General features: G+C 69.8%; 202 protein-coding genes, 2 tRNA genes, 2 pseudogenes and 1 CRISPR repeat array (2 of these 207 running past the window's edge). Of the genes and pseudogenes, 115 read left to right on the top strand and 91 right to left on the bottom strand.

All coding sequences use genetic code 11. The features are described 5' to 3' along the window. The 17 genes from flgJ to HRU81_02065 form a co-directional block, all read left to right on the top strand. On the top strand, window positions 1-177 hold the 3' portion of the coding sequence (flgJ, locus tag HRU81_02145; protein QOJ31006.1) for a flagellar assembly peptidoglycan hydrolase FlgJ. Its footprint begins 858 nt before the window's first position; the window shows 177 of its 1,035 coding nt (coding positions 859-1,035); the start codon falls outside the window, past its left edge; it ends in the stop codon at window positions 175-177. Window positions 178-228: 51 nt separating this feature from the next. Continuing rightward, window positions 229-2,121, top strand: a complete 1,893-nt coding sequence (gene flgK / locus HRU81_02140; protein ID QOJ31005.1) for a flagellar hook-associated protein FlgK — start codon at window positions 229-231, stop codon at window positions 2,119-2,121. Window positions 2,122-2,123: 2 nt separating this feature from the next. After that, on the top strand, window positions 2,124-3,317 hold the full coding sequence (gene flgL / locus HRU81_02135; protein QOJ31004.1) for a flagellar hook-associated protein FlgL: 1,194 nt from the start codon (window positions 2,124-2,126) through the stop codon (window positions 3,315-3,317). A 228-nt stretch (window positions 3,318-3,545) separates the two neighbouring features. Beyond that, the gene (locus tag HRU81_02130) at window positions 3,546-4,988 is read left to right on the top strand and encodes a flagellin (GenBank protein QOJ31003.1); all 1,443 of its coding nucleotides are present in this window, start codon (window positions 3,546-3,548) and stop codon (window positions 4,986-4,988) included. 101 nt (window positions 4,989-5,089) lie between these two features. Continuing rightward, on the top strand, window positions 5,090-5,437 hold the full coding sequence (locus HRU81_02125; GenBank protein QOJ31002.1) for a flagellar protein FlaG: 348 nt from the start codon (window positions 5,090-5,092) through the stop codon (window positions 5,435-5,437). An 83-nt stretch (window positions 5,438-5,520) separates the two neighbouring features. Continuing rightward, window positions 5,521-6,882, top strand: coding sequence for a flagellar filament capping protein FliD (gene fliD / locus HRU81_02120; GenBank protein QOJ31001.1), 1,362 nt, complete (start codon window positions 5,521-5,523; stop codon window positions 6,880-6,882). Window positions 6,883-6,908: 26 nt separating this feature from the next. Then, complete coding sequence (gene fliS / locus HRU81_02115; GenBank protein QOJ31000.1) at window positions 6,909-7,334, top strand: flagellar export chaperone FliS; 426 nt, start codon at window positions 6,909-6,911, stop codon at window positions 7,332-7,334. Window positions 7,335-7,350: 16 nt separating this feature from the next. Next, complete coding sequence (gene fliT / locus HRU81_02110) at window positions 7,351-7,689, top strand: flagellar protein FliT (GenBank protein QOJ30999.1); 339 nt, start codon at window positions 7,351-7,353, stop codon at window positions 7,687-7,689. After that, entirely contained in the window at window positions 7,686-8,291 is a 606-nt protein-coding gene (locus HRU81_02105) for a PilZ domain-containing protein (protein QOJ30998.1), read from the top strand. Before fliT ends, HRU81_02105 begins: the two co-directional genes overlap by 4 nt. A gap of 122 nt (window positions 8,292-8,413) precedes the next feature. Further along, window positions 8,414-9,481 (top strand): PAS domain-containing protein, encoded by a 1,068-nt coding sequence (locus tag HRU81_02100; GenBank protein ID QOJ30997.1) that lies wholly within the window; start codon window positions 8,414-8,416, stop codon window positions 9,479-9,481. Beyond that, entirely contained in the window at window positions 9,478-10,860 is a 1,383-nt protein-coding gene (locus tag HRU81_02095; GenBank protein ID QOJ30996.1) for a sigma-54-dependent Fis family transcriptional regulator, read from the top strand. The genes HRU81_02100 and HRU81_02095 overlap by 4 nt, the downstream gene beginning before the upstream one ends. A gap of 32 nt (window positions 10,861-10,892) precedes the next feature. After that, window positions 10,893-11,216, top strand: coding sequence for a flagellar hook-basal body complex protein FliE (fliE, locus tag HRU81_02090; GenBank protein ID QOJ30995.1), 324 nt, complete (start codon window positions 10,893-10,895; stop codon window positions 11,214-11,216). A 39-nt stretch (window positions 11,217-11,255) separates the two neighbouring features. After that, on the top strand, window positions 11,256-12,923 hold the full coding sequence (fliF, locus tag HRU81_02085; GenBank protein QOJ30994.1) for a flagellar M-ring protein FliF: 1,668 nt from the start codon (window positions 11,256-11,258) through the stop codon (window positions 12,921-12,923). Continuing rightward, window positions 12,916-13,920, top strand: coding sequence for a flagellar motor switch protein FliG (gene fliG / locus HRU81_02080; GenBank protein QOJ30993.1), 1,005 nt, complete (start codon window positions 12,916-12,918; stop codon window positions 13,918-13,920). Before fliF ends, fliG begins: the two co-directional genes overlap by 8 nt. Window positions 13,921-13,935: 15 nt before the next feature. Further along, window positions 13,936-14,598 carry a hypothetical protein gene (locus HRU81_02075; protein ID QOJ30992.1) on the top strand — a complete coding sequence of 221 codons (663 nt, stop codon included), beginning with the start codon at window positions 13,936-13,938 and terminating at the stop codon, window positions 14,596-14,598. After that, complete coding sequence (fliI, locus tag HRU81_02070) at window positions 14,582-15,937, top strand: flagellar protein export ATPase FliI (protein QOJ33242.1); 1,356 nt, start codon at window positions 14,582-14,584, stop codon at window positions 15,935-15,937. Before HRU81_02075 ends, fliI begins: the two co-directional genes overlap by 17 nt. A gap of 18 nt (window positions 15,938-15,955) precedes the next feature. Continuing rightward, entirely contained in the window at window positions 15,956-16,384 is a 429-nt protein-coding gene (locus tag HRU81_02065; GenBank protein ID QOJ30991.1) for a flagellar FliJ family protein, read from the top strand. Window positions 16,385-16,401: 17 nt separating this feature from the next. Here HRU81_02065 and HRU81_02060 read toward each other — a convergent pair whose 3' ends face one another. Both HRU81_02060 and HRU81_02055 read right to left on the bottom strand, forming a co-directional pair. Beyond that, entirely contained in the window at window positions 16,402-18,561 is a 2,160-nt protein-coding gene (locus tag HRU81_02060; protein QOJ30990.1) for a S9 family peptidase, read from the bottom strand. Further along, window positions 18,494-20,437 (bottom strand): S9 family peptidase, encoded by a 1,944-nt coding sequence (locus HRU81_02055; GenBank protein ID QOJ30989.1) that lies wholly within the window; start codon window positions 20,435-20,437, stop codon window positions 18,494-18,496. The genes HRU81_02060 and HRU81_02055 overlap by 68 nt, the downstream gene beginning before the upstream one ends. 140 nt (window positions 20,438-20,577) lie before the next feature. Here HRU81_02055 and HRU81_02050 point away from each other — a divergent pair, with 140 nt between their 5' ends. The 18 genes from HRU81_02050 (at window position 20,578) to HRU81_01965 (ending at window position 36,329) form a co-directional block, all read left to right on the top strand. Further along, window positions 20,578-21,930 (top strand): flagellar hook-length control protein FliK, encoded by a 1,353-nt coding sequence (locus HRU81_02050; protein QOJ30988.1) that lies wholly within the window; start codon window positions 20,578-20,580, stop codon window positions 21,928-21,930. Between the two features lie 175 nt (window positions 21,931-22,105). Continuing rightward, a complete protein-coding gene (locus HRU81_02045) occupies window positions 22,106-22,672 on the top strand; it encodes a flagellar basal body-associated FliL family protein (GenBank protein QOJ30987.1) in 567 nt (188 codons plus the stop codon). Between the two features lie 12 nt (window positions 22,673-22,684). Then, window positions 22,685-23,695: a FliM/FliN family flagellar motor switch protein gene (locus tag HRU81_02040; GenBank protein ID QOJ30986.1), complete on the top strand. Its 1,011-nt coding sequence runs from the start codon at window positions 22,685-22,687 to the stop codon at window positions 23,693-23,695. Beyond that, window positions 23,673-24,047 carry a flagellar motor switch protein FliN gene (gene fliN / locus HRU81_02035; protein ID QOJ30985.1) on the top strand — a complete coding sequence of 125 codons (375 nt, stop codon included), beginning with the start codon at window positions 23,673-23,675 and terminating at the stop codon, window positions 24,045-24,047. Before HRU81_02040 ends, fliN begins: the two co-directional genes overlap by 23 nt. An 11-nt stretch (window positions 24,048-24,058) precedes the next feature. Beyond that, window positions 24,059-24,481, top strand: coding sequence for a flagellar biosynthetic protein FliO (gene fliO / locus HRU81_02030; protein ID QOJ30984.1), 423 nt, complete (start codon window positions 24,059-24,061; stop codon window positions 24,479-24,481). Next, complete coding sequence (fliP, locus tag HRU81_02025; protein ID QOJ30983.1) at window positions 24,478-25,218, top strand: flagellar type III secretion system pore protein FliP; 741 nt, start codon at window positions 24,478-24,480, stop codon at window positions 25,216-25,218. The genes fliO and fliP overlap by 4 nt, the downstream gene beginning before the upstream one ends. Window positions 25,219-25,228: 10 nt before the next feature. After that, window positions 25,229-25,498, top strand: a complete 270-nt coding sequence (gene fliQ, locus HRU81_02020; GenBank protein QOJ30982.1) for a flagellar biosynthesis protein FliQ — start codon at window positions 25,229-25,231, stop codon at window positions 25,496-25,498. Window positions 25,499-25,517: 19 nt separating this feature from the next. Further along, window positions 25,518-26,288 (top strand): flagellar biosynthetic protein FliR, encoded by a 771-nt coding sequence (gene fliR / locus HRU81_02015; GenBank protein ID QOJ30981.1) that lies wholly within the window; start codon window positions 25,518-25,520, stop codon window positions 26,286-26,288. 2 nt (window positions 26,289-26,290) lie between these two features. Beyond that, a complete protein-coding gene (flhB, locus tag HRU81_02010; GenBank protein ID QOJ30980.1) occupies window positions 26,291-27,445 on the top strand; it encodes a flagellar biosynthesis protein FlhB in 1,155 nt (384 codons plus the stop codon). 30 nt (window positions 27,446-27,475) lie between these two features. Then, complete coding sequence (flhA, locus tag HRU81_02005; GenBank protein QOJ30979.1) at window positions 27,476-29,557, top strand: flagellar biosynthesis protein FlhA; 2,082 nt, start codon at window positions 27,476-27,478, stop codon at window positions 29,555-29,557. Between the two features lie 61 nt (window positions 29,558-29,618). After that, on the top strand, window positions 29,619-30,827 hold the full coding sequence (gene flhF, locus HRU81_02000; GenBank protein QOJ30978.1) for a flagellar biosynthesis protein FlhF: 1,209 nt from the start codon (window positions 29,619-29,621) through the stop codon (window positions 30,825-30,827). Further along, window positions 30,814-31,707, top strand: a complete 894-nt coding sequence (locus tag HRU81_01995; protein ID QOJ30977.1) for a MinD/ParA family protein — start codon at window positions 30,814-30,816, stop codon at window positions 31,705-31,707. The genes flhF and HRU81_01995 overlap by 14 nt, the downstream gene beginning before the upstream one ends. Beyond that, window positions 31,704-32,447 (top strand): RNA polymerase sigma factor FliA, encoded by a 744-nt coding sequence (locus HRU81_01990; protein ID QOJ30976.1) that lies wholly within the window; start codon window positions 31,704-31,706, stop codon window positions 32,445-32,447. The genes HRU81_01995 and HRU81_01990 overlap by 4 nt, the downstream gene beginning before the upstream one ends. 1 nt (window position 32,448) lies before the next feature. Next, window positions 32,449-33,189: a flagellar motor protein gene (locus HRU81_01985; GenBank protein QOJ30975.1), complete on the top strand. Its 741-nt coding sequence runs from the start codon at window positions 32,449-32,451 to the stop codon at window positions 33,187-33,189. Between the two features lie 21 nt (window positions 33,190-33,210). After that, a complete protein-coding gene (motD, locus tag HRU81_01980; protein QOJ30974.1) occupies window positions 33,211-34,098 on the top strand; it encodes a flagellar motor protein MotD in 888 nt (295 codons plus the stop codon). Next, entirely contained in the window at window positions 34,095-34,328 is a 234-nt protein-coding gene (locus tag HRU81_01975) for a hypothetical protein (protein ID QOJ30973.1), read from the top strand. The genes motD and HRU81_01975 overlap by 4 nt, the downstream gene beginning before the upstream one ends. Before the next feature lie 11 nt (window positions 34,329-34,339). After that, a complete protein-coding gene (locus HRU81_01970) occupies window positions 34,340-34,741 on the top strand; it encodes a hypothetical protein (protein QOJ30972.1) in 402 nt (133 codons plus the stop codon). A gap of 61 nt (window positions 34,742-34,802) precedes the next feature. After that, entirely contained in the window at window positions 34,803-36,329 is a 1,527-nt protein-coding gene (locus tag HRU81_01965) for a GGDEF domain-containing protein (GenBank protein ID QOJ30971.1), read from the top strand. Window positions 36,330-36,344: 15 nt separating this feature from the next. Here HRU81_01965 and HRU81_01960 read toward each other — a convergent pair whose 3' ends face one another. Next, on the bottom strand, window positions 36,345-37,682 hold the full coding sequence (locus tag HRU81_01960) for a sigma-54-dependent Fis family transcriptional regulator (GenBank protein QOJ30970.1): 1,338 nt from the start codon (window positions 37,680-37,682) through the stop codon (window positions 36,345-36,347). Here HRU81_01960 and HRU81_01955 point away from each other — a divergent pair. The 3 genes from HRU81_01955 to HRU81_01945 all read left to right on the top strand — a co-directional run bounded on the left by HRU81_01955 (window position 37,656) and on the right by HRU81_01945 (window position 41,218). Next, window positions 37,656-38,435: a gamma-glutamyl-gamma-aminobutyrate hydrolase family protein gene (locus HRU81_01955; GenBank protein ID QOJ30969.1), complete on the top strand. Its 780-nt coding sequence runs from the start codon at window positions 37,656-37,658 to the stop codon at window positions 38,433-38,435. The two genes, HRU81_01960 and HRU81_01955, sit on opposite strands and share 27 nt — an antisense overlap. Before the next feature lie 100 nt (window positions 38,436-38,535). Then, window positions 38,536-40,980: a copper-translocating P-type ATPase gene (locus HRU81_01950; GenBank protein ID QOJ33241.1), complete on the top strand. Its 2,445-nt coding sequence runs from the start codon at window positions 38,536-38,538 to the stop codon at window positions 40,978-40,980. Window positions 40,981-41,008: 28 nt separating this feature from the next. Beyond that, window positions 41,009-41,218 carry a heavy-metal-associated domain-containing protein gene (locus HRU81_01945; protein QOJ30968.1) on the top strand — a complete coding sequence of 70 codons (210 nt, stop codon included), beginning with the start codon at window positions 41,009-41,011 and terminating at the stop codon, window positions 41,216-41,218. 49 nt (window positions 41,219-41,267) lie between these two features. Here HRU81_01945 and HRU81_01940 read toward each other — a convergent pair whose 3' ends face one another. The 3 genes from HRU81_01940 to HRU81_01930 form a co-directional block, all read right to left on the bottom strand. Further along, the gene (locus HRU81_01940) at window positions 41,268-42,593 is read right to left on the bottom strand and encodes an MFS transporter (GenBank protein QOJ30967.1); all 1,326 of its coding nucleotides are present in this window, start codon (window positions 42,591-42,593) and stop codon (window positions 41,268-41,270) included. A 73-nt stretch (window positions 42,594-42,666) separates the two neighbouring features. Beyond that, window positions 42,667-43,656, bottom strand: a complete 990-nt coding sequence (locus HRU81_01935; GenBank protein ID QOJ30966.1) for a DUF1838 family protein — start codon at window positions 43,654-43,656, stop codon at window positions 42,667-42,669. Window positions 43,657-43,673: 17 nt separating this feature from the next. Beyond that, window positions 43,674-44,687, bottom strand: coding sequence for a DUF1838 family protein (locus HRU81_01930; GenBank protein ID QOJ30965.1), 1,014 nt, complete (start codon window positions 44,685-44,687; stop codon window positions 43,674-43,676). 137 nt (window positions 44,688-44,824) lie between these two features. Between HRU81_01930 and HRU81_01925 the strand changes: the two genes are divergently transcribed. Both HRU81_01925 and HRU81_01920 read left to right on the top strand, forming a co-directional pair. Then, window positions 44,825-46,303, top strand: a complete 1,479-nt coding sequence (locus HRU81_01925) for an FAD-dependent oxidoreductase (GenBank protein QOJ30964.1) — start codon at window positions 44,825-44,827, stop codon at window positions 46,301-46,303. After that, entirely contained in the window at window positions 46,300-47,253 is a 954-nt protein-coding gene (locus HRU81_01920; protein ID QOJ30963.1) for an alpha/beta hydrolase, read from the top strand. The genes HRU81_01925 and HRU81_01920 overlap by 4 nt, the downstream gene beginning before the upstream one ends. Before the next feature lie 71 nt (window positions 47,254-47,324). Here HRU81_01920 and HRU81_01915 read toward each other — a convergent pair whose 3' ends face one another. The 3 genes from HRU81_01915 to HRU81_01905 all read right to left on the bottom strand — a co-directional run bounded on the left by HRU81_01915 (window position 47,325) and on the right by HRU81_01905 (window position 52,334). Further along, window positions 47,325-50,069 (bottom strand): TonB-dependent receptor, encoded by a 2,745-nt coding sequence (locus HRU81_01915; protein ID QOJ30962.1) that lies wholly within the window; start codon window positions 50,067-50,069, stop codon window positions 47,325-47,327. A gap of 126 nt (window positions 50,070-50,195) precedes the next feature. Then, the gene (cyoE, locus tag HRU81_01910; protein QOJ30961.1) at window positions 50,196-51,062 is read right to left on the bottom strand and encodes a protoheme IX farnesyltransferase; all 867 of its coding nucleotides are present in this window, start codon (window positions 51,060-51,062) and stop codon (window positions 50,196-50,198) included. Window positions 51,063-51,215: 153 nt separating this feature from the next. After that, window positions 51,216-52,334 carry an aminotransferase class I/II-fold pyridoxal phosphate-dependent enzyme gene (locus tag HRU81_01905; protein QOJ30960.1) on the bottom strand — a complete coding sequence of 373 codons (1,119 nt, stop codon included), beginning with the start codon at window positions 52,332-52,334 and terminating at the stop codon, window positions 51,216-51,218. Between the two features lie 167 nt (window positions 52,335-52,501). Between HRU81_01905 and HRU81_01900 the strand changes: the two genes are divergently transcribed. After that, a complete protein-coding gene (locus HRU81_01900; protein ID QOJ30959.1) occupies window positions 52,502-53,305 on the top strand; it encodes a phosphoadenylyl-sulfate reductase in 804 nt (267 codons plus the stop codon). A 21-nt stretch (window positions 53,306-53,326) separates the two neighbouring features. Here the strand turns inward: HRU81_01900 and cysB are convergent, their stop codons facing one another. Further along, entirely contained in the window at window positions 53,327-54,334 is a 1,008-nt protein-coding gene (gene cysB / locus HRU81_01895; GenBank protein ID QOJ30958.1) for an HTH-type transcriptional regulator CysB, read from the bottom strand. A gap of 209 nt (window positions 54,335-54,543) precedes the next feature. Between cysB and cobA the strand changes: the two genes are divergently transcribed. The 7 genes from cobA (at window position 54,544) to HRU81_01860 (ending at window position 62,439) form a co-directional block, all read left to right on the top strand. Continuing rightward, entirely contained in the window at window positions 54,544-55,962 is a 1,419-nt protein-coding gene (gene cobA, locus HRU81_01890) for a uroporphyrinogen-III C-methyltransferase (protein QOJ30957.1), read from the top strand. Continuing rightward, window positions 55,959-56,936 carry a cysteine synthase A gene (gene cysK / locus HRU81_01885; GenBank protein QOJ30956.1) on the top strand — a complete coding sequence of 326 codons (978 nt, stop codon included), beginning with the start codon at window positions 55,959-55,961 and terminating at the stop codon, window positions 56,934-56,936. The genes cobA and cysK overlap by 4 nt, the downstream gene beginning before the upstream one ends. Continuing rightward, window positions 56,933-57,868, top strand: coding sequence for a hypothetical protein (locus HRU81_01880; protein ID QOJ30955.1), 936 nt, complete (start codon window positions 56,933-56,935; stop codon window positions 57,866-57,868). The genes cysK and HRU81_01880 overlap by 4 nt, the downstream gene beginning before the upstream one ends. Window positions 57,869-57,873: 5 nt before the next feature. Then, a complete protein-coding gene (locus HRU81_01875) occupies window positions 57,874-59,412 on the top strand; it encodes a hypothetical protein (GenBank protein ID QOJ30954.1) in 1,539 nt (512 codons plus the stop codon). Beyond that, window positions 59,400-60,374 (top strand): porphobilinogen synthase, encoded by a 975-nt coding sequence (gene hemB, locus HRU81_01870; GenBank protein QOJ30953.1) that lies wholly within the window; start codon window positions 59,400-59,402, stop codon window positions 60,372-60,374. The genes HRU81_01875 and hemB overlap by 13 nt, the downstream gene beginning before the upstream one ends. A gap of 6 nt (window positions 60,375-60,380) precedes the next feature. Then, on the top strand, window positions 60,381-61,652 hold the full coding sequence (locus HRU81_01865) for a glutamate-1-semialdehyde 2,1-aminomutase (protein QOJ30952.1): 1,272 nt from the start codon (window positions 60,381-60,383) through the stop codon (window positions 61,650-61,652). A 106-nt stretch (window positions 61,653-61,758) separates the two neighbouring features. Further along, window positions 61,759-62,439, top strand: a complete 681-nt coding sequence (locus tag HRU81_01860; protein QOJ30951.1) for an outer membrane beta-barrel protein — start codon at window positions 61,759-61,761, stop codon at window positions 62,437-62,439. 127 nt (window positions 62,440-62,566) lie between these two features. Here the strand turns inward: HRU81_01860 and HRU81_01855 are convergent, their stop codons facing one another. Further along, on the bottom strand, window positions 62,567-63,427 hold the full coding sequence (locus tag HRU81_01855) for an HDOD domain-containing protein (protein ID QOJ30950.1): 861 nt from the start codon (window positions 63,425-63,427) through the stop codon (window positions 62,567-62,569). Window positions 63,428-63,676: 249 nt separating this feature from the next. Between HRU81_01855 and sthA the strand changes: the two genes are divergently transcribed. Together sthA and HRU81_01845 are read left to right on the top strand one after the other, a co-directional pair. Then, a complete protein-coding gene (gene sthA, locus HRU81_01850) occupies window positions 63,677-65,062 on the top strand; it encodes a Si-specific NAD(P)(+) transhydrogenase (protein QOJ30949.1) in 1,386 nt (461 codons plus the stop codon). Between the two features lie 285 nt (window positions 65,063-65,347). Then, entirely contained in the window at window positions 65,348-66,520 is a 1,173-nt protein-coding gene (locus HRU81_01845) for a serine hydrolase (GenBank protein ID QOJ30948.1), read from the top strand. Window positions 66,521-66,537: 17 nt separating this feature from the next. On the opposite strand, the gene folE is transcribed toward HRU81_01845, so the two are convergent. From folE to HRU81_01805, 8 genes are all read right to left on the bottom strand, one after another. After that, a complete protein-coding gene (gene folE, locus HRU81_01840; protein QOJ30947.1) occupies window positions 66,538-67,110 on the bottom strand; it encodes a GTP cyclohydrolase I FolE in 573 nt (190 codons plus the stop codon). A 79-nt stretch (window positions 67,111-67,189) separates the two neighbouring features. Continuing rightward, window positions 67,190-73,543, bottom strand: a complete 6,354-nt coding sequence (locus tag HRU81_01835) for an amino acid adenylation domain-containing protein (GenBank protein ID QOJ30946.1) — start codon at window positions 73,541-73,543, stop codon at window positions 67,190-67,192. After that, window positions 73,540-83,082, bottom strand: coding sequence for an amino acid adenylation domain-containing protein (locus HRU81_01830; GenBank protein QOJ30945.1), 9,543 nt, complete (start codon window positions 83,080-83,082; stop codon window positions 73,540-73,542). Before HRU81_01830 ends, HRU81_01835 begins: the two co-directional genes overlap by 4 nt. After that, window positions 83,079-86,009: an amino acid adenylation domain-containing protein gene (locus HRU81_01825; GenBank protein ID QOJ30944.1), complete on the bottom strand. Its 2,931-nt coding sequence runs from the start codon at window positions 86,007-86,009 to the stop codon at window positions 83,079-83,081. The genes HRU81_01830 and HRU81_01825 overlap by 4 nt, the downstream gene beginning before the upstream one ends. Window positions 86,010-86,025: 16 nt before the next feature. Then, the gene (locus HRU81_01820; GenBank protein QOJ30943.1) at window positions 86,026-86,805 is read right to left on the bottom strand and encodes a class I SAM-dependent methyltransferase; all 780 of its coding nucleotides are present in this window, start codon (window positions 86,803-86,805) and stop codon (window positions 86,026-86,028) included. Further along, the gene (locus HRU81_01815) at window positions 86,802-87,236 is read right to left on the bottom strand and encodes a nucleoside deaminase (protein ID QOJ33240.1); all 435 of its coding nucleotides are present in this window, start codon (window positions 87,234-87,236) and stop codon (window positions 86,802-86,804) included. The genes HRU81_01820 and HRU81_01815 overlap by 4 nt, the downstream gene beginning before the upstream one ends. Window positions 87,237-87,301: 65 nt before the next feature. Beyond that, window positions 87,302-87,664 carry a 6-carboxytetrahydropterin synthase QueD gene (gene queD, locus HRU81_01810; protein QOJ30942.1) on the bottom strand — a complete coding sequence of 121 codons (363 nt, stop codon included), beginning with the start codon at window positions 87,662-87,664 and terminating at the stop codon, window positions 87,302-87,304. A 214-nt stretch (window positions 87,665-87,878) separates the two neighbouring features. Beyond that, complete coding sequence (locus HRU81_01805) at window positions 87,879-88,685, bottom strand: SDR family NAD(P)-dependent oxidoreductase (GenBank protein ID QOJ30941.1); 807 nt, start codon at window positions 88,683-88,685, stop codon at window positions 87,879-87,881. A gap of 117 nt (window positions 88,686-88,802) precedes the next feature. Here HRU81_01805 and HRU81_01800 point away from each other — a divergent pair, with 117 nt between their 5' ends. Next, the gene (locus HRU81_01800) at window positions 88,803-89,516 is read left to right on the top strand and encodes a Bax inhibitor-1/YccA family protein (GenBank protein QOJ30940.1); all 714 of its coding nucleotides are present in this window, start codon (window positions 88,803-88,805) and stop codon (window positions 89,514-89,516) included. A gap of 169 nt (window positions 89,517-89,685) precedes the next feature. On the opposite strand, the gene HRU81_01795 is transcribed toward HRU81_01800, so the two are convergent. Then, window positions 89,686-90,180, bottom strand: a complete 495-nt coding sequence (locus HRU81_01795; GenBank protein ID QOJ33239.1) for a DUF456 domain-containing protein — start codon at window positions 90,178-90,180, stop codon at window positions 89,686-89,688. 104 nt (window positions 90,181-90,284) lie between these two features. Here HRU81_01795 and HRU81_01790 point away from each other — a divergent pair, with 104 nt between their 5' ends. From HRU81_01790 to arfB, 9 genes are all read left to right on the top strand, one after another. After that, window positions 90,285-90,653 (top strand): hypothetical protein, encoded by a 369-nt coding sequence (locus HRU81_01790; GenBank protein ID QOJ33238.1) that lies wholly within the window; start codon window positions 90,285-90,287, stop codon window positions 90,651-90,653. A gap of 79 nt (window positions 90,654-90,732) precedes the next feature. Then, window positions 90,733-91,791, top strand: a complete 1,059-nt coding sequence (locus HRU81_01785) for an LLM class flavin-dependent oxidoreductase (GenBank protein QOJ30939.1) — start codon at window positions 90,733-90,735, stop codon at window positions 91,789-91,791. Window positions 91,792-91,825: 34 nt separating this feature from the next. Beyond that, the gene (gene npdG, locus HRU81_01780; GenBank protein ID QOJ30938.1) at window positions 91,826-92,503 is read left to right on the top strand and encodes an NADPH-dependent F420 reductase; all 678 of its coding nucleotides are present in this window, start codon (window positions 91,826-91,828) and stop codon (window positions 92,501-92,503) included. A 38-nt stretch (window positions 92,504-92,541) separates the two neighbouring features. Beyond that, window positions 92,542-93,306, top strand: coding sequence for a coenzyme F420-0:L-glutamate ligase (gene cofE / locus HRU81_01775; protein ID QOJ30937.1), 765 nt, complete (start codon window positions 92,542-92,544; stop codon window positions 93,304-93,306). Between the two features lie 3 nt (window positions 93,307-93,309). After that, entirely contained in the window at window positions 93,310-94,284 is a 975-nt protein-coding gene (locus HRU81_01770; protein ID QOJ30936.1) for a 2-phospho-L-lactate transferase, read from the top strand. A gap of 7 nt (window positions 94,285-94,291) precedes the next feature. Further along, window positions 94,292-94,963, top strand: a complete 672-nt coding sequence (gene cofC, locus HRU81_01765; protein ID QOJ30935.1) for a 2-phospho-L-lactate guanylyltransferase — start codon at window positions 94,292-94,294, stop codon at window positions 94,961-94,963. Then, complete coding sequence (gene cofH / locus HRU81_01760; protein ID QOJ30934.1) at window positions 94,960-97,350, top strand: 5-amino-6-(D-ribitylamino)uracil--L-tyrosine 4-hydroxyphenyl transferase CofH; 2,391 nt, start codon at window positions 94,960-94,962, stop codon at window positions 97,348-97,350. The genes cofC and cofH overlap by 4 nt, the downstream gene beginning before the upstream one ends. Window positions 97,351-97,369: 19 nt before the next feature. After that, window positions 97,370-97,567, top strand: coding sequence for an SEC-C domain-containing protein (locus HRU81_01755; GenBank protein ID QOJ30933.1), 198 nt, complete (start codon window positions 97,370-97,372; stop codon window positions 97,565-97,567). Then, the gene (arfB, locus tag HRU81_01750; protein QOJ30932.1) at window positions 97,564-97,968 is read left to right on the top strand and encodes an aminoacyl-tRNA hydrolase; all 405 of its coding nucleotides are present in this window, start codon (window positions 97,564-97,566) and stop codon (window positions 97,966-97,968) included. The genes HRU81_01755 and arfB overlap by 4 nt, the downstream gene beginning before the upstream one ends. Before the next feature lie 9 nt (window positions 97,969-97,977). Here arfB and HRU81_01745 read toward each other — a convergent pair whose 3' ends face one another. The 4 genes from HRU81_01745 to HRU81_01730 form a co-directional block, all read right to left on the bottom strand. Further along, window positions 97,978-98,991, bottom strand: coding sequence for an LLM class flavin-dependent oxidoreductase (locus HRU81_01745; GenBank protein ID QOJ30931.1), 1,014 nt, complete (start codon window positions 98,989-98,991; stop codon window positions 97,978-97,980). 5 nt (window positions 98,992-98,996) lie between these two features. Then, window positions 98,997-100,031 carry an LLM class F420-dependent oxidoreductase gene (locus tag HRU81_01740; GenBank protein QOJ30930.1) on the bottom strand — a complete coding sequence of 345 codons (1,035 nt, stop codon included), beginning with the start codon at window positions 100,029-100,031 and terminating at the stop codon, window positions 98,997-98,999. A gap of 66 nt (window positions 100,032-100,097) precedes the next feature. Beyond that, window positions 100,098-100,670: a hypothetical protein gene (locus HRU81_01735; GenBank protein ID QOJ30929.1), complete on the bottom strand. Its 573-nt coding sequence runs from the start codon at window positions 100,668-100,670 to the stop codon at window positions 100,098-100,100. A 107-nt stretch (window positions 100,671-100,777) separates the two neighbouring features. Beyond that, on the bottom strand, window positions 100,778-101,365 hold the full coding sequence (locus HRU81_01730) for a DUF98 domain-containing protein (protein QOJ30928.1): 588 nt from the start codon (window positions 101,363-101,365) through the stop codon (window positions 100,778-100,780). Between the two features lie 68 nt (window positions 101,366-101,433). Between HRU81_01730 and HRU81_01725 the strand changes: the two genes are divergently transcribed. Further along, complete coding sequence (locus HRU81_01725) at window positions 101,434-103,116, top strand: alpha/beta fold hydrolase (GenBank protein QOJ30927.1); 1,683 nt, start codon at window positions 101,434-101,436, stop codon at window positions 103,114-103,116. Window positions 103,117-103,300: 184 nt separating this feature from the next. After that, entirely contained in the window at window positions 103,301-104,410 is a 1,110-nt protein-coding gene (locus HRU81_01720) for an OmpA family protein (GenBank protein ID QOJ30926.1), read from the top strand. A gap of 22 nt (window positions 104,411-104,432) precedes the next feature. On the opposite strand, the gene HRU81_01715 is transcribed toward HRU81_01720, so the two are convergent. Both HRU81_01715 and HRU81_01710 read right to left on the bottom strand, forming a co-directional pair. Next, window positions 104,433-105,083, bottom strand: a complete 651-nt coding sequence (locus HRU81_01715; protein QOJ30925.1) for a glutathione S-transferase family protein — start codon at window positions 105,081-105,083, stop codon at window positions 104,433-104,435. Next, complete coding sequence (locus HRU81_01710) at window positions 105,083-105,886, bottom strand: glutamate racemase (protein QOJ30924.1); 804 nt, start codon at window positions 105,884-105,886, stop codon at window positions 105,083-105,085. The genes HRU81_01715 and HRU81_01710 overlap by 1 nt, the downstream gene beginning before the upstream one ends. A gap of 150 nt (window positions 105,887-106,036) precedes the next feature. On the opposite strand from HRU81_01710, the gene HRU81_01705 reads away from it, so the two are divergent. The 4 genes from HRU81_01705 to HRU81_01690 all read left to right on the top strand — a co-directional run bounded on the left by HRU81_01705 (window position 106,037) and on the right by HRU81_01690 (window position 109,282). Next, window positions 106,037-106,915, top strand: a complete 879-nt coding sequence (locus HRU81_01705; protein QOJ30923.1) for a DUF1838 family protein — start codon at window positions 106,037-106,039, stop codon at window positions 106,913-106,915. A gap of 49 nt (window positions 106,916-106,964) precedes the next feature. Further along, the gene (locus tag HRU81_01700; protein QOJ30922.1) at window positions 106,965-107,231 is read left to right on the top strand and encodes a DUF1244 domain-containing protein; all 267 of its coding nucleotides are present in this window, start codon (window positions 106,965-106,967) and stop codon (window positions 107,229-107,231) included. A gap of 34 nt (window positions 107,232-107,265) precedes the next feature. Continuing rightward, window positions 107,266-108,036, top strand: coding sequence for a helix-turn-helix domain-containing protein (locus HRU81_01695; GenBank protein QOJ30921.1), 771 nt, complete (start codon window positions 107,266-107,268; stop codon window positions 108,034-108,036). A 70-nt stretch (window positions 108,037-108,106) separates the two neighbouring features. Next, on the top strand, window positions 108,107-109,282 hold the full coding sequence (locus HRU81_01690) for a hypothetical protein (protein ID QOJ30920.1): 1,176 nt from the start codon (window positions 108,107-108,109) through the stop codon (window positions 109,280-109,282). A 30-nt stretch (window positions 109,283-109,312) separates the two neighbouring features. Here HRU81_01690 and HRU81_01685 read toward each other — a convergent pair whose 3' ends face one another. Then, complete coding sequence (locus HRU81_01685) at window positions 109,313-109,831, bottom strand: pyridoxamine 5'-phosphate oxidase family protein (GenBank protein ID QOJ30919.1); 519 nt, start codon at window positions 109,829-109,831, stop codon at window positions 109,313-109,315. A 202-nt stretch (window positions 109,832-110,033) separates the two neighbouring features. On the opposite strand from HRU81_01685, the gene HRU81_01680 reads away from it, so the two are divergent. Then, window positions 110,034-110,840 (top strand): SDR family oxidoreductase, encoded by an 807-nt coding sequence (locus HRU81_01680; GenBank protein ID QOJ30918.1) that lies wholly within the window; start codon window positions 110,034-110,036, stop codon window positions 110,838-110,840. A 7-nt stretch (window positions 110,841-110,847) separates the two neighbouring features. On the opposite strand, the gene HRU81_01675 is transcribed toward HRU81_01680, so the two are convergent. From HRU81_01675 to HRU81_01660, 4 genes are read right to left on the bottom strand one after another with little or no spacing between them, the layout of a single operon-like run. Then, a complete protein-coding gene (locus HRU81_01675; GenBank protein ID QOJ30917.1) occupies window positions 110,848-111,141 on the bottom strand; it encodes a cytochrome c in 294 nt (97 codons plus the stop codon). Between the two features lie 11 nt (window positions 111,142-111,152). Beyond that, window positions 111,153-112,373, bottom strand: coding sequence for a molybdopterin-dependent oxidoreductase (locus HRU81_01670; protein ID QOJ30916.1), 1,221 nt, complete (start codon window positions 112,371-112,373; stop codon window positions 111,153-111,155). A 28-nt stretch (window positions 112,374-112,401) separates the two neighbouring features. Continuing rightward, the gene (locus HRU81_01665; GenBank protein QOJ30915.1) at window positions 112,402-113,394 is read right to left on the bottom strand and encodes a zinc transporter ZntB; all 993 of its coding nucleotides are present in this window, start codon (window positions 113,392-113,394) and stop codon (window positions 112,402-112,404) included. Continuing rightward, on the bottom strand, window positions 113,391-114,029 hold the full coding sequence (locus tag HRU81_01660; GenBank protein ID QOJ30914.1) for a peroxidase-related enzyme: 639 nt from the start codon (window positions 114,027-114,029) through the stop codon (window positions 113,391-113,393). The genes HRU81_01665 and HRU81_01660 overlap by 4 nt, the downstream gene beginning before the upstream one ends. 254 nt (window positions 114,030-114,283) lie before the next feature. Here HRU81_01660 and HRU81_01655 point away from each other — a divergent pair, with 254 nt between their 5' ends. The 4 genes from HRU81_01655 to HRU81_01640 are packed head-to-tail and all read left to right on the top strand — an operon-like array spanning window position 114,284 to window position 117,318. After that, window positions 114,284-115,345 (top strand): OmpA family protein, encoded by a 1,062-nt coding sequence (locus tag HRU81_01655; GenBank protein QOJ30913.1) that lies wholly within the window; start codon window positions 114,284-114,286, stop codon window positions 115,343-115,345. A 44-nt stretch (window positions 115,346-115,389) separates the two neighbouring features. Next, window positions 115,390-115,665, top strand: coding sequence for a DUF2282 domain-containing protein (locus HRU81_01650; protein QOJ30912.1), 276 nt, complete (start codon window positions 115,390-115,392; stop codon window positions 115,663-115,665). Beyond that, window positions 115,617-116,540 carry a DUF692 domain-containing protein gene (locus HRU81_01645; protein QOJ30911.1) on the top strand — a complete coding sequence of 308 codons (924 nt, stop codon included), beginning with the start codon at window positions 115,617-115,619 and terminating at the stop codon, window positions 116,538-116,540. Before HRU81_01650 ends, HRU81_01645 begins: the two co-directional genes overlap by 49 nt. Beyond that, window positions 116,524-117,318, top strand: coding sequence for a putative DNA-binding domain-containing protein (locus HRU81_01640; protein ID QOJ30910.1), 795 nt, complete (start codon window positions 116,524-116,526; stop codon window positions 117,316-117,318). The genes HRU81_01645 and HRU81_01640 overlap by 17 nt, the downstream gene beginning before the upstream one ends. Here the strand turns inward: HRU81_01640 and HRU81_01635 are convergent. From HRU81_01635 to HRU81_01615, 5 genes are all read right to left on the bottom strand, one after another. Beyond that, window positions 117,315-117,596, bottom strand: coding sequence for a hypothetical protein (locus HRU81_01635; GenBank protein QOJ30909.1), 282 nt, complete (start codon window positions 117,594-117,596; stop codon window positions 117,315-117,317). The genes HRU81_01640 and HRU81_01635 overlap by 4 nt on opposite strands. A 153-nt stretch (window positions 117,597-117,749) precedes the next feature. Next, window positions 117,750-118,244 (bottom strand): TPM domain-containing protein, encoded by a 495-nt coding sequence (locus tag HRU81_01630; GenBank protein ID QOJ30908.1) that lies wholly within the window; start codon window positions 118,242-118,244, stop codon window positions 117,750-117,752. Window positions 118,245-118,251: 7 nt separating this feature from the next. After that, window positions 118,252-119,049: a YgcG family protein gene (locus HRU81_01625; protein ID QOJ33237.1), complete on the bottom strand. Its 798-nt coding sequence runs from the start codon at window positions 119,047-119,049 to the stop codon at window positions 118,252-118,254. A gap of 50 nt (window positions 119,050-119,099) precedes the next feature. After that, the gene (locus tag HRU81_01620; GenBank protein QOJ33236.1) at window positions 119,100-119,678 is read right to left on the bottom strand and encodes a LemA family protein; all 579 of its coding nucleotides are present in this window, start codon (window positions 119,676-119,678) and stop codon (window positions 119,100-119,102) included. Window positions 119,679-119,758: 80 nt separating this feature from the next. Beyond that, window positions 119,759-120,166, bottom strand: coding sequence for a hypothetical protein (locus tag HRU81_01615; protein QOJ30907.1), 408 nt, complete (start codon window positions 120,164-120,166; stop codon window positions 119,759-119,761). Window positions 120,167-120,544: 378 nt separating this feature from the next. On the opposite strand from HRU81_01615, the gene HRU81_01610 reads away from it, so the two are divergent. Then, window positions 120,545-123,190, top strand: coding sequence for a glycosyltransferase (locus HRU81_01610; protein QOJ30906.1), 2,646 nt, complete (start codon window positions 120,545-120,547; stop codon window positions 123,188-123,190). Window positions 123,191-123,217: 27 nt separating this feature from the next. Here the strand turns inward: HRU81_01610 and HRU81_01605 are convergent, their stop codons facing one another. Further along, window positions 123,218-123,772 carry a hemerythrin domain-containing protein gene (locus HRU81_01605; GenBank protein ID QOJ30905.1) on the bottom strand — a complete coding sequence of 185 codons (555 nt, stop codon included), beginning with the start codon at window positions 123,770-123,772 and terminating at the stop codon, window positions 123,218-123,220. Window positions 123,773-123,993: 221 nt separating this feature from the next. On the opposite strand from HRU81_01605, the gene HRU81_01600 reads away from it, so the two are divergent. From HRU81_01600 to HRU81_01580, 5 genes are all read left to right on the top strand, one after another. Next, the gene (locus HRU81_01600; GenBank protein QOJ30904.1) at window positions 123,994-125,037 is read left to right on the top strand and encodes a sensor domain-containing diguanylate cyclase; all 1,044 of its coding nucleotides are present in this window, start codon (window positions 123,994-123,996) and stop codon (window positions 125,035-125,037) included. Between the two features lie 83 nt (window positions 125,038-125,120). Further along, window positions 125,121-125,840 (top strand): monofunctional biosynthetic peptidoglycan transglycosylase, encoded by a 720-nt coding sequence (mtgA, locus tag HRU81_01595; protein QOJ30903.1) that lies wholly within the window; start codon window positions 125,121-125,123, stop codon window positions 125,838-125,840. Between the two features lie 16 nt (window positions 125,841-125,856). Continuing rightward, complete coding sequence (locus tag HRU81_01590; GenBank protein ID QOJ30902.1) at window positions 125,857-126,870, top strand: serine/threonine protein kinase; 1,014 nt, start codon at window positions 125,857-125,859, stop codon at window positions 126,868-126,870. Continuing rightward, a complete protein-coding gene (locus HRU81_01585; GenBank protein QOJ30901.1) occupies window positions 126,855-127,844 on the top strand; it encodes a hypothetical protein in 990 nt (329 codons plus the stop codon). Before HRU81_01590 ends, HRU81_01585 begins: the two co-directional genes overlap by 16 nt. A 73-nt stretch (window positions 127,845-127,917) precedes the next feature. Then, on the top strand, window positions 127,918-129,030 hold the full coding sequence (locus HRU81_01580; GenBank protein ID QOJ30900.1) for a D-2-hydroxyacid dehydrogenase: 1,113 nt from the start codon (window positions 127,918-127,920) through the stop codon (window positions 129,028-129,030). A gap of 28 nt (window positions 129,031-129,058) precedes the next feature. Here the strand turns inward: HRU81_01580 and HRU81_01575 are convergent, their stop codons facing one another. Further along, entirely contained in the window at window positions 129,059-129,616 is a 558-nt protein-coding gene (locus tag HRU81_01575; GenBank protein QOJ30899.1) for an NAD(P)H-dependent oxidoreductase, read from the bottom strand. A 186-nt stretch (window positions 129,617-129,802) separates the two neighbouring features. On the opposite strand from HRU81_01575, the gene ccoN reads away from it, so the two are divergent. From ccoN to HRU81_01510, 13 genes are all read left to right on the top strand, one after another. Next, window positions 129,803-131,269, top strand: a complete 1,467-nt coding sequence (gene ccoN / locus HRU81_01570; protein QOJ30898.1) for a cytochrome-c oxidase, cbb3-type subunit I — start codon at window positions 129,803-129,805, stop codon at window positions 131,267-131,269. A gap of 10 nt (window positions 131,270-131,279) precedes the next feature. Then, window positions 131,280-131,915 (top strand): cytochrome-c oxidase, cbb3-type subunit II, encoded by a 636-nt coding sequence (gene ccoO / locus HRU81_01565; GenBank protein QOJ30897.1) that lies wholly within the window; start codon window positions 131,280-131,282, stop codon window positions 131,913-131,915. Then, complete coding sequence (locus tag HRU81_01560; GenBank protein QOJ30896.1) at window positions 131,912-132,106, top strand: CcoQ/FixQ family Cbb3-type cytochrome c oxidase assembly chaperone; 195 nt, start codon at window positions 131,912-131,914, stop codon at window positions 132,104-132,106. The genes ccoO and HRU81_01560 overlap by 4 nt, the downstream gene beginning before the upstream one ends. Then, entirely contained in the window at window positions 132,103-133,014 is a 912-nt protein-coding gene (gene ccoP, locus HRU81_01555) for a cytochrome-c oxidase, cbb3-type subunit III (GenBank protein QOJ30895.1), read from the top strand. The genes HRU81_01560 and ccoP overlap by 4 nt, the downstream gene beginning before the upstream one ends. Then, complete coding sequence (locus HRU81_01550; protein QOJ30894.1) at window positions 132,971-133,192, top strand: hypothetical protein; 222 nt, start codon at window positions 132,971-132,973, stop codon at window positions 133,190-133,192. The genes ccoP and HRU81_01550 overlap by 44 nt, the downstream gene beginning before the upstream one ends. Window positions 133,193-133,272: 80 nt before the next feature. After that, window positions 133,273-134,460: an FAD-dependent oxidoreductase gene (locus HRU81_01545; protein ID QOJ30893.1), complete on the top strand. Its 1,188-nt coding sequence runs from the start codon at window positions 133,273-133,275 to the stop codon at window positions 134,458-134,460. A gap of 33 nt (window positions 134,461-134,493) precedes the next feature. After that, window positions 134,494-134,841: a carboxymuconolactone decarboxylase family protein gene (locus HRU81_01540; protein ID QOJ30892.1), complete on the top strand. Its 348-nt coding sequence runs from the start codon at window positions 134,494-134,496 to the stop codon at window positions 134,839-134,841. Window positions 134,842-134,946: 105 nt separating this feature from the next. Beyond that, a complete protein-coding gene (locus HRU81_01535) occupies window positions 134,947-135,198 on the top strand; it encodes a DUF2249 domain-containing protein (GenBank protein QOJ30891.1) in 252 nt (83 codons plus the stop codon). A gap of 72 nt (window positions 135,199-135,270) precedes the next feature. Continuing rightward, entirely contained in the window at window positions 135,271-136,623 is a 1,353-nt protein-coding gene (locus HRU81_01530) for a hypothetical protein (GenBank protein QOJ33235.1), read from the top strand. A gap of 18 nt (window positions 136,624-136,641) precedes the next feature. Next, a complete protein-coding gene (locus HRU81_01525) occupies window positions 136,642-137,175 on the top strand; it encodes a DUF2249 domain-containing protein (GenBank protein ID QOJ30890.1) in 534 nt (177 codons plus the stop codon). After that, window positions 137,172-137,498, top strand: coding sequence for a metal-sulfur cluster assembly factor (locus HRU81_01520; protein ID QOJ30889.1), 327 nt, complete (start codon window positions 137,172-137,174; stop codon window positions 137,496-137,498). The genes HRU81_01525 and HRU81_01520 overlap by 4 nt, the downstream gene beginning before the upstream one ends. Then, window positions 137,491-137,727: a hypothetical protein gene (locus HRU81_01515; GenBank protein QOJ30888.1), complete on the top strand. Its 237-nt coding sequence runs from the start codon at window positions 137,491-137,493 to the stop codon at window positions 137,725-137,727. The genes HRU81_01520 and HRU81_01515 overlap by 8 nt, the downstream gene beginning before the upstream one ends. Window positions 137,728-137,754: 27 nt before the next feature. Further along, complete coding sequence (locus HRU81_01510; GenBank protein ID QOJ30887.1) at window positions 137,755-138,222, top strand: carboxymuconolactone decarboxylase family protein; 468 nt, start codon at window positions 137,755-137,757, stop codon at window positions 138,220-138,222. A gap of 46 nt (window positions 138,223-138,268) precedes the next feature. Here the strand turns inward: HRU81_01510 and HRU81_01505 are convergent, their stop codons facing one another. From HRU81_01505 to HRU81_01480, 6 genes are read right to left on the bottom strand one after another with little or no spacing between them, the layout of a single operon-like run. Then, window positions 138,269-139,486 (bottom strand): MFS transporter, encoded by a 1,218-nt coding sequence (locus tag HRU81_01505; protein QOJ30886.1) that lies wholly within the window; start codon window positions 139,484-139,486, stop codon window positions 138,269-138,271. A 54-nt stretch (window positions 139,487-139,540) separates the two neighbouring features. Next, on the bottom strand, window positions 139,541-140,230 hold the full coding sequence (locus HRU81_01500; protein QOJ30885.1) for a response regulator transcription factor: 690 nt from the start codon (window positions 140,228-140,230) through the stop codon (window positions 139,541-139,543). Beyond that, complete coding sequence (locus tag HRU81_01495) at window positions 140,227-142,296, bottom strand: HAMP domain-containing protein (GenBank protein QOJ30884.1); 2,070 nt, start codon at window positions 142,294-142,296, stop codon at window positions 140,227-140,229. Before HRU81_01495 ends, HRU81_01500 begins: the two co-directional genes overlap by 4 nt. A 24-nt stretch (window positions 142,297-142,320) precedes the next feature. Beyond that, a complete protein-coding gene (gene cysW, locus HRU81_01490) occupies window positions 142,321-143,190 on the bottom strand; it encodes a sulfate ABC transporter permease subunit CysW (protein ID QOJ30883.1) in 870 nt (289 codons plus the stop codon). Continuing rightward, on the bottom strand, window positions 143,183-144,043 hold the full coding sequence (gene cysT, locus HRU81_01485; GenBank protein QOJ30882.1) for a sulfate ABC transporter permease subunit CysT: 861 nt from the start codon (window positions 144,041-144,043) through the stop codon (window positions 143,183-143,185). Before cysT ends, cysW begins: the two co-directional genes overlap by 8 nt. A 2-nt stretch (window positions 144,044-144,045) precedes the next feature. Beyond that, complete coding sequence (locus HRU81_01480) at window positions 144,046-145,899, bottom strand: ABC transporter ATP-binding protein (GenBank protein ID QOJ30881.1); 1,854 nt, start codon at window positions 145,897-145,899, stop codon at window positions 144,046-144,048. 213 nt (window positions 145,900-146,112) lie between these two features. Between HRU81_01480 and HRU81_01475 the strand changes: the two genes are divergently transcribed. Further along, window positions 146,113-147,084, top strand: coding sequence for a sulfate ABC transporter substrate-binding protein (locus HRU81_01475; protein QOJ33234.1), 972 nt, complete (start codon window positions 146,113-146,115; stop codon window positions 147,082-147,084). Window positions 147,085-147,095: 11 nt separating this feature from the next. On the opposite strand, the gene mdtD is transcribed toward HRU81_01475, so the two are convergent. After that, complete coding sequence (gene mdtD, locus HRU81_01470; protein QOJ33233.1) at window positions 147,096-148,535, bottom strand: multidrug transporter subunit MdtD; 1,440 nt, start codon at window positions 148,533-148,535, stop codon at window positions 147,096-147,098. A gap of 134 nt (window positions 148,536-148,669) precedes the next feature. Then, complete coding sequence (locus tag HRU81_01465; GenBank protein QOJ30880.1) at window positions 148,670-148,873, bottom strand: cold-shock protein; 204 nt, start codon at window positions 148,871-148,873, stop codon at window positions 148,670-148,672. 204 nt (window positions 148,874-149,077) lie between these two features. Here HRU81_01465 and HRU81_01460 point away from each other — a divergent pair, with 204 nt between their 5' ends. From HRU81_01460 to HRU81_01450, 3 genes are all read left to right on the top strand, one after another. After that, complete coding sequence (locus HRU81_01460) at window positions 149,078-150,013, top strand: alpha/beta hydrolase (protein QOJ30879.1); 936 nt, start codon at window positions 149,078-149,080, stop codon at window positions 150,011-150,013. 109 nt (window positions 150,014-150,122) lie between these two features. Next, window positions 150,123-150,527, top strand: a complete 405-nt coding sequence (locus HRU81_01455; protein QOJ30878.1) for a ribosome-associated translation inhibitor RaiA — start codon at window positions 150,123-150,125, stop codon at window positions 150,525-150,527. 16 nt (window positions 150,528-150,543) lie between these two features. Further along, on the top strand, window positions 150,544-151,584 hold the full coding sequence (locus tag HRU81_01450; protein ID QOJ30877.1) for a S9 family peptidase: 1,041 nt from the start codon (window positions 150,544-150,546) through the stop codon (window positions 151,582-151,584). Between the two features lie 7 nt (window positions 151,585-151,591). Here the strand turns inward: HRU81_01450 and HRU81_01445 are convergent, their stop codons facing one another. Next, window positions 151,592-152,542, bottom strand: a complete 951-nt coding sequence (locus HRU81_01445; protein QOJ30876.1) for a cysteine synthase family protein — start codon at window positions 152,540-152,542, stop codon at window positions 151,592-151,594. Window positions 152,543-152,601: 59 nt separating this feature from the next. After that, window positions 152,602-153,243: a glutathione S-transferase family protein gene (locus HRU81_01440; GenBank protein QOJ30875.1), complete on the bottom strand. Its 642-nt coding sequence runs from the start codon at window positions 153,241-153,243 to the stop codon at window positions 152,602-152,604. 109 nt (window positions 153,244-153,352) lie between these two features. Here HRU81_01440 and HRU81_01435 point away from each other — a divergent pair, with 109 nt between their 5' ends. Next, window positions 153,353-154,567, top strand: coding sequence for a DUF917 domain-containing protein (locus tag HRU81_01435; GenBank protein ID QOJ30874.1), 1,215 nt, complete (start codon window positions 153,353-153,355; stop codon window positions 154,565-154,567). Window positions 154,568-154,585: 18 nt separating this feature from the next. Continuing rightward, window positions 154,586-155,368, top strand: coding sequence for an SDR family oxidoreductase (locus HRU81_01430; protein ID QOJ30873.1), 783 nt, complete (start codon window positions 154,586-154,588; stop codon window positions 155,366-155,368). An 11-nt stretch (window positions 155,369-155,379) separates the two neighbouring features. Here the strand turns inward: HRU81_01430 and HRU81_01425 are convergent, their stop codons facing one another. The 4 genes from HRU81_01425 to HRU81_01410 all read right to left on the bottom strand — a co-directional run bounded on the left by HRU81_01425 (window position 155,380) and on the right by HRU81_01410 (window position 161,629). Next, window positions 155,380-158,127: an amidohydrolase family protein gene (locus HRU81_01425; GenBank protein ID QOJ30872.1), complete on the bottom strand. Its 2,748-nt coding sequence runs from the start codon at window positions 158,125-158,127 to the stop codon at window positions 155,380-155,382. After that, window positions 158,124-159,809: an amidohydrolase family protein gene (locus HRU81_01420; GenBank protein ID QOJ30871.1), complete on the bottom strand. Its 1,686-nt coding sequence runs from the start codon at window positions 159,807-159,809 to the stop codon at window positions 158,124-158,126. The genes HRU81_01425 and HRU81_01420 overlap by 4 nt, the downstream gene beginning before the upstream one ends. 4 nt (window positions 159,810-159,813) lie before the next feature. After that, window positions 159,814-160,887: a PD40 domain-containing protein gene (locus tag HRU81_01415; GenBank protein ID QOJ30870.1), complete on the bottom strand. Its 1,074-nt coding sequence runs from the start codon at window positions 160,885-160,887 to the stop codon at window positions 159,814-159,816. Window positions 160,888-161,056: 169 nt separating this feature from the next. Further along, entirely contained in the window at window positions 161,057-161,629 is a 573-nt protein-coding gene (locus HRU81_01410) for a hypothetical protein (GenBank protein QOJ30869.1), read from the bottom strand. A gap of 207 nt (window positions 161,630-161,836) precedes the next feature. Between HRU81_01410 and HRU81_01405 the strand changes: the two genes are divergently transcribed. Then, entirely contained in the window at window positions 161,837-162,760 is a 924-nt protein-coding gene (locus tag HRU81_01405) for a hypothetical protein (GenBank protein QOJ30868.1), read from the top strand. A 24-nt stretch (window positions 162,761-162,784) separates the two neighbouring features. Here HRU81_01405 and HRU81_01400 read toward each other — a convergent pair. Both HRU81_01400 and HRU81_01395 read right to left on the bottom strand, forming a co-directional pair. Next, window positions 162,785-164,044, bottom strand: a pseudogene (locus tag HRU81_01400) (DUF1501 domain-containing protein). Between the two features lie 19 nt (window positions 164,045-164,063). Beyond that, window positions 164,064-165,437 carry a DUF1800 domain-containing protein gene (locus HRU81_01395; protein ID QOJ30867.1) on the bottom strand — a complete coding sequence of 458 codons (1,374 nt, stop codon included), beginning with the start codon at window positions 165,435-165,437 and terminating at the stop codon, window positions 164,064-164,066. Window positions 165,438-165,524: 87 nt separating this feature from the next. Here HRU81_01395 and HRU81_01390 point away from each other — a divergent pair, with 87 nt between their 5' ends. Beyond that, window positions 165,525-166,463: an ABC transporter ATP-binding protein gene (locus tag HRU81_01390; GenBank protein ID QOJ30866.1), complete on the top strand. Its 939-nt coding sequence runs from the start codon at window positions 165,525-165,527 to the stop codon at window positions 166,461-166,463. Further along, window positions 166,460-167,221, top strand: a complete 762-nt coding sequence (locus HRU81_01385; GenBank protein ID QOJ30865.1) for an ABC transporter permease — start codon at window positions 166,460-166,462, stop codon at window positions 167,219-167,221. Before HRU81_01390 ends, HRU81_01385 begins: the two co-directional genes overlap by 4 nt. A gap of 19 nt (window positions 167,222-167,240) precedes the next feature. Here HRU81_01385 and HRU81_01380 read toward each other — a convergent pair whose 3' ends face one another. The 4 genes from HRU81_01380 to HRU81_01365 form a co-directional block, all read right to left on the bottom strand. Next, the gene (locus tag HRU81_01380; GenBank protein QOJ30864.1) at window positions 167,241-168,851 is read right to left on the bottom strand and encodes a carboxylesterase family protein; all 1,611 of its coding nucleotides are present in this window, start codon (window positions 168,849-168,851) and stop codon (window positions 167,241-167,243) included. Between the two features lie 45 nt (window positions 168,852-168,896). After that, window positions 168,897-168,973 (bottom strand) — tRNA-Arg (locus HRU81_01375). 13 nt (window positions 168,974-168,986) lie between these two features. Beyond that, a complete protein-coding gene (locus tag HRU81_01370; GenBank protein QOJ30863.1) occupies window positions 168,987-169,649 on the bottom strand; it encodes a glutathione S-transferase family protein in 663 nt (220 codons plus the stop codon). An 87-nt stretch (window positions 169,650-169,736) separates the two neighbouring features. Then, a complete protein-coding gene (locus tag HRU81_01365) occupies window positions 169,737-171,248 on the bottom strand; it encodes an aldehyde dehydrogenase family protein (protein ID QOJ30862.1) in 1,512 nt (503 codons plus the stop codon). A 117-nt stretch (window positions 171,249-171,365) separates the two neighbouring features. Here HRU81_01365 and HRU81_01360 point away from each other — a divergent pair, with 117 nt between their 5' ends. After that, complete coding sequence (locus HRU81_01360; GenBank protein ID QOJ30861.1) at window positions 171,366-172,535, top strand: FAD-dependent monooxygenase; 1,170 nt, start codon at window positions 171,366-171,368, stop codon at window positions 172,533-172,535. 12 nt (window positions 172,536-172,547) lie between these two features. Here HRU81_01360 and HRU81_01355 read toward each other — a convergent pair whose 3' ends face one another. The 4 genes from HRU81_01355 to HRU81_01340 form a co-directional block, all read right to left on the bottom strand. Further along, window positions 172,548-173,021: a VOC family protein gene (locus tag HRU81_01355; protein ID QOJ30860.1), complete on the bottom strand. Its 474-nt coding sequence runs from the start codon at window positions 173,019-173,021 to the stop codon at window positions 172,548-172,550. Between the two features lie 43 nt (window positions 173,022-173,064). Beyond that, entirely contained in the window at window positions 173,065-174,261 is a 1,197-nt protein-coding gene (locus HRU81_01350) for an aspartate/tyrosine/aromatic aminotransferase (GenBank protein ID QOJ30859.1), read from the bottom strand. Window positions 174,262-174,311: 50 nt separating this feature from the next. Continuing rightward, the gene (gene moeB / locus HRU81_01345; protein QOJ30858.1) at window positions 174,312-175,460 is read right to left on the bottom strand and encodes a molybdopterin-synthase adenylyltransferase MoeB; all 1,149 of its coding nucleotides are present in this window, start codon (window positions 175,458-175,460) and stop codon (window positions 174,312-174,314) included. A gap of 127 nt (window positions 175,461-175,587) precedes the next feature. Next, entirely contained in the window at window positions 175,588-176,925 is a 1,338-nt protein-coding gene (locus HRU81_01340) for an MFS transporter (GenBank protein ID QOJ30857.1), read from the bottom strand. A gap of 110 nt (window positions 176,926-177,035) precedes the next feature. On the opposite strand from HRU81_01340, the gene HRU81_01335 reads away from it, so the two are divergent. The 3 genes from HRU81_01335 (at window position 177,036) to HRU81_01325 (ending at window position 178,591) form a co-directional block, all read left to right on the top strand. Then, a complete protein-coding gene (locus HRU81_01335; protein QOJ30856.1) occupies window positions 177,036-177,455 on the top strand; it encodes a GFA family protein in 420 nt (139 codons plus the stop codon). 99 nt (window positions 177,456-177,554) lie between these two features. Beyond that, complete coding sequence (locus tag HRU81_01330; protein ID QOJ30855.1) at window positions 177,555-178,085, top strand: DUF2384 domain-containing protein; 531 nt, start codon at window positions 177,555-177,557, stop codon at window positions 178,083-178,085. Continuing rightward, window positions 178,082-178,591 carry an RES domain-containing protein gene (locus HRU81_01325; GenBank protein ID QOJ30854.1) on the top strand — a complete coding sequence of 170 codons (510 nt, stop codon included), beginning with the start codon at window positions 178,082-178,084 and terminating at the stop codon, window positions 178,589-178,591. The genes HRU81_01330 and HRU81_01325 overlap by 4 nt, the downstream gene beginning before the upstream one ends. Window positions 178,592-178,646: 55 nt before the next feature. Here HRU81_01325 and HRU81_01320 read toward each other — a convergent pair whose 3' ends face one another. After that, window positions 178,647-179,585 (bottom strand): LysR family transcriptional regulator, encoded by a 939-nt coding sequence (locus HRU81_01320; GenBank protein QOJ30853.1) that lies wholly within the window; start codon window positions 179,583-179,585, stop codon window positions 178,647-178,649. A 190-nt stretch (window positions 179,586-179,775) separates the two neighbouring features. Here HRU81_01320 and HRU81_01315 point away from each other — a divergent pair. The 6 genes and pseudogenes from HRU81_01315 to HRU81_01290 all read left to right on the top strand — a co-directional run bounded on the left by HRU81_01315 (window position 179,776) and on the right by HRU81_01290 (window position 185,891). Beyond that, window positions 179,776-179,871: pseudogene (locus tag HRU81_01315) on the top strand (SDR family oxidoreductase). 53 nt (window positions 179,872-179,924) lie between these two features. Further along, entirely contained in the window at window positions 179,925-180,782 is an 858-nt protein-coding gene (locus HRU81_01310; protein QOJ33232.1) for a pirin family protein, read from the top strand. Next, window positions 180,779-181,480, top strand: a complete 702-nt coding sequence (locus HRU81_01305) for an SDR family NAD(P)-dependent oxidoreductase (protein ID QOJ30852.1) — start codon at window positions 180,779-180,781, stop codon at window positions 181,478-181,480. Before HRU81_01310 ends, HRU81_01305 begins: the two co-directional genes overlap by 4 nt. 121 nt (window positions 181,481-181,601) lie before the next feature. Then, window positions 181,602-181,865 carry a hypothetical protein gene (locus HRU81_01300; GenBank protein ID QOJ30851.1) on the top strand — a complete coding sequence of 88 codons (264 nt, stop codon included), beginning with the start codon at window positions 181,602-181,604 and terminating at the stop codon, window positions 181,863-181,865. A 130-nt stretch (window positions 181,866-181,995) separates the two neighbouring features. Next, on the top strand, window positions 181,996-182,217 hold the full coding sequence (locus HRU81_01295; protein ID QOJ30850.1) for a hypothetical protein: 222 nt from the start codon (window positions 181,996-181,998) through the stop codon (window positions 182,215-182,217). A 413-nt stretch (window positions 182,218-182,630) separates the two neighbouring features. Next, entirely contained in the window at window positions 182,631-185,891 is a 3,261-nt protein-coding gene (locus HRU81_01290) for a helicase (protein ID QOJ30849.1), read from the top strand. A 41-nt stretch (window positions 185,892-185,932) separates the two neighbouring features. Here HRU81_01290 and HRU81_01285 read toward each other — a convergent pair whose 3' ends face one another. From HRU81_01285 to HRU81_01245, 9 genes are all read right to left on the bottom strand, one after another. Next, window positions 185,933-186,850 (bottom strand): Abi family protein, encoded by a 918-nt coding sequence (locus HRU81_01285; GenBank protein ID QOJ30848.1) that lies wholly within the window; start codon window positions 186,848-186,850, stop codon window positions 185,933-185,935. Between the two features lie 584 nt (window positions 186,851-187,434). Further along, a tRNA-Ser gene (locus HRU81_01280) sits at window positions 187,435-187,527 on the bottom strand. A gap of 89 nt (window positions 187,528-187,616) precedes the next feature. Further along, a complete protein-coding gene (csrA, locus tag HRU81_01275; protein ID QOJ30847.1) occupies window positions 187,617-187,838 on the bottom strand; it encodes a carbon storage regulator CsrA in 222 nt (73 codons plus the stop codon). 152 nt (window positions 187,839-187,990) lie between these two features. Next, window positions 187,991-190,606, bottom strand: coding sequence for an alanine--tRNA ligase (gene alaS / locus HRU81_01270; GenBank protein ID QOJ33231.1), 2,616 nt, complete (start codon window positions 190,604-190,606; stop codon window positions 187,991-187,993). A gap of 183 nt (window positions 190,607-190,789) precedes the next feature. Then, on the bottom strand, window positions 190,790-191,203 hold the full coding sequence (locus HRU81_01265) for a regulatory protein RecX (protein QOJ30846.1): 414 nt from the start codon (window positions 191,201-191,203) through the stop codon (window positions 190,790-190,792). A gap of 126 nt (window positions 191,204-191,329) precedes the next feature. Further along, on the bottom strand, window positions 191,330-192,394 hold the full coding sequence (gene recA, locus HRU81_01260; GenBank protein ID QOJ30845.1) for a recombinase RecA: 1,065 nt from the start codon (window positions 192,392-192,394) through the stop codon (window positions 191,330-191,332). A gap of 100 nt (window positions 192,395-192,494) precedes the next feature. Further along, complete coding sequence (gene thpR / locus HRU81_01255) at window positions 192,495-193,034, bottom strand: RNA 2',3'-cyclic phosphodiesterase (GenBank protein QOJ30844.1); 540 nt, start codon at window positions 193,032-193,034, stop codon at window positions 192,495-192,497. Continuing rightward, entirely contained in the window at window positions 193,031-193,531 is a 501-nt protein-coding gene (locus tag HRU81_01250) for a nicotinamide-nucleotide amidohydrolase family protein (GenBank protein QOJ30843.1), read from the bottom strand. The genes thpR and HRU81_01250 overlap by 4 nt, the downstream gene beginning before the upstream one ends. A 35-nt stretch (window positions 193,532-193,566) precedes the next feature. Further along, window positions 193,567-194,658 carry a glycosyltransferase gene (locus tag HRU81_01245; GenBank protein QOJ30842.1) on the bottom strand — a complete coding sequence of 364 codons (1,092 nt, stop codon included), beginning with the start codon at window positions 194,656-194,658 and terminating at the stop codon, window positions 193,567-193,569. An 87-nt stretch (window positions 194,659-194,745) separates the two neighbouring features. On the opposite strand from HRU81_01245, the gene mutS reads away from it, so the two are divergent. The 4 genes from mutS to HRU81_01225 all read left to right on the top strand — a co-directional run bounded on the left by mutS (window position 194,746) and on the right by HRU81_01225 (window position 201,682). Next, entirely contained in the window at window positions 194,746-197,307 is a 2,562-nt protein-coding gene (mutS, locus tag HRU81_01240; protein ID QOJ30841.1) for a DNA mismatch repair protein MutS, read from the top strand. Between the two features lie 132 nt (window positions 197,308-197,439). Continuing rightward, window positions 197,440-198,936, top strand: coding sequence for a mechanosensitive ion channel (locus HRU81_01235; protein QOJ30840.1), 1,497 nt, complete (start codon window positions 197,440-197,442; stop codon window positions 198,934-198,936). Then, window positions 198,933-200,168 carry a hypothetical protein gene (locus HRU81_01230; GenBank protein QOJ30839.1) on the top strand — a complete coding sequence of 412 codons (1,236 nt, stop codon included), beginning with the start codon at window positions 198,933-198,935 and terminating at the stop codon, window positions 200,166-200,168. Before HRU81_01235 ends, HRU81_01230 begins: the two co-directional genes overlap by 4 nt. Then, the gene (locus tag HRU81_01225; protein QOJ30838.1) at window positions 200,165-201,682 is read left to right on the top strand and encodes a cation:proton antiporter; all 1,518 of its coding nucleotides are present in this window, start codon (window positions 200,165-200,167) and stop codon (window positions 201,680-201,682) included. The genes HRU81_01230 and HRU81_01225 overlap by 4 nt, the downstream gene beginning before the upstream one ends. Before the next feature lie 236 nt (window positions 201,683-201,918). Beyond that, a CRISPR array of direct repeats spans window positions 201,919-202,820; the repeat unit is 36 nt; unit sequence GCTTCAATGAGGCCGCGGCAATTAAGCCGCGGAAAT. A 207-nt stretch (window positions 202,821-203,027) separates the two neighbouring features. Here the strand turns inward: HRU81_01225 and cas2 are convergent. The 15 genes from cas2 to HRU81_01150 all read right to left on the bottom strand — a co-directional run bounded on the left by cas2 (window position 203,028) and on the right by HRU81_01150 (window position 222,168). Then, entirely contained in the window at window positions 203,028-203,321 is a 294-nt protein-coding gene (cas2, locus tag HRU81_01220; GenBank protein ID QOJ30837.1) for a CRISPR-associated endonuclease Cas2, read from the bottom strand. Between the two features lie 4 nt (window positions 203,322-203,325). After that, window positions 203,326-205,005: a CRISPR-associated endonuclease Cas1 gene (gene cas1, locus HRU81_01215; GenBank protein QOJ33230.1), complete on the bottom strand. Its 1,680-nt coding sequence runs from the start codon at window positions 205,003-205,005 to the stop codon at window positions 203,326-203,328. A gap of 135 nt (window positions 205,006-205,140) precedes the next feature. Further along, on the bottom strand, window positions 205,141-206,625 hold the full coding sequence (gene cas5u6u, locus HRU81_01210) for a type I-U CRISPR-associated protein Cas5/Cas6 (GenBank protein ID QOJ30836.1): 1,485 nt from the start codon (window positions 206,623-206,625) through the stop codon (window positions 205,141-205,143). A gap of 2 nt (window positions 206,626-206,627) precedes the next feature. Beyond that, the gene (gene cas7u, locus HRU81_01205) at window positions 206,628-207,644 is read right to left on the bottom strand and encodes a type I-U CRISPR-associated protein Cas7 (protein ID QOJ30835.1); all 1,017 of its coding nucleotides are present in this window, start codon (window positions 207,642-207,644) and stop codon (window positions 206,628-206,630) included. A gap of 24 nt (window positions 207,645-207,668) precedes the next feature. Beyond that, on the bottom strand, window positions 207,669-209,807 hold the full coding sequence (csx17, locus tag HRU81_01200; protein QOJ30834.1) for a type I-U CRISPR-associated protein Csx17: 2,139 nt from the start codon (window positions 209,805-209,807) through the stop codon (window positions 207,669-207,671). Next, window positions 209,804-213,019, bottom strand: a complete 3,216-nt coding sequence (cas3, locus tag HRU81_01195) for a CRISPR-associated helicase Cas3' (GenBank protein QOJ30833.1) — start codon at window positions 213,017-213,019, stop codon at window positions 209,804-209,806. The genes csx17 and cas3 overlap by 4 nt, the downstream gene beginning before the upstream one ends. 238 nt (window positions 213,020-213,257) lie before the next feature. After that, a complete protein-coding gene (locus HRU81_01190; GenBank protein ID QOJ30832.1) occupies window positions 213,258-214,661 on the bottom strand; it encodes an MFS transporter in 1,404 nt (467 codons plus the stop codon). Between the two features lie 83 nt (window positions 214,662-214,744). Next, entirely contained in the window at window positions 214,745-215,458 is a 714-nt protein-coding gene (locus tag HRU81_01185) for an alpha/beta fold hydrolase (protein ID QOJ30831.1), read from the bottom strand. Window positions 215,459-215,480: 22 nt separating this feature from the next. Then, a complete protein-coding gene (gene aspS, locus HRU81_01180) occupies window positions 215,481-217,241 on the bottom strand; it encodes an aspartate--tRNA ligase (GenBank protein ID QOJ33229.1) in 1,761 nt (586 codons plus the stop codon). 57 nt (window positions 217,242-217,298) lie between these two features. Further along, entirely contained in the window at window positions 217,299-217,943 is a 645-nt protein-coding gene (locus tag HRU81_01175) for a DUF502 domain-containing protein (GenBank protein ID QOJ30830.1), read from the bottom strand. A 68-nt stretch (window positions 217,944-218,011) separates the two neighbouring features. Then, a complete protein-coding gene (locus HRU81_01170) occupies window positions 218,012-218,407 on the bottom strand; it encodes a zinc ribbon domain-containing protein (GenBank protein QOJ30829.1) in 396 nt (131 codons plus the stop codon). Between the two features lie 34 nt (window positions 218,408-218,441). Then, a complete protein-coding gene (locus HRU81_01165) occupies window positions 218,442-218,708 on the bottom strand; it encodes a zinc ribbon domain-containing protein (protein ID QOJ30828.1) in 267 nt (88 codons plus the stop codon). 38 nt (window positions 218,709-218,746) lie between these two features. Next, the gene (clpB, locus tag HRU81_01160; protein QOJ30827.1) at window positions 218,747-221,338 is read right to left on the bottom strand and encodes an ATP-dependent chaperone ClpB; all 2,592 of its coding nucleotides are present in this window, start codon (window positions 221,336-221,338) and stop codon (window positions 218,747-218,749) included. A 98-nt stretch (window positions 221,339-221,436) separates the two neighbouring features. Beyond that, the gene (locus HRU81_01155) at window positions 221,437-221,865 is read right to left on the bottom strand and encodes a GFA family protein (GenBank protein ID QOJ30826.1); all 429 of its coding nucleotides are present in this window, start codon (window positions 221,863-221,865) and stop codon (window positions 221,437-221,439) included. Between the two features lie 78 nt (window positions 221,866-221,943). Beyond that, window positions 221,944-222,168, bottom strand: coding sequence for a tautomerase family protein (locus HRU81_01150; GenBank protein ID QOJ30825.1), 225 nt, complete (start codon window positions 222,166-222,168; stop codon window positions 221,944-221,946). Window positions 222,169-222,324: 156 nt separating this feature from the next. On the opposite strand from HRU81_01150, the gene HRU81_01145 reads away from it, so the two are divergent. Continuing rightward, window positions 222,325-223,899, top strand: coding sequence for a winged helix-turn-helix domain-containing protein (locus tag HRU81_01145; protein QOJ30824.1), 1,575 nt, complete (start codon window positions 222,325-222,327; stop codon window positions 223,897-223,899). Window positions 223,900-224,000: 101 nt separating this feature from the next. Here the strand turns inward: HRU81_01145 and HRU81_01140 are convergent, their stop codons facing one another. From HRU81_01140 to rluD, 3 genes are read right to left on the bottom strand one after another with little or no spacing between them, the layout of a single operon-like run. Continuing rightward, the gene (locus tag HRU81_01140; GenBank protein QOJ30823.1) at window positions 224,001-224,633 is read right to left on the bottom strand and encodes a YkgJ family cysteine cluster protein; all 633 of its coding nucleotides are present in this window, start codon (window positions 224,631-224,633) and stop codon (window positions 224,001-224,003) included. A gap of 51 nt (window positions 224,634-224,684) precedes the next feature. Further along, window positions 224,685-225,449: a peptidoglycan editing factor PgeF gene (pgeF, locus tag HRU81_01135; protein ID QOJ30822.1), complete on the bottom strand. Its 765-nt coding sequence runs from the start codon at window positions 225,447-225,449 to the stop codon at window positions 224,685-224,687. Further along, window positions 225,431-226,420, bottom strand: a complete 990-nt coding sequence (rluD, locus tag HRU81_01130) for a 23S rRNA pseudouridine(1911/1915/1917) synthase RluD (GenBank protein QOJ30821.1) — start codon at window positions 226,418-226,420, stop codon at window positions 225,431-225,433. Before rluD ends, pgeF begins: the two co-directional genes overlap by 19 nt. Before the next feature lie 121 nt (window positions 226,421-226,541). On the opposite strand from rluD, the gene HRU81_01125 reads away from it, so the two are divergent. Next, entirely contained in the window at window positions 226,542-227,327 is a 786-nt protein-coding gene (locus HRU81_01125) for an outer membrane protein assembly factor BamD (protein ID QOJ30820.1), read from the top strand. Between the two features lie 18 nt (window positions 227,328-227,345). On the opposite strand, the gene HRU81_01120 is transcribed toward HRU81_01125, so the two are convergent. Continuing rightward, window positions 227,346-228,134: the 3' end of an NAD+ synthase gene (locus HRU81_01120; protein ID QOJ30819.1), read on the bottom strand. 831 nt of this gene lie beyond the right edge of the window; only the last 789 of its 1,620 coding nucleotides appear in the window; the start codon falls outside the window, past its right edge; it ends in the stop codon at window positions 227,346-227,348.

Below are 228,134 nucleotides of genomic sequence, written 5' to 3'. Positions count from 1 at the left end.
TACACGGATGCCCTGCGCCAGGGTACCCAGGCCGGGAAATTCGCCGATTCGCTGCAGGCGGCAGGCTACGCCACCGATCCCGCCTATGCGCAGAAGTTACGTTCAATCCTCGGTGGCACGCGCCTGAACGAGGTGCTCGACGGCCTCAAGAATTTCGTGGGCATGCCGAAGCCCTAGGGCAGCGGTAGCCACTGAAGACCCGACGAAGACCGCGATGGAACCCATGCCATGTCGATCATCAACACCGCACTGACCGGACTGGTCGCCGCACAGCGGGGCCTGGAGACCACCAGCAACAACGTGGCCAATGCCGGCACCGACGGCTATGTGCGCCGGCGCATCGTGCAGGTGGAGGGCGTCACCGCGGGTGCCGGCCTCACGGCGGACCTGGGTTCCGGCGCGCGCGTGGTCGGCGTCGAGCGCATGGTCAACAGCTTCCTCACCGAGGCGCTGCGCGGGGCCACCAGCAGCAGCGAACGCGCCACGGCGATGGCCGACATGACGGCGCGCCTGGACACCTTGCTCGGCAGTCCCGACCACGGCATCCACAGCGCCATCCAGTCGTTCTTCGACCAGGTCGAGCTGCTCGCGCGCGACCCGAGCTCGGCATCGAACCGCCAGCAGCTGCTGCAGCAGGGCGATTCGCTGATGCAACGGTTCCAGCAGCTCGACTCGCAGCTGCGCGGCCTGGACAACGAGATCAACCGGCGCCTGCAGGACTCCGCCACCCGCGTCAGCAACATCGCCGCCCAGCTGGCCGACATCAACGCCGCCATCGGCCGCGGCATCTCCGGCAGCAACGACCTGGCGGACCAGCGCGATGCCTTGCTGGCCCAGCTGAGCGGCGAACTCGACATCACCGTCGTGCCGCAGGCCGACGGCACCACCAACGTCATGGTCGGCAACGGCCAGCCGCTGGTGCTGGGCATGAACAGCGCCACCCTGACCCTGTCCCCGGACAGTTTCGATCCGACGCGCGGCAGCCTGAGCATCGACTTCGGTACCGAAGCGCGGCCGATCGGCCGGCAGGTGACCGGTGGCACGCTCGGCGGCCTGCTGGCATTCCGCAACGGGGCGCTCGACCCGGCGCGGCGCGAGCTGGGGCTGCTGGCAACCAGCCTCGCCAGCGCCTTCAATGCCCAGCACGCCATGGGCGTCGATGCCAACGGCAACCTCGGCGGGGATTTCTTCACCACCGGCACGCCGACGGTGCTGCACGATGCCCGCAACACCGGCACGGCGTCCGTGACCGCCACGATCACCAACCCGGCCAGCCTGCAGGGCCGCGACTACGAGCTGCGCCTCGATGGCGCGACCTGGTCGCTCCGCGACGGCAGCACGGGCCAGGTGCTCGGCATGACCGGTACCGGCACCGCCGCCAATCCCTTCAGCTTCGATGGCGTCGCGGTGGTGGTCGGTCCCGGCGCGGCCAGCGGCGACCGCTTTCTCGTCCGGCCGGTCGCCGACGCGGCGGGCCGCATCGGCCTGGCCATCGGCGATCCGGCAGCCATCGCAGCCGCCGGTCCGGTGGCGGCTTCGCGTGCTCTCGCCAATTCGGGCAGCGCCACCATCAGCATGGCCGCCCCGCCCGACACCGGCAACGCCAGCCTGCTGCAACCGGTGGAAGTGCGCTTCGATTCGCCGACGAGCTATCGCATCTACGATGCCGGCAACAACGACCTCAGCGGCCCGCTTGCCCTGGGCAGCGGCGGCATCATCAGCTTCAACGGCTGGACGGTGCGGCTCGCAGGTAGCGTGGCGGCCGGTGACCGCTTCGGCATCCGCCCCACCGGTCCCGGAAGTGGCGACAACAGCAATGCCCTGGCACTGGCCGGCACGGGCACCCGGGGCTTCCTCGGCGCCGGCCAGATCTCCGTGGACCAGCTGTCCTCCCGGCTGCTCTCCAGCGTCGGTGCCGCCGCCCAGCGCAGCCGGCAGGACGCCGACGTGCAGGCGGCACTGCAGGAGCAGGCCGGCATCGACGTCGAGGCAGCGTCCGGCGTCAATCTCGACGAGGAAGCCGCCAACATGCTGCGCTACCAGCAGGCCTACATGGCCGCCAGCAAGATGATCGGCGTCTCCGACGACCTGTTCCGCACCCTGCTCGGGATCCTGAATTAGCCATGCGTGTCTCATCCAAGTCCATCCAGGTCCAGTGGCTGGCTGACGTCTACCGGCGCCAGGCGGCGATGGCCCGCATCCAGAAGCAGGTCAGCTCCGGCCTGCGCATCAATACCGCCGGCGACGATCCCGGCGGTGCCAGCCAGGTGGTCTCGCTCAAGCAGGGCCTCGGCCGGCTGGAGAATTTCCAGGCGAGTGGCGAGGCCGTGCGCCGGCGCCTGTCGCTCGAGGAAGGCGCGCTCAGCAACGTGCAGGACGCGCTGGCCCGGGTGCGCGAGCTCGCGGTCGAGGCCGGCGGCGGCGTGCAGACCAACGACACCCGCAAGGCCATCGCCGCCGAGATCCGCGAACTGCTCGCCGGCATGGTCGACAGCGCCAACAGCCAGGATGGCGAAGGGCGCTACCTGTTCGGCGGCAATGCCGTGGCCGGCCAGCCGGTGACCCTCAGCGGCGGCGTGGCGGTGTACAACGGCGACGACGGCGTGCGCCTGCAGCGTGTGGGCGAGAACCGCAGCCTGCGCGAGGGCGATGCGGGATCGGACGTGTTCTTCCGCATCCGCAACGGCAACGGCAGCTTCTCGGTCACCGGCAATGCCGGCAACCAGGGCACGGCGTTCTTCTCCGCGGCCACGGTGACCGATCCCTCTTCCTGGGTTGCCGACGACTACAGCATCAGCTTCACCGGACCGGGCGCCTGGACGGTCACCGATTCCGGCGGCGCCACCATCGCCAGCGGCAGCTGGCAGACGGGCGACGCGATCCAGTTCCGTGGCATCTCGGTCACGTTCAATGGCGCGCCGGCGGCGGGCGACAGCTTCAGCATCGCCGCCAGCGACCACGACAGCATCTTCGCCATGGTCGACCGGCTGGCCGGTGCGCTGGAGAGCGACAGCGCCTCGCCCCGGGGCCGGGCCGCATTCCAGACTCGTCTCAATGCCGTGCTGCTCGACCTCGACCAGGCCGAACGGCACCTCGACGATGTCCGCAGCGGTGTCGGCTCCCGCCTGGCGGCGGTCGACGAGCAGAAGTCCAACAACGACGAGCTGGCCCTGCAGCTGCAGACCACCCTCTCCAGCGTCCGCGACGTCGACTACCCGAAGGCCATCTCCGATCTCGAGACCCAGCTGACCGGCCTGGAAGCCGCACAGAAGGTCTTCGCGCAGACGCGCAGCCTCTCGCTCTTCGACCTGCTCTAGGCCGCGCCACGGCCTTCCGGCCCCGTCCCCGGGGCACGGCACCGGCGCGACAGCGCCAATCTGCGAACCCGGTCACGCTTCCCCGCTTCAAGGCATTCGCGGGACTGCCGATAAAACCGTCGCAAAGGCTCCACGGCCTCCGACGAAGCCCCCGCCGCAAGGCATGCGGGCGACAGGATCCGCAGAGCACGCCTGACCAGGAACCGAAGACCCTTAAGGAGGGCCGTCATGCCAGTAGTCATCAATACCAACGTCCTGTCGCTGAACGCCCAGCGCAACCTGTCGCGTTCCGACAGCACGCTGCAGACCGCGTTGCAGCGGCTCTCGTCCGGCCTGCGCATCAACAGCGCCAAGGACGATGCCGCCGGCCTCGCGATCGCCAACCGCTTCACCACGCAGATCCGCGGCCTGAACCAGGCGGTGCGCAATGCCAACGACGGCATCTCCCTCGCGCAGACCGCCGAGTCCGCGCTCGACGAGCTGACCAACAACCTGCAGCGCATCCGCGAGCTGGCCGTGCAGTCCGCCAACGCGACCAACTCCGCCTCCGACCGCGCCGCCCTGGACCAGGAAGTCCAGCAGCGCCTGGCGGAAGTGAACCGGATCGCCTCGCAGACCTCGTTCAACGGCCAGAAGGTCCTCGACGGCAGCTTCGGCTCCGCCCAGTTCCAGGTCGGTGCCAACGTCGGCGAGACGATCAACGTCAACCTGACCACCGGCGTGCGCGCCGACCAGCTTGGCCAGATCGCCACCGCCACCGGCGGCGCCGTGACGGCCAACGCACTCACGGATGGCAGCGTGACCATCGCCGTGGGGACCGGAACGGCTGTTTCCGTCCGTGCCAGCACCGCGGGCACGCAGGCCGGCCAGACCTCCGACAGCGCCTGGGCCAAGCTGCAGGCGATCAACGGCGCCGGCGTCTCGGGCCTGACCGCCACGGCCACCAACGCCAGCACGGGCACCTTCAACACGGTCAGCAGCGCGGGTGGCACCTCCACCTACAACCTGACGGTCAACGGCGTGGCCATCTACGCGGGCACCGGCAACATCGCCAGCGGCGGCTCGCTGACGGTGGCCGACGTCGCCGCGCAGGTGAACCTGTTCTCCGCGCAGACGGGCGTCTCGGCCTCCGTGTCCGGCTCGAGCCTGACGCTCACGGCCGCTGACGGCCGCAACGTGGTGGTCGCCGAGACCATCGCCAACGGCACGGGCACCGCCTCGGGCACCGGCATCGCCGCCGCCCAGGAAGGCACGCTGCGTGGCACGCTGACGCTGGCGGCCTCCGAGAACATCACCCTCGGCGGCACCCAGGCGGACATCGGCTTCAGTGTCACCTCGATTGCCAAGGACACCACCACGCTGGCCTCGGTCGCGGTCACCTCGGTGGCCAACGCCAACAGCGCCATCCAGCGCGTGGATGCGGCACTGACCTCGGTGTCCTCGCTGCGCAGCCAGTTCGGCGCCATCCAGAACCGCTTCGAGTCGACGATCTCGAACCTCCAGGCGGTGTCGGAGAACCTCACGGCGTCCCGCAGCCGCATCCAGGACGCGGACTTCGCCGCCGAGACGGCATCGCTGACCAAGGCGCAGATCCTGCAGCAGGCCGGTGTGGCCGTGTTGGCCCAGGCCAACGCCGCCCCGCAGGTGGTGCTGGGTCTGCTCCGCGGCTAGGCGCGAGAGTGACGAAACGCGGGCGGTGGCCGGCAGGATGCCGGCCACCGCTTCGCGGCGATCGAGAAGCGACCAGGTTGCGGAGGCGATAGATGAACGTCATGGCAACAGGCAGCCATCCGGCGCCAGCCGCGCCGGCCAGCGGCCGACCCCAGCCGACCCATGCGGAAGGTGGCAAGGACCTGCCGCCAGCCGGCAAATCGTCGCCGGCTCCCGCGCCGGTGATGGACGTCGCGAGCATCGAAAAGGCAGTCGAGCAGATCAACAGCTACCTGCGCGACTCGCAGCGGCAGCTCGAATTCCAGATGGATCCGGGCAGTGGCCGCACCGTCATGCGCATGGTCGACGCCTCGGGGAAGCTGATCCGCCAGGTGCCGTCCGAAGTCGTGCTGGCCATTGCCGCCGCGCTCGACAGCCGCGGCTTCCACAGCGTCAGCGATCTCGCCTGACTGGCACGGATCTTGCTGCCTGAGGGCGGGACCCGGACAACCGGCGACCCGCTGACCCAGCAATCACATGGCAGGCTGATGCAATGGCAATCACTGCTCCAGGCATAGGATCCGGGCTCGACGTCAAGAGCCTCGTCGAACAGCTCGTCTCCGCCGAGCGCCAGCCGGCGGCCACGCGCCTCGCTTCCCAGGAAGCGAAGGCCAATGCGGAACTCACTGGTATCGGCAGGCTGAAGAGCGCCCTCGCCACGTTTCAGAGCGCCGTCGCCACCCTGGCGGACATCGACTCGTTCCAGCAGCGCAAGGCCACTGTCCCGGACGACGGCCGCATCAGCGCCACGGTGACCACCGACGCCACGCCTGCCAGCTACGAGGTCGAGGTTCTCGCCCTGGCGCGGGCCCACCGGCTGCTGTCGGGTGCCTTTGCCGGCGCAGACAGCGTGGTCGGCGAGGGCCAGCTGCTCATCGGCAGCGGCGCCAGCAGCATGCAGATCGAGATCACCCCGGCCAACAACACGCTGGCCGGGATACGCGATGCCATCAACGCATCGGGCAACAATCCCGGTGTGCGCGCCAGCATCGTCACGGGTGCCGATGGCGCCCACCTGATCCTGACCGCCACGAGCACCGGTGCCAGCCATGCCATCACCGTGGATGCCATCGCCCCGGGCAGCCCGCTGGAAGCGCTGGAGTTCGGTGCCGGCACCAGCAACAGCATGACCGAGTCCGCGGCCGCGGCCGATGCCAGCCTCACCATCGACGGCCTGGCGGTCACCGGCTCCGGCAACAGCATCGATTCCGCCATCCCCGGGGTCACCATCGATTTACTCAAGGCGGAGCCGGGCGTACCGGTGACCCTGCAGGTCGCCTACGACAAGGAAGCCGCGCGTGCCGCGCTCGGCAAGTTCGTCGAGGCCTACAACGCCGTCGTCGGCACCATCAACGAACTCACCGCCTACAACGCCGACACCAAGTCCGCGGGCCCGCTGCTCGGCGACGCCGCCACGCGCGCCATCCGCGGCGCGCTGCGCGAGGCCCTCGGCCGCTCGGTGGGCGCGTCGACCGATCCCTTCCGCACGCTGACGGAGATCGGCATCAGCTCGGACACCAAGGGCAAACTCAGCCTGGACAGCAGCAAGTTCGACAAGGCGGTGGCCGCGGACTTCGACGGCGTCGGCCGGGTGCTGGCCGGCGAGGGAGACGGCATCGCCGTGCGCATGAAGGCCATCGTCGACGACGTGCTCGGCAGCAGCGGCCGCATCCAGAGCAAGGAACAGACGCTCAAGGAACGCCTGAGCGACATCGGCGAGCGGCGTACCGCGCTGGACAGCCGAATGGAGAAGGTCCAGGACCGCTACCGCAAGCAATTCCTGGCGCTGGACACCCTGATGAGCCAGCTCACGCAGACCAGCAACTACCTGACGCAGCAGCTTGCCAGGCTCTGAGCCGGCCGGCACCAGCAGGACAGCAGATGAACAGGACTTCCAGCAGCGCCCTCGGCCAGTACCGTACCAACGACGCCTACGGCGCGGCCAGTGGCGATCGCACGCAGCTCATCCTGTGCATGATGGATGGCGCCATCAACCGCATCGTCACGGCCACCGGGCACATGCAGCGCAACGAGGTCGCCGCCAAGGGCGAGGCCATCGGCCGTGCCATCAGCCTCATCGATGGCCTGCGCACCTCGCTCGACCCGGCGCGCGGCGGCGAGATCGCCGCCAACCTGGAGCGGCTCTACGAATACATGATGCGGCGGCTCGTCGAGGCCAACTTCCGCAACGACGCGGCCTGCCTGGCGGAAGTGGCCGGGCTGCTCGACGAAATCCGCTCCGGCTGGGCGGGGATTGCCGGCGCCGCGCGTGCACCGGCGGACGCCGGCGCGCCGGTGCAGGCCTGAAGGCGGGCTGACCGGCATGCATGGCCTGGACCAGATCCTGCTGCTCACCGAGGCCGTCGAGCAGCATGTCGAGCGCGGCGAGTGGGCCGAGGCCGGCGCGCTCGACGACGAACGCCGCCGCCTGCTGGCGGGGCTGTGCGGCGATGGTGCCCCCGCTTCCGGCCTGCCGGCCTGCCGCGAGCTGCTGCGCGAGCTGCTCAGCCGTAACGACCAGACCATCCAGCGGGTGCAGGCCGAGCGCCAGCGCCTGCAGGCCGACGCGGCGCGCAGCGGCAAGGCCATGCGCGCCTATGACCGCAACGCGGCCGGCACCTCCGTTTCCCGGCTGCGCACGGTGGAGGTGAAACAGCCATGAGCGCACAAGCAGCCGCGGATTTCGAAGGCATATCGCTGTTCGAGCGCCTGCCCTTCGCCTGGTCCGCCGCCGACCTCGGCGACCTCAACCAGCTCGACCATGCCAACCACGAGACCGCACGCGCCCTGCAGGCCCTTGCCGTTTACGAGGAAGCACCACGCGAGGCAGCGAGCGACGCCAGCCACCATGCCATGCCGGAGCTGCTGCACCTGCAGGTGAAGGTGGACGTGTTGCTGTCGCTCGTCGGCCGGCTGATCGCCGACCAGTCGGGGCTGCCGCCGCGTCATTCGGTGGTGCTGCGGGGCCAGAGCGTGGAGTGGTCGGGGCCCGACCACGCCAAGGCCAGGCCCGGCGATTCCGGCTACGCGCTGATCTATGCCAACCCCATGCTGCCGCTGCCATTGCGCCTGCCCGGCCGCGTCGTCGGCAGCGTCGAACGCGCCGGCAGCCGCTGGCTGCAGACGCGGTTCGAGCACCTGACGCCCGCGGTGGCGGCAGGCCTGGAGAAGATGGTGTTCAGGCGCCATCGGCGCCAGGTTGCCTTCAGCAAGGGCACCGGCGTGTTCACGGAAACCGGGGTCTTCCGTACGTCAAAATTCTGACGGCCCGGCGACCGGACCACCAAATTTCTGGCAGGGCCTTTCCAGCCTTGCCAATAACGATTTCCTGATCAGCCACTTACGCTGACTTATCGATACCGGCACGCTTCTTGCTGGTATCGGCCATGACTGCGACGCCCGACACCAGCCACAGCGCCGACCCTGCCCAGAGGCTGACGGCCCTGCTCGATGCCCTGCCGGCCGGGGTGCTGCTGCTCGGCGCCGACGGCATGGTCCAGCAGGCCAACAGTGCCGCAGCCCTCCTGCTCGGCGAGCCCGTCGCAGGAGTCAGCTGGACCGCCCTGCGCGAGCGGGCGCTCTGCCCCGCCGAAGGCAGCGAGGGCGACCTGCAGCTGCGCGATGGCCGCCGGGTGCAGCTGTCGCAGAAGCCGCTGCAACCCGGCTCCGGGCGCGCACTGCTGCTCACCGACGTCACCGGGCAGCGCAAGATCGAGGAACTGCTGTCCCGCCACCGCCGCCTGGCCGCTATGGGCGAGATGGCGGCCGCACTGGCCCACCAGATCCGCACGCCGCTCACGGCCGGGCTGCTCTACGCCAGCAATGCCAGCCGTCGCGAACTGCCGCAACAGCAGCGCGACGAGCTGCTCGCCCGCTGCATCACCTGCCTGCACGACCTCGAGCGGCTGATCGGCGACATGCTGCGCTTCGCACGCGGCGCCGCCGCCTCCGGACAGCACTTTGCGCTCGATGAACTGCTCGACAGCGTGGAGACCGCGCTCGGCGGCATCCTCCGCCCCGGCCAGTCCGTGCGGATCACGCGGCCGGCAGCCGGCGTTTGCCTGTCCGGCAACCGCGAGACGCTGGCCGGCGCGCTGCTCAACCTGGCCACCAACGCCCTGCAGGCCGCCGGGCCTGCCGCCGACGTGCGCATCATCGCCCACGCCTCGAGCCTGCAGGCGGAGATCAGCATCGTCGACAACGGCCCGGGCATCGACGACGAACTCGCCCGGCGCATATTCGACCCGTTCTTCACCTCGCGTCCGGACGGCACCGGACTCGGCCTGTCGGTCGCCCGCTCCATCGCCCGTGCCCACCAGGGCGAGGTGGCGCTGGCAAGCGGCACGCCGGGCGCCACGACCTTCGTGCTGCGGCTGCCGGTAGCCAGCCGCGATCAGGCCGCCGGCCAGGAAGCCGGCCAGGAATCCGGCAAGGAACAGAGGAACGTCGCATGAAACTCAAGCCCATCCTCCTGGTCGAGGATGACCAGCGGTTGCGCGAGGCGCTGGCGGAGACCCTGCGCCTGTCCGGCTTCAAGGTGGTGCTGGCCGGCGACGGCGCGCAGGCGCTGCAGCTGCTGTCCGGCACGGCGGTGGCGGCCGTGGTCACCGACTACCAGATGAAGCCCATGGACGGCTCGGCTCTGCTCGGCCGCATCCGCGAGCGCTGGCCGCAGCTGCCCGTGCTCATGATCACGGCCTACGGCAGCATCGAGCATGCCGTCGCCTCGATGCTGGCCGGTGCCACCGACTACCTGGTCAAGCCGTTCGCGGCGCAGACCCTGGTCGCCAAGCTGGAGCGCCTGGTACCGCGCGAACTGCCCGCCAGCGGCATGGTGGCAGAGGATCCGGCGACGCTGGAAGCCCTGGCCCTGGCGGCAAGGGTTGCCGTCTCCGACACCACGGTGCTCCTCAGCGGCGAGTCGGGTACCGGCAAGGAAGTCTTCGCCCGCTTCATCCACCAGAACTCGGCGCGCGCCCAGGGCCCCTTCGTGGCCATCAACTGCGCCGCCATCCCCGAGAACATGCTCGAGGCACTGCTCTTCGGTCACGAGAAGGGTGCCTTCACCGGGGCGCACGAGGCCCGGGCCGGCAAGTTCGAGCAGGCCCAGGGCGGCACGCTGCTGCTCGACGAGATCAGCGAAATGTGCGTCTCGCTGCAGGCCAAGCTGCTGCGCGTCCTGCAGGAGCGCGAGGTCGAGCGCATTGGCGGCCGCAGCCCGCTGGCACTGGACGTGCGCGTGCTCGCCACCACCAACCAGGACCTGCGCGCCCTGGTGCGTGCCGGCCGCTTCCGCGAGGACCTCTATTACCGCCTCAGCGTGTTCCCCATCGCCCTGCCGGCACTGCGCCGGCGGCCAGCGGACATCCTGCCGCTGGCGGAATTCTTCATTGCCGAGGCGGCCGACCGCAGCCGTCCCGCACCCGGCCTGGCAGCGGAATCGGCGCGCGCCCTGCGCGGCTACCACTGGCCAGGGAACGTGCGCGAACTCGCCAACGTCATGCAGCGGGCGGTGATCCTCGCCGCCGGCCGCGACATCGTGCCGGCGGACCTGTGCTTCGAGGCTCTGGCCGGGGACAGCGCCACCGCCATGGCGGCCGAACCCGCGGCCGTTCCGGCCACAGTGCCCACGGAAGCGGAAACGCGCCTGCACGCCAGCCTGCAGAACATCGAGGGCCAGCTGATCGTCGATGCGCTCCAGCGCGGCGGCAGCCGCAAGCGCGCCGCCGAGCTGCTCGGCATCAGCCCGCGCACCCTGCGCTACAAGCTTGCGCGGCTGCGCGTCGCGGGCGTCGCGGTGCCAGGGCGCGACCTGCACGCACTGGCCGGCTGAGGCGCCGGCACACTCCACATGGAGGAACGAACATGATCGAGATGGAAATCAACAAGGTCCTCGGCCAGATGCGCGCCCTCTCGGCGCAGATCCAGCCGCCGGACCAGGCCAGGCCCGCCAGCGGCCCGGGCGGCGTGAACTTCGGCGAACTGCTGCGCCAGTCCATCGATTCGGTGAGCGAGCAGCAGGCGGCCGCCGAGGCGCTGGCCACGCGCTTCGAGGCCGGCGCGGCCGACGTCAGCGTCGCCGAGGTGATGGTCTCGATGCAGAAGGCCAGCCTGTCGTTCCAGGCCATGACCGAGGTGCGCAACCGCCTGGTCGAGGCCTACCAGCAAGTCATAAACATGCCGATCTGAGCGGCATCGGCCCAACGAAACGCCACAAGGTAAGCAGCCATGGACGTCGCAGAAACCAGTCCCCTCGCCGCACTCAACCGCATCCCCGGCCTGCGCCAGCTGCTCCTGCTGACCGGACTGGCCACCGCCATCGCCGCCGGCGTCACCGCGGCGTTCTATGTCCGCGAGCCGAGCTACACCATGCTGTTCAGCAACGTCAGCCAGCAGGAAGCCGGCGAGATCATGAACGCGCTGAACGCCACGGACATCCCGCACAAGGTCGATCCGAAGAGCGGCGCCATCCTCGTCGCCGGCGACCGCGTGCCGGAGGCGCGCCTGAAGCTGGCCGGCCAGGGGCTGCCACGCGGCGCCAGCGTCGGCCTGGAGATGATGCAGGAACAGGGTGGCTTCGGCACCAGCCAGTTCATGGAGAACGCGCGCTACAACCACGCCCTGGAAACCGAGCTGGCGCGGACCATCAGCACCCTGCGCCCGGTGCAGGCCGCGAGAGTCCACCTGGCCTTGCCCGAGAGTTCGGTGTTCCTGCGCAAGCGCCGCGACCCCAGCGCCTCGGTGCTGGTCAACCTCTATCCCGGGCGCCAGCTCGACAAGTCGCAGGTGGCGGCCATCGTGCACCTGGTCGCCTCCAGCATCCCCGGCATGGCTGCCGACAAGGTCACCGTCGTGGACCAGCAGGGCAAGCTGCTCAATGCCCCGGGTGACGCCTCGGCGCTAGGCATCTCGACACAGCAGTTCGAGTACACCGAGCGCATCGAGAACAGCTACACCGAGCGCATCGTCAGCCTGCTCGGCCCCATGCTCGGTCCCGACCGCATCCGCGCCACGGTCACCGCGGACATGGACTTCACGGAGCGCGAGGAAACGCGCGAGAACTACGACCCGGAGAACACCGCCCTGCGCAGCGAGCAGGTCGCCGAGGAGCGCAGCCGCGACGGCGGGCTGGCGAACGGCGGCATCCCCGGCGCCCTCTCCAATACCCCGCCGCCACCCGTGGTGGCCACCAACGCCGCCAACCCGCCGGCTCCCGGCCAGGCCGCCGCGACTGCCCCCGGCGCCGCCGCGGGTGCAGCCGGCGCCGCCGCGCAGTCCAGCCAGGCCACGACCACGCCGACCAACGAATCCCTGCACCGCACCCGCAACTTCGAGGTGGACCGCACCCTGAGCCGCACGCGCTCGCCGGTCGGCTCCATCCGCCGCCTGTCGGTGGCGGTGCTCGTGGACCACAAGCGCAACACCGCCGAGGACGGCACGGTCACCACCCAGGCGCCGAGCCAGCAGGAGATCGACGACATCACGCGGCTGGTGAAGGAAGCCGTCGGCTTCGACGAGAAGCGCGGCGACACCGTCAGTGTCAGCAGCGTGTCCTTCTACGAGAAGCCGGCCGAGGCCGAGGCCGAAGGCCCGGGGCTGCTCGATTCCCCGGGTCTGTTCGATACCCTGCGCAGCGTGCTGGCCGGCCTGCTGGTGCTGGCCCTGGCCTTCGCGGTGATCCGCCCGATCATGCGCGGCCTGGGCGCGGGCGCCGCCGGTGCCGGTGCACCGGCTGGCACCGCGCTGCCGGCCGGCGCAGGCGGCGCCGGGCACATCGCGCAGCCGCGGGCCGCGCTGTCATTCGACGACAAGGTCAGTGTCGCGCGCCAGCTCGCCGACAAGAATCCGGAACGGGTAGCCCAGATCGTCAGGGGCTGGATGCAGACCGATGAGTAACCAGACCCTCAATCTCTCCGGCAGCGAGCGCGCCGCCGTCTTCCTCATGTCCCTCAGCGAGCGGGAAGCCGCCGAGGTCATGAAGCACATGCCGGTGTCCGAGGTGCAGAAGCTCGGTGCCGCGATGGCCAAGCTGCGCAAGGTGTCCCGCCACCAGGCCGATGCCGTGCTCGGCCACTTCACCGAGAACGTCGAGTCGGAGGCGCCGCTGGCAGGCCGTTCACCGAAGTTCCTCAAGCGCCTGCTCACCAGCTCCCTCGGCGAGGAGCGGGCGCGCACCCTCTACGACCGACTGGTCGAGGGCGAGGAAAAGGGCCTGGACTCGCTGCAGCTCATGGAGGCCAAGGAAGTGACCGAGATCGTGCAGGGCGAACATCCGCAGGTCATCGCCATCGTGCTGGCGGGCCTGGAGCCGGGCAAGGCGGCGCAGATCATCGGCCAGCTGCCGGTGCGCCAGGCCACCGATGTCGTCACCCGCATCGCCCGCATGGCCGAGGTTCCGGAGAGCGCCATCTCCGAACTCGACGACGTGCTCCAGCACCGCTTCAAGCAGGCCGGCACGCAGAAGATGACCAGCATGGGCGGTATCCGCAGCGCCGCCTCGATCCTCAACCAGGTGCCCAAGGACGCCGAGAAGAAGATCGTCGAGGAGCTCGACCAGCTCAACGCCTCGCTGTCGCAGCAGATCCAGGAGAACATGTTCATCTTCGAGAACCTGATGGACGTCGACGACCGCGGCATCCAGGCACTGGTCCGCGAAATCACCACCGACACGCTGGTGGTGGCGCTGAAGGGCGCCGACCCGGCGCTGCAGGACAAGATCTTCCGCAACATGTCCAAGCGCGCCGCGGAGCTGCTGAAGTCGGACCTCGAAGCCAAGGGCCCGGTGAAGCTCTCCGACGTGGAGCTCGCGCAGAAGGACATCGTCACCGTGGCCCGCCGCCTCGCCGACGAGGGCACGATCATGCTCGGCGGCGCCGGCAACGAGTTCGTGTAGCGGATGCGCCTGTCGATGGCCTCGAAACTCATCCGCAGCCACGAGCTGGCCGAGGGCTGCCAGACCTGGCAGGCGCCGGAGGTCGACGGCACCGCCCGCCCGGGCCGCGGCGCGCAGGCGGAAAGCGCCGCCGACACCCGCGAGCAGGCCTGGCGCGAGGGCTTCGAGGAAGGCCGCCGTGCCGGCCTCGCGGCGGCTGAACAGGAGATCGCCACGCGCAGCGGCGCGCTGGTGACGGCGCTCGATGCACTCGCCCGCCCCTTCGAGGACCTCGACCACCGCTTCCACGAGGAGATCATCGAACTGGTCAAGGCCGTGTCGCGCCAGCTGGTGCGCCGCGAGATGCGTCTCGACCCGAGCCATCTCGCCGGCGTGGTGCGCGAGGCGCTGGCGGCGCTGCCCATGGCCGCCAGCGACGTGGTGGTGCGCGTGCACCCGCTGGATGCCGCGGTGCTGCGCGACTGCCTGGCTTCCGGCGACGGCGGCGACCAGGGCTGGCGCATCGAGGCCGATCCGGTCCTGGAGCGCGGCGGCTGCCTGGTGACCACTGCCCAGTCCCAGGTGGACGGCCGGCTGGAGACACGCCTGGCGCGAACCATCGCTACGCTGTTCGAGGACCAGCGCCAGGAGGCCGCTGCCACCGATGGCCAGACACCCGATCATGACGCTGGCCACTGAACGCGGCCGGCGCTGGAGCAGCGGCCTGGCGACGCTGCGCGGGCGCGTGCGCGGCCCCGGCTACATCGTCGAGGGCCGCCTGGCGCGCGCCGCGGGCCTGACGCTCGAGGCCACCGGCTGCGAGGCCGCGCTCGGTGCGCGCTGCCTCATCGAAGGCCAGGACGGCAGCAGCGTGCAGGCCGAGGTGGTCGGCTTCGCGGGCGACCGCCTGTACCTGATGCCCACCAGCGGCCTGGCGGGCGTCATGCCCAACGCGCGGGTCATCCCGACCCGCAGCGTGGCCCAGGTCCCGGTGGGCCGCGCCCTGCTCGGGCGCGTCATCGACGGCGCCGGCAATCCGCTCGACGGCCGCGGCCCGGTGCTGGCCGAGGCGCGCGTGCCGCTCGAGGCCCGGCCCATCAATCCGCTGCAGCGCCAGCCCATCGCCGAGCCGCTCGATGTCGGCGTGCGCGTGCTCAATGCGCTGTTCACCGCCGGCCGGGGCCAGCGGCTCGGCCTGTTCGCCGGCAGCGGCATCGGCAAGAGCAGCCTGCTCGCCATGATGACGCGCTACACGAAGGCGGATGTCATCGTCGTCGGCCTGATCGGCGAGCGCGGCCGCGAGGTGAAGGAATTCGTCGAGGACAACCTCGGCAGCGAGGGCCTGGCACGCTCCGTGGTGGTGGCGACACCCGCCGACTGCTCGCCGCTGCTGCGTCTGCATGGCGCGTGGATGGCCACGGCCATCGCCGAGCATTTCCGCGACCAGGGGCTGCACGTCCTGCTGCTGATGGACTCGCTGACCCGCTTCGCCCAGGCACAGCGCGAGATCGGCCTGGCCATCGGCGAACCGCCGGCGACCAAGGGCTACCCGCCTTCGGTGTTCTCGCGCCTGCCGCAGCTGATCGAGCGCGCCGGCACCGGCACCCGCGGCGGCGGCTCCATCACCGGCTTCTATACCGTGCTGGCCGAAGGCGACGACGAGAACGATCCCATCGTCGATGCCGCCCGCGCCGTGCTCGACGGCCACATCATGCTGTCGCGGGAGATTGCCGAGGCTGGCATCTACCCGCCGGTGGACCCCGAGGCCTCCATCAGCCGCTCGATGAGCCGCATCTGCCCGCCCCAGCACCTGCAGGCGGCGCAGCGCTTCCGCGAGATCTATGCCTACTACCAGCGCCACCGCGACCTGATCACCGTCGGCGCCTACCGCAGCGGCACCGACCCGCAGCTCGACCGCGCCATGCGCCTGTGGCCACGCATCGAGGCCTTCCTGCGCCAGGAGATGCAGCAGGTGGTGCCGCTGGAAACCGCCATCGCCGAGCTCGAAGCCCTGGTCAACGCCGAGAGCGTCGGCTAGCCACGACGCGCCCGAGCCATGCGCCAGCGCAAGCCCCTGACCTCGCTGCAGCGGCTCGCCGAGTTCGGCGCGGATGCCGCCTCGCGCGACGTCGGCCAGCGGCTGCGCAGCCTGCGCACCGAGGAAGAGCGGCTGCGCCAGATCGACAGCTACCTGCAGCAGTACGAGCGCCTGTCCGCGGACGGCGGCTCCGGCCTCACCGTCGCCATGATCACCGGGCGGCGCCAGTTCGCCTCGCGGCTGCGCGAGGCGGCGATCCGCCAGCGCCAGGTGGTGGCCGAGGAGCACAGCCGCTACCAGCAGCAGGTCGAGCGCTGGCGCGGGGCCCGCGCCCAGGCCCTCGCCCTGCAGCGCTACAACGAGCGCATCCGCGAGCGCATCGGCGAGCACCGCGAGCGGCTGGAGCAGCGGCTGCTGGACGAGATCGCGCAGCGGCGGCGCTCCTGAGGGCGCCGGCCATACGCTCAGTTTGCGATGGCCGGCATCTCCGCTGGCGGCGCCGTGATCCCGTGGCCGGGTCCGAGGTGTTGCCAGAGAAACCGGTCGATGGCGATCAGTTCAGCCTTGTGGTGGGCTGTCGACCAGTCCGGATGGGCCTCACCCGGGAAACGCAGCAGCGCCGTTGGCCTGCCCGCCTTCTCAAGGGCCTTCTGCATCAGCTCGGATTGCTCCATGGGCACGACGGCATCGTTCGTCCCGTGCATCAGCAGCACGGGCACCTTGACCGCGCTCGCCAGTTCCACCGGTGACACCGCAGCGAGCCTGCGTGCGTCGGCCTTAGGATCCCCGATGATGCGCACCCAGTACTGATACAGCTCGGAATCCGCCCCCAGCTGCTTTTTGCGGAATTTCAGGAAGCCGGCCAGATCGCTGATCCCGGCAATCGAGACGGCGCAACGATACAGGTCGGGCGTGAGCGTGGCGCCCGCCAGTGCCGCGTAGCCGCCGTAGGACGTGCCGACGATGCACACCCGCCCGGCATCCACCCAGCCTTTCCCCACCAGCGCCAGCAGGCCATCGCTGATGTCATCCTGCATCCGGCGGCCCCACTCGCCATCACCGCGCTTCACGAAGGCTTCACCGAAGCCGACCGAGCCGCGGAAATTCGGCTGGAAGACGGCATACCCACGCGCAGCGAGGTATTGCACATCGGCATCGAAGGTCAGCAGGTCCCGCCACGCAGGCCCTCCGTGCGGCATCACGACCAGCGGCAGTCTGTCCGCCTCGGTCGCATTGGCCGGCCGGGTCAGATAGCCGCTGAGATCGAGTCCGTCCCGCGACTTCCAGCGGACGATGGACGCCTTCGGGAGCGCCTTCCCGGTCAGCGCCTGCGCCGCCACACCGATCGGCATGATCTGCCGGTCGCTGGTCCGGTAGTGCCAGAAGGCGGGCACCTGACCCGGTCCTTCCACGAACATGAGCAGTGTCCTGCCATCGGAGGCAGTGGCAAACGGGCGGACGTTGGCAGAATCGGCGAAGTACCTGCGGATGCCCTTCATATGTGCCTCGAGCACCGGGTCGGTGTACTGGCAGACCCACACGTCGGCGATATGGCAGGATTCGAGCAGTTTCTTCCCATCCTGGGATACCCGCGCGAAAGCCATGTCGTATAGGGGGTCCTCGATGAGCGGCTCGCCAAAAGCCTCGGCCGCCAGGTCGAAGAGGTACACGCCGATCCGGTCCCTGTTCTCGGGCCTGGCGAGAACGTAAAAGCGGCCGGGTTGGTCCGATGCGCCCAGGTACAGGTAATCAGGAAGCGTCTTCAGGTCCCTGGTCCGTATCTTCAGGAAGCGCTTCCATTCACCATCCGGTTCCGGCTTCCAGAACGTAAACGCTCCACCAAACCACTGCACCCGCGCAGTCGGCCGGCCGTCCACATCGAGCCACCAGCCGACCGTGGAGGGCGTGCCACGGGTCACCAGCTCGCCTTCGCCGTCCGTCAGGTTGACACGGAACAGCGCGGGGGAACCGAGACCCTTGACGAGCATGACGACATGCTCCGGGTCCTGCGGCAGCCAGGACACGATGTCGTCCAGATCCATCGCCCCTGCCAGGGCGCGGTCCCGGGATGAAGCGAGCAATCTGGCGATGTGGCCGCCATCCCGGTCGATGGCGAAAACACGCGTGCCCAGCCTGTCGAAGTCCTTGGAACCGACCCAGATGTTGGCGCGTGCTGCCGGCATCACGGCCGTCCAGAACAGCAGGCGCTCGTCGGACTTCCACGCGACACGGCGGATGGCGCCGGAGGTCTTGTCACCGGCAAAGGCCTTGTCGAGGCGCAGGATGACGTTCTGCTGCCCGGTTGTGAGATCGAGTACGGCCAGGGCGAAAGCGTCATTGACCATGAGCACCGCTGCGGCATGGCGTCCGGAAGGGGCAAGCGCCATGTCGACGATGACCGGCAGGGCAAACAGGTCATCCAGCGAAGGCGACGGCCTGGCGGGATCGGCTGCCCGCAGCGGACACGCTGCCAGAAACAGCATGGCAGCAACGAGACCGTGTGTGCGGGTCAGCGTATTTCTCCCTTGTCCGCCGGTCTTTCGCCAGAGTCCGCCCTCAGTCCGCCGGATTGTGGCGCCTGAGGAACGCCACCGATGCCTCGAGCATGGCCGTACGCGTTTCATCGCGCGACAACCAATGGTCCTCGCCCTTCATGCGGATGAATTCGTGGGGCTTGCCGGCTCTCCCGAGCGCATCGGCCATGGCCTCGCTCTGCGCGATCGGCACGACGGTATCGTCGATGCCGTGGATGAGGAGCACGGGCGCATCCGCGCGAGCCGCCTGCCGTCCCGGGGAAATGCGGGCCATGGCGGACTCATCTTCAGCGCCGATGGCCTCGCGCAGGAAGCGGATGCCGGCGCTCTTGCTGCCCAGGCCACGCTGCTTCCAGCCGACGAAAGCCGACAGGTCGGTTACGCCCGCAACAGCAATCGCACAGCGGTAGAGCCCATGCTGCACCGTCACGCCAGCGAGCGCCGCGTATCCCCCGTAACTGCCGCCCACGATGCAGGCACGCCGCGGATCGACGATGCCGGCAGCCGCCAGGGCCGCGAGGCCGTCGGCGATGTCCGTGAGCATCCTGCCACCCCACTCGCCGTAGCCCGCCTCGCGGAACCGGTGGTCACGACCGCCGGAACCTCGAAAATTCGGCTGGAACACCGCATAACCAGCCGAAGCGTAGGCTTGCGCCCACCAGTCGAAGCCGATGCTGTCGCTGACACCGATGGGTCCCCCATGCGGGAGCATCACCACCGGCAGCTTCTGCTCCTTGCTTCCCGGCGGCAGGGTCAGCACGCCGTCGAGCGCCAGGCCGTCGGTGGCGGTGTAGTGGAACATGCGGGTGGCGCCCACATCCTTGCTGCGGATCTTCGGATAGGCATAGCCGATCGGATCGGCCGTGCCGGCGGGAATATCGACCAGCCACCAGGTTCCCGAGTCATCCCCGCCATCGGTGAAAGCCACCAGTCGATCGAAAGACCGGCTGAAGGAGGTGACGCAGGTCCGCAGGCGCGGGAATGCCCTTGCAGTGGCCTTCAGTCTCGCCCGCAGCTCGGGAAGGAATACGGCCGGGTAATCGGCATCATCGGTGTCGAATCCCAGAAGCAGGCCGCTGTCCGGACTCCTGAAGCTGCGGCGGTCACCCGCCTCGGGCAGGATGTCCTGCCTGGCGCCGCTGCGGATATCCACTTCGACGATGGCATCGCCCGTGGATCTCGGGTCGTACACCAGTACCGTATCCGCCGTACGGCCACGGCCAGCAAGTTGCGGCACCTCGACGGCAGCCGGCAGTTCCAGCAGCAGCCGCTCGCGGTCCTCGCCGGCGTAAAGCCGCCACAGCGAAGCCTCGCGAATGTATTCAGCATGCGCCACGATGCGGCCGCCCTCGCCCATCACCCAGCCCCTGTGCGAGGGACTGCCACGGGCGATGCGTTCTGCCTTCCCGGACTCGAGATCGACCTGATACAGGTCAGGAACTATAAAATCGCTTCTCGTATCGAGAATGAACTCGCCGGCGACCGTGGTGGTGAGGGTCAGGCCGCCGAAATATCCGAAGCTGCGCCCATCCACGACCGCGCTGCCATAAGCGGCAAAGACCGCTGGCGAGAGCGTCCGGTTCTTGTCGAAGACGGCGATGAGGTGGCCCGTCCGAACGGACAGGCTGAACACGTTCCACATCTCCGCCTGGCCCAGCACCAGCTGCAGGGGAGCCTTGTAGGTACTGCTCGTGGCTGCCAGGACATGATCGTCCCCGGCCCACCAGACATCCCGGGTCTTGAAATTCCCGGCATCCACGCTCTGCAGCAGCTTGCCGCGGGTTGTCGCCACGATCAGCCGCCGGCGCTCCCCCATGACCGCAATGGTCGCCACCCGCTCACCGGAGGGCGAGAGTGCCAGGTGCTCGACACCGGGGAGGCGGCCGTAGGCCTCGAGAGGCGGTGCGGCCGGCGACGCCGCCGTGGCGAGCAGCAGGATCGTCACCCGGCACAGACGGACGCGCATGGGATCCCCCTTCGCTTCCGGAAATCACTGTACAGCCGGCACCGGGCCGCGCCAACCCGGCAGTCAGGCCTGCGACGCCCCCAGGCGGCGCTGGCATGGATATTGCTGTTTCACCCTGTCAACCAGGAGATTTCCTTCCCGTGACAGACGCAGTCGGATCCCATCCCGCCCTCGCGAGCCTGGTGCTCGCCACCGCCACTGGCGACAACGCGGCCACGGCTGCCCCATCCGCCACACCGGCGGCGGCTGGCCGTGACGGCAGCACCGGCGACGCCCTGCGCCTGCCCGGTTTCAGCGCGCTGCTGCAGGGATTGCAGGCCCCGGCGCCCGCCGCTTCCCCGGCTGCCGCTGTCCCGGCAGCCACGGCCGCCTTCGCGGCCGCACCCGTTGCGGATGCCGATGCGGCGGCAGCGATGCAGGCCGGCAGCAGTCTCGCCGCCACCGACCAGGCCACGCTCGCCGCCCTGTCCCCGACTGCCACCAGCAGCCTTCGCGACGGCAAGGCGGCCGGCGAGGATTCGCCGGCAGGCGGCACGGACTTGCCGCCCGCGGATGACGCCGGCCTCCTGGCCAGCCTGCTGCCCGGCGATGCCAGCCTCGCCGCGCCGCCGGCCATCCCGCCCACCCCGGCACCGGCGACCGGAGCCACTGCCGTGACCGTCACCCCGGACGGATCCGCGACCGGGGCCACGGCGACCGCCATCACGCCCGGCGCAGCAGCCGGCGCGACAGTGGCTGCCGCAGCATCGGCAACGATGCCGACGATGGACGCCGATGCCGATGCAGCGCCCGGCGACGTCGCCGCCGGAAGCGGCCCGACGATGGCATCGGCCAGCGACCCATCCTCGCAGCCGGTCGATGCGCAGCTGCCGGACGCCTTCCGCGCGCGCCTCGACGCCGCGCTGGCGGAGCTGGCGCAGCCCTCACCCCGCTCCCATGACCCGGGCACCGGCGCAGGCCCGTTGGCAGCCGCCACGGCCCTCACCGCCACGGGAACAGGCCACGTGCCTTCGGCCGCGACCAGCGCCATGGATGCAACCGGCGCCAGCCTGCCCGACCTGCGGCCCGCGGGTGACCGCGAAGCCTGGGCCCAGGGCCTCGGCGAGCGCCTGCTGATGATGGCCGACCGCGGCCTGCAGTCCGCCACCCTGCGCCTGCAGCCCGAACACCTCGGACCCATGGAGATCCGCATCAGCGTGCAGGACGACGGCTCCGCGCAGGTGCTGTTCAGCGCCCACCACGGCCAGACCCGAGATGCACTCGAGGCAGCCATCCCCCGGCTGCGTGACCTGTTCGCCGAGCAGGGCCTGAGCCTCACCCAGGCGAATGTCGATTCGGGTCGTGGCCAGTCCTTCGCCGAGCGCGGCTTCGGCGCCGACACTGCCGGCGCCAGCCAGCGCGGCGCCGGGAGCGAGGCCAGCGCGCCCGCCGAGGAGCCCACGGCGTGGCGGGTGCTGAGGGCCCCGCAGCGCCGCCTCGACGTCATGGCCTAAGTGCCCCGAGGCCGCCAAGTCCTTGGCGGGCCGGGTCCCGAGACGTGCCAAGTCATTGGCAGGTCACTGTTGCAGGCTTGTAATACACTGTTTCTTCGATTGTTTTAGCGGCTCCTGGCCGCTGGCACAGCTCTTGCTTTATCCCGACGGGACAGTCCCCGCGGGGTAACGAAACATGGCAACCGAGGAAGCAGAAGTCGCCCAGGCCACCCAGGAGGCCGCCCGGGGCAGTGGCATCGGCCGGACCATCGGCCTGGGCGTCGGCATGTTCTTCCTGGTGATCGCCGCGCAGTTCGTCACCGGCATCGTCGGTTGCAAGCTCCTCCCGGGACTGATGCCCGGGTGCACGGCGCACGAAGAGCCGGCGGACAAGGACGGCAAGAGCAGCGCCGCGAAGGCGAAGGCCAAGGCCGAGCCCAAGGCACCGCCGATCTACCAGGCCTTCGACCCGCCGCTGGTCGTCAGCTTCCAGGAACAGGGCAGCATGCGGTTCCTGCAGGTCACCGTCGAGGTCATGGGCCGCGACGAGGAGACCATCAAGGCGGTGCAGACGCACATGCCGGTCATCCGCAACAACCTGCTCAACATCTTCTCCGGCCACGGCTTCGCCGACCTGATCAGCCGCGACGGCAAGGAAGCCATCCGCAAGGAATGCCTCACCGAGGTGCAGCGCATCCTCAAGGAGAACACCGGCAAGCCGGGCGTCGAGGACCTCTACTTCACCAGCTTCGTGGTCCAGTAGCCGCGCGAAGCCATGGATCACAAGGACATCATTTCCGACGAGGAGTCGCAGGCCCTGCGCGAGCCGGCACCCCCCGCCGTCGCCGGCCAGGGCAACGGCCTCGTGCCCGCCGGCGAAGTGCAGGGACTGCACGCCGATCACTGGGAGCGCATCCTCGCGGACCGTGCCCCGGCCCTGGAATCCATCGCCGAACGCATGGTCAGCCTGCTCAAGGCCACCGGCAGGCGCTTCTTCCGCAATCCCGTCGACGTGGTTGCGCACCCGCTGCGCTCCGTGCGCTGGGGCGCCTATGCCCGCCAGCTGCCGGTGCCCTGCAGCCTCAACGTGCTGGACATCAGGCCCGCCGCGTTGAAGGGGCTGCTGAGCATCGACGCCGGCTTCGTCTTCGTGCTCACCGACATCTTCTTCGGCGGCGACGGCAGGGGCCAGCGTCCCGGGGAGATGATCGAGTTCACGCCCATCGAGCAGCGCCTGACCCGCAAGTTCGTCGAGGCGCTGGTGGCGGACCTGAAGCAGGCGTGGAAGCCGTTCCTGGACCTGGATTTCAGCTGCACCAAGACGGAGACCAATCCGATCTTCGCGGCCATCGCTTCCAGTTCCGATCTGGTGTCCGTGGCGCGCTTCGGCATCGTCATCGACGACAAGGAGCACGCCTTCGAGGTGGTTCTGCCCGCGGCCCTGGTGGAGCCCCTGCGCAGCATGCGCGACACCGGCCAGCTCGAGGGCGCATCCGGCACCGCGCAGAGATGGCGCAGCCGCCTGCGCGAGGACGTGCAGGAGGCGCGAGTGACCATGCGCGCGGTGCTGACCGGCACGCAGGTCAACCTGCGCGACATTGCGCTCGCCCGGCCGGGCGACGTGATCCATACCGAACTGCCGGCCAGCGTCGTGCTGCTTGCCGGCGACCAGCCGCTGATGGAAGGCACATTTGGCGTGTTCCAGGGCCGCAATGCCGTGCGCATCAGCAAACCCGCGAACCGCCGCATCCTGGGAGTGAACGATGGACGAGCAAAAGACAACTGACAGCCCCGCCGGCCGTGCCGGCAAGCCCGACGCGGGCTTCCGCGCCGCCTCCTTCCAGCAGGTCAACGAGAGCGGCGGCGGCAGCGGCGATGCGCACCCGAGCATCGACGTCATCCTCGACGTGCCGGTGACCCTGTCGCTGGAAGTGGGCCGCGCGCAGATGAGCGTCGGCAACCTGCTGCGCCTGTCGCAGGGCTCGGTGGTGGAGCTCGACCGCGGCGCTGGCGAACCACTCGACGTGCTGGTCAACGGCGCCCTGGTGGCGCATGGCGAGATCGTTGTCGTCAACGACAAGTTCGGCATCCGGCTCACCGACGTGGTCAGCCCGCCGGCGCGCCAGCCGCAGCCCTGAGGCCCCGGTTCATGCACCGCAAGCCCCGTTTCCTGCTGGCCGCCACGCTTGCCGTGGCCGGCCTGCTCGCCACCGGCGCCGTGCTGGCCGCGGTGGCGCAGACGCCGGCGCAGCCGGTGCCGGGCGCCCTGCCCTCGGGCAGCGTCGCCGGACCGGCGCTGCGCATGGTACTGAGCCTCGGCCTGGTGCTGGCGCTGGTGGGCGGGCTCGCCTGGCTGGCGCAGCGGCTGCGCTCCGGCGGGCACCTGAAGACCGGCCTCATCGAGATCGTCAGCGGCGTCTCCCTCGGCGCACGCGAGAAAGTGGTGCTGCTGCAGGTCGGGCAGGAGCAGGTCCTGGTGGGCGTCAGCCCGGCCGGCATGCGCACCCTGCACGTGATGCGCGGGCAGCCGGCGATCGCGCCGTTCTCCAGCCACATGGAGCCGCAGAAGTGAAGCGCGCCCTGGTCCTGCTGCTGCTGTTCCTGCCGGCCCTGGCCTGGGCCGCCGAACCCGCGGGTCGCGCGCTGGAGCTGGTCACCGCCAGCGCCGATGGCAAGACCTGGTCGGTGAGCCTGCAGATCCTGCTGCTGATGACGGCCCTGACGCTGCTGCCCTCGCTGGCGCTGGCGGCCACCTCCTTCACGCGCATCGTCATCGTGCTGGCGATCCTGCGCCAGGCGATCGGCATGCCGCAGACGCCACCCAACCAGGTGCTGGTGGGGCTGGCCCTGTTCCTCTCCTTCTTCGTCATGGGCCCGGTGCTCAACGAGGTCTACGACAACGGCGTCAAGCCGTACATGGCGGGCACCATCGAGCTGGATGCCGCCGCTGCGGCTGCGGAGAAGCCGCTGCGCAGCTTCATGCTCGGCCAGACGCGCGAACCGGACCTGGAGCTGTTCGCCAACCTGGCCGGCCACGAGGAGTACGCGACGCCGGAAGCCGTGCCGATGTCGGTGCTGCTGCCGAGCTTCATGACCTCGGAACTCAAGACCGCCTTCCAGATCGGCTTCCTCACCTTCATACCGTTCCTGATCATCGACCTGGTGGTCTCCAGCGTCCTCATGTCCATGGGCATGATGATGCTCTCCCCCATGCTCATCTCGCTGCCGTTCAAGATCATGCTGTTCGTCCTGGTGGACGGCTGGAGCCTGATCATGGGCACGCTGGCGGCGAGCTTCGCCACCAACTGAGGACTGCACCATGACTCCCGAGATGGTCCTGACCGTCGCCCGCGAATCGCTCACCGTGACCATGCTGGTCTCCGCGCCGCTGCTGCTGGCCGCCCTGGTCACCGGCGTGCTGGTGGGCGTGCTGCAGGCCGCCACGCAGATCAACGAGATGACGCTGTCGTTCATCCCCAAGCTGCTGGCGCTGGTGGTGACGCTGCTGGTGACCGGCCCGTGGATGCTGGAGATGCTCACCGGCTACACCCGCAACCTGTTCCACAACATCCCGTCCATGCTCGGCTGAGCCCGGGCGCCGTGCCGCCATGCTGACCCTCGCCACCCTCGTCGACACGCTGTTCCACATCCTGTGGGCCACGCTGCGGGTCGGCGGCATGGTGATGGTGGCACCGGTATTCGGCGCCATGTTCGTGCCGACGCGGGTGCGGCTGCTGATCACCCTGGTGCTGTCCTTCGCCATGCTGCCGGCGGTGGGGCCGCTGCCATCCTACCCGCCGCTCAGCGTGGCCGGCCTGCTGGCGGTCGCCCAGGAGCTGATCATCGGCGTTGCCATCGGCTTCCTGCTGAAGATCGCCATCGAGGCGGCGGTGATCGGCGGCCAGATCGTCTCCAGCGGCACCGGCCTGTCCTTCGCCATGGTGGTGGACCCGCAGGCCGGCGGCATTCCCCTGCTCGGCCGCTTCTACCTGATCATCGCCACGCTGCTGATGCTCTCGGTGAACGCCCACCTGCAGCTGATCCAGGTGCTGGCAGCGAGCTTCGCGCTGCTGCCGATCGGCGGCGGCGGCATCGGCCCCGACGCCATGCGCCTGGTCGCTGACTTCGCCGGCCTGATGTTCCTCGGCGCGGTGAAGCTGGCCCTGCCCTCGGTGGTGGCGATGCTGATGGTCAACGTCGCCTTCGGCGTGATCAGCCGCGCCGCGCCGACGCTCAACCTGTTCGCCGTCGGCTTCCCGATCACCCTGCTCATGGGCTTCCTGGTGATCCTCATGGACATCGGCTCCCATGGCCCGATCTGGCAGGCGCAGCTGACGGAAACCTTCAATGCCATCAACCGCATGCTCGGCGGGGGCTGACCATGGCGGAGATGGATTTCCAGGAACGCACCGAACAGGCCACGCCGAAGCGCCAGGAAGAGGCGCGCCGGCGTGGCCAGGTGGCACGCTCGCGCGAGCTGAACATCGCCGCGGTGCTGCTCGCCGGCGCGGGCGTCATCGCCGTGTCGCGCGGCCACTTCGGCGCCGCGCTGGAAGAGCTCATGCGCCGCGGCCTGAGCCCGGATCCGCGGATGCTCGACCAGCCCGGCACCATGACCTCGGCACTCGCCACGGCCAGCCTCGACATGCTGCTCGCCTTCGCGCCGCTGCTCGTCGCCCTGGCGCTGGCGGCCGTGGGCGGCGCGCTGGCGGTCGGTGGCTGGGTGTTCAGCACCGAGCAGTTCGTGCCCCGCTGGAGCCGCCTGGATCCCGTGCAGGGCATCAAGCGCATCCTCAGCCTGCGCGGCCTGGTGGAAGTCGCCAAGGCCCTGGCCAAGGCACTGGTCATCGGCGGCTTCGCACTCGGCTGCCTGGCCTGGGCGCGCGGCCCGGTGCTGGCGCTGGGCATCGAGCCCCTCGGCGCTGCCATGGACGACGCCGGCCACCTGGTCGCCGTGACGCTGATCGCCTGCAGCTTCGGCATGCTGGTGGTGGCCATGGCGGATGCGCCCTTCCAGCTCTGGTCGCACCACCGCGAGCTGCGCATGACGCGGCAGGAGATCCGCGAGGAACTCAAGGAGACGGAGGGCCGCCCCGAGGTGCGCAGCCGCATCCGCGCGCTGCAGCAGCAGCTGGCCAGCCGCCGCATGATGAAGGCGGTGCCCACCGCCGATGTCGTGGTCACCAACCCGACCCACTTCGCCGTCGCCCTGCGCTACGACGACAGGCGCATGCGTGCCCCGGTGGTGGTCGCCAGGGGCGTGGACCATGTCGCGGCCCGCATCCGCGAGCTGGCCGGCCAGCACCGCGTGGCGCTGTTCGAAGCCCCGCTGCTGGCGCGCGCGCTGTACTGGACCACCAACCTGAACCAGGAGATCCCGGGCCCGCTCTACGTGGCGGTCGCCCAGGTGCTGACCTACGTGTACCGCCTCAAGGCCGCCGTGCAGACCGGCAGCACCCTGCCCGAGCGCCCGGATGTGCAGGTGGACGCCAGCCTCGCCACGCCGCGGCGCGGCCGGCGCGACACGCATGCCTGAGGCGACTGAGACTTCAATGGAGCAGACGACATGACCACAGCCCGCAACGGCCCTGCACGCTTCCTGCGCAACCTCGGTGGCGTCGGCCTGCCCATCGTCATCCTTGCCATGCTCTCCATGGTGGTACTGCCACTGCCGCCGCTGGTGCTCGATGCGCTGTTCACCTTCAACATCGTGCTGTCGCTGATGGTGGTGCTGGCGGTGGTCTACGTGATGCGGCCGCTGGATTTCGCGGTGTTCCCCACGGTGCTGCTGCTGGCGACCCTGCTGCGGCTGGCGCTCAACGTCGCCTCCACCCGCGTGGTGCTGTTGCACGGCCACACCGGCACCGATTCCGCCGGCAAGGTCATCGAGGCCTTCGGCGAGTTCGTGGTGGGCGGCAACTACGCCGTCGGCGTGGTGGTGTTCGCCATCCTCATCATCATCAACTTCGTGGTGGTGACCAAGGGTGCCGGGCGCGTCTCCGAGGTCAGCGCGCGCTTTACCCTGGATGCGCTGCCCGGCAAGCAGATGGCGATCGACGCCGACCTCAACGCCGGCATCATCACCCAGGAGGAAGCCGCGCAGCGCCGTGCCGAGGTGCGCACCGAGGCGGACTTCTATGGCGCCATGGACGGCTCCAGCAAGTTCGTCCGCGGCGATGCCATCGCCGGCCTGCTCATCGTCTTCATCAACGTCATCGGCGGCATCCTCATCGGCACGCTGCAGCACGACCTCGGCTTCGCCGCCGCGGCGCAGACCTACACGCTGCTCACCATCGGCGACGGCCTGGTGGCGCAGATCCCCTCGCTGCTGCTGTCGACGGCGGTGGCCATCATCGTCACGCGCATGTCGCGCGCCGAGAACATGAGCCAGCAGCTGTTCAACCAGCTGGCGGGCGATCCGCGCATCCTGCGGGTGGTGGCGGTGCTGCTCGGCCTGCTGGGGCTGGTGCCCGGCATGCCCAACGTCGCCTTCCTGCTGGCCGCGGGCGCCTGCGCCGGCAGCGCCTGGCTGCTGGAGCGCAAGTCGGCGGCCATCCGCCAGGCTCTCGACAACCGTGCAACGGAACCGGAGATGCCGCCGCCCGAGCCCAACCGCGACCTGTCCTGGGACGATGTCGGCCAGGCCGATCCCATCGCCCTGGACGTCGGCTACCGGCTCATCCCGCTGGTGGACCGCAACCAGGACGGCGAGCTGATGCGGCGGATCAAGGGCGTGCGCAAGCGCCTGTCCGAGGAACTCGGCTTCCTCATCACCCCGGTGCGCATCCGCGACGACCTCGACCTGCCGCCGCAGGGCTACCGCATCAGCCTGCTGGGCTCCACCGTCGCGCAGGGCGAGGTGCACGCCGATCGCGAACTGGCCATCAACCCGGGCCACATCGACCAGCCTATCCAGGGCATTCCCGCGCGCGACCCGGCATTCAACCTGGAAGCGGTGTGGATCGAGCCGGTGCAGCGCGAGGAAGCGCAGGCACGCGGCTATACCGTGGTGGACGTGCCGACCGTCATCGCCACGCACCTCTCCAAGGTGCTGCAGGAGAACGCCCATGAGCTGCTCGGGCACCAGGAGGCACAGCAGCTGCTCGACCGCCTGGCCAAGTCCGCGCCGCGGCTGGTCGAGGAACTGACGCCGAAGACCCTGTCGCTGTCGGTGATCGTGCGCGTCCTCCAGGAACTGCTGCGCGACCAGGTCGCCATCACCAACATGCGCACCATCTGCCAGACCCTGGCCGAGCATGGCCGCGGCACCCAGGACCCCGAGGTCCTGACCGGCCACGTCCGCGCGGCACTGGGGCGCTCCATCGTGCAGAAGCTCGGTTCCCAGTCCGAGGAACTGCCGGTGATCACGCTGGAGCCGCGGCTGGAACAGATCTTGCAGGATGCCCTCAAGGGCGGCGGCGAAGGCGGCATCGAGCCTTCGCTGGCCGAGCGGGTGCAGGCGCAGCTGTCGGAGACCACCCAGCGCCAGGAAATCGCCGGACAGCCGGCGGTATTGCTGGTGTCACCGGCGCTGCGGCCCTGGCTCTCGCGGTTCCTGCGCTTCGCGGTGCCGAGCCTGAAGGTACTGGCCTACAGCGAGGTGCCGGAAAGCCGCCGCGTCAAGCTCGTGGCGGCGGTGGGAAGTTGACGGGATTTTGGCACGGGTCCGCGCCTGAGCGGGCAGCCCGGGCTCAGGACAGGGAGGCAGGATGAAGATCAGACGTTTCGTCGCCAGGGACATCCGCGAGGCCATGCGACTGGTCCGCGAAACCCTCGGTCCGGACGCCGTCATCCTCGAGACCCAGCGGGTCGAGGATGGCATCGAACTGTCGGCCGCGGTCGACTACGAGCCACCGGCCACGCTGGCAACCGCCGGCGCTGCAGCCAGCCAGGCAGCCGTGGCCGCGGCAGCTGCCGATGACGGAGCGGCAGCGGCCAGCGTGCCCGCGATCCCGCGCGGCACCCGGCCGGCCGATGACCGCGAGTTCCGCAACCTGCGCGAGGAAGTGCACACGCTGCGCGACCTGCTGGAGACCCAGCTCTCGCGCCTGGCCTGGAACGACGGCGTGCGCCGCAATGCCGCCGCCACCACCACCATGCGCAACCTGGCGCGCCTCGGCCTCACGCAGGACGTGGTCCGCGACATCGTTGCCAGGCTGGGCGAGGGGCTGACGGCGCGCACGGCCTGGAGCGCGCCGCTGCGGCTGCTCGAGGCCAGCATTCCGGTCTGCGACGAGGACCTCATCGCCGGCGGCGGCGTGTTCGCCGTCGTCGGGCCCACCGGCGTCGGCAAGACCACCACGATCGCCAAGCTGGCCGCGCGCTACGCGCTGCAGGGCCGGCCCGAGGACGTGGCGCTGGTCACCACCGATACCTTCCGCATCGGCGCACGCGAGCAGCTCGAGACCTTCGGCGAGATCCTCGGCGCCCCGGTCTACCAGGCCGGTGACGGCAACCGCCTGGCCGAGGTCCTGGGCCTGCTCTCCAGCCGCCGCCTGGTGCTGATCGACACCGCCGGCATGGGGCAGCGCGACGTGCGCCTGGCACGGCAGCTGTCCTGGCTTGCCGCCGCCGACAGCCGCGTCAAGGTACTCCTCGCGCTTCCGGCCAATACCCAGAGCGCCGGCCTGCGGGAAATTGTGGAGGCGTTCATGGTAGCCCGCCCGTCGGCGTGCATCCTTACCAAGACGGATGAGGCGACTTCCCTGGGTGGTGCCCTGTCGGCGCTGGTGCGCGGCCGGCTGCCGCTGGCTTATGTCGCCAACGGCCAGCGGGTCCCCGAGGACCTGCACTGCGCCGGGTCGCGGCGCACCTGGCTGGTGAAATCGGCCCTGGAACTGATGAGCGGCGACGCCGAGATCAACGAAGACTTCATGGCGGAGCACTTCGCCGAGGTGGATTTCGATGCCTGTGCCTGAACCCGCGACCCATGCCGACCAGGCCGAAGGCCTGCGCCGCCAGCTCCACACCCGGCCAGTGAAGGTCATCACCGTCACCGGCGGCAAGGGCGGCGTGGGCAAGACCAACATCTGCGCCAACCTCGCGGTGGCCCTGTCGATGCTCGGCCGGCGCGTGATGCTCTTCGACGGCGACCTCGGCCTGGCCAATGTCGACGTGCTGTTCGGCCTGCAGCCGCAGTACACCATGGCCGACGTGGTGCGCGGCGAGCGCAGCCTGCCGGAGGTCGTGGTCAGCGGCCCGGCCGGCGTCATGGTGGTGCCCGGCGCCTCGGGCCTGTCGGAGATGGCCAACCTCAGCGCCATGCAGAACGCCGGCATCGTCAACGCCTTCAGCGAACTCAGCTGCGACCTCGACGTGCTCATGGTGGACACCCCGGCCGGCATCTCCGACCCGGTGCTGCGCTTCGCCGAGGCCGCCCACGAGGTCGTGGTGGTGGTCTGCGACGAGCCGACCTCGATCACCGATGCCTATGCCGTGATCAAGGTGCTGTCCCGCGAGCGCGGCGTCAGCCGCTTCCGCGTGGTCACCAACATGACCCGCGAGGGCGGCCACGGCCGCCAGCTGTTCGAGAAGCTGCTGCGCGTCACCGAGCGCTTCCTCCAGGTGTCGCTGGACCATGCCGGCAGCGTGCCCTACGACGACCGGGTGTGGCGCGCGGTCCAGCTGCAGACGCCTTTTGTGACGGCGTTCCCCACCAGCCTGGCCGCCTCCGCCCTCAAGCAACTGGCCCATCGTGCCGATAAATGGGATGCACCCCGCGCGGCACGGGGAAACATCGAGTTCTTCGTGGAGCGGCTGCTGCGGCAGCCGGACGGCGCCCGGGGCGCGGTGGCATGAGCTCAGCCTCCGCCTACGCCATCGCCGGCCAGCTCCAGCCCGAGGAACTGGTGGAACGGTACGCGCCGCTGGTCAAGAGGATCGCGAGTCACCTCCTTGGCCGGCTGCCGGATGGCGTGGAGCTGGAGGACCTGGTGCAGACAGGGCTCATCGCCCTGCTGGATGCGGCCCGGCAGTACTCGGCTGCCAGGGGCGCATCCTTCGAGACTTACGCGAGCATACGCGTGCGTGGAGCCATGCTGGACGAATTCAGGAACACCGACTGGGCACCCCGCTCCGTGTACCGCAAGCAGCGGCAGCTGACCGCGGCAGTGCGCGCGGTGGAGAACCGCACCGGCGCCCATGCCAGCCCGCGGGAGGTCGCCGCGGAGCTCGGCGTGCCACTCGAGGAATACTTCCGCATGGTCACGGCGACCACCACCCAGCGCATGTTCAGCCTCGAGGATGCCAACCCGGACCAGGGCAGCGACGAGGGACCGGACGGCGACCAGCCATCGCCCGACCCCTCGAGCGAGCTCGAATCCGCGGAATTCCACGCTGCCATGACCGCCGCCATCGGCGAGCTGCCGGAGCGCGAGGCGCTGGTCATGTCGCTCTACTACGACGAGGAACTGAACCTCAAGGAAATCGGCGAAGTGCTCGGCGTGAGCGAATCGCGCGTCTGCCAGATCCACGGCCAGGCGCTGGTGCGGCTGCGCGCCCGCCTGCAGGACTGGGTGGCCGCGGGGGCCGGAAGCTGACATGGATCCATTGACCACAACCGGCGTGGTGCTGGCCCTGGTGGCGCTGATCGGCGGCAGCATCCTCAAGGGAGCCGGCATCTCCTCGCTCGCCAACCCGGCGGCCTTCGTCATCGTCTTCATCGGCACGCTGGCCTCGAGTCTGGTGCAGACGCCGAAGGAGACCTTCCTCCGTGCCTGGAAGATCTTCCCCTGGATCTTCAAGCCACCGGTGGAGGACACCGGCGCACTGATCGCCAAGATGGTCGAGTGGAGCGAGACGGCCCGCAAGCAGGGCCTGCTCGGCCTGGAGCCGGCGCTGGAGAAGGAGCCGGACGAGTTCGCGAAGAAGGCGCTGCAGATGCTGGTCGACGGCACCGAGCCCGACAAGATCCGCGAGACCATGGAACTGGAGCTGGAGGCCAAGGAAAAGGCCAACACCCAGAGCGCCAAGGTCTTCGAGGGCCTGGGGATCTACGCGCCGACACTCGGCATCATCGGCGCCGTGCTCGGCCTCATCGCCGTCATGAAGAACCTCGCCGACCCGAGCAAGCTCGGCCACGGCATCGCGGCGGCCTTCACCGCCACCATCTACGGCATCGGCCTCGCCAACCTGTTCTTCCTGCCGACCGCCAACAAGCTCAAGGAGATCATCAAGGCGCAGAGCCGTGCCAAGGAGATGGTTCTGGAAGGCATCATCGCCATCGCCGAGGGCGAGAACCCCCGCAACCTGGAGGTCAAGCTGAAGAGCTACGTCGCCTGACGCGGCCCTGCAGGAGATCCCATGGCACGCAAGCACGAACACGAGGACCACGTGAACCACGAGGCCTGGGCCATTCCCTACGGCGACCTGATCACGCTGCTGCTGGCCTTCTTCGTGGTGATGTACGCGGTCTCCTCGGTCAACGAGGGCAAGTACCGCGTGCTCTCGGATTCCATGACCGCCGCTTTCCGCGGCTCACCCAAGACCACCGCGCCCATCGAGATCGGCGACAAGGTGGTCAAGGTGCGCCGCGACGACACCGTGGCGGGCCTGTCGCCCTCCCAGGCGATGAAGCTGCCGGGTCATGTCGCCGGCGGCGACAAGAGCCTGGTCGAGCAGTTCAACAAGATGGGGCGCGACATCGCCGGCGAGGGCGAAGGCGTCGACGGTCCGGGCCTGCGCCAGGTCGCCGACCAGGTGGAGCAGGCCATGGCCTCGCTCATCGGCAAGGACCTGGTCACGGTGACGCGCAAGCCGCTGTGGGTCGAGGTCGAGATCAAGACCGACATTCTCTTTCCGAGCGGCAGCGCCGAGATCCAGCCCGACGCGCTGCCCATCCTCGACAGCATCGCCGGCATCCTCAAGCCGCTCGCCAGCCCCATCCGCGTCGAGGGCCACACCGACAACCGCCCGATCCACACGCTGCAGTTCCCCTCCAACTGGGAGCTCTCCGGTGCCCGCGCATCGTGCATCGTCCGGCTGTTCGAGCAGCGTGGCATCGCGCCCGAGCGCATGAGCGTCGCCGGCCAGGGCGAGTACCAGCCGGTGGCGGACAACGCCACCACCGAGGGGCGCAACCGCAACCGGCGCGTCACGCTGGTGATCCTCGATGCACCCGCTGGCGCCGCGCAGGAGCCCGCCCCGGCGACCGCGGAATCCGCCGCGGCGGCACAGGAGCCCGCACCATGACGCCCATCGAGCAGGTCAGGCCACCCACGGCCGGCAACTGGACCCGACGCCCCGAAGGCCGCAACAAGCGTGGTGGCCAGAGCCAGAACCAGAGCAAGACCCAGGGCAACGACCAGGGCGACAGCGCCCGCAGGCAACCGGATCGCTCGCGGCCGGGCCGGTCACCGGAACAGGATCGTGGCGGCGCCGCGGAAGGCGGCCACGAGCACATCGTCGACGAACTCGCATAGGGGGAAGACCCATGATCATCAGCTTCAATCTCCTCATGGTGACGGCTGCGGCCGTGGTGGCCGGCAGCCTGACGCTGTCACTGCTCGCGCTCGGCCTCGGCTGGCGCGCCACGCGCCGCTCGGCCAGCGCCCTGAACGCTGCCGGCATCGCCCAGCTGCGGGCCGCGGAAGCGGAGGCGGCACTCGCCGCCTGCGCCGACAAGCTGCAGGCGCTGCAGGCGGAACGCGAGCGTGCCGGAGCCGTGGCCACGCGCCCCGGCCTGCGCCAGGCGGTGGCCCTGTCGCGCCATGGGGCCAGCACCGAGGAACTGGTTGCCGCCTGCCGCATCGGCCAAAGCGAGGCACGCCTGATCCAGATGCTTTACGGCGGCCCGAAGACGGCCGCGGCCACGCCGGCCACGGGAATGCACTGAGTCACGGACCAGCCTGACCGGGCACACGACGCCTGCCTGCGAGACCACCGGAGCCAACGCCATGAGCCAGATCCAGATCCCTGAAAAGATCCTGCAGCGTCTGAAGACCTGCACCAGCTTCCCGACGCCACCGGCGGTGGCCATGCAGGTCATCACCCTGGCCCAGGACCCTGAGATCGACCTGGCCAGGGTCGCCGACACCGTCAGCGGCGACCCGGCGATCGCCGCCAAGGTGATGCGCATCGCCAACTCGGCGATGTACGCGCGCCGCCGCCAGAGCAGCAACCTGCGCCAGGCGCTGATCGTGCTGGGCCTGAACGCGACGCTGACGCTGGCCCTGTCATTCACCCTGGTGAGCACCCTGCGCCGGGATGCGTCCAAGGGCTTCGACTTCGATGCCTACTGGAAGCGCGCCATCCTCGCCGCCACCTGGGGCAAGCTGCTGGCGAGCGAGTTCGGACGCCGCGATGCCGAGGAGGTGTTCCTCGCCGCACTGCTGCAGGACATCGGCATGCTGGCGCTGGACAAGCTGGCGCCGGACACCTATGCCGGCATCTCGCCCTTCCAGCTCGAGCACGGGCGGGTCAGCCAGCACGAGCAGAGCTGCCTGGAGACCGACCACCGCTCCGTCGGCACCTGGCTGCTGAAGAGCTGGAATATGCCTGCAGCGCTGCTGCGTGGCGTGCAGCACAGCCATGACCCGACGGCGGGCGGCGTCGAACCGGAGCACCGCGAGTTCGTGCGTTGCGTGGCGCTCTCGGGCGACCTGGCCGATGTCTGGCTCACCGACCAGAGCGAGACCGGCATCCGCCGCGCAGGCACCCAGGCGCAGCGCCACCTCGGCATCCTGCCCAACCGGCTGGCCGACCTGTTCGGCATCATCCGCGAGCAGATCCCGGTGGCCGAGGGCCTGTTCGACCTGCAGCTGTTCCCGGCCGACCAGCTGCAGGACATCGTCGACTCGGCGCGGGAAATCCTCGTGGTCCGCAACCTCTACCAGCTCGACCGGAACAACGACCTGGAGAGCCAGAAGTCGAAGCTCAAGGCCGAGAATTCCGTGCTCAAGGTGGAGAGCGAGCGCGACGGCCTCACCGGCGTGTTCAACCGGCGCGCTTTCGAGGAAGCCGTGGAGCGGGAATTCGCTGCGGCCGCCAAGAACCGCTGGCCGCTGTCGGTGGTGTTCGTCGATCTCGACCACTTCAAGGGCATCAACGACACCCACGGCCACCAGGGCGGCGACGCCATGCTGAAGGCGGTGGCCGGGCTGCTGGTCAACACGCTGCGCGATACCGACATCGTCGCGCGCTATGGCGGTGATGAATTCGTGCTGCTGCTGCCGGGGGTCGACACGCCGCAGGTGGAAGCCGTCGCCGAGCGCCTGGTGCAGAGGGCGCGCGACACCCGGGTGCCCAGCGGCAATGGCAGCAGCTTCTCCATCACGCTGTCGCTCGGCATCGCCAGCTGCGATGGCAAGTCATCGTTCGCCACCTCGCAGGAGCTGCTCGCGGCCGCCGACACCGCGCTCTACCATTCCAAGCGCAACGGCCGGAACCGCCACACCAGCTACGACAAGATCAAGGCGGCCTGAGGCGGCCGCCGGCCCTCAGGCGGCGGGAGCGCCCTGCGCCTCGGCACCCGCCTGGATGCCGTAGCGCTTCATCTTCTCCGCAAGCGTGGTGCGGCGGATCTGCAGCCGCTCGGCGGCGTGCGCCACCACCCCGTCGGTGTCGACCAGGGCACGGCGGATCAGCGCGATCTCGATGTTCTCGATGTAGGTCTTCAGCGGAATGCCCTCGGTGGGCAGGTCGAAATCCTGCGGCTGCGGGCCCGCGGCACTGCGCCGGGCGACGATCTCGCGGTCCGCCTCGCGCAGCGGCGCGTTGGCCGTGTAGCGGCTCGGCAGGTTGGCGATGTCCACCGGTTGCCCGGGATAGAGCACGCACAGGCGCTCCATGAGGTTGGCCAGCTCGCGGATGTTCCCCGGCCAGTCGTAGCAGCGCAGGATGCGCAGCGCGCCGCCGCTGAGCGTCACCGGCTGCTGGCCGGCGCGACCGCAGCGTTCGAGGATGTTGGCGGCGAGCTCCGTGAGGTCTTCCTTGCGTTCGCGCAGCGGCGGCAGCTCCACCGGAAAGACGTTGAGCCGGTAGAACAGGTCCTCGCGGAACTTGCCCTCGCGGATGGCCTCCTCGAGGTTGCGGTGCGTGGCGGCGATGATGCGCACGTCGCAATGCCGGCTGCGGTTGCTGCCGACGCGCTCGTACACCCGCTCCTGCAGCACGCGCAGCAGCTTCACCTGCATCGGCAGGCTCATGTCGCCGATCTCGTCGAGGAACAGCGTGCCACCCTCGGCCGCCTCGAAGCGGCCAACGCGGGCAGCAATGGCCCCGGTGAAGGCGCCCTTCTCGTGGCCGAACAGCTCGCTCTCCAGCAGCTCCGCCGGGATGGCCCCGCAGTTGACCGGCACGAAGGGCTGCGGGTGGCGCGGCGACAGGGCATGGACGTAGCGGGCGGCCCATTCCTTGCCGGTACCCGATTCGCCGGTGATCAGCACGTTGGTGTTGAAGGGTGCCACCTGCTCCAGCAGGCGACGCACCACCGTCATGCGCGGGCTCTGGCCGGTGGGGAAATACAGGCTGCGGGCCCGGGCGATGGCCGCGGCATCGAGCAGCGGGTCGGACGCGGCGGCCGCCAGCCCGGGTGGCCCCCCGCCGGGCCGCAGGGCCTCCTGCTCCAGGGAATCGCTGGCCTCGTTCATGGACACCTGCCGCGGATGTCCGCCCTGTCCCGGGGCGACGCCACGGGTGGCATGGGCGGCACTGCTTGTTGCGCACGGGAAACCCGACCCGGGCGCTATCATCTGCGAGGCCTCAGGCAGTGTCAAACGTTTGGCGCGATCGACATATACTAAGCACCCATGCGCCGCATCCTCATCTTCCAGCATGTTGCACACGAGATCCTCGGCAGTTTCGACCCCATGTTGCGCGAGGCGGGCTATCGCCTGCGCTACCTGAACTTCGGGCGCCAGCCTGACGCGGTCCCGGACATCGGCAACTACCATGGCCTCGTGGTGCTGGGCGGCCCGATGAATTGCGACCAGACGGCCCGCCACCCGCACCTCGCCCTGGAGGTGGCAGCCATCCGCGAGGCCATCGACTGCGGCATGCCGGTGCTCGGCATCTGCCTGGGTGCGCAGCTGATCGCGCGGGCCCTCGGCGCCCGCGTCACCCGCAACCCGGAGAAGGAAATCGGCTGGTACGACGTCACGCCCACCGCCGCCGGCATGGAAGACCCGCTGTTCCGCCACTTCGGCGGCACCCGCAAGATCTTCCAGTGGCACGGTGACACCTTCGACATCCCTCACGGCGCCGTGCATCTCGCGAGCTCCCCGTCCTGCAGCAACCAGGCCTTCCGCCATGGCGACAATGTCTATGCGCTGCAATTCCACCTCGAGGTCGACGAGGCGCTGGTTTCGCGCTGGCTGCACACCCCGGTGATGGCCCGCGAGGTGGACTGCCTGGGACCCGGGTTCTCGCCAGCACGGATCCTCGCCGAGACCGGCGCGCATGTCGGCGAATCGCTGCAGCTGGGGCGCAGCGTGTTCGGCGAGTACCTGCGCAACTTCCACAGCCGGCCCCGGCGAATGGCGCTGTCATCGCGGCACCCGGCGCTGCCTGGCCAGGACCGGGCCCCTTGAAACCCGGGCTGCACGGCCCAATGACGCCAGGGTAGTTTCGATCCACCATCATTTGCCGGCCCCGTGGCCGGGGACTACCATCGCCGCCATGGCCAGCAGCATGCCCAGTCCCGCCAGCCCGCCCGATACCGCCCGCATCGACCTGCCGGTCTCCGGCATGACCTGCGGTGCCTGTGCCGTGCGCCTCGAAGGCGCGCTGGGCAAGGCCCCCGGTGTGCGCCAGGCCAGCGTCAACTTCGCCCTGGAGCGCGCCGCCGTCAGCTTCGACCCGGCGCAGACCAGCGCCGCGGGAGTGGCCGAGGCCGTGCAGAGGGCCGGCTTCAGCGTGCCGCGCCAGTCCTGGTCCTTCGGCATCGTCGGCATGACCTGCAGCGCCTGCGCGACCCGGGTGGAAAAGGCCCTGCGGGCCGTGCCCGGCGTGGTCGAGGCCAACGTCAACCTCGCCCTGGAACGCGCCGATGTCACCGGCCTCGCCGGCATCACCGCCATCGACGCGCTGGCGGCCGCCGTGGCCCGCGCAGGCTACGAGGCCCGCGTCGAGCCGGCCGAAGCCGACCGTGCCCGGGCCGACGAGGAACGCCGGGCCGCCGACGCCGCAGCCGTCCGGCGCGAGCTGCTGATGCTGGTCGCCGCGGCCCTCCTCACCCTGCCGATGGTGGCGCAGATGGTGGCGATGATGGCCGGGATGCATGTCCACCTGCCGGCCTGGGTGGAATTCCTGCTGGCGACGCCGGTGCAGTTCGTCTGCGGCGCCCGCTTCTACCGCGGCGCATGGAAGTCCCTGCGCGCGCGCTCCGGCAACATGGACGTGCTGGTGGCCCTCGGCACCAGCGCCGCCTGGGCCTACAGCGCGTGGCTGCTGGCAACGCTGGGCGAGGCCGCGCAGGGCCACCTGTACTTCGAGGGTTCGGCGGTGGTCATCACCCTGGTGATGCTCGGCAAGTTCCTCGAGACCCGCGCCAAGCGCGGCACCACCGCCGCCATCCGTCAGCTCATGCAGCTGCGGCCGCAGACTGCGCGGCTGCGACGCGCCGATGGCAGCGAAGCCGAGGTGCCCGTGGCCGAGGTCCGCAGCGGCGATATCGTCATCGTGCGCCCCGGCGAGCGCGTGCCGGTGGACGGCCGGGTGACGGCCGGTGCCAGCGAGCTCGACGAGTCGCTCATTACCGGCGAAAGCCTGCCGGTGGCGAAGACAGCCGGGGCGCAGGTCACCGGTGGCGCCATCAACGGCACCGGGCTGCTCGAGGTGCAGGCCACCGCCGTGGGCGAGGACTCGACCCTGTCGAAGATCATCCGCATGGTCGAGAACGCCCAGGCCGGCAAGGCGCCCGTGCAGCGCCTGGTGGACCAGGTCAGCGCGGTGTTCGTGCCCGTGGTGGTGGTGATCGCGCTGCTCAGCTTCGCCGGCTGGATGGCCTACGACGCCAACTTCGAGCATGCGCTCATCGCCGCCGTGTCGGTGCTGGTCATCGCCTGCCCCTGCGCGCTGGGCCTGGCCACGCCGACCGCCATCATGACGGGCACCGGCGCGGCGGCCCGCGCCGGCATCCTCATCAAGGACGTGGCTTCCCTGGAGCGCGCGCACCGCATCGACACGGTGGTCTTCGACAAGACCGGCACGCTGACTGCCGGCAAGCCACGCATCGTCGCCCTGCACACCCTGCGCGGCACCGAGAAGGAACTGCTGCGCCTGGCAGCCTCGGTACAGCAGGGCAGCGAGCATCCGCTGGCCCGCGCCATCATGGAACGCGCCGCCGAGCTCGGCATCCAGCCCGGGCCCGTCAGCGGCTTCCGCAGCCACACCGGCTATGGCGTGGTCGGCGAGGTCGGGGGGCGCGAGATCATGATCGGCAATGCCCGTTCGCTGGAGAAGCGGCGCATCGACACCGGCCAGGAGGCCGCCCGCGCCCGCGAGTGGCAGGAACTGGCCCGCACGGTGGTGTGGATCGCCGACAGCGACGGCCCCATCGGCATCATGGCCATCGCCGATCCGCTGCGCGAGGAGGCACAGGCCGCGATCAGCGCGTTGCGCGACATCGGCGTCCGCAGCCTGCTGCTGTCGGGCGATGCTCCGCGGGTCGCCGAAGTCATCGGCGCCCAGCTGGGCATGGGCGAGGCGCGCGGCGGCATCCGCCCGGAGGGCAAGGCCAGCATCGTCGCCGGGCTCGGCAGCGAGGGCCATGTGGTGGCGATGGTCGGCGACGGCATCAACGATGCACCCGCGCTCGCCGCCGCCGATGTCGGCATCGCCATGGGTACCGGCACCGACGTGGCGATGGAGACGGCCGGCATCACGCTTATGCGGCCGGACCCGCGCCTGGTGGCAGCCGCCATCGGCGCCAGCCGTGCCACCTTCCGCAAGATCCGCCAGAACCTGTTCTGGGCGTTCATCTACAATGTCATCGGCATCCCGCTGGCGGCGCTGGGCATGCTCAGCCCGGCCATGGCCGGCGCCGCGATGGCCATGAGCAGCGTCAGCGTGGTCACCAATTCCCTGTTGCTGCGCCGCTGGCGTCCCCGGCTGGCGCAGCGCCAATCAGCCTGAAGAAACGCAACGACGAGGAGACTGGATCATGGAAAAAGTGCAGCTCAAGGTTTCCGGGATGACCTGCGGCGGCTGCGAGCGCAGCGTGCAGAACGCGCTGACCAGCCGCAAGGGCGTGGCCTCGGCTCGCGCGGATCGTGCAGCGGGAACGGTGTCGGTGGAGTTCGATCCGGCCGTCATCCAGCGTGCTGCCCTGGAAAAGGCCATCACCGAAGCGGGGTTCCAGGTCGCCGCCTGAGGCCGCGACCTGCCCATCGGGCGCTGCCGCCCGGCAGCGCCCCTGCCCTTCAGGACACCAGAGCCGCCGAGCGCGCCGCCCGGTCGGAGAGCGGGCCAGGCGCCCTGATGCGGCAGACCACGGCGGCGACGATCAGCAACACCGTCAGGCAGCCCACCAGCACGAACGGCGCGTGCGGGCCGATGCGGTCGAACAGCACGCCGCCGATGGCGGTGGTGGTGAGGATGCCCGCCGCCCCGCAGATGTTGAACATGCCGATGACCGAGGCCCGCGACTCCGGCGGCGCTTCCTTGGTGATCAGCGTCTGCGCGCCGGCGAAGGCGCTGATCTGCCCCATGCCGAGCAGCACCAGCAGCGGGATGGCCGATTTCACCAGCGGATCGTCGATGAACATGGTGCCCAGGTAGCCCATGGAGGCGATGGTCATGCAGATGATGATGCCGGTGACGCGGTTGACGCGGTCGATGACCACGCCGATGACGAACAGCCAGGCCAGTGCGGCGGCGCTGGCAATGGCGAACACCTTGCGACCCTCCGCCATGGCCTGCGCCGCGTCCATGCCCCTGGAGGTGGCCACGGTGGTGCCCCAGAGCACGCTGTAGGTGCCGAGCAGGACCAGGTCGCTGCGGGCGATGAAGCCGCAGGCATAGGACAGGGCGATGCGCGGGTTGCGTGCCTCGGCGAGGCCGCTGCGGAACAGTTCGCGCACCGGCAGGCGCCGGCCCCGCGCCACCGGCGTGCCGCCCTTCAGCCCGAAGGCGAGCAGCATCGCCACCAGGAAGCACAGGCCGGCCACCACGAAATGGGCATCGTGCCCCGCCGCCGCCTCGCTCGCGCCGCGCTCGACGAAGAACTGGGGCAGGCGGCCGAGGCCGATGGTGACGCTGATGACACCGAGGGCGTTGAGCACGCCGATGCCGGCCACCGCCAGGCCGCGGGAGCGCTCCTCGGTGTAGTCGGCACCGATGGTGCCGAGCATGCCGGTGGCGGCGGCGATGCCGACCGCATAGATCAGCCGGTAGGCATACAGCTCGGGGATGGAACTGGCGAAGCTGTAGAGGGCGTAGGCGATGCCCATCAGCAGCAGGCCGCCGGCGTACACCTGACGGCGGCCGATGCGATCGGCCATGACGCCGAGGGGCGCGAAGACCAGCAGCGACACCGCCTCCTGGAAGGTGTGCAGGTAGCCGCTGACCGCGCCCTGCTCGCCCTGCGGCACACCGAGATAGACCGTCAGCACATAGGGCGTGCCGAGGGCGACGAAGGTCAGCAGGCCGATGGTCGAATAGGCACCGGCGAACAGCGTCAGCATGTGGCCCGTGCGCACCTCCGGCTGCAGCCAGAATGGGCCGAATCGGTTTGCGGGTTGATTCATGCTCGGGTCGTGCCTGCCTGGGGTCGGCGCAGGATACACGCAGTCGTCGCGGCGGTGGCCGTGGCGAAATGCCTCACCGTGCCGGTGCCGGCTTCTGCTCGCGCGCGTAGTTTTCGAGGCTGGAGAGGCTGGGCTCGGTCCACTTGTCCGGGGCCCGCAGGTACTTCGGGTAGTGCTTCTCGATGTAGTCCAGCAACGGGCGCGAGAACACCTCGTCGAGCGCCTCGCCGGAACCCATGAAGCAGGCGTACTGGCAGTGCCCCGGGGCCTGGCCCATCAGCATCCAGGGCAACCACGGCGTCACGCGGTTCCAGGTGCCGTGGAACGGCAGCTGCGTCAGCTTCGGGTCCTGCATGTCGGCGACACGCACATGGTGGGCGAAGAACTCCGAGGCCTGGACCATGGCGCCCGATGATTCGCGTGGCCATCGATCCGGCTGCAGCGCATTCGGATACAGCAGGTGGATGTGCACCTCCATGTCGAGGCGGTCGCCACGCTGCTGCCAGGGCAGGATGAATGGCACGCGGGGCGGCTGCTCCTGGTTCTGGCCACCGAAGCGCGGCGGCTCAGGGAAGTACTCCTCGATGACGAAGTTGAACGGATCGTTCGCCACCGGCACCACCCGCACCGTTTCGTCGAGGTAGGGGTTGCGCCATTCCTCCAGCACTTCACCGCTCTTCAGGTCGGTGTACAGGCCCACCTCGCGCAGGATGCGGCGGATGCGCCCGTCGGGCAGCAGTTCGAGCCTGACGGCGCCGAATCCCTCGAAGCCGAACAGGTCGTCGATCTTGCGGCCCGGCCTGACGGCGGTCACGTAGCCCTTGTACCAGCCGTACTTCTGCCTGCCCCAGTCGAGGTCGCCCTGGATGCGGGCGAAGGCCAGCTGGTTGCCCTTGCCGGTGCGCAGGTCCAGGTAGGGGCCGGCGAGCGCGGCGCCACGGCCGGTACCCGCCACTGCCGCGGTGTCCGCGCGGGCCCGTGTTGCCACGGTGGCGGTGGCCAGTGCCGCCGCACCGAAGGCGCCGACGCCGGCGCAGGAACCGAGGAACTCGCGCCGTTGCATGCCCGTCGCCCGCCTGCTCACTGCGCCTTCGGCGGCGCGGGCTTCTGGGTGCGGGCGTAGTGCTCCAGGCTCGACAGGCTCGGCTCACCGCTCCAGGCATCCGGGGCGTTGAAGTACTTCGCATAGTGCTTCTCGGCGTAGTCCAGAACCGGCCGGCCGAATATCTCGTCGAGATTGCGCGTCGTGCCCATGAAGCAGTTGTAGAGGCAGAAGCCCGGGGCCTGGCCCATCAGCATCCATGGCAGCCAGGGCGTGACACGGTTCCAGGTTCCACGGTAGTCCACCGTGGTCAGCTTCGGGTTCTGCATGTCCTCGGCGCGGACATGATGGGCGAAGTATTCCGACACCTGCGCCGTGGGCCCCGAGGACTCGCGCGGCCACTTGTCCGGCTGCAGCGCGTTCGGGTAGCTGAGGTGGATGTGGATCTCCATCTCCAGCCAGTCACCGTGCTGGTACCAGGGCAGGATGAAGGGCGGCCGCTTCGGTGGCGGCCCTTCCTTGTTCAGGCCACCGAAGGACGGTGGCAGCGGGAAGGCGTCCTCGATGAGGTAATTGAACGGATCATTGTCGACATGCACCGGCTTCACGGTCTCGCCGGTGATGGAGTTGCGCCACTCCTCCAGCACCTCGCCGCTGCGGATGTTGGTGTACAGGATGATCTCGCGGCACAGCCGCTCGATGGCGCCATCGGGACGCTGCAGCAGGCGGATGGCGCCGAAGCCCTGGGCGCCGACCAGGTCCACGACCCGCTTGTCCGGCTGCACGGCGTTCACGTAGCCCTTGAACCAGAAATACTTCTGCTTGCCCCAGTCGGTGTCGCCCTGGATGCGGGCATAGGCCATCTGGTTGCCCTTGCCGGTGCGCAGGTCGAGGTAGGGGCCTTCGATGGCCGGACCCTTGCCGCCCTTGCTGCTGCCCAGGGCCGGTGCCGCACTGCCCGATGTCGTGGCACAGGCGCCGAGGGCCAGGGTTGCGGCGCCAGCGGCACCGACGGAAGCGAAGGACAGCAGTTCTCTGCGGGTCGTCGGCATCGGATTTCCCTCCCGGAACAGGATGATGGTCGGACGGAGCGGATCGATCATACTAAAGATTCCGGCCATGCCATGACCCACCTGCGGCCGTGGCATGCGATAGCGGGTACGGCCACGACGACTCAGCAGGAGTCCACATGCACAGACGCCTTTCCCGTCGCCGCTTCGTCATCGCTTCCACCGGTGCGGCAGCTGCCCTAGGACTCGGCCGCCGCGCCGCCAGCGCCGAGGCTGGCGGCGTGATCGATGTCGCCATCATCGGCGCGGGCCTCGCCGGGCTGAATGCAGCACTGCTGCTCGACGAACTCGGCGCCAGCGTCCTCGTGCTCGAAGCCGGCAGCCGCCCGGGCGGCCGCTGCCTGACGCGGGATGACTGGTACCGGCACCCGGACCTGGGCGGCGCCCAGATCGGGCGCGATTACGCGCGCGTGCTCGACATGGCCGCACGCCTGGACGTGCGCCTCGGTCCCGGGGCCCACGTCAATGCGCCCTACTCCTTCGCCATCGGCGGCCGCCTGGTGCCGGCGAAGGAGTGGCCGGACTCGCCGCTGAACCGCCTGCTCGGCGCCGAGCGAAGCGTGGCGCCGCATGCCCTGCTGGGTCATTACGTCGAGGAACGCAATCCGCTCGTGGGTGCCGATGCCTGGCTGCAACCGGCGGCGGCCGCCTACGACCTGTCATTGGCCGAGTGGCTCACCCGGCAGGGCGCCTCCCCCGAGGCGCGCCGGTTGATCCGGGAATCCCAGGGCGTGGCGCTGGAGAAGCTCTCGGTGCTGCGCATGATGCAGGAGGCGGCACGCGCCCGGGTGGCGATGGCGGCAGCCACGGCGACGAAGGCGACGCCGGGCGGCAAGGATGCCTACGAGCGCATCGGCCCGCAGTCCCTGCACGTCGTCGGCGGCACCTCGCGCCTCACCGAGGCCATGGCGCATGCACTCGGCGACCGTGTCCATCCCGGCATGCGGGTCGATGCCATCGACATGGACGCCAGCGGCTGCGAGCTGCGCTGCGCCGACGGCACCCGGCTGCGTGCGCGCTACGCCATTGCCGCGGTACCCTTCAGCGTCCTGCGCCGCATGCGCATCTCCCCGGCCCTGCAGGGCGTCCAGGCCGAGGCCGTCGAGCACATGCCCTACGGCAACCAGAGCCAGGTGTGGCTGCGGGCCAGGTCTCCCTACTGGGAGAAGGACGGCATCGAGGCCTCGATGTGGACGGACGGGCCCTTCACCCTGATCCGCCAGCAGATCGAGGCGGATGGCGCGCGCGAACTGGTGAGCGCGCTCGCCTTCAGCGACAAGGCACGGCAGTTCGATGCCCTGCCCGAGGCCGGGCGCGGTCGCCGGGCCATCGCCGAGATCGAGCGCATCCGCCCGGCGGCCCGCGGCACGCTGGAGTTCGTCGGCGCCCATTCCTGGGAGCGGGCGCCCTTCTCGCGCGGCTGCAGCTTCCAGCTCGTGCCCGGCCGGGTACGGGCCTGGCAGCAGGCCATGGCCAGGCCCCATGACCGGCTGCACTTCGCGGGCGAGCATCTGCGCCGGCTCGAGATCGGCATGGAGGCGGCGATGGAATCCGGCGAACACGCCGCCGGCGAGGTGGCACAGAGAATGCTCGGATGAGCGGGGCCGTGGACCCGAAGCGCCGCCTGCTGCTCGGCGGCCTGCTCGCGGCCGCAGCGAGCCCTGGGCTGGCGATGGGCGACGACACCAGCACCGATCCCCGCCTGCCGCCGGTACCTTCGGCACCACTGCACGCCGCGGTGCGCAGCACCCGCTCCGGCGACGGCACGCACCTGCACTATGTCACGGGCGGCAGTGGCCCGGTGGCGCTGGTGTTCGTGCATGGATGGAGCTGCAACCACCGGTTCTTCTGGCCGCAGCTGGCAGCGGCAGCGACCACGCACCGGTTCGCGGCGCTGGATCTCGCCGGCCATGGCGACTCGGAACGGCGCCGGTCGGCGATCAGCGTCGCCGCCTTCGCCGATGACGCGGAGGCGGTGATCCGCGCGGAGTTCCCCGCAGGCCCGCTGGTCCTGGTGGTCCACTCCACCGGCGGGCGCGTGGCCTGCGCACTGGCCGGGCGCCTCGGCAGCCGGCTGATCGGCATCATCGGCATCGACACCTTCCAGAACCTCGGCCTGCCGCTGCCCACCGATGCCGTGATCGCCGCGCGCCTGGCAAGCCAGCGGGCCGACTTCACCGGCGACACGCGACGCCACGTGCAGGGCTTCTTTCCGCCCGGGGCCGATCCGACGCTGGTCGAGTGGGTCAGCCGGCAGATGATCTCCACGGATGCGGCGACGGCGATAGCCGCCAGCGAGGCCTTCGCGCGTTTCGATGCCCGCGCTGCCATTGCCGGCTGGCCACGGCGCGTGGTGGCGCTGAACTCGGACCTGTTCCCGACCGACTACCGGCGCATCCGCGAGGTGTTGCCGGGATTCGACCTGCTGCTGCTCGCCGGCCGCGGGCACTTCCCCAACCTCGACGACCCGGCCACCTTCAATCCCCTCCTGCTGGCGACGGTACAACGCATCATCGCGGAGCGGCCGTCGCCTCCCGGCCCGGCCTGAAGCCGGCACCCCGGCCCGAAAAAGAAACGGGGCCGACAAGCGGCCCCGTTCCGGTCACGATCCGGCCCGGCCTATTCGGCGCCGAAGCGGTAGTTCACCCGCAGGCCGTAGGTGCGCGGGTCCGGCATGATCACCGTGGCGTGGTTGTAGAAGACGCCGCCGGAGGTCTGCGAGGTCGGCGCATCGACATCGGAGAAACCGGTGCGGAAGGTTTCGTCGTCGAAGGCATTGTCGACGTAGGCCACCACGTCCCACTGCTGGTTGCTGATGCCCGCGCGGAAATTGAACAACCAGTAGGAGGGCAGGATGATGGCGTTGTCGGCCGACGTGAAGCGGTCATCCTGGTACTGGAAGTCACCCTCCACGAACCAGTCCGTGCCACCCGCCAGCGGACGCTGGTAGTGGGCGCCGCCAACCAGCGCATTCTCCGGCGCACCTTCCAGCTTGTTGCCCGAGTAGTCGAGCACGCAGGCCGACGGCAGCATCCCCGCGTAGGGACCCGCCGCAATCGGTGTGCTGCTTCTCTGCACGGTGGTCACGCAATTGCCGACGTAACCGAGGGTCGCCGGCGTCTGCGCCTTGTTCAGGTACTCGGTGTACTCGGCATCCAGCCAGGTGTAGCCCAGGTTGAAATGCAGGTTGTCCGTGGCGAACCAGGTGAGCTCGAGTTCCGTGCCCCAGACTTCGGCCTGGCCGGCATTGACGGTGCGCGGTACCAGCACGCCCCCCACCTCGACCTGCGTGCCGACCTGCTTGTTCTTGAAGTCCTCGAAGAAGGCGGTCAGGTTGGCGATGAGGCGGCGATCGAACCAGCTGGTCTTGGCGCCGAGTTCCCAGTTCTGCAGCTTTTCCTGCTTGAAGCTGTTGCCGACCGGGTCGAAGGCGCCGGCGCCGCCGGTGAACGGCGAAATGCCGGCGGGCTTGTAGGCCTCGGCCCAGGAGAAGTAGTAGAGCATGTCGTCGGTGGGCGTCCAGGTCAGCGTCGCCTTCGGCGCGAAGAACTGGTCATCCACCGTTCCGAGTTCCCGGCTCGTCAGCCCCGCCGCATAGGTGGAGAAGCCGCCCGGGCCGGGGCCATCCACGTCCGTCGTTCCAGGCCCGATGGACGGGCAGCGGCCCGTGAAGGGCGGTGCCAGGCCGCAGGGATACACACCTGAAGGATCCCAGAGGGAGATGCCGCGGTCCGGGCCCTGGATCTGCATCTGTTCCCAGGTCTGCCGCGCTTCGAAGGCGATCTTCCACTGCTCGAGGAACTGCCATTCCACCAGGCCGTAGATCGAGAAGTGGTCGGTGTCGCGGTCCCACAGCACCGGATTGAGCGGTACGCGGCTCGGATCGGCGAGCGGCGTCACCGAACCCGGAGGCAGCAGGCCCGTGTCGACGATGTTCTTCAGGAAGGGGCCGCAGATGCCGGTCAGTGGTCCGGGGAAGCCCTGGTAGTCGTAACAGGTGCCGTTGCCGTCCTCCACCCGGGACTTCTCGCGCCAGTACAGGGCGCCGGCGGCCCAGCTGACCGGACCGTCATCCTTCGAGAGCACGCGGAATTCCTGGCTCAGCAGGTCCGTGTCGTTCTTGATGCGGGCGATGCCGACGGTGCTGGCCGTGGCGGCGCTGACCTCCTCGGAACCCTCGACCTGCTTCGAGTCCGCCGTCGCGTAATGGGTCAGGGACTTGAAATCCACCGCGTCCGCTTCCCAGTCCAGGGTCAGGGTGAAGCGGGTGACGTCGCGATCGGTCCCGGGGAAGTTCCGGCAACCCGCGAGCGTGGACGGATAGGTGTCCGGGCAGGTGGTCGCGTCCTCGCTGAGGGTGAGGATCTGCGAGTCGGCGTCCGGCAGCTTGCCCCTGGCGCCCGGCACGAAGCCGGAGAAACCGGCGGTGGTGATCACCGGGGCCAGCGTTCCCGGTGCACCCGGGCAGGCCGGATTGCACCATACCGCGCTGCCATCGGCTGCGGTGCGCTGCACCGGGAAGTTGTAGTTGAACTGCGGCTTCGCCGGGTTCGGCACCTGGCCGGTCGGGAAGCGGATCATGACGTAGGGCGTGACGTCGAAGTGGTCGTTGAGGTTTTCCAGGCGGCCGGTCAGCTTCAGGGTATCGGTGGCCTTCCAGACCAGGGTACCGGCGACACCGGTGCCGTCCTTGCCACCGGTGCGCTCACCGGTATAGGAATTGGTGTAGAACCCGTCGTGGTTCCAGTGCATGGCGGTGACGCCGGCATCCAGGGTATCCGAGAGCGGGCCGCTCACGGTGCCCTTGAGCATCAGCTGGCCGTCGGAACCGATGTCGGTGCCGGCGTTGGCCTCGAAGACGTCGCCGGGCTTCTTCGTGATGTAGTTGATCGCGCCGGCGAATGCCGCCCGGCCGTACAGCGCGTTCTGCGGGCCCTTCATGATCTCGACCCGCTCGAGGTCGAAGAGCTCCGGGTTGATGAGCAGCGAACCGCCCGAGGTGCCGATGGACTCGCTGGAGATGTCGATGTCGTCGATCAGCACCGCCACGTTCTGGCGGCCGCGGGTCGGCGACAGGCCGCGGACCACGATGCGCGTGTCCTGCGGGATGAACCCCTGGTCGAGGATGACGCTGGGCGATTGCCTGACCACGTCCTGCAGGGTGTTCAGGCCCTTGCGCTCGATGTCCTGGGCGGTGATCGCCTGCACCGCGACCGGGACCTGCTGCAGGTCCTCCTCGCGCTTGCGGGTGGTGACGACGATCTCGTCGATCTGCGACCAGGCTTCCGTGGACAGCGCGAACACCGCCACGCCCGAGAGCGCCAGTCCGACCGACCTGCTGATGAGCGAAGTCCTACGCGTCATGCAAATTCCCCCTGTATTGGATGCGCGCCCGGGCAATCCGCGAATGCCGCTGGCCGCGGCAGGCGCACGCTGCGGCAAATCGTGCCCGGTCCGCCGTTATGGCGTCAAGTTGCGGGTTGTACGGGATCAGCCCAGAACCAGCGCGTCGACGACCGCGCCGGTCAGGAGCAATCCCAGCTGCACGATGGAGGCGGCGAACGTGCGCCAGCCCTGTGCGACGCTGGGCTTGCGCACCAGCATCCAGCATGAATGCACGAAGTAGGCGCCGCCGGAAGCGGCGCACAGCAGGTAGATCCAGCCCATGCCGTAGGCCACCGGCAGCAGCGACAGCAGCACCAGCGCCACGGTATGGGCGAGGATGACGCGGGTGGAGACGGTGTCGCTCACCACCGTGGGCAGCATCGGCACGCCGGCCCGCTGGTAGTCGCGCTTGCAGGCCAGCGCCATCGCCCAGAAGTGCGGCGGCGTCCACAGGAACAGCACCACGGCCAGGATCAGCGGCGCCGGCTCGAAGGTGGCGCCCACCGCGGCGGAACCGGCCATCACGGCGAAGGTGCCGGCCAGGCCGCCGATGACGATGTTGAGCCAGGTGCGCCGCTTCAGCCACATGGTGTAGACGACGCCGTAGGTGAAGGCGCCGAGGAACACGTAGAACATCGCCATGAAGTTGGTGGCGAGCGCCGCGGCGACCAGCGCCACCAGCAGCGTCAGCACGATGCCGGCCAGCCAGCCGCGGTCGGCATGCAGGCGGCCGGTGACGAAGGCCCGCGACTGGGTGCGGGTCATGATGCCGTCGATGTCACGCTCGTAGAACTGGTTGAAGGCGCCTGCTGCCGAGGACGAGGCCAGCACCGCCAGGCCGAGCACGGTGAGCTGCAGCGGACTCAGGGTGTTTTCCGGGCTCATCACCACGCCGGCCACGGTGCAGGCGGCGATCAGGAAGCCGAGGCGCATTTTCGTCGCGCCGTAGATGAGCTTGAAGGTCTCGGTCATGTGCCAGCCGCTGGTGGACCGCTTCGCCCCCTCGGGCCGGGGCGGGATCCATCGAGTTGTGGTGATCGGGCGGCGAAATGGTACCCGACCGCCGGCGCGAAATGTAGACCGGATCCACGAGGCAGCCGCGGGTCCACGTGGTGGCCACCGCCCTCAGGCGTAGTGCTCGCGAAGCGCCGCGGCAAAAGCGCTCATCTGCTCCACGGTGCCCATGCTGACCCGGCACCAGTTCGTGTAGGGGGGGAACGGGCGACCGAGGGCAAAGCCCTTCTGGCGCATGGCCCCGAGGAACTCCCCCGCCGGCTTGCCGGAATCGAAGAAGACGAAGTTGCCCCGTGTCGGGGCGTACGGCCGCTTCAGCTCGTCCAGTGCCGCCGTGGTGATGGCCACACCCTCGGCGATCCGGCTGCGGCTCTCGGCCTGGAACTTCAGGTCGGCGTAGCTGGCCGCCGCGGCCACCAGGCCCAGGCTGCCCGCCACGGTGAGCTTCAGGCGCGCCATGCGCTCGATGATGTCCGGGCGGGCCAGCGCGTAGCCGATGCGCAGGCCCGCGAGCCCATGGAGCTTGGAGAAGGTGCGCGCCACGATGACATTGCCGTTCGCCGGGACCAGCGAGGCCATGGACTCGGCCTGCATGTCGGCGGTGAGTTCCAGGTAGGCCTCGTCCACCAGCACGGTCACCGCCGGCGGCAGCCCGCCGATGAAGGCGCGCAGCGCCGCACCGGGCAGCATGGTGCCGGTGGGATTGTTGGGATTGCAGATATAGATGAGCCGGGTCGCCGGCGAGACCGCGGCCTTGAGGGCAGCCAGGTCGTAGGTCATGCGAGCGTCTAGCGGCACCTCGCGCACCGCCGCGCCCATGGCCCTGGCATGCGCGGCCGTGACGTTGAACGTCGGCACGGCGGTCAGCACCTCGCCCTGGTCCGCCGCCGCCAGCAGGCCGGCGATGTGCAGGATCTCCGAGGAGCCATCGCCGATCAGCACCTGGCGTGGCGTGAGGCCCTCGCGCTCGGCGATCTGCGCCTTGAGCGCCATCTCCTCGGCGATCGGGTACTTCCAGCTGTCGGCGATCGCCGCCGCGATGGCGTTGCGGGCAGCCGGACCGGGACCGTAGGGATTCTCGTTGCCCGAGAGGCGGATGCCGGTCATGGCCCGCGCCCCGGAGGGTGATGACTGCGCCGACGCCGCGCGCGGCAGTCCGGCCAGCGACACGCTCCCTGCCAGCACGGGTGCTGCCTGGAGCAGGGCGCGACGGGTTACGGAAGTGGCCATGGCATCGACTCCTCTGGGATGGTCCGCGGATTCATTCGGCCGGGTTATGGGAGGATAACGACAACGACGTTCCCGGCGCACGGCCTTCTTTGTACGTTATCCGCGAGAGGCCATCAACGAAGCGCCCGGTACAGACCGGGCAGCACCCATGCCGGAGAGCATCCTTCATGTCCACCTCGAGCGCCCAGCGCCTTGCCGAGCCATCCCTGCCGCTGCCCTCGCTGGCCGAGGCCATCCGCCTGCATGCCGCTGGTGACGGGGACGCGCGTCGGCTGGCTGTCGCCCACTGCAACCGGCTGCTCGCCGGATGCCCGGCCGAGCAGCGTGTCGAATGGGCGCTGGCAAATCTGCCCGGCGAGCACGTGCTGACCTCGAGCTTCGGTGCCCAGGCGGCGGTGTCGCTGCACCTGGTGAGTCGCCTGCGCCCTGGCATCCCGGTGATCTTCATCGATACCGGCTACCTGTTTGCGGAGACCTACCGGTTCGTCGACCAGCTCGCCGCCAGGCTCGAACTCGATCTCAGGATCTACCGCGCTGCGCTCAGCCCGGCCTGGCAGGAGGCGCGCTTCGGGCGACGCTGGGAACAGGGACTGGCCGGGATCGAGGCGTACAACCGCGACAACAAGGTGGAACCCATGGAGCGGGCGCTGCGGCAGCTCGGGGTGGGCACCTGGTTCGCCGGCCTGCGCCGCAGCCAGGCGAGCACGCGGGCCGGGGTGGAGATCCTCGACTGGTCGGGCGGCGAGCGCTGGAAGGTGCACCTCATCGCCGACTGGAGCGATCGCGACGTGCACCGCTACCTCGAAGCCAACGGCCTGCCCTATCACCCGCTGTGGCAGCAGGGTTACGTCTCCATCGGCGACGTGCACAGCACGCGGCCGCTGCAGGAAGTCGGCCACATCGACGAGACCCGCTTCAACGGACTGAAGCGCGAGTGCGGCCTGCACGAGATCAACCTGTCGGGCCTGTAGGCGCCCGGCAGGCGCGGGCGCTCACGCGCGCCGCGATGGCAGCTGGCCACCGGCGCGCAGCGGCAGGGCCTGGTCCGCCAACAGCGCATCGACCTCGGCCTGGGTCGCCAGCCCGGCGGCGCGCCGCACCAGGTCCGCCGTCAGCTGCGGCGAGAACAGCGAGACGAAATCCACCATGTAGCCGCGCAGCACGGTGTCCCGCCGGAAACCCAGCCAGGTGGTGACGCGCGGGAACAGGCCCACTGCATCCAGCGCCACCAGGTCCTTCTCGTCGGCACGCTCGTAGGCCATCGAGGCCACCACGCCCACGCCCATGCCCATGCGCACGTAGGTCTTGATGATGTCGGCGTCGCGTGCCGTGAACACCACCTGCGGCTCGAGTCCCTGGGCGGCAAACGCCTCCTTGAAGGAGGACTCGCCGGTGGCGCTGAACACGTAGGTGATCAGCGGGTGCTCGGCCAGCATGCCGAGGTCGACGGGTGCTGCCTGCTTCGCCAGCGGATGGCCGCGGGGCACGAGGACGATGCGGTCCCACTGGTAGCAGGGCAGCATGATCAGGCCGGGAAACAGCTGCAGCGACCCGGTGGCGATGGCGAAATCCACGCGGTTGGCGGCGACCAGTTCGGCGATCTGCTCCGAAGTGCCCTGGTGCAGCTCCAGGTTGACCTTCGGATAGCGCTCGCGGAACACGCGCAGCACATCCGGCAGCACGTAGCGGGCCTGGGTGTGGGTCGTGGCGATGGCGAGCGTGCCCTCCTGCTCGCCGGACATCTCGCGCGCCAGGCTGCGGATGTTCTGCACCTCGCGGGCGATCTTGCGGGCCCGGGCTATGACATCGCGCCCCGCGGGCGTGATGGCGGCCAGCGACTTGCCCTTGCGGGTGAACAGCTGCACGCCGAGCTCCTGCTCCAGGAGCTTCAGTTGCTTGCTGATGCCCGGCTGGCTGGTGAAGAGCTTCTCCGCCGCCGCGGTGATGTTGAGGCCGCTGTCGGCGATGGCGAGCAGGTACTTGAGTTGCTGGAGCGTCATGGCAGCCTCTGCGGGCGTTGGCACCCCGGAAGTACGGGCCGCGCAGTATATAACCGGCTGTTAACAGGCCTGACAGGCGTCACGTAGATTTTTGCGTTCCTGTCATATTCCACAATGGCATAAACCAAGAAGCCATCAATCTTTTTCCAGGCCGGCGGAGCAGCCTATCGTGGCCGCCCCTGATGGACCCGCCAGGCCAGGAAAGCCGCATGGAGTACTACCCTCTTTTCGCCAGGATCGACCGGCAGCCCTGCCTGGTGGTCGGCGGTGGCGTGGTGGCCCTGCGCAAGGCGCGCGAGCTGCTGCGGGCTGGCGCCCGGGTGACCGTCAATGCGCCGGAGGTGCACGCGGACCTCGGGGAGATGGCCCGCGACGGCGCCCTGCGCATCGAGCGCCGGCCGTTCGACGCCTCCCTGCTGGCCGACGCGCTGCTGGTGATCGCCGCAACGGATGACCAGGCCACGAATGCGGCGGTGGCCGCTGCCTCGGCCGCGCTGCACCGGCTCTGCAACGTGGTCGACGACGGCCACGCCTCCTCCTTCATATTGCCGGCGGTCGTCGAGCGTCCGCCGGTCATCGTCGCCGTCTCCAGCGGCGGCCATGCACCGCTGCTGGCGCGCCTGCTGCGCCAGCGGCTCGAGCAGTGGCTGCCGGCCCGGCTCGGCGAGCTGGCCCGCTGGGCAGGACGATGGCGCGAGCGCGTGCGCCGCGCCCTGCCCACGACCGCCGCGCGCCGCGCCTTCTGGGAGGACATCCTGTCCGGCGCGGCAGCCGATGCCGTCCTCGGTGGCGACCACGAGACCGCCGATGTGCTGGCGGCGCGCTCCCTGGCCGGTGGCGCCCCTGCCGGGGCCAGGGGCCGCGCCTGGCTGGTCGGCGCCGGCCCCGGCGATCCCGGCCTGATCTCGGTGCGCGGACTGCGGGCACTGCAGGAGGCCGATGTGGTGATCCACGACCAGCTGGTCTCGCCGGAACTGCTGCGTGCCGCAAGACGCGAAGCCGAGCTGATCGACGTCGGCAAGCGCGGCGGACAGGTGTCCACCAGCCAGCTGGCGATCGACCAGCTGCTGGTGGAGCGCGTGCGCGCCGGTGCCCGGGTCTGCCGCCTCAAGGGCGGCGACCCATTGGTATTCGGCCGGGGCGGCGAGGAAGCCCTGGCGCTGGCGGCAGCCGGCCTGCCCTTCGAGATCATCCCCGGCATCACCGCGGCCAGTGCCTGCGCGGCCGCAGCGGGCATCCCGCTGACGCATCGCGGCCTGTCGACGGCGGTCACCCTGGTGACCGCCACGGCCGCCGCGGGCGGCAGCGGCGCGGACTGGCCGCGACTGGCCGCGCTCGACTCGACGCTGGCCATCTACATGGGCGGCCAGCGCATTGCCGAGGTCGCGGCCACGCTGCTGCGGCACGGGCGTTCACCGGATACCCCCGCTGCGGTCATCCGCAACGCCACGCTGCCGGGCCAGGCCGTGGTGACCGGCACGCTGGCGAGCATCGGCGCCGGCACCGGTACCAGGGCAGCCGCCGACCGGCAGGCCGGGGCAGCGACGCTTATGCTCGTCGGCAACACGATTTCGCTGGCGCCCAGGCTGGCCACCCACACCCTTGCGGATTACAGGAGAGCCTCATGATCTACGACAGCATCCTCGAGACCATCGGCGAAACCCCGGTGGTACGCCTCAACCGCCTCGCGCCGGAGCACGTGGAACTCTACGTGAAGATCGAAGCCTTCAATCCGGCCGGCTCGGTCAAGGATCGCCTCGCCTTCGCCATCATCGACGATGCCGAGCGGCGCGGCCTGATCCGGCCCGGCCAGACGGTGGTCGAGGCGACATCCGGCAACACCGGTGTCGCGCTGGCCATGGTCTGCGCTGCCCGCGGCTATCCCTTCGTCGCCGTGATGACGGAGACCTTCTCCATCGAGCGCCGCAAGCTGATGCGCGCCTATGGCGCGAAGGTGATCCTGACACCGGCTGCGGCGCGCGGCACCGGCATGGTGCGCAAGGCGGAGGAGCTGGCCGAGAGGCATGGCTGGTTCCTCGCCAGCCAGTTCCAGAACCCGGCGAACCCGGGTTATCACCGCCAGACCACCGGCCCGGAGATCCTGCGCGATTTCGCTGGCCGCCGGCTGGATTACTGGGTGAGTGGCTGGGGCACGGGCGGCACGCTCACCGGCGCCGGCGAGGTGCTGCGTCTGGCACGCCCCGAGGTGAAGATCATCGCCGCCGAACCCGCCGGCGCTTCGCTCCTCGGTGGCGCCGAGTGGAAGCCGCACCGCATCCAGGGCTGGACACCGGACTTCCTGCCCGGGGTGCTGAGCCGCGATCTGCATGACCAGCTGGTGACGGTCAGCGACGAGGATGCCAAGGCCACTGCGCGCCGGCTGGCCGCGGAGGAAGGCATTTTCGTCGGCCTCTCCGCCGGCGCGACGCTGGCGGCCGCCCTGCAGGTGGCACGGCAGGCCGCGCGCGGATCGGTGCTGCTCGCCATGCTGCCCGACACCGGCGAGCGCTATCTCTCGACCTTCCTGCTCGACGATGTTGCCGAGGGCTCCGACGATGCCTGGCTCGCCGAGGTCGAGGCCGCGGCGGCGAAGCGCGCATGAACCAGCATGTGGCGCCTGCCCCGTCGGCGACGCTGGTGGTCGGCCACTGGCCGGCTGCCGCGCTGGCGCCCGGCGGGGCGACGGGTATCGCCAACGCCTGGCGCATCGATACCTGCCTGCGCAGCGTGCTGGTCGCAGCCGACCCGGCGGCGGCGCACGCCATCACCGCGCTCGGCCCGCCGGAGCTGCAGCGGGGCGGCGGCGCCTACGCTTTCCTGCTGGAATTCGCCTGCGGGCTGCTGAGCGCCATCCCGGGTGAAACCAATGTCTTCGGGCAGGTTCGCCGCGCCTGGGAGGCGTTCCGGGACAGTGCGCCGCCGCCGGCCGTGCGTTCGCTCGCCCCGGTCGCGGCGGCGCTGCTGCAGAACACCCGCGCCATCCGCAGCGCGCGCCTCACGCATATCGGCGGCGCCTCCTACGGCGGGCTGGTGCGTCGCCTGTTGTCTCCCGCTCCGGCACAACCGCTGCTCATCGTCGGTGCGGGCGAGCTGGCGCGTTCCCTGCTGCCGTTCTTCCGCGCGCAGGCCATCGGCACCTGGAGCCGGCGGCCGGCAGGCGCGCCCTTCGCCGCGGCGGGCCGCGTGTTCCCGGCCGATGCCGGGGCGGAGGCGGCCCGCTGGTCGCGTCACGTCGTCATGACCACACCGGCCGACCCGACCCACGACAGGCAGTGGTTCGACTGGCTCGAATCCGGCCCGGCACAGACCCTGGTCCACCTCGGGCGACGACGCGGCAGCGGCCAGCCGTGGCCCGCGGCCGTCAGGGGCTACGACCTCGACGATGTCTTCGACCTGCGCCGCTCGCAGGACCGCATCCGCTCGCTGCAGGTCGAGCGCGCCCGCCAGGACTGCCGGCAGCGCGCCCGCGCATGGGCTGCGGCCGCTGCCGGCGCCACAGGCATGACGCGCTGGCCGCAACGGGTCGCCGGCTGAGGCCCATGCCACGGCGTTCCACACTGCGCCTGGGTACGCGCGGCTCGCTGCTCGCCGTGGCCCAGAGCCGTCTGGTGCTGCGGGCCCTGCGCGCCGCCGATCCCGGCCAGCCGCTGGAACTCGTCACCATCGGGACCCGCGGCGACCGCGATCGCGCCACGCCGCTCTCCGAGGTCGCCGACCCGGGCTTCTTCTCCGCCGAACTCGACGATGCCCTGCGCGCGGGCGAGGTCGATCTCTGCGTGCACTCGCTGAAGGACCTGCCGCTCGCTCCGCGTCCCGGCATCCGCCAGGCCGCCATCCCGCAACGCGGGGACCCGCGCGATGTGGTCCTGTTCCGTGCCGGCGTGACGGATCTCCTCGCCAGCGACCAGACGTTGCGCATCGGCACGTCCTCGACGAGGCGCGCTGCGCTGGCCGGCGACTTCCTGCGCGAGGCCCTGCCACGTCTGGGCAGGCAGCCGCCGCAACTGGCGTTCGCGCCGCTTCGCGGTCCCGTGGAGCAGCGGGCGGCGCGGCTGCAGCTTCCGCGCTCGCATCCCCAGGCGCTCGACGGCGCGGTGCTGGCACTGGCCGGGCTCGAGCGCCTCTGGGGCGACCGCGACGGGCATGCGGCGCTGGCGCCACTTCTGCAGGACACGCGCCTGATGGTGCTGCCGCTGTCGGCCTGCCCGACCGCGGCGGGCCAGGGCGCCCTCGGCATCGATTGCCGCGACGACGACGGGCGCGTGGCCGCGTTGCTGGCGGCGCTGCACCACGCGCCCACGGCACGGCGCGTGGCGCGCGAGCTCGCGCTGGCGGCGGCATTGCCGGAGGCGGAGCGCGAGGGCTTCGGCGCCAGCAGCCTGGCCGACGCGAACTGCGGCACCCTGCTGTTCATGGCGGGTGGCGCGCCATCGCGCCCGTACCGCCGGCTCGCCTGGCGCCAACCGCCGCGACCGCGGCGCGCCCGTGCCTGGGATGGCTCCGACTGGGTGGGCGCGAGCCGCCTGCAACCTGCCGCGGCGCTGCGCCTCGGCCAGCCGCCCGCGCTCTTCCTCGCCCACTGGCGCGCCCTGCCCGCCGGAGCCACGCTGCCGGCGGCAACGCGGGTCTGGGTCAGTGGCGTGGAAAGCTGGCGACGCCTCGCCCGGCGCGGCATCTGGATCGAGGGCTGCGCGGATCAGCTCGGCTTCGCGGCCATCGGCACGCTGCTCGCCGCACCCGTGCTGCGCCTGCCGCCGCTGGCGGCATGGACCGTGCTGACGCGCGAGGACGCGGTCGCAAGCTGGCAGGACAGCGGCGTCGGCGATGTGCGGGCCAGCTACGCGATCCACGCGCCCGATGATGCGGCGGTGCTGGAGCAGATCCGCAGCCGGCTGGCGCAGGCCACGCATTTCTACTGGGGCAGTGCCGCGCAGTTCCGCGCGCTGCGCGACTGGTTGCCGCCGGATCCGCATCACGCCTGCGGGCCCGGCAAGACCTTCCAGGCGCTGCGCGCCGCCGGCGTCGCCAACCTGCATGCCTTTCCATCCCGCCAGGAGTGGCGAACATGGCTGGCCTGAGCCTGCGCCGCACGCGGCTGACCGCCGCCACCCGCGAGCTGGTGCGCGAGATCGATGTCGATCCACGCAAGCTGATCCAGCCGCTGTTCGTCGTCGAAGGACTGGCCTCGCGCGAGCCGGTGCCCGGCCTGGCCGGCGTGTGGCGCGACACGCCCGAGTCCCTCGCCCGACAGGTCGAGGCCGACATCGCCGCCGGCGTCGACAAGTTCCTGCTGTTCGGCGTGCCGGAAGGCAAGCGCGACCGGGATTTCGACCACGGCTTCACCGTGGCACAGATCGGCGCCCTGCGCCGGCGCTTCGGCGACCGCATCTGGCTGGCCGCCGATGTCTGCCTGTGCGCAGCCACCCGCCACGGCCATTGCGGCCTCCTCAACGAGGCCCGCGACCATGTCGACAACGGCGCCTCGGTGGCGGCGCTGGTGGACTGCGCCCTCGCCTACGCCGCAGCCGGGGCCGACTGCGTCGCGCCGAGCGACATGATGGACGGGCGCATCGCCGCCATCCGCACCGCCCTGCAGGCCGCGGGCCTCGCCCGTACCCTGCTGATGAGCTACGCGGCGAAGTTCCACTCGGCCTTCTACGGGCCGTTCCGGCTCGCGGCCGACTCCGCGCCGGCGGCCGGCGGCGCGCTGCACGATCGCGCCAGCTACCAGATCGATCCGGCGCGGCCGGGCGATGCGCGGCTGTCGGCGCAGCGTGACGAGCACGAGGGCGCGGACATCCTCATGGTGAAGCCGGGCCTGCCCTGCCTCGACGTGCTGCGGGACCTCTCCTCGCGCATCGACCTGCCCTGGGCTGCCTACCAGACCAGCGGCGAGCAGGCCGCCATCGACCTGCTGGGCAGCCATGGCCTCGCGGATGCCGCGCGCATGCAGCGGGAGACCTGGACCGCGCTGCGCCGTGCCGGCGCCGACATGATCATCAGCTACGCCGCGCGGCGTGCACGCGGCGTGCTGGCCTGACGGCAGATGAAACCGCAAGCGGATCCGCAGGCGCTGTTCGCCCGCGCCCTGGCCGTCACGCCCGGCGGCGTGCATTCCCCGGTGCGGTCGCTCGGCGCGGTGGGCGGCCTGCCGTTCTTCACGCGGCGTGCCGGGGGCGCCTGGCTCGAGGATACCGGGGGGCGGCGCCTGCTCGACTTCTGCATGGCCTTCGGGCCGCTCATCCTCGGCCACGCACCGGCACCGGTCACCGCGGCGGTGGCCGATGCGCTCGCCGATGGCTGGAGCTATGGCACCGCCGAACCCTACTCCCTGGCACTCGCCGAGTTCATCGCCGAACGCCTGCCCTGGGCCGGGAACATCCGCTTCGTCAACTCCGGCACGGAAGCGGTGATGTCGGCCCTGCGGCTGGCGCGTGGCGCCACCGGCAGGGAGCGGCTGCTGAAGTTTGCCGGCTGCTACCACGGCCATGCCGATGCCATGCTCATCCGCGCCGGTTCGGGCCTGGCCGCCAGCGGCATCGCCGACAGCGCCGGCGTGCCCGCCGGGGTCGCCGCCGACACCGTGGTGGCCCCGCTCGACGATGCCGACGCGCTCGAGGCCTGCTTCGCCACGCATGGCCCGCGGCTGGCCGCCGCCATCATCGAGCCGCTGCCGGCCAACCACGGGCTGCTGCCACAGCAGGCCGGGTTCCTGCGGCGCCTGCGCGAACTCTGCACGCAGCATGGCGTGCTGCTGATCTTCGATGAAGTCATCAGCGGCTTCCGGGTCGGCTTCGGCGGCATGGCCGCGGCCACGGGCATCACGCCGGACCTCGTGACCTGGGGCAAGATCATCGGCGGCGGCTTTCCCGTCGGCGCCGTGGCCGGTTCGCGCGAGCTGATGGCCGGGTTCGCACCGCTCGGTCGCGTGTACCAGGCGGGTACCCTGAGTGCCAACCCGCTGGCCATGAGGGCCGGGCTGGCGGCGCTGCAGGTGCTCGACGCCGGCGAGGTCTACCGGCAGCTCGAGGCGCTCGGCGAAAGGCTGGAATCCGGAGTCCGCGCGCTCGGCCTGCACGTTGCCCGCGTCGGCTCGATCTTCTGGATACCCGGTGGCCTCGCCCGTCCCGGAGTGATCCGCTCACCGGCGCAGATTGCACCCGGTCTCACCGACCGCTATGCAGCCCTGTTTCGCCAGCTTCTGCAGGCCGGCGTCTACCTGCCACCGAGCCCGCTCGAAGTCGGCTTCCTGTCGACGGCCCACGACGTGGCCGACGTGGACAGGCTGGTGGAGCTGCTGGCGGCAGCACGTGCCTGATCGACGACCGGGAACTCGCGGCGGCACGCGGTTGTGAACGCCACGGCGATTCGGTGATACTGGTTCACAGTCGCCTTGTCCATCGCTCCTCAGGGGGGAGTCGTCCATGAAATCAGCGAAGAAGAATGCGCTCTCGGCCGCGATCAGCCTGGCACTCGGCGCGGGGGCCCTGCTCCCGGTGGCCGCGCAGGCCGGATGGTATGCGGGCGTCGGCATCGGCAGCAGCAGCTTCGACGACGAGGTCGGCACGCAGAGCGCGCTCGCCGATGCCATCCGCGCGCAGGGTCCGGACTCGGCGAGCTTCAAGGTCGACGACAGCGACAGCGGCTGGAAGATCTTCGGCGGCTTCCAGTTCAATGAGTACTTTGCGCTGGAAGGCCAGTATGTCGATATCGGTTCGGCGAAGACCAGCGCCTCCGGCAGCTACGACGGCGGCGAAGGCGGCGGGCAGGCGTTCTCCGGCTCCGGCGAAGTCGATGTCACGGGATTCGGCGTGAATGCCGTGGGCTCCCTGCCCTTCATGGACAACCACTTCTCGCTGGTGGGCAAGATCGGCGTCTTCCGCTGGATGGCGGACCAGTCCGGCACCACCAGCCTCGGCGGTGGCGGCGACTGGTGCGCGGCCAACGCCTGCGGCACCGACGACGAGGGCATCGAAGTCACCTACGGTGCCGGCCTCGACTGGCACATCACCGACCGCATCACCGCACGGGCGCTCTGGGAGAACTTCAACCTGGAGAACGACGGCGCAGACTTCTATACCGCCAGCATCATCTGGGGATTTTGAATCAAGGTGCCGGGATTAAGGTGCCGGTGTTACGGTTTCGGTAATTGCCTGAAACCGTAACACCGGCACCCGCAGGCGGTTTCAGGCAATTACCGAAACCGTAACACCGGCACCTTAATCTTGATCTTCACGCGGCCAGCAGGCTCTGCATCTCCTCGATGTCCTGGTGGCTGGATGCCACAATGTCGAGGAAGGTCGCCGGCCCGAGCGTGACGGCACGCATGATGTCGTCGGCCTGCGGCAGGTCCTTGCGCAGGGACGGATCGCTGCCCAGGCGGTGACGCAGCTTGGCCGCCGACAGCAGGCGTGCCATCGGCTCCAGATCCTGCGGACCGATGCTCAGCAGCTCGTCCTGGCTCGCCACCGCCAGGCCAATGCGCTCGGGCAGGCCCCAGGTATCGAGGATCGCCTTGCCGAGACGCGGTTGCCAGTCGTGCATGACGGACCGGAACTCCGGATCGGCACGCAGCGCCGGATCCAGGCGCTGGGTCTGGGTGAGGATGTACAGCCCGCCGATGCCGTGGAGCAGGCCGGCGAGCATCGCCTCGTCGGGCTGGCGCCCGAAGGCGCGACGGGCGACGACGTAGCAGATCGCGGCCACTTCGTTGCTCGCCTTCCAGATCGCGCCGAGGTCGGCACGGATCGGCTGCAGCGCCTCCTGCCGCTCCATCTGGCGCATGGCATGGTTCATCGCCGTCAGCCGCACGAGGTTGAAGCCGAGGCGGCTGACCGCCAGCTTGATGGTGGTGACCGAGTTGCCGGCGGCGTTCATGGCCGCGGAGTTGGCCAGCTGCAGCAGCCGCGCACTGAGCACCGGCTCGGACTCGATGATCGCCACCAGGTCCCTGGCGCTGGTCTGCGGATCGGCCAGCACCACCTGCAGGCGCCGCACCACGTCGGGAAAGGCGGGCAGGTCCACGTCCTTGCCCGGCAGGTTGGCAACCATCTGCCGCACGAACTCGAATGCCTTGCCTACACCATCGCTCATGGCGCCATCCCCGTCACCAACACCGCCCACCCGCGGGCACACCCGGGCAGGGATGCTGCCACGGCTGGCCACGCCCGTCCGATAACCGCTTCTCATCGGCGTCAGCGCCGCCGCTGCCGTGCCTGGTTCACATCCCCGGCCATCCGCGCCGGCATCGCGGCCGTCGCCTCTTCAGATGTGGCGCCGGATGCCGATGGCCTGTCCAGCGAGGGCCATCACCGGCCGCGGCACGCGAGAGGCGCCACCCAGATGCAGGATTTCGACATGCTGGTCATCGGCAGCGGCCCCGGCGGGCAGCGCGCCGCGATCCAGGCGGCCAAGCTCGGCCGGCGCGTGGCGATCATCGAGCGGCAGGACATCCTCGGCGGCGTCACCGCCCATACCGGCACCATCCCCAGCAAGACGCTGCGCGAGGCGGTGCTCTACCTCTGCGGCTGGCGCGAGAAGGGCTTCTACGGGCGCAGCTACCGGGTGAAGGCCGAGATCACCGCCGATGACCTGATGCAGCGCCTGCGCGCCACCATCCACCAGCAGATCGAGATCATCCGCCACCAGCTCACCCGCAACGGCGTGTCGGTGGTGACCGGCGCCGCGGCCTTCACCGATCCGCACACGCTGCGCGTCGTCAGCCATGCCGGGCACGAGCAGCTGCTGCGCGCCGGCCACGTGGTCATCGCCACCGGCACCGTGCCGCACCGCCCGGCGGAGATCCCCTTCGACGACGTCACCATCATCGACAGCGACGGCATCCTCGGCATCCGCGACATCCCCCGCACCATGACGGTCATCGGCGCCGGAGTGATCGGCGTGGAGTACGCCACCATCTTCAGCGCCCTCGATACCCGCATCACCCTGATCGACAGCCGCAGCACCATCCTCGATTTCGTCGATGCCGACATCGTCGACAGCTTCCGCCACGACCTGCAGGACCGCGGCATCGCGCTGCGCCTGGGCGAGGACGTGGCGGCGGTCGAGAAGTGCGCCGACGGCCGTGTCGTCACGCGCATGAAGAGCGGCCGGCGCGTGGTGGCCGACCTGGTCATGGTAGCGGCCGGCCGCGTGGGCGCCACCGCCGGCCTCGATCTCGCCAACGCTGGCCTGGCGGCCGATGCGCGCGGGCGCCTCGCCGTGGACGAGCACCTGCGCACCACGCAGCCGCACATCTACGCCGTGGGCGACGTCATCGGCTTCCCGGCGCTGGCCTCGACCTCGGCCGAGCAGGGCCGCAAGGCGGCCTGCCATGCCTTCGGCGTCGAGGCCGACTGCGCACCGGAGCTGTTTCCCTTCGGCATCTACGCGGTGCCGGAGATCAGCATCGTCGGTCGCACCGAGCGCGAGCTGCGCACCGAGGGCATCGCCTTCGAGACGGGCGTGGCGCGCTTCCGCGAGACCGCCCGCGGCCAGATCCAGGGCGGCAACGAGGGGCTGCTGAAGCTGATCTTCGGCCTCGATGACCGTCGGCTGCTCGGCGTGCACATCGTCGGCGAAGGCGCCACCGAACTGATCCATATCGGCCAGGCGGTGATGGCCCACTCTGGCGGCCTCGATTACTTCATCAACTCGGTGTTCAACTACCCGACGCTGGCCGAGGCCTACAAGACCGCGGCGCTGGACGCCTGGAACCGCATCGGGTAACCGCTCTGGCGAAACTGCGAGACCGGCGAGGCCGACGCGTCCTTGCGGCGGGGGCCTCCGAAGTCGCTCCTCGTCATTCGCTTTGTTCGGAGGCCCCCGCCTCCGGACGCTGCGTCAGCGTGACGGCGGTCCCGACAGGGCAAGCGCCGGCTCGCCCGGAGGCCGGGGTCCCAAAACCAGGCGAATGACGAGGAGCGACTTTTGGGATCCCGGCCGCAAGGGCGCTGCGACGCCCGCACAGCCGGCATATCATGGCGCCCGGTCCTTGCCTCACGGGGAAGCACGGTGCGCATCATCAAGCGGCTGCTGGTCGGCCTCGTCCTCGTCATCGTCATGGGTCTCGCCGCCCTGTACGTCGCGGATCCCATCCTCACCACGCGCCTCGTCCGCCTGCCCTTCGGCGGCGGCAGCGGACCGGAGGAGACCGTCGCGGGCGGCCCCGCCGCCGTGCTGCCGGTCGCCGCGCCGGGCGCGCGCAGCATCGCCGCGGCCGCCCTCGACGAAGCCATCGCCTACGGCGCGCAGACCGGCAGCCATGCGCTGATCGTCTACCACGACGGCGCCATCCAGCTCGAGCACTACTACCCCGGCTACGACGCCGGCACCCGCACGCCGACCCAGTCCATGCACAAGTCGGTGCTGGCGCTGATGGTGGGCATCGCCATCCGCGACGGCTTCATCCACTCGGTGGACGACCCCGCCGCGCGCTACCTGCCCGAGTGGGCCGGCGACGCGCGCGCGAAGATCACCCTGCGTGACCTGCTGCACCAGGCGAGTGGCATCGATTTCCCCACCGTCGGCCTCAACCCCGTGGGCGGGTTCTTCCAGCTGATGCTGGGCGGGGACATCGCCCCCCTCGCGCTCGGCGAGCCGGCTGTCGAAGCGCCGGGCACGCGCTTCGACTACAACGGCATCAATCCCGAGGTCCTCGGCCTGATCCTCGAACGCGCCACCGGCCGGCGCTACGCCGGCTATCTGTCCGACGCGCTGTGGAAGCGCATCGGCGCCACCGACGCCGCCATCGTGCTGGACTCGGAGGCGAAGGGCGTCCCGCGCTTCTTCTGCTGCCTCGATGCCACCGCGCGCTCCTGGCTGCAGGTCGGCCTGCTGCATATCCACGCCGGCCAGTGGAACGGCGAGCAGGTCGTTCCCGCGGACTGGATCCGCGACGTCCAGGCGCCCTCACCCGCCAACCCCAACTACGGTTACCTCACCTGGCTCGGCAACCAGTACGAAGAGCACCGCTACTACAACCACAAGACACGCACCAGTGTGCTGCAGTCCGCGCCGTTCGCCGAACCCGGCATCGTCTACTTCGACGGCTTCGGCGGCCAGCGCGTCTATGCGGTGCCCTCGCTCGGCCTGGTCATCGTGCGCACCGGCGCCCTTGCCACCGACTGGGATGAGGCCAGGCTGCCGAACCTGGTCATCGGCGGGATCGTCGGCAAGGCGCCGTGACGCCGGGCCCGCTGCCGCTAGCGGATCAGCCCCAGGAACTCGTTGCGCGTCTGCGGCTGGTCGCGGAAGCTGCCGAGCATGCACGACGTGGTCATGATGGAGTTCTGCTTCTCCACGCCGCGCATCATCATGCACATGTGCTGGGCCTCGATGACGACGCCGACGCCCCTGCCATGGATGGCCTTCTGCACCGTCTCGGCGACCTGGCGGGTGAGCACTTCCTGGATCTGCAGGCGGCGCGCGAAGAAGTCGACGATGCGCGCGATCTTCGACAGGCCGAGCACCTTGCCTTCGGGCAGGTAGGCGACGTGGCACTTGCCGATGAAGGGCAGCATGTGGTGCTCGCAGAGCGAGTACATCTCGATGTTGCGGACGATGACCAGCTCCTCGGTGTCGCTGGTGAACACCGCCTCGTTGATCAGGTCGTCGAGATTCTGCCGGTAGCCGCGCGTCAGGAAGTGGAAGGCCTGGGCGGCGCGCTCGGGCGTGCGCACCAGGCCCTCGCGCCCCACGTCCTCGCCGAGCAGGGTGATGATCTCGCGGAAGTGGCCTTCCATGGCCTGGATGGTCTGGTTCTCGTCGGCGGACATGACGGCTCCCTCTGCTCCCCGATGCGGGCCGGAACTGGCCTGGAAACCCGGCATCATAGCCCGGACGGCGGCCAGGGCCTCAAGCGCCGGTGCGGCGCGACCGCCTCGTGAGCGGCGGCAGCGCCGGGTCGGCCGGCCGTGCCGCGGTGCGCTCGAGCGCCTGCGCCATGCCGGCGACGGTGGGCGCCTCGAACAGCGCGAGCAGCGGCAGCTCCAGCGCGAACGCATCGCGCACCCGCGCGATCAGCCGCGTCGCCAGCAGCGAGTGCCCGCCGAGCGCAAAGAAGTCGTCGTCGATGCCGATCCCTTCTCTCCCCAGCACCCCGCTCCACAGCGCCAGCAGCCGCCGCTCGATCTCCGTGCGCGCCGGCACCGCCACCGCCGGCTGCCGCCGCGCCGGTGGCGGCAGCCCCGCCTCGTCGAGCTTGCCGTTCGCCTTGCGCGGCAGGCCGGCGACGACGACGAACGCACCGGGCACCATGTACTCCGGCAACCGCTCGCGCAGTCGCCGGCGCGTGGCCGCCTCGTCGAAGCCCTCCCCCGCCACCACATGGGCCACCAGCATCCCCTCGCCCTCCACCTCCCGCAGCAGCACCGCCGCCTCGCCGATCCCCTCGCACGCGACCAGCGCCGCCTCCACCTCCGCCGGCTCGATGCGCTGGCCCCGCAGCTTCAGCTGCCGGTCCTCCCGCCCCGCCCACTGCCACTGCCCGTCGGGCAGCCGCCACAGCCGGTCCCCGCTGCGGTAGCGCGGGCCGCAGCCCACTGCCAGCCACGGGCTCTCGATCTCCAGCTCCCCCTGCCAGCCATCCCCGACGATCCGGACCTGCACCCCGGGCACCGGCCTTCCCACCGGCAGCCTCTCGCCCAGCACCCGCGTGTCGTGGTCGGCAAAGTACTGCAGCACCGTCGTGCACTCGGTCAGCCCCAGCCCGTTGACCAGCCGCGCTCCCCGCGCAAAGCGCAGCCTGAACAGCTCCAGGTCGCTGCGCCTCGCCTCCTCGCCGCCGAGCACCACCAGGCGCACCGCCGAGAGGTTCTGTTCGCAGCTCACCCGTCCGCCGAACAGGTAGCGGTACACCGTCGGGGTGAAGTGCAGCAGCGTGAGGCGTTCGTCAGCGATGCGGTCCACCAGCTCCGGTGCGCTCGCCCCGCCGCGCAGGTCCAGCACATGCACCGAGGCTCCGTTGAGCAGCGCACCGAAGAGGTCCTGCACCGCCGCGTCGTAGCCGTAGCCGGAGAACAGCCCCAGCCGGTCCTCCGGCCCGATGCCGAGCTGCCGGCTCCAGCTGCCGACCAGTCCGAGCACATGCTCCTGCGTCTGGGTGACCGCCTTCGGCTCTCCCGTGGTGCCCGAGGTGAAGAGCAGGTAGGCCGCGGCCGCCGGATCATCGGGCATCGGCGGCGGTCCCGATGGGCTCTCCCCTTCCTCGTCGGCCCGCACCCGCGGCAGGCCGCTCCCGGCCAGCCACGCTGCCGCCGCCAGCTGCCGCGCATCGCTCACCACCGCCGTCGCCCCGCTGGCGGCGAGGATCTGCTCCTGCCGGGCCCGTGGCGCATGGGGATCGAGCGGCACGTAGGCGCAGCCCGCGCGCAGCACCCCGAGCACCCCGGCCACCATCACCCGGTCCTGCCCGAGCAGCAGCGCTACCCTGCCCTTCGCCCCGGCCGCCGCCAGCCGCGAGGCCACCTGCTCCACCCGCCGCTCGAGTTCCCCGTAGCTCCAGCTCCCCTGACCATCCGACACCGCCAGCCGCCCCGGGTCGGCAGCCGCCACCGCGGCAAAGCGCGCCGGCAGGGTGGTGTCAGTGAAAAGGTGCCCATTTCGGAAGAGGTGCCCGTCATTGAAAAGGTGCCTGAAAAGGTGCCAGTCACCATTTCCGCGCAGACCAGTGGTGACCGGCACGCTCGGGGTGGAAATGGTGACTGGCACCTTTTCAGGCACCTTTTCCGCTGGCACCTCTTCCGCCACCTCCTGCACCACCACCTCGCCCAGCCGCTGACCTGCGTCGCCCGCAAACGCCTCCAGCATCCGCACGTAACCCTCCGCCAGCAGCGACACCGTCCGCGTGTCGAACAGGTCGATGTCGTACTCGAGGCTCATGTCGAGGCCGTCGGAGTGCTCGACCAGCGACAGGGCCAGGTCGAACTTCGACGTGCGCCGCGGCAGCGACCGCCGCGTCACCGCCACGCCCGGCAGCCGCAACGGCCGCGACGGTTCGTTGTGCAGGTTGAACAGCACCTGGAACAGCGGCGTGCGGCCGGGGTCGCGCGGTGGCTGCAGCACCTCGACGAGTTTCTCGAAGGGCACATCGGCGTGGGCGAAGGCATCCAGCGCCGTGCGCCGCGTGCGCGCCAGCAGCTCCCGCAGCGTCGGGTTGCCACGCAGGTCACCGCGCAGCACCAGCGTGTTGACGAAGAAGCCGATCAGCCCCTCGAGCTCCCTGTGCCCGCGCCCGGCCACCGGCGTGCCGATCGCCATGTCCTCCTCGCCCGTGAAGCGCGACAGCAACGCCTGGAAACCCGCCAGCAGCACCATGAACAGCGTCGCCCGCTCGCGCTGCGCCAGCGCGTGGAGTGCATCCAGGACCCGGCGCCCGATGCCGTGTCCGAGGCGTGCGCCGCGATGGCGCTGCAGCGGCCGTCGCGGCCGGTCCTCGGGCAGGCGGATGTACGCTGGCAGGCCATCCAGCTGTTCGCGCCAGTAGTCGATCTGCCGTGCCAGCTCGCCATCTTCGAGCCCGCGCCGTTGCCAGCTGGCGTAATCGGCGTACTGCACGGCCAGCGGGGGCAGCTGCGCCGGCTCGCCACGGCAACGGGCCGCGTAGCAGGCCGACAACTCGCCGAAGAGCACCGCCATCGACCAGCCGTCGGCGACGATGTGATGCATCACCAGCAGCAACAGCCGCTCGCCGGGGCCGAGTTCGAGCAGCACCACCCGCAGCAGCGGTCCGCGGCCGAGGTCGAAGGGCCGCTCCACCAGCGCCAGCAGCCGCTCGACCGGATCCTCGCCTGGTGCGGGCACGATGCGCTCCAGCGGCAGCGAACCGCGGGCGGCGATGTACTGCTCGCCGCTGCCGTCGGCACCGCCGCCGAAGCGGGTGCGCAACGCCTCGTGCCGGTCCACGAGATCCTGCAGTGCCTGCTCCAGCGCCGGCAGCTCCAGCGGACCACGCAGCTCGAAAGCCGCATGCAGGTGATAGGCGCTGCTGCCCGGCTCGAGCTGCTCGAGGAACCACAGCCGCTGCTGCGCCGGCGACAGCGGCGCCCTGTCGCCTGCCCTGGCCCGCGGCAGCAGGGGCGGCAGCGGTGCCGGCCCGGCCGCCGCCAGACGCAGGGCCAGACCCGCCACGGTGGGCGATTCGAACACCGCCCGCAGCGGCAGCGCGACGCCGGACACCGCGCGCACGCGCGCCACCAGCCGGGTCGCCAGCAGCGAGTGGCCGCCGAGCGCGAAGAAATCCTCGTCGATGCCCACGGCGCGATGCATGCCGAGGACCGCGGCGAACAGCGCGCACAGCGTGGCCTCCTGCGCCGAGCGGGGCGCCGCGTGACTCGCCACCGGCTCCACGCCCGCGGGTGCCGGCAGTGCCAGGCGGTCGAGCTTGCCATTGGCGGTGAGCGGCAGGCGCTCGAGGAACAGGAAATGCCCGGGCACCATGTACTCCGGCAGTACGCGGCGCAGCGCGGCACGCAGGCTGTCTGCGGAGGGCGCCGCGCCCGCCGCGACCACCCAGGCCACCAGCGCCGGCTCACCGCCCGCCGCTTCGCGCAGACCCACGGCACACTGCGCCACGCCGGCACAGCGGGCCAGCGCGGCCTCCACCTCACCCGGCTCGATGCGGAAGCCGCGCAGCTTCAGCTGCCCGTCGAGCCGCCCCAGCACCTGCAGGCGGCCGTCGGCACGGCGCCGCCCCCGATCGCCGGTGCGGTACAGGCGCGCACCGGCCGACGGGCGGAACGGATCGGCAACGAAGCGCGCCGCCGTCAGCGCGGGCCGGCCGTGATAGCCCTGCGCGACGCCGGCACCGCCGATGCAGATCTCTCCCGGCACGCCGTCGGGCAGAGGACGCATGGCCTCGTCGAGGATGTAGACCTGCGTGTTGTCGATGGGCAGCCCCGCGCCGATGTCGGTGGGGTCCGTGATGCGGGCGCAGCTCGACCAGATGGTGGTTTCCGTCGGTCCGTAGAGGTTCCAGAGCGTGGCACCCGCCTCCAGCAGCGCCGCGGCGAGATCCGCGGGCAGGGCCTCGCCACCGCAGAGCGCGCGCAGCCCCGGGCTGCCGCGCCAGCCACTCGCCAGCAGCGCGCGCCAGGTCGCCGGCGTGCCCTGCATGATGCCGATGCGCGAGCGGGCCAGCAGTTGCGCGAGGGCGGCGCCGTCGCGCGCCTGCTCCGTCGTGGCGATGACCACGGTGGCGCCCACCGACAGCGGGCCCAGCAGCTCGAGCACGGCGATGTCGAAGGACAGCGTGGTCACCGCCAGCCAGCGATCCGTCTCGTGGATGCCGGGCTCGCGCTGCATGCTGCGCAGGAAGTTGACCACGGCGGCATGCGTGACACGCACGCCCTTGGGTTCGCCGCTGCTGCCGGAGGTGTAGATCAGGTAGGCGAGCTGCCCGGCCTCGATGCCCTCCTGCGCGGGCGACAGCAGGCAGTCTCCCGCGCCGAGATCCTCCAGGCAGAGCACGCCATCGAAGGCGGCGAAGCGCAGGGCCAGCGCGCGCTGCGTGATGAGCCAGCGCGCGCCCGAGTCCCGCAACATGAAGTGCAGGCGCTGGTCGGGGTAGGCCGGGTCCAGCGGCAGCCAGGCCGCGCCGGCGCGCGCCACACCGAGCAGCGTCGCGACCATCGCCGGCGATCGCTCCAGCGCGATGCCCACCACGGTGCCCGGCCCGGCACCCAGCGCGCGCAGGCGCGCCGCCAGCGCCGCGGCCCGGCCGTCGAGTTCGGCGTAGGTCCAGCGTTCCGCGCCGCACTCCAGGGCAACGGCGTCGGGCCGTCTCGCGGCCTGCGCCGACACCAGCTGATGCAACCCCTGCCGCGGGTCGAGTTCCCGGTCTTCGCCCTGGCCGCTGGCGAGCGCGGCGGACAGTTCCGCGGCGGTGGCCAGCGGCAGCTCGCCGATCGGCGTGTCGGCAGCAGCCAGCGCCGCGCGCAGCAGCTGCTCGTACCAGGCGGCGAAGCGCGCCACGGTCGGCGCGTCGAACAGGTCGCTGTTGTACTCGACGCCGAGCCACAGCTCGCCGTCGAAACCGGTCGCCGAAAGCGTGAGGTCGAATTTCGCGGCGCCGCTGGCATCGGTCTCCGCCGGCTCGATGACGAGGCCGGGCACGCTGGCCGCCTCCCAGGGGGTGTTCTGCAGGATGAACATGACCTGGAACAGCGGCGCGTGGCTCAGGCTGCGCAGCGGCTGCAGTGCCTCCACCAGCTTCTCGAACGGCAGGTCCTGGTGCGCGACGGCGCCGAGCACGTTGCGCCGCACGCGGGCCAGGACCTCGCGGAAGTCGGGATCGCCGGTCAGGTCCACGCGCATGGCGAGCGTGTTGGCGAAGAAACCGATGACCGGCTCGAGTTCCGTGCGCCGGCGTCCGGCCACCGGCGTGCCGACGACGATGTCTGTCTGGCCCGAACAGCGGGCCAGCAACACGTCGAATGCCGCCAGCAGCACCATGAACGGCGTGCAGGCTTCGCGCCGGGCGAAGGCCTGCAGTTCGTCGACCAGCGCGCGCTCGAGGATCCGCGTCCAGCGGCTGCCGCGGAAGCCCTGCACCGCCGGCCGCGGCCGGTCGGTCGGCAGTTCCAGCAACGGCGGCGCGCCGGCCAGGGCTTCGCGCCACCAGGCCAGCTGCCCCTGCAACGCCTCGCCCTGCAACCACTCGCGCTGCCAGGCCGCGAAATCGGCGTACTGCACGGGCAGCTCCGGCAAGCGTGGCGGCCGCGATTCGCGGAGCGCGGCGTAGTGCTCCATCAGGTCGCGGAACAGCACGCCGCCCGACCAGGCATCGGAGATGACGTGGTGCGCGAGCAGCAGCAGCACCTGGTCGCCCGGCGCCGCGCACAGCAGCCAGGCGCGCAGCAGCGGGCCGCTGGCGAGGTCGAACACATGACCACTCAGGACACCGACTTCGCGACGCAGGGCAGCCGTGTCCGCGCCTTCCATGGAAAGAATCTGCAGCGGCACATGGGCCATGGCAGCCACCACCTGCATGAGTTCGCCGTCCTGCTGGCGCAGGCTGGTGCGCAGTGCCTCGTGGCGCGCAACCACGGCATCGAGGGCCCGTTGCAGCAACCCGGCATCGACCTCACCGCGCAGGCGCACCGCGAGGCGCACGTTGTAAGCGGCGCCAGGCGCCTCCAGCTGCTCGAGGAACCACAGCCGCTGCTGCGCGTACGAGCAGGGGAAGGCCTGTTCCATGGCGGTACCGCTCATTGCGGGGTCCGCGGCAGGCGACGGATCGGCGGCAGCACCCCGGCCGGCTCCAGCGCGGCCAGCCGCTCCGCCATGCCGGCGACGGTGGGTGCCTCGAACAGCGCGAGCAGCGGCAGCTCCAGCGCGAACGCATCGCGCACCCGCGCGATCAGCCGCGTCGCCAGCAGCGAGTGCCCGCCGAGCGCGAAGAAGTCGTCGTCGATGCCGATCCCTTCTCTCCCCAGCACCCCGCTCCACAGCGCCAGCAGCCGCCGCTCGATCTCCGTGCGCGCCGGCACCGCCACCGCCGGCTGCCGCCGCGCCGGTGGCGGCAGCCCCGCCTCGTCGAGCTTGCCGTTCGCCTTGCGCGGCAGGCCGGCGACGACGACGAACGCACCGGGCACCATGTACTCCGGCAACCGCTCGCGCAGTCGCCGGCGCGTGGCCGCCTCGTCGAAGCCCTCCCCCGCCACCACATGGGCCACCAGCATCCCCTCGCCCTCCACCTCCCGCAGCAGCACCGCCGCCTCGCCGATCCCCTCGCACGCGACCAGCGCCGCCTCCACCTCCGCCGGCTCGATGCGCTGGCCCCGCAGCTTCAGCTGCCGGTCCTCCCGCCCCGCCCACTGCCACTGCCCGTCGGGCAGCCGCCACAGCCGGTCCCCGCTGCGGTAGCGCGGGCCGCAGCCCACTGCCAGCCACGGGCTCTCGATCTCCAGCTCCCCCTGCCAGCCATCCCCGACGATCCGGACCTGCACCCCGGGCACCGGCCTTCCCACCGGCAGCCTCTCGCCCAGCACCCGCGTGTCGTGGTCGGCAAAGTACTGCAGCACCGTCGTGCACTCGGTCAGCCCCAGCCCGTTGACCAGCCGCGCTCCCCGCGCAAAGCGCAGCCTGAACAGCTCCAGGTCGCTGCGCCTCGCCTCCTCGCCGCCGAGCACCACCAGGCGCACCGCCGAGAGGTTCTGTTCGCAGCTCACCCGTCCGCCGAACAGGTAGCGGTACACCGTCGGGGTGAAGTGCAGCAGCGTGAGGCGTTCGTCAGCGATGCGGTCCACCAGCTCCGGTGCGCTCGCCCCGCCGCGCAGGTCCAGCACATGCACCGAGGCTCCGTTGAGCAGCGCACCGAAGAGGTCCTGCACCGCCGCGTCGTAGCCGTAGCCGGAGAACAGCCCCAGCCGGTCCTCCGGCCCGATGCCGAGCTGCCGGCTCCAGCTGCCGACCAGTCCGAGCACATGCTCCTGCGTCTGGGTGACCGCCTTCGGCTCTCCCGTGGTGCCCGAGGTGAAGAGCAGGTAGGCCGCGGCCGCCGGATCATCGGGCATCGGCGGCGGTCCCGATGGGCTCTCCCCTTCCTCGTCGGCCCGCACCCGCGGCAGGCCGCTCCCGGCCAGCCACGCTGCCGCCGCCAGCTGCCGCGCATCGCTCACCACCGCCGTCGCCCCGCTGGCGGCGAGGATCTGCTCCTGCCGGGCCCGTGGCGCATGGGGATCGAGCGGCACGTAGGCGCAGCCCGCGCGCAGCACCCCGAGCACCCCGGCCACCATCACCCGGTCCTGCCCGAGCAGCAGCGCTACCCTGCCCTTCGCCCCGGCCGCCGCCAGCCGCGAGGCCACCTGCTCCACCCGCCGCTCGAGTTCCCCGTAGCTCCAGCTCCCCTGACCATCCGACACCGCCAGCCGCCCCGGGTCGGCAGCCGCCACCGCGGCAAAGCGCGCCGGCAGGGTGGTGTCAGTGAAAAGGTGCCCATTTCGGAAGAGGTGCCCGTCATTGAAAAGGTGCCTGAAAAGGTGCCAGTCACCATTTCCGCGCAGACCAGTGGTGACCGGCACGCTCGGGGTGGAAATGGTGACTGGCACCTTTTCAGGCACCTTTTCCGCTGGCACCTCTTCCGCCACCTCCTGCACCACCACCTCGCCCAGCCGCTGACCTGCGTCGCCCGCAAACGCCTCCAGCATCCGCACGTAACCCTCCGCCAGCAGCGACACCGTCCGCGCGTCGAACAGGTCGATGTCGTAGGCGAAGCCCGCCACCAGGCCGCCGGCCTCCTCGGCGAGGTGCAGGGCGAGGTCGAACTTGACGCTCCCGCCCTCGATCACCTCGGGTATCGCGGTCACGCCTTCGAGGGCCAGCGCGGCGCGCGGCTGGTTGTGGAACGCGAAGAACACCTGGGCCAGCGGTGCGAAGGCGCGGCTGCGACGTGGCTGCAGCGCCTCGACGAGTTTCTCGAAGGGCACATCGGCGTGGGCGAAGGCATCAAGCGCCGTGCGTCGCGTGCGCGCCAGCAGCTCCAGCAGCGTCGGGTTGCCACGCAGGTCACCGCGCAGCACCAGCGTGTTGACGAAGAAGCCGATCAGCCCCTCGATCTCGCTGTGCCCGCGCCCGGCCACCGGCGTGCCGATCGCCATGTCCTCCTCGCCCGTGAAGCGCGACAGCAGCGCCTGGAAACCCGACAGCAGCACCATGAACAGCGTCGCCCGCTCGCGCTGCGCCAGCGCGCGCAGGCCATCGGCCAGCTTCGCCGGCAGCGGCAGCGTCAGCCAGGCGCCGCGATGGCCCTGCACGGCGGGCCGCGGCCGGTCGGTCGGCAGGCTGATCCGCTCCGGCATCCCGGCCAGCTGTCGCTGCCAGTACCCGAGCTGTCCCTGCAAGCCGGCCGTGCGCAGCACGTCGCGCTGCCAGAGTGCGTAGTCCCTGTACTGCACGGGCAGCGGCGGCAGCCGCGCGGGCGCGCCGCCGAGCCGCGCGTTGTAGGACATCGACAGTTCGCGCAGCAGCACCGCCATCGACCAGCCATCGGCGACGATGTGGTGCATCACCAGCAGCAACAGCTGCTCGCCGGGGGCGAGATCGAGCAGCACCGCCCGCAGCAGCGGCCCGCGGCCGAGATCGAAGGGCTGGCCGATGTGGCCGCGCAGGATGGCCTCGAGCTGCGCCCGCGGGCAGGCACCGGCATCTTCCCGAGCCAGCCGCGGCGGCGCGGCCGTTGCCGGTCGTTGCACGGCCTCGCCATCGATCACGCCGATGGTGCTGCCCAATGCCGCCTGCCTCGCGACGAGATCATCCAGTGCAGCCTGCAGCGCCGCGGCATCCACCGCCCCGCGCAGGCGGAACGCAAGGTGCAGGTGATAGGCCGCGTTGCCGGGTTCCAGCTGCTCGAGGAACCACAGCCGCTGCTGCGGCCAGGACAGCGGCGCCGCGCTCGTGGCGTCGCGGCGGGTCACCGGGGGGACCGGCGCCGCGGTGCCGGCGGCCAGCGTCGCGGCGATCCCCGCCACCGTCGGCGTCTCGAACAAGGCACGCAGCGGCAGCTCGACCTCGAGCGTGTCGCGGATGCGCGCCACCAGCCGCGTGGCGAGCAGCGAATGGCCGCCGAGCGCGAAGAAGTCCTCGTGCACGCCTGCCGGCGCATCTGCGTCCAGCACCGCGGCGAACAGCTCGCAGAGCGTGGCTTCCAGCGCGCTGCGCGGCGCATCCGGCGCCGTCATCGCCGTGCCGTCCGCGGCGGCCGGTGCCGGCAGCGCACGACGATCCAGCTTGCCGCTTGAAGTCAGCGGCAGGCGCGTCAGGAACCGGAACCGCGCGGGCACCAGCGGCTGGGGCAGCAGCTGGCGCAGCGCCGTGCGCAGGCCATCGGCGCTGCAGGCGCCGGGTGCGGTCTCCACCACCCAGGCCACCAGCAGCGGCTCGCCCGCCGTCGCATGGTGCAGGCCCACCGCGCACTGCGCGACACCGGGGCATGCCGCCAGCGCCGCTTCCACTTCCCCGGGCTCCAGGCGCAGGCCCCGCAGCTTCAGCTGCCCGTCCAGGCGCCCGAGGAACTCGACGAGGCCATCGGCCCGCAGCCGGCCACGGTCACCCGTGCGATACAGCCTGCGCGACGGCTCCCGGGGATCGGCGACGAAGCGCGCCGCGGTCAGTGCGGGCCGGCGCCAGTAACCCTGCGCCACGCCGCGGCCACCGATGCAGATCTCCCCGGGCATGCCGGCCGGTACCGGCTGGCCGCGCGCGTCGAGGATCTGCAGCGTGGCCTGCGCGAAGGGCCGGCCGATGGGCAGGCGTGCGGCGCCCCGCGCATCGCCTTCGAACCAGGCGCTGTCGATGGTCGCCTCGGCCACGCCGTATGAGTTGATGACGCGCGCGCCGGGCCCGCAGAGACGCCGCAGCGCCTGGTACTCGGCCGGCTGCCAGGCCTCCGAGCCCACCACCAGCAGCCGCAGGCCATCGAGGCGACGTGCGCCCTCCATGCACCAGGCGAGCAGCGGGCGGACCACGGCGGGCACGAACTCCGCCACCGTGATGCCCTGCGCCAGCATGAATCCGTGCAGGCGCCCGGGTTCGCCGAGCAGCTCCCGCGGGCACAGCACCAGCCGTGCGCCGGAGAGCAGTGCGCGCGTCCAGTCGCCGGTGAAGACATCGAAGGCCGCATTGGCCAGCTGCAGGTGCACGTCGCTGTCCAGCAGGCCATAGGCCTCGCGCCAGCCATCGAAGGTCGCCGCGAGGTTGCCGCGGCTGACCGCCACCGCCTTGGGCTCGCCGCTGCTGCCCGAGGTATAGACGAGGTAGGCCAGGTCATCGGCTTCGACAGGCACCGGCAGCGCCGCTGCCACCGGTGCATCCGGCATCGCCGCCGCATCGAGGTCGAGGCAGGCCACGCCGGGCTCCGGCAGCGCCGCGCGCGTGGCGGCGTTGACGACCAGCAGCGCGGGCCCGGCATCGCGCAGCATCGACGCCAGCCGTGCCCGCGGCTGCTCCGGCTCGAGCATCACGTAGGCCGCGCCGGCCTTCAGCACACCGAGCAGGGTGGCGATGAGGTCGGCGATCCTCGGCAGGCAGATGCCGACCCGGTCACCGCGACGCAGGCCGAGAGCGAGCAGGCAACGCGCGATGTGCTCCGAGCGCTGGTCGAGGCTGCGGTAATCCAGCGTGCAGCCGGCGGCATGCAGCGCCGGTGCCGCGGGACGTTGCGCGACCGCGGCCGCGAACAGGGCGAGCACGTCGCGGGCGGGCCGCCCGCCCGAGTGCGCGCCGGCCAGCGCCCGGCGCTGGCGCGCGCCCTCCGCGGCATCCGCCAGCGGCAGGCTGGCGACCGGCTCGCCCGGGGCGGCCTGCACGGCAGCGAGCAGCGCCAGGTAGGCATCGGCGAAGCACTCGATGCTGCGGGCCTGGAACAGGTCGGTGTCGAACTCGAACAGCAGCTCCAGCCCGTCGGCCTGCTCGCCCACGGTCAGTGCCAGGTCGAAGCTGGACACGCCGTGGTCGATCAGCCGGCCTGGCCGGAAGACGACATTGCCCGCGCGCAGGGGCGCTGCCGGCATCGGCACCAGGTTGAACATCACCTGGAACACCGGCGCGCGGGCGAGCGAGCGCCCCGGCTGCAGGCGCTCGACCAGCCGCTCGAAGGGAACATCCTGGCGCGCGAAGGCCTCGATGGCGGTGGCGCGCACGCGGGCCAGCACCTCGTCGAAGCCGGGCGTGCCGCCGAGGTCGGTGCGCAGCACCAGCGTGTTGACGAACAGGCCCACCAGGCCCTCGAGGTCGGCCTGCGGCCTGGAGGAGACGGGCGTGCCGACGACGATGTCGTCCTGGCCGCTGTAGCGCTGGAGCAGGACATCGAAGGCGGCGAGCATGAGCATGTAGAGCGTCGCCTGGCGGGCGCCGGCGAACTCACGCAGCGCGGCGGCGGCCCGGGCGTCGAGCGAGCGCCAGATCCAGGCACCACGGAAGCGCTGCTCCGCCGGCCGCGGGAAATCCGTGGGCAGCTCCAGCGCCGGCGGCGCACCGGCCAGCCGGGCCTGCCACCAGTCGAGCTGCGCACGGCTGGCATCGTCGTCGAGCCCGCGGCGTTGCCAGGCGGCGTAGTCCGCATACTGCAATGGCAACGGCGGCGGTGCCGGCCGCCCGGCATAGGCATCGGCCAGTTCGCGCAGCAGGATGCCGTTGGAGGTGCCGTCGGTGACGATGTGGTGCAGGACCAGCACCAGTTCGTGGCGGTCCGCCGCCAGGCGCAGCAGCGTGGCGCGCAGCAACGGGCCGCGGCCGAGATCGAAGGGCTCGCGGGCGAGCGTGCTGCGGCGCGCCTCCAGCGCGGCGTCCGCCACGGATTCCCGCGCGATGCTGACCTGCATCGCCGGCGCCACCACCGCCACCGGGTGGCCCGCCAGCGCCGGGTAGGCGCTGCGCAGCACCGCATGACGTGCCACCACGCTGTCGAGCGCGCGCTGCAGCCGTCCGGGATCGAGCGGTCCCTCGATCACCAGGCTCCAGGCGATGTTGTAGGCCGGGCTCGCGGGGTCGAGCTGGTCGAGGAACCAGAGCCGCTCCTGGCCCCGGGACAGCGGCGGCGCCACGTCTGCCGGCAAGGGCAACGGTGCCGGTGGCGGCGCCTGGCCACCGCCTGCGGCGATGCGTGCCGCCAGACCGGCGATGGTCGGCGCGTCGAAGAAGTCCCCGAGGGTCAGCGCCACGCGGAACTCGCCGGCGATGCGCGCCAGCACGCGCAGCGCGGGCAGCGACTGGCCGCCGAGATCGAAGAAGCTGCGGTGGCGGCCGGGCGCGGCGATGCCGAGCACCGCCGACCACAGCCCCGCGAGCCGCGTCTCGATGTCGCCGACGGGGGCCGCCGCATCCGGCACCGGCTCCGGCGCGGCGGGCAGCGCATCGCGGTCGATCTTGCCACTCGGTGTCAGCGGCAGCTTCGGCAGGATCACCCAGGCGGCGGGGCGCATGAACGGCGGCAGGCGCCCGGCCGCCCGTGCCGCCAGCGCCGCCGTATCGAGGCCGGCATCGCCGCTGGCGATCCAGGCCACCAGGCGCGGCGTGCCCTGTTCCTCGCGCAGCAGTACCGCGGCATCGTCCACGCCCTCGCAACCGCGCAGCACCGCCTCCACCTCGCCGGGTTCGATGCGAAAGCCGTGCAGCTTGAGCTGCCGGTCGAGGCGGCCCAGGCACTCGAGGCTGCCATCGGGCAGCCAGCGGGCGCGGTCACCGCTGCGGAAGAGCCGCTCGCCGGGTGCACCGAAGGGATCGGGGACGAAGCGCGCCGCGTCGAGTTCCGGGCGGCGCCAGTAGCCGCCGCCGACGCCCACGCCCGCCACGCAGAGTTCCCCCGCCACGCCGGGCGGCAGCGGCTGCAGCCGCGCATCGAGCACGTAGCAGCGCATGTTGGCGATCGGCCGGCCGATCGGCATGCGCTCCGGAGCCTGCCCGATCGCACTGGTGTCGCAGCAGCTGGCATCCCAGATCTCCGAGCTGCCATAGGTGTTGAGCAGCCGCACGGCCGGCAGGGCATCGCGGGTCGTCGCCCACAGGTCCACCGGCAGCGGCTCGCCGCTGGTGATGATGTGGCGCAGCCCGGGCAGGCGCCGGCCCAGGTCCGGCGCCCATTCCAGCAGCGCGCGCAACAGTGGCGGCACCAGCACCAGCTGGGTCACTCCATGGCGCGCGAGTGCCGGCACCAGCAAAGCCGGGTCACGGGCCGCCTCGCCGGGCAGCACGACCAGGCGGATGCCGTGGGCCAGCGCACCGAAGATTTCCCACAGCGAGTCGATAAAGCTCAGGCTGGTACGCAGGCAGAACACGTCGCCCGCGCGGAAGCCGCAGGCCTGCCACATCCAGTGGACGCGGTTGACCGCGGCACGATGCGTGCCGATGGCACCCTTGGGCTCCCCGGTGGAGCCGGAGGTATAGAGCAGGCAAGCGGGATCGCCGGGTGCCGCGCCCTCCGCCACGGCGGGCACGACTTCGCCGGGCGCCGGCTCGCCGAGCGCATCGAGGTCGAGGCAGACCGTCGCGCCGCTGTCCAGGTCCGCGGTGCCCCGCGTCAGCAACAGACAGGCCTCGGCGTCGCGGAGCATGAACTCGCGCCGCGCCCGCGGATAGGCCGGGTCGAGCGGCACGCAGGCCGCGCCCGTGCGCAGGATCGCCAGCAGGGCGATGACCAGCTCCGCCGAGGGTGTCAGTGACAGCGCCACGCGGCTGCCGGCGCCTGCACCCGCATCGATGAGCCGGGCCGCCAGCCAGTCCACCCGGCGCGCGAGTTCCGCATGGGACAGCGTGCCGTCGCCCCATTCCAGCGCCACCGCTCCCGGGCTGCGCCGGCACTGCGCCGCGACCAGGGCGGTCAGGGTGGCGGCCTGCGGGAACGGTGCCGTCGTCGCATTCCACTCCACCAGCATCCGCCGTCGTTGCGCGTCGTCGAGCAGCGGCAGCAGGCCGACGGGCTGCTGCGGCTCGCGGGTGGCGGCATCGAGCAGCACCGCCAGCTGGCCAGGCATGGCCTCGGCCACCCAGTCCTCGAAGCGCGCGCAGGCATAGGCGAGATGGCCCTGCAGCGCCTGGCCCTCGCCCTGGTCGGTCAGCGACCACTCCAGGTCCCAGGCCGACTCGCGCGGCACGTGCAGCGGCGCGATGCGAAAGCCCACGCCGCCCGCCTGCCGCGGCGGGGGCGCGACATCGAACTGCAGCAGGATCTGCGCCAGCGGCTGCGCGCCGGCGCGTCGCTCCCCGGGCAGCGCTTCGACGAGGCGATGGAACGGCAGCTCGCGGTGCTCCAGCGCGGCGATCAGGGTGGCGCGCTCCTGCAGCAGCAGCGCGTCGAAACGGCTGTCCGCTGCCACCGGCGTGCGCAGCACCACGGTATTGATGAGGCAGCCGACCATGCGCCGGCGCGCCGCATCGTCGCGCCGGGTGACCGGCACGGCGATGAGCACGTCCTCCTGGCCGCCGAGCCGCGCCAGCAACACGCGCAGCGCCGCGGTCAGCAGCGTGAACAGCGTGACGCCCGTGGCGCGCGCCTGGCTGCGCGCCCGCGCCATGGCGTCGGCCGGTATCCCGAAGGCGATGCGGCGGCTGCCGCCTGCGGCGGGGCGCGAAGCCTCATGCAGCCGTTGCGGCAGCGAGTGCCGCGCCGGCGCGCCGGCCAGTTGCCGGCACCACCAGTCGAGATGCCGGGCCTGCCGCGCGCTGCCTGCCTGGCGTTGCTCGTCCAGTGCGAAGGCACCGTAGCCTGGCGCCGCATCCGGCTCCGTGGCGCGGCCGGCGACCAGGTCGGCATAGAGTCCCGCGAGATCGTCACGGATCACTGCCACCGACAGGCCATCGGCGGCGATGTGATGCACGGTGACGAGCAGCACGTGCTCATCCGGACCGAGTTGCAGCAGCACCGCGCGCAGCGGCGGCCCGCTGGCGAGGTCGAAGGGCCTAGCGATCTCCCCGGCTGCGAAGGCCAGCAGCGCCCCGGGCGAAAACAGTCCGGCGACCTCGCGCGGTGCCTCGCCGGGTCCGGCGTCGAAACGCTGCCAGGGCAGGCCATCGTCGGCGCCGAAGCGGGCGCGCAGGATCTCGTGACGTGCCAGCACGCCGCGCCAGGCCTGCGCCAGCGCGCCGCGGTCCAGCGGCCCGTCGAGGAAGAGGGCGAACTGCTCGTTGGCGGCGGTGCTGGCCGGATCCAGCGACTGCAGCAGCCAGAAGCCCTGCTGCGCCGGGCTCAGCGGCAGGTGGCCGTCCCCGGCCGCGGGCATCGTGCCACGCTGCTGCGCGAGCACGCCGGAGGCGGTCATGGCTCGTCGTGCTGGCGGGGCATGCCGGCCTGCTGCGCCGGGCTGCGGCTGCGGACGGTGCCGTAGCGGGTACTCACCGCAGCGGCATGACGCTCGCCGAGGTAGCGGGCGAGCGCGGCGAGGGTCGGTGCCTCGAAGATCGCCGCCAGCATCACGTCGGCGTCGAGCAGCTGCTGCAACTGGGTGGTGAGGCGCACCGCCGCGATGGAATCGCCGCCGAGGTCGAAGAAGTTGTCCTGCATGCCCACGGCGGCGACACCGAGGATCTCCGCCCAGAGCGCGGCGAGGTCGGATTCCAGCGCCGTCTGCGGCGCACCGCCCTGCCCGCCCCAGGTGCGTGCCGCGGGCGCCGGCAGCGCGCGCCGGTCGAGCTTGCCGCTGGTGTTGAGCGGCAGGGCGTCGAGGTACATCCAGGCGTTGGGCAGCAGGGGCTCGGGCAGATGGCGCGCCAGCCAGGCGCGCAGGTCGCCGGGCGCGACGCGATCGACGGCGGCCTCGGGCAACTCGAGCAGGCGCCGGTGCAGGGCGGTGCCGCACTGCGCCGTCTCGTGGTGGCGCGTCAGGTAGCGGTGGTGCTCGTTGCGTCCGCCAATGCTGTAGCGGGACTCGAGCTGGTAGTCGGGGAACAGGCCATCGCGGCCGGCCTGCCATTGCCATCCGGCTTCGATGACCGCGCCCGCGGACAGCGCGGGCCCGTCCACCGGCAAAGGCATGAACACCGGCAGCCAGGCGTGCTGGTGCTCGAGGTAATCGATCACGCAGCCCGGCGTGGTGGTCACCACCGTCCACAGCAGGAAGCCGTCGAAGTGGCCGGCCCGGGCCAGTTCGAAGCGGGCGCCGCCGGCGTGCGCCTCGGGCAGTGCACCGGCGAAGTCGAGGTCCTCGAATACCCGGGGTGGCGCCAGCAGCTGGCCGGGTGACAGGTTGCGCAGGCACAGGCGCAGATCGAAGGCCCGGCCCTCGGCCGCGAAGATGCGGCGCACGTAGTCGAGCGCCAGCGGTGCCAGCCTCGGCGAGGCGCGCAGTGCCGCGGGCAGTTCCACCGGCGCGATCAGCGTCGTGCAGCGCGAGGGTATCGCCACCGCGCCGGCGGCAAACTGGCTGCGCACGCGATTCCAGATGGCGGCGATGCCATCGGCGCTGCCGATGTTGCCGATGATGCCCTGCGCGCAGACCTCGGCCGCCTCGGGCAGCTGCAGCGTCGCGGCGTCGCCGGTGATGACGGTGATGCGCCCGGCAAGGCCCGCGGCGGCCACCGCGGCGCGCGCCTGTTCCGCCGCGGCCGGCAGCAGTTCCACCGCATACACGTGGCGTGCGCCGGCCTGCGCCGCCATGCGCGCCAGCAGCGCCTGCGGGCCGGTGCCGAGGTCGAGCACCACGCGGTCCGCCGCATGGCGCTCGAAGGCGGTGCGCAAGGCGGCATTGCGCACGGCATCGCTCGTCATCAATCCGTAGAGGAAATCGTCATAGACCTGGTAACCGCCGAGCGACGGCCAGAACTCCGGCTCGCGCGCCGCGCCCGCGCCGCCGCCGGGCACCACGTAGGCGACCAGCTTCTCCTCGCCGGAGCCGTCGGCGCGGATCGCCGCCGCGGCGGCACTGACACCCGGATGCGTCCGCAGCAGCGACTCGATCTCGCCGAGTTCCAGCCGATAGCCGCGCCACTTGACCTGCTCGTCGAGGCGGCCGAGGAACTCCAGGCTGCCGTCAGCGGTCCTGCGCACGCGGTCGCCGGTGCGGTACAGCCGCCCGGCCTGCGGCCCGCTGTCGATGAAGCGGCTGGCGGTCAGCGCGGCATCGTCGAGGTAACCGGCGGCGATGCCGGGCCCGCCGACGTGGAGCTCGCCCGCCTCGCCGTCCGGCACGGCCACGCCGGCGGCATCGAGGATGTGCACCGGCACGTCGGGCAGCGGCAGGCCGATGTTGCGCGCATCGTCGTCGCCCGCCGCGTACTCGCGCAGCATGACGTTGCCGCCGGCCTCGGTGATGGCATAGCTGTTGACCAGCCGCGGTCTGCCCGATGCCTGCGCGGCCCACCAGCGCCGCAGGTCGTCCACCTGCACGGCCTCGCCGCTCAGCACCAGCAGGCGCACCGCGAGCGATGCCCACTGGCCGGCGAACGCCGGGCCGAGCACCGTCTCGCGGAATGCCGAGGGTGTCTGGCTGAGCACCGTCACGCCTTCCCGCCGCAGGAAATCGCGCAATGCCAGGGCATCGGCCCGCGCCTGCGCCGGGGCCAGCGCCAGGCGCGCGCCGTGGCACAGCGCACCCCAGATCTCGAACACCGAGAAGCCGAAGGCGCAGGAATGCAGCTGGCTCCAGGTATCGGCGGCGCCAAGGCCGAGCTGCGGGCCCAGGTGATCGAACAGCCGCGCGACGTTGCCATGCGTGACCACCACGCCCTTGGGTTCGCCGGTGGAACCCGAGGTGAACATGACGTAGCAGGGATCCGCCGCTGCCAGCGGGACGGCAGGATCCCCGGCACTGGCGCCGTCGATGACGGCGGCATCGCGGTCCAGGCACAGCGTCGGCAGTCCGCTGCCAAGGACCGGCAGCAGCGCGGACCCGGTCACCAGCATCGGCATGGAAACACGCTCGATCATGCGGCGCAGGCGTCGCGGCGGCAGCCCGGGATCGAGCGGCACGTAGGCAGCCCCGGCCTTGAGGATGCCGAGCAAGGCCGCCACCAGGTCGCTCCCCCGCGGCAGCGCGAGACCGACCAGGCTGCCGCGACCGACACCGCCCGCGGCCAGGCAGGCGGCGATGCGGTTGGCGCGGCGGTTGAGCGCGGCGTAGTCGAGGCTGTCACCGATGCCGCTCACGGCCACCGCCTGCGGCTGCGCGCGCGCCAGCCGCTCGACGATCCGCGGCAGGCTGCGCTCGTCCCCGCCGGCGCCGGCTGCACGATGGTCCATGCCGCGCGCCATGCCTGCGCTCCGCGCCTCAGCCCGCCCGCCGTGCCGTCAGGCCCACCACCGGCGGGTTGCCGAGGTACTCGGACCAGTACTCGGCACCCATCACCGCCAGGCCCTGCGGGTCCAGCTGCAGCGGATGCCAGCGGATGTCGGTGAATCCCGCCGCGGCCAGTGCCGCCTCGTAGGTGGCGCGCTCGAAATGGTAGACCTCGAAGCGGAACAGCTCGCGGCCGCTGATCATGGCGTAGGTGATCGGCGAGCCCTCGCTGCGTGGCGAGGCCACGCTCTTGCTGAAGCCGTAGCGCAGGTAGCCGGCGTAGCGGCACTCGGGCTGATCTGGATTCTCGTTGATGGCGACCAGGCGGCCGCCCGGCGGCAGCTGGCGGGCGATGCTGCGGCACATGCGGCCGAGCTCGCCGACGTCGCGCGCGTAATGCAGCAGGTAGGCGGCAGCGGCGATGTCGAAGCGGCCGAGCACCGGCAGCTCCTGCACGTCGCACACCAGGTAGTCGATGTCCGCGTCGGTCGGGCGCAGCTGGCCGCGGGCCAGGCCGATCATGGCGGTGGAGATGTCCACGCCCAGCACCTGGCGTGCGCCGCGCTGGCGCAGCTGTCGCGTATAGAAACCGTCACCACAGGCGAGGTCCAGCACCGCGAGGCCGGCCACTTCGCCCAGCAGCGCGAAGAAGCCGTGGCTTTCGAGATAGCGCCGGATCGGTGATTCCTTCGAACGCTGGTACGGCACGGCGATGGCGTCGTACTGCGCCACACCTGCCGCTGCCCTCGCCGCATCCGGCGCCGCGCTCATCCGCGCCCTCCACCGGCCCAGGCGCGCAGCAGCGCCAGCGACTCCGCGCGCAGCAGGCCACCCTCGACCTCCGGACCGCCGGGCTGGCTGCCGCGCGGCCCGGCCAGCAGCTCGCCGCCGGTCAGCGCGTGCAGGTCCTCCAGCGTCGCGCCGAAGATGACGCGGTCGATGCCGGCGTAGTGGCTCGCCGCCAGACACATCGGGCAGGGCTCCACGGTGACGACCAGCTCGCAGCCGGCGAGACTGAGCGTGCGCCCGCGCCGGCAGGCGTCGCGGATCAGCGTCATCTCGGCATGCGCGGTGATGTCGAGTTCCGACACCACGCAGTTCGATGCCACGGCCAGCACCTCGCCGTCTCGCACCAGGCAGGCGCCGATCGGTGGCTCGCCGGCGAGCGCCGCACGACGCGCCGCCTCCAGCGCGCGGCGCATGGCCGCTTCCGCGGCAGGCGGCGCCGCGCCCGCCCTGGTGGCCGGCTGCCCGGGCGCCATGCCGCCTACTCCTCCTCGCCCTGGTAGATGCAGCCCGAGGTGCAGGTCTCGTTGATCACCACGCGCGAGAGGCCGGGAAGCCGCGGCTTCAGCCGCGCCCAGATCCACTTCGCCAGCACCTCGCTGGTGGGATTCTCCAGGCCTTCGATGTCGTTGAGGTAGTTGTGGTCGAGCTGCTGGTAGAGCGGATCGAAGGCCTGGCGGATGTCGGCGTAGTCCATGATCCAGCCACTGTGCTCGCCCACCGCGCCGCGCACGTACAGCGTGCCCTTCCAGGAGTGGCCGTGCAGCCGGGCGCAGCGATGGCCCGCGGGCACGTTCGGCAGGCGGTGTGCCGCCTCGAACATGAACTCCTTGTATATCTCCATCTCGACCCGCCGGGCGCTCCGTGGACAGCTGCGGAATCAGCTTCTATCCTGGATGCGGAAAGCCCTGTAATAAACTGTTTAATATGAACTTATTATTGCCGGATCGACGTCGCCCGGACCCGGCTATACCTATTCTGCATGAGGAAGCCGGTGCGAAGCCACACGCCCCGCCCGGAGCCGGAGCCGGATGGATGGAATCTCCCCCGGTGCGCCGCTACCGCGACTCCATCCATTTCATCATCCCGGCCATGCGCTCGACGAAGGCCTGCGGGTCCCGCTCGCGCAGGCGCATCGCCTGCAGTGCCTGGTCGATGCCGATGACCATTTCCTGCTCGTCGGCGAGCATGCCGTCGACGACGCGCGCGGCGCACTCCTCGGCCGGCATGCCGTTCCGGTTGTCCCAGCTGCTGGGGCCGTATTCCGCGCCACTGCCGGTGAGCGCGTGACGAAAGACGTTGCTGCTGATGCCGGCGATCACCAGCAGCGTGACGCGGATGCCGTCCTGCAGGTGCTCGACGCGCAGCGTGTCGAAGTAGCCATGCAGCGCGTGCTTGGCCGCGCAGTAGGCACTGTGGTGGGGCACGGCGTGCTTGCCGGCCACCGAGGAGGTCACCACGAAGCGCCCGGAGCGCTGCGCGATCATGCGCGGCAGGACCAGCCCGGCCAGCGCCACCGGCGCGAAGAAGTCCACCTCCATGATGCGGCGCACCACCTCCAGCGTGGTGTCGCGGGCAGCGGCTCGCTGGCCGATGCCGGCGTTGTTCACCAGCACGTCGAGGCGTGGGTGGCGGCTCAGCACGCTGCGCGCGGCGGCCTCGCGTGCCGTGGCATCGCATATGTCGAAGGGCAGGATGTCGATGGTTCCCGGGCCCTGGCAGCTGGCCTTGACACGCTGGAGTTCGGCTTCCCGCCGCGCCGACAGGATGAGGTGGGCGCCTTCGCGGTGGAAGACCCGGGCCATGCCCTCGCCGACACCGGAGGACGCGCCGGTGATCCAGATGACCTGCTGCTGCAGTTTCATGCCGCATTGCTCCCCGTCGCCAGCTTCGATCATGTCATAACGCAGGTCCTTGAGTCCTGCGGCGCGCCCGGCATAATGACTCGCGAGCCGAAGCGGCTTTCTTGAAGGAGATGCAGCATGGCGGACGAGCGCGGATTGCGGGTGGTGACAGGTGATCGCAGCGGCCCTGGTGGCAGCTTCACCGGAGGCGCCGTTGCCAGGCCATCGGAACTGGCAACCAACCGCGTGCTGCGCAACACCTACATGCTGCTGGCCGCCACGCTGCTCTTCAGCGCGGCGATGGCCGGCGTCGCCATGGCGGTCGGCATGCCCTACCTCGGGCCCATCGTCACGCTGGTGGGGTACTTCGGCCTGCTGTTCCTCACCTTCCGGCTGCGCAACTCGGCCGCGGGTATCGCCGCGGTATTCGCCCTGACCGGCTTCATGGGCCTGACGCTCGGCCCGCTGCTCAGCGCCTACCTGCGCGCGGTGCCGAATGGCGGCGAGCTGGTGATGACCAGCCTCGGCGTGACCGGCCTGCTGTTCGCCGGCCTCAGCGCCTACACCATCAGGTCACGCCGCGACATGGGCTTCATGGGCAGCTTCCTCACGGTCGGTCTCTTCGGCCTGCTCGGCGTGATCCTCGTCGGCCTGTTCGTCGACCTGTCGGCTTTCCAGATGGCGATCTCCGCGGGTGTGGTCATCCTCATGGCCGGCATGATCCTCCACGAGACCAGTGCCATCATCCACGGCGGCCAGGACAACTACATCCTCGCCACCGTGAGCCTCTACGTCAGCATCTACAACATTTTCGTCAACCTGCTGGCCCTGCTCGGCATGGGCGACGACTGAGCCTGCCACGACGGAAAGGCGCCGCAACAAAGGAAAAAGGAAAAGGTGCCGGAAAAGGTGCCTCAAAGGAAAAGGTGCCTGACATATTTTCCGTAAACGGAAAATATGTCAGGCACCTTTTCCTTTGAGGCACCTTTTCCGGCACCTTTTCCTTTGGCACCTTTTCCTGTCAGGCACCATTGCCGCTGCTGAAGCGTGCCACCAGGAAGATGCCGAGCATGACGAAGGCGAGCGCCATCTTCACCGCGGCGCCGAAGGCGAGGCCGAGCGTGGCGCCCAGGCTCGCCAGTCCCGCCTGACGCAGCGAGCGGTTGCCCAGCAGCTCGCCGAGCATCGCGCCGAGGAACGGCCCGAGCAGGATGCCGGGCAGCCCGAAGAACAGCCCGACGAGCATCCCGGCCGCCGCACCCCAGGCGGCCCGCGGCGTGGCGCCAAAGCGGCGCGCACCGAAGGCGACCGCGGCGAAATCCGCACCCCAGGCGAGCAGCGCCAGCAGTGCCAGCACGGCAATGGTGCCGGCGCCGACATGCGCGAAGCCCTCGGCCCAGGCTGCGGCAACCAGGCCGAGGAACAGCAGCGGAATGCCCGGCAGCGCCGGCAGCACCAGTCCGGCAAGTCCGAGCGCAACCAGCAGCAGCGCGGCCGCCCAGAGCAATCCCTCCATTCCCATGATGTCCACCAGCTGACCAGGCCGATGCTCCAGCATAGCAGCCGCCGCCTTGCAGGCCATGGCAGGACCGGCCGACAATCGCCCGCATGAGCACACTGATGCAGCGTGCCCGCCCGCAGCGCGCCCTCGCGCTGCTGGCCATCGTCTTCGGCCTGGTCACGCTGGCAGCCGGCGGCAGCGCCCTGCTGGGCCTGCGCGATCCCGGCTACACGGTGTTCATGCCACTGCTGACTTACAACGCCATCATGGGGCTTGCCTACGTGGCAACCGGGGTGGCCGGCTGGAACAGTGCCGCCGCCGCCCGCAACGGCGCCTGGCTGATCTTCCTCGCCAACGCCGTGATGCTCGGTGTCGTCGTCTGGTTCCACTTCACCAGCGACGAGGTCGCGATGCAGAGCGTGGGCGCCATGAGCTTCCGCACGGCGCTCTGGCTGGGATTGTTCCTCGGCTTCCGCAGGCTGGCCTGAGGCGCGGCGGCGCCAGCTCCTGCCCGGTGCGTGCAGCGTGTATGCTGCGCCCGATCCAGCAGGCCGCGGAACTGCCGACATGCAGATCGATGTCATCCTCGAACCGGACCTCACTGCCGCCCAGGTGACGGAACTGGCGGTCGCCGCGGAGAACCACGGCTTCCGCACCCTCTGGCATTCGAATTACCACCAGAACCCGGATGCCTTCATGATGCTGGTGCCCGCGGCGCTGGCGACCCGGCGCATCCGCCTCGGCGTGCTGGCGATCAGTCCCTACGAGATGCAGCCGCTGAAGATCGGCAACGCGCTGCTGACCCTCAACGAGTTCAGCAAGGGGCGGGCCGTGGTGGCCATCGGTGGTGGCGGCTCGGTGATGAGTTCCTGCGGCATCGCCTTCGACCCCAGGGCGCAGCGCATGGTGCGCGGCGTGCGCGAGGCGGTGGAGATCACCCGCGCGGTGGTGTCGGGCAAGATGTGCATGGGCTATCCCGGCGAGGTATTCAAGGTCACCCGGCCCTTCCGCCATGCCTGGAAGAAGGCGCCCACGGCCCGGGTATTCACCTGCTCCACCGGCATGAAGATGCTGGAGATGGCGGGCCGGTACGCCGATGGCACGCAGATGAGCGACGTCACGCCGGAGAAGATCGGCCACCACATGGAGGCGCTGCGCAAGGGCCTCGCGGAGCGCAAGACGCCGGCGGATGATTTCCGCGTCGGCAACTTCTGGGCCTGGCACATCAAGGAGGAGCGGGAGAAGTCCCTGTACGAGGCCCGGCGCGAGCTGGTGTTCCGCGGCGAGCTGCTGCCGCCAAAGTACGACATGCTGCCCTACGTGACGCCGGAGGAGCGCCAGCTGGTCATCGACAAGTGGCAGAACTTCGCCAAGGCGTTCTGGACCCGCACCGGGGTGATCGAGGACGTGCCGGAATCGATCGTCGAGCGGCTGATCGCCGCCTGTTCCTCGGCCGGCGGCCTCGACGCCATCGAGGCGCAGATCGAGCGCTTCCGGGCATTCGAGCGCGCCGGCCTGACGGAGCTGTCGATCCGCTTGTTCGACGAGCCCATGGCCGGCCTGAGGATCCTCGCCGAGCGCGTGCTGCCGGCGTTCGAGCGCTACGAAGGGCCCGCGACGCCGTGACGCCACGGCGTCCGCCCGCCTACAATGTGCCGGCATGAACACCAGCACCATTCGCAACATCGCGGTCATCGGCGGTACCGGCTCGCTCGGCGGCGGCCTCGCCCGGCGCTGGGCCCGCGCCGGCCTTGCCGTGCACATCGGCTCGCGCGACGGCGCCCGGGCCGCTGAAGCCGCCGCCACACTGGCCGCCGCCCTGCCCGGGACGAACGTCAGCGGCCATGGCAACCCGGAGGCGGCGGCGGCGGCCGAAATCGTCGTGCTGGCGGTGCCCTTCGCCCACCAGCGGCCCGTCCTCGAAGCCATCCGCGGCGCGCTGAAGGGCAAGATCCTCGTCGACGCCACCGTGCCGCTGGTGCCGCCAAAGGTCATGCGGGTGCAACTGCCGCCGGAGGGCTGCGCCGCGCTCATCGCGCAGTCCATCGTCGGCGCCGAGACCACCGTGGTCTCGGCATTCCAGAACGTGGCCGCCGACGTGCTCGCCGCCGACGGCGATCCCGGCTGCGACGTGCTGGTCGCCGGCGACAGGGCCGAGGCCCGCGAGACCGTCATCGGCCTGGCGCAGCGCGCCGGCCTGCGCGCCTGGCACGCCGGGCCGCTCGCCAACGCCGCTGCCATGGAGGCGCTGACCTCGGTGCTGATCTTCATGAACAAGCACTACAAGAGCGAGCACGCCGGCATCCGCATCGCCGGCGTCGGCCACGCGGGCCGTTGAGGTTGCCGGCGCCCGGCGGGCGCCCGGCCGTCGCCAGCATGATCGTCCCCGCGCTCTCCCTCACGCCGCTGCCCGGCCTGCCGGCCATCCGTCCCGGCGACGACCTGGCGTCGCTGATCGCCGCGGCGCTCGACCACGCCGGGCTGGTGCTCGCCGACGGCGACGTGCTGGCCGTGACGCAGAAGATCGTCTCCAAGGCCGAGGGCCGCCTGCGGCGCCTCGCCGATGTGCAACCCTCGGCAGGCGCGCAGGCGCTGGCCGTGGAGACGCGCAAGGACCCGCGCCTCGTCGAGCTGATCCTGCAGGAATCACGCGAGGTCCTGCGCACCCGGCCCGACCTGCTCATCGCCGAGCACCGTCTCGGCATCGTGCTGGCCAACGCAGGAATCGACCGCTCCAATCTCGGCGGCGACGAGGAGAGCGTGCTGCTGCTGCCCGAGGACCCGGATGCCTCCGCGGCACGATTGCGCCAGGCACTGCAGCGATCCAGCGGCGCGGCCCTCGGCATCGTCATCACCGACAGCGTCGGCCGCGCCTGGCGCCGCGGCACCGTCGGCATTGCCATCGGCACGGCGGGCGTGGCGCCGTTCACCGACCTGCGCGGCCGCCGCGACCTCGCCGGGCGGCCGTTGCAGGTCAGCGAGATCGCGCCGGCGGACAGCCTCGCGGCGGCAGCGGTGCTGGTGATGGGCGAGGCCGCCGAGGGCACGCCCGTGGTGCTCATCCGCGGCGCAGGCGGCGGTGGCGAAGACCTGCCGGCGCGGGCGGTGCTGCGGCCGCGCGCCGAAGACCTGTTCCGCTGAGCCATGAAGACACCGAAGCCGGCCGCGACCGACAGCGTGGTGCTCCTCTCCGGCGGCATCGGCGGCGCCAAGCTGGCGCTCGGCCTGCATCGTCTGCTGCCGCCGGGCGCACTCACCGTCATCGCCAACATCGGCGACGACTTCCGCCACCTCGGGCTCGCCATCTCGCCCGACATCGACACCCTCGTTTACACGCTCTCCGGCCTCGTCAACACCGAAACCGGCTGGGGCCGCGGCGACGAGACCTGGAACTTCATGGCGGAGATGGCGCGACTCGGCGGCGAGACCTGGTTCCGCCTCGGCGACCGCGACCTCGCCACCCATGTCGAGCGCAGCCGGCGCCTGGAGGCCGGCGACGCGCTCTCGACGATCACGCGCGAGACCTGCCAGCGCCTCGGCATCGGCAGCCGCATCGTGCCGGCCAGCGACAGCCGCGTGCAGACCCGGGTGGTGACGGATGCGGGCGTGCTCGCCTTCCAGGATTACTTCGTGCGCCGCGCCGCGCAGCCGGTGGTGAGTGCCGTGCGCTTCGCCGGTGCCGCCGAGGCGGTGCCCCCGGCCACGGCGATGGCGGCGCTCGGGGATCCCGGGCTGCGCGCCATCCTCATCGCGCCTTCCAATCCCTGGCTCAGCATCGATCCGATCCTGGCCATCCCGGCACTGCGCGCCGAAATCGGCCGCAGCCCTGTCGCGCGCGTGGCCATCTCGCCGATCGTCGCCGGGCAGGCCATCAAGGGCCCGACCGCGAAGATCATGGCGGAGCTGGGCATGGCGGTGAACCAGGCAGGCATCGCCCGCCACTACCAGGGCCTGGTCGATGGCCTGGTCCTCGACCAGGCCGATGCAGCCGAGGTGGCCGCGGTCGAGGCCCTCGGCATCCGCGCCGTCACCACGTCGACGGTGATGCGCTCGCTGCAAGACCGCGTGGAGCTGGCGCGCTTCGCCCTGGATTTCGCCGGCACGCTGCGCCGCCCGTGACCGGCACATGAAGGCCACCTGGGCGCTGCTGCCCATCCGCTCCCTGGAGGGCGCGAAGAGCCGCCTGGCAGCGCTGCTCGACGCGGACGAGCGCGCCACCCTGGCCCGTTGCCTGGCGCAGGGTGTCATCGACGCCGCGCGCGCCGCACGCGGCATCGACGCCGTGGCGGTCGTCACCGGCGATACCGCGGCCCGCGCACTGGCCGAGTCGGCCGCCTGCCGCTGGCTGCCGGACGACCCGGCGCTCGGCCTCTCGGGCAATGTGGATGCCGCCATGGCCCTGCTGGCGGCAGAAGGTGCGCGCACCGTGGTCGTCGTGCCCGCCGACCTGCCGCTGCTGGCGCCAGCCGACATCGAGGCCCTGCTCGCCGGCCATGGACCCGGCGTCACCGTGGTGCCGGCGGCCACGGACGGCGGCACCAATGCCCTGGCGATGACGCCACCCGGCGCGGCCCCCTGCCGCTTCGGGCGGGACAGCGCAAGCCGGCACCTGCAGGCCGCGCTGGAGCGCGGAGTGGCCGCCCGCCAGGTGGCGGTGCCCGGCTTTGCACGCGACCTCGACACCGAGGATGATGTGCGCTGGCTGTGCGCGCAGCCTGGCGGCGGCACTGCGCGCCAGTACCTCGAACAGGCCGGCATCTGCGCACGCCTGCGGGCGGGCGGCCGAAGACAGCGATGACCATGACAGACTGGCAACAACTCGACGGCGAGCAGGCCGCCGCCCGCGCGGCGGCCATGCCGTTGCCCGAACTCCTCGCGGCCGCGGCGGCATGCCGCGATGCCGGGCACGGCGCGGTGATCACGTACTCGCGCAAGGTCTTCATCCCGCTGACCGAGCTCTGCCGTGACGTCTGCCACTACTGCACCTACGCCAAGACGCCACGGCGCCTGCAGGCGGCCTATCTCGATCCCGACGCGGTGCTGGCGATCGCCAGGGCAGGCCAGGCGCAGGGCTGCCGCGAGGCGCTGTTCACGCTCGGCGACAAGCCGGAGCTGCGCTATCGCGCAGCCCGCGACGCGCTCACGGCGCTCGGCTATTCCTCGACGCTGGCCTACCTGCGCGCCATGGCCGCGCGTGTCCTCGGGGAAACCGGCCTGCTGCCGCACCTGAACCCCGGCGTGCTGACCGCGGACGACTACCGCACGCTGCGCGCGGTGGCGCCGTCGATGGGCATCATGCTGGAGTCCGCCAGCCCGAGGCTCGCCGCGCGCGGCGGCCCGCACTTCGGCTCGCCGGACAAGTTGCCGGCCGTGCGGCTCAGGGCCATCGACGATGCCGGTGCCGCCGGCGTCGCCCTCACTTCCGGCCTGCTCATCGGCATCGGCGAAACCCGGCACGAGCGCATCGAGGGTCTGCTGGCGCTGCGCGACAGCCATCGGCGCCACGGCCACCTGCAGGAGATCATCATCCAGAACTTCGTGCCCAAGCCGGGCACGAAGCTGGCCGATGCCCCGGCGCCGCCCTTCGCGGAACTGCAGTGGACCATCGCCGTGGCCCGCCTGCTGTTTGGTCCCGACATGAACATCCAGGCGCCGCCGAACCTCAACGAGGGCCGGCTCGGCGAGCTCATCGCCGCCGGCATCAACGACTGGGGTGGCGTCTCGCCGGTGACTCCCGACCACGTCAATCCCGAGTCCCCCTGGCCGCAGCTCGCGGCCCTGGCAGGCCAGACCGCCGCCGCGGGCAAGACGCTGGTCGAGCGGCTCACGCTCTACCCCGCCTACGTGCGTGATCGCGCCCGCTGGCTGGATGCGGGCCTCGTCACCGCGCTGCTGCGCCATGCCGATGCCGAAGGCCTCGCCCGCGACGACGACTGGGCCGCGGGCAACAGCCAGTCACGACCACCGGCGGCGCGCACCGCTGCCGGCGGCTTCGCCGACCGCGCCCTCGCCGCTGCCGTGGCCCGCGCGCAGGATGGCAAACGACTCGAACAGCAGGACATCGAGCGCCTGTTCGCGGCGCGGGGCGAGGATGCCGACCGCCTCTGCGCGGCCGCCGATGCGCTGCGCGCCGCGGCCTGCGGCGACACGGTGACCTACGTCGTCAACCGCAACATCAACTACACCAACCTCTGCGCCTACAAGTGCCAGTTCTGCGCCTTCGCCAAGGGCAAGGCGGACGAGGACCTGCGCGGTGCCCCCTACGTGCTCGACCTCGCCGAGATCGGCCGGCGGGCGGCCGAGGCCTGGGCGCGCGGTGCCACCGAGGTATGCCTGCAGGGCGGCATCCACCCGGCCTTCACCGGCCAGACCTACCTCGACGTGCTGCGCACCGTGAAGGAAGCGGCCCCCGGCATCCACGTGCACGCCTTCTCGCCGCTGGAAGTGACGCAGGGGGCGCGCACCCTCGGCCTCGGCATCGACAGCTTCCTGCGCCAGCTGAAGGAGGCGGGGCTCGGCACGCTGCCCGGCACCGCCGCCGAGATCCTCGACGACGAGGTCCGCCGGCAGATCTGCCCCGACAAGGTCAATACCCTGCAGTGGCTGAACGTGGTGGCCACCGCGCACCGCATCGGCCTGCGCACCACCGCCACCATCATGTTCGGCCACCTCGAGGCGCCGCGACACTGGGCACGGCACCTGCTGGCGATCCGCGACCTGCAGCAGCAGAGCGGCGGCTTCACCGAATTCGTGCCGCTGCCCTTCGTGCACATGGAGGCGCCGCTGTACCGGCGCGGCCGTGCCCGCCCGGGCCCGACCTGGCGCGAGGCGCGCCTCATGCACGCCGTGTCGCGCCTCGTGCTGCACCCGCTGATCCCCAACATCCAGGCCTCGTGGACCAAGCTCGGCGAGAGCGGCGCCGCGCAGGTGCTGCAGGCCGGGGTCAACGACCTCGGCGGCACACTCATGAACGAATCCATCTCGCGCGCCGCCGGCGCCGCCCACGGCCAGGAGCTGCCGCCCGAGCGCATGGATGCCCTGATCCGCGGCATCGGTCGCCAGCCGCGGCAGCGCACCACCCTCTACCGCGACCCGCCGGCCGAACGCGTGGCATGTTCCTACGGTGCGCCCGAGCTCTCCGCCATGACCTTCCGGCCTGCGCGCGACTACAAGGCCGCATCCTGAACCCGAGCCCGCTCCCAGCATGGTGACCCGCGTGAACCGCAAGCCACAACCCGCCCCCGCCGAGCCCCATGTCCATGGTCCCGGCTGTGACCACGACCACGACCATCACGACCACGCGCCCGCCGAGCCCTACCGTCGCAAGACACCCAAGCTCGGCCGCAACGATCCCTGCCACTGCGGCAGCGGCAAGAAATACAAGAAGTGCCACGGCGCATGAGGCGGCGGATCCCGCTGGACGAGATCGAGCTGACGGCAGTACGTGCCCAGGGAGCGGGCGGCCAGAACGTCAACAAGGTCGCCTCGGCGGTCCACCTGCGCTTCGACATCGGCGCCTCGTCCCTGCCGGACGAGGTGAAGCAGCGGCTGCTGGCGCTGCGCGACCGGCGCGTCAGCGAGGACGGCGTCATCGTCATCAAGGCGCAGCGTCACCGCACCCGGGAACAGAACCGCGACGATGCGCTGGCGCGGCTCGCGGAACTCGTGGACGCGGCGCTGGTGAGGCGCAAGGCACGCCGCGCGACGAAGCCGACGCAGGCCTCGCGCCAGCGGCGCCTCGACGGCAAGAAAAAGGCTGCCGCCACCAAGCGCCTGCGGGCAACGGTACGGCCCGACGCCTGAGGCGCGGGTTCAGCGCAGTGCCGGCAGCACCTGTTCGCCGATCAGGCGGATGGATTCGGCAGGCTGCGCATACAGCCGCAGCGCCACGCCGCGCAGGCCCGCCTCCTGCAGGTGGCGCAGCCGGGCGACGAGACCGGCGAGTGTCGCCGGCGTGCCGCACAGGGTGACGTTGTCGACCAGCGCGTCGAGCACCGGACCGGGCACGCCCTCGACCTCGTGGCTGCCGGCGGCGAAGGCCCGGGCGAATGCCGCACGGCTGTCCATCACCAGGCGCACGTCGTCCGCATCGAGGAATTCCGCCAGCAGCCAGGGGCGGAAGATGCCGCGCAGGAACAGCCAGCGGCGCGCCTCGCGACGTGCCTCGCCCTCGTCGGCGTAGACGTGCCAGGCGGTGAAGACGCTGGTCCAGAAACCGCCGGCGCGGGACTTGCCGCAGGCGGCAAGCGCGGCATCCAGCGTCGCCAGCAATCGCGCGGCCGGCCCGGGGGGCACGTCGCTCATCATGATGCCGTCGCCCGCCGCGGCCGCCATGCGCAGCATCTGCGCCTGGCCGGCGCCGATGTAGACCGGCGGCGCGGGCGCACTGGCCCAGCCGAAGCGGCAGTTGCTCACCTCGAACATCCCGCCGCGGAACTCGACCGGTTCGCGGCTGGCGGCGGCGCGGATGATCGCCGCGCATTCGCGCACCGCCCGCACGCGGCGCTCCGGCGCGAGGCCGAGCGCCTGCAACGCCTCGCCGCCGCCACCAACGATGACCCGGGCGCGACCGCCAGCCAGTTCGTTCAGCGTCAGCAGGCTGGAGGCGATCTTCAGCGGATGCGTGTCGTAGGGATTGACGGCGATCGGCCCGAGCGTGATGCGGCGGGTGCACTGCGCGACGGGCACGAGATTCGCCCAGGGGTCGCGCGAATCGTTCAGGCTCGAGACCCACACGCCGCCGATGCCGTAACGCTCGGCCAGTTCGCCGAGCGCGGCCAGCTCGCCGGCGGCGGCGCGGCTGTCGAGGATGACGTCGACGTCCATGACGGCTACAGCAGTTCCGTGGCCAGCAACCTCATGGCCTCGATGCTGCAGCCTCCGGCGAGCATGGCGCCGACACGGCCGCTGCGGCCGGCTTCCTTCCACGCGCCCAGGCGCTCGCGGATGCGCCCGGCCGGGCCGACGAGCGCCACCTGGTCGATCAGCGCATCGGGCACCGCCGCCGCTGCCGCCGCGCGGTTGCCGGCGAGGTACAGGTCCTGGATGCGCGTGGCCGCCTCCGCGTAGCCCATGCGCGTCACGTAGTCGAAGTAGAAATTGCGGCCTTTCGGGCCCATGCCGCCGATGTAGAGCGCCAGCTGTTCGCGCACCGGGATGCGCGCGCGTTCCAGGTCATCGTCCAGCGACACGGGCACGGCCGGCGCCACCTCGAAGTCGGCGCGTGCCCGCCCGCTCAGCGCCAGGCCCTCGGCCACGTAGGGCTCGATGAGCCCGGGGTGCTCCGGGCTCAGCCACACGGGAAACACGCCGTCGGCCACTTCCGCGGCGCAGGCGATGCCCTTGGGCGTGACGGCCGCGGTGTAGATGCGCAGGGTCGGGTCGGCATGCAGGATGCCCTTCATGGGAGTGCCCAGGCCGCTGGCACCCGGGCCATCATACGGAATGCGGTATTCCTTACCCTGGTGCAGCAGCGGGCCCTTGCGGGTCGCCACCTGGCGCACGATGTCGATGTATTCGCGGGTGCGCGCCAGCGGGCGCCCGTAGGCCACGCCGTACCAGCCCTCGACCACGCGCGGACCGGACGGCCCCAGGCCGAGGATGAAGCGCCCGCCGGAGAGCATGTTGAGCGTCATGGCGGTCATGGCCGCGCAGGTCGGCGTGCGCGCCGGCATCTGCATGATGGCGGTACCGACATGGATGCGGCTGGTGCGGGCGAGGATCCAGCTGGCCGTGGACACGGCATCCATGCCGTAGGCCTCCGAGGTCCACACCGAATGGAAGCCGAGACGCTCGGCCTCGAGGATCTGCTCCATGGGCAGCTGGGCCTGGGCGGTGCCATAGCCGGCAACGAAACCGAGTTTCATGCGGGACTCCCCGATACGAACTGGGGCCAGCTTAGCCCCGGCGGGGATGAAATCACACCGGCGGGCTCAGCGCTCCTTGGGATCGCGCAGGGGCAGCCGCGTGACCTTGGGGCTGCGGCCGGTGAGTTCGGTCTGCAGCTGCTGCAGGCGGCCGGTCAGTTCCTCGCGCTCGGCCGCCAGGCGCTGGACCTGCTCGAGCACGGCGTCGGAACCGGCCCGGGCGACCGAGAGTTCGGTCTCCGCATCCTTGACTCGGACGCTGGCGCGGATGGTCTCCTCCGCCCGGCTCACCAGCTCACCCCGCAGCGCCTGGGTCTTGGCGCACTCGTCGGCCAGGCCCTTGCGCAGGCGCTCGATCTCCTGGTCCCTGCCGGTGAGGTCCGCGTTCCTCGTTTCCATCTCGCGGCGCAGGACGTCGGACTCCTCGCGGTGGCGCTCCAGCGCGAGCTCGGCCTCCTCGGCCTTGCGCTGGGCAACGCGCAGGTCCGCCTCGAGGGCGCGGATGCGATGGTTGGCCTCCTCGGTCCGGACGCTGCCGCGGCCCTTGCCAGCCAGCCGCACGACCACGCGGCCCACGGCCCAGCCGCCGAGGACCCCGATGGCCACAAAGATCAGGATGATCTCCTGGATGGTTAACATAACGTCGTGATGCGGACTCCATGATCTGGCGGGCAGGCTAGTCCAGTCCGCTGCCGTGCCGCCATGCGCTGGTTCTCAGCATCCACCCCGCTCCCGGGACCGGTCGCTCAGATCGGGAAACGCTCCGTGATCTGCATCAGCGGGCGTCCGTCGCAGACCACGCGGTAACTGCGCGCCAGCAGCGGGCCCCGGCACAGCGCGGCGACTTCCGCCGGACGCGCCAGCGCCGGGTCGCGGCCGAACCACAGGCCCTCGCGGCGCGTCTCGGCCGCGGTGTCGATGAGGATGCGCCCGAGCCCGCCGCCGTCACGTTCCAGGCCGCGGCGCACGCCCGGGGCGAGGCGCGCGGCGGCGATCAGCGTATCGGCCCAGGCGAACAGCCGCCCGCTGCGGGCGCCGACCAGCAGCACCCGCCGGCGGATGACAGGCTCGCCCGCTTCCAGCTCGAGCCAGGGTTCCGCCTGCGGCAGGCGCGTCTCCTCCTGGGCGATGCGGCGCACATCCACGGGCTCGAGCCAGTAGGCCTCGATGAAGCGGGTCACGGTGCCGTCGATCACCAGCAGGCTGCGCAGGTAAGGACCGAGCCCGGCGACGTCGACGGTCTCGAGCCCGGCGGGCCGGCGTGCCTGCGCGACGAACACGTCGGCGGCGGGATCGAACTCCGGCAGGACGGCGGCGGGAGTGGTGGCGGCCATGGCGGTGATTCTAGGGGCAAACGCCCTGCGGCGGGACAGGCGACCCGCAGGGCGCTAGACTTTTTTGCATGAGCCAGGACATCCGCCGCCATTTCGTCACCATCGACGGACGCTGGGGTCCGCGCCAGGTCCATTACCGCCGTTGCGGCCAGGGACCGGCGCTGGTGATGCTGCACCAGTCGCCCCAGTCCTCGCGGGAGCTGACCGGGCTGATGCAGCGCTGGTCGGCGCATTTCACCCTCATCGCGCCGGACACACCGGGCTACGGGCAATCCGATCCACTGGGCCCGGCCGAACTGGGCATCGCGGAGTTCGCCGAAGCGCTCGCCGAGTTCGTCGATGCCATCGGCCTGCACCGCTTCGGCCTCTACGGCTTCCATACCGGGGCGAGCATCGGCCTGTGGTTCGCCGCAAGGAACCCCGGGCGCGTCACGGCGATGGCCGCCAACGGGCTGGTGCAACTCACCGGGGAGGAACGGCGTGACATCCTGGCGAATTACCTGCCAGCGGTAACTCCGGCATGGGATGGCAGCCACCTCGCCTGGATGTGGGGCCGCATGCGCGAGCAGACCCTCTTCTTCCCCTGGTACGACCACCGCGCCGCGACGCGCATGAGCTTCGACGTGCCACCGGCCACGGCGCTGCACGATTCGTTCATGGATTTCCTGCGAGCCGGCGACCATTACGCCACCGCCTATCGCGCCGCCTTCGAATCACGCCCCGACACGGTGCTGCCCGGCCTGCGGGTGCCGCTGCTGGTGACCGCCGCTGCCGGCGACCCGCTGCAGGGCCATCTCGAGCGCCTCGGCGAATTGCCGGCCGGAACCGAGGTCGCGCCGTCGGCCGGCCGGGAGCAGGCCGTCGAACGCTGCCTCGGCCACCTGCTCGCGCGTCGCGGCGATCCCGCGCCCGCGGCGGTGGCCACCCGGCCGCTGCCGGGACGGCTGTGGAATCGCATGCTGCAGCTGCCGTCAGGCCAGGTACGGGTGCGCGAGCGCCTCGACGGCCAGGGTGCGCCGCTCATGCTCCTGCATGGCGCCGGCCAGTCCGCCGACGCCCTGAGTACCATCGCCCGGGGCGTTGCCGGTACGCGGCCGCTGCTCATCCCCGACCTCCCCGGCCATGGCGAGTCGGACCGGCCCGCCTCCGGCCCCGGCATCGGCAGCGCGGCCGTGACCGGCATCGAGGTGCTGGGCGAAGCCGGCCTCACCGCCTGCACCCTGGCGGGGCTCGGCACCGGCGCCTGCGTGGCGCTGGAGATCGGGCGGCGCACACGCGAGCGCCCGCATCCGCTGGCACTGCTCGACCTGCCGTTCCTCTCCGACAGTACCTGCGCGGCGTTCCGCGAACACGGCCTGCCCGGCCTCGCGCCGCAATGGCATGGCGGCCATCTGCACGAAGCCTGGCACATGCTGCGTGACGGCCGGCTGTTCTTCCCCTGGTTCGACCGGCGCAACGCCAGCGCGCGACGCATCGAACCCGACCTGGACGAGCGGCGCCTGCAGGCGGACCTGCTCGACCTGCTGCGTGCCTCGCCGGCCTGGCAGGCGCTGTTCGCCGACGCGCTCGACTACCCGGTGACGACGGCACTGGCCGCGCAGCGCGGCGCCATCGCCATCGGCGCCGCGGCCGACAGCGCCTGGCTCGGCGCCACGCGCGATGCCGCCGCCAGCCGCAGCGGTCTCGCCGCACGCATATTGCCCACGGCGCAGGAGCAATGGCTGCCGGCCTTGCTGGCCGCGCCCGCCTGAGTCGTACCGGCTCGCTCCAGGTCCACCTGGCCCGGCCTGCGCCGGCCTGGAGTCCCCTGAAGCATCCCTGGCCACTGTGCGGCCCCGCGCGGCGTTGAAGGAGCAACCGGCTCCCGTATACTGCCGGACGGTTCGCCGGGCCACCGCTGGCCGCGACGCCGAAAACTACAAGGGGGCCCTGGTCATGAAACGCACCGCATTGGCGGGACTGCTTGCGATGGCGAGTATTGCGGCTGTCGCGCACGAGGTACCGGGCTGGCGCATCGGTGGCGCAGCCAGCTTCACCGACTTCCAGGGTGACGATTCCATCACGCCGTCGCTGGGCCAGGGCTTCATCGACGACAATTCCGTCGGCCTGAAGGTCTATGCCCAGTACCAGTTCAACGACTGGTTCGGCCTCGAAGGCGCCTACCACGACCTCGGCACCTTCAAGGACCTGTCGCTGAACAGTGCCGCTCCCGGTGACCTGAAACTGAAATTCGATGGCTTCAGCATCGACGGACTGCTGTACCTGCCGGTCCCCGGCGAGGAGATCAGGCCGTACGTCAAGGTCGGCTACTTCAACTTCGACGATGAGCTGAGCCTCAACGGCGCGGTCACCTCCAGCGCCTCGGAAACCGGCCTGACCGCCGGTGCCGGTGTCATGGTGCCGCTGACGGACCGGTTCGGCATCCGTGCGGATGCAGACTGGTTCGACACCGATGTCGGTGATCTCTGGTCGCTGAACCTCGGCCTCGAGTATTTCTTCGGCGGCCGGCAGCAGGCTGCCCCGGTCGTGGCCGCGGCGGCCACACCTCCGCCTGCGCCCCCGCCTCCGCCACCCCCGCCGCCACCCCCGCCGCCACCCGCGCCTGAGGACAGCGATGGCGACGGTGTCGCCGACAGCGCCGACCAGTGCCCGGACACGCCCGCGGGTGAACGTGTCGGCGCCCAGGGCTGCCCCTGCGACGTCAGCCGGCAGGTCGAGTTCGCCTTCGACTCCGCCGAACTCACCGACGCCGGCAAGGCCACGCTGGACGAGGTCGTCGAGACCCTCGATCGCCTGAAGTTCGTCGAGGGCAGCGTGACCGGTCATACCGACAACGTCGGTGACCCCGGCTACAACCAGCGGCTCTCCGAGCGCCGCGCGCAGGCCGTCGCCGCCTACCTCGAGGCCCGCGGCATTGCCGCCGGCCGCCTGGTTGCCTCGGGCAGGGGTGCCGCGGACCCGGTGGCCGACAACGCCACGGCCGAGGGTCGCGCCGCGAACCGCCGCGTCGTCCTGCGTCGCACCGATTGCGAGGCGGCCCCCTGAGGGCTGCCGGCGCCGCGAGCGCTCAGCGGCGGCGTGCGCGCGCTGCCGCCAGGGCGTCGGCCTCCTCGGCCAGCAGTGTCACCCAGGCCGGACGCGCCATCAGGCCGTCGAGGTAGCACGCGAGTCCCGGCCAGCGGCCGGCATCGGGCAGTCCCGCGCCCTGCTGGTAAGTGACCAGCTGGGCACCGATGGCGATGTCGGCGACACCGGGCTGGTCATCCACGGCGAAGCGTCGGCCGCCGATCTCCGCTTCCAGGTAGGAAAAGGCCTCGTCGCGCAGCGGGATCGCGCGCTCCAGCGCGGACTCGTCGGCGTGCCGGCCCTGGAACAGCGGCTTGACGATCCGCTCGGCGAAGAACGGCAGCGTCGCCTCGCGCAACCGGGTATCGGCGTACTCCTCCAGCCACAGGGCCTGCGCCAGCGCGGCTGCCGGCTGCGGATACAGCGGCGGCTGCGGCTGCAGGCGCTCCAGGTAGGCGATGATGACGGAGGAATCCGGTATCACCATGCCCTCGTGCTCCGCGACCGGGATCTTGCCGAGCGGGTGCAGGGCACGCACGCGGGCGGAACCCATGGGCGCCTGCTCGAAGCGGTACTCCATGCCCTTCTCCGCCAGCGCAAGCCGTACCTTGCGGGTGAAGGTCGAGAGGTTGATGCCGTAGAGCACCAGCATCAGCGGCCCAGGTCCACGAGCTCGACGGCATCGGCGCTGATGACCTCGCCGAGGAAGCGGCTGCCGACGCGGGCGAAGCGTGCAGCGCCATCGGTCGCCAGCAGGCGCACGCTGCCGCGACCCGCTGCCGGTCCCACGGCCTCGGGCAGTTCACGGCGCACCGCGGCGGCGGTGGTGGCTGCCGAGTCGACGATGGCGAGGCCTTGGCCGGCGACGTGGCGGATGGCCGGCTCGAGCACCGGAAAGTGCGTGCAGCCGAGCAGCAGCACGTCGGGAGGCGGGGTGGCGCGCAGCAGCGGGTCGAGATAACGGTGGATGGCGAGATCGACGATGTCGCCATCCGTCCACCCCTCCTCCGCCAGCGCGACGAACAGCGCGCAGGCGGCCGATACCACCTCGGCGTCCGGGCGCAGGCGGCGGATGGCGGCCTCGTAGGCGGCGGCCCTCACCGTGCCTTCCGTGGCGATCACGGCAATGCGCCCGGTCACGCTGGCGGCGACGGCCGCCGCGGCTCCGGGTTCGACCACGCCCACGACCGGCAGCGGCGCATGGCGCCGGCGCAGCGCATCCAGCGCCACGGCCGACGCCGTGTTGCAGGCGATCACCAGGCAGCTCAGGCCGCGTGCCACCAGCGCATCGGCGGCCTGCTCGGCGTAGCGCACGACCGAAGCCGCGCTCTTGGTGCCGTAGGGCAGGCGCGCGGTGTCGCCGAGGTAGATGAAGTCGCGCCCCGGCAATTCGCGCCGCAGGGCACGCAGCACGGTCAAGCCGCCCACGCCTGAATCGAATACACCGATGGCCATCACCCGGCAGCATAGAGCATTCCGCGTGGTGGACGTCAGGCCCGCAGGCCCTGGCCCGACGGGCGGCCAGCGCGGGAGTTCCGCTACACTGCAGGGAGCCCGGCCTCCGCGCCTGGACAACAACATCAGCCCACCGGAGGAAGCAAGGCGATGGCGATCATTCCCTTCGAGACCCGGATCGATGTCAACAGCCCGCGCTGGAACCGCGATGCCTGGGCGCGCATCCACGGCAACATGGACTCCTCGAAGGAGCGCATCGGCTACTGCACCGGCACGGTCATGGCGGTGCGCCCCGGCGAGGCCGTCAAGCCGTTCCTCGGCTTCCAGACCTTCCTGGCCACGCGCCTGGTGCCGCTGCCGGATGGCAACATCCGCCGCCTCAACAAGGAAGTGATCTTCTACACCGAGCTCAGCCGGCGCGGCGAGCCCGGGGCGATCATCGAGGAATTCAGCAATCCGTTCACCGGCGAGACCAACCGCATCGTGCAGGTGTGGAACGACCCGTTCAACTACACCATCAGCGACACGCTGATCCTCGCGCCCGAGGACTTCGCGGGGGACCGCAGCAAGCTGCCGAAGATCCCGCTGCTGTTCCCCTGGCAGGAGCTGGGCACCGATACGCTGGTGCTGTCCACCGACATGCACCTCAACTACCCGAATCCGCTGTCGCCCGAAAAATGGCCGCGCGAATCCTCGGGCCCGAAGGTGCAGGCCACCGAGATGATGCGCTACTTCGTCAAGCGCAAGGACCTGGAGGACCCCGCCCTCACTGCCGTTCCCTATGTCGGCACCTGGCACCGCATCACCCCCTGGCTGCCGTTCATGCTCATGGGCACCACGGCGGGCCACTGCCTGTACGCCTCGACCATGACCGGCTTCGATTCCATCGAGCAGTTGCCGAAGCACGTGGTGGAATATGCCATGAAGCACCGGCCCGACATGCTCAGTGCACCCACCGAGGACTACGGCCCGAGTCATTCGAGCCTGGAGCACTACGCCAGGGAGCAACAGCCCGCACCGGTCCGGTAACATGCAGGCGGGCGCCAGCCTCCCGGAAACGGCCGGCGCCAGGAGGACCATGGACGACCAGACCCGCATCGAAGTGGAGGCAGCGGCTTTCCGCCGCCTGCTCCAGCACCTGGATTCCCGCAGGGACCTGCAGAACATCGAGCTGATGAACCTCGCGGGCTTCTGCCGCAACTGCCTGGCGAAGTGGTATCGCGCCGCGGCCGCGGAGCGGGGCGTCGAGCTGGGAGACGATGCGGCACGCGAGCGCATCTACGGCATGCCCTACGCCGAATGGAAGGCGCGCTACCAGCGCGAGACCCCCGGCCGGAGTCCGTGACCGGTCCCGGGCAACCGCCCCGGGGCAGCTGCGCATGAGCCCGCAGGCCAACATCAGCAAGTCCGTCTCCCGCGGCTTCCGCGTGCTGGAGCTGTTCCGCGAGCGGCGCCAGCCGATGACGGCCGCGCAGATCCAGCATGCGCTGCGCCTCCCGCAGCCGAGCGTGCGGGTGCTGCTCGGCGAACTCGTCGACATCGGCTACCTGGCCTACACCATGCCGGCGAAGACCTACTTTCCGACGGCGAAGGTCTGCCAGCTCGGCGACTGGCTCGGTACGACGATCCTGCTGCCGGACCCGCTGCTGGCGCTGGTCGACTCGCTGGCCCGGGAACTGGAGGAGACCTGCACCCTGAGCACGGCGACCCAGGGCCACGTGCAGGTGCTCTACGTCTGCCGTGCCACGCATGGGTTGGCCATGCAGGTCGCCGCCGGGATGGGCGGCGCCCTGTGGCGCAGCACCGCTGGGCGCACCCTGCTCGCCACGCTGGACGACGGGCAGCTGGACGCATACTTCGACCACCTCGATCCGCGCGGCGGCCCGCGCTCGCGTCGCCAGCGCGAGCAGATCATGGAGCAGGTCCGCCGCATCCGCTCGCAGGGCGTCTTCGCCGGCTATGACGTGCTGCTGAAGGGCGTCGGGGCCGTCAGCCTCCCGGTGCCCACGCAGGCCGCCGGCATGTCGCTGGTCCTGACGGTATCCGGTGGCAAGGACCGCATCCAGCCGCGAGAGAAGCCGATCATCCGCATCATGCGCCAGCGATTGCGCGAGGCGCTGCACGGCCTGGCACGACCGCCCGGCGGCTGAATTCGGGTACAGTAGGCCCGCGCCGGAGGCAGGCATCGCCCCGGTCGCCATGCCAGGGGGGAAATTTCACATGGCCGACAAACCGGCCGCCGTCATCGCGGCGATGCTGCTGGGTTGCTGTGGTGTCTTCGCGATCATGGGCCAGCCCATCCTCGTCGAAGTGATGATCACCCGGCTGGGATTCCAGGCCGGGGACGCCTTCTTCATCACCGCGCTGGAGGCCCTCGGCACGGCGCTGGGGCCGGTGCTGGCGCTCTTCTGGATGCAGAGATTGCCCTGGCGGCTGGCGGCGGTCGCATCCCTGCTGGTGATCATCGGCGGCAACATCCTCTCCGCCTACGAAACCAGCCCGACCATGCTCGGCATCCTGCGCTTCGCCATCGGCGTGCTCGGCGAGGGCACCGCTTTCGCGCTGAGCGTCGCGATCATCAGCCATACCACACAGAAGGACCGCAACTTTGCCTTCGTCATCGCGGCGCAGGTGCTGCTCGGCGTCGCCTTCTTCCGCTTCCTGCCCATGCCCCATGACGCCGGCATCTCCGGGGTCACGCTGCCCATGGCGGGACTGGCGATCATCGCGCTGCCGGCCAGCGCCTGGATTCCCCAGCCCGCCGCCAGCGGCCACAAAGCCGCGGCAGCACAGCCTGCCGGCTCCGTGGTGCCGGCGCTCGGCGCGCTGGCCGTGATGCTGGTCTGGTGCACGGGTCTGGGCGCGCTCTGGGCGTCCATCAAGCTCATCGGCGTGGAAGTCACCTGCCCCGGATGCGACGCGGTCGCGATGTCGGCGGCAAAGTTGGACGTGGGCAAGGCACTCGCCCTGTCCACCGGCATCGCCGTGGTCGGTGCGCTGGCGGCTGCCGCCATGGGCGATCGCTTCGGCCGCCTGCTGCCGGTTAGCGTGGCCCTGACGATGCAGTTCGTCATGGTGCTCCTGCTCCGGGGCGAGATGCCATGGCTGCAGTTCGCGATGACTGCGGCCACGTTCCAGGTCTTCTGGAACCTCACCGGGCCCTACCTCATGGGCACCGTCGCGGCCAGCGACACCACCGGCAAGATCAGCCTGCTGATCCCCACGACGCAGATCGGCGGGTTCTTCCTCGGTCCGACGATCACCAAGTTCTTCCTCACGGAAGGCACCTACGTCGCCGCCAATTACGTGGCGGCAGTGTGCATCGTGGTGGCGCTGCTGCTGTTCATCCCGGCGGCCAACCGCGTGAAGGGCATTGCCGCCAGGCCGGGCCACTGAGCGCGGCCCGGCTTCAGGGATGACCGCGGCTCAGGGATTGCGCATCCAGATCTGCCGGGGCGCGTAGCCGTCGCGGCGCAGGAAGTGCTCGGTGTAGACGATGCGCTCCGGCCGCAGGCGCATCAGCTGGCCCTTGGGCGGTTCCTTCGACAGACGGCCGATCTCGAAGGACGAGGCCGGCCACTTGAAGATTTCCATGCCGCGGTTCCAGTCCGTGGTCTCGGGATCGAGCAATTCGGCGTTGCCGAACAACTGGCAGCCCATGGCGCAGGCCCAGCCGGCCATCGGGTTGGCGACCGCGAGGCAGATGCGCGGATCGCGCTGCATGGCCTTGAGCTTCGGGCTGTTGGGCTGCGGGAAGACGTAGACGTCCAGGCCGTCGGCATAGAACTCCAGCGGACTGACGATCGGCCCGTTCTTGCCGAGCGTGCCGAGGTAGGCGATGTTGGTAAGCGTCAGGATGCGTTCGATCCGGGCCTCGAGGTCCTTGCGCGGCATGGGAACCTTGGGCCAGTTCTCGGGTTCGAGCCAGCGATGGGCGGCACTCATGATGTTCTTCTCCCTGTCTGGATTCCGGGCGGCTGTTGGCGCGGAATTATCGCATGCGCCACCGCCCCCGTGCCCGGGCTGCGACAAGCTGCCACCACGGTGGGGACAGCGACAGCGTCGGCGTTGAGGGGGGCGGCGCCTGTCCCTAAGATCGCCCGGGTCCCGGTCATCCCTGCCGGGTGACAACGGGAGAGTCATTGCCATGATCAGGAACCTGTTCGGCGCTGCCCTGGCCTTCGCGACGCTGGCCGCCAGCTCCACCGCTTCCGGCCTCGAGGCCGGCAAACCGACAGTGCTCGTCACCGGAGCCAGTCGCGGCATCGGCCTGGAGTACGTGCGCCAGATCGCCGCCCGCGGCTGGAACGTCATCGCCACCGCCCGCAAGCCGGCAGAGGCCAGCGAGCTGCAGCAGCTGGCGCGGGCGCACCCCGGCGTGGTGGTCGAGCCGCTGGACGTCCTGGACTTCGCGGCGATCGACGCCCTGGCGAACCGCTACCGGGACCAGCCCATCGATATCCTGCTGCTCAACGCGGCCGTCACGCCCAGCTATCCATCGGCCTTCAAGCCGCTGGCCGGCGTGGACTTCGACATCGCGCGCCAGAGCCTGCTGGTCAACGCCATCGGCCCCCTGAAGATGTGCCAGGCCTTCATGGGCCAGGTGGCGGCATCGACGAAGAAGCAGATCGTGGTCCTCTCCAGCAAGGGCGGATCGTTCGCCGAAAGCCCGAAGATGCCCATGATGTACGAGTACCGCGGCAGCAAGGCGGCGCTGGACATGTACATGTACACGCTGGCGTTCGAGACGCCGAAGAAGGGCGTCACCCTGGTGCTGCTCTCGCCGGGGCAGGTCAACACCGTGACCGACCCGAAGCTGCGGGCCATCAAGCGGCCGGGCGTGATCGAGGCACCGGAAAGCGTGACGAAGATGCTCGGCATCATCGACAGCCTCACGCCCGCCGACAACGGCAAGTTCCTCTCCTACGAGGACCGCAGCGAGATTCCCTGGTAGGCAGGACTCAGCCGGCCGGGCGGCCGTAGGCGGTGCTCAGGTAATCGACGATGGGCGCGACATCCCCGGGCCGCACCGGGGCGCCCATCACATTGATCATCTTGTCGACGACCTTCTGCCACCCTGCGCGGTCGAGGAACACCGAGTTCATGGGGATGTAGTCCAGGCTGTGGCAGGTGATGCAGTTGGCCTGCACCAGCACCTTGCCCGGTCCTTCGCGCAGCTCGATCCGGCTCTCGTCGGCCTGCGCCGGCAGGGAACACAGCAGGACCAGCAGGCAGGCAGCGGCGGAATTCCTCATGGCATCCTCCCTCAGCCGACCTCCAGGTCGAGCACCTGGATGAGGTTGTGGTGGTAGCCGGCGGGATTGGGCACCAGCTGGCTGCCCTGCACCTCGCCGGCGTGACTGGTGGCGCGAAACCGCAGGCGGTGGCGCCCCTTCGCTTCCGGGCGGAAGCTGTAATGCCATGGCCGCCAGGAAAACCGCCCGGCGTCCTCGCCGAGTCCGGCCGGCAGCCAGGGCCCGTCGTCGCCGTGGGCGACCTCCATCTTGCGTATGCCGTGGCCACCGTCCCAGGCGATGCCGCGGATGGCCACCGCTGCGCCCGCGGCCACACGCTGGCCGCTCTCCATGTTGGTCACCAGCGAATTGACCACCATGCTGGTGATCGGCGTGGTCGATTCGTTGGCCTGGGAGGCGAACGGTGCCGTCCCGGGGAAAGCATCCCGCGGCAGGCGATAGGCCGACTTCATCCAGTAGCCGTCGAAGGCGGCGGCCAGCACGTCGATCCGGTCGAGATGCTTGATCCAGTAGGTCGCGGTCCAGCCGGGCACCACCAGCCTGGCCGGGAAGCCATTCCAGTGCGGCAACGGCTCGCCATTCATCGCGAAGGCCACCAGGGTGTTCTCGTCGAGCGCCTTGTCCACGGGCAGGCTCTTGACGAGGTCGGGCGTCGCCGCCAGCACGCCGGCATCGGCACCGTCGAAGGCCACCTCCACCGCATCGGGGCGCACGCCGGCCCGGGCGAGGATGTCGCGCAGGCGCACGCCGCGCCAGCGCGCATTGCCCATGGCGCCATGGCTCCACTGGATCCCCGGGACATGCGGCAGGTACAGGCCGCGGCGGTTGCCGGAACACTGCGCGACCGCCGCGATCTCCACCTGCTCGAAGTCGCGGCGAAGGTCGTCGAGGCTGAACTCGCGCGGCGACTTCACTGCCGCGCCGGCCACGCGCAGGCGCCAGCTGCGCGCATCGACGCGGGGAATGTAAGACAGGTGGTAGCGCACGAAGAAGGCATCGTTGGCCGTGTAGAGGCGGTCGAGGTGGCTAAGCGGCGTCTCGTAGTTCGGTGCGCGGAAGCTGCGCTTGATGAGCGGCTGCTTGCCCGGCAGGGCCGCGAGGATGCCCGATTCCACGGCACCGGCGGGCAGGCCCGGGGCATCCGCCGGCGCGGCCATGGCCAGGCGACCCAGCGGCGCGGCCACTGCAGCGCCAGCCAGGCTGCCGAGGAATTGTCGGCGTTGTTGCTTCATGGACTGTCCTCCTGGTGCCGCAGAGGGTTCAGAACCACTTGCGGCGACGGAAATAGACGGCGATGAGCGCACCCAGCGCCACCAGCAGCGCCGAGGCGCCGATGAAGCCGAGCGTGGTTTCGGCACCGGGGATGCCGCCGACGTTCATGCCCATCAGGCCGGTGAGGAACGTCAGCGGCAGGAACACCGCCGAGAGCACCGACAGCACCAGGATGCGCTGGTTCTGCTGGAAAGCGAGGCGGCTGACGAACTCTTCCTGGGAGACCATGCCACGCTCGCGGATCAGGTCGAGGTCCTCGATGAATCGCTGCACGCGATCGGCCTGCTCGCGGATGGCGAGGTTGTCGGCGTCGGAAAGCACGGCATCGGGCTGGCGCACCAGCCGGTCGAGTGCATCTCGCTGGGGCGCGAGGAAGCGGCGCAGGTGGGCGGTCTGCCGCCGCATGTCGGCGAGCTGGCTGCGCACTTCCATGATGTTGTGCTCGCCGGCGGCCTCCTCCAGGGCGTCGATGTGTTCATCGAGCTCGTCCACCGACTCGCCGATGCGGTCGACGAGGCCTTCCACCAGCACGCAGAGGAATTCGCCCGGGCTGGCGGGTCCCTCCCCGCTCTCGATGGCCGCCTTGATCTCGCCGCTGATGCGCAGCTGCCGGCGCCGCGCCGTGAAGATGCGGTCGCGCTCCAGCCAGACACGCACCGAAACCATGTCGTCCGGCTCGGCGCCGGGATTGAGGTTCACCCCACGCAGGATGACCAGCAGGCCATTGCGCGAGGGGGCGCTGCGCGGTCGCGTGTCCTCGGCGACGAGCGCCGCGGCGATCGGCAACTCCAGCCCGCTCTTTTCCTCCAGCCAGTGTTCCGGCGCCGGCTCGCTGATGTCGAAATGCGCCCAGAGCAGGCCCTGCTCCGGACGCCAGCTGGCGAGGCCATCCCAGCCGATGCGGCTGCCGCCGCCCTTGCGGTCGAGGATCATGGCCCAGACCAGGCCGTGCTCCGTGGGCAATGGCTGCTGCTGGTTCACCGGCGGCCCTGGCGGGGCTTGCGCGCGGCAGGCGGCTTGCCGCGGGCGCGCCTGACGGGCTGGCGGTGCATGGCGTGGTACTCGCGGTTGGGCATCATGTCGAGCCCCATGGCCATGCGGTTGGAGAGATTGAACAGGCCGACGATCTCGCAGAGGTCGTAGATGTCACCGCTGCTGAAGCCGGCGCGGCGCAGGGTGGCGCGGTCCGCGTCGCCCACCTCGCCGGGCGACGCCGTGAGCTTCCAGGCGAAGTCGAGCATGGCGCGGTGGCGCGGCGGCAGGCGCGCAATGCGGTAGTTCATCACCAGCATCTCGCCGAGTTCCGGATCCCCCGACAGCTCGCGCACCGCCTGGCCATGCGCCACCAGGCAGTAATAGCAGCGGTTGTGGCTGGAGACGACCACCGCGATCATCTCGCGCTCGAGCGCGGACAGCCGCGAGTCCTTGCCCAGCATGATCGTGTTGTAGGAGTTGATGAAGTTGCGCAGCCGTGCGGGTTTCAGGCTGAGGGCCGACAGCACGTTGGGCAGCAGGCCGAGGCGTTCGCGGCAGACGTCGAAGTAGCGGCGCAGGTCCGCATCGAGCTCGGCCTCGGGGGGGATCGGCAGCTTGGACACATGGGGTGGCTGCGGCATGGCGTGCGCTTTCAGGCGGGTCGGGGCAAGGCCACCCCCTCACGCGTGGATCGTGGCGCCTCCCCCCGTTTCGCTGTCAGGGCCCAGACGATAGCAGACGCGGGCCAGCGCCGGCAGTGGCGTGTTCTTGCAGCATGTCCCGGGCTACAATCGGCGCGACTCCGCGACAGCCCCACGGCGTGTCCGGCAACCGGGAGCGCTCCCGGCGGTCGCGGCGGCGGCTCCGCAATACAGAAGAAACAGTGAGGATGCCCATGCGAACAGTGACACTGGCAACCGCTGCCGTTGCCCTCGGCCTGAGCGTTCCGGCGGCGAATGCCCTGGAAGAGGTCGGCCAGGCGTACATCACGCCGATGGCGACCTACATCAACCCGGACGGCAGGATCAACGGCGACAAGCTCGACGACGGTGTTCAGGGCGGCCAGCTCGCCGCCGGCTTCGCGCTCGAGGACCACTGGAACGTGGAACTCGCGGTGCAACGGCTGACACTCGACGCCGAGCACAGCAGCGCCAGCATCGACCAGACCGGACTGATCGTCAACGTCCTCAATGTCTACAACCGCGCAGGGCGCTTCTCGCCCTACCTGATCGCCGGCCTGGGCTTCGTCAACGACGACGCCGGTGGCGCCAACGGTGACCAGGACAACCTGCAGGCGCAGGGCGGTGTCGGCCTGTTCACGGACCTGTGGGGCGAGCGCGTGGCGCTGCGCACCGAGGCGCTGTATCGCTGGGAGGATGCCAGCGACAGCCTCAACGACTGGATGATCAACGCCGGTTTCCAGGTGGCACTCGGCACCCGCGCCAGGCCGGCGCCCGCCCCGGTCGCGGCGGCCGCCCCGCCGCCGCCACCCCCGCCGCCGCCTCCTCCTCCGCCGCCGGCCGACAGCGACGGCGACGGTGTCGTCGACAGCGCCGACCAGTGCCCGGATACCCCGAAGGGTGACCGTGTCGGCCCGCAGGGCTGCTCCTGCGACGTCACCCGCCAGGTGCAGTTCGCCCTCAATTCCGCCGAACTCACCGACGAGGGCCGCAAGACCCTCGACGAGGTCGCCGAGACCCTCACCCGGCTGAAGTTCGTCTCCGGCAGCGTCGTCGGCCACACCGACAGCTCCGGCGCCGAGGCCTACAACCAGAAGCTCTCCGAGCGCCGTGCCCAGGCCGTGGCCGACTACCTCCAGGCCAAGGGCATCGCCACCGGCCGCCTCACCGCCTCGGGTGCCGGCGAGAGCCAGCCCGTCGCCGACAACAAGACCAAGGAAGGTCGCGCACTCAACCGTCGCGTCGTGCTCAAGCGCACCGATTGCGACAAGCCCTGAATCCCGGTCCCGTCACGCCCCATCCACGACAGGAGAGAGCCATCATGACCCGCAAAGGCCAACTGATCTCCACCGCCGTCACCGGCCTGATCGCCCTGGGTACGCTCGCCGTCAGCACGGGCGCGGTCGCCGCCGACGGTGCTGCCAAGGAAAAGTGCTACGGCATCGCCAAGGCCGGGCAGAACGACTGCGCCTCCAAGGCCCATGGCTGCCAGGGCCAGGCCAAGAACGACAACGATCCCGGCGAATGGAAGTACGTCGCCAAGGGTGAATGCGCCGCCGCAGGCGGCAGCACGGAGCCCGGCAAGCAGGGTTCCTGACCACCGCCGCCGTGCCAGCGGCCGAAGGCAGGTCGCGGCCGATCCCGGCTACCGCCGGGATCGGCCTGCGTGCCGCGCACCACGCCGACTTCCTGGCGACACGGCCGGCCATACCCTGGGTTGAAGTCCACAGCGAGAACTTCTTCGCCGATGGCGGCCGGCAACTGCAGGTGCTCGACGCGGTACGCCGTGACTACGGCCTGAGCCTGCACGGCGTCGGCCTCTCCCTGGGTTCCACGGATCCGCTCGACCCCGAGCACCTGCGCAGGCTGGCGCGCCTGGTCCGGCGCGTGGAGCCCGCGCTGGTCTCGGAACACGTCGCCTGGGGTTCGATGGAGGGCACATTCCTCAACGACCTGCTGCCAATGCCCTGCACCAACGAGGCGCTGGCACACCTGGTATCCCGGATCGGCCAGGTCCAGGACGCCCTCGGACGCCGCATCCTGGTGGAGAACGTGTCGAGCTACCTGCGGCTCGCCGGCAGCGAGATGACGGAATGGGAATTCCTCGTGGCGCTGGCACGCCGCGCCGGCTGCCTGCTGCTCCTCGACGTCAACAACATTTTCGTCAACGCCGCCAACCATGGCTTCGACCCGCTGGTCTACCTCGAGGCGATCCCGCCGGAGCTGGTGGCCGAGTTCCACATCGCCGGGCACAGCGTGGTGGAAGCCGAGGGCGAGACCCTGCTGGTCGACACGCACGATGCGCCAGTGACAGCCGCTGTCTGGCAGCTGCTCGGGGCTGCGCTGACGCGCATCGGCAGGCGTCCCGTTCTTCTCGAGCGCGACGCCAGGCTGCCCCCGCTGCCGGAACTCCTCGCCGAGGCCCGGCTCGCCGACCAGCTCATGGAACGGGCTCATGTCCGCGTTGCGTGAGCTGCAGCGGGACTTCGTGGCGGTGATGCTGCGCCGGGCCGAACCGGTGACGCTTGCCCGCCACCTGTTGCCGGGCGGCGATCTGGTCCGGCGCATCGGCGTCTATCGGGTCAATGCGCGGGAGAACTTCGCCGTGGCGCTGGAAGCTGCCTTCCCGGCGCTGGCCGGACAGCTCGGCACGGCGGATTTCCGGCGCATGGCATGGAGCTACCAGCGCCGGCACCCCTCGCCGTCCGGGAATCTCTTCGAGACCGGCCGCGCCCTGCCCGCGTTTCTGGCGGACGCACTGGCCGGAACCGGCGAGGCCTGGCTGGCAGACCTCGCGCGGCTGGAATGGGCGGTCCAGGAGGCGATGACCGCCGCCGACGGCGACCAGCGCTTCGATCCCGCGGTCGTCGCCGTCGTGCCGCCGGAGTCCCGCGGCCAGCTGCGATTCGCGTTGCACCCGTCGGCGCGCCTGCTTGCGCTGGGCTTTCCCTGTTTCGATGCCTGGCGCGCCCATCAGCAGGGAAGTCGGGCAGTCGCCCCGGCCACTGCACAATCTGAACGGCTGCTGGTGCGCCGCGCCAGCGATGGAGTCGAGCTGCACCGGCTGTCACGTGGCGATTTTGCCTGCCTGGAGGCGCTGGCAGGCGGCGCCACCCTTGAGCAGGCGCTGGATGCACCCGGTGCCGGGGCCGCCGCAGAGGCTGCTGCCAGGGCACTGGCCGGCTGGGCAGCGGACGGCATCCTCGTCGCCGCGCACGGCCCCGTGGCGGCACGAGGCCCTACGCACTAGCCCTGGCGGTTCCGCGTCTCCGCGTAGACCACGGGAACACCCTTGTGGCGTGCATACGCCTCCGCCAGGGTCAGGGCCGCATCGTGGCTCCCCAGCAGGCCACCGAACAGCCGGCGAAAGCGCCAGCTGCCGGTACGCTCGTCGCCACCGGCCTGCCCCACGACACGCTCTATGATGGTAAACACGCCGGTGGCTTCGTCACCCTGGCAGGAAACGCGCAGGAAGTCGTCACCGGTCTCGGTGGGGTCCTGGTCACGAATCACGCGCACCTTGCTCACGATCCTCGCCCTTCCTGTTCCACGTGCCACGGTGGGGATCAAGCAGGTCGCGTACCATGCGACATAAGCCGGATACGGTTGCGCCACGAGTCCGGATTAAGTCCGCGGAGGTGACGCGGCAGGTCAGCTCCTGACGCAGCGGACCAGGCCGCGTCAATCGAGGATGACCGGCGCGTCCGGCAGCTCGTTGCGATCACCTTCCCGGGGCGGGAAGTGGCGGCCGATGAGCGCCGACACCGCGGCCACGCCGGCGACCGCACCCGCCTCGAAGCGACCTGCGCGGAATTCAGCCTCCATGAGGCGGCAGGCAGCCGACCATTCATCGGCCGTGACCCTGCCGGTGAATGCCCGGTCGGCGACGATGTGGATGGCGTGGCCGGCCAGCAGCACATAAACAAGCACACCGTTGTTGTCCGCCGTATCCCAGACGCGCAGCTGCGAGAACAGCTCCAGCGCACGGCGCCGGCCGGCATCGGCGTGACGCAGCTTGCGCAGGTCGAGGCAGGTTTCGATGGCGAAGCGGATCTCGCCGCCATGCTGGCGCTCGGCGGCCCCGATGGCCGCCGTGATCGCAACCAGGCTCGCTGGCGGGAACCGCCGGCGCAACCACCAGCGGGGCGTGAGCAGGTGACCGATTGCAGGGTGCATGCGCAAGCTACCAGCGTCCCGAGGACCCCCCGCCACCGAAACCGCCACCGCCGCCGCTGAAGCCGCCGCCACCCCTGCTGCCGAACCCCCCGCCGCCCCAGCCGCGTCCCCCGGAACTGGCCCAGCCGCCGGGACCTGCCCGTGATGCCAGCGTCAGCAGGAAGGCGGCCACGGCTGCCAGCAGCGACAGCGCCAGGGCACTGGCCAGCCACCAGGCCAGGCCTCCGGCCAGTACCCCGGTGGCCATCGCGCCACCGAGCTGGCCCAGCATGCGCTTGAGCATCGTGCCGATCGTGACCGTGAAGAGGAACAGCACCGGCAGCAGCGACAGCAGCGCATCGAAATTCCCGCCGGGACGCGCGGCTTGCGGCTCCGGCAGCGGCTCGCCGTCGATGACCGCCAGCATCCGGCCGACACCGGCATCGATGCCGCCGGGGAAATCACCGGCACGAAACCTCGGCACGATGGTCTCGTCGATGATGCGGTTCGCCACGGCATCGGGCAGCACGCCCTCGAGCCCGTAGCCCACCTCGATGCGCAGCGTCCGGTCATCCTTCGCGACCAGCAGCAGCGCGCCGTCATCCACGCCCTTGCGGCCGAGCTTCCAGGCTTCGGCGACGCGGATGGCATACTGCTCGATGGTTTCAGGCCGGGTACTCGGCACCAGCAGCACGGCCACCTGCGCGCCCTTGCGTTGCTCGAAGGCCGCAAGCTTCTGCTCGAGTGCGGCAGCCTGGGCCGCATCCAGCGTGCCGGTGAGGTCCGTGACCCGGGCGCGCAGCGGCGGCACCGCCACTTCGGCCAGCGCCGGGCCGGCGGCCAGCAGCAGGGCCAGGAACAGCGGCAGCAGGCGGCTCACTGGGTCTGGAACTTCACCTCGGGCGGCCGGGAGATCTCCGCCTCGTTCTGCACGGTGAAGCCCGGCTTCACCGCGAAGCCGAATACCATGGCCGTGAGGTTCGAGGGGAACTGGCGCACGGTGGTGTTGTAGGCCTGGACCGCGGCGATGTAGCGATTGCGGGCCACGGCGATGCGGTTCTCGCTGCCCTCGAGCTGGGCCTGGAGATCACGGAAATTCTGGTCGGATTTCAGGTTCGGGTACTGCTCGGCCACCACCAGCAGCCGCGACAGGGCTCCGCTGAGCTCACCCTGCGCCTGCTGGAATTTCTCGAAGGCCGCGGGATCGTTGATCAGCTCCGGCGTGACCTGCAGGGAACCGACGCGTGAGCGCGCCTCGGTGACCTGCTTGAGGACCTCACGCTCCTGCTGGGCGTAGCCCTCGACCGTGCGCACCAGGTTCGGGATCAGGTCCGCACGGCGCTGGTACTGGTTGAGGACCTCGGCCCAGGCCGCCCTGACCTGCTCGTCCCCGGATTGCAGGGTGTTGTAGCCACAGCCCGACAGCATGGTCGCCGTCGCGGCCAGCACCAGCATCCACCCCGGAAACCTCGAAGCCATGCGCTGCCTCCGCCTCCGTCGCTGAACCAGGTCCGCCCGGTGCGGGCGGCCGCCCTTCAAGGCATGCGGATCTTGCCGCCGCCCGGTCCGCCGCCCAGGCCACCGAGCTGGGCGGCTGCGCCGGCCTCGGGGACGATGATCGACGATGCAGCCTCGCGGCGCATTTCCTCGAGCCGCTCCATGGTCTGCTGGAGGCCCACCTTGGCCCCGTCGCCGAACTTCGCGGCGGCTTCCTGCAGGCTGCCCGCCTCGATCTCGAAGGAAAGCGGCAGCGCGCCGGCCGCCGTCAGGATCTGGGTCTGGCCGACGTAAAGGACGGCCCGTGCGGGATCGGGGCGCCCCATGGCATCCACCGGGGACAGCCGCTGGATGGTCCCCACCCGGCGATCGGTGAAGACCTCCTCCAGGTAAAGGTCGTCACTGCTCATTTGCGGCTCCACGCCGCGGTTTTGTCTGTCGCTCATGATGCTCCGGCCTCGGACGAGGACTGGTCGAGCGCGAAGGTTAGCATGTCGGCCCGGTTGCGGCTGCCCCTTGGCGGCGATGCAGCAGGTGGCCGGCAGCCGAGGTTGGGTACCCCCCTTCCCCCCTGCAGGGCGGAACCTTAGAATGCGCCACCCAACGAGGCCTGAATCCGGCAAGAAGCGGTCATGCAAGTCCGGCGCAACCGGACCAGCGGCGAGTTGACCAGCGCAAGAAACGATCCCGAACCCGCGAACAACCCACAGGCCGTGTCCCCGGGGCACTGACGGCCTGCCTGCGACCGCGCCGAACCCTGCGCCGCCCGGCCGGATCGCTGGCGACACATGCCCCATCGGCTCTGCAGAGAGGCGAATGGCTGTATGCCACGACGGACCGTCCCGATAGTTGCTTTCGTAGTCCTGATGAATCTCGGCATCTGGGCCTGGGTCAACCGGCCGCAGGACGAGGTTGCCTGGAATGGCGTGCTTCGCGGCGTGTCGTTCTCTCCCTACCAGGCCAAGGAAGATCCGCTGGCCAACCGCTTCCCGACGACCCAGGAGATCGACCGCGACTTGCAGGTCGTCGCCAGCCGCGTCTCCCGCGTGCGTACCTACTCGTCGCTGGACGGCATGGAGCAGATTCCCGCGCTGGCGAAGAAGTACGGCCTGAAGGTCACCGCAGGCGCGTGGCTCGACACCCGCACCGAGCGCAACGAACGGGAGTTGCGCAACCTGGTGCGCAATGCGCGCAACCAGTCGAACATCGAGCGGGTCATCGTCGGCAACGAGAGCATCCTGCGCGGTGACTTCAAGCCGGCCGAGCTCGCCCGCATCCTCCACAGGGTCCGCGAGCAGATCAGGCAACCGATCAGCACCGCGGAACCCTGGCATGTCTGGATCCGCCATCCGGAGCTGGCGAAGGAAGTCGACTTCATCGCCGCCCACATCCTGCCGTACTGGGAAGGGATACCGGCCGACCAGGCGCTGAAATTCACCGTGGAGCGCTACGACCAGCTTCGCAAGGCGTTTCCCGACAAGCCGATCCTGATCGCCGAAGTCGGCTGGCCCAGCCACGGCAACCGCCGCGAGCAGGCTGTCGCCTCGCAGGTCAACCAGGCGCGGTTCCTGCGCCGCTTCCTCAACACCGCCGACACCCGCGGCATGGACTACTTCATCATGGAGGCCTTCGACCAGCCGTGGAAGCGCGGCATCGAAGGCACGGTGGGCGCCTACTGGGGCCTGCTGGATGCCGACCGGAGCCCGAAGTTCGCCATGAGCGGCCCGGTGGTCGAGAACAGCTGGTGGCCGGCACAGGCTGCCTTCGCGGTGCTGGTGGCGCTGCTGCCGATGATCTGGTTCGTGGCACGCTGGCAGCACCTGCGCAGCCAGGGACGGCTGTTCTTCGCCTTCCTGATCCAGGCGGCCACCTCGCTGGTCACCTGGGCGGCGTTCGTGCCGTTCACCGAGTACATGAGTGCTGGCGCCACCTTCATGTGGAGCGTGCTGCTGCCGGCCCAGCTGCTGATCGTGCTGGTGATGCTGGTCAACGGACTCGAGCTCACGGAGATGACCTGGACGCGGAAGCTGCGCCGGCAGTTCCGGCCGCTGCCTGCCAGCGAAGGCAGCCACCAGCCGAAGGTCTCCATACACGTCGCCATCTGCAACGAGCCTCCGCAGCTCGTCATCGAGACCCTGGAAAGCCTCGCCCGCCTCGACTACCCGGACTTCGAGGTGCTGGTGATCGACAACAACAGCCGCGATGACTCCAGCTGGAAGCCCGTGCAGGCCCACTGCGCGCAACTCGGCCCGCGGTTCCGCTTCTTCACGCTCGGCAAGTGGCCCGGCTTCAAGGCCGGCGCGCTCAATTTCGGCCTGACGCAGACGGCGCCCGACGCTGAAGTGGTCGCCGTGGTCGATGCCGACTACATCGTCGAGCGCGACTGGCTGGCCAGGCTCGCCCCCTACTTCGCCGATCCCTCGGTCGGTTTCGTGCAGGCGCCGCAGGATCACCGCGACTGGCAAGGCGACCGCTTCCAGGAACTGTGCAACTTCGAGTACAGCGGCTTCTTCCACATCGGCATGGTCCATCGCAACGAGCGGGATGCGATCATCCAGCACGGCACCATGACGATGATCCGCAAGGCGGCGCTGTCGGGACTCGGCGGCTGGGCCGAATGGTGCATCTGCGAGGATGCCGAGCTCGGCCTGCGGCTGATGTCCAACGGCTACCGCTCGGTGTACGTGAACCACGTTTTCGGCCGTGGCCTCACCGCCCAGTCCTTCGCCGGCTACAAGGGCCAGCGCTACCGCTGGGCCTACGGGGCCGTGCAGATCCTCAAGCGCTACTGGCGCAACCTGCTGCCCTGGACGCGGGGGCCGCTGACCTCCGGCCAGCGCTTCCACTTCCTGACCGGCTGGGCGCCGTGGTTCGCCGACGGGCTGCAGCTGCTGTTCACCGTCATGGCGCTGTTCTGGACCGTCGGCCTGCTCGCCGCGCCGCGGGCCTTCGAGTTCCCCATCGCCGCGTTCCTCGTGCCCAGCATCGGCATGTTCGCCTTCAAGATGGTGCACTCGCTGTGGCTGTACACGCTGCACGTGCCGAGCAGCTGGCGGCAGCGTCTGGGAGCGGCGGCGGCGGCCACCGCCCTGACCCACAGCATCGCCCGGGCCATGCTCAAGGGGATGTACACCTCCAATGCGCCGTTCTTCCGCACCCCCAAGGCCGAGGACAAGCCGGCCGTGGTGCGCGCCATCCTCGCGGCCCGCGAGGAGTCGCTGATCCTGCTCGGCCTGTGGATTGCCGCGCTTGCAGTCGCTGGCCGGTACGGCATCGGCTACATCGAGGTCCAGCTCTGGGTGGCGGTGCTGATGGTGCAGTCGGTGCCCTACATCGCCGCGCTGTACCTCTCGCTGATGAATGCCCGGCCCGTGCCGCGGGCACTGGCCGCTGCCGCAGCGGAACCGAAGGCTGCGGCCCCGGTGCTGGCCGCGGATGCCATCGAGGGCGTGGACCGCCAGCCTGCCTGAGTCCGTGCCCGGCGCCTGCGCAGAGGCTCAGGCGCCGGGTGGCAGGCTGCCCTCCAGGGCGCGACGCCAGCATTCGATGGCGGCCAGGTGTCGCTGCCGGACCAGGGCGCCGTCCCGCTCCTGGACCACCCGGCCGAAAGCCCGCACCGCCTCGGCGTCGTCGGCCGGCGTCAGCAGGCGCTCGGCGACGTTGAACACCAGCTCGTTCTCGGTGAGGACGTGGCGGCGCAGCAGCTCGACGAGGCTCAGCGTGGCGCCCGCAAACGCCAGGCCATCGCCCCGCGCGGACGAGCGCTCCATGTCCGCCGCCAGTTCACGGTGCCTGCGGTGATCCGCCAGCATGTCCGCCAGCGGCGGGCAATCCTGCGCCAGGCCGTGGCCGGCAAGCAGCCCGAAGAGCACGCCTTCTTCCTTGGCGTGATGGGCGTCATCGATGAACTCGCTGACAAACTCCACGGCCCAGCGGGCGAACCCGGCATCGAACGGATCGCCGCGCCGGATGTCGTGCACCTGGTGCTCCAGGAGGTCCATGGCCTCCAGAATGACGTGGTGCTCATTCCTGAGTATCTCGATGGCAGTCATCGGTGCGCGCTGGCGCAGGGCGGCAACAACAACCGCTGACGATCCCGGACGGGCTGCGCGGCCGCCATCCGCAATAACCGAAGCCGCTCGCCTGGTGGCCGGCGATGCGGCCGGAGCGCCATGGTGCCGGGGAAGCGTGACCGGCATCCCAGCCCCGGACCGTGCCCACAACTACAATACCGCCGCTGGCGTCGCCCCCTCTTCCCGAAGGCCCCACGGCTGTGCTCGAGCGCCCCTTCGCCAACACGGAAACCCTGCGACTGGCGGACCTCCACTCGCTGGCGATCTTCTATACGCCCCTCGACGCGCGATTCGACCGTCTCACCCGCCTTGCCCAGAAGGCACTCGGCGTTCAGGTGGCCGCCATCGCCCTGGCCCACCAGGGCAAGCTCTGGTTCAAGTCGGTGCAGGGCTGGAACATCCATGAGCTGGAGCTGTCGGCGAGCTTCTGCGCCCGCACGCTGGCGCGCGGTGAACTGACCATCGTCGAGGACACGCGGCTGGACGCGGAGTTCGCCCGGCACCAGCTGGTCCAGGGCGCACCGCACTTCCGCTTCTATGCCGGTTTCCCCATCCGCGACCGTGGCGGCATCGTCGTCGGCACCATGGCTGCCTATGACCTTTCGCCGCGCCAGGTTTCGCCGGCCGATGTCCAGGCGCTGCGCGACCTCGGCGACCTCGCGCAGCGGGAATTCCTCACTGCGGAACTCTGCGACGCCCAGGCGCAGATCATCGGCAAGCTGGACCTCGCGCGGCGCAGCGCCATGATCGATGCGCTCACCAGGGTCTGGAACCGGCGCGCCGCCGAAGACCTGCTGGCGCTGGCAGTGGAACAGGCCGAGCGCGAGGACTCCGGCCTCGCTGTCTGCATGCTCGACGTCGACCGCTTCAAGGAAATCAACGACACCGCGGGCCACCAGGTCGGCGACCAGGTGCTGCGCCGGGTTGCCGCCACCCTGGTGAGCAACGTGCGCGATGGCGACTCGGTCTGCCGCTACGGCGGTGACGAGTTCCTGGTCATCCTGCAACGCATATCCCGCGAGGAAGTCGAGCGCATCACCGACCGCATCCGCCAGCGCATGGCCGAGTTTCCCCTGAGGACCAAGTCCGGACAGGTGATGGTCGGCATCAGCGCCGGGACCGCGTGGCGCGCGCCCGGCCGCCACATGAGCGGCGAGAGCCTCATCGAGCTGGCCGACCAGGCGCTCTATCGCGCCAAGCAGGCGAGCCGCAGCGGCAGCCGCTCCGGCATCACCGCATCCTGATCACCGCGCAGCTGGCATTCGGCGTCCTGCTCGGCTAACGTCGCCGCGGGGATCGCCGCAGGGGCCGGTCATGTCAGTCGAACTTGCCCGTGGCTAGGCGCCGCAGCCTGGGCTGGTTCGCGCGCCGCGCCGCCGCCGCCATCGTCCTCGGCACCGTGCTGCTGGTCTTGCCGCTTCGCTGGCTGCCACCGCTGACGACCAGCTTCATCATCATCACCTGGGTGACGAAACCCGCCGGGGCAGGCCCGATCCGCTACGACTGGACACCGCGCGAGGCCATCAGCCGGCGCGTGCCCGAGGCCCTCATCGCCGCCGAAGACCAGAAGTTCTTCGACCACCACGGCTTCGATCTCGAGTCCATCGGCAAGGCGCTGCGCCACAACCAGACCAGCCGCCGTACCCGGGGTGGCTCCACCATCAGCCAGCAGCTCGCCAAGAACCTCTATCTCTGGCCGGGACGCAGCTGGCTGCGCAAGGGCATCGAAGCCTGGTTCACGGCCTGGCTGGAGCTGCTGCTGCCGAAGGAACGGATCCTGGAGCTCTACGCCAATGTGGCCCAGTTCGGGCCCACCGTCTTCGGCGTCGGCGCCGCCGGCCGCAGCTACTTCGGCAAGCCGGCATCCCGCCTGAACCGCGAGGAGGCCGCTTTGCTCGCCGCGGTACTGCCCAACCCGGTGCGCTTCAGCGTTGCCAGGCCATCGGCCTATGTGCAGCGCCGCCAGCAATGGATCCTCTACCAGGCAGCCCGCCTGGACCATGCGAACGATGCCGGGTCGAAGCTCAGGAGCTCCTGGAACAACTGATAGACTCCCGCTCCCCATGGCGCGCAACCCAGCCAAAGTCCGCGACGGAACCCTCGCCTACCAGGACCTGACACCCGACGACATCATCGCCTCGGTGGAAAGCCTGGAGCTGGACTGCGACGGGCGCCTGCTGGCGCTCAACAGCTACGAGAACCGCGTGTACCGCGTTGGCCTGGAGAATGCACCGGCCGTGGTGGCCAAGTTCTACCGGCCCGGCCGCTGGAGCGATGCCGCCATCCTCGAGGAGCACGGCTTCGCCAGGGAGCTGGCCGATGCCGACATCCCCGTGGTCCCGCCGCTGGCGCATGCCGGCCGCACGCTGCACCTGCGCGGCGAGTTCCGCTTTGCGGTCTACCCCTGCCATGGCGGCCGCGCCCCGGAGCTCGATGACCTGGCGCTGCTCGAGCAACTCGGCCGCCTGGTCGCGCGCATCCACCGGCTGGGAGCGCGGTGCGCCTTCCGGCATCGCATGCAGATCGGCCTGGACAGCTACGGCAGGGCCTCGCGCGACATGCTGCTGGCCGGCGGCTTCATCCCGGAAGAGCTGCGCGACACCTACGCCGGCGTCTGCGAGCTCGCCTTCGAGGGCGTGCGCCACAGTTTCCATCGCGCCGGCACGCCCCGCTTTCTGCGGCTGCATGGCGACTTCCACCCGGGCAACGTGCTGGTCCTGGGCGAGCAGGTGCACATCGTCGACCTCGACGACACCCTGAGCGGACCCGCGGTGCAGGACCTGTGGATGTTCCTCTCCGGCAGCCGTGAGGAGCAGACGCCGCAGCTCGCCCGCCTGCTGTCGGGATACAGCGAGTTCCGTGACTTCGATCCGCTGGAGCTGCACCTGGTCGAGGCACTGCGAACGCTGCGCATCATGCACTACGCGGCCTGGCTCGCGCGGCGCTGGGAGGACCCGGCCTTCAGGATCGCCTTCCCGTGGTTCAACACGCGCCGCTACTGGGACGAGCACGTCCTGGCACTGCGCGAGCAGGTGGCGCTCATGCAGGAGCAGCCGCTGGAATGGAAGGGCTGCTGATGCAGACGGGCGCGACGGCGGCGGGCGACATCATCGCCGGTGACGGCGGCGCGAAGCTGCTGCGTGGCATCGCCATCGTCACCCACTGCGTGGAGGACATCGGCGTCGCGGTGGCCCACTGGAGCCGCTACCTGGACTACGCGGTCGTGGAGAGCGGCTCGCTCGGCGCCGATGCCTGCGCCGCCTGGGATGCACCCGCTGCCGCCGGCCAGCGCTATGCGCTGATGCAGCCGGCCAGCGGCGAGACCTGCTACCTGCGCTTCGTGGAAACCGGGGTGCGCGGCCACGGCCCGCCGGCCAGCTGGGGCTGGACGGCAACCGAACTGCTGGTGCAGGACCCCGATGCACTCGCCACGCGCTTCGCCGGCAGCGCTTTCCGGCGCCTCAGCGGCCCGGGCGACCTCTACCCGCGTCCCAACGCACCGCGGGCCATGCAGGTGATCGGTCCGTCCGGCGAATTGCTGTACTTCACCCGGCTGCTTCCAGGCGGCAGCCGCTATGGCCTGCGTCAGGCCCGCTCGCCTGTGGACCGGCCATTCATCTGCACCCTGGGTGGCCCGGCATCCGCGCACATGCATGACTTCTATGCGGGGGTGCTGGGGCACCGCATCATGGAGCGCACGCCTTTCGTCAACGGCACGCTCGCCATGCTCTGCCAGGCCCCGCCCGGGACGGTGTTCCCCACGGCGGTGGCCCGCATCCCGGGACGGCGCTTCCTGCTGGAGCTGGACGAATTCCCGGAGCACATCGGCCCGCGCCATCGCGAGCCCGGACAGCTGCCGCCGGGCATGTCCATGGTCAGCTTCCTGGTGCGAAGCCTGGCCGCCGTACAAGCGCTGCGGCAGGCCGGCGTGACGCTGCGGGCGCCACCACGGACGCTGCAGGGCGTGGCCTACGGCGGGCGGCGCGTGGCGGTGATCGAGGGCGCGGTCGGCGAGTGGCTCGAGCTGATCGAGGATCCGGCGGCGCCCTGAGGCCGCGCTGCCTCACCGGGCGGGCCGATGGCCGCCTGCGCAGTATCATCCACCCGGGAACGAGGAGCCAACCATGCGCTGGATCGCCTTCATCACCGCCTTCCTCATCGGTCCGGCCGCCATGGCGCTGGACACACCCGCGGCACTGCCCGAGGCCACGCAGCTGATCGCGGCCCTGGAGCTGCGCGAGTCAGGCCCGGCGGTGCGTGACGACCCGCGCTGGCAGCGGCCACGGATGGTCGTGGTGCGCACGGACTACCCGGGCATGATGCCCGCCCTGCAGGCCATGGCGCCCGGCGTCAGACTGGTATGGGCGAAGACCGATGCCGAGGCGGTCGCTGCCGCCGCGGAGGCCGACGCCATCATGGGCCTGTGCACGGCGGAACTCGTGGATGCGGCACGCCAGGCGCTGTGGATCCAGCTGTTCTCGGCGGGCAGCGAGCGCTGCGTGACGATCCCGGCGGTACGCGAACGCCGGCTGTTGCTCACCAACATGCAGCGCATCTCCGGCCCGGAGATCGCCGAGCACGCCATCGGCCTGCTGCTGGCCTTCACCAGGGGCCTGAACGTCTACCTGCCGGCGCAGAAGAGCGGCCGCTGGAGCCCGGAGCTCCTGCCACGCTCGCAGGCCTGGGAGCTGCAGGGCCGCACGCTGCTGGTGGCCGGCCTCGGCGGCATCGGCAGCCAGGTGGCGAGGCGCGCCCATGCACTCGGCATGCGCGTGGTGGCCACGCGCGGCAGCGACCAGCCCCGGCCGGACTACGTGGACGAGGTCGGCGGCCCCGACGCCCTGCTGCGGCTGGCCGCATCCGCCGACGTGGTGGTCAATGCCCTGCCGCTGACGCCGGCGACGAGCGGATTGTTCGATGCGCGGTTCTTCGCCGCCATGAAGCCCACCGCGTACTTCATCAACGTCGGCCGGGGACGCAGCGTCGTCACCGCCGACCTGCTGGCGGCGCTGCAGGACAAGCGCCTTGCCGGCGCCGGCCTCGACGTCACGGACCCGGAACCGCTGCCGCCCGGCCATCCGCTGTGGCAGCTGCCCAACGTCATCATCACGCCGCACGTGGCGGCCACCTCGGACAAGGTTCCGGCACGATTGCTGACGGTGGCCCAGGAGAACCTGCGCCGCTACGTGGCTGGCGAACGGCTGCTGTCGGTGGTCGATGCCGGGCGGGGCTACTGAACGGCCCCGCGATCCTGCGGCCGCCGGATCAGCCGCTGACGAAACGCCCCACCCAGGCCACGTAGGCGTCGACGAAGCGCTGCAGGAAGGCGCGTGTCGACTCGTTGCCGACCGTGCCATCCGCGGCGATGACCTCGTCGCGGAAATGCAGGTACACCTCGGGCTGGCCGAGCGTCGGCACGTCGAGGAAATGCAGCGAGCTGCGCAGGTGATGCTGGGCGATGGCGGTGCCCGCCGCGCCGATCGAGGTGCCGATCACCGCCGCCGGCTTGCCGGCGAACGAGTTCGTGCCCCAGGGCCGGGAAGCGATGTCGATGGCGTTCTTCAGCACGCCCGGAACCGAGCGGTTGTACTCGGGCGTGACGAACAGCAGGGCCTGCGCGGCCTCGATCTCCTGCTTCAGGCGGCGCGCCGCCGGCGGGTAATCCGCATCGAAATCCTGCGAATACAGCGGCAGGTCGTCGATGCGCACCTGGGCGAATTGCAGCTGCGGCGGCGACAGGCGCTCGACGGCGAGCATGAGCCGCCGGTTGTAGGAATCCTTGCGCAGGCTGCCGAGCAGCACTGCCACCTTGCATGTCTTCATGTGCGGGGCACCTCCGGGCAGGGCAGTCCAGTCTAGCGAACCGGGTAGGGGCATCGCCAAGGCATCTATACGGTGATTTGCCGGGCCTTGCCTGCTACCATACCGGCGCCCCACGCCGGACTGACCCCGACAGCAGCTCGCCTGTTGCAGCGCAGCTATAATTGCCATTCCTGTCCAGGAGCCGCCATGCCCAAAACCGAGTACTACAACGACCATGTCGTGCGCCTGTTCCTGCTGGCCTCGGCAGTGTGGGGCATCGTCGGCATGCTGATCGGCATGTACGCGGCGGCCGAGCTGGCCTGGCCAGGGCTCAACCTCGACATCCCGTGGATGACCTTCAGCCGCGTGCGCCCGGACCACACCTTTGGCGTCATCTTCGCCTTCGGTGGCTCGGCGCTGATGGGCACCTGCTACTACGTCGTGCAGCGCACCGGCCATACTCGCCTCGCCTGGAGCGGCCTCGCCGAGGGCACCTTCTGGGGCTGGCAGCTGGCCTGCGTGCTGTCGATGCTGACCCTGCCCTTCGGCATCACGCAGAACAAGGAATACGCCGAGCCGGAGTGGTTCATCGACATCCTGATCGCGGTGGTCTGGGTCAGCTTCGGCGCGGTGTTCTTCGCCACGCTGGCGCGCCGGCGCATCCGCCACATCTACGTCGCCAACTGGTACTACGGCGCCTTCATCATCGCCGTCGGCCTGCTGCACATCGTCAACAACCTCGCGCTGCCGGTCAGCCTGACCAAGTCCTACCCGATCTACTCCGGGGTGGTCGATGCGATGGTGCAGTGGTGGTACGGGCACAACGCGGTGGCGTTCTTCCTCACCGCCGGCTTCCTCGGCATGATGTATTACTTCGTGCCGCGGCAGGCACAGCAGCCGCTGTGGAGCTACCGCTTCTCGATCGTCAACTTCTGGGCCCTGATCTCCATGTACATGTGGGCGGGCTCGCACCACCTGATGTACACCGCCCTGCCCGACTGGGTGCAGTCGGTCGGCATGGCGTTCTCGCTGGTGCTGCTGATGCCGAGCTGGGGCTCCGCGGCCAACGGCCTGTTCACCTTCAACGGCTCCTGGCACCGGCTGCGCGACGATCCGGCCGCGAAGTTCATGGTCATCGCCCTGGTGTTCTACGCCGCCTCGACCTTCGAAGGCTCGATGATGGCCGTCAAGAGCGTCAACTCGCTGTCGCATTACACCGACTGGACCATCGCCCATGTACATTCAGGCTCGCTGGGCTGGGTGGCGATGATCACCATCGGCTCGCTGTATGCGATGGCACCGCGCGCACTCGGCCGCCCCGCCATGCATTCCCGCGCCGGGATGGAACTGCACTTCTGGCTGCATTTTTCCGGCACTTTGCTCTATGTCGTCGCCATGTGGGTCGCGGGCGTCACCGAGGGCATGATGTGGCGCGCCACGCAGCCCGACGGCTCGCTCACCTATCCATTCATCGACAGCCTGCTCGCCATCAAGCCGCTGTACATGGCGCGCTGGTTCGGCGGCTTCCTCATCTGGCTCGGCATGTGGGTGATGGCCTGGAACCTCTGGTACACCGCCGCCGATGCCCGCAGGAAGATCATCCTGCCGATCCCGGTGCCGATCCCGGAACCCGATTCACACCAGACGCCGGCGCCGCTGCCGGCCGCGGTCTGAGGGCCGGCCCATGGCATACCGTCATTTCGAGTTCATCGAGAAGCACGCCTGGACGCTCGGCATCCTGACCGCGGTCATGGTGTCGATCGGCGGCCTCGCCGAGATCACGCCGCTGTTCATCATGGCCAGGGAGGTCAAGCCACCGGCGCATGTGCAGCCGTATGATCCGCTGCGCCTTGCCGGCCGCGACATCTACGTGCGCGAGGGCTGTTACCTCTGCCACTCGCAGATGATCCGCGCCCTGCGCTTCGAGACCCAGCGCTACGGCAGCTTCTCGACAGCGGACGAGTCGGTCTACGACCGGCCCTTCCAGTGGGGATCCAAGCGCACCGGGCCGGATCTCGCCCGGGCCGGCGGCAAGTACTCCGATGAGTGGCAGCGCACCCACCTGATGGATCCGCGCAGCGTCGTGCCGGAGTCGAACATGCCGGCCTATCCCTGGCTGGCGCAGGCGCCGATAGACGGCGCGGACATCGCCGCCCGCATGCGCGTGCTGCGCCGGCTCGGCGACCCGTACTCCGACGCCGACATCGCCGGCGCGGCGGCCGCCGTCGAGGGCAGGACGGAGATGGACGCGCTGGTCGCCTACCTGCAGGGGCTCGGCATCGCCAACGAACCTTCGGCCTCCTCCGGGGAAACGCCATGAGTCCGGCCTGGGGCCACGCCACCGGAGTGCTGATCCTGCTGATGATGGCGGCATTCCTCGGCATCTGGGTCTGGGCCTGGCTGCCCTATCACAAGCGCAGCTTCAACACGCTGGCGCGCCTTCCCATGGAAGACCAGGCCGCATCGCCAGGCGAACCGATTCCGGCCACTGACGAGGAGCAGCGTCGATGAGCAGTGGCTGGGCATGGTGGGTAATCGGCCTGATCGTCTTCAACATGGGCCTGACGTTCTGCCTGTTCCTGTGGGCGCCGTTCGCGAGGGTGCCGACCCTGCCCGACGGCACCACCGGCCACGTCTGGGCGCATGGCGCCCTGCGCGAAGGCATGCATCGCCTGCCGCGGTGGTGGATCGCGCTGTCGCTGGCGATGTTCATCACCGCCTTCACCTATTTCCTGCTGTATCCGGGCTTCGGCAACTTCAAGGGCCTGCTGGGCTGGACTTCCCACGGCGAACTGGCGCGTGCCGTGGAAGCCAACGACGCCCGGCTCGATCCGGCCTTGCAACGCCTGGCGGCGCTTGGCATCGAGCAGGCCGCCGCCGATCCGCAGGCGCGCCAGCTCGGCGAGCGCCTGTTCGTCGACAACTGCGCGGCCTGCCATGGCCGCAATGGCCGCGGCAACCCGCTGCTCGGCGCGCCGGACCTCACCGACAGCGACTGGGTGTACGGCGGCAGCGCCAGCGACATCACCAACTCGATCCGTGGCGGTCGCACCGGCGTCATGCCGCAATGGAACGCGCTCGGCGAGGACACGGTGAAGAACCTCACGCAGTACGTGCTCGGCCTTTCCGGGCAGGCGCACGACGCGCAGAGGGCCGCTGCCGGCGAAACCGTGTTCAAGACCACCTGCATCGCCTGCCATGGGCCCGAGGGCAAGGGAAACCCGTTCATCGGCGCCCCGAACCTCACGGATCCCGCCTCGGTGTACGGCAATTCCGCGGCCGCCATCGAGGCGAGCATCGGCAACGGCAGGCAGGGTCACATGCCGGCATGGAGCCCGCGCCTGTCGGATGCCGACATCCACGTGCTGGCCGCCTATGTCTACCACCTCGCGAACCCCGGAGACTCCGCTGCGCGCTGAGTCACGATGGCGCAGCAGCTGGTACGGCCAGCCTGTCGTCTGGCTCGGCATCGGCCTGTTTGCGGCGTCGATCGCCGGGTGCATCTGGCTGATCGTCGTCAGCGCACGCTACGACGACCAGCCGCTGCCGACGGACGGCCGGGTGTTCGGCGTACCGGTACAGCCTGACAGCCGCTGAGCGTCACGCGACCTGTTGCAGCATGACTCGCCGCTTCGCCCGGGCGTAGGATTCCCGGTAGTGAAGCGCATGGGGTCATCATGAAGCACAAGGTGGACTACCTGATCGTCGGTGCGGGCGTGGCCGGCGAGACCGCCGCCCAGGCGATACGCAGCGTCGATGCGCGTGCCAGCATCGTCATGCTGGGCGACGAGAGCCACCCGCCCTACGACCGCCCGCCGCTCAGCAAGGCACTGTGGAAGGACGGCAGGGAAGAGGACATCTGGCGCCCCATCGGCAGGGCGGCAGCGCGGTTGCAGCTCGGGCGACGTGCCCTGAAGCTCGATGCTGCCGCGCATGTCGTGCACGATGACGCCGGGGATGCCTGGGAATACCGGCGCCTGCTGCTCGCCACCGGCGGCACGCCGCGCCGGCTGCCCTTTGGCGACGATTTCATCTACTACCGCCGGTACGACGACTACCGGCGCCTGCGGCAGCTGGCCAGGCCGGGTGCGCGAATCGCCGTGATCGGCGGCGGTTTCATCGGCAGCGAGGTGGCTGCGGCGATGGCGCTCAACGGTTGCCGCACCACGCTGCTGTTCCCGGGGCCGGCGATCTGCTCGCGGGTTTTTCCCGCGGCGCTGGCCGATGCCGTCACCGCTGCCTATCGCGAACGGGACGTGGACGTGCGCAGCGGCATCACCGTGACCGGCGCCAGTCGAGATGCAGGCGGTACCGGGCTGCTGCTGTCCGATGGCAGCCGGCTGCACGCCGATGCAGTGGTCGCCGGGCTCGGCATCACACCCAACGTGGAGCTGGCACAGGAAGCCGGGCTGCAGATCGACCTCGGCGGCATCCTCGTCGACGACCATCTGCGGACCAGCGATCCCGACATCCATGCCGCCGGGGATGTCGCCACCTTTCCGGCGCCGGCGCTCGGCCGCCGGCTGCGCGTGGAGCACGAGGATGCCGCGCTGAAGATGGGACAGCACGCGGGCCTGTGCATGGCCGGGCAGGATGCGCCGTACCGGCAACTGCCGTTCTTCTACGCCGACCTCTTCGACCTGGGCTACGAGGCTGTCGGGGTCGTCGATTCCCGGCTGGAGGTGGTCGAGCAGTGGGTGACGCCCTACCGCGAGGGCGTGCTCTACTACCTCGAGGCGGGCCGGATACGCGGCGTGCTGCTCTGGAACACCTGGGGCCAGGTCGATGCCGCCCGGGCACTGATCGCCGAGACCGGGCCGTTCGATGCGCAGAATGTCCGTGGACGGCTGCCAGCAACCAGCTGAATCGCAACGCCCATCACCAGAGGAGAGCGACCGATGCCCGACGGAATGTATCCCACCGCCACTGCCGACCTCGCCAGCAAGCGCCGCGCGCTGGCGCCCGATACCGAGGCTGCCTTCCTCGCCTTCAGCCAGCAGGTGTTCGCCGCCGGCGCGCTGCCGGTCAAGACCAAGCAGCTCATCGCGGTGGCGGTCGCCCACGTCACGCAGTGCCCGTACTGCATCAAGGGGCACACCAGGGCTGCGCTGCGCCATGGTGCCTCGCAGGAAGAACTGATGGAGGCCATCTGGGTTGCCGCCGAGATGCGCGCTGGCGGCGCCTACGCGCATTCCGTGCTGGCGCTGGAGCAGGCACAGAAGGCCGCGGGGCCGGCCAGCGGCTGAGCACGGAGCGTGGCAGCAGGGCCGTCATCCTGCGTTAAAGATGTATTGACAATCGATCTTCAAGGGAGGAAGCTCACGACTGCAGGAACAGCGAGGAATCCAGCCATGCCCAATATCCAATCCGCAGCAATCCAGGAAGTCGACATCCGCAGCCTCATCCCCATGCAGCGTCATGCCCGGATCTTCGAGCTCGTCGGCAACCTGCAGCCTGGCGATGCGTTCGTCTTCGTCAACGATCACGACCCCAAGCCGCTGTACTACCAGCTCGAGGCGGAGCACCCGAAGCAGTTCTCCTGGACCTACCTGGAGTCGGGGCCCGTCGCCTGGCGGGTGAAGATCGGCCGGCTGCCGCAGTAGGCAGCCCAGCGGCCACCGGCGGGGCTCCCGACCGCGCACCGCCGGTGGCCAGCGGAGCCGGGCATGCTCGCCATTCCGGGTGCCACCCTTTCACGCTGGACGCTCGCCTACTTCGCCGCGGCCATGGCATTCCTGCTGCTGGCGGAGACCCTGCTGGCGCTCGGCGTCGGCTATCCGGCCAGCGGACTGCGCTCGGCCGGGACCCTGATCGTCGTCCACTGCGTCACCATCGGCTGGCTGAGCCTGCTGATGTGCGGTGCGCTGTTCCAGTTCGTGCCGGTGCTGGTCGCCGGGCCGATCTACAGCAACGTGCTGCCGCTGCCCGCCCTGCTGCTCATCGTCGGCGGCCTGCTGGCGCTCATCGCCGGTTTCCTGCAGCTCGCGGGCATCCTGCCGGTGCTGCCGCCGGCCTTCCTCGCCGCCAGCCTGCTCCTCGGCAGTGGACTCGTCCTCGTGCTGTGGACGCTTGGCCGCACGCTGGCAGCGGCATGGCCCCTGAACCTTCCCGCGCAGTTCGTCGTCGTCGGCCTGGCGAGTGTCGCCGCCACGGCCGCCTACGGCATCGTCTTCACCCTCGGGTTCGGCGGCTACCTCCACTCGCCGTGGCTGCTCGGTCTGCAGTCGCAAGGCCTGCCGTTGCACATCAGCGCCGGACTCGGCGGCTGGCTGACGTTTACGGCCATCGGCGTCAGCCATCGCCTGCTCGCCATGTTCATGCTTTCGCCGGAACTCGATGGCGCGACCACGCGCTGGACCTTCCGCCTCGGGACCCTCGCCCTCGCGGTGCTCGTCGGCGCGGGCACGGTGGTGCTGGCCGCCGGCGGCAATCCCGGGGTGGTGCTGGTGGCATCCGGACTGGCAGGACTGGCCTGCCTCTTGCTCTACGGACGCGACGTCCTGCGGCTGTACCGCCAGCGTGTCCGTCCCGCCATCGAGCTCAACAGCCGCATGGCCGCGGTCGCGCTCGGGCACCTGGCCGTCGCCACGCTGCTGACGGTCGTCTGCGCGGCGACGGGAACCCTCGGCAGCTACAGCGGCCTGCTGCTGTTCCTCATCGCCTTCGGCTGGCTGTCCGGGCTCGGCCTCGCCAAGCTCTACAAGATCGTCGCCTTCGTGACCTGGCTCGAATGCTATGGTCCGGTCCTCGGCAAGGCCCCCACGCCGCGCGTGCAGGACCTCGTCGTCGAACCACGCGCGGTCAGGTGGTTCTGGCTGCATTTCGCCGCGGTGGATATCGCCACGCTATGCCTGGTACTGCAGGCACCACTGCTGTTCCGCGCAGCCGCCGCCGGCATGCTGCTCGCCGCGGCCGGCATTGCCGTGGAACTCATCCGCACCCGGCGCCTGGCCAACGTCCGGACGGAGATGCGCCTGCCGGCCGGCGCGCATCCGCCGCGCCTGCTGTTCACGTTCGTCGCCAGCTGATATGGAAAGGAGACCGCCATGACCGGTTTCGTCGAACTCGATGTCCGTCCCATCCTGCGCGCCGGCGGTGAGCCGTTCGCAAAGATCATGGAAACCGTGAAGAGCCTGCCGCGGGGCCAGGGGCTGCGCCTGTTCGCCAGCTTCAAGCCGACGCCGCTCCTGCAGGTTCTCGGCTCACGGGGGTTCACCCATCAGGCCAGGGAGATCGGCGGCGGCGACTGGCAGGTCGACTTCACGCCGGGCACCACGGCCGCCACCGGCGCGACGCAGGCCGCTGCCACCGGCCCTGCGACGGCCGGGGACTGGCCCGAACCGACGCAGGAGATGGACAACCGCCTGCTGGATCCGCCGGAGCCGATGGTGCGCATCCTCGCCGCCACGGAGGCCATGGCCAGCGGTGAGGTGCTGGCGGCCCTGCTGTGCCGCGAGCCGGTGTTCCTGTTCCAGGAGCTCGCCAAGCGCGGCCATGCCTGGCGTGGCGCCTTCGAGCCCGACGGCAAGACCTACAGGGTGCTGATCCGCATCGGCGGCACCCCGGATGCGGCGGCATGAGCACGCCGGCCGGCGAGGCTTCGGCCGGGCCGATCCGCGAAGCCCTGAAGCTGGTGATCGACCCGGAGCTGGGCTACAACATCGTCGATCTCGGCCTGGTGTATGACGTTGCCGTGCAGGGCGCCGGCGACGCGCTCATCACCATGACGACCACGACCCGTGGCTGCCCGGCGACCGACTACCTGCGGATGGGCGCGCGCGATGCCGCCTTCTCGGTCGACGGCATCGACTCGGTGGAGATCGTCCTGACCTACGACCCGCCGTGGACACCGAAGATGATGTCGCCCGAGGCCAAGGCGCATTTCCGCATCCGCGATGAATGAGCACGGCAACAGGCCGCCGCAGGCGGCGGCAGCCGGCACCGCGGGGATCGACGACCTGCTGCTGGCGAGCCTCGAGGCGCTGGCAGCGGCAGGCGAGGTCGAGCAGGCCTGCCGTCTCGCCGGCCGCGCCTGCGCGCTGCACCGCACGCGTGATGCGGCCGCCTGGAATCGCTTCAACGTGCTGCTGCACCGGCTCAGCAGGCAGGCGGAGTACCATCGGCAACCCTGACCCCGTCGCGCCAGCAGGAGGCCTGCCATGTCACAGCGCATCGACTACAAGTCCGCCTCGCCCGAGGCCTTCAACGCGATGCTTCATACGGAGCACCAGGTCCACAGGAGCGGTCTGGAGGAATCGCTGCTGGAACTGGTCAAGTCACGCGCATCGCAGCTCAACGGCTGCGCCTGGTGCCTCGACATGCACACCAAGGACGCGCGTGCGCACGGTGAAGCCGAGCAGCGACTGTACCTGCTGCCGGTGTGGCGGGATGCCAGCTGCTACAGCGACCGCGAACGCGCGGCGCTGGCCTGGACGGAAGCGGTCACGCTGATCGCTTCGCAGGAAGTGAGCGATGCGGTCTACGCCGAGGCACGCCGCCACTTCGACGAGAAGGCGCTGGTCGACCTCACCCTCGCGGTCATCGCCATCAACGGCTGGAACCGCATGAACGTCGCCTTCCGTACCCCGGTCGGGGACTACGTCAGCCCGCACGCGGCGGCGCGCTGAGACAACGGCCCGCTCGCGCCGCGGCCGGGCGGCGACGGGCCGGGCTTCACGAGACCAGCCGGTCGCGATGACGCAGTTCCGGGAACCAGCGTGCCCAGAGCGCGGCCACCAGCAAGGTGCCGGCGCCACCGACGACCACCGCGGGCACCGTGCCGATGAGCGCCGCCACCGCTCCGGACTCGAACTCGCCGAGCTCGTTGGAGGCGCCGATGAACACCGCGTTGACGGCGGAGACCCGACCGCGCATGCCGTCGGGCGTCTCCGCCTGGACCAGTGTCTGGCGGATCACGACGCTCACCATGTCGGCCGCGCCCAGCACCACCAGGCAACCGAGCGACAGCAGGAAATCCCGCGACAGGCCGAAGGCGATCGTCGCCAGGCCGAACAGCGCGACGGCCTGGAACATGCGCGCACCGGCGCGCTGGCGGAGCGGCCGCCAGACGAGGTAAAGGGCCATGCCGAGGGCACCCGCCGCCGGCGCGCTGCGCAGCAGGCCGAGCCCGGTGGGGCCGACCTGCAGGATGTCGCGCGCGTAGATCGGCAGCAGCGCGGTGGCCCCGCCCAGCAGCACCGCGAACAGGTCCAGCGAGATGGCGCCGAAGATCGCCGGCCGCGAGCGGATGAAGGCGATGCCCGCCAGCAGCGTCGCCCAGTCCGCCTTGCCGCCGGAGGTGGTGCGGCTGCGGTGGCGTACCAGGGCGAAGAGCAGCGTGCTCAGCGCGAAACAGGCGGCGGCAGCGGCGAACACCACCGTATCGCCGAGCACATACAGCGCGCCGCCGACGGCGGGGCCGATGATCGTCGCCGTCTGCCACACCGAGGAGCCCCAGGCGATGGCGCCACCGAGCTCCTCCGCCGGCACCAGTCCCGGCAACAGCGCCTGCCCCGCCGGATTGGCGAAGGCCCGGCCCAGGCCGAAGGCCAGCACCAGCGCGTAGATCACCCACACCGGCGCACGCATCCAGGCGCAGGCCAGCAGTCCCAGGGCCGTCAGCGTCGTCAGCACGTAGCAGGCGACGATGATGCCGCGCCGGTCGGCGCGGTCGGCGACATGGCCCGTCACCAGGGCAAGGGCGATGGCCGGCAGGAAGCTCGCCAGGCCCACCAGGCCCAGCGCCAGCGGATCGCGGGTGAGGTCGTACACCAGCCAGCCGACGGCGACGTTCTGCATCTGCACCGCCATGGCCGAGACGAAGCGCCCGCCGAGGAACAGGGCAAGGTCACGGTGGCGCAGCAGGCCGCGCGAGGGCAGCACGCCACTCATCGCCGCATGCTGCCGCGGACGGCGGCGGAACGCCGGTTCATGGCAGATGCCATCTCATCCGGACTGGAGCAGGCCGGTGTTCAGGCGATAGCCGACCGCGGGCACCGTCTCGATGCGGTCATCCGCATCGCCGACCTCGCCGAGCTTGAGCCGCAGGCGGTGCACGAGCTGCTTCAGCACCTGCCTGTCGCCGCCGCCCTTGTGCCCCCAGACATGGGCCAGCAGGCGGTCGGTGGGCACCGGCTGGCCGGCATGGGCCAGCAGCAGCTGCAACAGGCGGAACTCCAGCCGCGTCAGCCTCAGGTTCCGCTGCGCGCCGATGCGCAGGCTCAGTGCCTCGGCATCGAGCGCCAGCTCGCCGGCCTCGGTGCGCCCGCCTGCCTCGATGCCCGCGCGGCGCAACAGCGCCCGCACCCGCGCGATCAGCGTCCGCGGGCTGAAGGGCTTGGTCAGGTAGTCGTCGGCGCCCAGCTCCAGCGCCCGCACCAGGTCCTCTTCCTCGCCGCGCACGGTCAGCATCATGATCGGCACGCGGGAGATCCTGCGGATGTGGCGGCAGGCGTCGAAGCCGCTGCCGCCCGGCAGGTTGATGTCGAGCAGCACCAGGTCCGGCCGCTCGCGCTCGAAGGCATCGACGGCACCGGGCACGGTGCTGGCGCCGATCACCAGGAAACCCGCCTGCTGCAGGGCGAAGCCGGTCACCGCCCGCAGATCGGCGTCGTCATCCACCAGCAGCAGCTTCATGCCCGCTCCCCCGCCGGCAAGACGAAGAAGAAGCGCGTCCGGCCCGCCGGCGTCCGCTCCATCCCCGCCTCCCCGCCATGGCGTTCGACGATGGAGCGCACGATCCACAGGCCCAGCCCGAGGCCCGGCGCCTCGGGCTCCACGTCCCCGGCCCGCCTGAAACGCTGGAAGACGGTGTCCGGGTCGCTGTCGGTGAGGCCGGGCCCCTCGTCCTCCACCCAGGCGGCGATGCGCTCGCCCCGCAGCTCGCCACCGATGCGGATGGTGGTGCCCTCCGGCGCATACTTGCTGGCGTTGGCGAGCAGGTTGACGAACACCTGCACCAGGCGCTGGCCGTCGCCGACGAGATCCGGCAGTCCCTGCGGCCACTCGATGTCGAGCGCCTGGCGACGCTGCGCCAGCAGCGGCCGGATCAGTGCCGCGGCCTCCTCGGCCACCTCGGCCATCGACACGGTCTGGGCGCGGATCGCCAGCTGGCCCGCTTCGATGCGCACGCTCTCGAGCAGGTTGTCGATCAGCCGCATCAGCCGCAGCACGCCCCGCTCCAGGTTGCGGAACAGCTCGCGCTGCTCGGCCAGTGGCAGGCGCTCGAGCCCGTCCTGCAGCAGCTCGATCGAGGCCAGCTGCGCGGCCAGCGGCGTGCGGAACTCGTGCGATATGTTGGCCAGCACGCTGTCGCGCGCGCGACGCACCGATTCGAGCTCGGTCTCGTCGCGCAGCACCTGCACCTGCTGGCCGCCGGTGGGCGGTGCGCTGACCACGACCGCCGAGCGCGTGGCGCCTCCCGGCAGGCACAGGCGTTCGGCGGCGCGGCCCTGGCCGGTGACACGCGCGGCGACGATCGGACAATCGCGCTCGCAGGGACGCACGCCGTCGGTGGCCTCGGGATTGAGCACATCACCGCAGAAACGGCCGACGATCTCCTCCCGCGGGCGGCCGAGCATGCGCACCACCTGGTCGTTGGCGTAGCGGATGACGCGGGCGGAATCCACGGCATAGACGCCCTCGACCACGCCCGACAGCACGGCGCGTGCCTCCGCCTCGCGGCGCCTCAGCACGGCGGTCAGGTCCACCAGGTTGCTGCGCATCTCGTCCATGGTGAGCGCCAGCGAGCCGATCTCGCTGATCCCCGAGGTGGGTACCGCCACCGAGAAATCGCCGCGGCCGATGCGATCGGCCGCATTGCGCAGCGCTTCCAGCGGCCGCGCCAGCCACCGGCCGTAGAGCATGCCGCCCAGCGCCGCCAGCGCCAGCACCAGCAGGGCGATCACCGCCAGGCGCATGCCCAGCGCGCGGGCCGCGGCGTCGAACTCGGCAGCGCCGATCTGCACGTCCACCAGCCCGATCAGTTCGCCGGTGGATGCCGACCAGGGCACGACGGCCACGTAGCTGTCAGAGGCGCTGAGCCGGCGGGTGGTCACCTTGCCGCTGGTGATGGTCTGGCTGTGCAGCTCCGTGAACGGATTGTCCGGCGGCGCCGTGTAGGTGGCGTAGTTGATGACTTCCACGGTCGCACCCACCTGCTCCTGCAGGTCGGCGACCAGCCGGTCGTCGATCGCCCGCAGGGCAATCACCCGATAGGGCGCGAGGCGCGGCACCGGGGCACTGGCGCCGCTGAGGATCACGCCGGCCTGGCGCGAGGCCACCGCAAACCGCTCACCCTGCTCGGCTGCCGCCGGCTCGAGTTCCGACCACGCCACCTCGCCACCGGCAGCCACCGCGACCCCGGCGTCGTTCACCAGCAGGCAGGCGTAGAGGCCCTTCGACTGGGCGTAGCGGGCGAGCACGGGCTCCAGGGCGCGCAGGTCTCCCTGCAGCAGCAGGCGGATGAGCGTCGGCCGGCTGGCGAGCTCGCGGGCATCGCCGAGGACTTCCTCGTTGACCCGCCGCAGGTAGTCGCGGGCCGAGGCACCGGCCAGCTCCACGCGCGTCATGGCCTGCTGTCGCGCCAGGCGCCCCAGCAATCCCACCGACGAGGCGGCGACCGCCAGCACCGCCAGCAGGACGATGACGCCGCTGCCGATGCCGAGCCATGCAGCGAGGCCAAGGGGTCGCGACGGCTTCATCCCGGCACCGCTCCCGCGCCGCGCTCAGTGCCCACCACGATGCCCGGTGCGCCACTCGATGGCGGTCTTGATGGCCAGCGTCACCACCGCGAGCAGGCTCAGCACCGACGCCACGGCGAAGGCCGCCACCTGGTGGAACTCGTTGTACAGGATCTCCACCTGCAGCGGCATGGTGGTGGTCAGGCCGCGGATGTGGCCGGAGACGACGGCCACCGCGCCGAACTCGCCCATGGCACGGGCATTACAGAGGATCACGCCGTAGATCACGCCCCATTGTATCTTGGGCAGCGTCACCTTGAAGAAGGTCCTCCAGCCGCCGGCGCCGAGCGAGATGGCCGCCTCCTCCTCGTCCGTGCCCAGCATCTGCATCAGCGGCAGCAGCTCCCGGGCGACGTAGGGAAAGGTCACGAACAGGGTGACCAGGACGATGCCCGGCAGCGCGAAGATCACCTGGATGTCGTGCTCCTCCAGCCAGGGCCCGAACCAGCCGCTGGCGCCGAACAGCAGGACGAAGGCCAGGCCGGAGATCACCGGGGAAACCGCGAAGGGCAGGTCGATTACCGTGGTCAGCAGGCTCTTGCCGCGGAAGCTGAAGCGCGCGATGGCGTAGGCGGCGGCGATGCCGAACAGCGTGTTGAGCGGCACCACCAGGGCGGTGGTCACCAGCGTCAGGCGCATGGCCGCCAGCGCGTCCGGGTCGACCAGCGCCTGGCGGTAGAAGCCGATGCCGCGGCCGAGCGCCTCGACGAACACCGTGGCCAGCGGCACCAGCAGGATGATGCCGATGAAGCCCGCCGCGATGCCGATCAGCAGCCCGCGTACCAGCCGGCTGCGCCAGCGGTTGGCATGGCCGCGCTCCTCCAGCCAGACGGCGGGCGTGGCCACCTCAGGCACCCAGCCCCAGCCGCCGGCGCTGCCAGGCCTGCAGCAGGTTGATGACCAGCAGCATCACGAACGACAGCACCAGCATGAGGAAGCCGAGGACGGCGGCACCCACGTAGTCGAACTGCTCGAGCTTGATGACGATGAGCAGCGGCATGATCTCGGTCTGCAGCGGAATGTTGCCGGCGATGAAGATCACCGAGCCGTACTCGCCCACGCCGCGCGCGAAGGCGAGCGTGAAGCCGGTCAGCAGGGCCGGCAGGATCGCCGGGAGGATCACCCGCAGGAACGTGTGCCAGCGGCTGGCACCGAGCGACATGGCGGCCTCCTCCACCGCGGGATCCAGCGCCATGATCGCCGGCTGCAGGGTGCGCACCACGAACGGGATGCCGATCAGCACCAGCGCCACGGTGACGCCGACCCAGGTGTAGGCCACTTCGATACCCAGCCCGGCCAGCCAGTGGCCGATGACGCCGTCATCGGCGAACACCGTGACCAGGGCAATGCCCGAGACCGCGGTGGGCAGCGCGAATGGCAGGTCGATCAGCGCATCGAGGAGGCGCCGGCCGGGAAAGTCATAGCGCGTCAGCACCCAGGCCACGACCAGGCCGAAGACCGCATTGATGCTGGCAGCCAGCAGGGCGGCGCCGAAGGACAGGCGCAGCGCCGCCAGCACGCGGGGCTCGCCCAGGGTGCCCAGCACCTGCTCCAGCGGTGCCGTGGTCGCCTTGAGCACCAGCGCCGCGATCGGCAACAGCACCACCAGCGACAGGTAGAGCACGCTGTAGCCGAGCGTGAGGCCGAAACCGGGCAGCACCGAGGCTTCGCGCCAGCGCCAGCCCTGCACGCCGGAGCGCCGTGCCATGCCTACAGCACCGCCGCCAGCGCGGCCGGGCGCGGGCCCGAATAGGAGAGCAGCAGCGGCCAGCGCGCACCGGCGTCGAACAGCCAGCCGAGGTCGCGCGACAGCGCCGCCTCGATCTCGGCACAGTCGCCATCGATGCCCATGACCAGCAGCGCCGGCTCCGGACCGGATGCGAGCGCACGCAGCTGCTCGCCGACATCGCCCTCCAGCACTTCCGTGCGCAGGTCGAGGCCATGGCTGTCGCGGACCTCCGCCCGCGTGTCGAGCAGGCGACGCAGGGCCAGGGTGCGTTGCGCCGGCACCGCTTCCCGCGGCGTGACACTGACGAAGCTGGCCTCGGCATTGATGTGCCTCACCAGGCTCGCGACCAGTCCCATGGCCTCTCCCAGCGGGGCGTCGTCCGGGCAATGGATGATCACCCGGCGCGGCAGCTGCGCACCGCGCGGCACGCACAGCAGGCGCCGGGCCCCGTGCGCCACCAGGCCGGCGATCTCCGCCGGCGTGCGCCCGGTGTTGTCCACCACCACCACTCCGGCCCCGCGCAATGTGCCGGTGCCGGGCTGTTCCTCGGCGACGATCGTCTCGCTGAGGTTGGCCCTCGTGCTCTGCACCAGCTGCGCCACCAGCGGCGAGTGGCGCAGTTCCATCACCGCCTCGCGGGTCGGCGCGCGGAACAGGAAGCTCGACACGGGCGTGGGCAGCACATGCAGGCGGCGCACGCCGAGGGCGATGCCGTCACCGGCCGCCAGCGGCATGGCCATGGCCTCGGCCGCGGTCCGGGTCACCTCCAGCAGGCAGGCGCCGGGAGCCAGACCCGGATGCGCCTGCGCGTCCACCCGCGCCGCCGCGCGCAGGTTCGTGCCGGCGGCCACCTGCACCAGCAGCCGGCTTACCCCGCCACCAAAGCTGGTTTCCAGCACCTGGCCTTCGCCGAGGAAGGGATTCGCCAGCACCTGGCGATGGCGTGCGAGTTCGACATCCTCCGGGCGCAGCACGGTGACCACTTCGGTGCTGGACACGGCATCGGGCCGCGCCTGGCCGGCATGGCTGACCAGCGCCTGGCCGACCCGCACCCGGGAGGGAGCCGCCACCTCGCCCAGCAGCAGGTTCGCCGCACCGAGGAACGTGGCGACGAAGCGCGTCGCCGGCTGCCGGTAGAGTTGCTGCGGCTCGCCGGTCTCGAGCAGCCGTCCCATGTGCATGACGCCGATGCGGTCGGCCAGCGAGAAGGCCTCTTCCTGGTCATGGGTGACCAGGATGGTGGTGGTGCCGAGGCGTCGCTGCACCTCGCGCACGGTGCGCCGCAGTTCGGTGCGGATCTTGGCGTCGAGCGCGCCGAAGGGCTCGTCGAGCAGCAATACGCCGGGTTCGTGGGCCAGCGCCCGCGCCACGGCCACGCGCTGCTGCTGGCCGCCGGACAGCTGCGACGGCAGCCTCTCGTCCATGCCTTCCAGTGCCACCAGCCGCAGCAGCTCGCGCCGCCGCTCGCGCCGGCGCGCGGCCGGCACGCCGCGGATGCGCAGGGCGAACTCGATGTTGTCCGCGATGCTCATGTTGCGGAACAGGGCATAGTGCTGGAACACGAAGCCGACCCCGCGGTCACGCGGGTTGACGAAGGTGACGTCACGGCCATGCAGCGCGATGCGCCCGTGGTCGATGTCGGTCAGGCCGGCAATGCCGCGCAGGAGCGTGCTCTTGCCGCTGCCGCTGGCACCCAGCAGCACGAAGAACTCGCCCTTGGCCACCTCGAGCGTGACGTCGTTGACCACGGGCACGCCGCGGTAGCGCTTGGTGACCTGTTCGAAGCGGATCGACATCGTGCCCTCTTGCTGCGCATGGTAGGCGCGCGCAGTCACGAAAGCAGTCTCGCGCCAGTAACAAAGCGGTGACAATGCCGGCCAGGCGGCAGTTCGCGCTATCCGTGGCCTCACCGCCGCATCACCTGCGTTGACAGCCATCGGCCGGCGGCCGCATCGTGGCGGCCACGCCGCAGCCCGGCGCCCGCGCGCCTCCAGGAAAGCAGATCCGCAACCATGAAGCCCGGCCGGATAGTCACGGCACTCTTCGCCATGGCCTGCGTGGCCACGCCGGCCCGGGGCGCGGAGACGGCGCGCCTGCTCAATGTGTCATACGATGCGACGCGCGAGCTCTACCTCGCCTACGACCGGTTGTTCGCCGCGCACTGGCTCGCCGCCACGGGACAGGAAGTGCGCATCCAGCGCTCGCACGGCGGCTCCGGCCGCCAGGCCCGATCGGTGATCGATGGCCTGCCCGCCGACGTGGTGACGCTGGCGCTCGCCTATGACATCGACGCCATTGCGCAACGTTCCGGGCGCCTGCCGGTCGACTGGCAGGCGCGGCTGCCGGACCACAGCTCGCCCTACACCTCGGTCATCGTGCTGCTGGTCCGCAAGGGCAACCCGAAGAACATCCGTGACTGGGACGACCTGCTGCGGCCGGGGCTGAAGGTCATCACGCCCAATCCCAAGACCTCAGGCGGCGCACGCTGGAACTACCTCGCCGCCTGGGGCTACGCCCTGGAGAAGAACCGGGGCGACGAGGCCGCCGCGCTGGCGTTCGTCAGGGCGCTGTTCGCCAGGGTGCCGGTGCTCGACACCGGCGCCCGCGCCTCGACCATGACCTTCGTGCAACGGGGCATCGGCGATGTCCTGCTGGCCTGGGAGAGCGAGGCCCTGCTCGCCCGCGACGAACTCGGCACCAACCGCTTCGAGATCGTCATGCCGTCGGTGAGCGTGCTGGCGGAGCCGCCGGTGGCCGTGGTGGAGCGCAATGCCCGGCGGCACGGCACGGCCGCGCTGGCGCGGGCATACCTCGAGTACCTGTACTCGCCCGAGGCCCAGGAGATCATCGCCGATCATCATTTCCGCCCGCGGCTGCCGGAGGTGGCGGCCAGGCATGCCCGGCAGTTCCCGGAGATCCGCCTGCTCACCATCAGGGATTTCGGCGGCTGGCAGGCGGTCCAGGCACGCCACTTCGACGATGGCGGCCTGTTCGACCGGATCCTGGAACAGCGGCCGTAGGCGGCCCGCCCTCAGGCGTCGGCGACGATGCCGCCATCCGGCAGTTCGGCCGGACCCTCGTCACGCAGCTGCCAGAAGATGACGGCCGATCCCATGGTCATCAGGCCGATGGCGATGACGGTGGCGCGGAACGCCGGCAGCGCCTGGCTGCCCTCGCCGGCACCCAGCCAGCTGCCGAAGGCGGCCAGCAGCGCCGCGGCGCAGGTCACGCCCAGGCTCATGCCGAGCATCTGCACCACGGAGAACAGGCTGTTGCCGCTGCCCGCACGCGCGGGTGCCAGGTCCTTGAGCGTCACGGCGTTCATGGCGGTGAACTGGAAGGAATTGACGGCACCGAAGATGCCGAGCTGGACGATCCGCAGCCACAGCGGCTGCCCCGGTGCCATCAGCGCGAAGCCGGCGATCGTCGCGCCGAGCAGCAGCGTGTTGCCGATCAGCACCTGGCGATAGCCGTGGCGGGTGATGACGGCCGTGGTCACGCGCTTGGCGCCCATGCTGGCCAGCGCGACCGGCAGCATCAGCATGCCGGCCTCGGCAGGCGAGTAGCCCAGGGTCAGCTGCAGCAGCAGCGGCAGCAGGTAGGGCATGGCGCCCGAGCCGATGCGCGAGAACAGGTTCCCCAGCAGGCCCACCCGGTAGCTCTGCACCGTGAACAGGTCCGGGGTGAAGATCGGCGCCGGGCTGCGCAGCGCGTGCAGCCAGTACGCGGCGAGCGCCGCCAGGCCCAGGATCATCAGCAGCACCAGCAGCGTATGCGCCCAGCCCAGGCCGCCCAGGCCATCGAGCGCCAGCGAGACACTGACCATGGCGAACGCCAGCATCAGGTAGCCGGCGAGGTCGAAACGGCCGCTGGCCGCGGTGAAATTGGGAATGTAGCGCCGGGTGGCCAGCAGGCCGGCGAGGCCCACGGGCAGGTTGATCAGGAAGATCCAGTGCCAGGAGGCCACCTCCACCAGCCAGCCGCCCAGTGTCGGGCCGAGCAGCGGCCCGACCAGCGCTGGAATGGCGACGAAGCTGATGGCCGCGAGGAACAGCTCCCCGGGGAATGCGCGCAGCACCACCAGCCGGCCCACCGGCATCAGCATGGCGCCGCCCACGCCCTGCAGCACGCGCGCGGCAACCAGCTGGCCGAGACTGGCGGATGCGGCGCAGGCGAGCGAGCCGAGCATGAACAGGCCGATGGCCAGCATGTAGATGCGCCGGGTGCCGAAGCGGTCGGCCAGCCAGCCGGTGGCGGGGATGACCACCGCCATGGTGAGGGCGTAGGACACCACCACCGCGTGCATGCGCAGCGGGCTCTCCCCGAGGCTGCGCGCCATCGCCGGCAGCGCGGTGTTGACGATGGTCGAGTCCAGCAGCTGCATGAACATGCCGATCGCCACGATCCACAGGACCAGGCGAGGGCTGGCGGGGCCGGAGGCGGGAGTGGAAGGCACCGTACCGGAGTGCATGGCGACCGAAAAAAAGCCCCGCCATCGCTGGCGGGGCTTCATTCATCTGCCCCTGTCAGGGGTTGTTCGCACAACTTCCCTGGCCAGGGTTCGAAGTCCCGATGCGGCGCGCTGGCGCACGCCGCTGCGAAACCTCAGGCAGCCTTCAGGTTGCCTGCTGCGGGCTTGCCCCGCTCCGTCAGGACGTCGAAGCTGACCTTCTGGCCCTCGTTGAGCGTCGCCAGGCCAGCAGCCTGCACGGCGCTGATATGCACGAACACATCCTTCGAGCCGTCCGACGGCTGGATGAAACCGAAGCCCTTCTGGGCGTTGAACCACTTCACAGTACCGGTAGCCACTTAATGAACACTCCAGGTTATTGATAGTCCGGCGCGCCGCGGCAGGCAGCCGCCGATGCGCCGGGCGCCACGGTATGCTTTTGCGCTGCCGTGGTCAAATGGCGCGAGGGCCGCGCCATGCCGGTGGCGGACGTCGTGCATGGCGGCCGGGCAGGCTTGCGGCATAGACTGGACCCAACCACCGAGGAGCACGCTCCCGAACGCATGAAAGTCCTGGCAGCCATCCTGGCCCTCGCTGTCGCCGCCCTGGCCACGGCCCTGTGGGCCTACCGCGACATTCCTGCCGCCACGCTGGAGGCCCGCTACACCAGCCCGGCGTCGAAGTTCATCCACATCGATGGCGTCCGCATCCACTACCGCGACCAGGGCAGCGGCCCTGCCGTGGTGCTGATCCACGGCAACTTCTCCAGCCTGATCGACTGGGATCCCTGGGTGGCCGCGCTCGAGGATCACTACCGGGTGGTGCGCTTCGACCTGACGAGCCACGGCCTGACCGGCCCGGATCCGACCGGCGACTACAGCCAGGAACGCACGCTGGCCCTGACGGCGCGACTCATCGATGCACTGGGCCTGCGGCGTTTCAGCATCGGCGGCACGTCGCTGGGCGGCACGGTCGCCATTCATTACGCTGCAGCGCATCCCGAGCGGGTGACCGGACTCATTCTGTTGAATCCGGGAACGCTGGAGGGCAGGGAGATGACGCGCCAGGGCGGTGTGCCCAAGGCCGCCTACCTGCTGGAGTACATCCTGCCCAGGGCGCTGCCGGCCGCCATGCTGAGGAGCGGCTTCGGCGATCCCTCGAAGGTCAGCGATGGGCTGATCGACCGCTGGTACGACCTGTGGATGCGGGAGGGCCAGCGGCAGGCCCAGCTGGACCGCCTGTCGCAATACCGGGCCGGCGATGTCGAGGCCGTCATCCGCAGCATCCGCGCACCCGTCCTGCTGCTCTGGGGCGAAGCCGATTCCACGGCGCCGATCCGCCAGGCGCAGCAGTTCCTGCAGCTTCTGGGGAACGCACCTGCGGTGAAATTCATCGAATACCCCGGCGTCGGCCACATGGCCGTCGAGGAAGCCGGTGAGGCGACCGGGCGCGACGTGCGCGCCTGGCTCGATGCCAGGGCCAGCTCCCCCGGCGGGTGACGTACCGGCAGCTCCGGTTTGCGTGCCCTGGCAGATGGACGCGCAACGGCTGCCGGAGCTATAAGGAAGGCAATGGTTCAGCGCATGTGACAGCAAGAAGGAGGCCCCCATGCAGACGGCCCTGCAAGTCAGGTTTCACGGCACCGATCCTTCAGCGGCGATGGAATTCACCATCCGCGAGCACGTACAGAAGCTCGAGCAGTTCTACGATGGCCTGATCGGTTGCCAGGTCAGCCTGGAATCGCGCCACCAGCATCACCGGCAGGGCAACCTGTTCACCGTGCATATCCGGCTGGTCGTGCCGGGAGAAGAACTCGTCGTGACCCGCAACCCGGAGCGCGACCCGCGCCATGAAGACCCCTATGTCGCCGTGAGCGATGCCTTCCGCGCGGCACGGCGCCAGCTCGAGGAATATGCCGGCAAGCGCCATGGCAAGACCAAGCGCCACCAGGCCAGGCCGCGCAGCCAGGGAAGCGGTGCGGCGGCGCAGGAAAGCGAGCAACAGGGCGACTGAGCCCGGGACGCCCGTCATGCGCAGCAAGGCACTCGCCGCCGGCACGCTGCTGGCGGTGTCAACCTGGGTCGTGCTGCCCGCGGGCGGCCAGCCCGCGCCGGAGCCCGTCGCGGCGCCCGTCCCGGCAACCGATGATCCGGCCGAGCTCAAGCGGCTCTGGGCGCAGCAGCAGGACGCCGAGCGATGGGAGAAGGGCCGTCTGCTGAAGCAGATCGATGACCTGCAGGTCGAACTCGCCGCCAGGGGCGTGCTCGATTACCGCAAGCTCGACTATGCGAGCACGGACGGCCTGCGGATTCCCGCCTACCTCTTCAAGCCGCTGGCCATGCCGGCCGGCAAGGTGCCCGCCGTCATCTATGCCCATGGTGGCCAGCACGGGCAATTCCGCTCGCGCATGGTGCCGCGCCTCGCGGAGTTCGTGCGGCGCGGCTACGTCGTGCTCGCCCCCGACTATCGCAGCAGCTCGGGCTACACCATGGAGTTCCACGACGCGGCGGACTACGGCGGCAGGGAAATCGACGACATGCTGGCCGCCCGCGATTTCCTTGCCGCCATGCCCGGCGTGGACGCGCAGCGCATCGCCATCATCGGCGAGAGCCACGGGGGCTACAACACCTTGATGGCCCTGGCGCGGGCACCGGAGCGGTTTGCGGCAGGCGTGGATTTCTTCGGGCCAACGGACCTCGTCTGGCGGCTCACGGCCAGCCCGGGCGAGAACCCCAATGCCGAGCCCGGTGACCGCGAGGTCTTCGCGCGCATGGTCGGCAGGAGCATCGACGAGGCGCCCGAACTCTACCGCGCCCGCTCACCCCGCTACCTGGCGACGGCCAGCGGTCCGCCGCTGCTGATCCTGCATGGCGACAAGGACGCGATCGTCAGCATCCGGGAATCCGCCTGGATGGCCGAGGCCCTGGAGAAGGCGGGCCGGAAGAACTTCAGCTTCCACGTCATCCACGATGGCCAGCACGGCTATCCGCGCCCGCAGATGGACGAGGCCTGGCGCCTCGCCTACGACTTCCTGGACCGGGTATTCGGCGGCCAGGCACCCGGCGGCTGACCCGCCGCTAGTGGAACGGCACCGGGCTGTCCGCGCCGGGCGCCGGGTGCATGAAGAAGTCGTGCAGGTACTTCTCGCCCTTGTCGTCGAGGATCGTCACCACGGTCTTCAGCTGCGGGAAGCGCTCGCGGATGCGCCGCGCCGCCAGCAGGTGCGCGCCGGAGCTCGGGCCGCAGAACAGGCCGCGCGTGCGCGCCAGCTTGCGCATCTCCGCCACGGCATCGCTGCTCGACACGCCGAGCGTGTCGTTGATGAGGTCGCGGTGGTGGGCGAAGATTCCCGGCACGAAACCGTCGGAGATGCCCTCGATCTGGTGCAGCGCCACCTCGCCGCAGAGGATCGTGCGCGATTCCGCCGGCTCCATCGCGAACAGGCGCACCGACGGATTCACCCTGCGGAAGGCCTGGCCGACACCGACCAGGGTGCCACCGGTGCCGACACCGTGCACGAAGGCATCCGGCACCCGGCCGTCCGGCAGCTGGGCGAGGATCTCCGGGCCGAGGATCTCGCGGTTCTCGTCGACATTCCATTCCGACTCGAACTGGCCGGGAAAGAAGAACCCCGGCTGGCGGCCGAGCTGCCGCGCCCGCTCCAGCGCATCGTTGACGTGGAAGGTGCCGCAGAACAGGACCTCGGCGCCATAGGCGCGCGAGATGGCCACGCGCTCGCTGGACAGCCCCTCGGGCATCACCACGATCATGCGGTAGCCCTTCACCGCGGCCACCATCGCGAAGGCATTGCCGGTGTTGCCGCTGGTGGCCTCGACAATGGTGTCGCCGGGCTTGATGGCGCCGGTCTCCTCCGCCCGCTCGATGATGTATTTGGCGATCCGCGCCTTGATCGAGCCCGATGGGTTGAGGAACTCGCACTTGGCGAAAACGCCGTCGATCTCCAGGAGCGGCGTGTCGCCGACGGCGTCGAGGATGCTGGCCGAAAGGCCGGTGTAGCGGGTTGCCATGATGGGGCTCCGGTTGCGCTGCGTACAGTGTCGCCGCGCGGCGCGCGGCGGTGGTTGATTCAGGTCAGCTGCGATCGCAGGAGCTCACGGCTGGCGGCCGCGCTGGGTCGCGCGGCCACGCGCTCGAACCAGGGGCCGATCCGCGGCAGCCCGCGGTCGAAGGGCTGGTTCACCGCAAGGCCGAAGTCCAGCCAGACGTACAGCCAGATGTCGGCGGCGCTGAAACGCTCGCCGCAGAGATAGGGGCCGGCACCGAACAGGCCATCCAGCCAGCAAAGACGGTCCTGTGCCACCCGCTTCAGGCCGGCTGCCGCCTCCGGCACCACCGGGATGCGCGGCTGGAAGCGCGCCAGCCCCTCGCCGTAGTGGTAGGCGTTGTGGATGAACTCGGTGATGTTGAGTTCCACCCGGCGCCACCACTGCCGCGTCAGGCCACGCTCCGCGGCCGTGCTGCCGATCAGCGCCGGCGCGGGATGCAGCTCCTCGAGGTACTCGGCGATCGCCACCGCCTCCGCCAGCGTGCTGCCATCGTCCAGGCGCAGCGCCGGGGTCTGGCCGGCGGCATTGACCGCGAGGAAATCCGGCGCGCGGTTCTCGCCCGTCATCACGTCGATCGTCACCGCCGGCAGGCGCAGCCGCTTCTCCAGCAGGAACATGCGCAGGCAGCGGGGGGCGGGACTGTGGGCGTCGTAGATCAGCACGGAATCTTCCGGGAGAGTCGTTGCCAGCGCACATTACACCGCAGCCACCGGCAAGGTCACGCCGGGATATACTCGGCGCCGGCGACCGGATGCAAGGGGAGGCAGGCTCATGCGCAGCGCCACGGCACCATGGCTGGCAGGCCTCGTGCTCGCCTGCGCCTCGCTGCCTGCTGCTGCAGCGCCGCCGATCCGCACCCTGAGCGAACAGGAAGTGTGGGACCTCATGGCCGGCGCGGCCATCGACGGTACACGTGGCCGGGTCAAGCCGGTCGCGCCATTCATCGAGGGCGCGGTACGCAAGCTGCTCGCCGAGGGCAAGCCGTTCCGCCTCATCGCCCTGGAAGACGTGCCGGACGACTGGACGCTCGCCGAAGCCGGCGGCCGAATCGGTGGTGGCGGTGCCTGGACCCATGTCGCCGAGCGCATGAAGCAGCAGGGTACCCCCGTGGTGCCGGCAACCGATGGCATGCGCCTCGCCATGGAAGCCCTCGAGCGACAGACCGGCCACCGGCTCGATGCGGTGGTGCGCGCGGAGGCCGCGGAGGCCACCGCCGCGGCGTTCCAGGCAGCCATGGCGGCAGGCCTGCCGGTGGTCGATGCCTGCCCCACGGGCCGCGCGGTGCCGGAATTGGCGCAGTCGGTGGCCTACGTCAACGGTGTCACGGCGACGCCGGCCGCGCTGGTAAGCCTGTGGGGTGATGTCGTCCTCGTGGAGAAGGCGATCGACGCAGCGCGGCTCGAGGACATCGGCCGGAGCATGGCGGTCGGCAGTGCCGGCAGCGTCATCACCGCCAGCACGGTCATGGCGGGCCGGGACGCGAAGCGCGCCCTGATCCCTGGCGTCCTGTCGCGGGAGATCCTCATGGGCCGCAGCGTGCGTGAAGCCCGTGCGCGCGGCGCCGATCCCGTCGCCGCCCTGCTCGGGGTGACGCATGGCCTGTACCTGTTCCGCGGCAACGTCACCCGGGCCGTGAACCGCGAGGATCGCGGCTTCGACTGGTGGGACGTGGAAATCCAGGGCAGCGGCACGTTCCAGGGCCACCGCTATCGTCTCTGGGTCAAGAACGAGAATATCGTCGGCTGGTTCGACGACCGGCCTGATGCCATGTCACCCGATCTCATTGCACCGCTTGATCCGGCAACCGGCGAGGCGATGCTGTCGCCGAAGCTCGGTGGCTACGACCCGGGTGCGGATGTGGTGCTGGTCGGCTTCCCCGCACACGCGATGTGGCGCACACCGGCAGCCATCGCCCTGCTCGGGCCGCGGCATTTCGGCTTCGACTACGTGCCCCTCGAACAGCTGCACGCGAACCGCCCACGCTGACAACAAGGAACCCTGCTCATGCCACGCACGAAAATCCTGCCGACACTCCTGGCCATCACCGCCCTGCACGGTGCAGGTACCCAGGCCGCGGATGCCCCGACCGTGCTCATCACCGGTGCCAGCCGCGGTATCGGCCTGGAACTCGCGCGCCAGTACGCGGAGCGCGGCTGGAACGTCATCGCCACCGCGCGCAACCCCGGCAGCTCCGCGGCCCTGAAGGAGATCGCCGGCAGCCACCCGAACGTCACGCTGGAGGCCCTCGACGTCACCGACCTCGCCGGCATCGATGCGCTCGCCGCCAGGTACAAGGGCCGGCCGATCGACGTGCTGCTCAACAACGCCGGCATATCCGGCGCCGACGAGATGGGGAGCTTCGGCCAGCTGAATTACGCCGCCTACGACAAGGTGCACGCCACCAACGTCATCGGCCCGCTGAAGATGGCGGAAGCCTTCCTGCCGAACGTCGCGGCCAGCCAGCAGAAGAAGATCATCAACATCACCAGCACCGAGGGCTCGATCGGCTCGGTGAAGACACGCGGCGGCGGTTACTTCTACCGCTCCAGCAAGGCCGCGCTGAACATGGTGATGCGTTCGCTCTCCCTCGACCTCAAGCCGAAGGGCATCACCGTCGGGCTGGTGTCACCCGGCTTCGTCAAGGACGACTTCACCAAGGGCCTGGACCTGCCGATCATGATCACGCCGCAGCAGAGCGCGAGCGCGGTGATCAAGGTGATCGACGGCTACGATCTCTCGAAGACCGGCACCTTCATCCGCCACACCGGCGAGCCGGCGCCCTGGTAGGCGGCCGCGCCCTACCGCCGCACCGGCGTGGCGCTCGCCGTCGCACCCGGTGAGGCGGGCTTCGGCCGCGCACGCCACTTGCGGTAGAACGCCTTCTGGTCGTCGTCCATGGACGGACGCAGGCCGTCGATCCACACCTGCTCGATGCTGGTCGACGGCTCGAGGATGTCGCCGTCGGTCAGCACCATGCTCGCGCTCTTGCCCGGGGCGATCGAGCCGAGGACCTTGTCCAGGCCGAGGATGCGCGCCGGGTAGAGCGTGATGGAGCGGTAGGCCGCCTCGCGATCGAGCCCATGGGCGGCGGCGATGCCGGCGAATAGCGTGATGTTGCGCGCATTGGCCGAGCCGCCGGTGCGCGTGGTGCTGGCGATCGCGAAGGTGACGCCGGCGGCCTCGAGCTTCGCCGGCATGGAATACAGCACGTCGTAGGGGTCATCCGCCCGCGGCGGCTCGCCGACGATATTGGTCAGGACCACCGGTACCTTGTGCTTCGCCAGCAGGTCGGCGACGAGGTAGGCATCGCGCCCGTCGGTGATCACCAGGCGCAGGCCGCGCTTCGCTGCCAGCCCCACCGCCGCCTCGATGGCATGCTTCTCGCGCGCCGTCGCCCACAGCGGGCGCTCGCCGCGCAGCACGGGCAGCAGTGCCTCGAGCTGCGGGTCGTACTCGGGCGGCCTGGCGGATTTCCCGGCGCGCTCCCTGGCGCGCCCATAGGCGGCCGCGCTGTCGAGCAGCCTGTCCAGTTCCGCGATGCGCTCGTCGGATTCCTTCCTGCGCTCGGCGAGGTTCTTCTGGCCGCCGAGGAAGATGGCGTACTGCGGCGGCACCGGGTCCGGCCAGCGCAGCACCAGCGCCTGCTGGCGCACCGCGGTCATCTCCTCCCAGGTCCAGCCATCGGTGCGCAGCACGCTGGTGGTGCCGGCGACGATGCCGCCCGAGGGCACGACGACCGCATGGGTGATGCCGCCCGAACGCGCCACCGGGAAGTGACGGCTCGCGGCGTTGACCGCCGGCGACACATCGGCGTCGGCGTTGATGTCGCCGGTCTCGCTGACATCCACGGTGCCGGGCACGGAGTCGATCTCGCTGATGCCGAGCACGCTGTTGGTGTGGATGAGCCCCGGCCAGAGGTGCTTGCCGGTGGCGTCCACGCGCCCGGCACCCGCGGGGATCGCGGTATCCGGTCCGCCGACCGCGGTGATGCGCCCGCCGGAGAAGACGACGACGCCGTCGGCGATGGCTGGCCCCTCCAGCGTATGCACCGTGGCGCCGGTGATCGCCACGATGTCCGCAGGCGCATCGGCGGCATAGCGGTAGCGTTCCGCCGGGGCCGGCGGGTTGGCCGCCGTGCCGGCAGGCGGCGCCGCGGTCGCGGGCTTCGCGCCCAGCTCGGCCGCAAGCCGGGCGTGGGCCTCGGCCACCTCCGCGCGGTGCGCCAGGTCGGCCTCGCGGCTGAAGCGCAGCTTGCCATCGACGAAGGTCAGGTCGGCCACCGAGTACACGCTCAGCGGGTCACCGCTCCAGACGACGAAATCGCCGTCCTTGCCGGCAGCGATCGAGCCGACGCGGTCGGCGATGCCGAGCTGGAGCGCGGGGTTGAGCGTCACCATGTCGAGTGCCCGCTGCCGCTCCACGCCGCCGTAGTGGATGGTCTTCGCGGCCTCGAGGTTCAGCCGGCGCGCGAGGTCGGCGTTGTCGGAATTGAGGCTGACCAGCACGCCGCGCTCGGCCATCAGCGCCGCATTGTAGGGAATGGCGTCGTAGGCCTCGGCCTTGAAACCCCACCAGTCGGAGAAGGTGGAGGCGCCGGCACCGTGCGCGACCAGCTCGTCGGCCACGCGGTAGCCCTCCAGCACGTGGTGGAAGGCGCGGATGCGGATGCCCGCCTCCTCCGCCACGCGCATCAGCATGAGGATCTCGTCGGCGCGGTAGCTGTGCGAGTGCACCTGGCGGCGGCCGTCCAGGACCTCGACGATGGCGTCCATGCGCAGGTCGCGCCGCGGCGGCACCGTGTGCTCGCGCTGGCGCTTCGACAGTGCATCGTAGCGGCGCCATTCGTCGCGATACTGCGCGGCCTCGGCGAAGCTCGCGCGCAGCAGCGCCGCCACGCCCATGCGCGTCGCCGGGTAGCGCAGCTTCTGCCCGGGCATGCCGCTCTTGAACGCGGCGTGCGTCGGGTTCTCGCCAAGCGCGAACTTGATGGTGGGCGGGGCCCCGCCGAACAGCAGTTCACCGGGCTGCGTCACGCCCCAGCGGTACTTGATGAGCGCGTTCTGGCCGCCGATGGCATTGGCCGAGCCGTGCAGCACGTGGGCGGTGGTGACACCGCCGGCGAGCTGCAGGTAGATCTCGTGCGAGCGCGGATCGAGCACATCGCTCACGCGCACCTCGGCGCTGATGCTGTTGACGCCCTCGTTGAGGTCCATCGTCTCCGTGGCGCTGTGGCTGTGGGCGTCGATGATGCCCGGCGTGAGGTGGCGCCCGGTGCCGTCCACCACCAGGGCGCCGGCGCCGGCCCTGAGGCCGCGACCCACCGCCCTGATCCTGCCGTTCTCCACCAGCACGTCCGCCCCTTCGAGGATGCCGTCGCCGGTCTGCGTCCAGACGGTGGCATTGCGCACCAGCACCTGCGCGGGCGTCGCCGGGGGGGCTGGAAAGGCATGGACGGCGAGTGCCTGCTCGAGGCTCATGTCGGCATGCGCTGCGCCTGCGGCGACCGCGGCGATGGCAACGGCGGCTGTCCTGCGCAGGCCCCTCATGGCTTGCTCCCCTGCGGAGCGGCCGCTCGCCGGCCCTCGAGCTTCATCGTGACCGAGCCGCGTTCCGAGCTCATGGTGGACTCCCCCTTGAATGCATCGCCGTCGATGACGACGGTGACCTTCATCTCGCCGCCCTGGCCCGGGCTGACCACGGTGAGGGCGTTGCCCTTGAGGACCACGCTGCTGAAATCGCGCCTGCCGGCGCGGGCGCTCTCGCTGAAGCCCGTCCAGGCCTCGCGCTCGCCGGCGATCGTCCAGCTGGATTCCGCTGTCCGGCCCATCACCTCGGTGCTGACGGTCCATCGGCCCCGCGGATCGACGACGGCAGAGGGATCACCCGCCGGCTTCTCGCCCTCGAACAGCTGGTGATGACCCTGCACGAAGAGGTGGCGCACCACGGCCTTGCCGTCGAACAGATCGCCGGCGACGACCATGACGTTCGCCTGCTTGCCGGGCTCCAGGGTGCCGAGCACGCGCGACAGGCCGAGCAGCCGCGCCGGCGTGGTGGTGACACCGGCGAGCGCCTCGTCCGGCGACAGCCCGGCCTTGACCAGTGCGGCGAGATTCTCGGTGAAGCGCCGGGGATTCTTCATGCCGGCGGTGACGAACGCGACGTCGACGCCCGCCTTCCTCAGGGTGCCGGGCAGGCGTGGCGCATCGAGGTATGACTGCAGCTCATCGAGGCTGGCTTCGAAGACGTCGGCGTCGGTGCCGAGTTCCGGCTTCGCCGGCATTTCCAGCGGCAGCAGCACCGGCATGTGCGCGGCAGCGAGGTCCGCCGCCCGGTCGCCCAGGCCGCGCGCGACCACCATGCCGCCCTCGAGGCCGAACTCGCTGGCGATGCCGGCGAAGCGCCCCGGGTCGAGAGCGCTCAGCGCCACCCAGGCCAGCGGGCGTTCGCCGCCCAGCACCTCGAGCAGCGCCGCATCGGAAGCCCGGAACTCCGGCGGTGCCAGGCCGGAGGGATCCGCCATCCAGCGGGCGCGCCATTCGCCGGCGCCCCGGGCATCGAGCAGCGCCTGGCGCACGGTTGCCACGGCGCCGAACTTGGAAGACGGGTACTGGCCCGACATGAAGCTCGCGGTCTCGAGCGCCGCCACCTGGAACAGGTGCGGGTTAAGGATGAGTTCGGCCGCGGGCCCGTCACGCAGCATCAGGACGGCTGACTCGCCGCGGAACACGCCCTTCAGCGGCAGCACCTGCGCCGCGCCGAAGCCCATCTCGCGGTGGCGTGCGACGCTCGTGTGCCGGGTGTCGAGCTGGTCGACGACCGCCGCCTCGGGATGCACGGCCTTCAGCTCATGCGGCGAGCCGGTGCGCGGTGGCTCCTCGCCGGGGCGGCCGCGGGCGGCAGCCGGGGCTTCGGTGTCCAGACCGACCGTGGAGGCCGCGTCGATGAGCGCGGGGTAGACGCTCCAGCCGGCCTCGGCCTCGATGACCTCGGCATCGGCGGGCACCGCGACACCGGCGCCCACGGCCTCGATGAGGCCATCGCGCAGCACCAGGTTGCCCCGGGCGATGACCGCGCCCGGCGCGGTGACGATGCGCGCGCCGGTGATGGCGTAGGTCCGCGGGCGCTCCGCGACGGCTCCCGCCGCGGCCAGAACGCCCGCGAACGCCAGGATCAGCGCAGGCACCCGCGCGGCGCGGGACCGTGATGTTCCAGGGTCCCGCGCCGCCATCAGGCTACTCCTTCGGTGGCGTGATGCCGGGCACGCCCTTGTAGTTCGCCGGACCGAGGTTCAGCGAGGACACGTCCATGACGTGGGTGTAGAGGTTCGACATGAAGCCGCCGCCCGTGCTGCGGGCGAACAGCATCTTCTTGCCATCCGGCGACAGCGACGGGAAACCATCGAAGCCCGCGTTGAAGGTCAGGCGCTGCGGCTCGCCGCCGGCCAGGTCGCCGAGGAAGACTTCCCAGTTGTTGCCCTCGATGATGCGCACGAACACGTAGTGCCGGCCATCCGGGGCAGGATACGGCGCCCAGTTCATGTCGCGGTCGAAGGTGCGCACCGTGTGGTTGCTGCCATCGTGCTTGATGGTAAACACCGTCATCGGCGTCGGCTTCACCTTGCCGTACTCGCTGCGCTTCCAGGCGCGGTAGAGGATGGTCTCGTTGTCGGGCAGGTAGAAGGGTGCGCCCTCCTGCCAGTCGTCGGTGAAGGTGATCTGCTGCTCGCCTGTGCCGTCCGGGCGCATGCGCCAGAGGTCCATCTTGCCGTCGATCTGCCGGCCGAAGACGATCCACTGGCCGTTCGGCGACACCGATACCTCGGCCTCGTACCACTTGTTGTTGGTCAGCCGCTTGATGTTCTTGCCGTCGAGGTCGGAGATGTAGAGCTCGGCACCCTGCGGATAGTCATTGGAATCCGACCAGTTGCCGATCGGCATGTCGAGGTGATCGCGGGTGGAGGTCCACACCAGGCGCTTGCCGTCGGGGAAGAAATACGAACAGGCGTCCTGGCCCTTGTCATTGATGCGCTTCACCTCGGTGCCGGTGTCGGTGAAGGTGTAGGTCAGGGCACCGGTCTCGCGGCCTTCGGCGTGCAGGGCCTTGGGATCCTGCGTCTGCGCGATGACGTGCAGGCTGTCCGGGCCATAGTAGGCCTCGGCATTCTTCGGCACATTCGGGATCAGGCGCACGGGCAGTTCCTTGCCCGGCGCATCGGCGGCCAGCGCGGCGGTCGCGCCCAGGGCCAGCGAGGCGGCAAACAGCGTGAAGCCGCGGAGCGCGGCGGTGGAGGTCGGCTTGTCAGGCATGTCGGACTCCGGTCGGTGACGTGAGGGGTGGATGTGGCAGAGGCCCGGCACCTCGCGATGCCGGGCCTCCACACGCTGCCGATCATGGCATGCGGCCGCAGCCTCGGCTAGGGCCCCGTGGCGCTATGCCGCAGCGCCGAGCCATGCGGCCGCAGCCAGCTGCCGCGGGTCAGTTGTGCTTCTTCTGATGGATGCGAGCGCTCTGGCGGGTCTGCTGATGCTGCAGTCCGTGGCTCTCGGCCGCACCGACATGGCCGTCGGCGCCGGCACGGGCCTGGCGATAATTGGCTTTCGCCTGACCGTGCTCGAGGCGTGCCGCCTCCTGGCCGGACAGGCTGCCCGACTCCAGTCCCTGCTGGATACGCATCTCCTGGTTGGCACTGCGTTGCACACTGGCCTGCATGCGCTCGGCGGAAGCCGAGTCGGGATTGCCGGTCTGCCCGTCGTGCTTCTGGGTCCTGATCGACTGGCTCAGATGGTCCTGCGCCTTGTCGAGCTTCGCCGACTCGCCGGCGGTCAGCTCGCCATCCTTCATGCTGCGCGCCTCCATGCGGTCGACGACAGCCTCCTTGTGCTCGAGGCTGGCCGCCTCGCGCGTGGTGAGCTGGCCGCTCTCCAGGCCAGCCGAGATGCGGTTCTGCTGGTTGACGTCGCGCTGGACGACACCCGCGCCGTCTGCGGCGAATGCACCGGCCGCCGCGAATGCGCCCAGCAGCAACCCCGTCCTGATCATCGCTTTCATGTGGTGGACTCCATATTGTCAACTTGGATGCGGTACCCGGGTCGGCCACGAGGAGCCACGCCCGCCCGACATCCAGAAACGCGGCTCCGGGAATGGCGTTGACCGACCCGGTCCGGCCGCTCGCCGGCGCAGGGCCGGGGTTGCTACAATCGCCGGGACGAGGTGGGCGGCCCGGCGCCCGATCGCAAGGCCAACGGGAGAACCAGCATGAGCGCAGAGTTGCAACAGGACCGTGTGGTCCCTGCAGGCGGGATGCTGTCCCGCTTCTACCAGCCGCCCTTCGTCGGCGCCTTCGCTTTCGTCGCCGTGCTCGGCATCGTGCCGATCATGCACAGCCTGCTGTCGCTGGTGATGGAGGAGTTTCCGCCGGGCCACGAGACGGCGATCAGCATCGGCATCGGCGCCATCGCCATCGCCATGGTGATCTTCGCCTCGGCGCGCAACTCCGAGGCGCTCGGCACCTGGTTCGGCTTCATCGCCGGCCACCTGGTCTGGACCGGCTGGATCGAGCTGTCGTTCCGCTTCAATCCCGAGTACATGAACATGGGCCCGTTGATGGTCAACGGCGAGCGCGTGCTGTCACCGAGCCTGTTGTTCGTGCAGGCGACCGTCGGCCTGCTGATGGCCACCCTGCCCTTCTTCGTCTTCAACCGCGACACCCGCTGCAATGCCTTCCGCTGGATCCAGCGCGTGACACGCTACGATGCCGGCAAGCCGGCGACCGCGGCCGACCGCAACTTCGCCCGCATCACCTTCCTGGAAGTGCTCTACGTCATCTGGTTCTGCTACGCCGTGTCGCTGTTCCTCGTCGACACGCGCTTCGTCGGCTCGCACCACCCCATGACCTATGTCGCCGGCTTCGGCTTCATCGCCTGGACCTTCTACCTGCTGATGCGGCTGGCGCGCTTCACGCGCGTGCTGGCGGGCGTGCGCTACGCGATCCCGACGGCAGGCATCTTCTGGACCGCCGTGGAGTTCGCCCACGAGTGGGGTCTCTACGACGAGTTCTGGTCGAAGCCGCAGGAGTACGCCCTCGAGATGGGCATGGTGCTCGGTGCCTTCGTCCTCGCCCTGCTGCTGGCCGTGATCATGCCGGCGCGGCGCGCCAGCGGCGCCCGCCCGCAGGCCTGAGGCCAGGCGGGCGCGCCGCCCCGGTCAGGCGCGGATCAGGTCCCTGAGCGCCGGGGCCGCGCCGCTCTCCGGGAACACCGTCCGCTCGAGTTCGGGGCCGGGCACTCCCAGGTGCTCCTGCAGCACCGCCTTCAGCACCGCGCGCAGGTCGAGCGTCACGGCGAGATCGCGCTGCTGGTAGAGGTTCCTGGCCGCCAGGCCCGGCCAGTCGGCCACCACGCGCCCGCCGCGCACTGCGCCGCCGAGCAGGAACGCCGCCGTCGCCGTGCCATGGTCGGTGCCACGCGTGCCATTGACGGCAGCCGTGCGGCCGAACTCCGTGGCGAGCATCACTGCCGTGTGCCGCCAGACCGGTCCCAGCCCCTCCTTCAGCGCCCGCAGCCCCCCGTCGAGGGCGCCGAGACGCTGGCCGAGCTGGCCCTGGGCCCCGCCCTCGTTGGCGTGGGTATCCCAGCCACGGGTATCGAAGACCGCGACGCGCGGGCCGTCTTCACGCACCAGGAAGCCGGCACAGGCACGCACCACCTCCGCATACCGGTTGCCCGGCTTGCCGCCGGCAGGTCCGATGCCGGCATCGCCCGTGGTCATGGCAGCCGTCGCCAGGGCATCGGCGAGACGCCGTGCCAGCAACGGATCGGCGGCATAGAGGTCCTGCACGCGCTGCAGGGTGTCCTCGTCGAGGGCGGCGAGGCGCGAGGGTACCCATGAGGCCACATCCACCGGGCCGCGCATCACCAGCGGCAGGTTCTGGCCCAGCGCCACCCCGGCTTGCCGGCCCTGCCCGGCCGCCGGCGGCAGCGCGGCCAGCGCGCGGTTGAGCCAGCCCGTCTGCACGCCGTGCGGCGTGGGCGTGCCGTTTTCGAGCACGTCCTGCCCGTCGAAATGCGAGCGTTGCCGGTACGGGCCCGCCACCGCATGGAAGACGACGAGCTCCCCGGCACCGTAGCACTCGTGCAGGAAGCCGAGCCGCGGATGCAGCGCGAAGGGGCCATCGAGCGCCAGCGCGCCATCCGCCGCGCCCGGTGCCGCGATGGCGATCTCCGCGCGCAGGCGGCTGTAGTCGCCGTCACCGCAGGGTGGCACCGCCGAGAGCCCGTCGAGCGCACCCCGCAGGATGATGAACACGAAGCGCGCCTCGCCCTGCGCGCCCGGGCGGCCGGCCGGGCCGGCGGCCAGCACGAGGCGCGGCATGAGCAGGCCACCGGTGGCCGCGAGCCCGGCCGCGGCGATCCCGCCCGCGAGGAGGCCACGGCGACTGCAGGTATTCATGGTCGTTCACCTCATGGCAGGTTGCAGTGCAGGCTCAGCGCCGCATGAACTCGGGCGAGGCCAGCAGCAGCGTCAGCGCCTGGGCCGCTGTCGCCGCCCGCCCGATCGCCGCAGCGGTCGCCGTGCCCAGGGTGCCGCCGAGCAGCTGCGGCGCGAGTGCGCGCGCATCGCGCAGCGATCCCAGCCGCTCGCCGAGCGCATCGGCCCATTCCACCCGCTGCAGGACCGCGGAGGCGCCGTCCCAGTCCGCGCTGCGATCGGGCCATCCGGCCGGAGAGCCCGGCGAGTAGGTACGCTGCCCCAGCAGTTCGAACGGCGCGAGCGCAGCCCGGTCCCTGCCGTTGCCGCCATCTCCGGCCGGCAGGCCAAGGCCGCGATACGCGGAAACGATGTAGTCCGAGGGTGTCTTGAACTTGGCCAGCGGCGTCTCCCAGGACTCCGGCGAGTCGATGAGCGCCTGATAGACGGTCCGCAGCTCGCCACCGCTGGCTTCGAAGGCGCGGCTGATGCGCTCCACCGCGGCAGCCGGCGGGTCATCGGCGATGAAATGGCGCGCGAGCTGGGTCGCCAGATGCCGCGCCGTCGCGGGATGCCGGGCCAGCGCGTGCAGCACCGCCTCGCCCTGGTCCACCCCGGCCTGCGCATGGCGCTGGCCGAGCACCTCCTGCACGCCCGGCTGGTGCAGCTCGGGGCGGAAGAGGAAGCGCCCGGGCTCGCCGCTGGCCAGCCGGCCCTTGCCGCCACCGATGGACCAGCCAGTCAGCACGCGCGCAAACGCCGTGACGTCGGCCTGGCTGTAGCCGCCGTCGACACCGAGCGTGTGCAGCTCGAGGATCTCGCGCGCCAGGTTCTCGTTGATGCCGGGCGGGTTCTCCGGACGCCTGCGCCTCACGCGAAGCGCAAGCGGGGAACTCTCGCCGGCCGAGGTGAAGTTGTCGAGGTACAGCAGCATCGCCGGATGCTGCTCGACGGCGAGCAGGAGGTCGGCGAAGCGGCCCAGCACGTTGGGGCGGATGGCTTCGCGCTCGAAGGCGCCGGCGACGCCGAGCACGGCCAGCTTGTCGATGGAGACGGCGAAGTGGTTGGTCCAGAACTGTGTCAGGCGCTCGATGAAGGGCCTGTCGGTGGTCGCGGCAAAATGCAGGCGGGCGACGGCCTCCTGCAGGTAGAGCGGGCGGTAAAACTTCACCAGGCCGCCCTTCTGCTGCTTCTCCCGGCGCAGGCGCCCGGCCTCGGCGAGGATGTCCGCCGAGTCCCGCAGGCCCGCCGCCGCGATCTGCGGTGCTGCGCCGGCGAGCTGGCCGCGCAGCCAGCCGCGGGGGTCCGGAGCGATGCGCGCCAGGTCGCCCGGGCGCGCACCGAGGCCGTAGCGGTTGGCGGCAATGGCGGCTTGCGGGGACTGGGGCATGGCTCTTCGCGGTACGCTGGCGAACGTCCTTCCTCAACGCGGTGGCCGGGCTTGGGTTGACCGCGGTCGCCGGTATAATCCCGGCCGGTGGGAGCCCGGGACCAGCCGATCATCGCCGTCACCGACCTGGTCAAGCACTACGCTTCGGGCTTCCAGGCACTGAAAGGCGTCAGCCTCGAAATCCGCCGCGGCGAGATCTTCGCCCTGCTCGGCCCGAACGGCGCCGGCAAGACCACCCTCATCAGCATCATCTGCGGCATCGTGCGGCCCACGTCGGGCAGCGTCACGGTGGATGGCCACGACATCGTGCGCGACTACCGGGCCGCACGCAGCCTGATCGGCCTGGTGCCCCAGGAGCTGACCACCGATGCCTTCGAATCGGTGGCCGCCACCGCCCGCTTCAGCCGCGGCCTGTTCGGCAAGCCGGCCAACCCCCGCCACATCGAGAAGGTGCTGCGCGAGCTGTCGCTCTGGGACAAGCGGGATGAACAGATCCTCGCCCTCTCCGGCGGCATGAAGCGCCGCGTGATGATCGCCAAGGCGCTGGCCCACGAGCCGCGGGTCCTGTTCCTCGACGAACCGACGGCCGGCGTGGACGTGGAGCTGCGCCGCGAGATGTGGGGGCTGGTGCGCCGCCTGCGCGACGATGGCGTCACCATCATCCTCACCACGCACTACATCGAGGAAGCCGAGGAAATGGCCGACCGCGTCGGCGTCATCAACCACGGCGAGATCATCATGGTCGAGGACAAGGCGAGCCTGATGCGCCAGCTCGGCAGCCGCCAGCTGGCGCTGCAGCTCTCCAGCCCGCTGGCGGCGATCCCGCCGGCGCTGGCCGGCCGCAAGCTCGAGTTGTCCGCGGATGGGCTGCAGCTGCTCTACACCTTCGACACCCAGGCCGAGACCACCGGCATCGCCAGCCTGCTGCGCGAGATCCGCGACCAGGGCATCGACTTCCGCGATCTGCGCACCACCGAGACCTCGCTCGAGGACATCTTCGTCAGCCTGGTGGGGAATCGCCGATGAACCTGCAGGCGGTGCGCACGCTGTACCGGTTCGAGCTGTCGCGCTGGTTCCGCACGCTGGTGCAGAGCATCCTCTCGCCGGTGATTTCCACTTCGCTGTATTTCGTGGTGTTCGGCGCTGCCATCGGCTCGCGCATGGCGGAGATCGACGGCGTGAGCTACGGCGCCTTCATCGTGCCGGGGCTGATCATGCTCTCGGTGCTGACCGAAAGCATCGGCAACGCCTCCTTCGGCATCTACATGCCGCGCTACAACGGCACCATCTACGAGGTGCTGTCGGCGCCGGTCTCCTACGTGGAGATCGTCACCGGCTACGTGGGCGCGGCGGCGACCAAGTCGGTGATGCTCGGGCTGATCATCCTCGCCACCGCCTGGCTGTTCGTCGACTTCCGCATCGAGCATCCGTTCTGGATGATGGCCTTCCTGGTGCTCACCTCGGTGACCTTCTGCCTGTTCGGTTTCATCCTCGGCATCTGGGCGACGGGCTGGGAGAAGCTGCAGATCGTGCCGATCATGATCGTCACGCCGCTGACCTTTCTCGGCGGCAGCTTCTACTCCATCGGCATGCTGCCGCCGTTCTGGCAGAAGGTCTCGCTGTTCAACCCGGTGGTGTACCTGGTCAACGGCTTCCGCTGGAGCTTCTACGGCAAGGCCGACGTCAGCGTCGCCCTCAGCCTGGGCATGACGCTGCTGTTCATGCTGGCCTGCCTCGCCGTGATCGCCTGGGTGTTCCGCACCGGCTACCGGCTCAAGGCCTGAGCCGGGCCTGAACCGGGTCTCAGCGCGCCGCGCGGGCGGCGCGGGCCGCCTCGACCAGCGACTCCTGGAACGCCATGCGCTCGGGGAACAGCCGGGCGTGCAGTTCGGGTCGCTCGCCGAACTCCATGGTCGCCGGTTGCTGGCGGGTGAAGGCCGGCCAGGCGGGAAGCCCGGGGGCGTTGGGATCGCCGGCCCGCGCGAACTGCACCCAGTAGCGGCGCAGCGGCTCGGAAACCGCCAGGTCGTGCTCGCTGAGCTTCTCGCCGGGATGCAGCGGGTGCCGGAACAGGTGGCCCACCTCGGCACCGTGGGCGGCACCCGGCGCCCGGCCGCGCTCGGCCTCGTCGACGTAGCTGTAGTAATAGAGCCAGGCCGGCGCGCGGACGGCCGCCATGTCCGCGGCGAGCATCCAGGCCGGCGCCCGGAACAGCGAATCACCGAAGTAGGTTTCCTTGAGGGTCTCGTCGGGCAGGTCGCCGTAGACCTGCCGCGCGCGCTCGGGGCTCACGCCGAGCAGGATCGCCGCGAGCGGCAGCTTGAAGGGGCGGATCAGGCTGCCTTCCCAGCTGTTGGCGCCGGCGAGGTAGGGCACGGCATGCTGGCGGCCTTCGTGGAAGGCGAGCCCGATGTCCCCGGGGATGAAGCTGCCATCCACCACGGGATTCATGGAGCTGTCCTTCTGCGGATAGGCGAGGATCTGCGCCACGCCGAGCGCGCGCAGCCGTGCCGGCGCCTCGTCGTTGTCGGCGATGCCGAAACTCGCGGCGAACTCCAGGCCGTCCTGCTCCAGCGCCTTGAAGCGGCCGGCGGGTTCGCGCAGCCGCTGCGTGGCATCCATGCTGATGCCGCCGCTCTGGGCGATGGCGCGCTGGAACAATCCGGCGGCGGATGGCGCCACCATCAGGCCGTTGACCGAGACGCCGCCGGCGGAGAAGCCGAAGATGGTCACGTGCTGCGGATCGCCGCCGAAGGCCGCGATGTTGTCGCGCACCCAGTGCAAGGCCGCCACCTGGTCCATCAGCCCGTAGTTGGCGAGCGGCTCGCCGGCCTGTGCGCGCGTCAGCGCCGGGTGGCCGAAGCGGCCGAGGCGATCGAGGCGGTAGTTGATCGTCACCAGCACCACGCCCTGGCGCACGAAGGCGCTGCCCTCGTAGGCCGGCAGCGAGCCCGCGCCCCAGCGGAAGCTGCCGCCATGGATCCAGAACATGACCGGCAGCCTGCCCGCGGCCCGCTTCGCCGGTGCGTAGATGTTCAGCGTCAGGCAGTCCTCGCTCTGCGGCATCCCCACCGAGGACGGCCGCTCGTCCTGCGGGCAGATGGGACCGAAACGCGTCGCATCCCGGGTGCCCCTCCATGCCACCGCCGGCTGCGGTGGCCGCCAGCGCAGCGGGCCTACGGGCGCTGCCGCATAGGGAATGCCGCGCCAGACATCGACACCCTCCGCGCTCGCGCCTCGCACCTCACCGAGCGTGGTCCGCACCACCGTCGAGGCCATCGCGGGCAGGGTCATGCCGAGACCGAGCAGCAAGGCCGCGAGTGCCGGCAGCCGCGCCGGTCGCCAGCCTGCTCTGGCCTGTGCCTGGGCCTGGGCCTGGGGTCGGGCCCCGTTGCGCGTCGTGTCGCTGACCATGGAGGCATCCTTTCGCCCGCCGTCGCGGCAGGCACTTGAATCGTCTGGCGCGCCCGGAGAGATTCGAACTCCCGACCCTCAGGTTCGAAGCCTGATGCTCTATCCAGCTGAGCTACGGGCGCGCGGCAGGAAAGCTCAGCGCCTCGCCGCCATCTGCTTCATGAAGGCATCGAAGGCCTCGGCATGGCTGGCCAGCACACTGCCGCAGTCGGCATTGCCTTCGACGGCCTTCCACCAGGTCTTCAGGCGCGGGCCCTGGGTGGGATCGGCGATGCCGAACTGGCCGGCGGCGAGGATCTTGCGGACCATGGCCGTGGTCGGCGCCAGGGCGCAGTCGCCCAGGGTCGGCGCACTGCCGACACAGAACGGCCCGGGACCCATGACCTGCTCGGCGTAACCGAAGGCCTTGGCGAGTTCCTTGCCGGCGGCCTCGACGGCCGCGGCATCACGCTTGGCCGGATTCATGTTGCGGAACAGGGGGCCGACCTGCTGGGCGATGTACAGGTCGGTGATGCGCGCCACGAGATGGCTGCGGGCGCGGTCCAGCGGGTCCTTGGGCAGGCCGGATTTCGCGGTCTGCGTGTCCTCGAGGTAGCCGCAGATGATGGTGGACTCGCCGAGCCCCTGTCCGTTGGCTTCCAGGGTCGGCATCTTGCCCATGGGATTGAGCTTGAGGAACTCGGGCGACTTGATGCTGCCGCCGGGCGCTTCGTGCAGCGGCAGGTCGATGCCCTTGATCTTCGCGAACATGACGACGCGGGCGACATAGGGCGAGGCAAGCGAGCCATAGAGCTTCATGACCGGGATCTCCGTTATGGGTGTTCGTTGGGCCGGATGGCGGCCATGTTCCCGCACCACCCGCGGATGGTCAACGACCCCCGCGCCTCAGTCGTAGCGGACCACGACGGTCTTGGTCTCCAGGTACAGATCCAGGTTCTCGGCGCCGAATTCGCGCCCCCAGCCGGACTGGCGGTAGCCGCCGAAAGGCGCGTGGATGTCGCCGCCGCCGTGGTGGTTGATGCCGACCACGCCGGCGCGCAGCGACTCGGCGAAGCGGTGCGCGGTGCCGAGGTCGCGGGTCCAGACGCTGGCCACCAGGCCGTACTCGCTGTCGTTCGCCTGCGCGGCCAGCCCCTCGATGTCGCGGTCGCCGAAGGACTGGATGCAGGTGACCGGCCCGAAGATCTCCTCGCGCGCGATCACCATGCCCGGCTGGATGTCGGCGAACACCGTGGGCGGCAGGAAATAGCCGGGCCCCGGCCGCGGCCCGCCGCCGGTCACCAGCCGCGCACCCTCCTTGCGGCCTGCTTCCACGTAGCCCGCCACCCGGGCCAGCTGTCCTGCCGAGATCAGCGGGCCGATGCGCGTCTCCGGATCCCAGCCCGGCCCCAGCCGCAGCGCCTGCGCCGCGGCGGCGAGGCCGGCCGTGAACGGCGCGGCCACCGCCTCGTGCACGAACAGCCGCGAGGCGCACTGGCAGTTCTGGCCCTGCAGGAAGAACGCCGAGCGCGTGGCGGCCTCCACGGCCTGTTCGAGGTTGGCATCGGCGAACACGATGAAGGGATTCTTGCCACCAAGTTCCAGCGACACCCGCTTGAGGTTGCCGGTGGCGGCAGTGACGATCTTGCGGCCGACTTCGCCGGAACCGGTGAACGCCACCTTGTCGATTCCGGGGTGCGCGGCGATGGCGGCACCGGCGGTCTCGCCGAAACCCGGCACGATGTTGACCACGCCGGGCGGCACGCCCGCCTCGACCAGCAGGTCGATGAGGAACAGCGCCGACAGCGGCGTCTTCTCGTCCGGCTTCAGCACCACGGTGCAGCCGGTGGCCAGCGCCGGCGCCAGCTTCATGGCGGCCATGGCCAGCGGATAGTTCCAGGGAATGATCTGGCCGACCACGCCCACCGGCTCGCGCCGCGTGTAGGTCAGCGCCGGGCTCGCCGCGCCGGGCCGGCGGTCGGCGGGCAGCGTGTGGCCGCTCAGCTTCGACGGCCAGCCGGCGAAGTAGCGCAGGATCTTCACCGCGGTCGGCACCGCCAGCATGCCGGCCGGGTTCAGCGGCATGCCGTTGTCGAGGATCTCCAGCTCGGTCAGCGTGGCCGAATGCGCCTCGAGCAGGTCGGCCAGCCGCCACAGCAGCTGGCCGCGCGCCGAGGGCCCCATGGCCGGCCAGGCACCGGTGGTGAAAGCGGCGCGCGCCGCCGCCACGGCGGCATCGATGTCCGCCGCAGCCGCTGCCGCCACCTGCGCCAGGCGCCCGCCGGTCGCCGGGTTGAAGACCTCGATGTGCCCACCGCCACGTGGGGCAACCTGCTCCCCGCCGATGAACAGGCGCTGCTCGCGCCGCAGGAACGCGGCGGTCTCGGCGCGCATGGGAACGGCTTTGCCAGGGTTCATGATCGCTCCTTCCGCGATGTGCCAGCCGCCGTGCAGCCGGCAGGTGGCCACTGCTGTTGCCGCGGCAATGGTACCCTGCGCTGCGGTGGAGACTCACGCAAGCGCAGGGCTCGGGCGATGAAGGACCTGGACGTGATCGTGGTGGGCGCCGGCATCGGCGGGCTGACCGCCACGCTGGCCCTGCAGCAGGCCGGCTTCCGCGTCTCGGTCTACGAGCAGTCGGCCAGCCTCGGCGAAGTCGGCGCTGGCCTCACCATCACCCCCAATGGCTGCCACGCGCTGTACCACCTGCTCGGCGAGGACGCCGTGCACGCGGTGGCGCGCACACCGGCCGCCGGCGCCATCAAGCACTACCGGACCGGCGAGACGCTGGTGGAGACCAACCGCGGCAACCGCATGCGCGAGCAGTACGGCGCACCTTACCTGCAGGCGCATCGCGCCGACCTGCATGGCGCCCTGGCCAACGCGGTGCGCGCCATCGACCCCTCCGCCATCCACACCGGCTGCCACTTCGGCGAACTGCAGCAGGGCGCCGATGGCGTCGAGCTGCGCTTCGACAACGGCACGGGCGCCCGCGGCGACCTGCTGATCGGCTGCGACGGCGTGCGCTCGGCCGTGCGCCGCGCGCTGTGGGGCCCGGAGGAAGTCAGCTTCACCGGCTACATCGCCTGGCGCGGGCTGGTGCCGATGGACAGGCTGGATCCCGCGCTGATCGAACCGGATTCGGTGGCCTTCGCCGGCACGGCACGCACCTTCGCCCGCTACAAGGTACGAAGCGGCCGGCTGGTGAACTTCGCCGCCTTCTCCAGGCGTGACGAATGGACCGAGGAAGGCTGGTCAGTCCCCGCGGATGTCACCGACGTGCAACGGGAGTTCGCCGATTTCTGCCCCGAGGTGCAGGCCATCCTCGCCGCGACACCCGCCGGCCAGTGCTTCAAGTGGGGCCTGTTCGACCGCCAGCCGCTGCCGCAGTGGACCCGCGGCCGGGCCACGCTGCTCGGCGATGCCGCGCACCCGATGACACCGTTCCTCGCCCAGGGCGCGGTGATGGCCATCGAGGACGGCGTGGTGCTGGCGCGTGCCATGGTGGCAGCGGACGACTGGCCGGAAGCGCTGGCGCGCTACGAGGCGGCGCGCCGCGAACGCACCACGATGGTGATGCGCGAATCGCACGTCAACGCCCGGCGCATGTACAACCGCGATCCGGACCACTACACCGGCTCCTCGCACCGCAATGCCGAGAGCCTCGGCCTCTACGCCTACAACCCGCTCACCGTGCCGGTGTAGCGGCGGCCAGCGTCAGGGCTCGCGGCCGAGGAACTGGTTGAACTCGTAGAAGTAGCCATCGGGGTCGAACACCGAGACGCTGACGTAGCGGTGCGTGGTGCCATCCGCCCCCCTGATGGTCCACTCGTGCGGCTCGGCGTGGATGTGCGAGCCGAGCTCGCGGGCGCGCCGGCCGGCCTCGCGGGCATCGTCCGAGGAGACGACGAAGGTCGGGTTGCCGTAGGTGACCGAGGTCGGGATGGCGGCTGGCGCCGGCAACGGCGGATCGATCCACTGCAGCAGCCCGATCATGCCGATCTCCGGATGCTCGCATTTCATGATGATCAGGTGGGTGCGGTCGCCCTGCCTGCCGGCCGCCATGCCGTTGCCGGACAGCACCACCTCGTCGTCGTAGAAGCGCGTCATGCCGGCGACGTACTCGTACCAGCGCGCGGAACGCTCGATATCACGCACGATCAGCGTGGTGCGCCGCAGGATGTTCTTCATGACCGGCCCTGCACCCGTGGCGGCGACCGCGGCCGGCCGCGGCTCAGTCCCGGCTCACCGCGGCGATGGCGCGGGCCACCGCCGGGATCTCCTTGCCGGAGAGCCCCGCGACGTTGAGCCGGCTGTCGGGCGCGGTGTAGATGTGGTGCTCGGTGCGCAGCCGCTCCACCGCCGCCTTCCCCAGCCCGAGCATGGAGAACATGCCGGCCTGCTGCTCGATGAAGTCGAAGCGCCCGCTGCCGAGCTCGCCACGCAGCGCGGTGGCCAGCGACTTGCGCAGGCCGTTGACGCGGTCGCGCATGTCGTCGAGTTCCTTCTGCCAGTCGGCATAGAGCGCCGGGTCGCTGGCGATCTCGGCGACAATGGCTGCGCCGTGGTCCGGCGGCATGGAGTAGTTGCGCCGCGCCAGCGACTGCAGGTGGCTCATGCTGATGGTGGCCGCCGCCGCACTCTCGGCGACGCACATGATGGCACCGACACGCTCGCGGTACAGGCCGAAATTCTTCGAACAGGACACCGCCACCAGCACCTCGGGCAGGCGCTCGCAGAGCAGCCGCAGGCCGGCGGCGTCGGCATCCAGGCCGCGGCCGAGGCCCTGGTAGGCCATGTCGACGAACGGCACGAGCTGGCGCCGCGCCATGAGATCGGCCAGCTCGGCCCAGTGGCCGGGATCGGGATCCGCGCCGGTCGGGTTGTGGCAGGAGCCGTGCAGCAGCACCACGGTACCGGGCGCGCAGGCAGCCAGGCTCTCCAGCATCTTCGCCGCCAGCACGCGGCCGGCGGCGATGTCGTAGTACGGGTATGCGGCGGTCTCGATGCCCGCGCCCTTCATCACCGGCACATGGTTGGCCCAGGTCGGATCGCTGACCTGCAGCGTGCCGCTGAAGCCGCTGAGCCGGATCAGCTCCGCGCCCAGGCGCAGCGCGCCGGTGCCGCCCACGGACGGCAGCGTGGCGACGCGGCCGTCACGCAGCGCCGGATGGCTCGCGCCGAGCGCGATCTTCTCCATCGCCGCCGCGAACTGGCGGTTGCCGGCCGGCCCGACGTAGGCCTTGGTGTTCTGGCGCGCCAGCATCTTCTGTTCCGCGGCGCGCACGGCACGCGGGATCGGCGTGATGCCGGAGGCGTCGCGATACACGCCGACCCCGAGATCCACCTTGTCGCGGCTCGGGTCGGCACGGAAGGCCTCGGTGACCCCCAGCAGGGGATCGGGAGGCATGGGCTTGAGGCTGTTCAGCATAGGGCGCGCATTCTCCCATGGCGGGCAGGACAAATCGAGACAGCCCGCACTCAGTAGCGCGGCAGTTGCGGATCGATCCGCTCCGCCCAGGCATCCACCCCGCCCTCCAGCACCTGCAGGCGGCGGAAGCCGGCCTTGTAGAGCAGGTAATAGGCCTCGATGCTGCGCAGCCCGTGATGGCAGGCGATGGCGTAATCCCGGGTCGAATCCAGTTCATGCAGGCGCGCCGGCAGCTCCGAAAGCGGCAGCGGCAGGCTGTGCGGGATCTGCACGATGCGCCGTTCGTGGGCCTCGCGCACGTCGAGCACCTCCGGTGCCGTGCCGTCGCGCCGCCGCGCCGCCAGCTCTTCCACGCCGAGTACCGGCAGCTCGCCGGACCCTGCCCTGCCGTCCGCGGCACCGATGCCACAGAACGCCTCGTAGTCGATGGGTGCCGTCAGCGTCGGCTCGGTACCGCAGACCACGCAGGCCGGATCCTTGCGCAGGGCCAGTTCGCGCAGGCGGAAGGCCAGCGCGTCGAACAGCACCAGACGGCCGACGAGCGGCTCGCCCACGCCGAGGATGAGCTTCAGCACTTCCAGTGCCTGCAGCGTGCCGATGATCCCGGGCAGCACGCCGAGCACGCCGCCATCCGCGCAGGAGGGCACCAGCCCCGGCGGCGGCGGCTGCGGGAACAGGCAGCGGTAGCAGGGCCCGCGGCGCGCGTCGAACACGCTCACCTGGCCCTCGAAGCGGAAGATGCTGGCATACACGTTGGGCCTGCCGGCCAGAACGCAGGCGTCGTTGACGAGGTAGCGGGTCGGGAAGTTGTCGGTGCCGTCGGCGACGATGTCGTAGTCGCCGATCACCTGCATGACATTGTCGCTGGCGAGCCGCAGCGTGTGCGGCACCACCTTCACCTGCGGATTCAGCGCCTGCAGGCGCTCGCGCGCCGCCTCCAGCTTCGGGCGGCCGACGTCACCGGTTCCATAGAGCACCTGGCGCTGCAGGTTGCTGAGGTCCACGCGGTCGAAATCCACCAGGCCGAGCGTGCCGACACCGGCAGCGGCAAGGTACAGCGCCAGCGGCGAACCGAGACCGCCGGCGCCGACGCAGAGCACGCGCGCCGCCTTCAGCCGCTCCTGCCCGGCCAGCGTGACCTCGGGCATCAGCAGGTGCCGGCTGTAGCGCAGGATCTCGTCGTGGGAGAACGTCGGCATGGTGGCGATGCGGCCGGCATTGGCGCGGGCGGGAGGTCGTGGCGCAGTATACTCCGGGCGCGCGGCGCCTCCGGGCGGTGGCAAGAAGTGAGGAGCCGTTTCTGGTGACGGCAGCACTTTCCGGAGACTAGGTCTCCCCGACCGCTGCGCGCATCTCGCCTTGCCGTCCACCCTGCCCTGCCTGCACGTGCCGCAGGCTCTCGTAGCGGCGCCCGAGCGCCAGCGCCACCAGCCCCCAGATGCCCGACGAGAGGAAACCGAGTCCCACCGTGCCGGCCAGCCCGAAGCCGAATGCGGCCAGCGCCGCCTGCATCCAGGCCGCCGAGACGTCGCCGAAGCGGTAGACCACGGTATCGATGACGTTCTTGGTCCGGTAGCGGCTCTCCTGCGGCATCACCGTGAAGCAGACCTCGCGGCTCGGCCGCGCGATGGCGTACTGCGCCACGCGCCGCGCCACCTGGATGCCCTGGATGGCGAGGACCGTCGGCGACAGCGCCACCGCCAGGAACGAGGCGAGCATGATGAGCGGGTTGAGCACCAGGCCTGCGGTGACGCCGAGCCGCGTGAGCACGCGGCCGGTGCCGAAGACCAGCACCAGCGCCGAGCAGACATTGACCACGAGGTCGATGTCGGCAATCGCCCGGGTACGCTCGGCCAGGCCGGAGTAGGCACGGCCGATCAGGTCCGTCTGCAGGAAGTAGGCGACCGTCGCCACCCAGGTCATGAGCATGATGAAGAGCGCCTGGTTGACGACATAGCCGGAACGGAACAGACCGCTGAAGCCATCGAAGGGATTGCCGCCGAGCGGGTGATCGAGGGTGGATGGCTGCGTCTCCGCGTGCCCGGCCCACAGGCGTGCCTTCTCGCGCACCAGCAGGTGCACCAGCACGGTGACGACGGCGAAGGCGCAGGCCGCACCGAGCAGCAGGCCTTCCACGCCCACCGATGCCGCCAGGAAGCGGGTCACCAGCGGTCCGACGATGGCGCCGAGGCTGCCGCCGGCGGCGATCGCCGCAAACAGCCTGGCCGCCTGCAGCGGCGTGAACAGGTCCGCCATCAGGCTCCAGAACATCGACACCATGAACAGGTTGACGACGCTGAACCACCAGAAATAGGCCATCGCCACCCGGTGGCTGGCCGGATCGGCGGCGAACAGGGCGGCGAACAGCAGGATGTTCAGCACCCAGAACCAGAACATGCCCGGCACCACCCGTGACAGGCGAAAGCGCGTGGTCGCCCAGCCGAACAGCGGCGCACAACCCAGGGTCAGGATCAGCGTACCGGTATAGAGGTTGGGCAGCTGGCCGATGCCCAGCACGGTGGCCATGGTGTCGCGCACCGGGCGCAAGATGTAGTAGCCGCCGAGCAGGATGAAATTGCAGCTGAACGCCAGCACCAGCGCCCGCAACTCGTGGGCCGCAGCGCTGACGAACAGGCGGATGAAGGAAGCGGGACCGGATGGCAAGGTGGGCTCAGGTTAGCACGCCCGCCCGGCCGGCGGCCGCCCGCGGCGATGCCGTCTTGACAGGCCCCCGCGCAAGGCGGACTGTCAGGCCAGGCAGGGAGGTGACTCACATGACTCGACGAACCGGGCAATGCCTCTGCGGTGCGGTGACCTTCACGGTGGCGGAAGATCCCGTCGCCGTGCGCGTGTGCTGGTGCCGCGACTGCCAGCACCTGGCGGCGAACGGCACCGTGAACATGCTGGTGTCCGCCGCATCCCTCAGCCACTCCGGGCCACTGGCCGAATACACCCGCAGCGCCAGCAGCGGCAACGAAGTCGTCCGGCAGTTCTGCCCGTCCTGCGGCGCCCACCTGTTCGCGCGGTCCAGTGCCCGGCCGCAACTGCGGGTGGTGCGCGTCGGCAACCTCGCCGACCCGTCGTCGGTCCGGCCCGACACCAATATCTGGGTCTCCAGCGCGCCCGCCTGGGCATGCATGGACCAGGCGCTGCTGCGTGTCGAGCAACAGGCCGCGCCGGGCGGGAAGCGCTGAACTGCGGATGGCAGCAGGCGGGGATACTGCGGATGCAAACGGGTGATTAGCACATTTTGATGCTATCATCTGCCTCGTTATAGGCATCCTGGCTACCCCATGACCCACGCCCGCAAGGCCACCGGCTCCCGACGCCGGATCGCCCCGCATCCCGTCCGGGAGGCGCGTATTGCATATGGTCCGAAGACCGGGCTCGAGTCCTTTGTCCAGCAGGTCAACGAGGCGGCGCCGATGGCGATTCTCCTCACCGAGCGGGCCGGCGTGCATGCGCAGCTCCTCAAGGATCTCGCGAAGCACATGGCGATTCCCGCTTCGCGGCTCTTCAGCATCCTGGGCATTCCCAAGGCCACTGCCGAGAAGAAGATCGCCGCCGGGGAAGCCATCGCCGGCCAGGGCGGGCAGGCCGCGATCGGCCTGGTGAAGCTGCTCGGCCAGGCCGAGGCCATGGCAGCCGGGAGCACCGCCGCGGATGCCGCGGAATTCGATGCCGCCCGGTGGCTCGGACAGTGGATCGAGACCGCGCAGCCGGCTCTCGGCGGCAAGAAGCCGGCCGATCTCCTGGACACGCCCACGGGACTGGACATGGTGTCGCGGCTGCTCGGCTCCATCCAGAGCGGCGCCTATCAGTGAAGCTCTGGCGGATCGCCGCGGAAACGCGCGCCTTCCCGGCAGACGATCTCGGCGGCATGGGTGCGGCAAGCCACCCGGGGCGGTGGAACGACCACGGCGAGGCCGTCGTCTACTGCGCGACCTCCATCTCGCTGGCCGTGCTCGAAACGGCCGCGCACATCGATGACGGCGGCTTTCCGCAGAACCGTTTCCTCGTGGAGATCGACGTGCCGGGCGGCGTCTGGTCCCGGCGCGAGGAAGTCCAGGCCTCCGCCCTGCCCGCCGCCTGGTCGGCCATTCCCGCCGGCCGCGCCAGCGTGAGATTCGGCTCCGGCTGGCTGCTCTCCCGCCGCTCGCCGATCCTGCTGGTGCCTTCCGTCATCGTTCCCGAGGAAAACTGCGCGCTGATCAACCCCGCGCATCCGCTGGCCAGGCAGGTCAGGGCGAGAGTGGTGCGGGGGTTCGAGTACGCGCGGATGTTTCGCGCGGGAAAGCCTCGATTGTCCACCCGGCACGGCGCCTTGTAGCGGTGACGGCGAATCTCGCCTGACCTGCGCCACGGCGAACTGGAGCGCCGAATTGTCACGCGCTGCCGGGCGGCTCCAGGCAGCGGCCCTGGGCGATCAGCTCGGCATAGCCTTCCGCCAGCGCGTCCAGCAGGTACCTCACGGCCGGACGCAGGCCCTTGCGGCTGGCGTAGACGGCCTGAACCAGGCCAGGCGGTGGCGCCCAATCGCGCAGAACCTCCTGCAGCGTGCCGGCCAGCAACGCATCATGAACCAGAATGCGTGGCAGCACGGCGCAGCCCACACCGGCCAGGGCGGCATCGCGCAAGGTCGCAACATCATCCACCACGAAGCGCGGCTGGTGCGTGTATTCGACCAGCGCGCCTCCGGGGCCACGCAGGCGCCAGCACTGTTGCTCCGGTGAATTGCCCAGACCCAGTGTCGGCCATCGCACCAGATCGGCGGGCTCGACCGGAGGCGCTGAATTGATCAACAGTTGCGGCGAGGCGACCAGCAGGTGCGGGCTCAGCGCCAGCGGACGCACCACCTCCTCCTGCGGCAGCGAAGCATCGGGCGCGCGTACACGCAATGCCAGGTCCACGCCGTCATGCCACACATCAATGTTTCGATTGCTCGCCTGTACCTGCACCTGCACGTGTGGCCACGCGTTCAGAAAGCGCGCCAGTATTGCCCCAACCGTGGTTTGCAGCAGTGCGGGCGGACAGGCCAATCGAACCGTACCGCGTGGAGCAGTGGTTTGCTCGTCCACCAGCGCCCTGGCTGCCTCGGCCTCGGCGAGCATTGCGCGCGCGTGCAGCAGTACCTGCTCACCTATTGGCGTGACGGCAAAACGCCGGGTGCTGCGCTGAATCAGTCGTGTGCCCAGGGACGCCTCCAGCGACGCAAGGCGCCGACTCAGGCGCGACTTGGGTACGCCGGTGGCACGCTCAGCGGCGACAAAGCCGCCGTGCTCAGCCACCAGGGCAAATGCGGCAAGGTCACCGAGCTCTTCCATGGTCCCTCCAGGCGCTCCATTGTTCTGATTTCGGGACAGTGAAGCCAGAATTCCACCATTTTTCTCGCTTTGAATACAACTTACCATCCAATCCAGCACCGCATTCTTCACTTCCGCAAGGAGACCGAACCATGAGTACGCCCGCAAACTTCAACGGCAAGGCGCCCCGGATCGATCCGAAGAACGTGGCGAGCTGGCTGGCGTGGTTTCGTTCCTTGCCGGCCCGGATTCCGAGTACATCACCGGGCAGTCGATCCTCGTGGACGGCGGCATGGTGTTCAATTGATCCACAGGAATGACCTCGTGAACGCAGAGCCAGTATCCAACAACCGCAAGCGTGTGCTCTCCACGCGTCGCCCACCCGGCCATCATTGGGTGGGCGACGGGTTCCCGGTGCACAGCCTGTTCGGCTACAGCGGTGAAGGAGTAGCCGAGCGCAGTCCCTTCCTGCTGCTCGATTACGCCGCACCGACCCTATTCCCGGCAACGACGCATCGGCGCGGCGTGGGCAGTCACCCGCACCGTGGATTCGAAACCGTTTCCATCGTGTTCGAAGGCGAAGTTGAACACCGCGACTCCACCGGCGCTGGCGGCGTCATTCGCAGCGGAGACGTGCAGTGGATGACCGCCGGCAGCGGTATCCTCCATGAGGAGTTCCACTCGGCAGACTATGCCGCGCGTGGCGGCCCATTCGAGGTCATGCAGCTGTGGGTGAACCTGCCCGCAGTTCACAAGATGACACCTGCGCGTTACCAGTCGATCAGTGCCCCACAGATCCCCGTTGTGAACCTGCCGGAGGGCGGTGGCACCATACGCGTGATCGCCGGCGAGCATGCCGGAACACCCGGCGCAGCCCGCACATTCAGCCCGATGAACGTGCTGGACGTACGTCTTGCGAAGGGTCATACGCTCGAGATACCCCAACCCGAAGGCTGGAGTACGCTGGTGGCGCAGCGCACTGGCAGCGTGCGCGTCAATGGCGACGCCGGGCTTCAAGCCACCGACCTCGCCACTCTGTCCAGGAACGGTACGGGTTTGATCGTGGAAGCAATCAGTGATGCCGCCTTGCTGCTGCTCGCCGGCGAGCCCATCGAAGAGCCGGTGGTCGGTTACGGGCCCTTCGTGATGAACACCGAACAGCAGATCAGGGAGGCAATAGCGGACTTCAACCGCGGACAATTCGGGAGACTTTCATGACCAGACCAGTTTGTGTTGTTGTCGGCGTTGGCGAGGGAAATGGCGCTGCTCTGGCCCGTGCTTTCACCGGGGCCGGATACTCCGTTGCCTTGCTGGCAAGGCGCACAGCGTTCACCACTGAACTGGCAAGGGCATTGCCGGGCGCACACGCATACGCCTGCGATGTATCAGATCCTTCTTCGGTGGCGAGCGCATTTGCGGCCATTCGCGGCGAAATGGGACATCCGGCGACACTCGTCTACAACGCCGGATCCGGCTCCTGGGGAGATGTGGAGAGCACCAGTCTCGACGCCTTCGAGTCATCCTGGCGCGTCAATGCGCTCGGCGCCCTGGCTGCGAGCCAGGAGGTCATCCCGGCAATGAAGGCAGCGGGATCCGGCAACATCATATTCATCGGAGCAACGGCCTCGCTGCGGGGTGGGCCACAGACAGCGGCCTTCGCCCCCGCCAAGGCCGCCCAACGCAGCCTCGCCGAGTCCATGGCGCGCAGCCTCTGGCCGCGCGGGGTTCACGTCTCGCTGCTCATGATCGACGCCGTCGTTGACTTGCCCTCAACCCGCAGGAACATGCCCGACAAGCCGGACAGCTACTTCCTGAGGCCGGACGACATGGCGCAGACCGCCGTGTTTCTCGCCTCACAGCCTCCATCGGCCTGGACCTTCGAAGTCACGGTGCGACCCTTCGGCGAGAAGTGGTGAAGCCGGACGCGTCTCGCGTCTGGCCCGCCCCCCGTGCGTCATCGACAGGTGCAGCAGCGCACAATCCCGGACATTGCCGTATGGTCGCATTCGGTCATGCCGATGCATCAGGGTGACTGCCATGCCCCGCACCACCAATGCGCGCGCCATCAAGAAGGCAATCTCCCTGCCGCCGGACCTGGCTCGCTTCGCAATGGCCACGGCCCGCGAGGAAGGCAAGACCGTGAGCGCTGTCGTACAGGACGCGATGCGCGCCTATCGCTTGTCCCGGCTGAGGGGTGAGTATCGGCACTTGCAGACTTTCTGGTCGCAACGTGCCCGGGACAAGGGCATCCTGACGAAGCGCGATCTTGAACGCTATCTCGATGGCAAGAGCCGCAAGTAGCCGATATCGCCGCGGGTCGTTTTCGACTCCAGCGTACTGGTTTCCGCCCTCACACTTCCGGGCGGCAGTGCAGATCGGGCAGTGGAGGCTGTTACGGAAGTTCTCGCGCGATACCGAGGAACTGTCGCGATTGGCCGTGTTTCTGGCGGATCTAGCCGAACTGGTCACTCCGACAGGACAGCTTCGGGTCTTCGCGGATGATCCGGACAGCCGGGTCCTGGAATGTGCTCTCTCCGGCGGCGCCCGGCTGATTGTCACGGGTGACTGCGCCATGCTGGATCAAAAGGAATTCGAAGACGTGGAGATCGTCACGCTTCGGGAGTTCCTCAGGCGGGTGCAACCGGCCGGCTGACCCTCCCATTGCCCAGGAGTCATGCCCGAGACAATCTGGGGAATGTGTGGTCCCTCATGCGGCGCAACCTGGCCTTGGCAACGCATGCCGAGAGCACAGGAGCGCCGTGAGGATCAGAAACTGGCGGAGGAGGTAGTCAGCAGCGAACCCGTCTCGGCCGGCAGTTCCTTGCTGAACAATAACCAGCCGTCATCGAACACTTAAGCCTAGGGGTGGTAGGCTCACCTGATGAGCCACCGGCTATGTTCCAATCTGCAGGGAGTTCGCACGCCAGTGCTACCCAGCCGAGTTCGAAAACATAGCTCACTTTCAAACCGATTTAACCCACTTGACCAGTACGCCATTTTGCCGTCGCACCCCGCACCTGACGTGAGGCACGCGGCTGCTCCTGCTAACAGCGTATGACGCACGACTTGAAGCACGGCCAGATTAGCCTGTTCGATGCGCCCGATGCGTCCAGCGAAATGCGCCTGGAGGTACTTGACTGGCCCTCACCGGAACGGTTCCCACTTAATGTTGCCGGTCAGAAGGTGCGCGATCAGGTTATCTCGGATCTTAAGACCGCAAGTAACCCGCTGATCATCGCAGGCTACGCCTCCATCGACTACCTGATCGACTTCGCCGCGGGACTGAGCGCGCGCGACGGTAAGCTGCGCCTGTTGCTTGGCACGGAGCCTTTCCCCGGCAATCGGGTGTCGTACTCGGCATCCCGGGAGAGCTTTCCTCGGGAGGTTGAGGCGTATTGGCTCGATCGGGGCGTCTCGTTGCGCCTCAGCGCCAAGATTGTGCAGACGATGGAATTAATTCGATCAGGTCGACTGTCCGCGCGCTTTCTCGGGGGACGGCACACCAGACTACACGCGAAAATGTATGCGGGCGAAACCGCTATCACCATGGGGTCCAGTAATTTCACCCAAGCAGGACTGACCCGCCAGATTGAAGCCAACCTCCGCCTTACGCCGAAGGACCACAAACGATTCGTGGAGGCCATAAAGGTTGCCGAAAACTACTGGAATGCTGGCAAGCCCTATGAGCAAGACCTACTGGCCCTACTCGATAAACTGCTGCGGGTCGTGGGCTGGCAGGAGGCTCTCGCGCGCGCCAGCGCCGAACTGCTGGAAGGCGAATGGGTTCGTGAGTACATCAAAGCGCAGATGTATGTGGGTGATCTGCCGTTGTGGCCTTCCCAGGAGCAAGGCATTGCGGAGGCCATGTGGGTACTGGAGAATGTCGGTAGCGTCCTCGTTGCCGACGCCACTGGCTCTGGGAAAACCCGTCTTGGAGCTCACCTGATCCGGGCGGTGGTGGATCGTATTTGGCGGCACGGGCGTGCTCGCAAGGCACCGGCCATCGTGATCGCTCCTCCGGCTGTTAAGGACAACTGGCATCAAGCCACCCGCGAAGCTGGCGTCCCGATTGATATTCAGTCCCATGGCCACCTCAGCCAATCAAAGAGTACGGCACATATCGGAGTGATCGATGCAGTGCGACGCGCGCAGGTTCTGGCGGTTGATGAGGCACACAACTTCCTCAATCAGGCGTCGCAACGAACCCGCGCCATCTTAGGCAACATGGCCGATCACACCATCCTGTTCACGGCTACGCCAATTAATCGCAGCGCAGTCGACTTGCTTCGCCTCGCCGACATGCTGGGCGCTGACAACCTGGCCGACTCCACCGTTGAAGCGTTTTCCTCCTTACTACGACGCCGCACACTCGATCGGAGTCTCAGCGAAAACGAGATGGCGGTGCTACGACGTGAACTACAGCGATTCACGGTTCGTCGCACCAAGACAATGCTCAACGCCATGGTAGATGCTGCTCCTGCCGCCTACCGCGACGCCGCTGGTCGCAGTTGTCGATACCCTGAGCATCGGGCGCGCACTTACGAGCTTCACGAAAGCAGTAATGACCGACGCCTGGCCGGAGAAATCCGCGAAGCCGCCGCCACTCTACATGGGGTAGCAATGATCGTCGGCGAACTGGAAATGCCCGAGGTTTTGCGACGCGAGGGCTGGACGGAGACTGAGTACCTCGAAAGTCGCCTGCACGGTGCCTCGCAACTCAGTCGCTACCTCATCATGGCCACTCTTCGCTCATCGGCCGCCGCCTTGTTCGAGCATGCGGTGGGCACCGAAGCCGCCCTTCAGCACTTCGAACTTGCCGCAGACGCAAAACGGCATGCCACCGGCAACGTCATCGAAAAACTGCGCCAGGCGAGCGGCCACCCTCCCGTCAGTCACCTTAACGTTCCCCTGCCCGACTGGCTCACCGATCCACACGCGCACGGACTGGCCTGTGCCCACGACATTTCGGTCTACGAGGCGATCCTCGATAAGGCTAGGCGTATGTCCGATCGTCGGGAGATTGCCAAGGCCACGCTCCTGCGGGATCTCGCACGCCGCCATAGCATGGTAGTGGCCTTCGACTCGCGACCTGTCACGCTGGCACTCATGCGCAAGCATCTGGAGACACTCGATCCCGCTACCGAGGTCATCTTGGCTACGGGCGAACAGCGGTCGGGGCGTCGTATCGTTGAGAGCCGACTACGTCCGGGCGCAGCGCGCACGACATTGATCGCGCTGTGTTCAGACTCAATGTCCGAGGGCGTCAACCTCCAGGCCGCGGCCGCAGTTGTTCACCTTGACCGCCCGAGTGTGGTTCGTATCGCCGAACAACGTGTCGGGCGGGTTGACCGCATGGACAGTCCCAACGAGGTCATCGAAGCCTGGTGGCCGCAAGATGCCGCAGAGTTTGCCCTGCGCTCGGACGAGCGCTTTATTGAGCGCTATGAAACGGTCGAGAACCTGCTCGGCTCCAATCTTCCTCTACCGAAGGGCTTGGGCGGCAGCGCAGCTACGGACTCCCGCCCTGTCGCAGTCGACCAGGACATCGAGGAGTTCGAGCACGCGCAACGACGCGGGCCGTGGGACGGACTGCGCGACGCCTTTTCCCCGGTACGGGAACTTGTAAGCGGCGCCGATCCTCTAGTGCCACCGAACGTTTACGAGCACTACCGCAACGTCTCGGCCCAGGTGCTTTGCCGAGTGAGCCTGGTGAACGCCGACAGACGCTGGGCACTGGTTTGTTTCACCGGCTCGAGCATTGGCGCTCCGCGCTGGGTGCTGGTCGAGGAGCCCCCGCAACCGCTATTGACGGACTTGATGGAAATCACCGCCTTGCTTCGCGAGCGACTCGGCACCAGCACGCGAGATCTCTCCCTTACGCCGGCGGCGATGGGCTGGCTTGATCGGGTGCTGATACTCCTGCAGGAGCAGGAGCTTTCGCTGTTGCCACGACGAAAGCGCCGTGCACTCGAGGAAATGACCATTGTGATGCGAAGCTACAGCAAGGAGACGCCGAGCACGACCGAGTTGGGATCCGCTCTTGCACACCTGCTTCAGGTGCTCCAGCGCGAGGATCAGCGGGACTGTTACGACTGGGATGCGATGGCAGAGACCTGGCTCGACCTGATTCGACCTGTGTGGTACGAACGGTTGACGACCGGCAAACGGATACGGCCGCTACTTCTGAAAGACATTCGCAAGGATCTGCTCGGTACGCGGCGCCTACCTCTCGCCGAGATACTGAGGCACTTTCATACACTCCCGACGTTACCGCCGATCGACGAGCGCGTGGCCGCCTGCATTCTGGGCATCCCCGAGGGATCTTAAGCACCATTGCGCACACTGCAAATCGAGTCTCCAGAAGTAATTCACCCGGGCCCCGACTTGGCTTTCCATATGGCTGAGGTTCTCCAGTCAGCCGGAAACCCCATCGCAGAGAAGTCCACAGCAAGATGTTCTTCAAACAGGGAGAACAGGTGCTGACGCCATTGCGAACGCGGGCTGATGCTGTCCAGGAGATGCGCAAGCATCAACAAGGTGTTGTAGATGCGCTTGGGTTTCGCTTCGTTGAAGGCCGATCCAAGCCAGTCTGGATGGTTCGGAATCTTCATGCCGATAGTCATTTCTCGGTTCCACAGGCGCATGTGATGCGCACACACGTTGCGAACATACGCGAGGTGATGAGCAAACGAACCGATGATCTGTTCGTCAACCCCATAAGGTTTGGAGATCTCCCTGCGATCCGCGCCTGTAGCCAGGTTGCTAAACCACTGTGACAGCTGGCCGAATGTCAGCAATTCGCACACGCTCCAAAGCGGGGGAAGTTCGGGGTCCGTATAGGTCGCGCGATAGTGAAGGACAAAAGTTTCGCGGCTGCGCTCCAGCTCCTCTTGGAGCTTCGTCAGGCACCTGGCGTGCTGGGTGGGCCTGCGAAACAGTCGCGCATCGAGATAAGCGTGGGGACCATATCGAAGCGCCAGAATGTTGGCCCAACGTGTTCTGAGAGAGACTTCTATCCGCTCGATAGCGTCCATGACCAGCAGACGCAATTTCCGGTCGAAACTATAGAGGTCGATGATGGTCTCAAACCGCGTGCCGAGTTTGAACGCGTGGTCGTCGTTTGCGGCGGCTGGGGTTTCAGACGGCAGCCAGTAGGCGCGCAGGCGGTAGTAGTTGATGTGGTCGAGATACTGCAAAGCGGCCTGACGATCGGCCACGGTCATGCCTCGGCGGACCAGCAAATCGAGTTGCTGCTCGGTTGACAGCGCTGGCTTGCTGAATTTCATGCCCTGCCTCCGGGCAATAAAAAACCCGCCCTGGTGCGCTTCCGAGGAGAGGCGTGGCGGGTGTTGTTATCGGCCATTTTAGGCTCGTCCAGGAAAAAGCCAAGGGCGCGCGCACGACATTCTAATAGATTGTTATTGTTAAGATTGTTGAGCCCGTAATGCCATCGCGCGATGCCACCCCTTTTTGCACCCGAGCTCTGGGTGCGGGTGTCGGCGAGCGACCCTTTAGTTACGTGGAGGCCGCAATAGTCCTAATCGCGCTTATACGCACTAAGGTTCGAATCCCCTCAAAGTACAGCCTCGCTGCCTGCCCGTCTGCCCACCGATTCGACAACCTCGACTGGGAGAAGCAGCGCGAACAACTCGGCGTTGCCGACGGCTGATGCCCCAACTGGGGCCTGTCAAGCGCATCGAATGTGGTACCGCCTGGAACCCCCGACTGAGACTGGCGGGGAAATTCGGCGTTGATTGCCTGGAATGGCGGGATTCGCGACCACATTTGCCCGGCACAGCAGGTGCAAGTCGCGGAAATAACGAGGGGTTCGCCAGTCTCTGTACAGAGACTCGGCGAACCCCAGACTAGCTGGCGGAGAGGGAGGGATTCGAACCCTCGATACGCCTTTTGAGCGTATAACGGTTTAGCAAACCGCCGCCTTCGGCCACTCGGCCACCTCTCCGGAGTCGGCTGACGCCGGGCATTGGCGCCGGCGCGGGCTGCACAGGATACCCGGATCGCGCGCCCGAGTCTCGGGCGGCGTGCGGGTGCTCAGTCGGCCGCGGCCGGCAGCGGGGCGGGGTCGGCGCCGTTGGCGTTGTCGGCCTGCTGTTCCTGGCGGATGCGCTGGTGGATCTCCTCGCGGTGGACGGTGACGTCGCGCGGGGCCTTGACGCCGAGCCGTACCTGGTTGCCCTTGACGCCCAGCACCGTGACGTCCACGTCATTGCCGATGATGACCGTCTCGCCGATGCGCCTCGTCAGGATCAGCATGGACTCCCTCCCGTCTTTCGCGTTTTTCTTGTCGCCGGGATGCCGCGGGTGCCTGATCGAGGCTGCCCCGCCACGCCGGCAGCGCGTCGCCCGCTCCTCCTGAGCCGGGCGTTTGCAGCGCAGCGATCATAACCGAACTGTCGGCGGCAGCGTCAACCCAGCCGGCTGGCCACCCAGTCACGGGCGCCGGCGAGGGCGGCGTCCAGCGCCGCGGCGTTGCTGCCACCGGCCTGGGCGAAATCCGGGCGGCCGCCACCCTTGCCGCCGACCTGCCCGGCGACGGCGTTGACGAGATCGCCGGCCTTGATGCGGCCGACGAGGTCGCGGGTGACACCGACGGCGAGCGAGACGCGCTGGCCTTCGGCGTCGGCGGCACCGAGGACGACGACGCCCGAGCCGAGCTTGTCCTTCATGCGATCGACGACGTCGCGGAGTGTCTTTGCATCGGTGCCGTCGTCGAGGCGCTGCGCCAGCAGCCGCACGCCGGCCACGGTGACGGCCTGCGAGGCGAGGTCGCCACCGGAGCCCGCGCCGCCGGCCAGCCGTGCCTTGAGCTGCTGGACTTCCTTCTCCAGGACGCGATTGCGGTCGAGAAGCTGGCGCAGCCGCGGCTCGAGGTCGGCGCGGTTGCCCTTCACGAGGTCGGCGAGGCGGGCGAGCGTCGCCTCTTCCTCGACAACCCGCGCCAGCGCCCGCTCGCCGGTGACGGCCTCGATGCGGCGGATGCCGGCGGCGATGCCCGATTCGGCGACGATCTTGAACAGGCCGATGTCGCCGGTGCGGCGCACGTGGGTGCCGCCGCAGAGTTCGGTGGAGAGGTCACCGAAACGCAGCACCCGCACGCGGTCGCCGTACTTCTCGCCGAACAGCGCCATGGCGCCGCTGGCGACGGCATCGTCGTAGGACATGATGCGGGTCTCGCCCTCGGCATTGGCGCGGATGCCGGCGTTGACCAGCGCCTCGATCTCGCGCAGCTGCGCGGGGGAAACCGCCTCGTAGTGCGAGAAATCGAAGCGCGTGCGATCCGGGGCGACCAGCGAGCCCTTCTGGCTGACATGCCTGCCGAGCACCTGGCGCAGGGCGGCGTGCAGCAGGTGGGTCGCGGAATGATTCAGGCGCGTGGCCTCGCGTGCGGCGGCATCGACCTCGGCGGTGACCTCGGCGCCGGAAGCGATGCTGCCGGCCTCGACGGTGCCGATGTGCACATGCGCCTCGCCGTTCTTCTGCGTGTCCTCGACGCGGAAGCGGAAGCCGGGCGCGGTGATGATCCCCTGGTCGCCCACCTGGCCGCCGCTCTCGGCGTAGAACGGCGTGCGGTCGAGGACCAGGCCAGCGGATTCGCCGGCGGCGAGGGCCATCACCCTGCCGTCGTTGCGCAGGATGGCCGTGACCCGGCCCTGGTCGCGCAGCGTGTCGTAGCCGGTGAACCGGCTCTTCTCGGCGAGGCGCAGGCTGCCACCCGCCCCCATCTCGAACTTGCTGGCCGCGCGGGCCCGCTCGCGCTGCTGCGCCATCGCCTGCTCGAAACCATCACGGTCCACGCCGATGCCGCGGGCGCGGGCCACGTCCGCGGTGAGATCCACCGGGAAGCCGTAGGTGTCGTAGAGCTTGAACACCAGCTCGCCGGCGAGTTCGCCGCCCTTCACGCCGGCGAGCGCGTCCTCGAGGATGCGCATGCCCTGGGAGAGCGTCTCGGCGAAGCGCTCTTCCTCGGTCCTGAGCACGCGCTCGACATGGCCCACGGCCGCGGTGAGTTCGGGGAAGGCGCGGCCCATCTCCCGCTCCAGCGGCCCGACCAGCCGGTGGAAGAACGGCTGGCGCACGCCGAGGTCATGGCCGTGGCGCAGGGCGCGGCGGATGATGCGGCGGAGCACGTAGCCGCGGCCCTCGTTGCCGGGGAGCACGCCGTCGGTGATGAGGAAGGCGGCGGCGCGGATATGGTCGGCGATGACGCGCAGCGACGGCGAGGCCGGGTCCTTCGCGCCGGTGATCTCGATGGCGGCGCGGATGAGGTTGCGGAACAGGTCGATGTCGTAGTTGCTGTGCACGCCCTGCATGACCGCGGCGATGCGCTCGAGGCCCATGCCGGTGTCCACCGAGGGCCTGGGCAGCGGCGTCAGCTGGCCGTCGGCGGCGCGGTCGAACTGCATGAACACCAGGTTCCAGATCTCGACGTAGCGGTCGCCATCCTCGTCGGGCGATCCCGGCGGGCCGCCGGGGATCCCCGGGCCGTGGTCGTAGAAGATCTCGGTGCAGGGGCCACAGGGGCCGGTGTCGCCCATGGACCAGAAGTTGCTCTTCTCGTCGCAGCGGGTCAGCCGCGCGGGATCGACGCCGATGTGCCTGACCCAGAGGTCGGCGGCTTCGTCATCCTCGCGGAACACCGTCACCCACAGCTTCTCCGGCGGGATCTTCAGCTCGCGGGTGATGAACTCCCAGGCGAACTCGATGGCCTCGCGCTTGAAATAGTCGCCGAAGCTGAAGTTGCCCAGCATCTCGAAGAAAGTGTGGTGGCGGGCGGTGTAGCCCACGTTCTCGAGGTCGTTGTGCTTGCCGCCGGCGCGCACGCAGCGCTGGGAACTGGCGGCACGCTGGTAGTCGCGCGGGTCCCTGCCGAGGAACACGTCCTTGAACTGCACCATGCCGGCATTGGTGAAGAGCAGCGTCGGGTCGTTGCCGGGCACCAGCGGCGAGCTCGGCACGATGCGGTGGCCCTTCGCAGCGAAGTAGTCGAGGAAGGCTTTGCGGATCTGCTCGGTTTTCACGATGTTCCTGCTGTCGTTCTGGCGTGGTGCGCGCCCTTGCGGCGGGTATCCCCGAAGTCGGGCCCTAACTTTAGGCGTACCGCCCTCGGACGGACACTCTCTCTAGAAAGCCCCCGATACTCGCTTGGTTCGGGGATACCCGCCTCCGGGCGCCTCAGCCAAGGACACTACCCCCGCAGCTCGGGTTCAGTCCTCGCTGTTGCCGAAGCTGGCGCGGATCTGCCCGGAGGTAAAGCCGCGGTATTCGAGGAAGCGGGACTGGCGGGCGCGCTCGCGCACGTCCACCGGGCTCGTTCCGCCGAAGCGGCCGGCGCGCACCGCCCGCGCCAGCGCGCACCAGTCGTGGGCCGCATCGAGGGCAGCATCGATGGTGGCAGCGTCGATGCCGCGCTGGCGCAGCTCGGCGCGGATTCTAATGGGTCCCTGCCCCTTGCGGATACGGGAGGCGACAAAGGCATCGAGGAAACGGCTGTCGCTGGCCAGGCCCTCCCGTGCGAGGGCCACCACCGCGGCTTCGGCCTCTTCCGGGGAGAAATCCCGCTCCGCCAGCTTCGCCCGCAGCTCCGCCAGCGAGTGCTCGCGGCGGGCCAGCAGGTCCATCGCCACGGCCCGGGCCGACCGACCCGGTGCCGGTGTTGACTTATTGACTTTTCGCACCGGTCGCGTCCCTGGCGGGAATTACCCGGCCGAAAGGTCAATAAGTGAACACCGGCACCCCCCTGCTCGTCAGGCTTCGCTGGCGGCAGCCTCGGGCTCGGCCTCGGTGTCGCGGGCAGAGGCGGCTTCGCGGGGCTCCGCGGATTTCGGCATGGCCAGGGCGCGGATCTTGCCCTCGATCTCCCGGGCCACCTCCGGATGCTGGAGCAGGTACTCGCGGGCATTCTCCTTGCCCTGCCCGATGCGCTCGCGGCCGTAGTTGAACCAGGCGCCGGACTTGGCCACCAGCCCGTGCTTGACGCCGAGCTCGATGAGCTCGCCCTCGCGCGAAACACCGTGGTTGTAGAGGATCTCGAACTCCGCCGACTTGAAGGGCGGCGCGACCTTGTTCTTCACCACCTTGACCCGTGTCTCCGCGCCGATGACTTCCTCGCCCTTCTTGATGGAGCCGATGCGGCGGATGTCCAGGCGCACGGAGGCATAGAACTTCAGCGCATTGCCGCCGGTGGTGGTCTCCGGGTTGCCGAACATGACGCCGATCTTCATGCGGATCTGGTTGATGAAGATGACGATGGTGTTGGAGCGCTTGATGTTGCCGGTGAGCTTGCGCAGCGCCTGCGACATCAGCCGCGCCTGCAGGCCGACGTGGGAATCGCCCATCTCGCCCTCGATCTCCGCCTTCGGCGTCAGCGCGGCGACGGAGTCGACGACGATGATGTCCACCGCGCCCGAGCGCACCAGCAGGTCGGTGATCTCCAGCGCCTGCTCGCCGGTGTCGGGCTGCGACACCAGCAGGTCGTTGACGTTGACGCCGAGCTTCTCGGCATAGACCGGGTCGAGCGCATGCTCGGCGTCGACGAAGGCAGCCGTGCCGCCGGCCTTCTGGCACTCGGCGATGACCTCCAGCGTCAGCGTGGTCTTGCCCGAGGATTCCGGCCCGAAGATCTCCACCACGCGGCCGCGCGGCAGGCCGCCGATGCCCAGCGCGATGTCCAGGCCGAGGGATCCGGTGGAAATCGCCTCGATGTCGCGGCTCGCGCCGCCGTCGCCGAGGCGCATGACCGAACCCTTGCCGAATTGCCGTTCGATCTGCCCGAGGGCGGCCGCGAGGGCCTTCTTGCGATTGTCGTCCATGAATTTTCCGTGGCGACCGGGTGTCGCCGCCTGTCGTGGGGAATGGCAAGGATTATTCCACAGATGTGGCTCAGCCGGTGACCCAGCGAAAGCCGCCTGTTCATCGGGAATCGGCGAACCGGGCCCGCAGTTCGTAGTGCGGGCCGGCGGGACCGGCCAGCGATTCGGCCAGCACGAAGCCGCTGGCGCGCCAGGTCACCGGCCGCGGTGGCGCAAGATCGGCTGGATTCCGCAACTTGCGCGCAAGAGTTACATGCGGCTGGAATGGACGCGGATCGGCTCGCAGGCCCGCTGCGGTGGCCAGTCCGGCGAGATCGCGGGCGAGCGACCCGAGTGCGGCCGGCACCTCGCCGCAGCCGAGCCACAGCACGCGCGCGGCCGCGAACCAGCCATAGCGGTCCATCACGAGTTCGACCCGGGGTGCCGCCAGCTGGCGCACCGCGGCCACCAGCGTCGCCTGCCGTGCTTCGGCAACCTGGCCGAGAAACAGCAGGGTCAGGTGCAGGTTGTCCGGCGGCACCGGCTGACCCCCGCAACGACGCACCGCCTCCCGGGTTTCCCGCCACAGCGCCTCACGGACCGGCGGATCGGGCCAGAGTGCGAAGAACAGGCGTCGGGCCGGCGCAGCTGCGCCCTTCACGGCGCGGTCAGCTGGACCAGCACGCCCTCCAGCGCGGCGATCACGCCCTGGCGGCGCACGGCATCGCGGTCGCCGCTGAAACGCTGCACCTGGCTGATGAGCTGCACGCCCGGCCCGGCCCAGGCAAAGCACACCGTTCCCACCGGCTTGTCCGCGGTGCCGCCGCCGGGGCCGGCGATGCCGGTCACCGCCACCGCGATCTCGGCGGCGCTGGCGAGCCGGGCACCGGTGGCCATCTGTTCGGCGACATCGGTGCTCACCGCCCCGCGCACCGCCAGCGTCTCGGCGCTGACGCCGAGCAGCGCCTGCTTGGCCTCGTCGCTGTAGGTGACGAAGCCGTAGCCGAACCAGGCGGAGCTGCCCGGCTGGTCGGTCAGTGCCTTGGCGATCCAGCCGCCGGTGCAGGACTCCGCCACGGCGAGGCGCGCACTCTTGGCAGCGAGCGCCGCGGCGATGCGCTGCACGAGCTCGGTGGACCGGGCGTCGAAGTCGGTCATGGGCGGTCTGCCTGCCTTGCTGCCGGCATGATCGGTCAACGCGACGGAGTCTCGACCAGATCGCGGTACAAGGTCAAATAGGCCTCGACCATGTCGGCCACGCGGAACTCGCGCGCCACCCAGTCCCAGGCGGCGGCGCCGAGAGACCGGCGCAGCGACTCGTTCTGCAGCAGGCCGCCGAGCGCGATGGCAAGGGCCTGCACGTCGCCCGCCCGGACCAGGTAACCGGTGCGCCCGTCCGCCACGATCTCCGGCACGCCGCCGGCGCGAAACGCCACCACCGGCACGCCGGCGGCCTCGGCCTCCAGCACCGCCAGGCCGAGGCCCTCCTCGCGCGCGGCGTGGACCAGCACGTCCAGCCGCCCGAGGAAGCAGGCGAGATCAGGGCGAAAGCCGGCGAACAGCACCGAGCGCTCCAGGCCCAGCCTGCGCACCCGCCGGCGCAGGGACGCCTCCAGCGGCCCCTGGCCGAACAGCAGCAGCCGCGCCTGCGGACAGGCGGCCGCGATCTCGCACCAGGCCTGCAGCAGCTCGGCATGACCCTTGCGGGGAATGAGCTGCGCGACGCAGCCGACCAGCTGGCAGCGCGGATCGAGGGAGAGTTCCCGGGCCAGCCGCTCGCGCGACCACGCCGGTTCCTGCAGCGCCGGTTCCACGGCGCTGCGGATCAGGGCCAGGCGTGGCGCGCGCAGGCCCGCTGCCTCCAGCTGCCGGCGGATCGCCGTGGAGATCGCCACCACCCGCCCGTAGGGCCGGTACTTCAGCCGCGACAGCGGCCCATCGTCGCGGTCCACGCGGCGTGTGAGCAGGGCCGGGATGCCGGCGCGCCGCGCGGCGAGGCCGCCGAACCAGTCGGCGCCACGACGGCTGTGCACATGCACGAGGTCGGGCTGCAGCTCGCGCAGCAGCGCGGTGAAGCGGCCGATGAAGCCGAGGTCGTGGTCACCGCGCATCGGCAGCTCGCGCAGGGCCAGGCCCAGGCGGCGCGCCTCGGCGGCCAGCTGCCCGCCGGCAGTGCAGGCCAGCGTGCCCTCCATGCCCCGGGCCTCGAGACCGCGCATGAGGACGAGGGCCTGGCGGGCGCCACCATAGGGATGACGGCCGGTTTCCAGGTGCACGACATGCATCGGCGCACTCTGCCGCCGGCACCCGGGCCGGTCAATCCGTCGCGGGGCTTGCACGCCGTGCGCAAATAGCCTCCCATAGCGTCCCCGATGAGCAGCCCCGACCCGAAGCCCGCCAGCGACAGCGCCGCGCACACGCCGGTGATGCAGCAGTACCTGCGCATCAAGGCGGAATTCCCCGACATGCTGCTGTTCTACCGCATGGGTGACTTCTACGAGCTGTTCTTCGAGGATGCGCGCCGCGCCGCCCGGCTGCTCGACATCACGCTGACCACGCGCGGCCAGTCCGCCGGCGCACCGATTCCCATGGCGGGCGTGCCCTGTCACGCCGCGGAGAGCTACCTGGCGCGCCTCGTCCGCCAGGGCGAATCGGTGGCCCTCTGCGAGCAGATCGGCGACCCGCGCACCGCGAAGGGTCCGGTGGAGCGCCGCGTGGTGCGCGTGGTGACACCCGGCACGCTGACCGACGAGGCGCTGCTGGAGACGCGGCGCGACAACCTCATCGCCGCGGTCTGCCGCGGCCGCGATGCCATCGGCCTGGCCTGGCTGGAACTCTCCGCCGGGCGCTTCTGCGTCACCCAGCTGGCGCGCGAGGACGAGCTGGCCAACGAACTCGAGCGGCTCAAGCCCGCGGAGGTGCTGGTCGAGGAAGGCACGACGGCCACCGCCGGCCTGCAGGGCGTGAAGGAGCGTCCACCCTGGCACTTCGAGGCCGATGCCGCGCGGCGCACGCTGTGCGCGCAGCTGGGCACGCGCGATCTCGCCGGCTTCGGCTGCGAGGAGCTGGTCGAGGCGGTGCGCGCCGCCGGCTGCCTGCTCCAGTACGTCAAGGACACCCAGCGCAGCGCGCTGCCCCATGTCGAACGCATCAGCACCGAGCATCGCGACGAGGCGCTGCTGATGGATGCCGCCACCCGGCGCAACCTCGAGCTGGACTCGAGCCTGGCCGGGCGTGCCGGGCACACGCTGGCCGGCGTGCTCGACCACTGCGCCACTCCCATGGGCAGCCGGCTGCTGCGCCGCTGGATCAACCGGCCGCTGCGCGACCAGGCGCTGCTCAACCGGCGCTATCAGGCGCTCGAGGTGCTGCAGGCACAGCCCCCCGCCGGGCTGGCCGATACGCTCGGGGCCATCGGCGACCTCGAGCGCATCCTCGCGCGCGTCGCCATGCGTTCGGCGCGCCCGCGCGACCTGGCGCAGCTGCGCCTCGCGCTGCAGCTCCTGCCGCAGGTCCGCGCCGCACTGGCCGCCTGCGATTCCCCGCTGCTGGCCATGCTGGCGGGGCGCATGGGCGAGCATGTCGGCGAACGCGCGCTGCTCGAGCGCGCGCTGGTCGACAATCCGCCGATGCTGGTCCGCGACGGCGGTGTCATCGCCGCCGGCTTCGATGCCGCGCTCGACGAGCTGCGCGACATCGCCGGCAATGCCGACAAGTACCTCCTCGACCTCGAGCGGCGCGAGCGCGAGCGCACCGGCCTGCCCTCGCTGAAGGTGGGCTACAACCGGATCCACGGCTTCTACATCGAGCTGACGCGGGCCCAGGCCGCCAGCGCCCCGGCCGACTACATCCGCCGCCAGACGCTCAAGGGGACCGAGCGCTACGTGACGGCGGAACTCCAGGAATTCGAGGGCAAGGTGCTCTCCGCGCGCGAGCGCGCGCTCGCCCGCGAGAAGGATCTCTACGAGCAGCTTCTCGATGCCCTGCTGGCGGTGCTGCCCGCGCTGCGCAGCCTGGCCGAGGCGCTCGCCGAGGCCGATGTGCTCGACACCCTCGCGCGCCGCGCGGCGGAGCTCGGCTACTGCCGGCCCGAGCTGACCGCCGAGCCGGTGTTCTCGCTGCGCGCCGGCCGCCATCCGGTCGTCGAGCAGGTCCTCGAGGGCCCCTTCATCGCCAACGACCTCGAGCTCGGCCCCGGCCGCCGGCTGCTGGTGATCACCGGGCCGAACATGGGCGGCAAGTCCACCTACATGCGCCAGACCGCGCTGATCGCCATCCTCGCCCACATCGGCAGCTTCGTGCCGGCGGATGCCGCGCGCATCGGCCCTCTGGACCGCATCTTCACCCGCATCGGCGCCGCCGACGATCTCGCGGGAGGCCGCTCGACCTTCATGGTGGAGATGACCGAGACCGCCAACATCCTCAACAACGCCACCGCGCAGAGCCTGGTGCTGATGGACGAGGTGGGCCGCGGCACCAGCACCTTCGACGGCCTGTCGCTGGCCTGGGCGGCGGCGCACTTCATTGGCGAGCGCATCGGCGCCCTCACGCTGTTCGCCACCCATTACTTCGAGCTGACCGCGCTGGCCGCGGAAGTCCCCGGCTGCGCCAACGTGCACCTCGACGCCACCAGCCATGGCGAGCAGCTGATCTTCATGCACACGGTCAGGGACGGCCCGGCCAACCAGAGCTACGGGCTGCAGGTCGCCTCGCTCGCCGGCGTGCCCGGCACCGTGATTGGCCGTGCGCGCAGCTATCTCGCCGAACTCGAACGCCAGACCCGCGAGCATCGCCAGCCGCGCCCGCAGGCCGAGCTCGACCTGCGCCCAGCGCCGGTCGCCGACCCGCTGCGCGAGGCGCTCGGCCGGATGGACCCGGACCGCATGTCGCCGCGCGAGGCGCTGGATGCGATCTATCAGCTGAAGAAGCTGTAGTCCCGCCGGGACCGGTCCATGCCGGACTGTGGTGTAATCAGCGGGCCGTGTCCGGAGAACAGGGCCCGTATGGAGCTGACCCCGCGCCACCCTCCCCCCGCTGCCAGGCAGGACCGTCGACTGCAACGAAGTGTGATCGCCCTGCTGGCCTGTGCCGTGCTGGCGACCGCGGCGCATGCACAGGCTCCCGATGCCACACCGCAGGCCGCCCCGCCCGCGGTCGAGGCGGCCGCGGCACCCGCGACCAGACCCGCCGAGGTGCGCGTGGGTGATACCGTCGTCTTCAGCCTGCGTGCGGAGTACGCGGGGCGCAGCGCCGCGCTGCGGGCACGCGCCGCCAACGATGCGCTGCACGACGTGCTCGGCACCCGGGATGAGGAGGTGCGCATCGAGCATGTCGGCGGGGCCGCGGCGATCTATGTCGGCACGCATCCTGTCGTGCAGCTGGTGCCCGCGGATGCGGCACTGGCGGGGGACGCCAGCCTCGCCGTGCACGCCGATCGCATCGCCGCCGAAATCCGCGCCGCCCTCAAGGCGGAGCGCACCCGCAGTGCGGTGGCCGGCGGCATTTTCGGCGTCTCGCTCGCAGTGCTGTTCGCCGTGCTGGCTGTCTTCCTGCTGCGGCGGGCCTGGCAGCTGTGCGATCGTGCCGCGGACTGGCTGGAAACCCGGCCCGAGGAGGTGCCGGCGCTGCGGCTGCGGGCCATCGAGCTGCTCGGGCGTGCCACGGTGCGCACGGCGCTGTCGCTGGGGGTCGCGGTCGGGCGCTGGATCGCCCTGCTGGGGCTGGTCTATGCCTGGCTCATCGCCACCTTCTCGCTGTTCGAGGGCACGCGCAGCCTCACCGGGCAGCTGACCGGCGCCCTGCTCAGCCCCCTCGCCACGCTCGCCTCGCGCGTGGCGGCGGCGGTGCCGCTGCTGGTGATCCTGATCTTCGCGCTGCTCACCCTGGCGCTGCTGCTGCGCGCGGTGCGGCTGTTCTTCCGCGAGGTGGCCCGCGGCACCACGCCCGTCAGCTGGCTGCCGCGGGACCTCGCGGCGCCCACCGGCACGCTGGTCGAGATCGCACTGGTCGTGCTGGCGCTGCTGCTGGTCGCCCCGGTCATCACCGGCAACACCGAGGGTGCGGCACCGCGGATGGGCCTGCTGGTGCTGGCGGCGCTGGCCCTGGCCACCGTGCCGCTGGCCGCCACGGCCATGGTGGGCATCGCCACGCTCTTTGGCCGCTGGCTGTCCGTGGGCGACTGCATCGAGATCGGCAGCTGCAGCGGACAGGTGGTGCGTCTCGGCCTGCTGGAGATGACGCTGCGCGATGCCGCCGGCAGCGAACTGCGGGTACCGCACCTGGCGCGGCTGCTGCATCCGCTCCGCAGGCACGGGCACATGCCGCTCATCGTCATCTCGCTGCCGGTCGAACGCGAGCTGGCCACGCCCGGGCTGGCTGCACGCCTGGCGCGTGCCCTCGCACCGCTCGGCAGCGGCGAGGCGGTGCGCCTGGTGGAAATCGGCGAGACCCAGGCCACGCTCGAACTGGCCATCAGCAGCCCTGCCGACGATGCGCGCTCGGCCTGCCTGTGGGCCGCACTGGCCGAGCTCGAAGCCGCCCGGCGCGGTCGCGCTGCATCTTGAGTCCCTACGCCATCCTCGCCGGGTTGCTGGCGCTCGCCTGGGCGGGCGGCGCGCTCGCCCGCCCGGCAGGGCAGCGCGCGTCGGGCCTGCCCTCGGGTACCGAGTTCCTGCTGGCGGGCATGCTCGTCGGTCCGCTCGGCCTCGGTGCCGTGACCCGTCCGACACTCGATGCCCTGGCGCCGCTGACCCTGGTGGCCGCCTCCTGGCTGGCACTGCTGGCGGGCAGTGAACTCGGCCATGTCCACCGGCGACGCGTCCCCGCAACGCGCCTGCTGCTGGGCCTGGCGCTGAGCCTCGCCGGTTTCGCGGCCATCGCCCTGGTTGCCTGGTGGCTGGGACCGATGCTCCTGGCACTCGATGACAATGAGCGGCTGCTGCTCGCGATCGGGCTGGGTTGCGCCGGCGGCGAGACCGCCCGCACGGCGTTGTTCTGGGGTGTGCACCGGCTGGCGGCCGGCGGGCCGCTGCACGATGCGCTGGGCGATCTCGCCAGCGCCGACGACATGGTGCCGCTGGCCGGCCTGGCACTGCTGTTCGCCCTGGACGCCCAGCCGGGGAGTGCCGCGATACACGCCATGCCGCTGCTGGCGCTGGCGGTCACTCTGGGGCTGGGGATCGCTGCCGGTGCCATGGCCGGCGCGCTCACCCGGGTGGAGACCCGCCTGACCGAGCGCTGGGGCATCCTGCTCGGCACTGCGCTGATTGCCATCGGCCTGGCCGCGCTGCTCGGCCTGGCCGCGCCGGCGGCGCTCGCGGTGATGGGTGTGACGCTGAACCTGCTGGCCCGCGACGGCGCCTCGCTGCGGGCGATGCTGGCTTCCACCGCGCGGCCCGTGCTGTTGCCGGTGGTGGCCCTGGCCGGCGCGCAGCTCGACCTTCGTGATGGCCAGGCCCTGTGGATCGTGGTCGCACTGGTGCCGGCCCTGCGCCTGGCCATCAAGCTCCCGGCCCTGGCGGTGCTGCGCCGGCACCTGCAGCTTGCCGTGGCGCCCACTGCCTGGACAGGCCTGGCACTGATGGGCTGCGGACCCGTCACCCTCTGCGTGGGCGTGGTGGTGGCGATTCAGTTCCCGGGACCGGTCGGGCGACTGGTGCTGGCGGGCTGCCTCGCTGCCATCCTCGTCGGCGAGCTGCTCGGGCCGCCCGCGCTGCGCCGCGAGCTGCAGCGTGCGGGCGAATGGCCGGCCACGGGCCGGCGGGAGCCCCTGCGCACGACGGCGCGGCCTTCATGAGCGCCGCGGACAAGCCCTGGTCGGTGCGCCTCCTGCAGCTGCTGATGCTGCTCGCCACGCTGGCCCTGGCCTGGGGCGTGCAACAGGCGAACGACACCTTGGAATCCGGCGTCCCCGCGGCCGTGGCCGGACTCGGCCTGCTCCTGCTGGCCGGCACGCTGGTCAGCGAACTGGCCGAAGTCGTCGGCCTGCCGCACCTCACCGGCTATCTGCTGGCGGGCATCCTCGTCGGCCCGCATGTGCTCGCCTTCGTCGACCATGACACGGTGGAACGGCTCGGCGTGCTCAACGAGCTGGCGCTGGCGCTCATCGCGCTCGCCGGCGGCGCGGAGCTGCGCATCGACAGCCTGCGCCGCGCCGCGCGCAGCCTCGTCTGGGCCCATCTGTTGCAGATCGTGGCGATCATCGTCGTCGTGGGCGGCACCTTCGTGGCCTTGCGCGGCCACCTGCCCTTCCTCGACGGCATGGGCCTGGTGCCGACGCTGATGGTGGCCCTGCTCTGGGGCGTGCTGGCGACCACCCGCAGCCCGTCGGCCGTGCTCGGCGTGTTCGCGCAGCTTCGGCCCCGGGGCCCGTTGAGCGAAATGACCCTGGCCTTCGTCATGTCGTCGGACATCGTGGTGATCCTGCTGCTGGCCGTCGCCCTGGCGGTGGCCCGTCTCGGCATCGACCCTTCTGCCGGCCTCGATCCCGCCATCTTTTCCGAAATGGGGCACGAACTACTGGGCAGCACGGCGCTGGGCACCACGCTGGGCGTCCTCATCGCGACCTACCTGTGGTTCAGCCGGCGGCGCAACGGCGGCAATGTCGCCGCCAGCACCTCCGGCGCCCCGGCAGCGGCATCCGCCATTCCCGCGGCGGAGGATGAAAGCGGGCGCGGCCTGCTGCTGATCCTGCTGGTGCTGGGCCTGCCGATGTCGGCCCTGCTCAAGTATGTCCACCTCGACCCGCTGCTCGCCTTCATGGTGGCCGGGTTCGCGGTGCAGAACTTCTCGCGGGGCGGCGAGCGGCTGCTGCACGCCGTGGAGCACACCGGCGCCATCGTCTTCGTGATCTTCTTCGCCACCGCCGGCGCGCACCTCGACCTGCCGGGCTTCGCCGCCATCTGGCCGGTGGCGCTGGTCCTGGCCGGCGTGCGTATCGTCGTGACGCTGGTGGCCGCGCGGGCTGCCAGCCGCATCGCCGGCGATGCGCCGCTCATCCGCCGCTGGGGCTGGTCGGGCATGGTGTCGCAGGCCGGGCTGGCGCTGGGCGTGGCACTGGTGATCGTGCGCGAGTTCCCCGAATTTGGCGCGGGCTTTGCCACCCTGGCCGTCGGTGTCGTCGGCATCAACGAGATGCTGGGGCCGGTGCTGCTGAAGCTGGCCCTCGATCGCGCCGGTGAATCCGCTGGCACGCTCCACGACACCGCGGCGGCGCCGGCCGCCTCAGACCCCCAGCTCCACCCCGCCCCGCTCCGGCTTCAGCGGCCCGGGCGCCTTCCAGCGCACCCAGAGGCCGAAGAGCACGACTAGCACGGTGATGGTGCCGACCATCTCGAACACGGCGTGCGGGCCGATGGCGTCGAACAGGCGGCCGCCGATGCGGCGAATAACAACTACGCGTTGTCGGCCATCACCTCCGTAAGGCTGCCGCAATCACTCAGCGGAAAGAAATGGGATGGGCGGGCTGACAATGCGTTGTCATTCCCGGCTCCGGTTAGGCCGCGGAGATGCGCCAAGCAGAGCGAGCGGCCGCCCGTTGGTGCGTTGCTTCAATGAGGCCGCGGCAATTAAGCCGCGGAAATGCTAGGGGTCGACTGGCGGTTCCACGACCTCCGGGCGCTTCAATGAGGCCGCGGCAATTAAGCCGCGGAAATGCAGCCCGAATCGCCAACATTGCCGTCTGGAAATCGCTTCAATGAGGCCGCGGCAATTAAGCCGCGGAAATCCAGTCGCCGGCCCAGCGGTCGCGGCCGTCCTGATGCTTCAATGAGGCCGCGGCAATTAAGCCGCGGAAATCTCCACATCCGTTCCAGGGGCTGGCTCGCTCGTTGCGCTTCAATGAGGCCGCGGCAATTAAGCCGCGGAAATGCGGCCGCGACCGATCGGTCGATCTCAGCCTCGCTGGCTTCAATGAGGCCGCGGCAATTAAGCCGCGGAAATTTTCGAGGGCGCGACCTTCGACGGAATGATCGACCTGCTTCAATGAGGCCGCGGCAATTAAGCCGCGGAAATGACAGACTTTTTGCCTGTTTCCCGCCAGACAGACAGAGCTTCAATGAGGCCGCGGCAATTAAGCCGCGGAAATGGCGGAATCGCTGCACCAGCCGGCGTCCTGAACGCTGCTTCAATGAGGCCGCGGCAATTAAGCCGCGGAAATGCAGCGCAGGTGAGCGCCTATGCGGCGTATTGCCGGGGCTTCAATGAGGCCGCGGCAATTAAGCCGCGGAAATCATCCGAGAGCAGCGCGAGCTGTTCGAGGCCCGTGCTTCAATGAGGCCGCGGCAATTAAGCCGCGGAAATGGAGCCCGCACCGCCAGCGCCCGAGACCCTCGACATGGGCTTCAATGAGGCCGCGGCAATTAAGCCGCGGAAATGATGGCGAGCGCGCTGCGCAGGCAGTTGTACGCGGCCGCTTCAATGAGGCCGCGGCAATTAAGCCGCGGAAATGGCCCGCCCGCCAATTCCAATGCCGGCATGGGCTTGTGAGTCCGCATGCGAGCGCTCGGATCTCGCCACTGCACAAAGGTTGCACGGCCAACACGCAGATACGTCGTGTGAGCGTCAACATGCTGTTTATTAAAGAACTCCGCCTACGCGAGCGCTTCCCGAGGTTTCCGACACCACTACAGCGCTCGCGCATGCAGGCAGCGTCAAATCACACAATAACCGGGGCTCGTACCACCGGTTCGAATGACTTGCCCAAGCTTATCACCCGCGGTGTCACCTGGTCTGCCGGCCCAAGATCCATGAACAATACGTGGTCCTTCGTGTGGTTGATGACGCCATCCAGAAGGGCAACGAGTTCAGCATGGCGCTGGCGACTCATCCGGCACTGGAACACAGAGAACTGCAGCCACTCGCCATAACCATTCATGAGCCCGAATACCCGCCGCCAGCGCTTCGCGTCACCGATGTCATAGGTCACGATAAACAGGTGCTCCTCACGCATCGCCTCACCTTGTGGTGAATTCCGGATAGTCGTCCAGTTCTCCCAGCAGGTGCCGCGCCAGCAGCCGTGCCTGCAGTTCCAGCAACCGACGATAGCTCAGCTTGTATCCGAAAACCGGATGGGTAATCTCATGTGACAGGCGACGCTCGAATGCGGCGATGAAGCGCTTGCGTCCATCCGCGGTAAGGGCCACGCTGCCCGCCGCACTGATGAAATCCGTCGGACGCACCTCGCCGTTGTTGATCGCCTGCAGAACACTCGAATCGGCGATCAGTGGCCGGAACGACTCCATCATGTCCAGCGCCAGTGCCGGTCGACCGTAACGTGGCTGATGATAGAAGCCCCGATAGGCATCGAATCCGACTGCCGTCAGCACGACGGTCCAGCTCCGCGTGAGCAGCGTGTACGCATACGATAGCAAGGCATTGACGGGATCGGTGGGCGGGCGTCGATTACGCGTCGTGAAATCAAATGCAAGCGACTGGTCTGGCCCCCTGCTCAACATCCCGGCGAAAGCGGAGAAGTAGCGGGCTGCCGCCTGGCCTTCGGCACCGAGCAGCTCACCAAGGTCTCCTGCCCGCTGTGCACGTCGCAGATCCTGCTGAAAGCCATCGACCAGATCCGCGGGTGCCGCATCCTCTTTCCAGTTTCGCCGCAGCATGGTTCGCTGGTTGCGGATCTTGGCGATGACGAATGCTTTCGCCAGCCGCAGGCACCACGAGGAATCGAAGCTCGCGCGATACTGTGCCGTGCGGATTTCCACATTCTTGTGGCCGGTGCCAACGCTGTGGCCGAGAAACCAGCCACCGAAGGAATGCCAGGATATCGGTACCTCCCGGGCCATCAGCTCGTGCAAGGTGGGCGTGGTCACATAGACCTGCCCCATGAGGACAAGCTGCGAGACATCCAGAAGCCGCACGGTCTGCACCTTCTGGTCTTCAACGGAAATTTCCAGGGTCTCGCCCTTCTTGGCAATCTTGGCGCCACGTGCCTGCACATAGAGAGGCAGCGCCTCGTCCCTAGCTATGGCCAGTGGACGCGGCGATGACTCCCGGGTGCGCAGGAACGCGAGCTCATCGGGCAGGCAGATCGTCACCAGGGAACAGCGGGGGCACTTCGGGCTGTCGTCCAGTGGCGGGGGGAGCTGACCGCCGACGGCTACCAGACGCAGGCCGTCGATGGCGTTGCGGGTGAGTGCCTTCAGTTCATCATCGAAGATGACACGAACACGCTCGCGACTTTCGGTGAAGCAGAGAATTCCCTCCTCGCAGACATACCCGTGCTCGGCCAGGATCAGTCCCTGCACGCAAAGCTGTACCCGCTCCGGATCGTACGCACCGCGTGGCACATGCGGTCGCCGGCCTCGCTTGTAGTCGACAGGCGTGACGTGATCGCCCTCACCTTCGACCAGGTCCATACGGGCAATCAGGCCCAAACGGTTGGAGGACAGGGTGATCGAGCGTGCGTGGACACGCTCCCCTTCGTCGATCTCCCCGGCCGGGGGCAACTTTCCCCGTGCCTGGTCCACCCGGCGGTGTGCATGCCGGCCATCCACCGTGTCTGACGAATCTGCCCACTCACCCTGCACCCACTCGAGATAGGCCAGACGCGGGCAATACTGGAACTCGTTGACCATGCGTGCCGGCAGCAACGGGAGGTCACCAGCCAGCTCCGGGAATGGCATTGGCAGATCGGGCTGGGCTGCGCCAGGAGCAACGGCGTCGTCCTTCACTACCCCACCTCCGCTGACCAGCGCCTTTTCCTGCAGTGTGCCGGCGCCCCCAGACGGGCCCGCCTTTGCGGCAGCTCCAGCGAATGGTCAGACCATGGGCCTGAACAATCCAAGCCCGTAGTGACAGCCAAAGCCCAGCGCCAGCGGGCCTGCGACGGGTTGCGCAAACACCATGCGCCGGAAGCTGCCCAGACGATCAGGCTGGCTGAGGCCGTGGCGGCTGCGGAAACGCTGGAAATGAATGGGACGACGCCTGCGACCCCGGCCGACGTCCACGTCATCAAGGGTCTCGATGGTGACGGGCTCCGGCAAGCCCCGCTCCCGACATTCGCGGCGGATCTGATCTTCGACGCCGAACCGCTTCTTGACGTGCCAGGGATGCAGATACGGCGTCACGGATACCCAGGTTGTACTGGCTCCGGTAAGGGTACTCGCGACCTCCGCGGTTCCGCTGCCTTCCAGAACCAGGCGCCATTCCGTCCCTCCCCGTTGCCACAGCCTCTGTACCTTGACGAGCGCACGCTGCTCGACATCACCCAGGCCATCAGGCGCATAAACGAGCAGGCGGTCGAGCTTGCCATCGCCGTTGCTGTCCCACGGCAAGTAGAAGGCATGCCGATGACGGTTGCCGTCCGGCAGATCGTGGCCGGAGAAGACAGGCGGGATGCTGGCTTCGCCAAAAGTGCGCTTGCATTGGCCCATGACGGCGACGCGCATGAGCTCGCCGATGCGCAGACTGTCTTCCACGCGCGGCATCGGCTTGCCACTCAGGATGAAGTTGACAGCTGCCACCGCAGGCCTCTGTGCCCGATGAATGGCCGGCCTTGGGCGCAGGGCATCGAGCGGCCGCAGGTAGCTCACCTTTCGTGCGGCAGGTGGCTGGCTCCAGCCAACCTTGCGCAGGCTGCTCGTATCGATGCCGAGCGCATCGAGCAGCGTTGCCGGCAAGGTACTGCCAAGCTTCTTCTGTGCCTTCTTGTCGACGAGAAAGCGCTCGCGCAGGGCCTGGTATTCAGCAGGTGGCAACGGCGCATGAAGCGTCACAAGCTCACCGCGGATTTCACCAGTCTCTACGTCGATCACACTACCACCGGGCCGGCAGTTCACGTCCGCAATCGTGGCGATGCGCCTGGCTTCAACCCAGGACTCGGCGCGGCCGAGATAACCCATGACTGCAAGGAGATCATCCAGCAGCAAGCGCTGGTCATCTGGCAACTCGATATCCGGCCAGATCACGCAAAGCGGCTCTTCACGGTCAACGGCAGCGAAGGCATCGAAAATCAACGATGTCTTTCCAGCAGCAAACTGCGGCATGTAATGCCGTGCGTGGCTGTGACTGGCAGAAGGCAAACTGTATTGAGGAAGTTCTGCCGCCAAAGTCTCGATCAGTGCCTCCAGCGTGGCCTCACTGTGCCGGCCCTTGTACTTGATCTTGTGATGCCAAGTGGCAATCAGCCCGCGCAGAATGCGCCAGGGCTCAGGCGGCCAGGCTACCGCGCCTTCATTGACGTGACGATCCCACGGGGTGGCGTGATAGCGCCCGGCAGGAAACGTGAATGCGAGCGCAAGCATGGCTATTCCCCATCATCTCCGCCGGCATCGTCAACCTCCGCCGCGCCCCTGGTCTTGTCCTTCTTCTGCTTGCCCCCACCGCTGTAGATCACCGAGACGGTCTGGAAGCGCGCCTCGGACGCAGCCGCGTTGATCAGATTCGGCATGCACTGCGCAAGGGTATCGAGGCTGGGCATCTGAAACCCGACCGGCCGTTGCACATCGACCGCTTCACATTCCAGATCGCAGGCGGTACGCAGACGCAGACCGGTTTCGAGGAAGGCAAGAACCTTGTAGAGTGCCAAGGCGACCAGCAGATCGTAAGTCGGTTGCTTGAAGCCATATCCCCGCAACTGGGCAAGATCCAGATTGAAGTAAGCGGCGATATCAGGCGAGACAAACTCGTCCCTGGAGAATGGCACGTTACCAAAGCCCTTGGAAGTATCGCCTGACGGATTGACGGAATCGTTCTTGACACCACCACTGGCTGCCACTTTGGCACCCGTTGCCTCGATGAATCCGGACAGCGCGCGCGGCAGACGCAGGCGCCCTCCCGCCAGCTCCTTCTTCGCCAGGAACACGCCATGCAGGAGCGCATTGATATCTAGGGAAAGCAGGACATGCGCCAGCTTGCGCAGGTCCACAAGACCTTCCTCCATCTCCGCCAGCTCGGTTTTCAACTGAGTGAATACAGTCTTATCGCCGCCCTCGAGAATGTAGGGTGAGTTGATGCGGTGGGCCTCCAATACCGAATTGGTCAGCGGTTGCCCGGACTTGTCCTTGACCTTGATGACCGATAGCCCCTTGAGCGGCGCCACCCAATCATCCGCCACCTTGTCCCAGCACACCGCCTCCATGCGGTTCGCCATGCTCTGCGCAGACTCCACCAGCAGCGTTGGCGCACCATCCGGCCCCTCATACTGTGCTGCCCCGATCTCGGGAAAGCCGGTAGGCTGAAACCGCGTGCCCTGCAGGGGCTTCAGCCTGGCCCGCAGCAGCAGGCGGGGAGCATGTGCGAGGGCGGACAGATCAAGACTCATCGTTGTTCTCCTTGACGGGCAGTGTCAGACAGATCCGGTATCGGGTTGATTCAACACCGACCGCGCCAGTGCGGCGGTGGCACCAAAGCGCAGCGGAATCAGCAGGGCTGCTGCGGCACGCCTGGGATCGATGCCCGTGAGTGCCGGCAGGGCATCAGGCGAAAATAGAGGCGACAAGCCAGATGCCCGCAGACGACGCCATGCGGACACCACAGCACGATTGTCATGATTCCCTGCTTCAAGCTGTGCCAGCATCCTGGGAGGAACAGGCAGCTGCTGGCCATCCGCCAGCAATCCCAGGGAGCGCAACCTGCGCTCCGGCGTCAACACGAGCTTCATCAGCGAGAATGCCGAAGGCAGGACGTCTTCACCCGCACCGCGATCGAAATCCCCGGGAATCTCGCAGAGCGAGAGACCTGGCAGCAGGTCACTGATGCGCGTGTCCATACCATCATGGCGAAGAAAGCCGGCTACGTCTTCAAGCGTCGCTCCCGCCGCACTGTCCAGCGGCTTGTCCGAGAGCGCCAGGCGCTCTGCCAACCAGAGGCGGCGATCGAGCAATGACGGCAAGACATCCACAAGCCGGCCCTTGGCACCATCACAGATGCGACTCTTCTCGCCTGCCTCCGGGGTCAACCATTGGTCGAATCGGCGCTGGACCGGAAACAGCTGCGCACGCAAGGGCAGCGGTTCATGATCCATACCGTGCAGCCCGGCAAGCGCCATGGCTATGCGGAAGGCCGGCGTATCGTCAGCCGCAGCAATCACCCAGCGTCCGGAGAGGCGCGGTATCGGGTTTATCGTCTCGCGCGCCTTGCCGCTCACCGCAAGCGTCATCTGGATCTTGCCAAGCAGGACCAGCAATGCCTGTGCTTCCGCCTTGCGCGGCAGCCTTCCGACCAGCGAGAACAGCCGATCCTCGAGGCGCTTGCACAGCATCCTGAAGCGCACGGCTGTGTTGGCCTCCCCGCTGAAACGACGAAATCGGTCAAGCCAGCCGTGGGCATCCAGCTCATCGAGCCACGATGGACCCTGCCTCTCGTTCACCTCAACACGTGCAAGTGGTGTCGCCAGGTATGCCTTGCCTGAGCGCATCAACAAACCGTACCGCTGGAAGCTGCGCACGCCGCGGTAGGCACCCAGATGCTGTACGGCACGAACGAAATCCAGCGCATCCCTTGCCGGCTTCCGTCCCAATGCCACCCGGCCTTCGCTCATCAATGCCTGTACTTCCGCGTACGTCGCCGACTGCGTCCAAAGAGGCATCCACAGTTCCCCGCGTGCGCTGGAAAAGTCCCCTTCTCCAAGACTGCCCGCCCCGGACCCAACCGCACGCACGGTAAAGGGATAGCTCAGCACGCCGAAATGATCGTCCGCATTGCGTCGTACTGCTGCCGCAGCGAACAACAGCGCGCCTTCTATCATCAACACGAAATCCCAGGGATTGATCGCAGCATCGGCCTCAAACCCCGTACCAGCGTTTGGTCCTCCTGCCTGCCCTGGCGAGAACTGCCCGATGGCACTCTTGGCCAATCCGGGCGACACCATGTTGAACAAGGCTGTTCGAATTCTTTCGAGTGATACTTTCCTTTCCGCGTTGTCGGCGAAAAGGATGACGTCAAGAACACGCTGCATGAAATTGTTGGTGAAATCGAGCCGGCCGTCGTTGCCGCCGGTACCCAGCAGCGGTGGATATCGGGCCGCCTCACTGGCAAGAAGAACGGAGGCATCAAACCAGGCAAGCGCACCATCGGGCAGCTGCCCACGCATTGTGCTGAGAAGACGTGCCTTGTCATCTTCCTTGGGGCTGCTCGAACGGTCGTACCCCGAAAGCGCAGACTCAGCAATTGCAAGACAGTTCCGGTAGTCATGCAGTCGCGCATCGCCGCTTTGCATTATGCGCAGCAATGCATCCTTGTTGTCCTTCTCGTAAAAGCCACTGCCGCCATTCCACGGCGCCATCACCGGTGTCGGCGCATACTCCTCAAGAAAAAACTTCTCGATTCCGCCGCGGTCAAGCGGCGTCGTCAGCACGAAGCAGTCCCCACGCCATGCGCCGCGCGTGTCCGGATACCAGGCCGAAAGCAGGCGTAACACACCCAATGCCTTGAGATAGCTGGCGAGCGGGGTTGCCGTACATCCATCCAGCACATGCTCATTCATGACCCGGCCCCCTGCTGCAGGCGTTCACGCCAGATCGCCATCAGCGGCGTCCAGTGGTGGCGGTCGGCGGCGCGCAGTGCGGCGAGGTAAAGAGCGGTTGCCTCGCCCTCATCCGGTGTCGGATCGACATCCGGGAGGTCGAGACGGCGTGTCAGCCAGTCGATGAACACGCGTGTGGTGCGGCCATTGAAATCGGTGAACGGGTGAATGCTGAGCAGCCGGCCCTCGGCAAAGGCCAGCAGCTCCAGCAGGGAATCACCGGCCTCGGATGGCAAGGCATCGATACGGGCCTGGAGATCGCGCACGTACTCACGCATCCCCTGGGCGACGAGATGCGGCAAGGGCGGTTGATGCTCGCCGACAATGACCTCCTGGCTTCGCCAGCGGCCGGAGAAGTCTGGCGTCAGGTCGCCACAGATACGTTTGTGCAGTTCGAGGAAGAGACTCTCATCAACCAGCCGGCGATCAAGTTCGCCCTGGCGGATGGCGTACTGGGCCTGCTCGACGCGGCGCGCCAGATGCGGTGCGAGCTCGGCGTAGCTCAGGATGCCGAGTGTGGTGTCGACGTAGCGGGTTGCTGCTTGAGGCGGCCGAGTTCGGCTTCCAGCATCGCCTGATCCACCGGCTCGCCCTCGAAGGCCATGCTGCGCGCCACCTTGCGTGGCAGATTCGCCAGTGCGCGCCGCTGCTGCTCCGCCCGTGGCAACCTGCGCCAGTGATGGATGGCTTCGATCCAGTTCATGTGTCGCATTGTGCGGCTGCCCGTCGACCGGTTCAAGCTGTTCGGCTGCCGAGGCACGCCAGTCGGCCAGCCGCACCAGGGTTTCCAGCCAGGCCAGTCGAATCGGGCCAAGCCGATCCCGGAGCCGCAACGCACGTTCGCTCCACGATGGCCCCTGCTCGCCAAGCCCGATTTCCATCAGCGCAAGCTTGAGCGTGATTGCCCCGCTGTGTTCACCGTCAAAATCCAGCGCGGGCAGCAAATCACCCTCATGAATACCACGAGCAAAGCGCCTGACATCGGCGCCCGCCTGTTCCGTAGGCATGGCGCGCAGGCTCATGCGCACCTTGCCATGATGGGCGAGGATCAGGTACGCGACGAGATCGGCATCCGGCTCCGCGTCGTACTGGGCCAGCCAGCCCAGCATGGAGGCCAGCTCGTGGCGGAAATATGGACGGTCGTGGCGCATCGGCCCCGCGCAATCGGACTTGGCCAGCGGCCGCGCCGGATCGGCTGGCGGGCGACAGCGGTACATCGAGCCCTGAAAGACCGCGTGGAGTTTGCCCAGGTCGTGCCAACGGCCAGCGCGCACCACCGCACCGAGATGCTCCGTCTCGCCGACCGCAGTGCACAATCGCCCGGCATGCTGGGCGACGTGTGTGAGGTGCTCGGCGAGCAACACCGGCCTGTTCTGTCTCGAGAGTCCGTCATCGGTGTAGTCAGGCATGCTGTCGCGGCCCGTCGCTGCCGGCGGCAACGGCTGCACCGGCTTCCGGCTGTCGGCATCAAAGCCGATGGTCGGGTCGTAGCCGCCATGGGTACTGCTTGCCATCAGTACCATGCCGGGGCGCGGCTTGCGGTCACGCTGTAACCTCGACCACCGGCCGTCCAGTGCGTCCCAGTTCCAGAGCGTGACGTCCTTGCGCCTGACCAAGGCCGTGACCTGCCCGATGGACGCCGGGCACAGCTCATCGCGGACGGGTCGTGCCTGCGGTTCCGGCTGGTTGGGGTCGCCCTCGAATTCGCGCCAGAACACCTGCACGCCGGGTGTACCGCTGTCACGGATGTAGTCGGATACATCGACGTCGAAGCCCGACAGGTCAGGGTCGGTATTGAAGAGATCCAGGAAGTCCTTGCGACGCAGAACCGCCGTGAGCGGGTGAGCTTCATCCGCTGGTGGCAAATCCTGCGGGCTCGCACTCGCCAACCCCGCAAGCCTGGTGCGCGCAACATCCAGTACTTCGTCCGTATAGGGCAATACCATGGTCTTGTCTGGCTCGATATCGATCCAGAATATGTGTGCGCCGTCCTTGTTGTGCTCCCCGTAGCGATTGCAGCGGCCGAAGCGCTGCACCATCGACGTCCACGGAGCCAGCTCGGTAAACATCACCCTGGAGGAAATATCGACACCGGCCTCGATGGCCTGTGTGGCAACGATGATGCGGTCGACGTCAGGCTCATCACGCAGCCGTCGCGCCTGCGCGGCCCGCTCGGCCGGACGGAAGCGGGCATGAATCAGCAGATCCCCCTTGCCTGCCCGCTCCCTGCACAGGAGCTGGAAGAGTCCCTGTGCCCGGCTGACATTGTTGAGGATGACGAGGGTCTGCGCTTTCACGTCATGGTGCGCGAGCACTTCCGCGCATAGCGCACCGAGATACGCCCTGCCATTCTGCTTGCCGTTGTCATTGCCGAGACGCAACGTTGCAGACCGCAATGACTTGACGGCACGCAGCCGCTCACCAGCCTGCTGCCTGTCCACATCGCCGATGGTATGGCGTTGCAGCGAGTCCATATGCGGCCGCAGATCGACCGTCGCCAGCCACTCCTGGCGCAGCGTTGCCGAGACCCACAGCGAATGGCTCGCCACGGCCGGCACGAAACGACGACGAAAAGCTTCGATCTGTGCGGAAGTCGCCAGCCCTGCACCCATCAGCTGCACCTCGTCGTATGCCCAAAGGCAGTCGTTGTGCAGCAAGGCAAAGTGGATGGGCCACTGGTAGCGGCTCATGCCGTAACCACGCATCAGGGCGCGTGAAAGCAGCATGTCCTGGGTGCCGATGAGGATCATGTCCTCTTCCGGATGCTCGGCCCAGGAGCCGAGGTCCTCCTCGCCACCCATCAGCACATGGACGGATACCTTGTTGTCGCCCTGCTTTCCGTGAATGTCCAGGTTGCAGAGCCAGCCGGCGACGTTGTCGCGCGTCTGCTCAACCAGTACGCGCATCGGAAGGCACCACACCAGGCGGCGTGGAGTGGAGGTATCGACGGGGCCGGTGCGGCCACCTTTGCGCCAGCCCCGCTTCCACAGCCACGCCAGCGTGATGGCTGCCGTCTTGCCCATGCCGGTTGGCACATCGAGAAGGTCCGGCCAGGGATCGGTGGCCAGTCGATACTGATAGGCATAAGGGGAGTCCAGTGTTGTCGCCGCGCTGAACACCTGCGCAAACGTGGCATCCGATATGCCTTTCGTGCTGGTACCGAATGGCTCCATGTCTTCCCCTGCGCCAGCACCCGTGAGGGTGGTGATGACGAACTGCCGGTGCGGTCAACCCAGGAATCGGCATCCGCCGCTACTCGGTCGCGGCATCATGATTCGCTGCGATTGCCACAGCCGATAACGGGTATCAGCCGTATTTCTTCTTGATTCGAAGCTTATATCAGGGGTGGCTCACAGCGTGAGCCACCGGGGCTTCCCGTGGCACCCCGCCTGGCGAAGCCCGCCGGCCGCCTCAGACCCCCAGCTCCACCCCGCCCCGCTCCGGCTTCAGCGGCCCGGGCGCCTTCCAGCGCACCCAGAGGCCGAAGAGCACGACTAGCACGGTGATGGTGCCGACCATCTCGAACACGGCGTGCGGGCCGATGGCGTCGAACAGGCGGCCGCCGACGGCGGTGCAGAACAGGATGCCGATGGCGCCGGACATGTTGAACAGCCCGATGACCGCACCGCGCGATTCCTTCGGTGCTTCCTGACCGATGAGCGTGGCGGCGGCGGCGAAGGCGCTGATCTGGCCGATGCCGAGGAGCAGGAAGAACCCCAGGTTCCGGCTGTCCAGCGGATCGTCGACCATGTCGGTGAACAGGAACCCCGCTGCGGCCAGCGCCATGCAGACCACCGCGCCGGTGACGCGGTTCAGCTTGTCGAGCATGTAGCCCATGATCGGCAGCCAGAACAGGCCGGCGGTGGTGGAAGCGGCGAACAGCATCCGGCCCTTGGCGGAGGCCTCGGCCGGGTCGTAGCCCGCAGCCATGGCGGCGCTGGTGCCCCAGAGGTTGACGAAGGTGCCGACCACCACCAGGTCGCCACGGGCGATGAAGGCGCAGGCATAGGCGAGCGCGACCCGCGGGTTGCGTGCCGCGGCGAAGCCGCTCGCCACCAGCTCGCCGATGGGCAGGCGCGCCGCGCGGCTGACGCCGGCGCCCGGCTTGAGGCCACGGGCGACGACGACCGCCGAGAAAAAGCACAGGCCGGCGACGATGCCGTGGGTGAGGTAGCCGGCCATCTGTGGATCCCAGCCGCGGCCGACGAAGGCCTTCATCATGCCGCCCAGCCCGACCGAGAGGATGATGACACCGAGGCCGTTGAGGGTGCCGATCAGCGCGGTGGCCTTGCCGCGCGAGGCATTGGCCGGGTAATCGGCGAGCGTGGTCTGCAGCATCGCGGTCGTCAGCCCGACGCCCAGGGCGTAGACGATGCGGTAGCCGGTCAGCTCGGTGACCGACCCGGCGAAGGGATACAGGGCATAGGCAATGCCCATGAACAGGTAGCCCACCGCATAGACCTGCCTCCGGCCGATGCGGTCGGCCAGCACGCCGGCCGGGCCGAACACCAGCAGCAGCACGATCTCGGTCCACGCGGCAAGGTCGCCGGATATCTGGCCCTGCTCGTTCGCCGGTACCTGCAGGTAGACGTTGAGGACGTAGGGCGTGCCGATGGCGACGAAGGCCAGCAGGCCGATGGTGGTGAAGGCGCCGTAGAGCAAGGTGCCGAAGTGGCTGCGGGCGACATCCTCGGCAAGCTCGACGAACCAGAATTTCCTGACAGGGGCGGTACCCGCGGCCGGCGGGGTCTCGGGTGCGCTGATCGACAAGTCGGTCCTCCTGCTCGGCTTGGGTCGGGTGCGGCAGGCGGCCATGATTCCTGCATGCACGGCAGAACGCAATGCTGCCCGAGCCCGGCGCGACGACGGCCGCCTCGCGAAGCCCGGACGCGGCAGCCTCAGCCTGTCTCGCTGCCCGTGCGGGCGAACTGCCCGTGCCGCAGGAAGAAGGCGGTCTGGGAGGCCACCAGCGGCGACACCAGCAGGCCGGTGTGGCTCACCTCGATCTCGAGGTGGTCCCTGATGCCCGGCAGCCGGGTTTCCTCGACCGCGACCGTGCCGTCGTTCGGGATCGGCAGGTTTTCGATGACCACGCCGAGGCCCAGGCCCATGGTCCCGGCGATCACGCCGACCTCGCGCGCACCGCGGTATTCGTCCAGGCCGCCTTCGAGCACGGCCTCGCGCATGGTCTGGCCGAGGATCTCCTGGCCGAAGGGCAGGCCGGCCAGGGCGCGTGCGGCGACACTCCCGCGCAGCGGCGAGCCGAGGCAGACCACGCGGCCCGGACGCGGATCCGGGTAACGCAGCAGCGTGTGCAGCGCCAGCAGGCCGCCGAGGCTGTGGCCGACCACGTGGAGGGTGTCGCCGGGCACGGCGGCCAGGTACTCATGGAGCTGGCGCACGTTGGCGTCGAGCCCGGCCTGCACGGTGCGGTAGCTGTACTGGCGCGGGTCGAAGCCGTAGTCCTCGCGCAGCCGGCTGCGCAGCAGGCCGGTCTCCATGCCGGTCATCCACAGTCCGTGGACCACGACGACGTTGTCGGCGGGAAGCTGGGCTTCGGCTGGCATGATCGCGGCGACGGTGCCGGCAAGCAGGAAGCTGCGGCGGTTCATCGTCTTCGGGCGCCGCCGCCGGCTAGCTGCGCAGGCGGATGCCGGTTTCCTTGAGCTGCTGCGGCGACACGTCCCCGGGCGCCTCGGTCATCAGGCAGCTTGCCGTCTGGGTCTTCGGGAAGGCGATGACGTCGCGGATGCTCTGCGCACCGGCCATCAGCATCACCAGGCGGTCCAGGCCGAAGGCGATGCCGCCGTGGGGCGGGCAACCGTAGCGCATGGCGCGCAGCAGGAAGCCGAACTTGCCCTCGGCCTCCTCCGCCGGCATGCCGAGCACGCGGAACACCGCGGCCTGCATCGCCTCGGTGTGGATGCGGATGGAGCCGCCGCCGATCTCCGTGCCGTTGAGCACCATGTCATAGGCGCGCGACAGCGCCTTGCCCGGCGCCGCCTCGAGTTCCCCGGGGCTCGCCACCTTCGGCGCCGTGAACGGGTGGTGCAGCGCCGCCCAGCGCTTCTCCTGCGCATCCCACTCGAAGCCGGGGAAATCCACCACCCACAGCGGGCGCCAGCCCTCGGCCACCAGCCCGCGGTCGTGCCCGAGCTTGACGCGCAGCGCGGCCAGCGAGTCGTTGACCACCTTGCGCTTGTCGGCGCCGAAGAACACCAGGTCCCCGGCCTGCAGCTGCAGGCGCGAGACCAGCCCCGCCACCGTGGCATCGGGCATGAACTTGAGGATCGGCGACTGCAGGCCTTCGCGGCCCTTCGCCGGGTCGTTGACCTTGATGTAGGCGAGGCCCCTGGCGCCGTAGCGGGCGACGTAGGCGGTGTAGTCGTCGATTTCCTTGCGCGAGAGCGTGCCGCCGCCCGGGAGCCTGAGCGCGGCCACGCGGCCGTCCGGATCGGCCGCCGGATCGGCGAACACCTTGAACTCGATGCCCTGCATCAGGTCGCCGACTTCCACCAGCTCCAGCGGGATGCGCAGGTCGGGCCGGTCGATGCCGAAGCGTTCCACGGCCTCGTGGTAGGTCATCCGCGGCAGCGGGTTGGGCAGGTCCACATCGAGGATGGTCTTGAAGAGGTCGCGGACCAGCGCCTCCATGACCTTCATGATGTCGTCCTCCGTCATGAAGGACGTCTCGATGTCGAGCTGCGTGAACTCCGGCTGGCGATCCGCGCGCAGGTCCTCGTCGCGGAAGCAGCGGGCGATCTGGTAGTAGCGGTCGAACCCCGACATCATCAGCAGCTGCTTGAACAGCTGCGGCGACTGCGGCAGGGCGAAGAACTTGCCCGGGTGGGTGCGGCTGGGGACGATGTAGTCGCGCGCGCCTTCCGGCGTGGTGCGCGTCAGCATCGGCGTCTCGATGTCGATGAAGCCGGCGGCATCGAGGAAATTGCGCATCGCCCGGGTGACGCGGTGGCGCAGGCGCAGGCGCGCCGTCATCTCCTCGCGGCGCAGGTCGAGGAAGCGGTAGCGCAGGCGCAGGTCCTCGCTGGCGGCTTCGTCGTGGTGGAACGGCGGGGTTTCCGCCGCGTTGAGCACCTGCAGCGACTCGGCCACCAGCTCCACTTCCCCGCTCGGCAGCTTCGGGTTCACCGTGCCTTCGGGGCGACGGCGCACGCTGCCGCGGACCACCAGCACGTACTCGCTGCGCACCCGCTCGGCCTCGGCGAACACCGCGGTGGCGTCCGGGTTGGCCACCACCTGCAGCAGCCCCTCGCGGTCACGCAGGTCGATGAAGATGACGCCGCCATGGTCGCGCCGGCGGTGGACCCAGCCCGCCACGGTGACGGCCTGGCCGACATGGGCGGCATTGACCTCGCCGCAGTAGTGGGTGCGCATGCCTTGGGGTGTCACTGTCTGGGCCTTGTCCGGATGCTGCCGCAAAGGCGGCGGATGTTAAGGAGAGGGTCTGGAGCGCGCAAGCATGGCCATTTTCTCGGCATCCCAGGCCGGCACCACGACCCCCAGGGAGACCACCATCTTGACGGCGGATTCCACGTCCATGTCGAGGAACACCACGTCGCGGCGGGGCACCAGCAGGATGAAGCCCGAGGTCGGGTTGGGCGTGGTCGGCACGAACACGCAGACCACCTCCTCGTGGGTGCGCGCCTGCACCTCGGCCAGTTCGGTGGCCGTCAGGAAACCGATGCTGTAGAGGCCCTTGCGCGGGTATTCGATCAGCACCACCTGCTTGAAGGACTGGCCGCTGTCGCCGAGGATCACCTCGGTGAAGCTCTTGGCCCCGCCGTAGATGGAGCGCACCAGCGGGATGCGTTGCAGGACGGCATCCCAGCCGCGCAGCAGTCGCCGGCCGACCAGGTTGGCGGCCAGCATGCCGGTGAGGTACACCACCAGCCCGGACAGCACGATACCCAGGCCCGGGATGCGGAAGCCGATCAGGTACTCGGGGCGGAAATGCTCCGGCAGCAGGACCAGCGTCTCGTCCATGAGGTCGACGATGAGCTTGAGGATCAGGAAGGTGACGCCGACCGGGATCCAGACGAGGAGCCCCGCCACCAGGTAACGTTGCGCGGGTTTCATGAGGGGCTGCGGAACCGGGGAAAGCGGCTGCTATGGTCGCGCATGCGGCGGCGGCCGGCAACCCGGGTTCAGTCGGCTGCCGCAGCCTTGCCGCCCGGGGACTTCTTCGCCCTGGCCGGCGTCGCCTTTGCCGGCTTGTCGGCCTTGCCGGCCCCGGCTTCGCCGGCCTTGGGCGCCGGCGCGGCCTTGGCGCTGTCGCCATCCTTGCCGGCGTCGGTGGCGGCGGTGTCCGCGGCAGGGCTGGCTTCGGCGCCATCCGCCAGCCGCTTCTTCCTGTCCTTGTCGGTCTTGAAGTCGGTCTCGTACCAGCCGGTGCCCTTGAGGCGGAACTGCGGCGCCGAGACCAGGCGCTTCAGGCGCATCGCGCCGCACTCCGGACATTTGCGCAGCGGGCCGTCACTGACCTTCTGCAGCGCATCGAATGCATGCCCGCACTTCTGGCAGGCGTATTCGTAGATCGGCACGGGTCGTTCCTCAGCCAGGGGCCGCCAGCGCGGCTCAGTGCTTGTGGCCGCAGCCCGGGCCGTGGCTGTGCGTATGCCCGCCGTGGGAATGGGAATGGCCATGGTCGTGGGAAGGGGCCGATGCCTGCTTCCTGGCCCCTTCCTTGTGCTTGCCCTTGACCTGGAAGGCCGGCGTCGACACCAGCTTCTCCAGCGCGGCCTTGCCGCATTCCGGGCATTTCCTCAGCGGCGCCTCACCGAGCTTCTGGAGGGCGTCGAAGCTGTGGCCGCACTGCGTGCAGCGGTAATCGAATATCGGCATGTCCCATCCTTGCTGTGTCGTGTCCTGCGCGCGGGCGCCTAGGCGGCCGCGCTCTTGCTGCTGCGGAATACCAGATTGCCGTCGGCGACGTCCACCGCCACGGTGTCTCCCGGCCCGAAGCGCCCCTTCAGTATCTCCTGAGCGAGGGGGTTTTCGATACGGGTCTGGATGGCCCGCTTCAGCGGTCGGGCACCGTAGACGGGGTCGAAGCCGGCCTCGGCCAGCTGGTCGAGGGCCTGGTCGGACAGCGTCAGGGTCATGTCGCGCTCGGCCAGCCGCTGGCGCAGGTAGCCGAGCTGGATGCCGGCGATCTGGCGCAGCTGCTTCGCCGACAGCGGGTGGAACACCACGATGTCGTCCACGCGGTTGATGAACTCGGGGCGGAAGTGGCCGGTCACCTCCTCCATGACATCTGCCTTGATGCGCTCGTAATTGCCCTCGGCCGCCAGGCGCTGGATGCGCTGCGTGCCGAGGTTGGAGGTCATGACGACCACGGTGTTGCGGAAATCCACGGTGCGGCCCTGCCCGTCGGTGAGCCGGCCGTCGTCGAGCACCTGGAGCAGCACGTTGAAGACGTCCGGGTGCGCCTTCTCGACCTCGTCGAGCAGGATCACCGAATAGGGCTTGCGGCGCACGGCCTCGGTGAGGAAACCGCCCTCCTCGTAGCCGACGTAGCCCGGCGGCGCGCCGATCATGCGCGCCACCGAGTGCTTCTCCATGAATTCCGACATGTCCAGGCGCACCAGCGCCTCCTCGGTGTCGAAGAGGAAGGTGGCCAGCGCCTTGCAGAGCTCGGTCTTGCCCACGCCCGTGGGGCCGAGGAACAGGAACGAGCCGTTGGGGCGGTGGGGATCGGCAAGCCCCGCCCGGGAACGGCGGATGGCATCGGACACCGCCTTCACGGCCTCGTCCTGCCCGACCACGCGCTCGCGCAGTGCCTCCTCCATGCGCAGCAGCTTCTCGCGCTCGCCCTCGAGCATCTTCGCCACCGGGATGCCGGTCCACTTCGAGACCACCTCGGCGACCTCCTCCTCGGTGACCTTGTTGCGCAGCAGGCGGCTCTCCTTCTTCTCGGCGGCCAGGGCCTCGGTGAGGCGCTTCTCCAGCTCGGGGATGCGCCCGTACTGGATCTGCGACATGCGCCCGAGGTCCTGTGCACGGCGCGCGGTCTCGAGGTCGCGCCGCGCCTGCTCGAGTTCCTCCTTGATGCTGGCCTCGCCCTGCACCGAGGCCTTCTCGGCCTTCCACACTTCCTCGAGGTCGGCGTACTCCTTCTCCAGCTCGGCGAGCTGGCTCTGGAGATCGGCGAGGCGCTTGCGCGAGGCCTCGTCGGATTCCTTCTTCAGCGCCTCGCGTTCGATCTTCAGCTGGATGATGCGCCGGTCGAGGCGGTCCATCTCCTCGGGCCTGGAATCGATCTCCATGCGGATGCGCGAGGCGGCCTCGTCCACCAGGTCGATGGCCTTGTCGGGCAGCTGGCGGTCGGCGATGTAGCGGTGCGAGAGCATCGCCGCGGCGACGATGGCGGGGTCGGTGATCTGCACCTTGTGGTGCACCTCGTAGCGCTCCTTCAGGCCGCGCAGGATGGCGATGGTGTCCTCCACCGTCGGCTCGTTGATCATCACCTTCTGGAAACGGCGCTCCAGCGCGGCGTCCTTCTCGACGTACTGGCGGTACTCGTCGAGCGTGGTGGCGCCCACGCAGTGCAGCTCGCCGCGGGCGAGCGCGGGCTTGAGCATGTTGCCGGCATCCATCGAGCCCTCGGCCTTGCCGGCACCGACCATGGTGTGCAGCTCGTCGATGAACAGGATCACCTGGCCTTCCTGCTTCGCCAGATCGTTGAGCACCGCCTTGAGGCGCTCCTCGAACTCGCCGCGGAACTTGGCACCGGCGATCAGCGCACCGAGGTCGAGCGTCAGCACGCGCTTGTCCTTCAGGCCCTCGGGCACCTCGCCGTTGACGATGCGCTGTGCCAGGCCCTCGACGATCGCCGTCTTGCCCACGCCGGGCTCGCCGATCAGCACCGGGTTGTTCTTGGTGCGCCGCTGCAGGATCTGGATGGTGCGGCGGATCTCGTCGTCGCGGCCGATGATGGGATCGAGCTTGCCCTGCGCGGCCCGCTCGGTCAGGTCGATGGTGTACTTCTCCAGCGCCTGGCGGGCTTCCTCGGCATTGGGATCGTCCACCTTCGCGCCGCCGCGCAGTTCGCCGATGGCCTTGTCCACCGCGCCCTTGACCGCACCGGCCTCGGCGAGGATGCGGCCGAGCGTGCCCTTGTCGCCGCAGGCGGCGAGCAGGAACAGCTCCGAGGAGATGTACTGGTCGTCACGGTCCTGCGCCAGCTTGTCGGCCAGGTTGAGCAGCTTGCCGAGTTCATTGGAAACCAGCACCTCGCCGCCGGTGCCCTCCACGCGGGGCAGGCGGTCCAGGGCCTCGCCGAGCCGCGAGCGCAGCAGGCTCAGGTTGGCGCCGGCCTTGGCGAGCAGCGGCCGCACCGTGCCGCCCTGCTGGTCGATGAGCGCCAGCATGACGTGCAGCGGATCGATGAACTGGTGGTCGCGCCCGACCGCGAGCGACTGCGCGTCCGACAGGGCGAGCTGGAACTTGCTGGTCAGTTTGTCCATCCGCATGGGGCGGGCTCCGGGTAACGCATCGTGCCCAGAACATGGGGCCCCGCCGGCGGATTTTCAACGGCTGGCGCGCGGGCGGCCAGGACGGCGCACCGCGACTATTCCGGCAGCATCTGACCCGAGCCACCCAGCTCCGCCGGGAAGTCCCTGAGTTTCGGCAGCCCGTCGCGGATCCGCAGCACGGCTTCCGCGTAGTTGACGTGGACGCCGGGCCTGAACGGCACGGCGGGGATCGTCGCCGCGAAGACGTCGGTCAGGCCTAGCGCCGGATGCTCGGTGAGCAGGTGGCCGCCACAGCGCGTGCAGTACTGGCGGTCGCTGCTCCCCGACTTGTTGTAGCGGCCGACGAACCCGGCGCCCCGGGTGATCCTGACGTTGGCCGGCTTCCACAGCGTGAAGGCATTGACCGGGCCGGCCGACCAGGACCGGCAGGATTCGCAATGGCAATAGCCCATCGCCTCCGGGGTGCCGGTGACTTCCACCGACACGGCACCGCAGAAGCAACCACCGGTGTGCTTTTCAGACATGTCATGCTCCTCATTCAGGCTTGTCAGGGGGATTCCCGGGAGCACCTGCGCCAGAGCCGCCGGTGCCCCCGGGGCTGCTCAGGCCGCCCTGCCGGCGGCGAGTGCGTGGACGTCCGATGCCGCGAGGGCCTTGCCGCCGATGGCCCAGTCCCCGCCCTCGAACTCCTTGATGCGGACCCAGGTGACCGGGCGCATGTTCTCGCCCTCGACCTCGATCATCGCCTTGGTGACCTTGTCGATGAGCTCGCGCTTCTGCTTCGGCGTGAAGGCGTCCTTGATGACGTCGATGGTGACCAGTGGCATGTCGCTTCTCCTTCCAGGCTGGTTGCCGGCGCCGGAACCATTCCGTCGCCCGTGATGCCAGCGTGGCGGTTCGCGGCCGCGGATGCTTGGACATCCCATGGAGAAGTCATGGAGATTTCTGGGACTTTGCCCGGGTGCGGGCTATGCTGCATCCCCATGATCTACCGCTTCGCCGGCTTCGAGCTGGACATCGCCAGGGCGGAGCTGCGCGCCAATGGCGGGGTCCGGCCGCTGGAACCGCAGGTCTTCGCCCTGCTCGCGCTGCTGGTCGAGAACCGCGAACGCCTGCTGTCCCGCGACGAGATCATCGAGAAGGTATGGGATGGGCGCGTGGTGTCCGATGCGGCCGTCGCCAGCCGCATCAAGTCGGTGCGCCAGGCACTGGGTGACGACGGCAAGGCGCAGCGCTTCATCCGCACGGTGCAGAGGAAGGGTTTCCGCTTCGTCGCCGAGGCCAGCGTCTTGCGCGGTACCGCCATGGCGCCGGGCAACGGCCCGGCTGCGACGGCGGGCCACGGCGACGTGCTGCCTGCGACGGAGATGGCCAGGCCGTCGATCGCCGTGCTGCCGTTTCGTCTCGCCGGCAGCCCGGGGCCGTACGCGGCCATCGGCGACGCGCTGGCGGACGAGCTGATCATCGACCTGGCGCGCCTGCGCTGGCTGTTCGTCACCGCCCGTGGTTCCGCCTTCCGCCTGCGCGAGCCGGATGCGGACATCGGCGCCATCGGCCGTGTGCTCGGCGTGCGCTACTGCCTGCACGGAACGGTCGAAGTCGCCGGCACCCGCTTGGGCGTCGCGGCCAGCCTCGTCGATACCCGCAACGACGGCATCGTCTGGGCCGAACGCTTCTCCCGGGCGATCGATGACGTGGACCAGCTGCTGGCCGACATCGGCGCACAGATCCTCGCCTCGCTGGAGGTGCAGATCCCGCTGCACGAGGCCGCGCTGGCGCGATCCACGGCGATCGGCAATCTCGACGCCTGGTCGGCCTATCACCTTGGCCTGCAGCACATGTACCGCTTCAACCGCGAGGACAACGCGGCCGCGACCGCGCTGTTCCAGCAGGCGGTAGCGCTGGATCCGCGCTTCGCGCGCGCGCATGCCGGCCTGTCGTTCGTGCATTTCCAGACGGCGTTCATGCGCCACTCGAACGACGTCGCGGGCGAGACCCGCCTCGCGCGGCGTTTCGCCGAGCGTGGCCACGAGCTCGATCCGCTGGATCCCTTCGTCAGTTTCACCATGGGGCGCAGCTTCTGGCTCGATGGCGACCTCGCGAGCGCGCTCGCCTGGCTCGAGCGGGCGACGGCGATCAGTCCCAACTATGCGCAGGGCATCTACGCACGGGCCTGGACCGAGACGCTGGCGGGGCAGGGAATCGACGGCCGCCGCCATGTGGACCTGGCGATGCGCCTGAGTCCTCTCGATCCGCTGTACTACGCGATGCTGGGCACCCGCGCCTTCACGCACACGGTGCTGGGCGAGGATGCCGAGGCCGCGGCCTGGGCCGAGCGGGCGGCGCGATCGCCGGGCGCGCATGTGCTGATCGCCATGATCGCCGCCGCCGCCCACAGCCTCGCCGGGGACCACGCCCGCGCCGTCGCCTGGGCAGCCAATGTGCGCGAGCGCAACCCGGCGCTGACCCGGCAGGACTTCTTCCGTGCGTTCCCGATACGGGTCGAAACAGCCAGGCAGCGGGTTGCGGATGCGCTGCTGCGCCTGGGGCTGCCCTGACCGGGAGATGGCAGCCACGGAACTGCATTACCGGCCTCCGCCGGGCCCGCGGCGGTACCCGGCGATGGCCTGGCGCAACCGAAACCGTAACACCGGCACCGCTACGCGCGGATGATGGCTCGCGCGGTTTCGGTGTCCGGGCGGGAGGTGGTCGCGGCATCGAGGAACACGGCGTGAGCCTTCAGCGCCAGCACGGCGATGCCGGTGGGTGCTGTGGGCGCGCAGTGGCCGGGGAAGGCCTGCCAGCGGTCGCGGATGAAGGCAGCGGCGGCGCGCACGGCAGCGTGGGCCCGCCGCGCATCGTCATCCCGGTAGCTGAAGCGCCAGGCACGGACACGCTGGTTGATGACGCGCCGTTCCGGCCCTCCGGCCTCGATGCCAGCGGCGGCGAAGATCCGGCAATCGTAGTCGCGGCAGGTCTGCGGCCGGTCGGCGTAGATGCTGCAGCGTCCGGCGTCGAGCATCGGGCATTCGCCCGTAGGCCCGTAGCCGAGCATGAGGTGGCCGGCTTCCTGCCCCGGGGCATCGACGAGCGCGGCGGGCGGCACCCTCGCGCGGGCCGCATGGTCCCCGGGGCGCAGCGGAATGAAATAGGACGACACGCAGCAACCGACGCAGTCGCCACAGGGAACCTCGGCCCCGCCGTCGCCACGCAGGCAGGCCAGCGTGGCCAGCAGCCATGCGCCGAACTCGCCCGCATCGATCGTCTCATCCTCGGCCTGTGGCGTCGTCATGACCAGGGCGGAACCGGGAAAAATATGTCAGGCACCAATTACTGGCACCAATTATTCTTCGAGCCAGACCAGCGTGGCCTGGCGGCCGCAGTTCCCGTCGCGGCGATGGGAGAAGAAGCGCTGCGGGTCGGCGTGGGTGCACAGACTGCCACCGTAGACGCGGCGGACGCCCGCCGCCGCGAGCCGCTGCCGGGCGAGACCCGGCAGGTCGAGCTGCCAGCGGCCGCCTGCATTGGCCGTGAAGCCGCTGGCGGCCCGCGGATCGCCGGCGAGGAATGCGGTGCGGACCTCGTCGCCGACTTCATAGGCCGCCTTGCCGATGGCCGGGCCGATCCAGGCCAGCAGGTCGCCGGCCTGCACGCCGCTCGCCACCAGTGCCGCCACCGTGGCTTCCAGCACCCCGGCAGCCAGCCCGCGCCAGCCCGCGTGGGCCGCGGCGACCCGGCTGCCGGCCGCGTCGCAGAACAGCACGGGCAGGCAATCGGCGGTCAGGACCACGCAGGCTGCAGAGGGCATCGATGCGACCATGGCATCGGCCTGCGGCAGCAGCCCCGCGCCGCCAGCATCGGCCACCGCGGTGCCGTGCACCTGGCGCAACCAGCACGGCGCGGTGGCCAGGCCCAGCGCATGCGCCAGGCGGCGGCGATTCTCCGCCACCGCAGCCGGGTCATCCCCGACGTGGTCGCCGAGGTTGAGGCTGGCATGCACACCCCTGCTGACGCCACCGCGGCGCGTGGTCGCCACCGCCCGCACCCGCCGGGGCGCGGGCCAGTCCGGCTCGACCAGCTCGATACCGGTCACAGCGCCCTGGGCCATGCCAGCGCTTCCAGCTTCGCGGCCGCCGTGGTGGAGCCGGCCAGTGCCGCGAGCACCGAGCGCATATCCGCCGGCAGGGGCGCGGCGAACTCCAGCCACTCGCCGCTGGCCGGGTGGCAGAAGCGGATGGCGCAGGCATGCAGCGCCTGGCGCCGGAAGCCGCGCAGGGCCTCGATCAATCCGGGCGCCGCGCCGGCCGGAATGCGCGGCCGGCCACCATAGGTCGGGTCGCCGAGGATCGGGTAGCCGATATGGGCCATGTGCACGCGGATCTGGTGGGTGCGCCCGGTCTCCAGCCTCACCGCGATGAAACTGTGCGCGACGAAGCGGGCCAGTACCCGGTAGTGCGTGACGGCAGGCCGTCCGCCGCCGGTGACAGCCATGCGGATGCGCTGCGTCGGATGCCGGCCGATGGGCGCATCCACGGTGCCGCCGGCGGTCATGACGCCGTTGACCACGGCCCGGTATTCGCGCGTGATCTCCCGCTCCTGCAGGTCGCGGGTCAGCCGCGTGTGGGCCGCCAGCGTCTTCGCCACGAGCACCAGGCCGCTGGTGTCCTTGTCGAGGCGATGAAGCAGGCCGCTGCGCGGCAGGGCCGCCAGTGCCGGGGCGTGCCGTCGCAGGCCGTTTTCCAGCGTCGCGTCCGGGTTCCCGGCGCCCGGGTGGACCACCAGGCCGGCGGGCTTGAGCACCACCAGGACATCGTCGTCCTCGTGCACCACTTCGAAGGGCACGTCCTGCGCCGCCACGGCCGTCCGGGCCTGCACGCTGGCCCGCAGGTCGACCTGCTGGCCGGTAGCGACCCGGGTGCGCGGCTCCGCAGCAGCGCCGTCGAGCAGCACGCAGCCGCCGAGGATCCACTCCTTGATCCGCGAGCGCGAATAATCCGGCAGGAGTTCCGCCAGGGCCTGGTCCAGGCGCCGGCCGGCCTGCTCCTCCGGGATGCTGACGTTGTGGTGGATGACGTCCATGGTGTGCAGATTGTATGCGGACCGCCGGCCGTCAGCGCCCGGCGGCCGTGGGCTATACTGCGCAGCCTCGAACCCAGGCCATCCCCGCAAAGGTACCCGCGCCTTGTCCCTGTCAGCCGTCATGCCCCGCCTGCGCCTGCCGGCCTTGCTGCTGCTGGCCCTGCTGGCCCTGGCCGGCTGCGCCAGCGACAACGAGCGCGACATGAAGTCCGGCGCCGACCAGCTCTACGACAGGGCGCAGTCGGCCATGGACAGCGGCAACTTCCGCAATGCCATCACCTATTACGAGACGCTGGCCGCGCGCTTTCCGTTCAGCAACCAGGCCAAGCAGGGCCAGCTCGACCTGATCTATTGCTACTACATGAACGGCGAACCGGAATCCGCCATCGATTCCGCGAGCCAGTTCGAGCGCGAGAATCCGACGCATCCGCGCGTGGACTACGCGCTGTACATGCGCGGTCTCGCCAACTTCACGGGGCAGTCGAACGCCATCTACCGGTTCTTCGACGTGGACCTGGCGCGCCGGCCGCCGGACAAGGTGCGCGAGTCCTTCTCGGCGTTCGCGCAGCTGGTGCAGCGCTACCCGAAGAGCCGGTATGCGCCCGACGCGCGCCAGCGCATGGTGTTCCTGCGCGAGCGGCTGGCCGAATACGAGAACGACGTGGCCCGCTATTACTACAAGCGCGGCGCCTATCTCGCCTCGCTCGACCGCGCCAGGTTCACCATGGAAAGCTACGACGGCGCACCCGCGGTCGCCGAATCGCTGCGCATCATCATCGATTCCTACCGGGCGCTGGGCATGACCGACCTCGCCGACAGCAGCCGCGAGGTGCTGGCCGCCAATTTCCCCGAGGCCGCCAGCAAGCAGGCGAAGGAAGAAGAGAAGCCCTGGTACCGCTTCTGGTAGTGCGGCAGCGGCAGCCGGTCAGCGGTATCCCGAGGTGATCGGATAGCGCCAGTCACGGCCGAAGGCGCGGCTGCTGATGCGCACACCCGGGGCGGCCTGGCGACGCTTGTACTCGGCGCGCCGCACCATCTCCACGACGCGCGCCACCACCGCCGGGTCGAAACCCGCGGCGGAGATGTCGGCCACCGAGCGGTTCTCCAGCATCAGCGCATCGAGTATCGGGTCCAGCACCGCATAGGGTGGCAGCGAGTCGCTGTCCTTCTGGCCGGGACGCAGCTCCGCGGAAGGCTCCCGGGTGATGACGCGCTCCGGAATCACTGCCCCGATGCCGTTGCGGTACCTGGCCAGGCGGTAGACACGCGACTTGGTGCAGTCCTTGATGGGCGCGAAGCCGCCGGCCATGTCGCCGTAGAGCGTGGCATAGCCCACGGCCATCTCGCTCTTGTTGCCGGTGGCGAGCACCATGCGGCCGGTCTTGTTGGAAATGGCCATGAGCAGCATGCCGCGGCAGCGCGACTGCAGGTTCTCCTCGGTGGTGTCCTCGGGCCTGCCGGCAAACAGTTCCGCCAGCGCCGCACGCGCCGTGCCCACCATGGCCTCGATGGGGATCACCTCGTAGTCCACCGCCATGGCACGGGCCTGGGCCTGCGCATCCTCGAGACTGATGGCGGCGGTGTAGCGGTAGGGCATCATCACCGCCTGCAGTGCCGGCGCACCCAGCGCATCGACGGCGATGGCCAGGGTGAGGGCGGAGTCGACGCCGCCGGAAAGGCCGAGGACGGCGCCTCGGAAACCGTTCTTGCCGAC

It is taken from the genome of Gammaproteobacteria bacterium, assembly GCA_015709695.1.
Taxonomy (GTDB): domain Bacteria; phylum Pseudomonadota; class Gammaproteobacteria; order Steroidobacterales.
This window is presented reverse-complemented; position numbering and strand designations above follow the sequence as displayed.

Bases quoted from the DNA above. Each gene is read 5' to 3' on its own strand.
- flgK (QOJ31005.1), top strand. From the start codon at position 229: ATGTCGATCATCAACACCGCACTGACCGGACTGGTCGCCGCACAGCGG.
- flgL (QOJ31004.1), top strand. From the start codon at position 2,124: ATGCGTGTCTCATCCAAGTCCATCCAGGTCCAGTGGCTGGCTGACGTC.
- HRU81_02130 (QOJ31003.1), top strand. From the start codon at position 3,546: ATGCCAGTAGTCATCAATACCAACGTCCTGTCGCTGAACGCCCAGCGC.
- HRU81_02125 (QOJ31002.1), top strand. From the start codon at position 5,090: ATGGCAACAGGCAGCCATCCGGCGCCAGCCGCGCCGGCCAGCGGCCGA.
- fliD (QOJ31001.1), top strand. From the start codon at position 5,521: ATGGCAATCACTGCTCCAGGCATAGGATCCGGGCTCGACGTCAAGAGC.
- fliS (QOJ31000.1), top strand. From the start codon at position 6,909: ATGAACAGGACTTCCAGCAGCGCCCTCGGCCAGTACCGTACCAACGAC.
- fliT (QOJ30999.1), top strand. From the start codon at position 7,351: ATGCATGGCCTGGACCAGATCCTGCTGCTCACCGAGGCCGTCGAGCAG.
- HRU81_02105 (QOJ30998.1), top strand. From the start codon at position 7,686: ATGAGCGCACAAGCAGCCGCGGATTTCGAAGGCATATCGCTGTTCGAG.
- HRU81_02100 (QOJ30997.1), top strand. From the start codon at position 8,414: ATGACTGCGACGCCCGACACCAGCCACAGCGCCGACCCTGCCCAGAGG.
- HRU81_02095 (QOJ30996.1), top strand. From the start codon at position 9,478: ATGAAACTCAAGCCCATCCTCCTGGTCGAGGATGACCAGCGGTTGCGC.
- fliE (QOJ30995.1), top strand. From the start codon at position 10,893: ATGATCGAGATGGAAATCAACAAGGTCCTCGGCCAGATGCGCGCCCTC.
- fliF (QOJ30994.1), top strand. From the start codon at position 11,256: ATGGACGTCGCAGAAACCAGTCCCCTCGCCGCACTCAACCGCATCCCC.
- fliG (QOJ30993.1), top strand. From the start codon at position 12,916: ATGAGTAACCAGACCCTCAATCTCTCCGGCAGCGAGCGCGCCGCCGTC.
- HRU81_02075 (QOJ30992.1), top strand. From the start codon at position 13,936: ATGGCCTCGAAACTCATCCGCAGCCACGAGCTGGCCGAGGGCTGCCAG.
- fliI (QOJ33242.1), top strand. From the start codon at position 14,582: ATGACGCTGGCCACTGAACGCGGCCGGCGCTGGAGCAGCGGCCTGGCG.
- HRU81_02065 (QOJ30991.1), top strand. From the start codon at position 15,956: ATGCGCCAGCGCAAGCCCCTGACCTCGCTGCAGCGGCTCGCCGAGTTC.
- HRU81_02060 (QOJ30990.1), bottom strand. From the start codon at position 18,561: ATGAAACGCGTACGGCCATGCTCGAGGCATCGGTGGCGTTCCTCAGGC.
- HRU81_02055 (QOJ30989.1), bottom strand. From the start codon at position 20,437: ATGCGCGTCCGTCTGTGCCGGGTGACGATCCTGCTGCTCGCCACGGCG.
- HRU81_02045 (QOJ30987.1), top strand. From the start codon at position 22,106: ATGGCAACCGAGGAAGCAGAAGTCGCCCAGGCCACCCAGGAGGCCGCC.
- HRU81_02040 (QOJ30986.1), top strand. From the start codon at position 22,685: ATGGATCACAAGGACATCATTTCCGACGAGGAGTCGCAGGCCCTGCGC.
- fliN (QOJ30985.1), top strand. From the start codon at position 23,673: ATGGACGAGCAAAAGACAACTGACAGCCCCGCCGGCCGTGCCGGCAAG.
- fliO (QOJ30984.1), top strand. From the start codon at position 24,059: ATGCACCGCAAGCCCCGTTTCCTGCTGGCCGCCACGCTTGCCGTGGCC.
- fliQ (QOJ30982.1), top strand. From the start codon at position 25,229: ATGACTCCCGAGATGGTCCTGACCGTCGCCCGCGAATCGCTCACCGTG.
- fliR (QOJ30981.1), top strand. From the start codon at position 25,518: ATGCTGACCCTCGCCACCCTCGTCGACACGCTGTTCCACATCCTGTGG.
- flhB (QOJ30980.1), top strand. From the start codon at position 26,291: ATGGCGGAGATGGATTTCCAGGAACGCACCGAACAGGCCACGCCGAAG.
- flhA (QOJ30979.1), top strand. From the start codon at position 27,476: ATGACCACAGCCCGCAACGGCCCTGCACGCTTCCTGCGCAACCTCGGT.
- flhF (QOJ30978.1), top strand. From the start codon at position 29,619: ATGAAGATCAGACGTTTCGTCGCCAGGGACATCCGCGAGGCCATGCGA.
- HRU81_01995 (QOJ30977.1), top strand. From the start codon at position 30,814: ATGCCTGTGCCTGAACCCGCGACCCATGCCGACCAGGCCGAAGGCCTG.
- HRU81_01990 (QOJ30976.1), top strand. From the start codon at position 31,704: ATGAGCTCAGCCTCCGCCTACGCCATCGCCGGCCAGCTCCAGCCCGAG.
- HRU81_01985 (QOJ30975.1), top strand. From the start codon at position 32,449: ATGGATCCATTGACCACAACCGGCGTGGTGCTGGCCCTGGTGGCGCTG.
- motD (QOJ30974.1), top strand. From the start codon at position 33,211: ATGGCACGCAAGCACGAACACGAGGACCACGTGAACCACGAGGCCTGG.
- HRU81_01975 (QOJ30973.1), top strand. From the start codon at position 34,095: ATGACGCCCATCGAGCAGGTCAGGCCACCCACGGCCGGCAACTGGACC.
- HRU81_01970 (QOJ30972.1), top strand. From the start codon at position 34,340: ATGATCATCAGCTTCAATCTCCTCATGGTGACGGCTGCGGCCGTGGTG.
- HRU81_01965 (QOJ30971.1), top strand. From the start codon at position 34,803: ATGAGCCAGATCCAGATCCCTGAAAAGATCCTGCAGCGTCTGAAGACC.
- HRU81_01955 (QOJ30969.1), top strand. From the start codon at position 37,656: ATGCGCCGCATCCTCATCTTCCAGCATGTTGCACACGAGATCCTCGGC.
- HRU81_01960 (QOJ30970.1), bottom strand. From the start codon at position 37,682: ATGCTGGAAGATGAGGATGCGGCGCATGGGTGCTTAGTATATGTCGAT.
- HRU81_01950 (QOJ33241.1), top strand. From the start codon at position 38,536: ATGCCCAGTCCCGCCAGCCCGCCCGATACCGCCCGCATCGACCTGCCG.
- HRU81_01945 (QOJ30968.1), top strand. From the start codon at position 41,009: ATGGAAAAAGTGCAGCTCAAGGTTTCCGGGATGACCTGCGGCGGCTGC.
- HRU81_01940 (QOJ30967.1), bottom strand. From the start codon at position 42,593: ATGAATCAACCCGCAAACCGATTCGGCCCATTCTGGCTGCAGCCGGAG.
- HRU81_01935 (QOJ30966.1), bottom strand. From the start codon at position 43,656: ATGCAACGGCGCGAGTTCCTCGGTTCCTGCGCCGGCGTCGGCGCCTTC.
- HRU81_01930 (QOJ30965.1), bottom strand. From the start codon at position 44,687: ATGCCGACGACCCGCAGAGAACTGCTGTCCTTCGCTTCCGTCGGTGCC.
- HRU81_01925 (QOJ30964.1), top strand. From the start codon at position 44,825: ATGCACAGACGCCTTTCCCGTCGCCGCTTCGTCATCGCTTCCACCGGT.
- HRU81_01920 (QOJ30963.1), top strand. From the start codon at position 46,300: ATGAGCGGGGCCGTGGACCCGAAGCGCCGCCTGCTGCTCGGCGGCCTG.
- HRU81_01915 (QOJ30962.1), bottom strand. From the start codon at position 50,069: ATGACGCGTAGGACTTCGCTCATCAGCAGGTCGGTCGGACTGGCGCTC.
- cyoE (QOJ30961.1), bottom strand. From the start codon at position 51,062: ATGACCGAGACCTTCAAGCTCATCTACGGCGCGACGAAAATGCGCCTC.
- HRU81_01905 (QOJ30960.1), bottom strand. From the start codon at position 52,334: ATGGCCACTTCCGTAACCCGTCGCGCCCTGCTCCAGGCAGCACCCGTG.
- HRU81_01900 (QOJ30959.1), top strand. From the start codon at position 52,502: ATGTCCACCTCGAGCGCCCAGCGCCTTGCCGAGCCATCCCTGCCGCTG.
- cysB (QOJ30958.1), bottom strand. From the start codon at position 54,334: ATGACGCTCCAGCAACTCAAGTACCTGCTCGCCATCGCCGACAGCGGC.
- cobA (QOJ30957.1), top strand. From the start codon at position 54,544: ATGGAGTACTACCCTCTTTTCGCCAGGATCGACCGGCAGCCCTGCCTG.
- cysK (QOJ30956.1), top strand. From the start codon at position 55,959: ATGATCTACGACAGCATCCTCGAGACCATCGGCGAAACCCCGGTGGTA.
- HRU81_01880 (QOJ30955.1), top strand. From the start codon at position 56,933: ATGAACCAGCATGTGGCGCCTGCCCCGTCGGCGACGCTGGTGGTCGGC.
- HRU81_01875 (QOJ30954.1), top strand. From the start codon at position 57,874: ATGCCACGGCGTTCCACACTGCGCCTGGGTACGCGCGGCTCGCTGCTC.
- hemB (QOJ30953.1), top strand. From the start codon at position 59,400: ATGGCTGGCCTGAGCCTGCGCCGCACGCGGCTGACCGCCGCCACCCGC.
- HRU81_01865 (QOJ30952.1), top strand. From the start codon at position 60,381: ATGAAACCGCAAGCGGATCCGCAGGCGCTGTTCGCCCGCGCCCTGGCC.
- HRU81_01860 (QOJ30951.1), top strand. From the start codon at position 61,759: ATGAAATCAGCGAAGAAGAATGCGCTCTCGGCCGCGATCAGCCTGGCA.
- HRU81_01855 (QOJ30950.1), bottom strand. From the start codon at position 63,427: ATGAGCGATGGTGTAGGCAAGGCATTCGAGTTCGTGCGGCAGATGGTT.
- sthA (QOJ30949.1), top strand. From the start codon at position 63,677: ATGCAGGATTTCGACATGCTGGTCATCGGCAGCGGCCCCGGCGGGCAG.
- folE (QOJ30947.1), bottom strand. From the start codon at position 67,110: ATGTCCGCCGACGAGAACCAGACCATCCAGGCCATGGAAGGCCACTTC.
- HRU81_01835 (QOJ30946.1), bottom strand. From the start codon at position 73,543: ATGAGCGGTACCGCCATGGAACAGGCCTTCCCCTGCTCGTACGCGCAG.
- HRU81_01830 (QOJ30945.1), bottom strand. From the start codon at position 83,082: ATGACCGCCTCCGGCGTGCTCGCGCAGCAGCGTGGCACGATGCCCGCG.
- HRU81_01825 (QOJ30944.1), bottom strand. From the start codon at position 86,009: ATGGCGCGCGGCATGGACCATCGTGCAGCCGGCGCCGGCGGGGACGAG.
- HRU81_01820 (QOJ30943.1), bottom strand. From the start codon at position 86,805: ATGAGCGCGGCGCCGGATGCGGCGAGGGCAGCGGCAGGTGTGGCGCAG.
- HRU81_01815 (QOJ33240.1), bottom strand. From the start codon at position 87,236: ATGCGCCGCGCGCTGGAGGCGGCGCGTCGTGCGGCGCTCGCCGGCGAG.
- queD (QOJ30942.1), bottom strand. From the start codon at position 87,664: ATGGAGATATACAAGGAGTTCATGTTCGAGGCGGCACACCGCCTGCCG.
- HRU81_01805 (QOJ30941.1), bottom strand. From the start codon at position 88,685: ATGAAACTGCAGCAGCAGGTCATCTGGATCACCGGCGCGTCCTCCGGT.
- HRU81_01800 (QOJ30940.1), top strand. From the start codon at position 88,803: ATGGCGGACGAGCGCGGATTGCGGGTGGTGACAGGTGATCGCAGCGGC.
- HRU81_01795 (QOJ33239.1), bottom strand. From the start codon at position 90,180: ATGGAGGGATTGCTCTGGGCGGCCGCGCTGCTGCTGGTTGCGCTCGGA.
- HRU81_01790 (QOJ33238.1), top strand. From the start codon at position 90,285: ATGCAGCGTGCCCGCCCGCAGCGCGCCCTCGCGCTGCTGGCCATCGTC.
- HRU81_01785 (QOJ30939.1), top strand. From the start codon at position 90,733: ATGCAGATCGATGTCATCCTCGAACCGGACCTCACTGCCGCCCAGGTG.
- npdG (QOJ30938.1), top strand. From the start codon at position 91,826: ATGAACACCAGCACCATTCGCAACATCGCGGTCATCGGCGGTACCGGC.
- cofE (QOJ30937.1), top strand. From the start codon at position 92,542: ATGATCGTCCCCGCGCTCTCCCTCACGCCGCTGCCCGGCCTGCCGGCC.
- HRU81_01770 (QOJ30936.1), top strand. From the start codon at position 93,310: ATGAAGACACCGAAGCCGGCCGCGACCGACAGCGTGGTGCTCCTCTCC.
- cofC (QOJ30935.1), top strand. From the start codon at position 94,292: ATGAAGGCCACCTGGGCGCTGCTGCCCATCCGCTCCCTGGAGGGCGCG.
- cofH (QOJ30934.1), top strand. From the start codon at position 94,960: ATGACCATGACAGACTGGCAACAACTCGACGGCGAGCAGGCCGCCGCC.
- HRU81_01755 (QOJ30933.1), top strand. From the start codon at position 97,370: ATGGTGACCCGCGTGAACCGCAAGCCACAACCCGCCCCCGCCGAGCCC.
- arfB (QOJ30932.1), top strand. From the start codon at position 97,564: ATGAGGCGGCGGATCCCGCTGGACGAGATCGAGCTGACGGCAGTACGT.
- HRU81_01745 (QOJ30931.1), bottom strand. From the start codon at position 98,991: ATGGACGTCGACGTCATCCTCGACAGCCGCGCCGCCGCCGGCGAGCTG.
- HRU81_01740 (QOJ30930.1), bottom strand. From the start codon at position 100,031: ATGAAACTCGGTTTCGTTGCCGGCTATGGCACCGCCCAGGCCCAGCTG.
- HRU81_01735 (QOJ30929.1), bottom strand. From the start codon at position 100,670: ATGTTAACCATCCAGGAGATCATCCTGATCTTTGTGGCCATCGGGGTC.
- HRU81_01730 (QOJ30928.1), bottom strand. From the start codon at position 101,365: ATGGCCGCCACCACTCCCGCCGCCGTCCTGCCGGAGTTCGATCCCGCC.
- HRU81_01725 (QOJ30927.1), top strand. From the start codon at position 101,434: ATGAGCCAGGACATCCGCCGCCATTTCGTCACCATCGACGGACGCTGG.
- HRU81_01720 (QOJ30926.1), top strand. From the start codon at position 103,301: ATGAAACGCACCGCATTGGCGGGACTGCTTGCGATGGCGAGTATTGCG.
- HRU81_01715 (QOJ30925.1), bottom strand. From the start codon at position 105,083: ATGCTGGTGCTCTACGGCATCAACCTCTCGACCTTCACCCGCAAGGTA.
- HRU81_01710 (QOJ30924.1), bottom strand. From the start codon at position 105,886: ATGGCCATCGGTGTATTCGATTCAGGCGTGGGCGGCTTGACCGTGCTG.
- HRU81_01705 (QOJ30923.1), top strand. From the start codon at position 106,037: ATGGCGATCATTCCCTTCGAGACCCGGATCGATGTCAACAGCCCGCGC.
- HRU81_01700 (QOJ30922.1), top strand. From the start codon at position 106,965: ATGGACGACCAGACCCGCATCGAAGTGGAGGCAGCGGCTTTCCGCCGC.
- HRU81_01695 (QOJ30921.1), top strand. From the start codon at position 107,266: ATGAGCCCGCAGGCCAACATCAGCAAGTCCGTCTCCCGCGGCTTCCGC.
- HRU81_01690 (QOJ30920.1), top strand. From the start codon at position 108,107: ATGGCCGACAAACCGGCCGCCGTCATCGCGGCGATGCTGCTGGGTTGC.
- HRU81_01685 (QOJ30919.1), bottom strand. From the start codon at position 109,831: ATGAGTGCCGCCCATCGCTGGCTCGAACCCGAGAACTGGCCCAAGGTT.
- HRU81_01680 (QOJ30918.1), top strand. From the start codon at position 110,034: ATGATCAGGAACCTGTTCGGCGCTGCCCTGGCCTTCGCGACGCTGGCC.
- HRU81_01675 (QOJ30917.1), bottom strand. From the start codon at position 111,141: ATGAGGAATTCCGCCGCTGCCTGCCTGCTGGTCCTGCTGTGTTCCCTG.
- HRU81_01670 (QOJ30916.1), bottom strand. From the start codon at position 112,373: ATGAAGCAACAACGCCGACAATTCCTCGGCAGCCTGGCTGGCGCTGCA.
- HRU81_01660 (QOJ30914.1), bottom strand. From the start codon at position 114,029: ATGCCGCAGCCACCCCATGTGTCCAAGCTGCCGATCCCCCCCGAGGCC.
- HRU81_01655 (QOJ30913.1), top strand. From the start codon at position 114,284: ATGCGAACAGTGACACTGGCAACCGCTGCCGTTGCCCTCGGCCTGAGC.
- HRU81_01650 (QOJ30912.1), top strand. From the start codon at position 115,390: ATGACCCGCAAAGGCCAACTGATCTCCACCGCCGTCACCGGCCTGATC.
- HRU81_01645 (QOJ30911.1), top strand. From the start codon at position 115,617: ATGCGCCGCCGCAGGCGGCAGCACGGAGCCCGGCAAGCAGGGTTCCTG.
- HRU81_01640 (QOJ30910.1), top strand. From the start codon at position 116,524: ATGTCCGCGTTGCGTGAGCTGCAGCGGGACTTCGTGGCGGTGATGCTG.
- HRU81_01630 (QOJ30908.1), bottom strand. From the start codon at position 118,244: ATGCACCCTGCAATCGGTCACCTGCTCACGCCCCGCTGGTGGTTGCGC.
- HRU81_01620 (QOJ33236.1), bottom strand. From the start codon at position 119,678: ATGCTGGTGCTGGCCGCGACGGCGACCATGCTGTCGGGCTGTGGCTAC.
- HRU81_01615 (QOJ30907.1), bottom strand. From the start codon at position 120,166: ATGAGCGACAGACAAAACCGCGGCGTGGAGCCGCAAATGAGCAGTGAC.
- HRU81_01610 (QOJ30906.1), top strand. From the start codon at position 120,545: ATGCCACGACGGACCGTCCCGATAGTTGCTTTCGTAGTCCTGATGAAT.
- HRU81_01605 (QOJ30905.1), bottom strand. From the start codon at position 123,772: ATGACTGCCATCGAGATACTCAGGAATGAGCACCACGTCATTCTGGAG.
- HRU81_01590 (QOJ30902.1), top strand. From the start codon at position 125,857: ATGGCGCGCAACCCAGCCAAAGTCCGCGACGGAACCCTCGCCTACCAG.
- HRU81_01585 (QOJ30901.1), top strand. From the start codon at position 126,855: ATGGAAGGGCTGCTGATGCAGACGGGCGCGACGGCGGCGGGCGACATC.
- HRU81_01580 (QOJ30900.1), top strand. From the start codon at position 127,918: ATGCGCTGGATCGCCTTCATCACCGCCTTCCTCATCGGTCCGGCCGCC.
- HRU81_01575 (QOJ30899.1), bottom strand. From the start codon at position 129,616: ATGAAGACATGCAAGGTGGCAGTGCTGCTCGGCAGCCTGCGCAAGGAT.
- ccoN (QOJ30898.1), top strand. From the start codon at position 129,803: ATGCCCAAAACCGAGTACTACAACGACCATGTCGTGCGCCTGTTCCTG.
- ccoO (QOJ30897.1), top strand. From the start codon at position 131,280: ATGGCATACCGTCATTTCGAGTTCATCGAGAAGCACGCCTGGACGCTC.
- HRU81_01560 (QOJ30896.1), top strand. From the start codon at position 131,912: ATGAGTCCGGCCTGGGGCCACGCCACCGGAGTGCTGATCCTGCTGATG.
- ccoP (QOJ30895.1), top strand. From the start codon at position 132,103: ATGAGCAGTGGCTGGGCATGGTGGGTAATCGGCCTGATCGTCTTCAAC.
- HRU81_01550 (QOJ30894.1), top strand. From the start codon at position 132,971: ATGTCTACCACCTCGCGAACCCCGGAGACTCCGCTGCGCGCTGAGTCA.
- HRU81_01545 (QOJ30893.1), top strand. From the start codon at position 133,273: ATGAAGCACAAGGTGGACTACCTGATCGTCGGTGCGGGCGTGGCCGGC.
- HRU81_01540 (QOJ30892.1), top strand. From the start codon at position 134,494: ATGCCCGACGGAATGTATCCCACCGCCACTGCCGACCTCGCCAGCAAG.
- HRU81_01535 (QOJ30891.1), top strand. From the start codon at position 134,947: ATGCCCAATATCCAATCCGCAGCAATCCAGGAAGTCGACATCCGCAGC.
- HRU81_01525 (QOJ30890.1), top strand. From the start codon at position 136,642: ATGACCGGTTTCGTCGAACTCGATGTCCGTCCCATCCTGCGCGCCGGC.
- HRU81_01520 (QOJ30889.1), top strand. From the start codon at position 137,172: ATGAGCACGCCGGCCGGCGAGGCTTCGGCCGGGCCGATCCGCGAAGCC.
- HRU81_01515 (QOJ30888.1), top strand. From the start codon at position 137,491: ATGAATGAGCACGGCAACAGGCCGCCGCAGGCGGCGGCAGCCGGCACC.
- HRU81_01510 (QOJ30887.1), top strand. From the start codon at position 137,755: ATGTCACAGCGCATCGACTACAAGTCCGCCTCGCCCGAGGCCTTCAAC.
- HRU81_01505 (QOJ30886.1), bottom strand. From the start codon at position 139,486: ATGAGTGGCGTGCTGCCCTCGCGCGGCCTGCTGCGCCACCGTGACCTT.
- HRU81_01500 (QOJ30885.1), bottom strand. From the start codon at position 140,230: ATGAAGCTGCTGCTGGTGGATGACGACGCCGATCTGCGGGCGGTGACC.
- HRU81_01495 (QOJ30884.1), bottom strand. From the start codon at position 142,296: ATGAAGCCGTCGCGACCCCTTGGCCTCGCTGCATGGCTCGGCATCGGC.
- cysT (QOJ30882.1), bottom strand. From the start codon at position 144,043: ATGGCACGGCGCTCCGGCGTGCAGGGCTGGCGCTGGCGCGAAGCCTCG.
- HRU81_01475 (QOJ33234.1), top strand. From the start codon at position 146,113: ATGGCCTGCGTGGCCACGCCGGCCCGGGGCGCGGAGACGGCGCGCCTG.
- mdtD (QOJ33233.1), bottom strand. From the start codon at position 148,535: ATGCACTCCGGTACGGTGCCTTCCACTCCCGCCTCCGGCCCCGCCAGC.
- HRU81_01460 (QOJ30879.1), top strand. From the start codon at position 149,078: ATGAAAGTCCTGGCAGCCATCCTGGCCCTCGCTGTCGCCGCCCTGGCC.
- HRU81_01455 (QOJ30878.1), top strand. From the start codon at position 150,123: ATGCAGACGGCCCTGCAAGTCAGGTTTCACGGCACCGATCCTTCAGCG.
- HRU81_01450 (QOJ30877.1), top strand. From the start codon at position 150,544: ATGCGCAGCAAGGCACTCGCCGCCGGCACGCTGCTGGCGGTGTCAACC.
- HRU81_01445 (QOJ30876.1), bottom strand. From the start codon at position 152,542: ATGGCAACCCGCTACACCGGCCTTTCGGCCAGCATCCTCGACGCCGTC.
- HRU81_01435 (QOJ30874.1), top strand. From the start codon at position 153,353: ATGCGCAGCGCCACGGCACCATGGCTGGCAGGCCTCGTGCTCGCCTGC.
- HRU81_01430 (QOJ30873.1), top strand. From the start codon at position 154,586: ATGCCACGCACGAAAATCCTGCCGACACTCCTGGCCATCACCGCCCTG.
- HRU81_01425 (QOJ30872.1), bottom strand. From the start codon at position 158,127: ATGAGGGGCCTGCGCAGGACAGCCGCCGTTGCCATCGCCGCGGTCGCC.
- HRU81_01420 (QOJ30871.1), bottom strand. From the start codon at position 159,809: ATGGCGGCGCGGGACCCTGGAACATCACGGTCCCGCGCCGCGCGGGTG.
- HRU81_01415 (QOJ30870.1), bottom strand. From the start codon at position 160,887: ATGCCTGACAAGCCGACCTCCACCGCCGCGCTCCGCGGCTTCACGCTG.
- HRU81_01410 (QOJ30869.1), bottom strand. From the start codon at position 161,629: ATGAAAGCGATGATCAGGACGGGGTTGCTGCTGGGCGCATTCGCGGCG.
- HRU81_01405 (QOJ30868.1), top strand. From the start codon at position 161,837: ATGAGCGCAGAGTTGCAACAGGACCGTGTGGTCCCTGCAGGCGGGATG.
- HRU81_01395 (QOJ30867.1), bottom strand. From the start codon at position 165,437: ATGCCCCAGTCCCCGCAAGCCGCCATTGCCGCCAACCGCTACGGCCTC.
- HRU81_01385 (QOJ30865.1), top strand. From the start codon at position 166,460: ATGAACCTGCAGGCGGTGCGCACGCTGTACCGGTTCGAGCTGTCGCGC.
- HRU81_01380 (QOJ30864.1), bottom strand. From the start codon at position 168,851: ATGGTCAGCGACACGACGCGCAACGGGGCCCGACCCCAGGCCCAGGCC.
- HRU81_01370 (QOJ30863.1), bottom strand. From the start codon at position 169,649: ATGAAGCTCTATGGCTCGCTTGCCTCGCCCTATGTCGCCCGCGTCGTC.
- HRU81_01365 (QOJ30862.1), bottom strand. From the start codon at position 171,248: ATGAACCCTGGCAAAGCCGTTCCCATGCGCGCCGAGACCGCCGCGTTC.
- HRU81_01360 (QOJ30861.1), top strand. From the start codon at position 171,366: ATGAAGGACCTGGACGTGATCGTGGTGGGCGCCGGCATCGGCGGGCTG.
- HRU81_01355 (QOJ30860.1), bottom strand. From the start codon at position 173,021: ATGAAGAACATCCTGCGGCGCACCACGCTGATCGTGCGTGATATCGAG.
- HRU81_01350 (QOJ30859.1), bottom strand. From the start codon at position 174,261: ATGCTGAACAGCCTCAAGCCCATGCCTCCCGATCCCCTGCTGGGGGTC.
- moeB (QOJ30858.1), bottom strand. From the start codon at position 175,460: ATGCCGACGTTCTCCCACGACGAGATCCTGCGCTACAGCCGGCACCTG.
- HRU81_01335 (QOJ30856.1), top strand. From the start codon at position 177,036: ATGACTCGACGAACCGGGCAATGCCTCTGCGGTGCGGTGACCTTCACG.
- HRU81_01330 (QOJ30855.1), top strand. From the start codon at position 177,555: ATGACCCACGCCCGCAAGGCCACCGGCTCCCGACGCCGGATCGCCCCG.
- HRU81_01320 (QOJ30853.1), bottom strand. From the start codon at position 179,585: ATGGAAGAGCTCGGTGACCTTGCCGCATTTGCCCTGGTGGCTGAGCAC.
- HRU81_01305 (QOJ30852.1), top strand. From the start codon at position 180,779: ATGACCAGACCAGTTTGTGTTGTTGTCGGCGTTGGCGAGGGAAATGGC.
- HRU81_01300 (QOJ30851.1), top strand. From the start codon at position 181,602: ATGCCCCGCACCACCAATGCGCGCGCCATCAAGAAGGCAATCTCCCTG.
- HRU81_01285 (QOJ30848.1), bottom strand. From the start codon at position 186,850: ATGAAATTCAGCAAGCCAGCGCTGTCAACCGAGCAGCAACTCGATTTG.
- csrA (QOJ30847.1), bottom strand. From the start codon at position 187,838: ATGCTGATCCTGACGAGGCGCATCGGCGAGACGGTCATCATCGGCAAT.
- HRU81_01265 (QOJ30846.1), bottom strand. From the start codon at position 191,203: ATGGACCTGCTGGCCCGCCGCGAGCACTCGCTGGCGGAGCTGCGGGCG.
- recA (QOJ30845.1), bottom strand. From the start codon at position 192,394: ATGGACGACAATCGCAAGAAGGCCCTCGCGGCCGCCCTCGGGCAGATC.
- HRU81_01250 (QOJ30843.1), bottom strand. From the start codon at position 193,531: ATGACCGACTTCGACGCCCGGTCCACCGAGCTCGTGCAGCGCATCGCC.
- HRU81_01245 (QOJ30842.1), bottom strand. From the start codon at position 194,658: ATGCATGTCGTGCACCTGGAAACCGGCCGTCATCCCTATGGTGGCGCC.
- mutS (QOJ30841.1), top strand. From the start codon at position 194,746: ATGAGCAGCCCCGACCCGAAGCCCGCCAGCGACAGCGCCGCGCACACG.
- HRU81_01225 (QOJ30838.1), top strand. From the start codon at position 200,165: ATGAGCGCCGCGGACAAGCCCTGGTCGGTGCGCCTCCTGCAGCTGCTG.
- cas2 (QOJ30837.1), bottom strand. From the start codon at position 203,321: ATGCGTGAGGAGCACCTGTTTATCGTGACCTATGACATCGGTGACGCG.
- cas1 (QOJ33230.1), bottom strand. From the start codon at position 205,005: ATGCCATTCCCGGAGCTGGCTGGTGACCTCCCGTTGCTGCCGGCACGC.
- cas5u6u (QOJ30836.1), bottom strand. From the start codon at position 206,625: ATGCTTGCGCTCGCATTCACGTTTCCTGCCGGGCGCTATCACGCCACC.
- cas7u (QOJ30835.1), bottom strand. From the start codon at position 207,644: ATGAGTCTTGATCTGTCCGCCCTCGCACATGCTCCCCGCCTGCTGCTG.
- csx17 (QOJ30834.1), bottom strand. From the start codon at position 209,807: ATGAATGAGCATGTGCTGGATGGATGTACGGCAACCCCGCTCGCCAGC.
- cas3 (QOJ30833.1), bottom strand. From the start codon at position 213,019: ATGGAGCCATTCGGTACCAGCACGAAAGGCATATCGGATGCCACGTTT.
- HRU81_01190 (QOJ30832.1), bottom strand. From the start codon at position 214,661: ATGGCCGCCTGCCGCACCCGACCCAAGCCGAGCAGGAGGACCGACTTG.
- HRU81_01185 (QOJ30831.1), bottom strand. From the start codon at position 215,458: ATGAACCGCCGCAGCTTCCTGCTTGCCGGCACCGTCGCCGCGATCATG.
- aspS (QOJ33229.1), bottom strand. From the start codon at position 217,241: ATGCGCACCCACTACTGCGGCGAGGTCAATGCCGCCCATGTCGGCCAG.
- HRU81_01175 (QOJ30830.1), bottom strand. From the start codon at position 217,943: ATGAAACCCGCGCAACGTTACCTGGTGGCGGGGCTCCTCGTCTGGATC.
- HRU81_01165 (QOJ30828.1), bottom strand. From the start codon at position 218,708: ATGCCGATATTCGATTACCGCTGCACGCAGTGCGGCCACAGCTTCGAC.
- clpB (QOJ30827.1), bottom strand. From the start codon at position 221,338: ATGCGGATGGACAAACTGACCAGCAAGTTCCAGCTCGCCCTGTCGGAC.
- HRU81_01155 (QOJ30826.1), bottom strand. From the start codon at position 221,865: ATGTCTGAAAAGCACACCGGTGGTTGCTTCTGCGGTGCCGTGTCGGTG.
- HRU81_01150 (QOJ30825.1), bottom strand. From the start codon at position 222,168: ATGCCACTGGTCACCATCGACGTCATCAAGGACGCCTTCACGCCGAAG.
- HRU81_01145 (QOJ30824.1), top strand. From the start codon at position 222,325: ATGATCTACCGCTTCGCCGGCTTCGAGCTGGACATCGCCAGGGCGGAG.
- HRU81_01140 (QOJ30823.1), bottom strand. From the start codon at position 224,633: ATGACGACGCCACAGGCCGAGGATGAGACGATCGATGCGGGCGAGTTC.
- pgeF (QOJ30822.1), bottom strand. From the start codon at position 225,449: ATGGCCCAGGGCGCTGTGACCGGTATCGAGCTGGTCGAGCCGGACTGG.
- rluD (QOJ30821.1), bottom strand. From the start codon at position 226,420: ATGGACGTCATCCACCACAACGTCAGCATCCCGGAGGAGCAGGCCGGC.
- HRU81_01125 (QOJ30820.1), top strand. From the start codon at position 226,542: ATGCCCCGCCTGCGCCTGCCGGCCTTGCTGCTGCTGGCCCTGCTGGCC.